The organism is Salinirubellus salinus (genome assembly GCF_025231485.1).
GTDB classification, from domain to species: domain Archaea; phylum Halobacteriota; class Halobacteria; order Halobacteriales; family Haloarculaceae; genus Salinirubellus; species Salinirubellus salinus.
The window spans coordinates 2,701,809-2,930,323 of record NZ_CP104003.1; the positions used below are offsets into that span (position 1 = coordinate 2,701,809).

209 protein-coding genes, 1 tRNA gene and 5 pseudogenes (2 of these 215 cut by a window edge) are annotated in these 228,515 nt (G+C 67.9%); 110 read left to right on the plus strand and 105 right to left on the minus strand.

What is annotated here, in order from left to right; genetic code table 11:
- The 3 genes from N0B31_RS14365 to N0B31_RS14375 all read left to right on the plus strand — a co-directional run.
- On the plus strand, positions 1-1,553 hold the 3' portion of the coding sequence (locus tag N0B31_RS14365; protein WP_260592315.1) for an adenosylcobalamin-dependent ribonucleoside-diphosphate reductase. 178 nt of this gene lie to the left of the window's left edge; only the last 1,553 of its 1,731 coding nucleotides appear in the window; its start codon lies beyond the left edge, outside the window; the stop codon is at positions 1,551-1,553.
- 131 nt (positions 1,554-1,684) lie between these two features.
- Positions 1,685-2,842, plus strand: coding sequence for a thiolase domain-containing protein (locus tag N0B31_RS14370; protein WP_260592316.1), 1,158 nt, complete (start codon positions 1,685-1,687; stop codon positions 2,840-2,842).
- A 2-nt stretch (positions 2,843-2,844) separates the two neighbouring features.
- Positions 2,845-3,219, plus strand: coding sequence for a Zn-ribbon domain-containing OB-fold protein (locus tag N0B31_RS14375; protein WP_260592317.1), 375 nt, complete (start codon positions 2,845-2,847; stop codon positions 3,217-3,219).
- A 17-nt stretch (positions 3,220-3,236) separates the two neighbouring features.
- On the opposite strand, the gene phaC is transcribed toward N0B31_RS14375, so the two are convergent.
- The 4 genes from phaC to N0B31_RS14400 all read right to left on the minus strand — a co-directional run bounded on the left by phaC (position 3,237) and on the right by N0B31_RS14400 (position 9,011).
- Positions 3,237-4,898, minus strand: coding sequence for a class III poly(R)-hydroxyalkanoic acid synthase subunit PhaC (gene phaC, locus N0B31_RS14385; RefSeq protein WP_303655777.1), 1,662 nt, complete (start codon positions 4,896-4,898; stop codon positions 3,237-3,239).
- A 176-nt stretch (positions 4,899-5,074) separates the two neighbouring features.
- Positions 5,075-6,169, minus strand: a complete 1,095-nt coding sequence (locus N0B31_RS14390; RefSeq protein WP_260592318.1) for a sodium:phosphate symporter — start codon at positions 6,167-6,169, stop codon at positions 5,075-5,077.
- Between the two features lie 102 nt (positions 6,170-6,271).
- Positions 6,272-6,691, minus strand: a complete 420-nt coding sequence (locus N0B31_RS14395) for a universal stress protein (RefSeq protein WP_260592319.1) — start codon at positions 6,689-6,691, stop codon at positions 6,272-6,274.
- Positions 6,692-6,809: 118 nt separating this feature from the next.
- Positions 6,810-9,011, minus strand: coding sequence for a PAS domain S-box protein (locus tag N0B31_RS14400; RefSeq protein WP_260592320.1), 2,202 nt, complete (start codon positions 9,009-9,011; stop codon positions 6,810-6,812).
- 309 nt (positions 9,012-9,320) lie between these two features.
- On the opposite strand from N0B31_RS14400, the gene N0B31_RS14405 reads away from it, so the two are divergent.
- Positions 9,321-10,139: a cyclase family protein gene (locus N0B31_RS14405; RefSeq protein ID WP_368389245.1), complete on the plus strand. Its 819-nt coding sequence runs from the start codon at positions 9,321-9,323 to the stop codon at positions 10,137-10,139.
- Positions 10,140-10,176: 37 nt separating this feature from the next.
- On the opposite strand, the gene N0B31_RS14410 is transcribed toward N0B31_RS14405, so the two are convergent.
- Positions 10,177-10,548, minus strand: coding sequence for a hypothetical protein (locus N0B31_RS14410; protein WP_260592322.1), 372 nt, complete (start codon positions 10,546-10,548; stop codon positions 10,177-10,179).
- Between the two features lie 247 nt (positions 10,549-10,795).
- On the opposite strand from N0B31_RS14410, the gene N0B31_RS14415 reads away from it, so the two are divergent.
- From N0B31_RS14415 to N0B31_RS14425, 3 genes are all read left to right on the plus strand, one after another.
- A complete protein-coding gene (locus tag N0B31_RS14415) occupies positions 10,796-11,095 on the plus strand; it encodes a DUF6199 family natural product biosynthesis protein (protein ID WP_260592323.1) in 300 nt (99 codons plus the stop codon).
- Positions 11,096-11,270: 175 nt separating this feature from the next.
- A complete protein-coding gene (locus tag N0B31_RS14420; RefSeq protein ID WP_260592324.1) occupies positions 11,271-12,236 on the plus strand; it encodes a fumarylacetoacetate hydrolase family protein in 966 nt (321 codons plus the stop codon).
- A gap of 280 nt (positions 12,237-12,516) precedes the next feature.
- A complete protein-coding gene (locus N0B31_RS14425) occupies positions 12,517-13,344 on the plus strand; it encodes a sulfite exporter TauE/SafE family protein (RefSeq protein WP_260643994.1) in 828 nt (275 codons plus the stop codon).
- A 192-nt stretch (positions 13,345-13,536) separates the two neighbouring features.
- Here the strand turns inward: N0B31_RS14425 and N0B31_RS14430 are convergent, their stop codons facing one another.
- The 11 genes from N0B31_RS14430 to N0B31_RS14480 form a co-directional block, all read right to left on the minus strand.
- Complete coding sequence (locus N0B31_RS14430) at positions 13,537-13,650, minus strand: hypothetical protein (protein WP_260592325.1); 114 nt, start codon at positions 13,648-13,650, stop codon at positions 13,537-13,539.
- 21 nt (positions 13,651-13,671) lie between these two features.
- Complete coding sequence (locus N0B31_RS14435; protein WP_260592326.1) at positions 13,672-14,346, minus strand: ABC transporter permease; 675 nt, start codon at positions 14,344-14,346, stop codon at positions 13,672-13,674.
- On the minus strand, positions 14,347-15,351 hold the full coding sequence (locus N0B31_RS14440) for an ABC transporter ATP-binding protein (RefSeq protein WP_260592327.1): 1,005 nt from the start codon (positions 15,349-15,351) through the stop codon (positions 14,347-14,349).
- Positions 15,348-16,112: an ABC transporter permease gene (locus N0B31_RS14445; RefSeq protein WP_368389188.1), complete on the minus strand. Its 765-nt coding sequence runs from the start codon at positions 16,110-16,112 to the stop codon at positions 15,348-15,350. Before N0B31_RS14445 ends, N0B31_RS14440 begins: the two co-directional genes overlap by 4 nt.
- A 7-nt stretch (positions 16,113-16,119) precedes the next feature.
- On the minus strand, positions 16,120-17,070 hold the full coding sequence (locus N0B31_RS14450) for a glycine betaine ABC transporter substrate-binding protein (protein WP_260592329.1): 951 nt from the start codon (positions 17,068-17,070) through the stop codon (positions 16,120-16,122).
- Positions 17,071-17,156: 86 nt separating this feature from the next.
- On the minus strand, positions 17,157-17,603 hold the full coding sequence (locus N0B31_RS14455; protein ID WP_260592330.1) for a universal stress protein: 447 nt from the start codon (positions 17,601-17,603) through the stop codon (positions 17,157-17,159).
- A 57-nt stretch (positions 17,604-17,660) separates the two neighbouring features.
- Positions 17,661-18,368 carry a helix-turn-helix domain-containing protein gene (locus N0B31_RS14460; RefSeq protein ID WP_260592331.1) on the minus strand — a complete coding sequence of 236 codons (708 nt, stop codon included), beginning with the start codon at positions 18,366-18,368 and terminating at the stop codon, positions 17,661-17,663.
- Positions 18,369-18,405: 37 nt separating this feature from the next.
- A complete protein-coding gene (locus N0B31_RS14465) occupies positions 18,406-19,719 on the minus strand; it encodes an MmgE/PrpD family protein (RefSeq protein ID WP_260592332.1) in 1,314 nt (437 codons plus the stop codon).
- 6 nt (positions 19,720-19,725) lie between these two features.
- The gene (locus N0B31_RS14470; protein ID WP_260592333.1) at positions 19,726-20,550 is read right to left on the minus strand and encodes an amidohydrolase family protein; all 825 of its coding nucleotides are present in this window, start codon (positions 20,548-20,550) and stop codon (positions 19,726-19,728) included.
- An 80-nt stretch (positions 20,551-20,630) separates the two neighbouring features.
- A complete protein-coding gene (locus N0B31_RS14475) occupies positions 20,631-21,536 on the minus strand; it encodes a DUF6282 family protein (protein WP_260592334.1) in 906 nt (301 codons plus the stop codon).
- Positions 21,533-24,394: an FAD-binding and (Fe-S)-binding domain-containing protein gene (locus tag N0B31_RS14480; RefSeq protein ID WP_260592335.1), complete on the minus strand. Its 2,862-nt coding sequence runs from the start codon at positions 24,392-24,394 to the stop codon at positions 21,533-21,535. The genes N0B31_RS14475 and N0B31_RS14480 overlap by 4 nt, the downstream gene beginning before the upstream one ends.
- A gap of 170 nt (positions 24,395-24,564) precedes the next feature.
- Here N0B31_RS14480 and N0B31_RS14485 point away from each other — a divergent pair, with 170 nt between their 5' ends.
- A complete protein-coding gene (locus N0B31_RS14485) occupies positions 24,565-25,353 on the plus strand; it encodes a carbon-nitrogen hydrolase family protein (RefSeq protein ID WP_260592336.1) in 789 nt (262 codons plus the stop codon).
- A gap of 59 nt (positions 25,354-25,412) precedes the next feature.
- Here the strand turns inward: N0B31_RS14485 and N0B31_RS14490 are convergent, their stop codons facing one another.
- From N0B31_RS14490 to N0B31_RS14505, 4 genes are all read right to left on the minus strand, one after another.
- Positions 25,413-25,634, minus strand: a complete 222-nt coding sequence (locus N0B31_RS14490; protein ID WP_260592337.1) for a YgaP family membrane protein — start codon at positions 25,632-25,634, stop codon at positions 25,413-25,415.
- 60 nt (positions 25,635-25,694) lie between these two features.
- Entirely contained in the window at positions 25,695-26,375 is a 681-nt protein-coding gene (locus N0B31_RS14495; protein WP_260592338.1) for a TIGR00266 family protein, read from the minus strand.
- A gap of 72 nt (positions 26,376-26,447) precedes the next feature.
- Complete coding sequence (locus tag N0B31_RS14500) at positions 26,448-27,143, minus strand: PQQ-binding-like beta-propeller repeat protein (protein ID WP_260592339.1); 696 nt, start codon at positions 27,141-27,143, stop codon at positions 26,448-26,450.
- Positions 27,089-28,057 (minus strand): outer membrane protein assembly factor BamB family protein, encoded by a 969-nt coding sequence (locus N0B31_RS14505; protein ID WP_260592340.1) that lies wholly within the window; start codon positions 28,055-28,057, stop codon positions 27,089-27,091. Before N0B31_RS14505 ends, N0B31_RS14500 begins: the two co-directional genes overlap by 55 nt.
- A gap of 246 nt (positions 28,058-28,303) precedes the next feature.
- On the opposite strand from N0B31_RS14505, the gene N0B31_RS14510 reads away from it, so the two are divergent.
- Both N0B31_RS14510 and N0B31_RS14515 read left to right on the plus strand, forming a co-directional pair.
- Complete coding sequence (locus tag N0B31_RS14510; RefSeq protein ID WP_260592341.1) at positions 28,304-29,518, plus strand: CBS domain-containing protein; 1,215 nt, start codon at positions 28,304-28,306, stop codon at positions 29,516-29,518.
- Positions 29,519-29,614: 96 nt separating this feature from the next.
- Positions 29,615-29,851: a DUF7511 domain-containing protein gene (locus N0B31_RS14515; protein WP_260592342.1), complete on the plus strand. Its 237-nt coding sequence runs from the start codon at positions 29,615-29,617 to the stop codon at positions 29,849-29,851.
- Positions 29,852-29,923: 72 nt separating this feature from the next.
- Here N0B31_RS14515 and queC read toward each other — a convergent pair whose 3' ends face one another.
- Genes queC through N0B31_RS14530 form a run of 3 tightly spaced genes read right to left on the minus strand, consistent with a single transcriptional unit; the run spans position 29,924 to position 31,883 of the window.
- Positions 29,924-30,628: a 7-cyano-7-deazaguanine synthase QueC gene (queC, locus tag N0B31_RS14520; protein WP_260592343.1), complete on the minus strand. Its 705-nt coding sequence runs from the start codon at positions 30,626-30,628 to the stop codon at positions 29,924-29,926.
- Between the two features lie 3 nt (positions 30,629-30,631).
- Positions 30,632-31,417: a 7-carboxy-7-deazaguanine synthase QueE gene (locus N0B31_RS14525; RefSeq protein ID WP_260592344.1), complete on the minus strand. Its 786-nt coding sequence runs from the start codon at positions 31,415-31,417 to the stop codon at positions 30,632-30,634.
- Positions 31,418-31,421: 4 nt separating this feature from the next.
- Positions 31,422-31,883, minus strand: coding sequence for a 6-pyruvoyl trahydropterin synthase family protein (locus N0B31_RS14530; protein ID WP_260592345.1), 462 nt, complete (start codon positions 31,881-31,883; stop codon positions 31,422-31,424).
- Positions 31,884-32,137: 254 nt separating this feature from the next.
- On the opposite strand from N0B31_RS14530, the gene N0B31_RS14535 reads away from it, so the two are divergent.
- Positions 32,138-32,740, plus strand: coding sequence for a nitrous oxide reductase accessory protein NosL (locus N0B31_RS14535; protein ID WP_260592346.1), 603 nt, complete (start codon positions 32,138-32,140; stop codon positions 32,738-32,740).
- A gap of 44 nt (positions 32,741-32,784) precedes the next feature.
- Here the strand turns inward: N0B31_RS14535 and N0B31_RS14540 are convergent, their stop codons facing one another.
- From N0B31_RS14540 to N0B31_RS14555, 4 genes are all read right to left on the minus strand, one after another.
- Positions 32,785-33,642, minus strand: coding sequence for an ABC transporter permease (locus N0B31_RS14540; RefSeq protein WP_260592347.1), 858 nt, complete (start codon positions 33,640-33,642; stop codon positions 32,785-32,787).
- Entirely contained in the window at positions 33,639-34,529 is an 891-nt protein-coding gene (locus N0B31_RS14545; protein ID WP_260592348.1) for an ABC transporter ATP-binding protein, read from the minus strand. Before N0B31_RS14545 ends, N0B31_RS14540 begins: the two co-directional genes overlap by 4 nt.
- A gap of 57 nt (positions 34,530-34,586) precedes the next feature.
- Complete coding sequence (locus N0B31_RS14550) at positions 34,587-36,521, minus strand: NosD domain-containing protein (RefSeq protein WP_260592349.1); 1,935 nt, start codon at positions 36,519-36,521, stop codon at positions 34,587-34,589.
- A gap of 130 nt (positions 36,522-36,651) precedes the next feature.
- Positions 36,652-37,182 (minus strand): winged helix-turn-helix transcriptional regulator, encoded by a 531-nt coding sequence (locus tag N0B31_RS14555; protein ID WP_260592350.1) that lies wholly within the window; start codon positions 37,180-37,182, stop codon positions 36,652-36,654.
- A gap of 303 nt (positions 37,183-37,485) precedes the next feature.
- On the opposite strand from N0B31_RS14555, the gene N0B31_RS14560 reads away from it, so the two are divergent.
- From N0B31_RS14560 to gdhB, 3 genes are all read left to right on the plus strand, one after another.
- Positions 37,486-40,359 carry a bacterio-opsin activator domain-containing protein gene (locus tag N0B31_RS14560; RefSeq protein ID WP_260592351.1) on the plus strand — a complete coding sequence of 958 codons (2,874 nt, stop codon included), beginning with the start codon at positions 37,486-37,488 and terminating at the stop codon, positions 40,357-40,359.
- A 110-nt stretch (positions 40,360-40,469) separates the two neighbouring features.
- A complete protein-coding gene (locus N0B31_RS14565) occupies positions 40,470-40,613 on the plus strand; it encodes a rubrerythrin-like domain-containing protein (protein ID WP_260592352.1) in 144 nt (47 codons plus the stop codon).
- 2 nt (positions 40,614-40,615) lie between these two features.
- The gene (gdhB, locus tag N0B31_RS14570) at positions 40,616-41,929 is read left to right on the plus strand and encodes a glutamate dehydrogenase GdhB (protein WP_260592353.1); all 1,314 of its coding nucleotides are present in this window, start codon (positions 40,616-40,618) and stop codon (positions 41,927-41,929) included.
- Between the two features lie 21 nt (positions 41,930-41,950).
- Here the strand turns inward: gdhB and N0B31_RS14575 are convergent, their stop codons facing one another.
- Entirely contained in the window at positions 41,951-43,195 is a 1,245-nt protein-coding gene (locus tag N0B31_RS14575) for a hypothetical protein (RefSeq protein WP_260592354.1), read from the minus strand.
- A gap of 246 nt (positions 43,196-43,441) precedes the next feature.
- Here N0B31_RS14575 and N0B31_RS14580 point away from each other — a divergent pair, with 246 nt between their 5' ends.
- From N0B31_RS14580 to N0B31_RS14600, 5 genes are read left to right on the plus strand one after another with little or no spacing between them, the layout of a single operon-like run.
- Entirely contained in the window at positions 43,442-44,671 is a 1,230-nt protein-coding gene (locus N0B31_RS14580) for an ABC transporter substrate-binding protein (protein WP_260592355.1), read from the plus strand.
- Entirely contained in the window at positions 44,671-45,636 is a 966-nt protein-coding gene (locus N0B31_RS14585) for a branched-chain amino acid ABC transporter permease (RefSeq protein ID WP_260592356.1), read from the plus strand. The genes N0B31_RS14580 and N0B31_RS14585 overlap by 1 nt, the downstream gene beginning before the upstream one ends.
- Positions 45,636-46,505, plus strand: coding sequence for a branched-chain amino acid ABC transporter permease (locus tag N0B31_RS14590; protein WP_260592357.1), 870 nt, complete (start codon positions 45,636-45,638; stop codon positions 46,503-46,505). Before N0B31_RS14585 ends, N0B31_RS14590 begins: the two co-directional genes overlap by 1 nt.
- Positions 46,502-47,296: an ABC transporter ATP-binding protein gene (locus N0B31_RS14595; protein ID WP_260592358.1), complete on the plus strand. Its 795-nt coding sequence runs from the start codon at positions 46,502-46,504 to the stop codon at positions 47,294-47,296. Before N0B31_RS14590 ends, N0B31_RS14595 begins: the two co-directional genes overlap by 4 nt.
- Positions 47,293-47,997 (plus strand): ABC transporter ATP-binding protein, encoded by a 705-nt coding sequence (locus N0B31_RS14600; protein ID WP_260592359.1) that lies wholly within the window; start codon positions 47,293-47,295, stop codon positions 47,995-47,997. Before N0B31_RS14595 ends, N0B31_RS14600 begins: the two co-directional genes overlap by 4 nt.
- Positions 47,998-48,089: 92 nt before the next feature.
- Here N0B31_RS14600 and N0B31_RS14605 read toward each other — a convergent pair whose 3' ends face one another.
- Positions 48,090-49,481 (minus strand): FAD-binding oxidoreductase, encoded by a 1,392-nt coding sequence (locus tag N0B31_RS14605; protein WP_260592360.1) that lies wholly within the window; start codon positions 49,479-49,481, stop codon positions 48,090-48,092.
- A gap of 364 nt (positions 49,482-49,845) precedes the next feature.
- Here N0B31_RS14605 and N0B31_RS14610 point away from each other — a divergent pair, with 364 nt between their 5' ends.
- The 4 genes from N0B31_RS14610 to N0B31_RS14625 are packed head-to-tail and all read left to right on the plus strand — an operon-like array spanning position 49,846 to position 53,880.
- Positions 49,846-50,985: an ABC transporter substrate-binding protein gene (locus N0B31_RS14610; RefSeq protein ID WP_260592361.1), complete on the plus strand. Its 1,140-nt coding sequence runs from the start codon at positions 49,846-49,848 to the stop codon at positions 50,983-50,985.
- Positions 50,986-51,018: 33 nt separating this feature from the next.
- The gene (locus tag N0B31_RS14615; RefSeq protein WP_260592362.1) at positions 51,019-52,113 is read left to right on the plus strand and encodes an ABC transporter ATP-binding protein; all 1,095 of its coding nucleotides are present in this window, start codon (positions 51,019-51,021) and stop codon (positions 52,111-52,113) included.
- Complete coding sequence (locus N0B31_RS14620) at positions 52,110-53,021, plus strand: ABC transporter permease (RefSeq protein ID WP_260592363.1); 912 nt, start codon at positions 52,110-52,112, stop codon at positions 53,019-53,021. The genes N0B31_RS14615 and N0B31_RS14620 overlap by 4 nt, the downstream gene beginning before the upstream one ends.
- Position 53,022: 1 nt before the next feature.
- A complete protein-coding gene (locus tag N0B31_RS14625; protein WP_260592364.1) occupies positions 53,023-53,880 on the plus strand; it encodes an ABC transporter permease in 858 nt (285 codons plus the stop codon).
- Positions 53,881-53,910: 30 nt separating this feature from the next.
- Here N0B31_RS14625 and N0B31_RS14630 read toward each other — a convergent pair whose 3' ends face one another.
- The 4 genes from N0B31_RS14630 to N0B31_RS14645 form a co-directional block, all read right to left on the minus strand.
- Positions 53,911-55,017 carry an alanine racemase gene (locus N0B31_RS14630; RefSeq protein WP_260592365.1) on the minus strand — a complete coding sequence of 369 codons (1,107 nt, stop codon included), beginning with the start codon at positions 55,015-55,017 and terminating at the stop codon, positions 53,911-53,913.
- Entirely contained in the window at positions 55,007-56,284 is a 1,278-nt protein-coding gene (locus N0B31_RS14635) for a M20 family metallopeptidase (RefSeq protein WP_260592366.1), read from the minus strand. The genes N0B31_RS14630 and N0B31_RS14635 overlap by 11 nt, the downstream gene beginning before the upstream one ends.
- Before the next feature lie 110 nt (positions 56,285-56,394).
- Positions 56,395-57,723 carry a class-III pyridoxal-phosphate-dependent aminotransferase gene (locus N0B31_RS14640; protein ID WP_260592367.1) on the minus strand — a complete coding sequence of 443 codons (1,329 nt, stop codon included), beginning with the start codon at positions 57,721-57,723 and terminating at the stop codon, positions 56,395-56,397.
- Between the two features lie 72 nt (positions 57,724-57,795).
- The gene (locus N0B31_RS14645; RefSeq protein WP_260592368.1) at positions 57,796-58,509 is read right to left on the minus strand and encodes a helix-turn-helix domain-containing protein; all 714 of its coding nucleotides are present in this window, start codon (positions 58,507-58,509) and stop codon (positions 57,796-57,798) included.
- A gap of 217 nt (positions 58,510-58,726) precedes the next feature.
- On the opposite strand from N0B31_RS14645, the gene N0B31_RS14650 reads away from it, so the two are divergent.
- The gene (locus tag N0B31_RS14650) at positions 58,727-59,152 is read left to right on the plus strand and encodes a hypothetical protein (RefSeq protein WP_260592369.1); all 426 of its coding nucleotides are present in this window, start codon (positions 58,727-58,729) and stop codon (positions 59,150-59,152) included.
- A 209-nt stretch (positions 59,153-59,361) separates the two neighbouring features.
- Complete coding sequence (locus N0B31_RS14655) at positions 59,362-61,494, plus strand: alkaline phosphatase PhoX (RefSeq protein WP_260592370.1); 2,133 nt, start codon at positions 59,362-59,364, stop codon at positions 61,492-61,494.
- A gap of 147 nt (positions 61,495-61,641) precedes the next feature.
- Here N0B31_RS14655 and N0B31_RS14660 read toward each other — a convergent pair whose 3' ends face one another.
- Both N0B31_RS14660 and N0B31_RS14665 read right to left on the minus strand, forming a co-directional pair.
- Complete coding sequence (locus N0B31_RS14660; RefSeq protein WP_260592371.1) at positions 61,642-63,033, minus strand: ATP-binding protein; 1,392 nt, start codon at positions 63,031-63,033, stop codon at positions 61,642-61,644.
- A 115-nt stretch (positions 63,034-63,148) separates the two neighbouring features.
- Complete coding sequence (locus tag N0B31_RS14665) at positions 63,149-66,826, minus strand: UvrD-helicase domain-containing protein (RefSeq protein ID WP_260592372.1); 3,678 nt, start codon at positions 66,824-66,826, stop codon at positions 63,149-63,151.
- 319 nt (positions 66,827-67,145) lie between these two features.
- On the opposite strand from N0B31_RS14665, the gene N0B31_RS14670 reads away from it, so the two are divergent.
- Positions 67,146-69,116, plus strand: coding sequence for an archaea-specific SMC-related protein (locus tag N0B31_RS14670; RefSeq protein WP_260592373.1), 1,971 nt, complete (start codon positions 67,146-67,148; stop codon positions 69,114-69,116).
- An 82-nt stretch (positions 69,117-69,198) separates the two neighbouring features.
- Here the strand turns inward: N0B31_RS14670 and N0B31_RS14675 are convergent, their stop codons facing one another.
- The 5 genes from N0B31_RS14675 to N0B31_RS14695 all read right to left on the minus strand — a co-directional run bounded on the left by N0B31_RS14675 (position 69,199) and on the right by N0B31_RS14695 (position 78,370).
- The gene (locus N0B31_RS14675; protein ID WP_260592374.1) at positions 69,199-69,840 is read right to left on the minus strand and encodes a hypothetical protein; all 642 of its coding nucleotides are present in this window, start codon (positions 69,838-69,840) and stop codon (positions 69,199-69,201) included.
- A gap of 617 nt (positions 69,841-70,457) precedes the next feature.
- Positions 70,458-72,188, minus strand: coding sequence for an L-lactate permease (locus N0B31_RS14680; protein WP_260592375.1), 1,731 nt, complete (start codon positions 72,186-72,188; stop codon positions 70,458-70,460).
- 299 nt (positions 72,189-72,487) lie between these two features.
- Positions 72,488-75,520, minus strand: a complete 3,033-nt coding sequence (locus tag N0B31_RS14685; RefSeq protein ID WP_260592376.1) for an FAD-binding and (Fe-S)-binding domain-containing protein — start codon at positions 75,518-75,520, stop codon at positions 72,488-72,490.
- Positions 75,521-75,656: 136 nt separating this feature from the next.
- A complete protein-coding gene (locus tag N0B31_RS14690; RefSeq protein ID WP_260592377.1) occupies positions 75,657-77,873 on the minus strand; it encodes an LUD domain-containing protein in 2,217 nt (738 codons plus the stop codon).
- Positions 77,870-78,370: an LUD domain-containing protein gene (locus N0B31_RS14695; RefSeq protein WP_260643995.1), complete on the minus strand. Its 501-nt coding sequence runs from the start codon at positions 78,368-78,370 to the stop codon at positions 77,870-77,872. Before N0B31_RS14695 ends, N0B31_RS14690 begins: the two co-directional genes overlap by 4 nt.
- 225 nt (positions 78,371-78,595) lie before the next feature.
- On the opposite strand from N0B31_RS14695, the gene N0B31_RS14700 reads away from it, so the two are divergent.
- From N0B31_RS14700 to N0B31_RS14710, 3 genes are all read left to right on the plus strand, one after another.
- Positions 78,596-80,041: a hypothetical protein gene (locus tag N0B31_RS14700; RefSeq protein ID WP_260592378.1), complete on the plus strand. Its 1,446-nt coding sequence runs from the start codon at positions 78,596-78,598 to the stop codon at positions 80,039-80,041.
- 94 nt (positions 80,042-80,135) lie between these two features.
- Positions 80,136-81,065 carry a class I SAM-dependent methyltransferase gene (locus N0B31_RS14705; protein ID WP_260592379.1) on the plus strand — a complete coding sequence of 310 codons (930 nt, stop codon included), beginning with the start codon at positions 80,136-80,138 and terminating at the stop codon, positions 81,063-81,065.
- 75 nt (positions 81,066-81,140) lie between these two features.
- On the plus strand, positions 81,141-82,811 hold the full coding sequence (locus tag N0B31_RS14710) for an ATP-binding cassette domain-containing protein (RefSeq protein ID WP_260592380.1): 1,671 nt from the start codon (positions 81,141-81,143) through the stop codon (positions 82,809-82,811).
- 15 nt (positions 82,812-82,826) lie between these two features.
- On the opposite strand, the gene N0B31_RS14715 is transcribed toward N0B31_RS14710, so the two are convergent.
- From N0B31_RS14715 to N0B31_RS14730, 4 genes are all read right to left on the minus strand, one after another.
- Positions 82,827-84,050: a branched-chain amino acid ABC transporter permease gene (locus tag N0B31_RS14715; protein ID WP_260592381.1), complete on the minus strand. Its 1,224-nt coding sequence runs from the start codon at positions 84,048-84,050 to the stop codon at positions 82,827-82,829.
- Entirely contained in the window at positions 84,043-84,936 is an 894-nt protein-coding gene (locus tag N0B31_RS14720) for a branched-chain amino acid ABC transporter permease (protein ID WP_260592382.1), read from the minus strand. Before N0B31_RS14720 ends, N0B31_RS14715 begins: the two co-directional genes overlap by 8 nt.
- 69 nt (positions 84,937-85,005) lie before the next feature.
- Positions 85,006-86,373 carry an ABC transporter substrate-binding protein gene (locus N0B31_RS14725; protein ID WP_260592383.1) on the minus strand — a complete coding sequence of 456 codons (1,368 nt, stop codon included), beginning with the start codon at positions 86,371-86,373 and terminating at the stop codon, positions 85,006-85,008.
- 236 nt (positions 86,374-86,609) lie between these two features.
- Positions 86,610-88,076 carry a hypothetical protein gene (locus N0B31_RS14730; protein ID WP_260592384.1) on the minus strand — a complete coding sequence of 489 codons (1,467 nt, stop codon included), beginning with the start codon at positions 88,074-88,076 and terminating at the stop codon, positions 86,610-86,612.
- Positions 88,077-88,258: 182 nt separating this feature from the next.
- Here N0B31_RS14730 and N0B31_RS14735 point away from each other — a divergent pair, with 182 nt between their 5' ends.
- From N0B31_RS14735 to N0B31_RS14745, 3 genes are all read left to right on the plus strand, one after another.
- On the plus strand, positions 88,259-88,762 hold the full coding sequence (locus tag N0B31_RS14735) for a DoxX family protein (protein WP_368389246.1): 504 nt from the start codon (positions 88,259-88,261) through the stop codon (positions 88,760-88,762).
- Positions 88,763-88,908: 146 nt separating this feature from the next.
- Positions 88,909-89,403: a hypothetical protein gene (locus tag N0B31_RS14740; RefSeq protein WP_260592386.1), complete on the plus strand. Its 495-nt coding sequence runs from the start codon at positions 88,909-88,911 to the stop codon at positions 89,401-89,403.
- 679 nt (positions 89,404-90,082) lie between these two features.
- The gene (locus tag N0B31_RS14745; RefSeq protein WP_260592387.1) at positions 90,083-90,652 is read left to right on the plus strand and encodes a hypothetical protein; all 570 of its coding nucleotides are present in this window, start codon (positions 90,083-90,085) and stop codon (positions 90,650-90,652) included.
- A 39-nt stretch (positions 90,653-90,691) separates the two neighbouring features.
- On the opposite strand, the gene N0B31_RS14750 is transcribed toward N0B31_RS14745, so the two are convergent.
- The 3 genes from N0B31_RS14750 to N0B31_RS14760 all read right to left on the minus strand — a co-directional run bounded on the left by N0B31_RS14750 (position 90,692) and on the right by N0B31_RS14760 (position 93,151).
- Entirely contained in the window at positions 90,692-91,345 is a 654-nt protein-coding gene (locus N0B31_RS14750) for a flavin reductase family protein (RefSeq protein WP_260592388.1), read from the minus strand.
- Positions 91,346-91,531: 186 nt separating this feature from the next.
- The gene (locus N0B31_RS14755; RefSeq protein ID WP_260592389.1) at positions 91,532-91,873 is read right to left on the minus strand and encodes an SRPBCC family protein; all 342 of its coding nucleotides are present in this window, start codon (positions 91,871-91,873) and stop codon (positions 91,532-91,534) included.
- A 135-nt stretch (positions 91,874-92,008) separates the two neighbouring features.
- Positions 92,009-93,151: a hypothetical protein gene (locus N0B31_RS14760; protein WP_260592390.1), complete on the minus strand. Its 1,143-nt coding sequence runs from the start codon at positions 93,149-93,151 to the stop codon at positions 92,009-92,011.
- Between the two features lie 192 nt (positions 93,152-93,343).
- Between N0B31_RS14760 and N0B31_RS14765 the strand changes: the two genes are divergently transcribed.
- The 8 genes from N0B31_RS14765 to N0B31_RS14800 all read left to right on the plus strand — a co-directional run bounded on the left by N0B31_RS14765 (position 93,344) and on the right by N0B31_RS14800 (position 100,403).
- On the plus strand, positions 93,344-93,976 hold the full coding sequence (locus N0B31_RS14765) for a hypothetical protein (RefSeq protein WP_260592391.1): 633 nt from the start codon (positions 93,344-93,346) through the stop codon (positions 93,974-93,976).
- A 116-nt stretch (positions 93,977-94,092) separates the two neighbouring features.
- On the plus strand, positions 94,093-94,833 hold the full coding sequence (fabG, locus tag N0B31_RS14770; protein WP_260592392.1) for a 3-oxoacyl-[acyl-carrier-protein] reductase: 741 nt from the start codon (positions 94,093-94,095) through the stop codon (positions 94,831-94,833).
- A gap of 1 nt (position 94,834) precedes the next feature.
- Positions 94,835-96,007 carry a thiolase domain-containing protein gene (locus N0B31_RS14775; RefSeq protein ID WP_260592393.1) on the plus strand — a complete coding sequence of 391 codons (1,173 nt, stop codon included), beginning with the start codon at positions 94,835-94,837 and terminating at the stop codon, positions 96,005-96,007.
- Positions 96,008-96,062: 55 nt separating this feature from the next.
- A complete protein-coding gene (locus N0B31_RS14780; protein ID WP_260592394.1) occupies positions 96,063-96,446 on the plus strand; it encodes a Zn-ribbon domain-containing OB-fold protein in 384 nt (127 codons plus the stop codon).
- A 112-nt stretch (positions 96,447-96,558) separates the two neighbouring features.
- On the plus strand, positions 96,559-96,843 hold the full coding sequence (locus N0B31_RS14785) for a DUF5789 family protein (protein WP_260592395.1): 285 nt from the start codon (positions 96,559-96,561) through the stop codon (positions 96,841-96,843).
- On the plus strand, positions 96,843-97,421 hold the full coding sequence (locus tag N0B31_RS14790; RefSeq protein ID WP_260592396.1) for an adenylate kinase: 579 nt from the start codon (positions 96,843-96,845) through the stop codon (positions 97,419-97,421). Before N0B31_RS14785 ends, N0B31_RS14790 begins: the two co-directional genes overlap by 1 nt.
- 145 nt (positions 97,422-97,566) lie before the next feature.
- The gene (locus tag N0B31_RS14795; RefSeq protein WP_260592397.1) at positions 97,567-99,465 is read left to right on the plus strand and encodes a 2-oxoacid:acceptor oxidoreductase subunit alpha; all 1,899 of its coding nucleotides are present in this window, start codon (positions 97,567-97,569) and stop codon (positions 99,463-99,465) included.
- Between the two features lie 2 nt (positions 99,466-99,467).
- Entirely contained in the window at positions 99,468-100,403 is a 936-nt protein-coding gene (locus N0B31_RS14800) for a thiamine pyrophosphate-dependent enzyme (protein ID WP_260592398.1), read from the plus strand.
- A gap of 127 nt (positions 100,404-100,530) precedes the next feature.
- On the opposite strand, the gene rdfA is transcribed toward N0B31_RS14800, so the two are convergent.
- The 4 genes from rdfA to N0B31_RS14820 form a co-directional block, all read right to left on the minus strand.
- The gene (gene rdfA, locus N0B31_RS14805) at positions 100,531-101,172 is read right to left on the minus strand and encodes a rod-determining factor RdfA (protein ID WP_260592399.1); all 642 of its coding nucleotides are present in this window, start codon (positions 101,170-101,172) and stop codon (positions 100,531-100,533) included.
- A 48-nt stretch (positions 101,173-101,220) separates the two neighbouring features.
- Entirely contained in the window at positions 101,221-101,673 is a 453-nt protein-coding gene (locus tag N0B31_RS14810; protein WP_260592400.1) for a pyridoxamine 5'-phosphate oxidase family protein, read from the minus strand.
- Between the two features lie 261 nt (positions 101,674-101,934).
- On the minus strand, positions 101,935-102,471 hold the full coding sequence (locus N0B31_RS14815; RefSeq protein WP_260592401.1) for a helix-turn-helix domain-containing protein: 537 nt from the start codon (positions 102,469-102,471) through the stop codon (positions 101,935-101,937).
- 81 nt (positions 102,472-102,552) lie between these two features.
- Positions 102,553-105,843: a PD-(D/E)XK nuclease family protein gene (locus tag N0B31_RS14820; RefSeq protein ID WP_260592402.1), complete on the minus strand. Its 3,291-nt coding sequence runs from the start codon at positions 105,841-105,843 to the stop codon at positions 102,553-102,555.
- An 82-nt stretch (positions 105,844-105,925) separates the two neighbouring features.
- Here N0B31_RS14820 and N0B31_RS14825 point away from each other — a divergent pair, with 82 nt between their 5' ends.
- Both N0B31_RS14825 and N0B31_RS14830 read left to right on the plus strand, forming a co-directional pair.
- Positions 105,926-106,651, plus strand: a complete 726-nt coding sequence (locus N0B31_RS14825) for an HNH endonuclease (protein ID WP_260592403.1) — start codon at positions 105,926-105,928, stop codon at positions 106,649-106,651.
- A 171-nt stretch (positions 106,652-106,822) separates the two neighbouring features.
- The gene (locus N0B31_RS14830) at positions 106,823-107,437 is read left to right on the plus strand and encodes a phosphoribosyltransferase (protein WP_260592404.1); all 615 of its coding nucleotides are present in this window, start codon (positions 106,823-106,825) and stop codon (positions 107,435-107,437) included.
- 411 nt (positions 107,438-107,848) lie between these two features.
- On the opposite strand, the gene N0B31_RS14835 is transcribed toward N0B31_RS14830, so the two are convergent.
- Both N0B31_RS14835 and N0B31_RS14840 read right to left on the minus strand, forming a co-directional pair.
- Positions 107,849-109,402: a GMC family oxidoreductase gene (locus tag N0B31_RS14835; RefSeq protein ID WP_260592405.1), complete on the minus strand. Its 1,554-nt coding sequence runs from the start codon at positions 109,400-109,402 to the stop codon at positions 107,849-107,851.
- Between the two features lie 316 nt (positions 109,403-109,718).
- Positions 109,719-110,639: a transcription initiation factor IIB family protein gene (locus tag N0B31_RS14840; RefSeq protein ID WP_260592406.1), complete on the minus strand. Its 921-nt coding sequence runs from the start codon at positions 110,637-110,639 to the stop codon at positions 109,719-109,721.
- 814 nt (positions 110,640-111,453) lie between these two features.
- Between N0B31_RS14840 and N0B31_RS14845 the strand changes: the two genes are divergently transcribed.
- Positions 111,454-115,443, plus strand: a complete 3,990-nt coding sequence (locus N0B31_RS14845) for a type IV secretory system conjugative DNA transfer family protein (protein ID WP_260592407.1) — start codon at positions 111,454-111,456, stop codon at positions 115,441-115,443.
- 109 nt (positions 115,444-115,552) lie between these two features.
- Here the strand turns inward: N0B31_RS14845 and N0B31_RS14850 are convergent, their stop codons facing one another.
- Complete coding sequence (locus N0B31_RS14850; RefSeq protein ID WP_260592408.1) at positions 115,553-115,975, minus strand: HIT family protein; 423 nt, start codon at positions 115,973-115,975, stop codon at positions 115,553-115,555.
- Positions 115,976-116,253: 278 nt separating this feature from the next.
- On the opposite strand from N0B31_RS14850, the gene N0B31_RS14855 reads away from it, so the two are divergent.
- The 7 genes from N0B31_RS14855 (at position 116,254) to N0B31_RS14885 (ending at position 123,657) form a co-directional block, all read left to right on the plus strand.
- Complete coding sequence (locus N0B31_RS14855) at positions 116,254-116,490, plus strand: hypothetical protein (RefSeq protein WP_260592409.1); 237 nt, start codon at positions 116,254-116,256, stop codon at positions 116,488-116,490.
- A gap of 76 nt (positions 116,491-116,566) precedes the next feature.
- The gene (locus N0B31_RS14860) at positions 116,567-118,702 is read left to right on the plus strand and encodes a CocE/NonD family hydrolase (RefSeq protein ID WP_260592410.1); all 2,136 of its coding nucleotides are present in this window, start codon (positions 116,567-116,569) and stop codon (positions 118,700-118,702) included.
- 316 nt (positions 118,703-119,018) lie between these two features.
- Entirely contained in the window at positions 119,019-119,753 is a 735-nt protein-coding gene (locus N0B31_RS14865; RefSeq protein ID WP_260592411.1) for a hypothetical protein, read from the plus strand.
- A gap of 143 nt (positions 119,754-119,896) precedes the next feature.
- Positions 119,897-120,913 carry an NAD(P)-dependent alcohol dehydrogenase gene (locus N0B31_RS14870; protein ID WP_260592412.1) on the plus strand — a complete coding sequence of 339 codons (1,017 nt, stop codon included), beginning with the start codon at positions 119,897-119,899 and terminating at the stop codon, positions 120,911-120,913.
- A 448-nt stretch (positions 120,914-121,361) separates the two neighbouring features.
- Positions 121,362-121,916, plus strand: coding sequence for a winged helix-turn-helix domain-containing protein (locus N0B31_RS14875; RefSeq protein WP_260592413.1), 555 nt, complete (start codon positions 121,362-121,364; stop codon positions 121,914-121,916).
- Positions 121,917-121,920: 4 nt separating this feature from the next.
- Positions 121,921-122,385 carry a toxin-antitoxin system TumE family protein gene (locus N0B31_RS14880; protein ID WP_260592414.1) on the plus strand — a complete coding sequence of 155 codons (465 nt, stop codon included), beginning with the start codon at positions 121,921-121,923 and terminating at the stop codon, positions 122,383-122,385.
- Positions 122,386-122,892: 507 nt separating this feature from the next.
- The gene (locus tag N0B31_RS14885; RefSeq protein WP_260592415.1) at positions 122,893-123,657 is read left to right on the plus strand and encodes a hypothetical protein; all 765 of its coding nucleotides are present in this window, start codon (positions 122,893-122,895) and stop codon (positions 123,655-123,657) included.
- Between the two features lie 426 nt (positions 123,658-124,083).
- Here the strand turns inward: N0B31_RS14885 and N0B31_RS14890 are convergent, their stop codons facing one another.
- The 4 genes and pseudogenes from N0B31_RS14890 to N0B31_RS14910 all read right to left on the minus strand — a co-directional run bounded on the left by N0B31_RS14890 (position 124,084) and on the right by N0B31_RS14910 (position 128,585).
- Positions 124,084-124,821 (minus strand): SDR family oxidoreductase, encoded by a 738-nt coding sequence (locus tag N0B31_RS14890; RefSeq protein WP_260592416.1) that lies wholly within the window; start codon positions 124,819-124,821, stop codon positions 124,084-124,086.
- Between the two features lie 179 nt (positions 124,822-125,000).
- A pseudogene (locus tag N0B31_RS22700) lies at positions 125,001-125,840 on the minus strand (oxidoreductase).
- 38 nt (positions 125,841-125,878) lie between these two features.
- Positions 125,879-126,556, minus strand: a complete 678-nt coding sequence (locus N0B31_RS14905) for a helix-turn-helix domain-containing protein (protein ID WP_260592417.1) — start codon at positions 126,554-126,556, stop codon at positions 125,879-125,881.
- 379 nt (positions 126,557-126,935) lie between these two features.
- Positions 126,936-128,585, minus strand: coding sequence for an amidohydrolase family protein (locus N0B31_RS14910; protein ID WP_260592418.1), 1,650 nt, complete (start codon positions 128,583-128,585; stop codon positions 126,936-126,938).
- A gap of 571 nt (positions 128,586-129,156) precedes the next feature.
- On the opposite strand from N0B31_RS14910, the gene N0B31_RS14915 reads away from it, so the two are divergent.
- The 3 genes from N0B31_RS14915 (at position 129,157) to N0B31_RS14925 (ending at position 133,426) form a co-directional block, all read left to right on the plus strand.
- Positions 129,157-129,648, plus strand: coding sequence for a hypothetical protein (locus N0B31_RS14915; RefSeq protein ID WP_260592419.1), 492 nt, complete (start codon positions 129,157-129,159; stop codon positions 129,646-129,648).
- A 301-nt stretch (positions 129,649-129,949) separates the two neighbouring features.
- Complete coding sequence (locus N0B31_RS14920) at positions 129,950-132,268, plus strand: arylsulfatase (protein ID WP_260592420.1); 2,319 nt, start codon at positions 129,950-129,952, stop codon at positions 132,266-132,268.
- A gap of 219 nt (positions 132,269-132,487) precedes the next feature.
- Positions 132,488-133,426 carry a bile acid:sodium symporter family protein gene (locus N0B31_RS14925; RefSeq protein ID WP_260592421.1) on the plus strand — a complete coding sequence of 313 codons (939 nt, stop codon included), beginning with the start codon at positions 132,488-132,490 and terminating at the stop codon, positions 133,424-133,426.
- A gap of 188 nt (positions 133,427-133,614) precedes the next feature.
- Here N0B31_RS14925 and N0B31_RS14930 read toward each other — a convergent pair whose 3' ends face one another.
- Positions 133,615-134,178 carry a DUF2238 domain-containing protein gene (locus N0B31_RS14930; RefSeq protein WP_260592422.1) on the minus strand — a complete coding sequence of 188 codons (564 nt, stop codon included), beginning with the start codon at positions 134,176-134,178 and terminating at the stop codon, positions 133,615-133,617.
- Positions 134,179-135,512: 1,334 nt separating this feature from the next.
- On the opposite strand from N0B31_RS14930, the gene N0B31_RS14935 reads away from it, so the two are divergent.
- From N0B31_RS14935 to N0B31_RS14945, 3 genes are all read left to right on the plus strand, one after another.
- A complete protein-coding gene (locus N0B31_RS14935) occupies positions 135,513-135,791 on the plus strand; it encodes a hypothetical protein (RefSeq protein ID WP_260592423.1) in 279 nt (92 codons plus the stop codon).
- Between the two features lie 18 nt (positions 135,792-135,809).
- Positions 135,810-136,454 carry a hypothetical protein gene (locus N0B31_RS14940; RefSeq protein ID WP_260592424.1) on the plus strand — a complete coding sequence of 215 codons (645 nt, stop codon included), beginning with the start codon at positions 135,810-135,812 and terminating at the stop codon, positions 136,452-136,454.
- A gap of 64 nt (positions 136,455-136,518) precedes the next feature.
- The gene (locus N0B31_RS14945) at positions 136,519-137,157 is read left to right on the plus strand and encodes a hypothetical protein (protein ID WP_260592425.1); all 639 of its coding nucleotides are present in this window, start codon (positions 136,519-136,521) and stop codon (positions 137,155-137,157) included.
- Positions 137,158-137,459: 302 nt separating this feature from the next.
- Here the strand turns inward: N0B31_RS14945 and N0B31_RS14950 are convergent, their stop codons facing one another.
- Both N0B31_RS14950 and N0B31_RS14955 read right to left on the minus strand, forming a co-directional pair.
- Entirely contained in the window at positions 137,460-137,831 is a 372-nt protein-coding gene (locus N0B31_RS14950) for a DUF7475 family protein (protein WP_260592426.1), read from the minus strand.
- Between the two features lie 26 nt (positions 137,832-137,857).
- Positions 137,858-138,961, minus strand: coding sequence for a glycosyltransferase family protein (locus tag N0B31_RS14955; RefSeq protein WP_260592427.1), 1,104 nt, complete (start codon positions 138,959-138,961; stop codon positions 137,858-137,860).
- Positions 138,962-139,080: 119 nt separating this feature from the next.
- Between N0B31_RS14955 and N0B31_RS14960 the strand changes: the two genes are divergently transcribed.
- From N0B31_RS14960 to N0B31_RS14990, 7 genes are read left to right on the plus strand one after another with little or no spacing between them, the layout of a single operon-like run.
- Entirely contained in the window at positions 139,081-141,069 is a 1,989-nt protein-coding gene (locus N0B31_RS14960; RefSeq protein ID WP_260592428.1) for an aldo/keto reductase, read from the plus strand.
- Entirely contained in the window at positions 141,066-141,896 is an 831-nt protein-coding gene (locus N0B31_RS14965; RefSeq protein WP_260592429.1) for a CDP-alcohol phosphatidyltransferase family protein, read from the plus strand. The genes N0B31_RS14960 and N0B31_RS14965 overlap by 4 nt, the downstream gene beginning before the upstream one ends.
- Positions 141,897-141,901: 5 nt before the next feature.
- A complete protein-coding gene (locus N0B31_RS14970; RefSeq protein ID WP_380627957.1) occupies positions 141,902-142,687 on the plus strand; it encodes a GTP cyclohydrolase IIa in 786 nt (261 codons plus the stop codon).
- A 1-nt stretch (position 142,688) separates the two neighbouring features.
- Positions 142,689-143,705, plus strand: coding sequence for a zinc-dependent alcohol dehydrogenase (locus N0B31_RS14975; protein WP_260592431.1), 1,017 nt, complete (start codon positions 142,689-142,691; stop codon positions 143,703-143,705).
- Positions 143,702-144,124 carry a 6-pyruvoyl trahydropterin synthase family protein gene (locus N0B31_RS14980; protein WP_260592432.1) on the plus strand — a complete coding sequence of 141 codons (423 nt, stop codon included), beginning with the start codon at positions 143,702-143,704 and terminating at the stop codon, positions 144,122-144,124. Before N0B31_RS14975 ends, N0B31_RS14980 begins: the two co-directional genes overlap by 4 nt.
- A complete protein-coding gene (locus tag N0B31_RS14985) occupies positions 144,121-145,023 on the plus strand; it encodes a class I SAM-dependent methyltransferase (protein WP_260592433.1) in 903 nt (300 codons plus the stop codon). Before N0B31_RS14980 ends, N0B31_RS14985 begins: the two co-directional genes overlap by 4 nt.
- Positions 145,023-145,574: a metal-dependent hydrolase gene (locus N0B31_RS14990; RefSeq protein ID WP_260592434.1), complete on the plus strand. Its 552-nt coding sequence runs from the start codon at positions 145,023-145,025 to the stop codon at positions 145,572-145,574. Before N0B31_RS14985 ends, N0B31_RS14990 begins: the two co-directional genes overlap by 1 nt.
- Positions 145,575-145,690: 116 nt before the next feature.
- Here N0B31_RS14990 and N0B31_RS14995 read toward each other — a convergent pair whose 3' ends face one another.
- Positions 145,691-146,089, minus strand: a complete 399-nt coding sequence (locus N0B31_RS14995; protein ID WP_260592435.1) for a cupin domain-containing protein — start codon at positions 146,087-146,089, stop codon at positions 145,691-145,693.
- A 118-nt stretch (positions 146,090-146,207) separates the two neighbouring features.
- Positions 146,208-147,017: a helix-turn-helix transcriptional regulator gene (locus N0B31_RS15000; RefSeq protein WP_260592436.1), complete on the minus strand. Its 810-nt coding sequence runs from the start codon at positions 147,015-147,017 to the stop codon at positions 146,208-146,210.
- Positions 147,018-147,352: 335 nt separating this feature from the next.
- Between N0B31_RS15000 and N0B31_RS15005 the strand changes: the two genes are divergently transcribed.
- Positions 147,353-147,748: an ester cyclase gene (locus N0B31_RS15005; protein WP_260592437.1), complete on the plus strand. Its 396-nt coding sequence runs from the start codon at positions 147,353-147,355 to the stop codon at positions 147,746-147,748.
- A gap of 44 nt (positions 147,749-147,792) precedes the next feature.
- On the opposite strand, the gene N0B31_RS15010 is transcribed toward N0B31_RS15005, so the two are convergent.
- Positions 147,793-149,088 (minus strand): DUF6498-containing protein, encoded by a 1,296-nt coding sequence (locus N0B31_RS15010; RefSeq protein ID WP_260592438.1) that lies wholly within the window; start codon positions 149,086-149,088, stop codon positions 147,793-147,795.
- Between the two features lie 154 nt (positions 149,089-149,242).
- Between N0B31_RS15010 and N0B31_RS15015 the strand changes: the two genes are divergently transcribed.
- Positions 149,243-149,425, plus strand: a complete 183-nt coding sequence (locus tag N0B31_RS15015) for a hypothetical protein (RefSeq protein WP_260592439.1) — start codon at positions 149,243-149,245, stop codon at positions 149,423-149,425.
- A gap of 181 nt (positions 149,426-149,606) precedes the next feature.
- Here the strand turns inward: N0B31_RS15015 and N0B31_RS15020 are convergent.
- The 4 genes from N0B31_RS15020 to tnpA all read right to left on the minus strand — a co-directional run bounded on the left by N0B31_RS15020 (position 149,607) and on the right by tnpA (position 152,466).
- Positions 149,607-149,679 (minus strand) — tRNA-Gln (locus N0B31_RS15020).
- Positions 149,680-149,784: 105 nt separating this feature from the next.
- Positions 149,785-150,813, minus strand: a complete 1,029-nt coding sequence (locus N0B31_RS15025) for a homing endonuclease associated repeat-containing protein (protein WP_260592440.1) — start codon at positions 150,811-150,813, stop codon at positions 149,785-149,787.
- Between the two features lie 31 nt (positions 150,814-150,844).
- Positions 150,845-152,080 (minus strand): RNA-guided endonuclease InsQ/TnpB family protein, encoded by a 1,236-nt coding sequence (locus N0B31_RS15030; RefSeq protein WP_260592441.1) that lies wholly within the window; start codon positions 152,078-152,080, stop codon positions 150,845-150,847.
- Positions 152,077-152,466: an IS200/IS605 family transposase gene (gene tnpA / locus N0B31_RS15035; RefSeq protein WP_260592442.1), complete on the minus strand. Its 390-nt coding sequence runs from the start codon at positions 152,464-152,466 to the stop codon at positions 152,077-152,079. Before tnpA ends, N0B31_RS15030 begins: the two co-directional genes overlap by 4 nt.
- Positions 152,467-152,709: 243 nt before the next feature.
- Between tnpA and N0B31_RS15040 the strand changes: the two genes are divergently transcribed.
- Entirely contained in the window at positions 152,710-153,144 is a 435-nt protein-coding gene (locus N0B31_RS15040) for an SDR family NAD(P)-dependent oxidoreductase (RefSeq protein ID WP_260592443.1), read from the plus strand.
- 96 nt (positions 153,145-153,240) lie between these two features.
- On the opposite strand, the pseudogene N0B31_RS22620 reads toward N0B31_RS15040, so the two are convergent.
- The 3 genes and pseudogenes from N0B31_RS22620 to N0B31_RS15045 all read right to left on the minus strand — a co-directional run bounded on the left by N0B31_RS22620 (position 153,241) and on the right by N0B31_RS15045 (position 154,479).
- A pseudogene (locus N0B31_RS22620) lies at positions 153,241-153,464 on the minus strand (type II toxin-antitoxin system HicA family toxin).
- Positions 153,465-153,503: 39 nt separating this feature from the next.
- Positions 153,504-153,682 (minus strand): annotated as a pseudogene (locus tag N0B31_RS22625) (type II toxin-antitoxin system HicB family antitoxin); the annotation flags it as partial.
- 218 nt (positions 153,683-153,900) lie between these two features.
- Positions 153,901-154,479 carry a cupin domain-containing protein gene (locus tag N0B31_RS15045; RefSeq protein WP_260592444.1) on the minus strand — a complete coding sequence of 193 codons (579 nt, stop codon included), beginning with the start codon at positions 154,477-154,479 and terminating at the stop codon, positions 153,901-153,903.
- A gap of 402 nt (positions 154,480-154,881) precedes the next feature.
- On the opposite strand from N0B31_RS15045, the gene N0B31_RS15050 reads away from it, so the two are divergent.
- The gene (locus N0B31_RS15050; protein WP_260592445.1) at positions 154,882-155,550 is read left to right on the plus strand and encodes a twin-arginine translocation signal domain-containing protein; all 669 of its coding nucleotides are present in this window, start codon (positions 154,882-154,884) and stop codon (positions 155,548-155,550) included.
- Here the strand turns inward: N0B31_RS15050 and N0B31_RS15055 are convergent.
- Positions 155,533-156,828, minus strand: coding sequence for an RNA-guided endonuclease InsQ/TnpB family protein (locus N0B31_RS15055; RefSeq protein ID WP_260592446.1), 1,296 nt, complete (start codon positions 156,826-156,828; stop codon positions 155,533-155,535). The genes N0B31_RS15050 and N0B31_RS15055 overlap by 18 nt on opposite strands.
- A gap of 749 nt (positions 156,829-157,577) precedes the next feature.
- Here N0B31_RS15055 and N0B31_RS15060 point away from each other — a divergent pair.
- The gene (locus N0B31_RS15060; protein ID WP_260592447.1) at positions 157,578-159,422 is read left to right on the plus strand and encodes a hypothetical protein; all 1,845 of its coding nucleotides are present in this window, start codon (positions 157,578-157,580) and stop codon (positions 159,420-159,422) included.
- A gap of 327 nt (positions 159,423-159,749) precedes the next feature.
- Positions 159,750-161,378: a sensor histidine kinase gene (locus N0B31_RS15065; RefSeq protein ID WP_260592448.1), complete on the plus strand. Its 1,629-nt coding sequence runs from the start codon at positions 159,750-159,752 to the stop codon at positions 161,376-161,378.
- 487 nt (positions 161,379-161,865) lie between these two features.
- Here N0B31_RS15065 and N0B31_RS15070 read toward each other — a convergent pair whose 3' ends face one another.
- From N0B31_RS15070 to phnD, 5 genes are read right to left on the minus strand one after another with little or no spacing between them, the layout of a single operon-like run.
- Positions 161,866-162,537, minus strand: a complete 672-nt coding sequence (locus N0B31_RS15070; protein ID WP_260592449.1) for an HAD family hydrolase — start codon at positions 162,535-162,537, stop codon at positions 161,866-161,868.
- Complete coding sequence (gene phnE / locus N0B31_RS15075; protein WP_260592450.1) at positions 162,534-163,328, minus strand: phosphonate ABC transporter, permease protein PhnE; 795 nt, start codon at positions 163,326-163,328, stop codon at positions 162,534-162,536. The genes N0B31_RS15070 and phnE (N0B31_RS15075) overlap by 4 nt, the downstream gene beginning before the upstream one ends.
- The gene (phnE, locus tag N0B31_RS15080) at positions 163,328-164,128 is read right to left on the minus strand and encodes a phosphonate ABC transporter, permease protein PhnE (RefSeq protein ID WP_260592451.1); all 801 of its coding nucleotides are present in this window, start codon (positions 164,126-164,128) and stop codon (positions 163,328-163,330) included. The genes phnE (N0B31_RS15075) and phnE (N0B31_RS15080) overlap by 1 nt, the downstream gene beginning before the upstream one ends.
- Before the next feature lies 1 nt (position 164,129).
- Positions 164,130-164,969 carry a phosphonate ABC transporter ATP-binding protein gene (phnC, locus tag N0B31_RS15085; RefSeq protein WP_260592452.1) on the minus strand — a complete coding sequence of 280 codons (840 nt, stop codon included), beginning with the start codon at positions 164,967-164,969 and terminating at the stop codon, positions 164,130-164,132.
- Positions 164,970-165,992 carry a phosphate/phosphite/phosphonate ABC transporter substrate-binding protein gene (gene phnD / locus N0B31_RS15090; RefSeq protein WP_260592453.1) on the minus strand — a complete coding sequence of 341 codons (1,023 nt, stop codon included), beginning with the start codon at positions 165,990-165,992 and terminating at the stop codon, positions 164,970-164,972. It lies immediately after the preceding gene.
- A gap of 372 nt (positions 165,993-166,364) precedes the next feature.
- On the opposite strand from phnD, the gene N0B31_RS15095 reads away from it, so the two are divergent.
- Complete coding sequence (locus tag N0B31_RS15095; RefSeq protein WP_260592454.1) at positions 166,365-167,168, plus strand: DUF8054 domain-containing protein; 804 nt, start codon at positions 166,365-166,367, stop codon at positions 167,166-167,168.
- A gap of 329 nt (positions 167,169-167,497) precedes the next feature.
- Here the strand turns inward: N0B31_RS15095 and N0B31_RS15100 are convergent, their stop codons facing one another.
- A complete protein-coding gene (locus N0B31_RS15100) occupies positions 167,498-169,351 on the minus strand; it encodes a hypothetical protein (protein WP_260592455.1) in 1,854 nt (617 codons plus the stop codon).
- Between the two features lie 261 nt (positions 169,352-169,612).
- On the opposite strand from N0B31_RS15100, the gene N0B31_RS15105 reads away from it, so the two are divergent.
- The 7 genes from N0B31_RS15105 to N0B31_RS15135 all read left to right on the plus strand — a co-directional run bounded on the left by N0B31_RS15105 (position 169,613) and on the right by N0B31_RS15135 (position 173,736).
- The gene (locus N0B31_RS15105; RefSeq protein WP_260592456.1) at positions 169,613-169,897 is read left to right on the plus strand and encodes a ribbon-helix-helix domain-containing protein; all 285 of its coding nucleotides are present in this window, start codon (positions 169,613-169,615) and stop codon (positions 169,895-169,897) included.
- Positions 169,898-170,015: 118 nt separating this feature from the next.
- The gene (locus N0B31_RS15110) at positions 170,016-170,693 is read left to right on the plus strand and encodes a helix-turn-helix domain-containing protein (protein ID WP_260592457.1); all 678 of its coding nucleotides are present in this window, start codon (positions 170,016-170,018) and stop codon (positions 170,691-170,693) included.
- Positions 170,694-170,731: 38 nt separating this feature from the next.
- Positions 170,732-171,571, plus strand: a complete 840-nt coding sequence (locus N0B31_RS15115; RefSeq protein WP_260592458.1) for an oxidoreductase — start codon at positions 170,732-170,734, stop codon at positions 171,569-171,571.
- Between the two features lie 182 nt (positions 171,572-171,753).
- A complete protein-coding gene (locus N0B31_RS15120) occupies positions 171,754-172,029 on the plus strand; it encodes a hypothetical protein (RefSeq protein WP_260592459.1) in 276 nt (91 codons plus the stop codon).
- On the plus strand, positions 172,026-172,454 hold the full coding sequence (locus N0B31_RS15125) for a type II toxin-antitoxin system VapC family toxin (protein WP_260592460.1): 429 nt from the start codon (positions 172,026-172,028) through the stop codon (positions 172,452-172,454). The genes N0B31_RS15120 and N0B31_RS15125 overlap by 4 nt, the downstream gene beginning before the upstream one ends.
- Before the next feature lie 185 nt (positions 172,455-172,639).
- On the plus strand, positions 172,640-172,996 hold the full coding sequence (locus N0B31_RS15130; protein ID WP_260592461.1) for a nuclear transport factor 2 family protein: 357 nt from the start codon (positions 172,640-172,642) through the stop codon (positions 172,994-172,996).
- 221 nt (positions 172,997-173,217) lie between these two features.
- Positions 173,218-173,736: a hypothetical protein gene (locus N0B31_RS15135; RefSeq protein WP_260592462.1), complete on the plus strand. Its 519-nt coding sequence runs from the start codon at positions 173,218-173,220 to the stop codon at positions 173,734-173,736.
- A gap of 423 nt (positions 173,737-174,159) precedes the next feature.
- Here the strand turns inward: N0B31_RS15135 and N0B31_RS15140 are convergent, their stop codons facing one another.
- Entirely contained in the window at positions 174,160-174,948 is a 789-nt protein-coding gene (locus N0B31_RS15140; protein ID WP_260592463.1) for a cytochrome b family protein, read from the minus strand.
- A gap of 252 nt (positions 174,949-175,200) precedes the next feature.
- On the opposite strand from N0B31_RS15140, the gene N0B31_RS15145 reads away from it, so the two are divergent.
- Complete coding sequence (locus N0B31_RS15145; protein WP_260592464.1) at positions 175,201-175,857, plus strand: helix-turn-helix domain-containing protein; 657 nt, start codon at positions 175,201-175,203, stop codon at positions 175,855-175,857.
- Between the two features lie 442 nt (positions 175,858-176,299).
- On the opposite strand, the gene N0B31_RS15150 is transcribed toward N0B31_RS15145, so the two are convergent.
- Complete coding sequence (locus N0B31_RS15150) at positions 176,300-176,494, minus strand: hypothetical protein (RefSeq protein WP_260592465.1); 195 nt, start codon at positions 176,492-176,494, stop codon at positions 176,300-176,302.
- Positions 176,495-176,977: 483 nt separating this feature from the next.
- Here N0B31_RS15150 and N0B31_RS15155 point away from each other — a divergent pair, with 483 nt between their 5' ends.
- Positions 176,978-177,637, plus strand: coding sequence for a CPBP family intramembrane glutamic endopeptidase (locus tag N0B31_RS15155; protein ID WP_260592466.1), 660 nt, complete (start codon positions 176,978-176,980; stop codon positions 177,635-177,637).
- 128 nt (positions 177,638-177,765) lie between these two features.
- Here the strand turns inward: N0B31_RS15155 and N0B31_RS15160 are convergent, their stop codons facing one another.
- Positions 177,766-178,254, minus strand: coding sequence for a hypothetical protein (locus tag N0B31_RS15160; protein WP_260592467.1), 489 nt, complete (start codon positions 178,252-178,254; stop codon positions 177,766-177,768).
- 171 nt (positions 178,255-178,425) lie between these two features.
- Here N0B31_RS15160 and N0B31_RS15165 point away from each other — a divergent pair, with 171 nt between their 5' ends.
- The 7 genes from N0B31_RS15165 (at position 178,426) to N0B31_RS15195 (ending at position 182,718) form a co-directional block, all read left to right on the plus strand.
- Complete coding sequence (locus N0B31_RS15165) at positions 178,426-178,692, plus strand: hypothetical protein (protein ID WP_260592468.1); 267 nt, start codon at positions 178,426-178,428, stop codon at positions 178,690-178,692.
- A gap of 5 nt (positions 178,693-178,697) precedes the next feature.
- Entirely contained in the window at positions 178,698-178,961 is a 264-nt protein-coding gene (locus tag N0B31_RS15170) for a hypothetical protein (RefSeq protein ID WP_260592469.1), read from the plus strand.
- Positions 178,962-179,094: 133 nt separating this feature from the next.
- Positions 179,095-179,817, plus strand: a complete 723-nt coding sequence (locus N0B31_RS15175) for a sensor domain-containing protein (protein ID WP_260592470.1) — start codon at positions 179,095-179,097, stop codon at positions 179,815-179,817.
- Positions 179,814-180,014 carry a hypothetical protein gene (locus tag N0B31_RS15180; protein ID WP_260592471.1) on the plus strand — a complete coding sequence of 67 codons (201 nt, stop codon included), beginning with the start codon at positions 179,814-179,816 and terminating at the stop codon, positions 180,012-180,014. Before N0B31_RS15175 ends, N0B31_RS15180 begins: the two co-directional genes overlap by 4 nt.
- A 6-nt stretch (positions 180,015-180,020) precedes the next feature.
- A complete protein-coding gene (locus N0B31_RS15185) occupies positions 180,021-181,022 on the plus strand; it encodes an ABC transporter ATP-binding protein (RefSeq protein WP_260592472.1) in 1,002 nt (333 codons plus the stop codon).
- On the plus strand, positions 181,019-181,840 hold the full coding sequence (locus N0B31_RS15190; RefSeq protein ID WP_260592473.1) for an ABC transporter permease: 822 nt from the start codon (positions 181,019-181,021) through the stop codon (positions 181,838-181,840). Before N0B31_RS15185 ends, N0B31_RS15190 begins: the two co-directional genes overlap by 4 nt.
- A 419-nt stretch (positions 181,841-182,259) precedes the next feature.
- A complete protein-coding gene (locus tag N0B31_RS15195) occupies positions 182,260-182,718 on the plus strand; it encodes a hypothetical protein (protein WP_260592474.1) in 459 nt (152 codons plus the stop codon).
- A gap of 696 nt (positions 182,719-183,414) precedes the next feature.
- Here N0B31_RS15195 and N0B31_RS15200 read toward each other — a convergent pair.
- From N0B31_RS15200 to N0B31_RS15210, 3 genes are all read right to left on the minus strand, one after another.
- A complete protein-coding gene (locus N0B31_RS15200) occupies positions 183,415-184,317 on the minus strand; it encodes an ABC transporter substrate-binding protein (RefSeq protein ID WP_260592475.1) in 903 nt (300 codons plus the stop codon).
- Between the two features lie 138 nt (positions 184,318-184,455).
- Positions 184,456-186,135, minus strand: a complete 1,680-nt coding sequence (locus N0B31_RS15205; RefSeq protein WP_260592476.1) for an acetate--CoA ligase — start codon at positions 186,133-186,135, stop codon at positions 184,456-184,458.
- A gap of 51 nt (positions 186,136-186,186) precedes the next feature.
- Complete coding sequence (locus N0B31_RS15210) at positions 186,187-187,254, minus strand: phosphotransferase family protein (protein ID WP_260592477.1); 1,068 nt, start codon at positions 187,252-187,254, stop codon at positions 186,187-186,189.
- 39 nt (positions 187,255-187,293) lie between these two features.
- Here N0B31_RS15210 and N0B31_RS15215 point away from each other — a divergent pair, with 39 nt between their 5' ends.
- Positions 187,294-187,656, plus strand: coding sequence for a hypothetical protein (locus tag N0B31_RS15215; RefSeq protein WP_260592478.1), 363 nt, complete (start codon positions 187,294-187,296; stop codon positions 187,654-187,656).
- A 5-nt stretch (positions 187,657-187,661) separates the two neighbouring features.
- On the plus strand, positions 187,662-188,438 hold the full coding sequence (locus tag N0B31_RS15220; RefSeq protein WP_260592479.1) for an SRPBCC family protein: 777 nt from the start codon (positions 187,662-187,664) through the stop codon (positions 188,436-188,438).
- A 92-nt stretch (positions 188,439-188,530) separates the two neighbouring features.
- Here the strand turns inward: N0B31_RS15220 and N0B31_RS15225 are convergent, their stop codons facing one another.
- Entirely contained in the window at positions 188,531-189,043 is a 513-nt protein-coding gene (locus tag N0B31_RS15225) for a GNAT family N-acetyltransferase (protein ID WP_260592480.1), read from the minus strand.
- A gap of 168 nt (positions 189,044-189,211) precedes the next feature.
- Complete coding sequence (locus tag N0B31_RS15230) at positions 189,212-189,661, minus strand: ester cyclase (protein WP_260592481.1); 450 nt, start codon at positions 189,659-189,661, stop codon at positions 189,212-189,214.
- Positions 189,662-189,851: 190 nt separating this feature from the next.
- Here N0B31_RS15230 and N0B31_RS15235 point away from each other — a divergent pair, with 190 nt between their 5' ends.
- Positions 189,852-190,154, plus strand: coding sequence for a hypothetical protein (locus tag N0B31_RS15235; protein WP_260592482.1), 303 nt, complete (start codon positions 189,852-189,854; stop codon positions 190,152-190,154).
- A 115-nt stretch (positions 190,155-190,269) separates the two neighbouring features.
- Here the strand turns inward: N0B31_RS15235 and N0B31_RS15240 are convergent.
- From N0B31_RS15240 to N0B31_RS15255, 4 genes and pseudogenes are all read right to left on the minus strand, one after another.
- Positions 190,270-191,217: pseudogene (locus N0B31_RS15240) on the minus strand (formate/nitrite transporter family protein); the annotation flags it as partial.
- A 283-nt stretch (positions 191,218-191,500) separates the two neighbouring features.
- Positions 191,501-192,001 (minus strand): SHOCT domain-containing protein, encoded by a 501-nt coding sequence (locus N0B31_RS15245; protein ID WP_260592484.1) that lies wholly within the window; start codon positions 191,999-192,001, stop codon positions 191,501-191,503.
- A gap of 72 nt (positions 192,002-192,073) precedes the next feature.
- A complete protein-coding gene (locus N0B31_RS15250) occupies positions 192,074-192,478 on the minus strand; it encodes a hypothetical protein (RefSeq protein ID WP_260592485.1) in 405 nt (134 codons plus the stop codon).
- A 449-nt stretch (positions 192,479-192,927) separates the two neighbouring features.
- Complete coding sequence (locus tag N0B31_RS15255) at positions 192,928-193,746, minus strand: alpha/beta hydrolase (protein ID WP_260592486.1); 819 nt, start codon at positions 193,744-193,746, stop codon at positions 192,928-192,930.
- Between the two features lie 237 nt (positions 193,747-193,983).
- On the opposite strand from N0B31_RS15255, the gene N0B31_RS15260 reads away from it, so the two are divergent.
- Both N0B31_RS15260 and N0B31_RS15265 read left to right on the plus strand, forming a co-directional pair.
- Positions 193,984-195,003 (plus strand): alpha/beta fold hydrolase, encoded by a 1,020-nt coding sequence (locus N0B31_RS15260; RefSeq protein WP_260592487.1) that lies wholly within the window; start codon positions 193,984-193,986, stop codon positions 195,001-195,003.
- Between the two features lie 66 nt (positions 195,004-195,069).
- Complete coding sequence (locus tag N0B31_RS15265; protein ID WP_260592488.1) at positions 195,070-196,215, plus strand: mandelate racemase/muconate lactonizing enzyme family protein; 1,146 nt, start codon at positions 195,070-195,072, stop codon at positions 196,213-196,215.
- A 174-nt stretch (positions 196,216-196,389) separates the two neighbouring features.
- Here N0B31_RS15265 and N0B31_RS15270 read toward each other — a convergent pair whose 3' ends face one another.
- Complete coding sequence (locus N0B31_RS15270) at positions 196,390-197,379, minus strand: hypothetical protein (protein ID WP_260592489.1); 990 nt, start codon at positions 197,377-197,379, stop codon at positions 196,390-196,392.
- Between the two features lie 3 nt (positions 197,380-197,382).
- Positions 197,383-197,622 carry a hypothetical protein gene (locus N0B31_RS15275; RefSeq protein ID WP_260592490.1) on the minus strand — a complete coding sequence of 80 codons (240 nt, stop codon included), beginning with the start codon at positions 197,620-197,622 and terminating at the stop codon, positions 197,383-197,385.
- A 167-nt stretch (positions 197,623-197,789) separates the two neighbouring features.
- On the opposite strand from N0B31_RS15275, the gene N0B31_RS15280 reads away from it, so the two are divergent.
- The 3 genes from N0B31_RS15280 (at position 197,790) to N0B31_RS15290 (ending at position 199,345) form a co-directional block, all read left to right on the plus strand.
- Complete coding sequence (locus N0B31_RS15280; RefSeq protein WP_260592491.1) at positions 197,790-198,167, plus strand: Rid family detoxifying hydrolase; 378 nt, start codon at positions 197,790-197,792, stop codon at positions 198,165-198,167.
- A 66-nt stretch (positions 198,168-198,233) separates the two neighbouring features.
- The gene (locus N0B31_RS15285) at positions 198,234-199,028 is read left to right on the plus strand and encodes a creatininase family protein (protein WP_260592492.1); all 795 of its coding nucleotides are present in this window, start codon (positions 198,234-198,236) and stop codon (positions 199,026-199,028) included.
- A 182-nt stretch (positions 199,029-199,210) separates the two neighbouring features.
- The gene (locus N0B31_RS15290) at positions 199,211-199,345 is read left to right on the plus strand and encodes a hypothetical protein (protein ID WP_260592493.1); all 135 of its coding nucleotides are present in this window, start codon (positions 199,211-199,213) and stop codon (positions 199,343-199,345) included.
- 413 nt (positions 199,346-199,758) lie between these two features.
- Here N0B31_RS15290 and N0B31_RS15295 read toward each other — a convergent pair whose 3' ends face one another.
- The gene (locus N0B31_RS15295) at positions 199,759-200,700 is read right to left on the minus strand and encodes a DUF4397 domain-containing protein (RefSeq protein WP_260643996.1); all 942 of its coding nucleotides are present in this window, start codon (positions 200,698-200,700) and stop codon (positions 199,759-199,761) included.
- Positions 200,701-201,071: 371 nt separating this feature from the next.
- Here N0B31_RS15295 and N0B31_RS15300 point away from each other — a divergent pair, with 371 nt between their 5' ends.
- Together N0B31_RS15300 and N0B31_RS15305 are read left to right on the plus strand one after the other, a co-directional pair.
- Complete coding sequence (locus tag N0B31_RS15300; protein WP_260592494.1) at positions 201,072-201,611, plus strand: hypothetical protein; 540 nt, start codon at positions 201,072-201,074, stop codon at positions 201,609-201,611.
- Between the two features lie 72 nt (positions 201,612-201,683).
- Complete coding sequence (locus N0B31_RS15305; protein WP_260592495.1) at positions 201,684-202,568, plus strand: EamA family transporter; 885 nt, start codon at positions 201,684-201,686, stop codon at positions 202,566-202,568.
- Positions 202,569-202,585: 17 nt separating this feature from the next.
- Here N0B31_RS15305 and N0B31_RS15310 read toward each other — a convergent pair whose 3' ends face one another.
- Positions 202,586-203,824 carry an acyl-CoA dehydrogenase family protein gene (locus N0B31_RS15310; RefSeq protein WP_260592496.1) on the minus strand — a complete coding sequence of 413 codons (1,239 nt, stop codon included), beginning with the start codon at positions 203,822-203,824 and terminating at the stop codon, positions 202,586-202,588.
- Between the two features lie 72 nt (positions 203,825-203,896).
- Complete coding sequence (locus N0B31_RS15315) at positions 203,897-204,658, minus strand: SDR family NAD(P)-dependent oxidoreductase (RefSeq protein WP_260592497.1); 762 nt, start codon at positions 204,656-204,658, stop codon at positions 203,897-203,899.
- 182 nt (positions 204,659-204,840) lie between these two features.
- On the opposite strand from N0B31_RS15315, the gene N0B31_RS15320 reads away from it, so the two are divergent.
- Together N0B31_RS15320 and N0B31_RS15325 are read left to right on the plus strand one after the other, a co-directional pair.
- Positions 204,841-205,596, plus strand: coding sequence for a glucose 1-dehydrogenase (locus N0B31_RS15320; protein WP_260592498.1), 756 nt, complete (start codon positions 204,841-204,843; stop codon positions 205,594-205,596).
- 73 nt (positions 205,597-205,669) lie between these two features.
- Positions 205,670-205,876 (plus strand): hypothetical protein, encoded by a 207-nt coding sequence (locus N0B31_RS15325; RefSeq protein ID WP_260592499.1) that lies wholly within the window; start codon positions 205,670-205,672, stop codon positions 205,874-205,876.
- A gap of 42 nt (positions 205,877-205,918) precedes the next feature.
- Here the strand turns inward: N0B31_RS15325 and N0B31_RS15330 are convergent, their stop codons facing one another.
- The 4 genes from N0B31_RS15330 to N0B31_RS15345 all read right to left on the minus strand — a co-directional run bounded on the left by N0B31_RS15330 (position 205,919) and on the right by N0B31_RS15345 (position 212,407).
- Positions 205,919-207,325: an FAD-dependent oxidoreductase gene (locus N0B31_RS15330; protein WP_260592500.1), complete on the minus strand. Its 1,407-nt coding sequence runs from the start codon at positions 207,323-207,325 to the stop codon at positions 205,919-205,921.
- Positions 207,326-207,905: 580 nt separating this feature from the next.
- Positions 207,906-209,837 carry a serine hydrolase domain-containing protein gene (locus tag N0B31_RS15335; RefSeq protein ID WP_260592501.1) on the minus strand — a complete coding sequence of 644 codons (1,932 nt, stop codon included), beginning with the start codon at positions 209,835-209,837 and terminating at the stop codon, positions 207,906-207,908.
- A gap of 134 nt (positions 209,838-209,971) precedes the next feature.
- The gene (locus N0B31_RS15340) at positions 209,972-211,825 is read right to left on the minus strand and encodes a cbb3-type cytochrome c oxidase subunit I (RefSeq protein ID WP_260592502.1); all 1,854 of its coding nucleotides are present in this window, start codon (positions 211,823-211,825) and stop codon (positions 209,972-209,974) included.
- Positions 211,826-211,939: 114 nt separating this feature from the next.
- The gene (locus tag N0B31_RS15345; protein ID WP_260592503.1) at positions 211,940-212,407 is read right to left on the minus strand and encodes a ferritin-like domain-containing protein; all 468 of its coding nucleotides are present in this window, start codon (positions 212,405-212,407) and stop codon (positions 211,940-211,942) included.
- Between the two features lie 132 nt (positions 212,408-212,539).
- Between N0B31_RS15345 and N0B31_RS15350 the strand changes: the two genes are divergently transcribed.
- From N0B31_RS15350 to N0B31_RS15365, 4 genes are all read left to right on the plus strand, one after another.
- Positions 212,540-212,719, plus strand: a complete 180-nt coding sequence (locus N0B31_RS15350; RefSeq protein ID WP_260592504.1) for a DUF8073 family membrane protein — start codon at positions 212,540-212,542, stop codon at positions 212,717-212,719.
- Between the two features lie 114 nt (positions 212,720-212,833).
- Positions 212,834-214,270: a cytochrome ubiquinol oxidase subunit I gene (locus N0B31_RS15355; protein ID WP_260592505.1), complete on the plus strand. Its 1,437-nt coding sequence runs from the start codon at positions 212,834-212,836 to the stop codon at positions 214,268-214,270.
- Positions 214,263-215,264, plus strand: coding sequence for a cytochrome d ubiquinol oxidase subunit II (locus N0B31_RS15360; protein WP_260592506.1), 1,002 nt, complete (start codon positions 214,263-214,265; stop codon positions 215,262-215,264). The genes N0B31_RS15355 and N0B31_RS15360 overlap by 8 nt, the downstream gene beginning before the upstream one ends.
- Entirely contained in the window at positions 215,264-215,509 is a 246-nt protein-coding gene (locus N0B31_RS15365) for a hypothetical protein (protein ID WP_260592507.1), read from the plus strand. Before N0B31_RS15360 ends, N0B31_RS15365 begins: the two co-directional genes overlap by 1 nt.
- A gap of 43 nt (positions 215,510-215,552) precedes the next feature.
- On the opposite strand, the gene N0B31_RS15370 is transcribed toward N0B31_RS15365, so the two are convergent.
- Entirely contained in the window at positions 215,553-216,272 is a 720-nt protein-coding gene (locus N0B31_RS15370; RefSeq protein WP_260592508.1) for a helix-turn-helix domain-containing protein, read from the minus strand.
- A gap of 141 nt (positions 216,273-216,413) precedes the next feature.
- Between N0B31_RS15370 and trxA the strand changes: the two genes are divergently transcribed.
- The 4 genes from trxA to N0B31_RS15390 all read left to right on the plus strand — a co-directional run bounded on the left by trxA (position 216,414) and on the right by N0B31_RS15390 (position 217,820).
- Positions 216,414-216,848: a thioredoxin gene (gene trxA, locus N0B31_RS15375; RefSeq protein ID WP_260592509.1), complete on the plus strand. Its 435-nt coding sequence runs from the start codon at positions 216,414-216,416 to the stop codon at positions 216,846-216,848.
- 80 nt (positions 216,849-216,928) lie between these two features.
- Complete coding sequence (locus N0B31_RS15380; RefSeq protein ID WP_260592510.1) at positions 216,929-217,348, plus strand: helix-turn-helix domain-containing protein; 420 nt, start codon at positions 216,929-216,931, stop codon at positions 217,346-217,348.
- Between the two features lie 95 nt (positions 217,349-217,443).
- A complete protein-coding gene (locus tag N0B31_RS15385; RefSeq protein WP_260592511.1) occupies positions 217,444-217,608 on the plus strand; it encodes a hypothetical protein in 165 nt (54 codons plus the stop codon).
- A gap of 77 nt (positions 217,609-217,685) precedes the next feature.
- Complete coding sequence (locus tag N0B31_RS15390) at positions 217,686-217,820, plus strand: C2H2-type zinc finger protein (RefSeq protein WP_260592512.1); 135 nt, start codon at positions 217,686-217,688, stop codon at positions 217,818-217,820.
- Positions 217,821-217,822: 2 nt separating this feature from the next.
- Here N0B31_RS15390 and N0B31_RS15395 read toward each other — a convergent pair whose 3' ends face one another.
- The 4 genes from N0B31_RS15395 to N0B31_RS15410 all read right to left on the minus strand — a co-directional run bounded on the left by N0B31_RS15395 (position 217,823) and on the right by N0B31_RS15410 (position 223,262).
- On the minus strand, positions 217,823-218,572 hold the full coding sequence (locus tag N0B31_RS15395; protein WP_260592513.1) for a CPBP family intramembrane glutamic endopeptidase: 750 nt from the start codon (positions 218,570-218,572) through the stop codon (positions 217,823-217,825).
- Between the two features lie 72 nt (positions 218,573-218,644).
- Positions 218,645-219,079 carry an SRPBCC family protein gene (locus N0B31_RS15400; RefSeq protein WP_260592514.1) on the minus strand — a complete coding sequence of 145 codons (435 nt, stop codon included), beginning with the start codon at positions 219,077-219,079 and terminating at the stop codon, positions 218,645-218,647.
- A 968-nt stretch (positions 219,080-220,047) separates the two neighbouring features.
- A complete protein-coding gene (locus N0B31_RS15405) occupies positions 220,048-221,874 on the minus strand; it encodes a putative glycosyltransferase family protein (RefSeq protein WP_260592515.1) in 1,827 nt (608 codons plus the stop codon).
- Positions 221,871-223,262, minus strand: a complete 1,392-nt coding sequence (locus N0B31_RS15410; protein WP_380627997.1) for an arylsulfotransferase family protein — start codon at positions 223,260-223,262, stop codon at positions 221,871-221,873. Before N0B31_RS15410 ends, N0B31_RS15405 begins: the two co-directional genes overlap by 4 nt.
- 151 nt (positions 223,263-223,413) lie before the next feature.
- Here N0B31_RS15410 and N0B31_RS15415 point away from each other — a divergent pair, with 151 nt between their 5' ends.
- Complete coding sequence (locus N0B31_RS15415; RefSeq protein WP_260592517.1) at positions 223,414-225,264, plus strand: ABC transporter substrate-binding protein; 1,851 nt, start codon at positions 223,414-223,416, stop codon at positions 225,262-225,264.
- Positions 225,261-226,121, plus strand: coding sequence for a phosphatase PAP2 family protein (locus N0B31_RS15420; RefSeq protein ID WP_260592518.1), 861 nt, complete (start codon positions 225,261-225,263; stop codon positions 226,119-226,121). The genes N0B31_RS15415 and N0B31_RS15420 overlap by 4 nt, the downstream gene beginning before the upstream one ends.
- 89 nt (positions 226,122-226,210) lie before the next feature.
- Here the strand turns inward: N0B31_RS15420 and N0B31_RS15425 are convergent.
- Positions 226,211-227,209, minus strand: a pseudogene (locus N0B31_RS15425) (CapA family protein).
- A gap of 151 nt (positions 227,210-227,360) precedes the next feature.
- On the opposite strand from N0B31_RS15425, the gene N0B31_RS15430 reads away from it, so the two are divergent.
- Both N0B31_RS15430 and N0B31_RS15435 read left to right on the plus strand, forming a co-directional pair.
- The gene (locus tag N0B31_RS15430) at positions 227,361-227,945 is read left to right on the plus strand and encodes an IMP cyclohydrolase (protein WP_260592519.1); all 585 of its coding nucleotides are present in this window, start codon (positions 227,361-227,363) and stop codon (positions 227,943-227,945) included.
- Between the two features lie 133 nt (positions 227,946-228,078).
- Positions 228,079-228,515, plus strand: partial view of a metallophosphoesterase family protein gene (locus tag N0B31_RS15435; protein WP_260592520.1) — the 5' portion only. It continues 253 nt past the right edge of the window; only the first 437 of its 690 coding nucleotides appear in the window; it begins with the start codon at positions 228,079-228,081; its stop codon lies off the right edge, out of view.

Below are 228,515 nucleotides of genomic sequence, written 5' to 3' on the forward strand. Positions count from 1 at the left end.
AGGTGATGGCAGAGCGGCTGTTCCTGCCGAACTCGCCCACGCTGATGAACGCCGGGACCGACCTCCAGCAGCTCGCCGCGTGCTTCGTCCTCCCGGTCGAGGACTCCATCGAGTCCATCTTCGAGGCGCTCTCGCAGACCGCCTGCATCCACCAGAGTGGCGGCGGCACGGGCTTCTCGTTCTCGAAGCTCCGGCCCGAGGGCGACGTCGTCGGGAAGACCGGCGGCGTGGCCTCCGGCCCGGTGAGCTTCATGCAGATATTCGACAGCGCGACCGAGCAGATCAAGCAGGGTGGCCGCCGCCGCGGGGCGAACATGGGCGTCCTCCACGTCAGCCACCCCGACGTCGAGACGTTCGTCTCGGCCAAGGGCGAGGCCGACGTGCTCCGGAACTTCAACCTCTCGGTGGCGACCGACGCGGCGTTCTGGGACGCCATCGACGCCGGTGAGCCGTACGACCTCGTCAACCCCCGGACCGACGAAATCGTCCGGCAGGTCGACCCCGAGGCCCTCCTCGAACTCGTCGCCGAGATGGCGTGGGAGACGGGCGACCCCGGCGTCCTCTTCCTCGACACCATCGAGGCGGCGAACCCGACCCCGCAGCTCGGCCACATCGAGGCGACGAACCCCTGCGGGGAGGTGCCGCTACTCCCCTACGAGGCCTGCGTCCTCGGCTCGGTGAACCTCGCGGCGCACGTCGACGGCGAGACGGTCGACTGGGACCGACTCCGCGAGACGGTCCACCTCGGGGTCCGGGTGCTCGACGACGCCATCGAGCGCTCGACGTTCCCGGTCCCCGAGATCGCCGAGCGCGTGGCCGAGACCCGGAAGGTCGGCGTGGGCGTGATGGGGTTCCACGACCTGCTCGTCGACCTGCGGGTCCCGTACGGCTCGCCCGCCGCCGTCGAGGTGGCCGAGGCGGTGATGCGGTTCGTCCACGACGAGGCGTGGGCGGCCTCGCGGCAGTTGGCCGAGGAGCGCGGGCCGTTCCCGGCGTGGGAGAGCTCGGTCCACGAGACGCCGGTGCGCAACGCCACGACGACCACCGTCGCACCGACGGGGACCATCTCGTTGCTGGCGGGCTGTTCGGCCGGCATCGAGCCCATCTACAACGTCGCCTACACCAAGCACGTGCTGGGCGGGCTGGAGATACGGAACGACCGCTTCGTCGACATGGTCGAAGCTCGGGGGCTCGACGCCGAGGTGCTGCTCGAGGACCTCCACGACCGGACGACGATACAGGACGTCGAGTCGATACCCGACGACGTGAAGCGGCTGTTCCAGACGGCCCACGACCTCCCGCCGCGCCAGCACCTCGCGGTGCAGGCCGCCTTCCAGCGCCACACGGACAACGCGGTCAGCAAGACGGTCAACCTCCCCGCGTCGGCCTCCGTCGCGGACGTCGAGTCGGTGTTCCGGACCGCCCGCGAACTCGACCTCAAGGGCGTCACCGTCTTCCGGAGCGGCGCGAGCACGGGTCAGGTGCTCGGTGAGGCCCCCCGCCGCGAGGAGTGCGTGAGCGAGTGTGACTACGTCGCCCCGGGTCGGGAGTGACCTGCCGAGGGCTCGCCGGGAGCCACCGACGTCCGTCGCGTGGCGGCCACACACTGTCCCGTTCGAGACGGTTCCCGACCGGCGGGAACGGACGGTGGCCCTAATCGACCCACCGTGCTACGCGTCGACACATGTCGACACACATCGCCGGTGTCGGGAGTACCCGGTACGACGCGTTCCCGGAGTCGTCGTCGCGGGAACTGTTCGCCGAGGCGGCCGCCGAGGCGTTCCAGGACAGCGGCGTCGCGCCGGCCGACCTCGACGCCGTCTACGTCGGGAACTTCGTGGCCGACCTCGTCGAGGACCAGGGTCACGTGGGACCGCTACTCGCCGACCACGTGGGGGCCCGTGAGGCGGCCTCGATAAGCGTCGAGAGCGCCTGCGCCTCGGGCGGCGCCACGTTCCGACAGGCGGTCCAGGCCGTCGAATCGGGGGCGGCCGACGCCGTCCTCGCGGGCGGAGTCGAACAGCTGTCGGTCGCGGACGCCGAACACGTCACCGACGCGCTCGCCAACGCGGCCGACGACGTCTACGAGAACGAGCAGGGGCTGACGTTCCCGGGCATCTACGCGCTGCTGGCCCGGCAGTACATGCACACCTACGGCGCGACGCGCGAGGACCTCGCCGCCGTCTCGGTCAAGAACCACGAGAACGCCGTCGAGAACCCGCTCGCCCAGTTCAGGAAGGCCGTCCCGATGGACGAGGTGCTGGCCTCGCGGCCCATCGCGACGCCGCTCCGGCTCTACGACGCCTGTCCCATCTCCGACGGCGCCAGCGTCGCCATCGTCGTCGGCGAGGCGTTCGCCGCCGACCACGACCTCGACACGTCGGTCACCGTGCTCGGGACGGGGCAGTCGAGCGACGCGCTCGCGCTGCAGGACCGCGCGGCCCTCGACCGGCTCCCGGCGGCCGAACGCGCGGCCGAACGGGCGTACGCCGACGCCGGTGTCGAACCAGACGGCGTCGACGTCGCGGAGGTCCACGACTGCTTCACCATCGCCGAGGTGCTGGCACTCGAGGCGCTGGGGTTCTACGAGCGGGGCGAGGGCACCCGTGGCGCCGTCGAGGGGGAGACGGCGGTCGACGGGTCCCTCCCGGTGAACACGTCCGGCGGGCTCATCGGGAAGGGCCACCCCGTCGGGGCGACCGGCGTCGGCCAGCTCGTCGAGTTGACGAAGCAGCTCGAGGGGCGACACCCGAACCAGGTCGACGGGGCCGAGACGGCCCTCGCGCACAACGTGGGGGGCAGCGGGGCGAGCACGACCGTGACAGTACTCGGGGGTGTCTGACCGTGCCCGCGTGGTTCGACGCCTTCGCGGAGGCGGTCGCGGCCGACGAACAGTGGTACCTCACCTGCGGGGCCTGCGGCGAGGGGACGCTCCCGCCGCGGACCGTCTGTCCGGATTGTGGCGCCACCGACCTGTCCCGCGAACCGCTCGACGACCGGGGGACGGTCGTCTCGTTCACCGAGATATCGGTCACCGTCCCGAAGTTCCACGGCGAGACCCCGTACACGGTCGCGCTGGTGGCGTTCGACGCGGGCGTCACCCTCACGGGACAGCTCCGGGACGCGACCGCCGAGGACGTCGCCATCGGGGACCGGGTCGCCCTCGGCGTGGAGCGACGCGAGGGGGAGACGCCGGTCCTCACGTTCCGGCCGGCGTAGCGGGGGGGCCGCTCCCGTCAGTCGTCCGTCTCCGCGGCCGCCTCCAGCCCGACCAGCGCTCGCGCCCGGTCGACGAAGGTGCGGGCCAGTCGCTCGCCGACGCCGGCTGCCGCCGCGACGGTCGGGGCGTCCGCCACGGCGAGGTCCGCGACGGACTCGATACCCGCGTCCCGGAGTCGCGCCGCGTAGGTCGGTCCGACGCCCTCCAGTTCCTCGAGGTCGTACACCGAGGCGACCGCGACCGACTCGACCGACTCCTCGACCTCCGTCCGGGTGGCCTCGCCCACGCTCCGGACGACCGTCGTCTGGACGCCCTCGTCCGTCGCGACCGTGACGGCGATGCCGTCCGCGTCGCCGGACAGTTCGATGTCGACGCCGAGCGCCGCCTCGAGGAACCGCTCGACGGCCACCGGGTCCCGCCGGACGACCGCTCTGGATATCTCGCCGTCGGCGTCTCCCACGCCGACCGCCATCTCGTCGACGTCGCCGACGCCCACGTCGGTCTCGACGTCGACGCCGAGCGCCGCCTCTACCCCCTCGCCGAGCACGTCGGCGAGCGTCGGGTGGTCGGACTGCTCGAGGAACCACTCGGCGACCTCCGGCCAGACGTCGCGGTGCGCCCCGTTCGACATCGCGAGGCCGACGTGGCCGCTCGGGTACTCGATGGTCGTCACGTCGTCGGTGCCGACGACCTCGTTGAACGGGGTGCTGGCGTCGGGCGGTACGAGGCTGTCGTAGGTGCCGACGATCTGGAGGAGCGGCACGTCGATCCGCTCGACGTCGACGGGCTCGCCCCCGACGGTCAGTTCGTTCCGGTAGAGCTCGTTGCGCTGGTAGATGCGCTCGACGAACTCGGCGTACGCCTCGCCAGCGAGGTCGACCGGGTCCGAGAGCCAGCGCTCCATCCGCGCGAAGTTCCGCACGAAGTCCTCGTTCTCCAGCCGCTCGGCGAGCCGGACGTACTTCGTGACGGTGTTCGCGACGGGGTCCATGAGCTGGAACCCGGCCGCGAGGAACTCGCCGGGGACGTTCCCGTGCACCTCGCGCAGCCGACGGGGGTCGAAGTACGCCTCGTCGCCCCACAGTTCGAGGACGCCGCCGGTGTCCTCGAGGTACAGCGGGGCGGCCAGCAACGCGAGCGCGTTCACCTTCTCGGGGTGGAGGGCGGTGTAGATGGCCGACATCGTGCCGCCCATGCAGTAGCCGAGGAGGTTGATGGCCGCCTGCCCGGAGCGCTCGCGGACCACGTCGACGCAGTTGTCGAGGTAGCGCCCGACGTAGTCCTCCAGCCCGAGGTGTCGGTCGAGCCGCGAGGGGTCGCCCCAGTCGACGAGGTAGACGTCGTGGCCGGCCTCGAGCAGCCGGCGGACGATGGACCGGTCGGGCTGGAGGTCGAGGATGTACGGCCGGTTGATGAGGGCGTAGACGACGAGGACGGGGACGGCGTGCTGGTGGTCGGTGAGCGACTCGTAGCGACGTAGTTCGAGCTTGTTCTCGGTGTAGACGACCTCGCTCGGGGTCTGTCCGACCTCGACGGTGGTGGCGTCGGCGAGTCGGCCGGGGAGGAGCGTCGCCTCGCGTGCCGCCTCCGTGGCCGTCTCGAGGGCCGCCCGCTGGAACGTGCGCACCAGCGCGAGGGGAGACGCGGCGGGCGGGGACGGGGACTCCTCAGCGGGCATCGGTATCGTGTCGGGGGTGGCTCGGCGGTGGACCGTACATCGGCGCTCTCGACGTCGGAGAGGGCACGCGGGGGCAAAAGCCGGTGGGGGATTCCCGAGATGCGGGAACACGGGACGCAGGGATATGGGGCACGGCGACCCACGGGGCCGGCGTTCTCGCGACCGACCGCTCGGTGCTACCCGACGACGAGCGAGCCGCCCACCAGCAGGAGGGGGACGAACACGAGCGCGAGGCCGAAGGCGACGAACGCCCGGCGGTCGGTGAGGAGCCGGTCGTCGACGCCGAGGACGACCCGACTGTAGGCGTCGTGTGCGAGGAGCGCCGCGCCCGTCAGGAGCGAGGCGACACCGAGGAGGACGAGCACGACGGCGACGCCGGCGGGTGAGTCGAGCAGCACCGCCACGGCGAGCGTGTCGAACAGCGTCCCGAGGTTCGCACCGAGGACGTACGGGACGAGTTCCTCGCGCTCGACGTAGCCGCGGTTGTACAGCGGGACGACGACGCCGAGCGAGAACGCGACGCTCGTGGTCACGACGGTGACCAGCAGGCCGGCGAGGAAGGAGAGCCGCGTGCTCCGGAAGTGCCGGAAGAGCCGCGCTCGCAGCGTCGCCGTCTCGACGCTCGCGAGGAGGCGGTCGAACAGCCGCAGGCTCCCGAACAGCACGCCGACGGCGAGGACGACGGCGAGCCCGGGGCCGAGCCACGCCGTGAGGAGGTTGGCGGCCGGCTCGAAGAGCGACAGCGGCCGGAGTGTGGCCGTCGAGCCACCGGTGGTGGCCTGCGCGGGCGTACCGACGAGCGGGAGTGCGAGGTACCCCACCAGCGTCGCCGGGAGGTAGACCGAGTGGGTCAACAGGAAGGTGAGCAGCCCCACCTCGACGGCCTCCGGGAGCGAGTAGCGTTCCTTCTGGAGGAAGTCGAGGACGCCGACGAGCACGACGACGCTGGCGGCGCCGAGACGCGACCCCGCGACCAGCAGGAACAGTTCGGGCGCGGTGACGATCTCGGCGGCGAACAGCGAGACCGCGAGCGCCGCGACGACCGACCCGTTGGCGAGGACGGACGCGCCGAGCCAGCCGAGGCCGAGGGCCGCGGCGTCGCCCACGACGAGTCGGGCGAGCACGCGCTCGACGAGGGGCGCGGCCGCGGCGGTGGCCGTCCCCAGCAACTGGACGGCGAACAGGAACGAGACGACGACGCCGAGGACGCCCAGTACGAGCGACCACGGGCCGCCGACTCGCGCGGTGAGTGTCTGGATTCGGGGGACCATCGTGTGTACCTGTCGCCGGTGCCCGTCGCCTCGGTTCGGCGGGCGGCTCGACCGGCCGTATGACGGGCCCCGGACGCCCGTCGAAAGAGGCTTGCGGGGCAGTCAGGTCGCCGCGTCGACGACCACGACCTCCCGGTCGGCGAGTTTCGAGACTCGCCGGCCGACGCCGGAGAAGTGCTCCGCGTGGTCGCCGTGCTCGCCGACGACGATGACGTCGGCGTCGACCTCGGCGGCGTACTCGAGGATGACCTCCTCGGGGACCCCGTGTCTGGTGTCGCCGTCGACCGCGACGGCCTCGCCGGCCGCCAGCGCCGTCACCTCCTCGACGGTCAGGACGGCGTGGTCCTCGGCGTAGATGGTCGCGAGTTCGGCCGCGCCGAGCGCGGGGTCGTCGAAGCGCCGCTGGTCGACGACACACAGGACGTACAGCGGGACGTCACGCGCCGCCGCGAGGTCGATGGCCTCGGCCGCCGCCCGTCGTGCGTACTCGCTCCCGTCGGTCGCGAGCAGGATAGCGCCCATGGTCGCGGGACCACGTGGACGGCGTTAACTGTTCGTCGTGGTTCCCACGGGGGCGGAACGGTCACGGGTCCCGAGCAGTTCGCGTGGCGAGAGCGTGCGGGCGACCGGCGACGGCCGCCTAGCGTTCGAGGTCGACCCCGCCGATCTCGATGCACGCACCGCCCTCGCCGTCGCGGAGCCCGACCGTCCAGCCGTGTGCGGTCGCGATCCGCTCGACGATGCTCAGCCCGAACCCGGTCCCGTCGTGGGCCGTGGAGAAGCCGGCCTCGAACACCTGGTCGCGGTCGGCCCCGGGGATCCCTGGCCCGTCGTCGGCGACGTAGAACCCGTCACCGTCGGACAGGTCGCCGACGGTGACGGTGACTTCCGGGCCGCCGTCTTCGACAGTGTCGCCGGGGCGGGAAGCGCCTCGGCTGGTCGTCGAGCCGTGCTCCACCGCGTTGCGAAAGAGGTTCTCCAGCAACTGCTTGAGCCGACTCCGGTCGGCGTGTATCCGCCGGTCGGTCACCACCTGGAGCGTCGCGTCGGCGGTGTGGACGGTCTGCCAGCAGCCCTCGGCGAGGACGGCGAGGTCCACCACCTCCGTCTGGCTCACCTGCTTCCCCTCCCGGGCGAGCATCAGGAGGTCGTCGACGAGGGTCTCCATCCGGGCGTGTGCGTTCTCGATGCCGTCGAGGTGGTCGCTGTCGCACTCCTCGCGGACGAGGTCGGTACGGCCTTTCGCCACGCCGAGCGGGTTCCGGAGGTCGTGACTGACGACGCTCGCGAACTGCTCGAGTTGCCGCTCGCGCTGCTTGCGGTCCGAGATGTCACGGCTGATGACGATGAACCGGGGCTCGCCGTCGACGGTGTGGCGCCGGATGTGGATCTCGACGGGGAACGTACTCCCGTCCTCGCGTCGATACCGGCCCTCCATCTTCGTCTGTGCCGTCTCGTCCATCTCCGCCCAGACACCCGTCGCCTCCTCGGGGTCGATGGTCTCGTCCAGTTCCCACACGTGCATCCCCGTGAGTTCGGCCTTCGAGTAGCCGGTCAGCTCGCAGAGCCGCGGGTTGGCCTCGACGATGCGTCCGTCCGCGTCGTGGATGTCGACCATGTCGGGCGACTCGTCGAACAGCGACTGGAGTCGAGCGGTGGTCCGACGGAGGGCCTGTTCGCGCTCACGACGTTCGTTGATGTCACGACTGTTGACGACGATGCCACCGATGTCAGGGTTGTCGCGGTAGTCGGTGCCGCGGATCTCGATCCATCGCCACTCGTCGTCGGCCGTCCGGAGTCGGGCCTCGTGACTGACCCGGTCTTCCTCGCCGGTCAGGATCCGCTCGAACGCCGCCCAGGTCGACTCCCTGTCCTCGGGGTGCACGATTTCGAACCCGTTCTCGCCGACGAGTTCGTCCTCACCGTAGCCGAGGATACGGGTCACCGACGGGCTCTGGTACTGTATCCGGCCCGCCTCGTCCAGCACCGTGATGATGTCGGTCGACCCCTCGAGGTAGGCCCGGTACTGCTCGAGTTCCGCCTCGCGCGCGGTCCGCTCGGTGACGTCCTGGAACAGCGAGACGATGGAGACGACGTCGCCGTCGTCGTCGGTGACGATACGGTTGTGCCACTCGCAGACGATCCGCTCGCCGTCCTTCCGGACGTTCTCGTCGACGCTCCGGTGGCCACCGACCTGCTGGGCGAGGTCCGTCGTGACCGAATCCACGTCGTCGTAACTCTCCTCGCTCACGAGCAGGTCCCAGCTCTCGCCGAGCAGTTCGTCTTCGGCGTAGCCGAGGATCTCCTGCCCCACCTCGTTCACCCGGACGATCTCGAAGTCCTCGTCGTACTCGAGCACGCCGAGTGGCGACTGCTCGACGAACAGCGAGAGGCGGCGCTGGCTGGCCTCGAACGCGGCCGTCGCGCGGTACTGCTCGACCGCGTTCTCGACGCGGTTGGCGAGGACGGCGTACTGGCCCGTCCCGGTCTCCTTCTGGAGGTACTCCGTGACACCGGTCGAGATGGCCTCGCTGGCCACCTCCTCGCTCCCCTTCCCGGTGAACAGGACGAACGGGAGGTCGGGGGCGTCCTCACGGACCGCGGCGAGGAAGTCGAGCCCGTTCCGCCGGGGCATGTCGTAGTCGGAGACGATGCAGTCGTAGCGGGTCTCGTCGAGTCGGGCGAGCCCCTCCTCGACGCTGGTGGCCGTGGTCACGTCGAACCGACCGTTCTCGCGTTCGAGGTGGTAGGCGACGAGTTCGCCGAACCCCGGTTCGTCGTCCACGTGGAGGACCGCGATGGGCTCCGGTCCGTGGGCAGCGTCGACGGGACCGCGTCTCATCGGCCGGCCGCCATCGAGTGATCCCCATCCGGCGTGAGGCAGGGTGGTGTACAGGTCATGCGTGGGTCGCGAGACGCCGACCCTGTCCACGGACGGGACACACCGAGCCGACTCGGCCGGCGTGTCGCTGGACGTTCCCCTCCGGGCGGCGCCTCGGTTCGAGTCCGAAATCGTATGCTGTTCGTGATATAGATTCGGTAAGACTCGACGACAGAGGGGTCGACGGCCACCGCGGGCGTCGACGGCGGGGAGTCCCGCCCCCGACGAATCATTAAGTCGCCCGGACACCCGCTGTGAGAGACAGTGACACTGGACCTCACCGACACCGAACTGGTCGACCTCAGCATCGGCATCGAACCGGACGCGCCGAGCGAACCGTTCCCCGGCAGCGTCGAGTACCACTCGCACGAGGACGGGGCCGAACTGCTGGCCGAGAACCTCCACGGGCTCGGCATCGAGGACGTCGACGCCGCGGACTTCCCCGACGGTATCGGGCTGGCGTGGGAGGAGGTCCACGCCATCACCCACACGGGGACGCACCTCGACGCGCCGTGGCACTACGGCCCCGAGTCCGGCGGCGAACCGGCGAAGACCATCGACGAGGTCCCGCTGGAGTGGTGTCGCGGGAACGCCGTCGTCCTCGACTTCACGTGGAAGGAACCGGGGAGCGAGATCACGCCCGACGAGCTAGACGCGCAACTCGAGGCACTCGACCACGAACTCGCGCCCGGCGAGATCGTCCTGCTGGAGACCGGTGCCGACGACCTGTGGGGCACGCCGGAGTACCTCACCGAGTTCCCCGGCATGAGCGGCGCGGCGACGAAGCACCTCGTCGAGCAGGGCGTGAAGGTGATCGGGACCGACGCGTACGGGTTCGACAAGCCGTTCGGCGAGATGGGTCGGCGCTACGTCGAGACCGGCGACGAGGGGGAGCTGTGGCCGGCGCACTTCGCCGGCCGCGACGTGGAGTACTGCCAGATCGAGAAGCTCGCGAACCTCGACGCCCTGCCCCGGCGGACGGACGTGCCGCTGGTGACGTTCCCGGTGGTCGTCGAGGGCGCGAGCGCCGGGTGGGTGCGGCCGGTCGCGATGTTCGACGAGACCCTCGGGGGCGAAGGAGACGCGTGAGGCGCGTACCTCCGCCGACTCCGGCGGAGAGACCGCTTCAGGCCTCTCGACGCTGTCGCAGCGCCAGGACGACGAGGAGCACGACCAGGACGACCTGGACCACCTTGTCCAGATAGCCGACGGCCGTGTACTCGCCCGCCTTCGCGACGTACCAGAGGGGTATCTGTACGGCCGTGAACGGCACGGCGGCGACCGTGAGTGTGTGACGGCGGACCCCACGGAGGTACAGCACGATACCGCCAACGAACCCGACGCCCGCGAGGAAGACGGGCGGTGCCCCCTCGACGACCCCCGCGTAGAGGTGCGTCAGAGCCGAGATACCCAACAGCACGATGACCACCCGCTCTAGCGTCGAGAGTTCCGGGCCGCCCAGGAGTCCCGTCGACGATCGCTCGGTCGCTGTATCCACGGACGTAGTGTGTGGTCCCACCGACAAGTAACTTGCCTTTATTGCGCAATACACTCACTCGGGGAGCGCCGGACCGAGCGCGCGCTGTACGAGCACCGACGTACGGCACTTGCCGCTATCACAGCCTCGTTTGCGCTTTTCGTCGCCGGTGTGGCTCCTACGTCCTCGCGTCACACACGACTTCGTTCGCAGCGAGTATTGCTATTCTTTCGAAATTCTAATACACCGGGCGGTCGAACTGTGTGTCGTGTTCGGACGATCTGACTGCAACAAGATGGGTGCACTCTGGGCGATCGTACAGGGACTGTTCGCCGCCGTAGCGCCGCGACGGAGCGTCGCGCTCGGACGACGGATGCTGAGCATGAGCTTCGAGAACACCGAGCAGCTCGAGCCACGCGCCTCGTACCTCAGGCAGGTTCGGGCCATGGGAATCGGGCTCGCTGCCGCTGGCATCGCCGGATTCGTCATGGAGACCGTCGCCGAGGACGACGCGGCCCCGGACGGCGGGGCCGCGGGCGAAGTCGCCGAGTCGACGGACTCGGCCTGAACGACTCGTCGTCGCTTCTTCGACGCCGCACCGCTGGGTGACGGCGCTCGTCGTCGTGGGCACCCCCCGTCAGGAGACCGTGGCGGGAGACGGGTCCCACCACGCGACCCCGGTCGGGCCCACGGTGCGAGGCGCCCCAGTGTTTATGCCGAGTGCTGGCACACCGGACGGGTACATGAAGCTCGCCAGTTTCGCGGTCGAGACACCCACCGGCCGACAGCGACGGGTCGGTGTGAAGGTCGACGACGGACTCGTGGACGTGACGAGCGCGTACGCGGCCCGTCTCGCGGCCGAGGGCGTCGCGGCGGCCGACGAACTCGCCCGAGCGACCGCCCCACCCGAGATGGTCGCGTTCCTCGAACGAGGTGACCGCGCACTCGAGGCCGCCCGCGAGGCCCGCGAGTACGCACTGTCGACCGACGAGCACCACCACGCCGACGGTGGGCGACTCGTCTTCGCCCTCGACGAGGTCGACCTCCTCAGCCCGGTCCCCCGCCCCACGTCGCTCCGGGACTGCATGGTGTTCGAGGAGCACGTGCAGAACAGCCTCGGCGAGGAGATCCCGGACGTCTGGTACGAGCGGCCCATCTACTACAAGGGGAACCCCGGCTCCGTGGTCGGCCCCGGCGACGAGGTGGCGTGGCCGGCCTACAGCGAGACGGTCGACTACGAACTGGAGGTCGCCGCCGTCGTCGGCAAGGAGGGCCGGGACATCCCGGTCGAGGCGGCCGACGAGTACATCGTGGGCTACACGGTCTTCGACGACTTCAGCGCCCGCGACACCCAGATGGCCGAGATGCAGGGCCGTCTCGGGCCGGCGAAGGGGAAGGACTTCGCGAACGCGCTCGGGCCGTACCTGACGACGGCCGACGCCATCGACATCGGCGAGGCGGGGATGACCGCGACGGTCGACGGCGAGGTCTGGTCGGAGGGGACGCCCGGCCACATGGAGCACAGTTTCGCCGACATCGTCGCGTACATCTCGCAGTCGGAGACGCTCTATCCGGGCGACGTCATCGGGAGTGGGACCGTCGGCGAGGGCTGTGGCCTGGAACTCGGGCAGTTCCCCGAGTTCGGCGACACCGTCGCGCTGACCGTCGAGGGCATCGGGACGCTGGAGAACCGCATCGCGCCGCGGTGAGTCGCGGGCAGCGCGGAGGTGACGGCGTCGCCGCCAGGCGCGGTCTTCGACGGCGTTCGAGAGTCACACCAGAACGCTTTGGCCGCCTTCGCTGTCAGGTCGTTCGAACACAGATGCAGGGGACACGGAGCCGTCGGTGGGGAGTCGCCGTGCGCTCGAGGCTCGTCGCCAGTCTCGTGGCATCGAGTACGCCCGCGATGGCCCACACCGGGACGACCACCGCGAGCGTGACCGCCGAGTCGAGCCCGCCGAGCGCCGCACGACGGGGGGAGGTGGGGCGCTGACCACGAGCCTCCCACCGGTCCTCCACACGGGGCTCTCGACGAGCGGGCAGGTCGAGCTCTCTGTGTTCCTGCTCGTCGGCCTGCTCGGCGGCGCGCACTGCCTCGGGATGTGTGGCCCGCTCGTGACGGTGTACGCCGACCGTCTCCGTGACGGTGGGAGCCAGCGCAGCGACGGGCGTCGGGGCGGCGTCACCTTCCGCGAACTCCGCCAGCACCTCCTGTTCAACCTGGGTCGGACGGGGAGCTACGCCGCGCTTGGCGGCCTGTTCGGGCTGGCCGGCGCGCTGTTCTACGACGCGGCCGAGACCGTCCTCGTCGTGGGGGGCTGGGTCCGCGCGACGCTCGGCCTGACGATGGGGTTGCTCGTCGTCGGGACCGGGCTCCGCTATCTCGGGGGCGACTACGGCGGCCACGCAGCTGGGGGGCGCCTCCCGCTGGTCGGTCGGCTGGCGTCACTGTTCGGGCGCCTCCAGGCGCGGATAGACGGGTGGGTCCACGGTCCGGGTATCGTCGCACTCGGGCTGGTTCACGGGCTGTTGCCGTGTCCGCTGCTCTACCCGGCGTACCTCTACGCGTTCGTCCGTGGCTCGCCGACGACCGGCGTCCTCACGCTGGGCGTCCTCGGCCTGGGGACCGTCCCCGCCCTGTTCGCCTACGGGACGGTGCTCGGGACGGTAGGCGCGACCGGCCGCGAGCGCCTCCACCGGGCGCTCGGCGTGGCGTTCCTCGTCCTCGGGCTGATGCCGATCGCCCACGCGCTCGCGCTGTTCGGGCTCCAGGTTCCGCACCTCGAACCGCCGATCTACCAGCCGCTCGGCGGGTGACCGACGGGGACGGGTGAACGCCGGAGTGCCGTCGTCCTCGCTCGGCCCCGATCTCCACCCGAAGCAGTGCCGTTTCTGGTATCCACGGGTACGTTTCACACGATAGGCAGCGGGCCTCGACTCGAAGGCGAGCGCGAACGTGTCGCGTGACCACCCGTCGTCGGGACGCCGCCCGTCTTCCTCGTGGTGGGGCTACCGCCAGTCGTTCAGGACGACTGCCGCGGGACCGGGACAGGTGCCGACCCCGAGGGCGGAGTAGAGCCCGCAGGTGCCGGTCGGCCCGGTCACGAGCGCGATGACGGCCACGAGGCCACGGGGTGGGGCGACTCAGGCGCCGGCCGCCGACGCGTTCTGGAGCCCCTCGCCACCGAGCCGACGCTCGACGAGCGCGAACAGCGAGTCCATCCCGATGGCGAGCAGCGCGCCGGGGATGGCGCCCGCGAGCACCTGCGGCATGTTGAACAGTTTGATGCCGACGACCACCCAGAGGCCGAGCCCGCCGCCGCCGATGAAGAAGGCGAGGTAGGCCGTCCCGACGGTGATGACCGAGGCGGTCCGGATGCCCGCGAAGATGACGGGGAGCGCGAGCGGGAGCTGTATCTGCTTGAGTATCTCCCAGTCGGTCATCCCCATGCCACGGGCGGCCTCGACGGTGGACGCGTCGACGTCCTCGATGCCCGCGATGGTGTTGGTGAGGATGGGGAGGATGGCGTAGGTGAACAGGCCGACCAGCGCCGTCGTGAACCCGATACCGAGGACGGGGAACACGAGGAAGATGATGGCGATGGTGGGCACCGACTGTGCGACGTTGCCAGTCCCGAGGATGTAGCCCTTCAGTCTAGGTCGCCGGGTCGCGAGGATACCGGCGGGGACGGCCACGAGGATGGCACAGACCACCGCGACGACCACGAGCTGGAGGTGCGTGGTGAGCAGTTCGACGAACTCCGTCTGGTTCTCGAGGAGGTAGCGCCACGCCGCCGGGAGCTGTTCGACGAGCCCCATCTACGGTCCCCCGTCTCGACTGCCGCGGATGGCGGCCTCGGTCACGACACCGACCACCTCGTCGTCGCGGGTGACCGGGAGCGCGTCGACACCGCCCTGGATGAGCCGTGAGAGCGCGACCTGCGTGCTGTCGGTCGGCTCCACCGGGACGACGTCGCCAGCCTCGCCGACGACGTGCTCCGCGTGCCCGTTGCCCTCGACGGTGGCGACCACCTCGCCGTGCTCCTCGGTGGGCTCCTCCATGACCTCGCGGACCGGCGTCACCTGGAGCTGTTTCAGCGTCCGGTCGGCGCCGATGAAGTCCTCCACGAACTCGTTCTTGGGGTTCGCCAGTATCTCGTCGGGCGTGTCGTACTGGACGACCTCGCCGACGTCGAAGATGGCGATGCGGTCGCCCATCTTCAGCGCCTCGTCGATGGAGTGCGTGACGAACAGGATGGTGGTGTTGATCTCCGCCTGGATGTCGAGGAACTCCTGCTGGAGGTTCTCTCGGGTGATGGGGTCGAGCGCCCCGAACGGCTCGTCCATCAGCATCACGTCCGGGTCGGCTGCGAGCGCCCGGGCGACGCCGACGCGCTGGCGCTGACCACCCGACAGTTCGGTGGGATACTGGTCGCGGTACTGCTCTGGCGGGAGGTCCATCAGCTCGAGGAGTTCGTCGACGCGCTCCTCGATGCGCCCCTCGTCCCAGCCCTTGAGGTCAGGGACCGTCGCGATGTTCTCGCCGACGGTCATGTGGTCGAACAGGCCGATCTCCTGGATGACGTAGCCGACCTGCCGGCGGAGGTCTATCTCGTCGAGCTCGGAGATGTCGGTCCCGCCGAAGTAGACCGTCCCCTCGGTCGGGTCCTCGAGGCGGTTGACGAGCTTCATCGTCGTCGTCTTGCCACACCCCGAAGGGCCGACGAGGACGGTCGTCGTGCCCTCCTCGACGGTGAAACTGATCTCCTCGATGGCCACGGTACCGTCCGGATACTCCTTGGTTACGTTCTCGAACTCTATCATGCCGTCTCACCCGCACTCGTGCCTGTGTCCGGGGCCGTGTCGGTGCCGGTGACGGCACCCCGGACCAGCCGCGGTAGCTCGACGTCCTCGCCGTTGCGCAGCCTGAGGACGCGCTCGATCAGCCCGAAGCCGTAGTCGACGGACAGCGTCAGCAGCGACAGCACCACCGTCCCGACCACGAGCTCCTCGATGTCCGGCTCGGAGACGCCGTTGAAGATGAGGTCACCGAGGCCGCCGGCCCCGATGAACGCGCCGATGGCCGCGATGCCGATGAGCACGACCACGGCGTTACGGACCCCAGCCATGATGACCGGGAGCGCCATCGGGAGTTTCACCCGACGGAGCCGTTCGAACCGGGTCATACCGAGTCCCGTGCCGGCCTCAACGGCCGCCTGGTCGACGCGGTCCAGCCCCACGTACGTGTTGCGGATGACCGGCAGCTGCGAGTAGAGCACCAGCGCGACGACGACCGGCGGCTGGCCGATACCGAACGCGGGGATGAGCAGGCCGAACAGCGCGATGCTCGGCACGGTCATCATCACGCCAGCGAGCCAGAGTACGACCGTCGCCGCCCGGTCGTTGTACGTGATGAGCGTCCCGACCACGACCCCGAGCGGCACCGCGATGGCGATGGCCTGGGCGATGATGGCGACGTGCTGGAGCGTGAGTCGGACGAGACTGTCGGCGTTCGAGGTGAGGTACTCGACGTAGCTACCGACGAACAGGGGGCCGCTCACGACAGACGAGGCGAGAGGGGACATCGGGAGCTCAGATCAGGCCTTCGTTCGACAGGAACTCACGAGCGGTCTTCTGTGGGTCGCCACCGTCGATTGACACCTGCTTGTTCAGGCTCCGGATCTTCTCGGTCGAGAGCGTCGGGCCGATGGCGTTCAGCGGCTCCTCGATGCTGGGTGCGGACTCCAGCGCGTCCTGGTTCACGAGCGGCGCCGGGTTGTAGACCGGGAAGAACTGCTCGTCGTCTTCGAGCACGGTGAGGTCGAACCTGACGATCTTCGGGTTCGTGTTGAAGCCGACCCCGACCTGCGCGTCCCCCTGGCCGACCGTCTGGTAGGTTAGCCCCGAGTCGACGTTCGTCACCTGGATGTCCGACAGGGCGCCGTCGAAGCCGTAGTGCTTCGCGACGCCGGGCCACCCGTCGGCCCGGTTCTCGAACTCGGCGTTCAGCACGACGGTGAAGTCGGTGTTGCCTCCGTTCACGTACTCGGCGAACCCGGAGAGCGTCTCGACGCCGGTCTGTTCCACCCAGTCTGGGTTCGCCGTCAGCACGTACGTGTTGTTGAACGGTGCCCGCTGCAGGAAGTCGAGGCTGTGCTCGCTCTGGACCTCCTCGTCGACCTTCTGGTAGATCTGCTGCGGGTCCGTGATGACCTCGTCGTGTTTCGGCGGGAGCGTCGCCCACGCGGTCCCCGTGTACTCCCAGTAGAGGTCGATCTCGTCGCTCTTGACCGCCCGGAAGTTCGTGGTCGTCCCGCCCAGTCCGACCTCGTTCACGACCTCGACGTCGGCGTTGGCGTCGAGCGCCTCGTAGGCCATGTGGCCGAGCAGTTCCTGCTCGGTGAACTGCTTGGAGCCGACCTTGACCGCGGTCCCCCCGCCCCCGAGGAAGCTCGAACAGCCGGCCAGCGAGGTGAGGCCGACTGCACCACCCGCAACGGCCCCCCGTTTCAGTACCTGTCGTCGCGTGTGCTTCACTGTCATAGTCTACCGGGAGTGTCGGAGCAATCGGGGTAACGGTTCGCGCGAACTATTGTGAGCTTTTATGATACTCGTCGTGAGACGGTGACTCAAAGTGCGTTCGACGGCACGACGACCACTGGCACGCGCGCCTCGATGACGACCTCCTGGAGCGTGCTGCCGAAGAGTGCCTTCCCGGCCGGGCTCCGCTTGCGGCTGTACATGTAGAGCCGGTCGGCGTCGACGGACTCCACGGCGTCGACGATGGCCTCGGCCGGTTCGCCCTCGTGTTCGATGCCACGGACCTCGGTGTCGATGTCGGCGTCGTCGAGTCGCCGGAGGGCCGCGCCGACGCCGGACTTGCGGCTGGCCAGTTCGTCCACGTCCGCACGCCCCTCGATGTCGAGGTTCTCGCTGGTCGAGGTCACCTCGTCCGCGTCGAAGACGTGGCTGACGACCACCGTGAGGTCCTCGTCGGCCTCGGTGTCGACGACGACGTCGGCGACGCTCTCGGCCCACTTCGAGTGGTTACTCGCCGGGAGGAGTACCCTGCTCATACTGGCGGTATCACCGGGAACGGCTTCACTCGCCCGCCGAACATATCGCGGCGTTTATCAGGCACCATTCTCGGTGGCGAGGTTGATGTAAGGGAGGAGGAACTCGAAGAGCTGTCGCTCGGCCTTCCGGAGGTGGGTCGAGGCGGTGGTCTTCGTGATCCCCATCTCCTCGGCAAGTTCCTCGAGGGTGGTCTCACGCGGGATCTCGAAGTAGCCCGCCTCGAGCGCGAGGTTGAGCAGTTCGCGGCGCCGAGGGGGGAACGAAGCGAGGAGTGCCTGCCAGCCGGCCCGCGACGGGACGACCTCGCGGCGGAACTCCTCGCTGATGCGGTCGACGCCGACGCTCCCGAACTGCTCGAGCAGTTCGATTGCGTTCGACAGCTCCTCGCGGTCGTGCAACAGGAGGTCGAAACACTCCCGCCCGTTCTCGAGTTTCGTCGGGCCGATGGGGAGGAACCCCTCGTACAGCAGTGTCTGCAGGGGCGTGAACTCCGTCAACTGTCCCTCGATGAACAGCGTCATCGAACTCCGGTTGCGCTCGTCGGCGTCGAACTCCTCGACGACCTCCACCGCGTCGATCATGCGGTGGTCTCCGATGATGTCGAGCACGGTCGCCGTGTCGTCCGCGTCGCACTCGACGGCCATGATGCCGACGTACCGACGGTCGCGGAAGGTGGAGGCGATGAACTCGCCGAACACGTCGTGGGCCGCCAGCTGGGCCGTCCAGTCGCCCTCGTACCGGACGCACACCTTGGCGGTCAGCATAGGTCTCCTGGAGAGACCTTCTCGGGTGGGATAAGTATCACGCCTCTATCGACCACGGCGCGAGGAGCGCCTCGACCGGGCGGTCCGGCGTCCGGAGCGTCTCCCGGACCGACTCGAGGGCCCGCGCATCGAGTGTCGGCGTCAGGAGTCCGCGGGCCTTCTCGACCCGTTCGCGTTCGGACAGCGGCTGTTCGCGGGCGCCCGGTGACCGCGTCACGGCCGACCGGTAGGTGTCGGTCGGCGTCTCGACGGTGACGCGGGCGAGACACTCAGTGGGGAACCGCTCGTCGAGCGACGGCTCGGCGACGAGAGCCACGCGGTCCGCCAGCGCCAGCACGTCTGGCGCCTCGCGTGCCGTCTCGTCGAGGTCGGCCGGCGTGAACCGCCCGCGAGCGAGCGCCACCGCGACCGGGTACGGATAGGAGTACTCGGCGGCCTCCGCGGAGTCCGGGTGCCGGGTGCCGAGGTGGGTCGCCTCCTCGAACGTCTCGACGAGGACGCGCTCGACGGCGTCGGGGTCGAGGTCAGCCCGGTCGCGCAGTGCGAGCACCGCGGCGACGCCGGGCTGTGCCCACCGACAGCAGGGGTAGGGTTTCAGGTACCCCTCGGTGACGTGGTAGCGCGACCCCAGCGAGTCGGCGTGGTCGACGTCCGACGCGTCGAAGACGGTGCCGGAGCCCGTGAACCCACGTTCGGCCAGCAGCGCGGCCGAGACGCCGGCGTACGACCCCCAACCGATGCCGTCTTTCGTCATCCCCGGTCGCTCGACGCCGCGCATGATGGGCGTCCGCGGCGCGTGGTACTCGGCGGTCCCGAGCGCCTGCGCGAGCGTCGCGTGGTCGAGCCCCCGGAGCCGACCGACGGCTGCGGCCGCACCGAGCGCTCCCCACGAGCCGGTGCCGGTGTAGACGCCGTCGGTGGCGTGGATGGCGAGCCCGGCCCGCACGCCGAGTTCGTAGCCGACGAGGACGCCGTCGAGGAACTCGCCGACCGTCGCGTCGGCGGCCTCGGCGGCCGCGAGGGCGGCGGGGACGACGACGGCCGCGGGGTGGCCCTTCACCTCTCGGTTGCCGTCGTCGACGTCGAGGGCGTTGGCGGCGGTGGCGTTCACCAGCGTCGCGGCCTCCAGCGAGAGACGGCTCCCCGTGCCGTCGAGGAGGGTCGCCTCGGCGACGTCGGCGAACCGGTCGGTCGCGTACGTCCGGACGACGTCGGCGGTCGGGAGCCGGTACCCGGCAGTCGTCGCCGCCAGCGTGTCGAGGACGCGCGCCCGGAGGTGTGCACCGACCTCGGTGGGCGCGTCCGACCGACTCGCGGTGCGGGCGAACGCGACGGCGTCGTCTGTCGTCACGCGTGCTCAGTCGTCGTCCGCGGCGGCGGCCTCCTGGGCTCCCCAGTTCTGCTTGTCGACGTCGAGGCCGTAGAGTTCGACGGCGTTCTCGCCGAGGATCTTCGCCTTCTGCTCCTCGGTCGCTCCGATACAGTCGATCTTCGTGAGCGCGACTGGGATGTTCGTCGAGTGCTCGGCGGCCATAAGCAGGCGGTCGGCACCGACGGCCTCCATCGCCCGACGGACGTACATGTTCAGCGCCAGCGTCGTGTCGAGGTAGATGTTGTCGTAGCGCTCGGCCATGAAGATGGCCTCCTGCGTGAGCGTGTACGCCCCACCCATGTGCGCGAAGATGATGGGCAGGTCGGGGTAATCCTCGGCGACCGGCATGAACATCCCGGGGACCGAGAACGGCATCCCGTGCGGGCCGGTGTGGACCATCACGGGGACGTCGTTCTCGGCACAGGCGTCGTAGACGTCGTAGGCGATGTCCGAGGTCGGGTCGACACCCCACGCCAGCGTGTGTAGTTTGACGAACTTGAAGTCGAGCTCCTGGACACACCGGGTGATCTCCTCGTGGACGAACTCTGTCCCGAGGTGCGGGTTGACCGCCGCGGTGCCGAAGATGCGGCCCTCGTAGGCCTGCGAGGCCTCGTAGATGTGGTCGTGGACCTCGGTGACCGAGCGGTCGTTCTCGCCACCCAGCGGCTGGAGGATGGTCGCGTCGACCTCGTTCTCGTCCATCGCGTCGATTATCTGGGCGATACTCTCGGACCACTCGAACGTGCGGTCCTGGTCGGCGTTCGGGTTGCCGATGTGGTGGTGACCGTTGACGACGGGGTACTCTGCCATTGCAGGACGGCCTACCGCGAAATACCGCATCAGGGTTCGCGGCTACATGTCCGAGCCTTCAAGTGCGGGTCGGCGTTCGGCTACAGCCCCAGCAGGTCGACCGGCGTCTCGGCGACGAGCTTTCGGACCGTCTCGCGCTCTAACCCGGCGTCGACGAGCGCGCTGGCGAACGACGCGAGCCCCTCGACCGGTGGGTTCGACGCCTGACCGAAGTCCGTCGCGAGGAGACACCGGTCGGCGCCGATGCGCTCGACGGCGCGGGCCACGCGCTCGACGGTGTGGCCCTCGGTGCTCTGGACGGCGTAGCCACAGAACTCCATCACCGCACCCCGGTCGGCGAGCGCGGCCTGCTGCTCGACAGAGAGGTCGAGCACGCGGAAGAACGGGTGGTTGACGAGACACCGGGCGCCCGCGTCGGCGCAGGCGTCGACGACCGTCTCGATGGCCGCGGGCGCGACGTGCCCGGTCCCGAGGACGGCGTCGTGCTCGGCGACGAGGTCGAGTACCCGGCGGGTCGCCGCCGTCAGTTCGCCGTCCTCGGTGACGTGGAGGTCCTCCTCGGCGTCGGGGACACGCTGGCCGACGAACCGCTCGACGCCCGCGGCACGGGCCTGACTCGCGTGGTTGTGGCTCCACGCGGTCGGGAGCCAGACGACCGTCGCGCCGAGATCGAGCGCCACCTCGGCGGCGTCCGGGTTGACGCCACCGACGCTCCCGTTGAGCGCCACGCCACCGTGGAGGACGCGCTCGCCGACCGCCTCGTTCGCCAGCTCCACCCGGCCCGCGGTGGGGACGACGTGGCTCTTGACGACCGCACCGCGCAGCCCGGCCTCCCGGACGCGGTGGGCGAGCGCGACGTCGTGCTGGAACCGCTCGACGAGGTCGGGGGCGGTGTGGACGTGGACGTCGAGCGCCCCCTCGACGAGACCGTAGTCGGGGTCGGCCTCGTCGATGGCGGTCCCGGTCCCGCTCCCAGTATCGCTCACACGACCACCTCAGCGAGCAGCTCCATCGGGTGGTGGGTCTCGACGTCACGGTCGGCGAGTTGCTGGCTGCAGGAGGCACCGCTCGCGGCCACGAGGTCGGCCTCGGTCGCGTCGAGCTGCTGCTCCAGTTCCGCCCCGAGCGTCGTCGAGAGGTCGTAGTGCTCGGTCTCGTAGCCGAACGCGCCCGCCATCCCGCAGCAGGTCGCGTCGACGGGCCGGACCTCGTAGCCGGCCCGCCGGAGCAGCGCGACCGGGTCGGCGTCCCATCCCTTCGTCGAGGCGTGGCAGTGGCCGTGGAAGGCGACGGTCACGTCGCCGGCCTCGGGGAGCTCGACCTCGCCGGCCTCGACGCGGTCACGGAGGAACGACGCCACCGTTCGACTGACCTCGGGGAGCCCGCCCGTCTCCTCGAGCAGGTCGTCGTACTCCACGAGCGCGCTGACGCAGGACGGCTCGACGCCGACGACGGGGACGCCACGGTCGGCGTACTCGCCCAGGATCTCGACGTTGGTCTCGGCGAAGCCACGGGCCCGCTCGACCAGTCCCTGCGAGAGCGCGGCGCGCCCGCAGCACTCGACCTCGGGCACCTCGACAGCGTAGCCCAGCGCCTCCAGCAGACGGACCGTCGCCCGGCCCACCTCGGGGTGGTTGTACGCGGTGTAGCAGTCAGGGAACAGGGCGACGGTGCCGCGCTCGCCGGCCGCCGGCGCCGGGTCGTGGCCTGCGACCCACTCGAGGAACGACTCGCTCGCGAACGACGGAAGCGTCCGCCGGCGGTCGATACCGAGCGTCTTCTCCGCGATGACGCGCCCGGGACCGAACGCGGCGAGTCGGTTCGCGACCGGCGCGAGCGCGCTCCCCACGCGGTTGAGGAGGCGGACGTTGCCGAACAGCCGGGCACGGAGCGGTACCCCGTCGGCCTGGTGTTTCTGGTGTTTCGCCTCCGTCTTCAGCTTCGCCATGTCCACCCCGGTCGGGCACTCCGTCTCACAGGCCTTGCACGCGAGACAGCGGTCGAGGACGGCCTCCTGGAACTCGTCGCTCGTCAGCGCGTCCGCGCCGAGGTCGCCGTCGATGGCCGCCCGGAGCATGTTCGCCCGCCCCCGCGTGCTCGTCACCTCCTCGCCGGTCGCCCGGTAGGAGGGACACATCACGCCGCCCTCGGTGGTCCGGCACTTCGAGCAGCCGTTGCACTGCTCGACGAGCGAGTCGAACCCGCCCTCGTCGCCGAAGTCGAGCGCCGTGTCGACCGTCTCGGGGTCGTACCCCGCGTACCGGAGGTGCTCGTCGACGGCCACGAGTTCGCCGTCGGAGGACGGGACCACCTTCGCGGGGTTGAACACGTCCTCGGGGTCGAATGCCCGCTTCAGGTCGACGAACGCGCCGTAGAGCTCCTCACCGTACATCTCGGGGAGGTACGCCGAGCGGAGGCGTCCGTCGCCGTGCTCGCCGGAGACACAGCCGCCGACGTCCAGCACGATGTCGTGGACGGCCTCGGAGACCGACCGGAGGCGCTCGCGGTCACGCTCGGTCTGCAGGTCGAGGAACGGCTTGACGTGGAGGACGCCCTGCCCGGCGTGACCGAACACGCTCGCTTCGAGGTCGTGCTCGCGAAGGACGTCGCCGACGCACTCGAGGTACGCGGCGAGTCGCTCGGGCGGGATGGCGGCGTCCTCGACGAACGAGAGCGCTTGCTCGTCGCCCATGCGCCGGTTCAGGAGCGGGTTCGACGCCTTGCGGATCTTCCAGAGCCGGTCCTGCGTCGCGTCGTCGGTAGCTCGCTCGACGGCGACGGTGGCCTCGGTCCGGGCCGCCTCGACCGCCCGGTCGAGGTCGGTCTCCTGGTCGGCGTGGGTGGTCTCGACCTCGACCAGCAACGCGGCGCCCGCCATCTCGGGGACGAGGTCGAACCCCCAGGCGTCGCGGGCGTAGCCGAGGACGGCGTCGTCGATGAGTTCGACCACACTCGGGTCGGCGGCCAACGACCCGGCGACGGCGTCGGCCGCGGCGACGACGTCGTCGTAGAACAGGAGCGCCGCGGCGCGTGTCTCCGGGCGCTCTGTGAGTTCGAGCGTCACCTCGGTGACGACGCCGAGCGTGCCCTCGCTCCCGACGACGAGACGCGAGAGGTCGAGCCACGAGCCGTCCGGGGCGGCGCTGCTCTCGAGGTCGTAGCCGCTCGAGTTCCGCTCCACATCCGGGTACCGGGTCTCGATGGCCTCGGCGTGCTCGACCGCGAGGTCGGCCACCGTCCGGTGGACCTCGCCGACCCGGTCGTCGCGGTCGAGGACAGCGTCGAGGTCGTCGGCCTCGCGTCGGCCGAACTCGGCGACGCTCCCGTCCGCCAGCACGCACTCGACCCGCCGGACGTTGTCGCGGGTCGTCCCGTGGCGGACCGAGTGTGGGCCGGCGGCGTCGTTCGCCACCATCCCCCCGATGGTGCAGGTGCTGGACGTCGACGGGTCCGGCGGGAAGTAGAGGCCGTTGGCCTCGAGTTCGGCGTTCAGGTCGTCGAGGACCACGCCGGGCTGGACGGTGACCGTCTTTGCGTCCGGGTCAAGCTCGACAACCTCGTCGAGGTGGCGCTCGCAGTCCAGCACGATGCCCTCGCCGACGGCGTTGCCGGTGAGCGATGACCCCGCTCCGCGTGCCGTGATGGCGGTGTCGTGCTCGCGGGCGAACTCGACGACTGCCCGGACGTCCGCTCGACTCCGCGGGAAGGTGACGCCGCTCGGCTCCACCTCGTAGATGCTCGCGTCGGTCGCGTAGAGCCGCCGTGCCGACTCGCCGAAGTCGACCTCACCTTCGAGTCGTGCCGCGAGCCCGGGTGCGCCCCCGCTCGCGTCGTCGGTACTCATGACGCGAAGGCACTCGCCGGGCGGGGTTACGGCTTCAGGTGAACATGTGCCGGGGTTCATTAGCCCGCGCCCGACTTGTAAACGCTGGACATGTGTCGCCGAACGGCCTTGGCCGGCGCCCGCCACGTCCGGGTCGAGATGGCCGACCGAGACGCCACAGGGGGGGAACCGTGACCGACACGCCGGCGACGCGCGTCGCGACCTGCCAGTTCGAGCCGGTCGTGGACGACGTCGACGCCAACTACGAGCGAATCGACGCCCTGACCGAGCGGGCGGACGCCGACCTCGCGGTGTTCCCCGAGCTGTGCGTGACGGGCTACGACCTCGAGACCGCCCGAGACCGGGCGACTGGGGTCCCCGGCGACCTGACAGACCCGCTCGTCGACACGGCGGCGCGGACCGACACGGAGCTCGTCGTCGGCCTCCCTGAGCGCGACGGCGAGGCGCTCTACAACGCGTTCGTGCTCGTCGACGGAGACGGCGTGCAGGCGACCTACCGGAAGTGCTACCCATGGGGTGCGGAGTCGGACGTGTTCGAGACCGGCGACGGACCGGTCGTCGCGGAGACGAGCGCTGGCCGCCTCGGGTTCCTCCTCTGTTACGACCTCAACTTCCCCGAGGCCGCGCTCGAGTACAGCCACCGCGAGTGCGACGTGCTGGCGGTGGGAGCCGCGTGGCGCACCTCGTTCCGGGCGGACTGGCGACTGCTCGCTCGGGCACGGGCGCTCGACGGGCCGTGCTACGTCGTCGGCTCGAACCACGTAGGCGACCAGCGTGGCCGCGACCACGGCGGCGGGAGTCTCGTGGCCGGGCCACGAGGGGAGATGCTGGCCGAGGCCGGCGAGTCACCGGGCGTCGAGGTCGCGACGGTCGACGGGGAAGCACTCGGGACCGCACGCGACCTGAACCCGGTCCGGGAGACGCGGGCGGAACTGAGCGGTGGCTCACACGGTGAGTGAGTAAGGGAGTGTCGTCGACGGTCGGTCGGGTGCCCGTGTCCGCGTCCGGTCCGCGGACGCTACCGCTCGGCCGGGCAGGTGCTGACCCCGAGGACGGAGTAGAGCCCGCAGGTCCCGCTCAGTCCGGTCACGAGCGCGACGACGGCCACGATGCCGAGGACGGGTGACGCGATGGCCGGGAGGCCGACCTGCCCGCCGAGAGTGGCGAGCGAGAGGAGGCCGGCGAGGGCGCCGACGACGATGCGGACGTTCTGGTCGAGCGAACCGACGTTTCGTTCCATACACGTACTGTGTTGTGCCAGAGACACAAGACAGTTGCCCCACCGGCGGGGAGCGCCGCCTCAGTTCCCGCCGTTCGTCGAGGGGAGCTGCGGGATGAGCCACGAGAGGAACGCGTCGGGACTCCGGGTCTGGGTCCAGACCGTCCCCTCGCCGGTGAAGGTACAGACCAGCCCCTCGCCGCTGAACAGCGTGGACTTGATGCCGCCGACGCGCTCGACGTCGAACGAGACGCTCTCCTCGAACGCGACGATGTGGCCCGTGTCCACGACGAACGGCTCGCCCGGTTCGACCGTGTGCTCGTCGATGGCGCCGTAGCTCGAGACGAAGGCGTCACCGGTCCCCGAGAGCGCCAGCAGGAACAGCCCCTCGCCGCCGAAGAAGGTGCGCCCGCCGCCGAACTCCGTGTCCACCTCGACGCCCGGTTCGGCGGCCACGAACGACGTGGACTGGACGTACAGCGTCTCGTCCTCGAGGCGGTGGTGCTCCATGTCGCCCGACAGCGCCGGGGCCAGCTGGAGCGTCCCCGCCGAGTTCGCGGTGAACGTGTTGACGAAGAACGACTCGCCACCCAGCACGGAGCGCGAGAGCGACTTCAACAGCCCGCCCTCGGCCTGTGTCTCGACGTCGATGTCGCCGGCGTAACTCACCATCGCACCCGCCTCGGCCCGGACGGAGTCGCCCGGGGCGAGCGACAGGGAGAGCTGTGCGTAGGACGGCCTGTGGGATATCTCGTGTTCCACAGGACGTGTCGCCCGAGCAAACACATAGGCGTACCGGCGAAGGGCCCGCTACCGGGGCAGTACGGCTTCGTTTCACCCCGACAGCTGCAGCACGTCGGCGGGCGACACCAGCCGCTCGTCGAGGTAGACGTTCACCTCGTAGCTGGAGTCGGCCTTCGAGAGGTCGAGACGGTCGACGGAGCCGGTGAGGAGGAACCGGTCGCCGTGGAAGTTCGCCCCTCCGGGGTTCTCGGCGGGACCCGTCCCGCCGCTCGCGGTGAGTGTCCCGTCAGCGTTCCGCTCCGGCGTGTCGTCCGACCCTTCGGCCCGGAAGTCACCACCCACCGTGTCCGGGTCGAGCGTCCCGTCGACCGTGAGGACGTAGTCCGTCGGCCCGTTGGCCGCGATCATCAGGGTGTGGACGGTGCCGCCGCCACCACCGCTGGTGCTACACTGGGTGGTGCCGGTGTAGGCGGAGAGGTAGCCCTGTCCGACGCTGTTGTCGTCGAGGACGACGGGCGCAGCAGTGCCGACGTCGACGTGGATACCGAACTGGGTCCGGAGCGACCCGGAGGCCGCGTCGACGACGTAGACGGCGTTATCGTACGTCGTCTCGTCGGGGTCACCGACGACGAGCACGGCGTCGCCGACGACGAGCGGCGGGAGCGGACCGCTGTAGACGTTGGCGGTCCGGAACTCCCACAGCCGCGAGCCGTTGGCGGAGTCGAACGCGTTCAACACGCCGTCGCGGGTCTCCCTGTCCCCCGGTCCGACGGTGAACGTGAACACCGTTCCATCGGCGACGGCGGGCGCGTGCCCACCGGCCCCGCGGTCGACGCGCTCCAGACGCCACTCCCGTCGGCGGCATCCAGCGCACGGACACCACCGGACCGCCCGACGTAGACCGTCCCGTCGACGACGCTCGGTGCCGATATCGCCCCGACGCCCGAGGCCCACCGTTGGCTGCCTCCCCCGGTATCGAGCGCGTAGAGCCGGCCGCGGTCGGTCGTGTAGTAGACCGTGCCGCCGTCGACCGCCGGGGGCCCGATGAATGCGTCCGAGTCGCTGGGAACGTGGTTCCATCGGCCGGAACCGTCGGCCGTGGCGAGCACGTAGAGCGCCCCCTGACTGCCCACGTAGAGCGAGTCGCCGTCGAGCGTCGGGTACGCCGGGCCCCGGCCCGTGCCCGCTCGCCATCGCTCGCTCCCGTCGCTCGCGTTCAGCGTGTACACGAGGCCGTGGACGCTCGGCCGGCTGTCCGGCCACGGCTCACTGACGCCGCAGTAGACGGTCCCACCGCCGACGGCGGGATACGACACCGCGTTGAAATCGCTGTCGGCGTATCCGGTCTGCAAGCGCCAGCGTATCGTCCCTGTGGTCGGGGCGACACAGATGAGCGACGAGCGATGGTACCCACAGGCATAGAGGTTCCCGTCCGCGGCTGCCAACGTGGTCTGCGTCCCCTGTAGTTCTTCAGGCGCGATCTCCCACGCCTGCTGCAGGTTCGCCGTCGGTGGACACTCGTCGGGACTGTACCCCGTGTTCGCGGCGTCGCCCTGGTACTGCGGCTTGCCGCCGCCCTGTACGGCACCGCGGACACGCGAGCTCCCGACCCCCGCACCCCACGCGACTCCCCCGAGAGCGAGCGCGCCCAGCAGTCGTCTGCGTCGCAGTTCGACCGCGCCCCCGGTGTGCCACGACATGACACGACACGTTGACCGAGCGACAGGTAAACTATTCTCGCGAGTTCGTGATGGCGTGGTTGTCAGCTACTCACGTCACGGGAGTGACCGTGGCGCCACGAACCCCGCGGGGCCTATGACGTTCGGTCCGTACCAGAACGCGGGAACGACCGTTCGAGCCTTGTCGTTCGGTGTTCCAGTTCCACCTGTAGCGCCGTCCCGGACGGACCGACCGACACCGCGGAACGATGCGACACACATAGACTCATGGACATCGCCGACATCGTCTCAGAGGAGTACGTAACGTTCGACCCGGAGACGCCCGTCTCGAAGCTCGTCGGGACCTTCGACGACCCGAGCGTGCGGGCGGTCGTCGTCCACGACGACGCGTTCCGGGGTATCGTCACCAGGAGACAGCTCGTCACCTCGCACCACCAGCCCGACGAGAAGGTCGGGTCGCTCGTCTGGCACGTCCCCCGACTCGGGCCCGACGAGGACGTCCGCAAGGTCGCCCAGCTGATGCTCGACAGCGACAGCCAGCTCCTCCCCGTCTTCGAGGGGGACGAGCTGGTGGGCGTCGTCACCGCCGACGGCATCCTCGAGGCGGTCCGCCCGTTCCTCGACGCGGCGACCGTCCGGGAGGCCGCCACGACCGACCTCGTCACGCTCGACCCGGACTCCACGTTCGGCGAGGCGCTCCACACGTTCCGCGAGGGGCGCCTCACCCACCTCCCGGTGGTCGAGGCCGACGCCGCCGTGGGTGTCCTCAGCCTCTACGACGTCGTCGGCCTGACGGTCCGGGCGGCGAGTCAGAGCAAGGGCGGCGAGCCCGGCGGCCAGGACTCGTTCGGTGGGGCGGTCTCCTCGAGCGCCGGACGGACCCACGGCGGGTTCGGCGCCCGCGAGGGCGAACTCAAGCGCGTCCTCGACCTCCCGGTCCGTGATCTGATGACCTCGCCGGTCCACACCATCGAGCCGGCGGCGACGCTCGATACGGCGGTCGACGCGATGTTCGACATCGACGCCTCCTCGCTCGTCGTCACGGACGACGGCCAGCCGTACGGGGTGCTCACCAAGAGCGACGTGCTCGACGCGCTCACGTGGGAAGCGGGCGGCAACCGCGCCGTCCAGGTCTACGGGACCGACCTGCTCGACGACGTCGGGTACGACGACGTCGTGGCGATGGTCGAGAAGTTCGACGACCGCGACGGCGGGATGAACGTCCTCGACGCGAAGATCCACCTCCACCGGCACGACGAGAAGCTCCGCGGGACGCCGCTGCTCATGGCTCGCGTCCGCCTGCACACCGACCGTGGGCTCTACATCGCCTCCGGCGAGGGCTACGGCGCCAAGCACGCGCTCGACGAGGCACGAGACGTGCTGGAACGGCAGATCCGCGACCGGAAGACGTACGGCGAGAGCAAGAAGCCCCCGAGCGAGGAGTTCTGGGAGAAGCGGTTCGGCTGGATGCTCGAGGAGTGAGCCGGGGACCCGTACGGTGAGCTCGTCCCCGACGAACGCGTGACCGGGGGCGGGTTCCCAGCGGCTTGGACGGAGGATCGGGAGCTATGTGAACGTGTGTCTAACGAGTACGAGGAGCAGGTGAGCGCGATGGGAGCCACCCCGCCAGTACCCAACGACCGGGAGCCGCCACGGCCGGCAGACGAGGAGCCGTTCGTGGCCGTCGTCACGAGACGGCCCGACGGCGAGGAGACGTGTTCTATCTCGCCGCCGCCGACCAGCGAGCGGCGGCTGGAGACGGAGTGGGTCGCCGCCAGCGGGGACTCGTTCGTCTCGCTCGCGGAGATGCGCTGACGGGGGCGTGAGCGCGGAGCGAGACGCCGGTCGCGTCGTTGGCCGTCCGTGTCCCGTTCGCCGTCCGTCTCCCTACCCGTCGGCGCCACTCGACCGGTAGTCCGGCCGCTCGGCGTAGTCGATGGGGTCCTCGACGTCCGCATTCTGGAACGCCTGCAGTCGGAACGCACAGGAGTCACACGTCCCGCACGCGGGGGCCTCCGCCCGGTAACACGACCACGTGAGTTCGTACGGGACCCCGAGGTCCAGCCCCCGCTCGGCGATGTCGGTCTTCGACCACTCGACGAACGGGGCCTCGAGCGTGATGTCCGTCTCCGGTTTCGTCCCCACGTCCACGACTTGCTGGAAGGCGTCGAAGAACGCCGGTCGGCAGTCGGGGTAGCCCGCGAAGTCCTCGGAGTGCGCCCCGATGAAGATGGCCGAAGCCTCCTGCGCTTCAGCGTAGGACGTGGCCATCGACAGGAGGTTCGCGTTCCGGAACGGGACGTACGACGTGGGTATCTCGTCGCTCTCCACGTCGGCGTCCGCGACCTCGATGTCCTCGTCGGTGAGCGACGACGCGCCGATCTGTGCGAGGTGGCCCGTCTCGACGTGGAGGAACTCCGACGCGTCGACCTCCTCGGCGAGCGCCTCGGCACACTCGCGTTCCTTGGCCTCGGTTCGCTGGCCGTACGAGGTGTGCAGGAAGAGGGGTTCGTACCCGCGGTCCATCGCCTCGTAGACGGCCGTCGCGCTGTCCATCCCGCCACTGACTAGAATTACTGCCTTCTCGCTCATGGGTCAGGTCCCCGGGGCGTCGTTCCAGAGGTCGACGTGCAACCGGGGGGTGTACCGGTAGCCGTGTTCGAGTGCCAGTTCCGCCGTCAGGTCACACGTCTCGGCGAGCGCCTCGCGGGTCGCCCCCTCGGGCATCAGGAGGACGTCCGAGTCACGGATCGTGGCGCTCGTGACGCCCCGGAGCTCCGCGAGGAGCGCCTCGACCTCGGCGAGGTCCTCGCGCCCGGTGACGACGAACTTCAGCTGGAACGCGTAGGACTCCACGAGCGCCGCGAGCGTATCGTACTGGAGCCGGTCGGCCTCGTGTCTCTCGGCCCAGCTACCCACAGCCGCGTCCCCACCGGCCGGCGGGCGTGCCTCGGTCGGCGTCGAGGAGGCGAGTTTCGGCGAGATGGAGGCGAGGTCGACGTGCGTGTCCCGGTAGATGGTCCCGTTCGTCTCGACGGTGGTGTGGTAGCCACGCCCGGAGAGTGCCGCGAGGAGTTCCACGACCGGGTCGTGCAGCATCGGTTCGCCGCCCGTGACGACCACGTGCTCGCCACCGTGCTCGTCCACCCGTTCGACCAGCGAGTCGACCGACTCCCAGCCGTGCGTGGGCTCCCACGAGGTGTGATACGAGTCGCAGAACCAGCACCGGAGATTACAGCCCGAGGTACGGACGAACGTACTCGGGACGCCCGCGAGCTTCCCCTCGCCCTGCAGGGAGTGGAACACCTCGTTGACGGGGAGGGCGTCCACTGGGGCGTCGGTGTCGGTGTCGCTCGGCTCGACCTCGGCGTTGACGGGCATCGGCTCAGTACCCGGCGCAGAGTTCGCCCGTCTCGGCCACCTCGACCGAGACGTCGGTCACGTTCTCGCCGAATGTGTCGAGCATCCGCTCTTCGAGGACGACGGCCATCACCTCCGCCGTCGGCGGGTGCTCGAGGACGACGAGGGCGTCGGCGTCGCCGGACTGCTCGAACGCCTCCACGAGCGGGTCACCCGCCTCGACGAGGAAGCGGTGGTCCCACTCGTCGATGACACCGGTCACGTCGCCCTTGTCGACGACCCACCCCTCCTCGGTCAGGTGGCCGGTCACGGTCACGGAGACCTCGTAGTTGTGTCCGTGCGGACGCGAGCACTTCCCATCGTGGTGGAGGATACGATGCCCGGAGCTGATTCGGATGGGTCGGTCCCGGCCGACGTGGAGGGTGCGCTCGCCGGCCGCCGCGAGCGTCTCGGAGGCGTCGTGCTCGCCCAATATTCTCTTACTCATACTCAGAGAATACTGTGAGAACACATAGGCCCCTCGGTTCCACGCAGCGGGGCGTCCGCGGCGGTGGAAGTGGTTCGGCCGTCTAGTGCGTCTTGAGTGCCGAGGTGGCGCTGCTCGCGCCGACGACGGCGAGCACCGCCACCGGTGCCGGACGAACAACCGTCGTCGGCCGCTAGACCGCGTCTATCGGGTCGCTGTGGAGCGTTCGTCAACTGCACCAGAGTAGTCATTCGAGTAGTGGTCGAACGTAAACCATGGACCCAGTCGATGAGTTCGAACGGCGGTCGGTCGACCGACGGACAGTCCTCGCAGGTACCGCAGCGGTCGGGCTGACAGCCCTCGCAGGGTGTCTGGGCGGCGAGGACGGGTCGGGGGAGTCGGCCACGGACCCGGTCGCGGTCGACGCCGACCGCGAGTGTGACAACTGCTCGATGCTCATCGGGGACTACCCCGGCCCGACCGGCCAGTCGTTCTACGAGGACGCCGGGGCCCTCCTCGACGGAGAGGACCGGCCGGCCCAGTTCTGCAGTTCGCGCTGTACCTACGCGTTCACCTTCGAGCACGAGTCCGAACAGGAGCCGACGGCCAGCTACCTGACCGACTACTCGGTGGTCGACTACGAGGTGGAGACGGCGGGCGACGAACCGACCATCGAGAAGTTCCGCAGCGCCGAGTCGTTCGCCCCGGTCGAGGACCTCACGCTCGTCGTCGGCAGCGAGGTCCGGGGCGCGATGGGGAAGTCGATGATCGGCTTCTCCGACGCCGACGACGCGGCGTCGTTCCAGGACGAGTGGGGCGGCGACCGCTACGAACACGAGGAGGTCAATCGCGAGCTGGTCCAGTCGCTGATGGGGTAGACGGGACCGGAGGACACGTTCTCGGCGCCCGAAGACGCACCCGCTCAGCGGCGGGTCGCCCACACGGTGACACCGAGCGAGGCGAGCGTCCAGCCGGCGAGCGCGAGCAGACTCGCCAGCGGGGAGGCGGTTCGCGGTCCGGCGCCTCCGGCGGTGGTGACGACCGTCTCGAAGACGAGCCCTCGAAACGCGCTGAGCGGGCTGAACGCGACGGCGTAGACGAGTGACGTGTCGGGGAGGACCCAGGTGGTGACCCCGAACCTGACCGCGAGGTCGAGCCCGACGAGGAGGGTGACGAGGGGCACGATGGCCAGGGCGACGGCGCTCCGGGTGGCACTCGCCAGGGCCGAGACGGCGAGGGCGACCGCGAGGACGGTCACGGCGAACGCGAGCGCGAGCACGGCGAACCGGGCGAACAGGACCGGGGAGTCGGTCCCGGCGTGGGTCGCGTAGAGGCCGAGCGGTGCCTCGCGCAGGAGGGCGACCGAGGCGCCCACGAGCACGAGCGGGACGCCGACGGCGCCCAGGAGGCCGAGGGCGCGCCCGACGTAGACCCCGAGCACCTGTTCGCGTGGGGAGACCGGGTAGCTCGCGAGCACGTCGAGTTCACCCCGCTCCGCGTCGGCGACGATCGCCCGGTAGCCGAAGGCGACGGCGACGACGGGGACGAGTAGCTCCAGCGGCGTGAGCAGGCTGACGACCGTCGGGACGTAGCCGCCGCTCGCGCTGCCGAGCACCGAGATCGTCAGCGACACCGCCGCCAGCACGGCCGCGAGTACCGTGTACGCCCTCGTCCGAGCGATTGTCCGGAGTTCGCGCCTGACGAGTCGGTCGACCCGTCCGAGCGGACCGGGGGCGACCGGCCGGTCGACCGGATCGCGCGTGTGGTCCGGGTCGGTCACGCGGACTCACCTTGGACCCGGACGCGGTCGAGGGCACCGACGACCGACGCCTCGTAGGCCGCCTGCAGCGTGTCGACGTCGAGCCGCGCTGTGATGGACGCCGGCCGTCCCCGTTCGGCGACGACGCCGTCGTCGAGCAGCAGCACCTCGTCGGCCGTCCGCTCGACGAGGGCCAGGTCGTGGGAGGTCAGCACCACGGCCGTGCCGGTGTCGGCGACCGCCCTGGCGACCTCGAAGACGCGAGGGCTCATCCCCGGGTCGAGGCCCGAGGCGGGCTCGTCGAGGACGACGACCGGCGGGGAGCCGATGGTGGCCTGCGCGATGCCGACCAGTCGCGTCATCCCGCCGGAGAGGGCGTCGACGCGGCGGTCGGCCGCATCCCCCAGTCCGACCCGGTCGAGGTGTTCCATGGCGTCTGCACGGTCCTCGCCCACCAGCGAGGCGTAGAACGCGAGCGTCTCGAGGACCGTGAAGCCGGGCCTGAACGAGGGGCGCTGGGGGAGGTACCCGATGGGTCGCGGGACGTCCGGGCCGCGGTACTCGACCGTGCCCGCGGTCGGCTCGTGTATCCCGGCGAGCGCCCGGAGCAACGTCGTCTTTCCCGTCCCGTTCGGCCCGATGAGGGCGGTCACGTCCCCGGCGGTGGCGGTGACCGAGACGTCCTCCAAGATCTGCAGGTCGCCGTAGGCGAACGCGAGCGACCTGGCTTCGAGCCGGACGTCGGGGTCGCCGGCTCCGAGTTCGTTCGTGGTGGCCGCGTCGGCCGGCCGCCCGCCCGGGGGGTCGGCACCGCGCTGGCCGGTCACCACCCCGCCGTCCGGCCGCCGAAGGGCGATGTCGGTGTCGTCGGTGCTTCGATTCCTCCGCGTAGGGTCGTCGTCTGTCATGGCTGTCTGCTCACGTGCTGTCGTGTCACTCCGGTCGTCCGCGTGGGTCGTCGGTCGTCATTCGTCGGTCACCGGCCGCCCGTCGCAGGCATAGGCCTCGTCGGCCCAGCCGGCGCGGTTGAGCAGGTCGGGGTTGTTCGGCTCGCAGGTCGGAGCGAGGTCCCTGATGCTCGCGCGCTGCATCCCCGAGACGGACTGCTGGAGCCCCGCGAGCGCCTCAAGAGCGGGTGCACGGGCGAGCGTCGCGGCCCCGTCGACCCGGTGGAGGCGGCCGTCGACGGGGTCCGTCGGCGAGTAGGCGCGACTCGGATGGGCGCCGTCGACGAGGCTGGTGCCACCCTGCCAGTAGTTGCCTCGGCCGTCGTGCGTCCAGATCCGGAGGGGACCCGGGCCGGCGGCCGCGTGGCGGTCGTTGGCGACGAAGTCGTTCCCGAAGACGCGGTTCGTCGGGAGGATCGCCGCGTCTTTCGCGCCGAGTTCGTTGCCGGCGAAGACGTTCGCCTCGTAGATGGAGGCGCCGGCTTCCATGCGCAGGCCGACGTCGTTGTCCTCGAAGACGTTCCGTGCGACGTAGGACTCCGTGCCGCCGACGTAGGCGCCCGTGTCCGCCCCGGAGATGTGGTTGCCGACGAAGGCGTTCCGTTCCGGGCCGGTCATCACGTAGATGCCGGTGTCCTCGACGTCCTCGATGCGGTTGTCCGCGAGCAACGCGCCGTCGGTGTGCATCAGGTGGACGCCGAGGACGTCGTCGCTGATGGCGTTCTCCCTGACCACCGCGCCCGCGGCGCGGTAGAGGTAGACCGAGTCCCGGCCGGCGGTGAGCGTCGACGACTCGACGACGCCCGGCGAGCGGAACAGCATCACCCCGGCGTACCCGGCGGTCCCACGGGCCTCGACCGTGACGTCGGCGTTCCTGACGACCGCGCCTGGACTCTCGCGCAGGATGATGCCGTTGGCCGGCGTCTCGATGTCGACGTCGACGATGGAGACCCGGTCGGCCAGGTGCGCCGTGATGCCGGCGTCGGCGCCCGCGTAGCTCACCGTGAGCCAGTCGTACTCCGTGTTGGTCGCCTTACCCGGCAGCTCCTGTGCGCCCCGGTCGAGCGTGCCGACGCCGCGGATCGACACGTTTCGAATCCCCACGTCGGGGGCGGTGACGGTCACGACCGACCCGTTCCCGTCGCCATTGAGCACCACGTCACCCTCGCCGGCCAGCGTGACGGACCGATCGATCACCAAGGTCTCGTCGTAGGTCCCGTCTGGGACGAGGACGGTGGTGTTCGCCGGTGCCGTGTCGACGCCGGCCTGTATCGTGTCGACGTCCTCGCCGACGACGACGGAGACCGAGCGGTCGGCGTGGCTGCTCGCGTTCGCGACGACGCGGTCGGCCCACGCCTGCTGTCGGTCGACGCGGTCGCGGACGGTCGTGGCGTCGTCGCGGTCGAACGACGTGTCGAGAATCGCCTCCCAGGAGCGGACCGAGCCGCCGTACTCGGCGGCGAAGGCCGCGGCGTCCGCGCGGTCGGCGAACGACGGCACCGCCGGTGCCGTCGGCGTCCGTGCCTCGCTGCCGACGACGTACCACGCGTCCGGCGCGCGGACCCACGCCGGCTGGCGGTCGACCGTCGGGTTCCCCTCGTCGTTCAGTTCGACGCCCGTGTCCCCGTAGTCCGTGACGTAGATGGCGAGCGGGTAGCCGAACCGCTGCTCGTGGCCGGCCTGGCTCGCCGCCTCGACGTACGCGTCGACGCCGTAGTAGCCGACGACGTACTCGTACTGGGAGTAGAAGACCTGCACCTTCGGCAGCTCGACCGCCGGCCGGTCGTCGAGCCCGTACGTCTCGTCGAGCGTCAGGCCGACGGTGACCGTGTCCTCGAACGCGACGGGGTCGGGAGACCCGGCCCCCGTCTCCATCCCGAAGACCGCACCGACGGCGAGCACCGCCGTCAGCGCGACCCCCACGAGCACCAGACCTCGAACTCGCTCGTCCACAGGGCGGCTAAGGGGACGCCGGACAAAGCCGGTCTGGTACACCTCACGAACGGCCGAGCGACGTGCGTACCGGAGACGGCCGAGCGACGTGCGTACCGGAGACGGCCGAGCGACGCCCGTTCCTCGGCGGTCAGTGCGCTCCGCTCGCCGGCTCACCGAGCAGGCCGTCGACGAGTCGCGTGAACCGGTCGACCAGCCGGTCGGCGACCGACGGTTCGACCAGCCGGAGCATCCGCGCCGTCTCCTCCGGCTCGGTGACGACGAGCGTCACGCGATTGCGGGTATCGCGCTCCTTCTCGACGAGGTCCTGTTCGACGAGGTGGTCGAGGTGCCACTCGAGGGTGCTGCGAGCGATGCCCACGCCGTCGGTGACCGTGTTGGGTGCACTCGGGCCGTTGGTCATGAGGTACACGAGGACGTCCCGCGCGGTCTCCCGACGGAGCACGGCCAGCGCGCCGCGTTCCCAGGTCCCGTACTCCGGCGTGTAGTAGTGCGTCCGGCCGTACAGCGACTCCTCGACGACGTCGTCGGCGTGCTCGAGCTTCCGGAGGTGGTACTGGACCTGTCCCGGCGCCAGGTCGAGCTCTCGCGTGAGTTCGTTGAAGTGGATGCCGGGGTCCCGACGGACTCGGTGTGCGATCCGGCTGCGTGTCTCGCTCATGGTGTGGTGGGCGGTGGAACGGAGGGGCCGGCGTTCTGGCTCTGACGGAGCTTGGTGCTCCGTCGTTAATACCTCACGGTCGCCCGGCCGGTTTCGTCGACCGAACCAGAGCGACCGACCCGGCGGCCCGACCGACCGGCCGTCGGTTCGTGGCCCCGACCGAACAATTTTTGCCGGCGAGGGGTTCGATACTGAACCACTCATGGACGGGGCACCCGGCGTGAACGCGGCCGGACGACGACGGCCGATCGCCCAGCACCGGCGTCGACAGCGTGGGCGAGCGGGACCGACGGGAGCCCCGTGATGTCCGGGGCGCGCTCCCCGCTCGACGGGGCCGCGGTGCTGCTCGTCGGCACGACCGAGTGGGTGTCGCGGTTCGCCGAGACGCTCGAACCACGCGGGACCGAGGCCCGGACGGTCGAGACGGCGGCGGCAGCGCTCGACGCGGTCCGTCGCGAGCGCCCGGCGTGCGTCGTCAGCGAGTACGCGCTCGAGGGGTCGACCGGCCTCGAACTCGCGAGGTCGCTCGGCGCGGAGTGGCCGGCCCTGCCGGTGCTCCTGTGTACCGCCGAGGGGAGCGAGCGGGTCGCGAGCGACGCGTTCGAGGCCGGGGTCGACGACTACGTCGCCGCGGAGGCGTCGCCCGCGGAGACGGTCGCGAGACTGCTCGAGCGGACCGAGCGTGCGCTCCGGGCCGCCGAGGAGCGGGCGACGGAGCGCGAGCGGGCCCGGCAGTTCGACGCGGTGTTCGAGGACGCGCGGGCCGCGACGTGGGTCCTCGACGACGAGGGGGCGCTCCGCAGGGCCAACGAGACCGCAAGCGGGATGCTGGCGGGGCCGGTCGACGCCCACCTCGGGGAGCCGTTCTGGGAGTCGCCGTGGTGGGCCCCTTCGGACGATATCGCAGCCGACGTCCACCGGGTCGTCGAGACCGCACTCGACGGCGGCGTGGACGACGCGGTCGTCTCGCGGGCCACCGCGGACGGCCGGCGGCGCGTCCTCGACCTCTCGGTGCGCCCCGTCGAGGACCATCGCGGACAGCTCACCTCGGTCGTCGTCGAGGGGGTCGACATCACCGACCGGGTGGAGCTGGAGCGCGACCTCCGGCGCTCCGAGGAGCTCCACCGGGTCACGCTCAACAACATGACCGACACCGTCCTCATCACCGACGAGTCGGGCGCGTACACCTACGTCTGTCCGAACGTCCACTTCATCTTCGGCTACCGGGCCGAGGAGATCCGCGAGCTGGGGACCATCGACGACCTGCTCGGGGCGGACCTGTTCGACCGCGAGGAGCTGGCCGAGCGGGGCGTCCTGAAGAACATCGAGTGCACCGCGACGGACAAGGCGGGGCGGGAACACACCCTGCTGGTCAACGTCCGCGAGGTCTCCATCCAGGATGGGACGCTGCTCTACAGCTGCCGGGACATCACGAAGCGGAAGCAGCGCGAGGAGGCGCTCGCCACGCTCCAGGAGACCGCGCGTGACTTCCTCTACGCGGAGACCCACCGGGAGATCGCCCAGCACGTCGTCGAGGACACCCCGGGCGTCCTCGACACGGACGCGAGCGCGGTCTACCTGTTCGACGCCGACACCAACGACCTCCGGCCGGCGGCCGCCTCGGCCCGGATGCGGGAGCTGAACGGCCCGCTCCCGGACGTCCACGCCGACGGCGCGACGCTGACGAGCCACAGTTTCGTCGAGGACGAACCGCTGTTCTTCGACGACGTCCACGAGGCCGACCGGCTGGCGAACCCGGCGACTGACCTCCGGAGTGCGTGTTACATCCCGCTTGGCGACCACGGCGTCTTCGTGGCCGGCTCGGAGCGGGTCGGCGCGTTCGACGCGGTCACGCGGGAGCTGGCCGACCTGCTCGCGGCGACGGCCGAGGCGGCGCTCGACCGCGTCTCGCGCGAGTCGCGCCTGCGCGAGCAGGACCGCACGCTCCAGCGGCGCAACCGCGAACTCAGCGAGCTGAACCGCGTCAACGAGACCATCCGCGAGATCGACCGGGCCGTCGTCCGCGCCGAGACCCGTGCGGAGGTCGACCACGCCGTCTGCGAGCGCCTCACGGCCGAGGGCCGGTTCGCGTTCGCCTGGATCGGGACCGTCGACCCGACCGCCGGCCGGGTCGACCCGCGGGCGTGGGCGGGCGACGACCAGGGCTACCTCGACACGCAGTCGTTCGCCCTCGAGGAGACCGGCGGCGAGCCGGCCGGCCGGAGCGCCGCGACCGGTGCGGTCACGATGGTGTCGAACGTCGCCGACGGGCTCCGCGAGGAGCCGTGGCGCAAGGAGGCCCTCGCCCGCGACTACCTCTCGGTCATCGCCATCCCGCTCGTCTACAACGACCTCACCCACGGCGTGCTGACGGTGTACGCCGGGTCACGCGACGCGTTCGACGACCGGGCACGGGCCGTCCTGGCGGAACTCGGCGAGACCGTCGCCGCCGCGATCAGCGCCATCGAGCGGAAGCACGCGCTGCTCTCGACCTCGATGACCCGCGTCGAGTTCGAGACCGAGGCCCGGACGTTCGTCCTGTCGCGGCTCGCCCACGAGGCCGACGCCACGCTCTCGTACGACGGCGGCATCCAGCAGCGCGAGGGGGGACTCCACGTCTTCGTCAGCGTCGAGGACGGCGGCATCGACGCCGTCGAGCGGGCCGCGGCCGACCTCGTAGGCGTCGGGGACGTCCGGCGGATGAGCACCAGCGGCGAGGGGGGCGTCCTCCGGCTCGGCCTCGCACAGCCGTTCCCCGCGCTCGAGCTGGCCGACCACGGGGCCGTCTTCCGTGGGGCGACGGCCACCCCGACCACGACGACGCTCGTCGTCGACGTCCCGGAGAGCGTCGACGTGCGCAACGTCACCCAGCTCGTCCGGGCGGCGGTCGGCGAGGTCACGCTCCGGTCGAAACGGCAGCTCGACCGGGCGGCCGAGCAGGACCCCGCCACGACGCTCCTCGACCGGCTGACCGAGCGGCAACTGGAGGTCGTCCAGACGGCGTACTACAGCGGGTTCTTCGAGTCGCCACGCGAGAACACGGGCGAGGACGTGGCCGAGATGCTCGACATCTCGCCCGCGGCGTTCTACCAGCACGTCCGGACGGTCCAGCGCAAACTGTTCGCGACGCTGTTCGAGGAGCACACCCTCCCGCTGAGCGCGAGCGGGGTTGAATAACGAACCACTCCCGTCGTCGAGAGTTGAGTGCTCAACTGCAGGATATTCCCTTATACAATTATTACACCTTCCACCGTCGCCGGCCGGTCGCCGGCGGCACCGAACGCATCATGATAGACGTGACAGCCGACCCGGACGGCGAGACACCCTACGAGTGTTTCCAGTGTGGACAGATCATCGTCGCGGAGACACCGCCCGGTCGGTGTCCCGACTGCGGCGGCGAGATACGCAACCGACGGACCCCCATCGAGTGACGATGGCCTCCAGCACCGGTTCCCACCACGACGAGACGACGACGCGCGACGACACCGAGGAGTCGGACGCGGCGTCCGAATCGGCCCTCCAGACCGCCCGCCGACAGCTCCGGCGGGCCGCCGACCACCTCGACATCGACCCGAACGTCGTCGAGCGGCTGAACCACCCCAAGCGCGTCCACGAGGTCACCGTCCCCATCGAGCGCGACGACGGCAGCGTCGAGGTGTTCACGGGCTACCGCGCCCAGCACGACAGCGTCCGCGGGCCGTACAAGGGCGGCCTGCGCTACCACCCCGAGGTGACCCGCGACGAGTGTGTCGGCCTCGGGATGTGGATGACCTGGAAGTGTGCGGTGATGGACCTCCCGTTCGGCGGGGCCAAAGGCGGCGTCGCCGTCGACCCGAAGGACCTGAGCGAGGCCGAGACAGAGCGGCTCACGCGCCGCTTCGCCGAGGAGATCCGCGACGTCATCGGCCCGACCGTCGACATCCCCGCGCCCGACATGGGCACGGACCCGCAGACGATGGCGTGGCTGATGGACGCCTACTCGATGCAGGAGGGCGAGACGGTCCCCGGCGTCGTCACCGGGAAACCGCCGGTCATCGGCGGGAGCGAGGGCCGCGACGCCGCACCGGGCCGGAGCGTCGCCATCGTCGCCCGCGAGGTCGTCGCGTACTACGGTCGTGCCCTCGCCGAGACCACCGTCGCCGTCCAGGGGTACGGCTCCGTCGGCGCCAACGCCGCCCGACTCCTCGACGAGTGGGGTGCCACCGTCGTCGCCGTCAGCGACGTGAACGGCGGCGTCTACGACCCGGACGGGCTCGACACGCACGCCATCCCGACCCACGACGAGGAGCCTGAGGGCGTCCTCGGCCACGACGCGCCCGGTACCGTCTCGAACGCCGACCTCCTCGAACTCGACGTTGACGTGCTGATCCCCGCGGCCGTCGGGAACGTGCTGACCGAGGCGAACGCCGACCGGGTCGCGGCCGACATCGTCGTCGAGGGGGCGAACGGCCCGACGACCACCGCGGCCGACCGCGTCCTCGCCGAGCGTGACGTGGCGGTCATCCCCGACATCCTCGCGAACGCCGGCGGTGTCACCGTCTCGTACTTCGAGTGGCTGCAGGACATCAACCGCCGTGCGTGGTCGCTCGAGCGGGTCCACGAGGAGCTCGAACAGGAGATGCTCACCGCGTGGGACGTGGTCCGCGAGGAGGTCGAGGCGCGGGACGTCACCTGGCGGGAGGCGACCTACATCGTCGCGCTATCGAGGGTCGCCGAGGCCCACGAGGCGCGTGGGCTCTGGCCCTGAGAGCGGCGGCCCCAACTACACTCAGACCGGGTGTCGGAGCGCCCAGACGTCCGTCTCGGGGTCGAGCCGGTGTGGCTCGGCCCCGCGTTCGGTCAGCACGCCGGCGTGGTACAGCATCGCCTTCAGCTGGAACACGGTCGGCGCGTGGTACACCGACCCGTCGCGGAGCGCCGCGGCGTCGAGTCCCCCGTCGGCGTCGAGGACCCGTGTCCGGGCGTCGTCGGTCCCCCGGAGAAACAGCTCGACGGTGAACGTCGGGTGCTGGACGTGGAGCCACTCGACGAGGTCGACGAGCGACGGGGCCGTGATGCCGTCCTCGTGCATCGTCTGGAGCTCCGTGACGAGGAGTTCGGTCGCGGGGTACGCCCAGACGACCCGCCGGGTGAGCAGGCCCCACGCCGGTGCGACCTCGGTGAACCGCGTTCGCGAGCGCTTCCAGTCGCCGAACGCGTCGAGGGCCGCGTCGACCGAGCCGTAACGGTCGAGCGCGAACCGGACGACCTCCTCGCCGAGCGACGTGAGTTCGACGCCGCTCGGCGTCTCGGAGACGAGGTCGAGGAACGCGGCTCCACGGCGAGCGTCAGCCGTCGCCGCGACGACGCGGTCGGCGAGGACCCGCTCGGTCTCGCCGTCGTGGGCCAGCGCGAGCGCGTAGCCGAGGTAGTTCTTCGGGTGGTTCAGCCCGAACGACCGGTCCGCGACGCCCTGTGCGGTCGCCTGGAAGCGGATGGCCGTCGCCTCGTCGCTCGTCCGGTTGCCGACGACACGCGGGACCTCCAGCGCCTCGACGTGGCCGTCCGTCTCCACCGTGAGGACACCCACGTTCAGTTCGCGGGCGAGCGTCCGGTCGGTCTCCGAGACCGCCGGCGCGGGCGCCGCGAGGTACGCCGCGTTCGCCTCGACGAGCCGGTCGTACGCCTGCACGATGCCGCGCTCGGTGTCGACACCCCCGGTCTCGGTGTAGCCCTTCGCCTCGATGGCGACGAGCGGTGGGTCGTCGCCGAAGCGCTCGACCGCCAGCCACTCCGACTCCAGCGCCCGGACGCCCACGAGGTCGGGGTAGCCACCGCCCAGTCGGACGTGGTTGAACGGCGCGAGCGTCTCGCGAACCTCGGCCGCGACACGCCGACCGGGGAGCCACTCCTCGGTCGCGAACTGCGTATCACAGACCGCGTACGTGTCCGACTCGTCGGCGTCCGGGAAGAGCCGGCGCTTGGCGTGGGCGAGCACCTGCGGTTCGGCGAGGTCGACGGCCGCGCCTGCCATGGAGCTCGGTCACGGGCGGGCGGGAAGTACGTGGTGGTGTGCGAGAGCCGGGACGGGTCAGAGCCGGTCGAGCGGAGGGGAGCCAGCATCGAGGGACGTCTCCACGCCAGCGAGCAGTCGACAGGCCGTCCGTAGTTGGGCGGATGGTCGGTGTGAACCGGTTAAAATAGGTTGCGTTTGGTGAAAATCATGGTATCGAGACTGTCATCGCCGTTGTTTTAAATAACCAGTAAAGAGAGGCGTGTAATGCCACGACACTCCGGGAGTGTTGACAGACGTACCTTCCTGAAGACGACTGCAGTCACCGGCCTCGGTGCCGCACTGGCCGGCTGTTCGGGTGCCGGTGGCTCGGACACGGTGACCGTCGGGATGCTCCAGCCGTTCACGGGAGAGGTCGCCTGGGTCGGCGAATCCTCGGAGCACGCCGTCGAGATCGCCATCGACGAGATCAACGCCGCGGGCGGTATCAACGGCAAGGAGGTCGAACTGGTGACCGAGGACTCGGAGGCGAACCAGCAGACCGCAGTCTCCGCAGAGCGCAAGCTCATCAACTCCGATGGCTCGGTCGCCATCCTCGGCCCGACGTCGTTCACCCTGCCGGCGGTCATGAACATCGCGCAGGAGGAGGGCGTTCCACAGGTCTCCCCGACGGCCGGGACGAGCGAGCTCGACGAGAAGGGTGGCGAGTACGTCTTCCGTACCTCCACGTCGGACTCGCTCGGCGGCAAGGGGATGGCCTACATCGCCGACCAGACGGGTCACGAGGAGATCGCCGTCATGTACGTCGACAATCAGGGTGGGCGTTCGTTCGGCAAGACGGTCGTCGAGGGGTTCGAAGCGCTCGGGGGGACCGTCACGGCCGAGATCGCGGTCTCGCCGGGGAAGAGTTCCTACCGGTCGGAGCTGAACAAGGCGTTCGCCGACGACCCGAGCTTCGTCTCGCTCACGAGCGGGACGCAGACCGGGAAGACGATCATCGACCAGTGGCACGAACAGGACCTGGGCGGCGTCTGGGGCCTCTCGAACGACATGCAGACTGGCGAGTTCGCCTCGAAGATGGGCGCGAAACTGGAGGGGTCGTACGCCATCGGCCCGCTGGCCGGTGGCGACCGCTACCAGACGTTCGCGGACAAGTACCGGGACAAGACCGACGAGGACCCGATGCCGTTCACGGCCGAGGCGTACGACGCGATGAACATCGTCGCCCTTGCGGCGGCGGCAGCCGGCGAGAACTCGCCGGGAGCGATCGCGGAGAACCTCATCGACGTCTCGGCCCCGGACGGGTCGACCGTGTCGAACTACGAGGACGGTCTCGGTGCGCTCGAGGACGGGAACTCGGTCGACTACGAAGGCGCCAGCGGGCCCGTCAACTTCGACACGAAGGGGAACGTCCGCTCGCCGTTCGGCCAGTACACGTCCGACGGCGGGTCCTGGACACTCGACGCCGAGATCGCCGCTGAAGACCTGACGTTCTGATGCTGGAACAGCTGTCGTTCGTCGTCAGCGTGGCCACGGTGGCGGGTATCTACGCCATCCTCACCATCGGGCTGAACGTCCACTGGGGGGAGACCGGCCTGCTCAACTTCGGGCACGTCGCGTTCTTCGCGGTCGGCGCGTACGCCTCGGCGCTCCTGACCATCGCCCCGCCGGGGGAGAGTGCGACGTACATCTTCGGGTTCGACCTCCCGGTCGGTGTCGGCCTCCTCGGTGCAGCGATAACGGCGGGGCTCGTCGCCATCCTGCTGGGGGTTCCGACCCTCCAGTTGCGCGAGGACTACCTCGCGATGGTCAGCATCGGCCTCGCCGAGATCATCCGCTACGTGATGATCAACGAGAACTGGCTCACGGGCGGTGTCGGTGGCCTCTACGGCATCGACCGCCCGCTCTCCGGGGTGGTCCCCGGCGAGTTCTACGGGCTGTTCTACCTCGGCGTCGTCGCCGTCGTCGTCGCCGGGTGCTACCTCTACGCACGCCGGCTCAAGCGGACCCCGTTCGGCCGCGTCCTCCGGAGCATCCGCGAGGACGAGGAGGTGGCCAAGGCGCTCGGGAAGGACACGTACCGGTACCGGATGCAGGCGTTCGTCGTCGGGGCCGTCATGGCCGGGCTCGCCGGCGGACTGTGGGCCCACTACGCGACGGCGTTGACGCCGACGGCCTTCGCCGCCTCCGTGACGTTCCTGACCTGGGTCGCCCTCATCGTCGGCGGGAGCGGGAACCCGACCGGCGCCATCGTCGGAGCCGTCCTCATCATCGGCTTCCGGGAGGCGACACGCTTCCTGCCCGACCTCTACGGGCTGGGGCAGATCATCCCCTCGCTTCGACTCATCATGGTCGGCCTCCTCGTGATGGCGGTCATCCGGTTCCGACCGGAGGGACTGGTCCCAGAACGGAACGTGACGTACGCGGAGTACCTCAAGCGAGTCGGCGGGGGTGACGAGTGATGGTCGCGTTCGACCCGCAGTACCTCGTCAACGGGGTCATCGTCGGGAGCACCATCGCCCTCGCGGCCGTGGGACTGACGATGATCTTCGGCATCCTCAACTTCATCAACTTCGCTCACGGGGAGTACCTCACCGTCGGTGCCTACACCGCGTTCGTCGCGAACGTCGCACTCGACCTCCCCATCGCGGTCTCGCTACTGATCGCGATTCCGGTCACTGCAGGGTTCGCCGTCGTCGTCGACCGCGCGGTCTACTACCCCCTGCGCGAACGTGGGTTGGGCGGTGTGGGTCTCCTGATCACCAGCGTCGGGCTGAGTATCGCCCTCCGGAACACCATCGAGATCATCTGGGGGTCGGAGCTCAGAGACTACGCGGTCCCCAGTGGGCAGGCGATGACCATCGCGGGCGTCCGCATCACGGTACTGCAGGTCGTCATCATCGCCGTCGCGCTGGTGTTGATGCTGGTGGTCCACCTCCTGCTCACGCGGACCGTACTCGGGATCTCGATGCGGGCGACCTCGTCGAACAAGTCGCTCGCACTCTCCTCGGGCATCCAGACCGAGGGTATCATCCGGTGGACCTGGATAATCGGGATCTCGTTGACCGTGGTCGCGGGCGTGCTCATCGGGCTGAACACCGCGATCCGTCCGTCGATGGGGTTCCGCTTGCTGCTCGTGATGTTCGCGGCCGTCATCCTCGGTGGGATCGGTGACCCCTACGGCGCGATGCTCGGCGGCCTCTCCATCGGCATCGCACAGGAGGTCAGCGTCGCCTTCATCTCGGCGTCCTACAAGCCCGCTGTCGCGTTCGCCATCATGGTGCTGATGCTCCTGTGGCGACCGGAGGGGCTTCGGGGTGATACCGCGTGAGTGCGAGCCGTTCGCTGCTCGAGGTGACGGATCTGGCGAAGCACTTCGGCGGCATCAAGGCCGTCGACGGGCTCGACTTCACCGTCGAGGAGAACTCGATCACGGGGCTCATCGGCCCGAACGGCGCCGGGAAGACGACGTGCTTCCGGACGATCGCGGGGTTCCACGACCCCGACGGCGGCACCGTCCGCTTCGACGGACGCGACGTGACCGGCGCCGACCCGACCGCTGTCGTCGACGCCGGCATCACCCGGACGTTCCAGGAGGCCCGGACCTTCCCGTCGATGACGGTGTTCGAGAACCTGCTCGTCGGTGCCGTCGGCAACCGGGGCGAACAGTTGCTCTCGGCCTCGCTCGGTCCGTCGCAGTATCGCGAGGACGAACGCCGTGCCATCGAACACGCCGAGGAGCTGCTGGCGTACACGGGTCTCGAGTCGGTCCGCGATCAGCGCGCCAGCGAACTGGGCGTCGGTGAGCGAAAACTGGTCGAGATCACGCGGGCGCTGATGACCGACCCCGAGCTCATCCTGCTGGACGAGCCGATGGCCGGACTCCCGCGTGACGTGACCGAGGACGTCATCGAGTACATCGAACGCTTGCGTCGAGATCGCGATCAGACGTTCCTCATCGTCGAACACGACATGGACGTCATCATGAGCATCTGCGACCGCATCACGGTCATGGAGTCGGGGACGGACATCGCCAGCGGCACGCCGGCGGAGATCAAGACGAACGACCGCGTTGTCGAGGCGTACCTCGGAGCCGACACCGACAGCGGAGGTGCGGCATGAGCGAGCCGCTCCTCGACGTCAGCGACGTCTCGGCCGGCTACGACGACATGCACGTCATCGAGGGCGCGGACCTCCGGGTCGACCCCGGCGAGTTCATCGCCATCGTCGGTCCCAACGGGGCGGGGAAGTCGACCCTGCTCCGGACCCTCGTCGGGGGGACGACGCTCTATCAGGGTACGGTCACGTACCGCGGTGACGACATCACCTGGACGCCTCGTCACGACATCATCGAGGACGGGATCGGCTACATCCCGCAGGACGAGGCCGTCTTCCCCGACCTCACCGTCTGGGAGAATCTACGGATGGGCGGCTACACCAGTCCCGACGGCTTCGAAGCGCGCCTCGCGGAGGTGTACGACCTGTTCCCCCGGCTCGAGGAGCGGGAGACGCAGCGTGCGGACAGTCTCTCTGGGGGGGAGAGTCGGATGCTCGCAGTCGCCCGGGCGTTGATGCCGGACCCCGAGCTGTTGCTGGTGGACGAACCCTCTGCAGGGCTGGCCCCGCAGATCGTCGAGCGGATGTTCGACAAGCTCGAGGAGATCCACGAGGACGGGACGTCGGTGCTACTCGTCGAGCAGAACGTCGACGCGGCGCTCGGCGCCGCCGACCGCATCTACACGCTCGAAGGGGGCGAGATAGACGACCGGGGGACCACCGACCAGTTCAGCGACTCGGACGCTGCCGAGCGGCTCGGCTGGTAGGCGACAGCCACCCGCTCACTCGTCTCCGGTACGCACGATTCTCCTCGCCGTGACACGCCGCCGAGTGTCGACTGCGCGAGCCGGCCGAGCTATCAGTCCTCCGGGTCGGGGAGCACCTTCCCGGGGTTCAGGATGCCGTTCGGGTCGAACGACCGCTTGATGCCACGCATCACCCCGAGTGCGGCAGTGCCGTGCTCGGGTTCGAGGTACTCCTGCTTCCCGAGGCCGACACCGTGTTCGCCCGTCGCCGTCCCCCCCAGCTCGATGGCCCGGTGGACGATCTGCTTCGAGACCGTCGCTGCGGCGTCGAGCCGTTCCGGGTCGCTATCGTCGACGAGGATGTTGTAGTGCAGGTTCCCGTCGCCCGCGTGTCCGAAACAGGAGACGAGCAGGTCGTGCTCCTCGGCTTGCTCCTCGACGTACGCGAGGATGTCCGGGTACTTGCTGATCGGGACGGTGACGTCGCCGGGAGTCATCAGCGAGAGGTCGTCGCGATACGGTTCGAGTGCGTCGGCGAGTTCGCGGCGGGCGGCCCAGAGGGCGGCCATCTCCGCGTCGCTCTCGGTGACGGTGAACGCCTCGACGTCGTGGCCCTCGAACACGGTCCGGCAGAACTCGACCTCCTGTTCGATCCCGTGATTGGCGTGGAACTCGAGGAACACCATCGGCGAATCGGAGAGGTCGGTGTCGAGGTGTTCGTTCGCGATGTCGACGCTGAGCTCGTCGATGAGTTCGATCTTGGCGACGTCGACGCCCGAGCGGACGGCGTCGGCGATCGCGGCCCCCGCGTCGGCGACGGTGGGGAACGTCGCTCGGCCACCCCAGACCTGTTCGGGTCGCCCGGCCAGCTGGAGCGTGACGCGCGTGACGACGGCGAGCGTGCCCTCGCTGCCGATGAGCAACTCCTTGAGGTTGTAGCCGGCGGAGGTCTTGATGGCCTTGCTCCCCGCGGTGATGACCTCGCCGGAGGGCAGGACGGCCTCGAGTTCCAGCACCCAGTCGCCGACCTCGCCGTACTTGACGGTCTTCATCCCGCTGGCGTCGTTCGCGATCATCCCGCCGATGGTGGAGATGGCCCCCGAGGACGGGAGTGCCGGGAGGAAGAGGCCGTGCTTCTCGACCGCTTCGTTCACCTCGTCGCCGAGGATGCCCGGCCCGACGTCGACCTGCCGGTCGTCCGGGCGGATGTCGTGGACGTCGTCCATCCGCGAGAGGTCCATGCTGATGCCCTCCTCGACGGGGACGGCGTTCCCCTCGAGACTCGTCCCGGCGGCGTACGGCGTGACCGGAACGCCGTGTTCGTTCGCGGCCGAGAGCACCGAGGCGACCTCCTCGGTGCGCTCTGGCCACACGACCGCATCGGGGAGCACGGCGTCGGCCTCGTCGGTCCCCCAGTCGATCGAGTGCTCGGTCCGGTCGGCTCGCGTACGAGAGATGCGAGCGGACGGCAGCAACCCGTCGAGGAACTCGGTGTCGTGGCTCATGCACGAACAGGGTGAGTGTGGCGATTTAGTGCCACCGGAATCGACACTCCACTCGGCGGCAGTTCACCGGCCGGCGGCGGCGTCGGCGAACGTCGGAGACGAAGCGCGCCCGGACCACCGGAGCGCCAGTCCCGGCGGTCGCTGGCGGCGGGGTCGGTCGACCGGACGGCGTATCCACGCCGTGGCCTCGCGTCGCGATTCACCGGGGGAGAACGCGGAGCTGTGCCCCGCACGGCGCCGTCGATTCGGCTCGAACGGCGTTGAGACGTTCCGAGACGCTCGTTCTCGCGCGTTCCTGGCGTTCGGGGCCGACCCCTCTCATGTTAGGTCCTATCGTTATTCCCGTCTCTTCTGACCCGTACGTATGCGACAAGATAGCACGAGTGACGGAACGAGCGGTCGCACGGGACGACCGAGTCGTCGGCGCTTCCTCCAGTTGACCGGGGCGGCCGGCGCTGCGGGGCTCGCGGGGTGTGTCAACAGCCTCGGCGGCGGGGGGAACGACCTCGCCGACACGCTGGTCATCCAGATGGAGGGGGGGAGTATGCTCGAGGCGCTCAAGTCCGAGGCGTTCGGGCCGTTCGAGGAGGAGTTCGGTGCCTCGGTGGAGGTGAGCCTCCGGAGCAGTCAGCAGAACGGGTACGCGAAGATCAAGGCCGGGCAGGCCGAGGCCGACATGACGAGCGTCCCGCCGTTCACGCTCTACAACGGGACCAAGGAGGGGCTGTGGTCGCCCATCAGTACGGACGAGATTCCGAACTACGAGTCGAACGTCCTCGACCCGCTGAAGAACCCGGTGTTCGACCCCGGTCAGGAGGTCCACGGCATCCCCCACGCGTACGGGACGGTCGGCATGGCGTACAACAAGAACGAGCTGGACTCGCCGAGTTCGTGGAGCGTCACGTGGGACGGCTCGTACGAGGGGCACGTCGCGATGGAGGGGTTCGGCTTCATCCGCGTGTTCACGACCGCCCTCGAGATGGGGATGGACCCCAACGAGATCGGTGCGAACGGCTCCTACGAGGAGAACATCGGGAAGATATGGGACCGGGTCGCCGAGCAGCAGGACCTGGTCGTCACGAACTGGACGAGCGGCGACGAGCAGGCCCGGCTGTTCGCCTCGGAGGACGCCTGGGTCGGCGAGGCGTGGGGGAACGTCATCTACGGCGCGGTCCAGGAGGGGAACGACCACCTCGGGTACACCATCCCCGAGGAGGGGGCGTACGGCTACACGCAGAACCACGCCATCCTGAACGACATCAGCGAGACGCGGCGCAAGACCGCCCTGGAGTTCATCAACTTCCTGCTGCGTGACGACATCCTCCAGCCGGTCACCGAGAAGCTCGGCCTGCCGCCGGCGACCTCGGTCACCTCGGACGAGATCGAGAACCTCTACGACTACGACCCCCGCGGCGGGAAGGGACTCAAGTTCCCCGACGTCGCGTACATCAACGAACACAACGACGAGTGGTCACAGCGCTGGGAAGAGATCCGAGGGAACTGAGCCGGGCGCGTCGACCACCACGTTCCACACATCATGGCATTTCTAGAACTCGATAACCTCAGGAAGGAGTTCGGTGACCTCGTCGCGGTCGACGGCGTCTCGTTGACGGTCGAGGAGGGGCAGTTCGTCACCATCGTCGGGCCGAGCGGCTGCGGGAAGTCGACCATCCTCCGGAGCATCACCGGGCTCGAGACGCCCACGAGCGGCGAGATACGACTCGAGGGGAGGGACATCACGGAGCTCCCGCCGTACCGGCGCAACATCGGGCTGGTGTTCCAGGACTACGCCCTGTTCCCACACAAGACCGTCTTCGAGAACGTCGCCTTCGGGCTGAAGATGCGCGGGGCGCCCGAGGCAGAGCAACGCGAGCGGGTCACCGAGATGCTCGAGATGGTGAACCTCGAGGGGTACGAGGAGAAGTACCCCGGCGAGTGCAGCGGTGGCGAGCAACAGCGCATCGCCGTCGCCCGGGCCATCGCGTTCGACCCGGACCTCGTGCTGATGGACGAGCCGCTGTCCAACCTCGACAAGAACCTCCGAACGAGCATCCGGAGCGAACTCCGCCGCATCCAGGCCGAGACGGGCGTGACGACCCTGTACGTCACGCACAACCAGAACGAGGCGCTCTCGCTGGGCGACAAGCTCGCGGTGATGAACGACGGCCGGCTCGAGCAGTACGACACGCCCGAGGACACCTACCGCGAGCCCCGGACCCGGTTCGTCGCGGACTTCCTCGGCCGCTCGACGGAGCTCCAGGGCACCTACACCCGCCCGGAGGGTGTGGCCAACCCCGTCGCCGACCTCGGCGAGGGGCTCGAACTCGAGGTGACCGCGCGTGACGGCCTGTCGAACGGCGACCCGGTCTCGCTGTTCCTCCGCGACGAGAAGGTGAAGCTCGTCAACGGGCACGCGCCGGAGCGGAACGTCCTCGAGGGCGAGATCGAGTCCGTCGACTACCGTGGTCGCGACATCAACTACTTCATCCGTGTCCCGGAGCTCGACCGGACGATCCAGGTGAGCCACGTCGCCGACGACAGCGCCGAGCGGTTCCACGACCTCGGTGACACGGTCCGGTTCCACATCGAGCCGGAGAACGTCACGTGCCTCCCGGCGGAGGGGACGCCGTGAGTGCGGAGCGCTCGCGGCTGCCCGCGCTGAAAGACCGGGTGATGGAGAACGACTGGGTCCGCTTCGCCATCTCGCCCGGACTCGGCCTCGGCTGGGTCGTCCTGTTGTTGTTCCTGCCGATGACGGTCATCCTCGCCATCTCGTTCTCCGTCCCCGGCGACTTCGGCAACGTCATCTACGAGTTCACGCTCGAGAACTACCGGCGCTTCTGGGAGTCGGCCGTCTACAAGAACATCATCCTCGAGTCGCTGTTCTACGGGGTCGTCGTGACGGCGCTGGCCCTGCCGTTCGGCTACACCGCCGGCTACTTCCTGGGCCGCTCGAAGACCGACTGGAAGTGGATCCTCCTCGGCCTGGTCGTGCTCCAGTACTGGGTGCCGTTCATCATCCGCACCTACGCGTGGATCATCATCCTCTCGAACAACGGCGTCCTCAACCAGTTGCTGATGGGGGTCGGGTTGCTCGACGCGCCGCTCGACATCATGTACACGACGTACAGCATGGTGCTCGGGCTGACGGTGAGCCTGCTGCCGTTCATGATACTCCCGGTGTACGTCTCGGTGAGCACCATCGACGAGGACCAGATCCACGCCGCGAAGACGCTGGGCGCCACCGACTTCCGCGCGTTCCGCGAGATAACGCTCCCGCAGTCGCTCCCGGGTATCGTCTCGGGCGTCCTGTTCGTGTTCATCATCGGTGCGGGTGCGTTCCTCGCGCCGACGCTGCTCGGCGGGCCGGACACGCGGATGATCGCCCCGGTCATCGAGACGGTGTTCATCCTCGACTTCAACTGGCCGTTCGCGGCGGCGCTGTCGGTCATCTACTTCGGCGTCATCGGCCTGTTGCTCTACCTGTTCACCCGGCGGGTCGACCTCGAAGAGGCACTCGACACAGGGGGGGCGGTCTGAGATGGCGACCGACCACGCCACCACCGGCGAGACGGACGTCGACGCCGAGCGGGGCTACTTCGGTATCACGCTCCCCTCGCACGTCAAGTGGAACCTCGTCCGCGCGACGACCGTCGTGGTCTACGTGCTGATGATCCTGCCGTTGCTCGTCATCGTCCTCAACTCGTTCAACCCGTCGCGGCTCGGGAACTTCCCGCCGCAGTCGCTCAGCCTGCGCTGGTACGAGGCGCTGCTCGCCGACGGGCTCATGTTGCGAGCGCTGGTCAACAGCCTCCAGGTCGGCATCGCGGCGGCGCTCTGTGCCGGCCTCGTCGGCACGCTCACGGCGATGGGGTTCGTCCGCAAGCGGTTCCGGCTGAAGAACGGGCTGGTCATCGTGCTGCTCTCGCCGCTGCTGGTTCCGCCCATCATCGTCGGGGTGGCGGCGACCATCTTCTTCGGCCAGCTCGGCGTCGGGCGCTCGCTCTGGTGGCTCATCGTGATGCACACCCTGCTCGGGCTCCCGTACGCGTTCCTCATCATCCGGAGTCAGCTCTACCTCTTCGACGAGACGCTCGAGGAGGCCGCCCGGACGCTCGGGGCCGACCGGCTCACCACGTTCCGGGAGGTCACCTTCCCCATCATCGCGCCGTCCATCGTCACGGCGATGGTGATCGTCTTCGTCATCTCGTTCGGCGAGTTCACCGCGACCCAGTTCTGGGTCGAGCGGACGACGACGACGGTCCCGGTCGTCATCTTCTCGATGCTGCGGACGAGCATCAGCCCGAAGATCGACGCCCTCGCGACGGTCATGCTGGTCGTGACCATCGCGGTCCCGGCCCTGTTGCTCGGGGCGCGGCGCTGGCTGTTCGAGCACTGAACGGGACGGGGCAGGGGGCGGACCGGCCGCTCACTCCGTCTCCCCGACGACGCGAGTGACGTACGCGGAGGTCGACGCCTGGAGCAGTGCCCGGTAGCCGAGGCGGAAGGCGAGCCGGTCGCCGACGGCGACGTCGCCGGCGTCCGTGACGTCACAGACGGTGTGGTCGCTGCTCGCGCCGACCACCCGTACGCCGTCGCGGACCGGGTCGAGTTGCTCCGGCACCGTGTCCTGTCTCCCGAGCGTGAGCACGGCCCGTCGGCGCGGCCCCTCCGCCCTCGACTCGGGGTCAGGCCGCGTGCCGTCGACGGGCTGGCCCTGCGGCCCGGCCGGGGTGGCTGGCTTGCGCTTGCACTCGACGACCTCCGCGTGGAGGGTGAACGCGTCACGCCGAAGGGACGGGAGGTGGCGGTCGCGAGCGGCGTCGGTCCCGAGGAGGATGGCCTCCCCGACCCGGAGTTCGTTCACCCGCGCGGGGAGGTCGCCGGCCTCGGCGAGCGGGAGGGTGACGCTGCTCCCACCCGAGACCACGTCGAGGCGACGGCCGACGGCGGCCTCGCACGCCTCGACGGTCTCGACGAACGACGCCATCGACTCGGCCGTCGGGAGCACCCCGGACAGGCAGCCGACGTTGGTCCCGACCCCGGCGACGCGGACCCCGTCGAGGTCGGCTGCCGCCGCCACCAGTGCCGGCGCGTCGGCCGGGAGCACGCCCTCGCGCCGGTCGCCGGTGTCGACCATCACCACGACGTCGTGCGTCAGGCCGCGTCGGCGGGCGGCGGCCGACAGCGCCTCCACGACCGCCCGTTCGGTGACCAGCGAGCGGTCGGCCGCGCGCAGGACACGCCCGACGTCGCCCACCGTCGGGGAGACGAGCAGCGTCCGCTCGACGTGGGGACCGACCGCGTCGCGCAGCCGCTCGAGGTTCCGGACGCGCGAGTCGGCGAGACCGTCGAGTCCACCCGCGAGCATCGCCCGGGCGACGACCGGGTCGCCACAGACGGCCTTCGTGACGCCGACCACGCGGCCGTCGAAGCGGTCGCGGACCGCCGTGGCGTTCTCGCGGATGGCGCTCGGGTCGAGCCGGACCACCGGCGCCGGCACCGACGACGCGTGGCCGCGCCGTTCAGTCGGCATCCTCGCCGCCGTCGTGGCGAGCGTCGGCCCGCTGTGCGGTCCCGACGAGTTCGACCGCGCCAGCCGCGAGGATGCGCGCCACCTCGACGGTCTCGGCGACGTCGACCCACTCGCCCGCGCTGTGGACGTTCGCCCCGTCGGGGCCGAGGATGACCGTCGGGAGCCCCTCGCGGTGGCCGAGGTAGTTGAAGTCCCCGACGCTCGGGAAGTAGCCCACCCCGGGCCGGTCGCCGGTGACGGTCTCGGTCGCGGCCGCCAGCCCCTCGACCAGCGGTTCGTCCTCGTCGACGGTGTACGGGCCGTAGCGTGCGTCCGGGTGTGGCGTCTCGCGGAGGCCGACATCGACATCGACGTCGCCCAGGTCGAGCGAGTCGACGACCGCTTCCGCCTCCGAGAGGACGGTCCCGCTCGTCTCGCCGGGGACGACGTGGCGGTCGACGAGGAGTCGGCACGACTCCGGGACCGACAGCGTCTGGCTGCCGCCCTCGATACGGAGCGGACAGACCGACCCGGAGCCGAGCAGCGGGTGAGACCCCACCTCCATCTCCTCGAGGGCGGCGGCGATGCGACTGGCCGCGACGACGGCGTTCGCCCCCCGCTCGGGCATCGACCCGTGGGCGGCGGTCCCGCGGACCTCGATGTCGTAGAGGAACCGACCGCGGGCGCCGAGATACAGCCGCGGGTTCGTGGCGTCCGACTCGCTGTCGAACGCCGGGCCGGGCTCGGTGACGACGGCCATGTCACAGTCCGCGAGGCGGCCGTCGCGGATGAGCTGGTCCGTCCCGAGCCCGTAGGGACCCTCCTCGTCGACGACGGCCGTGAGCACCACGTCGCCAGCGAGGTCGACGTCGGCCTCGGCCAGTGCGGCGAACGCCGACATCGCGGCTGCCAGCCCCGCCTTCATGTCGGCGGCCCCCTGGCCGTAGAGGCGGCCGTCCTCGATGCGGCCGGACAGCGGGTCCTCCTCCCAGTCCGCGACGAGTTCGACCGTGTCGACGTGGCCGTTCAACAGCAGGGTCGGGGCCGCTGGGTCGGACCCCTCGAGTCGGGCGATGACGTTCCGGCCCTCGTAGCCGGTGACGTCGGGCTCGCTCACGCGGTGGTACGAGGGGTCGAGGCCACGCTCGGCGAGCCAGTCGTGGACGAACTCGACGATCTCCGCCTCGTGGAAGTACGGACTCTCGATGCGGACGAGCGACCGCAGCAGGTCGACGGTCCGGTCGGTGTCGACCGTGTCGGCGGCCGCACGCGACGTCCCCGCACTCATCGTGACACCCGGTCACTGCCGTCTCCGTCTCGTGGTCGGTGTCCGCCGGTCATAGCTGGGGAAAGCGAGGCTCTCGTTCTAACCACGGTCCCTAACATGAGGGGTGGGACTCACGCCGCTGCGGCCGCCTCCGTGAACAGGGCCAGTCCGAGCGCCGTCTCGCGGTCGGTCACGTCGAGCGGCGGGAGGAGGCGGACGGTCCGTCGGCCACACCCGAGGACGAGCAGCCCCCGTTCGAAGCAGTTCGCGACGACCCGCTCCTGTCGTTCCGGGCTGTCGAACTCGACGCCGAGCATCAGCCCACGGCCACGGACGTCCGTCACGGCCTCGAGGTTGGCGTCGACGAGGCCCTCGCGCAACTGCCGGCCACGCTCGCGGGCGTTCGCCAGCAACCCCTCGTCCTCGACGACGTCCATCGTGACGGCCCCCTCGAGCGCGGCCGAGAGGTCGCCAGCCCCCCAGGTCGAGGAGATGCGGCCGGTGTCGCTCGGGAACACGTCCGACCGGGAGACGGTCGCGCCGACCCGGAGCCCCTTGGCCGCGGTGACGATGTCCGGTTCGAGGTCGAGGTGGTCGACGCCCCAGCGCTCGCCCGTCCGCCCGAGGCCGGCCTGAATCTCGTCGCTGATGACGCGGATGTCGTGGCGCTCGCGGATGGCCGCGACGTCGGCGACGAACCGCTCGTTCGGCACGCGGTAGCCGCCCTCGCCCTGTATCGGCTCGAGGACGAGGAACGCGACCTCGTCGGGGGCCGTGCGACCGTGGTCCGGGTGGAGCTCGTCCGCCAGCACGTTCCCGCCGGGCCCGTCGGTCCGCCACCCGCAGGTACACGCCCCGCGACAGGTGCAGTACGGGACCGAGACGACACCCGGAACCTCCGGGTAGCCCGCCCGGTGGATGGCCTTCGAGCGGTTCATCGACAGGGCGCCGAGCGTCCGGCCGTGGAACGCGCCGTCGAAGGTGACCGCCCGGTGGCCGCCCTGCTGGTAGCAGATCTTGATGGCGTTCTCGACGGCCTCGGCCCCGGAGTTCGAGAGGAAGACGGTGTCCATCCCGTAGTGGTCGGTCCACTCGACGAGTCGTTCCATCAGCTGTGACGGGCCCGGCAGGTCCGGGTCGGCGGGGTCGCCACCGAGACTCGCGTAGAAGTCCTGGCCGGCGATCTTCCCCGGCGTGACCACGCCGAGTGACGCGAGCGCCTCGACCAGTCGAGGGTGGTTGTAGCCGAGCGGCGAGGCGGCCACGTGACTCGTGAAATCGAGCAGGACGTTCCCGTCGACGTCGGTACAGAACGGGCCGGTCGCCTCGGCGGTCACGTCCCAGACGAACTCGTAGACGTAGGTGCTGGGGGCGGCGAACCGGTGGTGGTAGTCGGTCCACTCGCGGGCGGCCTCGCCCGGGAGGGTCCGGGCGTCCGGCACGGCGGTGTCGCGGTCCATGCGGATTACTGGCACGGGTCGCCCCTCAGCCCCCCGCCTAGTATGTCAGGGGCGTGTCGGGCCGGGACCGCCCTACGGGAGGACGTCGAACAGTTTCGACTCGGCCTTGCGGAGATGTTCGAGCGCCGTCGCCTTCGAGACGCCGAGTTCGTCCGCCAGGTCCGTCGCGCTGACCTCCCGTGGCCAGTTGTAGTAGCCCCGGCGACGGGCGAGGTTGAACACGTCGCGCTGTCGCTCGGAGAGCAGGCCCTGACTCAGGACGCCGTCGCTCTCTCGGGGGTCCGCGACGATGCGCTGGACCTCGATCTCCGCGTCCATGCTCTCGCGGACGGCATCGAGTCGGTTCCGGATGCCGTCGCGGTCCGCCTCAACGACGACCGTCCAGTACTCGCGGCCGTCGTGGATCCAGACCGCCTTGTCCGGGATGAACCCCTTCGAGACGAGCGCGTCGTTGATGCTGTGGTCGTCGCCGTACTCGACGATGAGGCTCCGCGAGGCGTTCCCCGTCCCCGGCACCTGCGTGTCGACGCCACCGCGCGAGGCCAGCGGCGACACCGACTTCGTCAGCGGTGACGTGTCGATGGCCTCGACGAGCGTCTCCAGTTCAGACGCCGACTCCGCGTAGACGGTGAACCGCCCTTTCAGCGTCTCGCCGACCGAGTAGACCCCGTGTCCGAGGATTCCACCCGAGTTGGCCTCGGTGACCTTGAGCGTCCAGCACTCCGGGTGCCAGATGCGCAGCGTCAGGTGCGACCCGACCCCGTCGGCAGTCTCGGACAGTTCCATGACACACGGTATCGTGTGTACCGACAAGACTGTACCGACGACCGACTGTACCGGTCGGTTCGGCGCGCGAAGTACGGTGGGGGACGGTTCTGGAGCCATCGAGACCGACGCGGAGGCCCCCCTATCGGTATATATCCGAATTACACAACGACTACTCCCCGCTCACAGGAGTGGACGTACACGTCGCCACGGACCGCCCGTGGCGAGCGAGGAGCCCATGTCCAAGACAGACGAGACTTCCCCGGAGGACGCACAGGAATCGATATACGAAGCGTACGTGCTGGACGTACGGATCGTCGAGACGGCGAACGAGCGTGGCGAGCCGCGGTACCGGTTCGAGGCGGGCACCCACCGTGGGCGGGAGTTCGAGGACCCGGAGCTGGCCACGCTGTACGCCGACGTCTACTTCTGCACCAACGGCTTCGAAGAGGCGGGCACCGGTGACCGCGGTGTCCCGCCGGAGATCGTCGGGGCCGGCCGGGCCGTCCTGGCGTCGTACTTCCTCACCCAGCCGAGCATCGACCAGCACTGGGCTGCCTCCTTCTTCGGGGTGAAACCCCACCGCATCCGGGAGTACACGAACTGGGTTCGCCAGAACGCCGAGCAGATCCGCGAGGGCGCCGCGGACCGCGGGCTGGCGTAGTCGGCGGCGTTCCGGCGACCCGGACGCTCGTGGTGATGCGTACTCGCGAGTCTGCCCGACCCGAGTATCCGAGCGGACTATAGTGAGGTAGCGAGGAGGTCGGCGGTCCATAGCGGTATCGACGGGGCAGTCTTGATATGCGCTCGAAAGTGTAAGTATTGAAATGTATTATAAACCGCTTTGAGTGGCGGAGTGTCCCGTCCACTCGCATGGTCGACCTCGATCGACGGAACCTGATGTCTTCGGCAGTCGCCGCCGCGCTGGGCGCCAGCGTGGTCGGAACTGGAGTCGCGAGCGCGAGTGACAGCGAGATACCGGAATCGGACACCCCGGGCGCACCGAGCGTGAAGGGCGAACTCAAGCGGTTCGCGAACACGGCGTTCGGTGCGGAGGTGACGGGGCCGTACGTCTTCGGCGACGGGACGCTCCTCTTCAGCAACCAGCACCCCGAGGAGAACAACCAGGGCGCGTTCAAGTACCCCGGGGTCGGCTACTTCAGCGGGTTCCAGTTCGAGCTCGACGGGGACAACGACGACTTCGAGGAGCTGAGCATTCCGAACGACAAGGACAAGCAGACCCGGATCCGCAGCAGTGCCGGCGAGTACACGTACCTCGGCGTGGGCCGGGAACCGATCAACGGACACGAGGAACGACTCGGCGTGACCCAGACGCCCGACGGCACGGACATCACGCTCGACAACTTCGAGGGGACGCAGTACGGGGCGGCCGCGACCAACCCCGACTGCAACCAGGTCGTGGAGGCCGGCGATGACTCCGCGTACGACGGCTTCCTCTACACCAACTGGGAGAACAGCCCCGGGAACGTCTCGCGGCTGCCGCTCACCCGTACCGAGGACGGCGAGTGGGAGGCCGACCCGGATAACGCCATCAACCTCGCGAACACAGAGTCGCTCCGGAGCCTCGGTGGCACGCGTATCAACTGCTACGGGGACAAGACGCCGTGGGGCACGATGGTCTCCTCCGAGGAGAACTACGCCCACCCGCGGGTCAACTACACGAACACCGTCGGCGACATCGTCGAGGACGGTGGCGAGGGGCGCACCGGTGCCGCCCAGTTCTGGAACCGTCCGAACCCGACCGTCGTCGGCTCCGGCGACTGGTTCGGCGAGTACAACGACGGTGTCTACACGCAGGGAGCCTTCGCCCTCGCCGGCGTCGAGTTCCTCGCGTACTACCTCGGTGCCGAACAGGTCGACCAGGACGCGGGCGGGAACACGCTGGAACCCATCAGCGACGTCTACCCCAACCCCTACCGGTACGGCTACCAGCTCGAGTTCCGCGAGCAGGGCGACGACGAGCCGCCGACGGCCATCAAGCACTACGTGATGGGTCGTGCCTCGTGGGAGGCGCCCGACTTCCAGAACGACCACAAGACGGTCTACGGCTGCTCTGACGGGGACTCGAAGGGCATCTACAAGTTCGTCGCAGACGAGGACATGACGACCGTCGACCCGATGGCCATCTCCGGGACGCTGTACGCCCCGAAGATCACCAACGACGCCGCGAACGTCGAGGAGTTCGGGAGCCGTGCCTCACCGGCTCAGGTCGACCTCGCGGTCGAGTGGATCCCGCTGGGCAGTGCCTCCAACGCGGAGTGCGAGGCGTGGATCGCCGAGTACGACGACGTCACTCAGGCTGACTACCTCGAAGCCCACGCGGAGAGCCAGGGCTGGAAGAGCATCGCGAACGACGGCAACCCCGGCAAAGGCAGCGACAAGGGCAAGGCGAAGGGCAAGCAGAACGCCCAGGAGAAACTCCAGGCGGCCCTCGAGGAAGCCGACCGCGAGGTCGTCGAGAACGGCAACCAGAACTACATCACCAACGAGGAGATCGTCGAGTGGGCCGACCAGTGGGAGGCCAAGGGGCCCGACGGCGTCGACGAGGAGCTCCGCAAGGTGCCCTTCCTCGAGACCCGCGCGGCCGCGAAGGAGATCGGCGCCTCCATCGAGTTCAACAAGGCCGAGGGGGTCGACAGCAGGGAGGACGCCAGTCCCGGTGACTACGTCTACTTCGGTATCTCCGAGTTCAACGACGACCTCGCCGACGAGACGGGCGACATCCAGATGGACCGCGTCGACGGCGGCGTCGTCTACCGCGCCGAACTCGAGAACGATTACGACGTCTCGACGCTCGAACCCGTCATCGTCGGGCCGGACTTCTCCGACGGGCCGGCCGACGCGAACGACGCGCTCCGGAACATCGACAACGTCTACGTGATGGACGACGGGCGGGTGCTCTGCTGCGAGGACGGTTTCGACGAGTCGAACCGCTCGTACCCGAACGACTGTCTGTACGTCTACGACCCGAACCCGGAGAACTGAGCTCGGGCCGGCACGCCGCCAGGGGCGTCGGCGACCGGGGCGCGCCCGGCCGGAGACCCACACCTCGTCTTTCTCTTCGTGTCGTCGGAGCGCCGGCTGTCGCGTCCCCCTCTGGAGCATCAGGGGAGGAGACGTCCTGTTCTCCAGTCAGTCTGAGAGCGCCCCGACGACGTCCTCGGCGGTGAACAGCCGGAGGTCGCCTCGCTCGGCGGCGGCCTCCTCGACCGATGGCGAGAATCCGCTCCGCGAGAAGAGGGCGTACCGTTCCTGCCGGTCGCCACCCTCGTTCGGCGTCCACCGGAGTTCCTCGGCGTGTCGCTGGAGGGAACTGAACGCATCGTAGCCCAGTGGCGAGCGCTGGAACTTGCACTCGCCGAGTACGAGCGTCTCGCCAGTCGACAGACCGACCACGTCTATCTCGTGCTCACCGTACCACCACTGGCCCACGTCTGCGATGGTCTCGTCCGGGTAGAGGGTCCGGAGTGCCGACCCACAGAGGTCTTCGAACGGTCTGCTGACGAAGTCCGGAAGAGTCGGCTCGACGAGTTCCTCGTAGCCTGCCCGCCCGAGTTCGTCGTACCGGTCGCCCGTCCCGTAGACGTAGTTGAACCAGAACCGGAAGAAGTGGTCACGGAGCCGGTATCGACCGCGCTTCGACCGCGCTGCCTGCTCCGTGACGGGGACGTGACGGTCCAAGAGTCTGAGTCGCTCGAGCCGACCGAGATACTTCGAGAGCTGGTTGTAGTCGATGCCGGTCGCCCCCGCGATCTCGTTCCGGGTCGTCTTGCCACTCGAGATGGCTTCGAGGATCGAGAAGTACCGCGTCGGCTCGGTCAGTTCCATCCGCAGGACGTAGTCCGGTTCGTCGTGGAGCGAGCCGTGTCGAGCGAGGACCGAACGCTGGACGTTTCCGGCGAGCGAGGCCGACGAGTCGAGTTCCTCCAGATAGTAGGGGACGCCGCCGAAGATTCCCCACGCGAGCACTGCCTCGACCGCGTCGGCGTCGTCGGGGAGGAACGCTCGTGCCGCACCGAAGGAGAGCTGTCGAAGGTCCAGCTTCAACGAGGAGCGCCCGTACAACGGGCTGTTCCCGAGCAATGCAGCCTCCTCAATCATGCTGATCGACGACCCGACCAGCACGACCGTCGCCGTCGAGTCCTCGAGTTCGTGGTCGAACATCGCCTGGAGGACCGAGGGGAGACTGTCGTCCTGCTCGACGAGATACGGGAACTCGTCGAGAACGACTAGCGCGTCCTCGTCTGCGAGGTAGCCGAGGACGGCCTCCCATTCGGGGCGGATTCGCTCGACACCAGGATACGACTCGGCCGCAGTCTCGACGAACTGCTCGAGCTGGAGCGCGGTCGTCTTCTGTCTCGCTTGATAGAGGACGACGTCGTCTCGGTCTCGGACCGACTCTCGAACGAGCGCCGTCTTGCCGAGCCGCCGTCGGCCGTAGACGATCGCCAGCTCGGCCGTCTCCGAGTCGTAGAGCGATTCCAGCCGCGACAGTTCCTCGACACGGTTCACGAACTCTGCCATGCTCGACACTGAGCCGCCGCAAGTATGATACTTTCGAGAATCAAACTTCAGAGTATCAAACTTCGAAGTTTGTTTCTAGAGACGCGAGGCGTCGTGCGCCAGAGGCGGGATCGGGTCAGGCCATGTCCGCTAGTTCTCGCTCGATCTTCGCTTCGAAGTCCTCGGCCAACGCGGCCACCCCCTCGGGCGACCACCTGACCGTCTCGGCCACGCCGGGCGTCGTGAAGTAGAGCGTCGCCGTCACCGCCCGGTCGGGGTCCTGCTGGGCGAGCGCGACTGCGTAGGCCTCCATCTGCGTGCGATAGTCGTCGGCCTTCTCCGCGGCGCCGTCTGCGTCCACGTCGTTCGTCTTGTAGTCGACGACGTGGTGGGCGTCGTCGGTCACCGCGAGGTGGTCGATGTACCCACCGACCTCGCCGCGCTCGAACTCCGCGGTGACGTAGAGTTCGTCGTAGGTCACCTCGGGGTCCCACTCGGCGTGGCGAGCGTCGACGTGCGCGATGGCTCGCTCGGCGTGGTCGTGGACGCGCTCGCGGTCGACGGCCGAGAGCTCGTGGTCGACCTCCTCCTCGACGAGCGTCTGGTCGAGCACGTCGTCCCAGCGCTCGCGTGGCGGTCGGAGTTCACAGATGCGGTGGACGGCCTCGCCGAACACGGTCGGGGCGAGTCTCGGCTCGCCCGACTCCGAGCTGCCCGCTCCGTCCCCGCCCTCGTCGTCGCCCTCGTAGTGGACTGTGTTCGTCCGCTCGTCGCGGACCAGTTCGCCGTCGCCGTCGAACAGCGAGGTGAGGTCGGTCGGCGAGAGCCGGTAGCGGAGCGAGGGCTGTGGCGGCGTCGGCGACAGGTCGAACTCGGCGTCGTCGGCCTCGCCGACTTCGCGCCAGTCGGCCCGTGGCTGCGGGAGGACGACGTCGAACGCGACGCCCGTCCCGTCGACGCGAGCGGTCGCGCGGTCCTCGGTGTCGAGCGTCGACAGCGTCGCCTCGTCGAGCAGGAGCGGCTGGAGCCAGTCGCGCCAGCTGGTCGGCTCGTCCGGGTCGGCGTCCTTCAGGTCGGCCAGCGACTCGCCGTCGAGGTCGTGCGTCCCGCTCAGGAGGAGTCGGTCGCGAGCCCGCGTGCAGGCCACGTAGAGGACGCGCTTCTCCTCGGCCCGCTCCTCGGCGAGTCGGCGCTCCTTCAGTGCGGCACGGGCCACGGTCGTCTCGTCCTCGAACGGGTCGTCCGCCTTCGGGGCCTTCAGCCCGGCCACGTACGTCGACGTGCCGTCGCCGACGTCCTCGAACTCCACACGGTCGGCGACCGCCGGCTTCAGGTTGAACTCCTTGGCCATCCCCGGAACGACGACGACCGGGAACTCCGACCCCTTCGCGTCGTGGACCGTGAGTATCCGGACACCGTCGCCGCCACCCTGCACGGTGGCCTCGCCCTCGCGGTCCGAGCGGTCGAGGCGGGAGTCGAGGCGACGGACGAGCGTCGGGAGGCTGGTGACGCCCTCGTCGCTGAACGCCCGCAACTCCTCGCGGAACTTCTCGACGTTCGCGACGGCCTGCTGGGGGCGTTCGTCGGCCGCGACGCTCGTCAGGTAGCCCGTCTCGTCGAGGACGCGGGTCAGGAACGCGGCCCACGAGCCGTCGAGGGCGGGCGGCGCCTCCGCGAGGCCGGCCGCCTCGCGCCACGCGACGAGCAGCGAGTGGGCGTCCGCGAGTTCGTCGTGCGCGGCCTCGGCGAGTGCGTCCCAGAGCGGGTCGCCCTCGGCCTTCAGCCGGGCGAGCGTGTCGTCGGTGAACCCGAACAGGGGCGACCGGAGCGCCCCGTAGAGCGCCCGCTCGTCGCCCGGGTCGGCGAGCGCCCGCAGCAGATTGACGAGTGCCGTCACCTCCGGCGTCTCGTAGAAACCCAGCCCGGAGGCGACGGTGTAGGGGACGCCGGCGTGCTCCAGCGCCCGTTCGTACTTCTTGAGGTGGGTCCGGCTCCGCAGGAGGACGGCCACGTCGTCCGGTTCGACCGGCTTCGGCTCCGGGTCGTCGATGTCGCTCTCGGGGTCGTAGATGGGCTGCTCGCCGGCGAACAGCCGGGTGAGCCGGGCGGCGAGTGCTTGCCCTTCGAGTTCGGCGTCGTGCTCGGCGGCGGCCGTCGCGAACGCTCCCTCGAAGCGCTCGGCGCGATACGCCTCGTCGGTCGGGACGAGGAGGTACTCGACGCTCGCCAGCGAGTCGGGGTCGTCGCGGTAGGCGTCGAGTCGCTGTGGGGTCGCCTCGTACCTCGGCGTCCCGTCCTCGTCCGGTGGGAACACCGCGTCGAACACGTCGTTACAGAACTCGAGAACCGGTTCGAGGGTGCGGAAGTTGGTCGAGAGCTGGTCGTCCCGTTCGCCCGCCTCGGGATTGGCGGCCGCGAGTTCGTCGGCAGTCGAGCCGAACGCCGAGACGTCCGCGTTCCGGAAGCGGTAGATGCTCTGTTTCGCGTCGCCGACGACGAACACGTTCCGCGCGTCGTAGTCGGTCGGGTCCTCGGCCGTGAGGTGCTTGACGATCTCCCACTGGCGCGGGTCGGTGTCCTGGAACTCGTCGACCATCACGTAGGCGAACCCCTCGCGCAACTCGGCCCGCAGGTCCTCGTCGGCCCCTTCGAGGAACGCCAGGGCGAACTCGATCTGGTCGGTGAAGTCGACGACGTTCCGCCGGCGCTTGCGTTCCTCGTACGCCTCGTGAGCGAGCAGCGTGAGTTCGGCGAGCGCCTGCACGAACGGGAAGCCACGGCGGTCGGCCTCGACATTCCCGTCGAACCCGTGGTCTTCGGGCGAGAGCACGTCGACGAGCGTCGCCATCGCGTCGTCGAACCGCTCGCGCTCGGCGTCGGCCCCCGACCACCGGCCCGCGGTCGCGGTGTAGCTCGCGTAGCGCTCGCCCTTCCCGGTCGTCAGTGCCTTGCAACAAGCGAGGAACGCCTCGCGGGTCTCGACCGTCGCCTCGGGCGGGAACGCGAGTCTGTCCAGTGTCTCGATGCCGGCGGCCGCCCGCTTCCAGCCCTGTCCGCCCGTGTCGACATCGGGAGGCGGCGAGCCGAGCAAGTCACGGAGCGTCTCGACGGCCGCGACGACCTCCGGGTCGGAGAGCCGCTCGGCTGCCACGTCCGGCGGTATCGGATGCAGTTCCTCGTTCACGAACGCGAGGTACTCCTCGACCGAGGCGTCGGCCCACTCTTCGGCCCAGTCGATGCCGCCCGGGCGCTCGGTCAGCAGGTCCGCGAGGATTCCCTCCAGCGCCGAGCGGTCGTAGCGCCGCGCCAGCGTCTCCACGGCGGGGTGGTCGTCGTGCGTCTCCAGCAGCGTCCGCACCGTCTCCTCCAGTAGCGCGCCCGTCTCGCGCTCGTCCAGCGTCTCGAACCCGGGGTCGATGGCGTCGACCGAGAGCGCGTGCTCGCGGAGCAATCGGGCACAGAACCCGTGGACGGTGTGGACGTACCCCTCCTCCAGCCCGTCGGCCACCTGACGCCACGCAGCGTACGTCTCGGAATCCGCGTCGGCGACGCGGTCGGTGATGGCCTCGCGGACGCTCTGCTTGAGTTCGTTGGCGGCCCGCTCGGTGAACGTCGTCGTCACGACCTCCTCGGGCAGCAGGGGTGTCTCCTCGTCCTCGGGCACGCCCTCGATACCGCGGGCGAGCATGCGGACGTACCGGGCGGTGAGCGTCGTCGTCTTGCCCGTCCCGGCACCGGCCGTGAGGGTGACGTTCCGGTCGAGCGCGTCCGCAGCAGCCTGCTGCTGGTCGGTGAGGTCGTCGAAGTCAGTCATCCGGACGACCTCGCAGGCCGAGACACGGACGGGTAGGTGGCATAGTTACACACAGTCATCATCAGCATTGTCTGGTTTACGGTCCGCCTGCGGGGTAGTCGGGCGTCGAGCGACTGCCACTGCTCGTCACACGCCCAGTTCAGCACACTCGTGGGCGTGAGTCGGTCCGCCTGATCGGCCCTCGTAGTCGAGACGACCACGGCCACGGACCGCTCCATCCGTGAAAATCGGGGTAGCCTAAATCAGCCATTTCGTGGCGTGAGACGGGTGAATTCGTGGACCCGGTACGCTTTTGTACGCCGGACCGCAACCCGAGGTAGTGACGCAAGACCTACGTGCGACAGCCTCTGCCACACTTACCGTCGAGAACGTAGGAGGTATCGACGAGACGACCGTGGAGCTCTCGCCCGGCGTCACGGCGCTCGTCGGGCCGAACGCGACCAACCGGACGTCGCTCCTGCAGGCCGTGGCGGGGGCGCTCGGGAGCGACCGGGTCACGCTGAAGGGCGACGCCGACGAGGGGCAGGTCACGCTGTTGCTCGACGGGGAGACGTACACCCGTCGGCTGACCCGCCAGGGCGACACGGTGAGGACGGGCGGCGACCCGTACCTCGACGACCCGGCACTGCTCGACCTCTACGCCGTCTTGCTCGAGGACAACGAGGTCCGTCGGGCCGTCCGACGAGGGGAGAACCTCCGGGAACTGATCATGCGGCCCGTGGACACGGAGGCGATACAGGCCGAGATCTCCACCCTGGTCGACCGCCGGCAGGAGGTGCACGCGGAGCTGGATCGGCTCGACGCTCTCGCGGAGGAGCTTCGGGAGTTCGAAACGGACCGGCGACGGCTCGAGACCGAACTGGAGGACCTGGAAGCGAAGCTCGCGGAGAAGCGAGAGGCGCGAGCGGAACTGGAGGCCGACGACCCGGACGGGTCGGAGAGCAACGTCGAGGCGCAGCTGGACGCACGGCTCGAGTCGCTTCGTGACGCGGAGACGGACCTGGAGCGTGTCGAGCGCGAACTGGAGGTCGAGCGCAAGAGTCTCGCGTCGCTGCGCGAAGAGCGATCTGCCCTGACCGAGCGCCACGAGTCACTCGAGGACCCGGACGGCGAACGCCTCGCCGTGCTCGAAGAGCGCATCGGGAACCTGCGCGAGCGCAAGGCCACGCTCGAATCGACGGTGAGCGAACTTCGGCAGGTCGTCCAGTTCAACCAGGAGCGACTCGCGGAGACCGACGACGGAGTCCTCGACGGCCTCGAAGTGGCCGGTGGCGAGGAAGGGGAGGTGACCGAGCAGCTGGTCGCCGGGACCGGCAGCACCACCTGTTGGACCTGCGGGAGCGTCGTCGAGCGAGGCCGTATCGACACGATGGTCGGCCGCCTCCGGGACCTCTTGCAGGAACGGAACGCCGAGCGGCGCGAGCTCACCGACCGTATCTCCGACCTCGTCTCGGAGCGCGACGAGCTGCGGGACCGGCTGGAAGAGCGGGACCAGCTCGAGACGCAGCTGACGGAGCTAGAGACGGAGCTCGAGCGCAGGGAAGAGAACGTAGCCGAACTGACAGACCGGCAAGAGGAGCTCCGGGAGCGGGTCGAGGAGCTCGAACGGCGGGTCGAGGAGCTCCAGGCAGCACAGCAGGACGAACTGCTCACGCTTCAACAGGAGGTGAGCGAACTGGCGTACGACCGGGACCGGACCGCCGACCGGCTCGCGGACGTGGAGTCGAGCATCGAGGACATCGAGTCCGCTCTGGAGACCCGCGAGGAGCTCGAGGCCGAGCGCGAGTCGATTTCCGCGGATTTGACCGAGCTTCGGACCCGTATCGAGCGCATCGAGACGCAGGCGGCCGAGAGGTTCAACACCCACATGGAGGCCGTCCTCGACGAACTCGGGTACGACAACGTCGAGCGAATCTGGATTGAATCGGTCGAGCGGCAGGTCAGCACCACGCCGCGGCAGGTCAGCGAGCAGGCGTTCGAGCTCCACGTCGTCCGGCGCTCGTCGTCCGGGACGACGTACGAAGACCGCGTCGAACACCTCAGCGAGAGCGAGCGGGAACTCGTCGGGCTCGTGGTCGCGCTGGCTGGCTACCTGGTCCACGACGTCCAGGATTCGGTCCCGTTCATGTTACTGGACTCGCTGGAGATGATAGACGGCGACAGGCTCGTGCGGCTCGTCGACTACCTCCGGACGCACGTCCCCTTCCTCGTCGTCGTCCTCCTACCGGACCACGCGAGGGCGTTCGACGACGACAGCGCACCCGAACACCGACGGCTCACCGACATCTGAGGCGGACGGGTAGAGAGTCGTGGGGGGTGTCCGGTCGAGTCACGCCACGGCCAGCCCGTGGGCCGCGGGTCGGGCGGCTTGCTCAGGGTGAGAGGTGCGTCCGGAACCAGTCACTCGCGAGCGCCACGACGTCCGTGCTGGCGGTGCCGTCAGCCCCCACGACCGACCTGAGGACCACGTGTCGGTGTGCGGACTCGTCGAGGTCGTCGTACGCCTCGGTGTGTGAGCGCATCAGGTGCGCTTGGTCGGTGTCGACGAGGAGCAACGTCGGGATGGTCGTCGCCGCCAGCGCGTCGGCCCCGAGGTCGACCCGGCCGTCGACACCGACCACGGCTCTCGACTCGCTGTCGTGGTGACTGACCGCTCGCAGCGCCGTCGCCACACCGGGACCGACCCCGAGGAATCCTCGCGGCATGTCGGCAGTCCGGTGCTGTCGGTCGAGCCAGTCGGTGACGCCCGCGAGCCGGCTAGCGTGCAGGTCGATGGCGAATCGGCAGTCACGGTCGCCGTCCTCCTCCGGAGTGAGCAACTCGACGAGCAGTGTCCCGAACCCGCGGTCCCGGAGCGCCGCCGCGACCTCGGTCTCCCGCGAGGCGTACCGGATCCCCCACTGCCCGTTGACCAGTACGATCAACGCGGTCGCCTCCGGCGGTATCGTTAGCCGTCCGTCGAGGGTCGCGTCCTCCACCCGCAGTTTGACGGCCCGCGCGGATCGGTGGTTCATATCCGAATATTCCACGTCTGCTCATTTGAACTCGTACAGTGATTCCCAAACATCGAAAAAGAACGCCATTATCCGTGACATACGTCTACCCGAACCTGACGTACGCCGGACTCTCGGAAGAGAGCTGGGCGTGCACCTGCCGAGCCGGAAGATTCCTGAACGTACATCGCAAAGCGGGGGCGCCGGGAGCACTCGGAGTCGTGGACGCGAAGTGACCGGCCAAACGGTAGCGACAGCCCGCGGTGACAGCCTTCGCCGATACATTGTTCTTCATATACTTTTGCATTATAATCATATTTCTGTTATACCAGTACTCGCCGAGCGAGTCGACTCGAGGGGGATAGGCCGGAGACGAGCGGGACCGGGTCGAAGCAACCGAGAGTGGACTAAAGCGCCTTTATCCCCATTTTTTGGGCTCTAAAGAGGACCGTCAGGGTGGACAACGGCACGACAGACGACCGAGCGCCTCGTATTCGACTCCGTTCAGTCGAGTAGTAGTATCACTTTCAAATACGTAAAATATGTCTGTTAACTTCTGCCCTATCAGCCTGCAGGAGACAGACGGAGGCGGGTCACTGCGAATCGGGATGGGAACCGATGGGGCGGCACCCGGAGCCTCAGAAGGCCCCGGGGACGAACAAGTACGCGAACACCAGCGTCAGGATACCACTCGCGACGGCGTAATAGACGAGAGGGATGAGCTCGAGGCGGATCACCCGCCCCTCCTGACCCACGAGTCCGACGACGGCGAGAGCGGCGACCACGTTGTGGATGGCGACCAGATTACCGATGGCCCCACCGACCGCCTGTGCACCGACGACGACCTGCGTCGGCACACTGAGGTTCTGCGCCGCGTTGAACTGGAACGTCCCGAACAGGATGTCACTCACCGTGTTCGAGCCCGCGATGAACGCCCCGAACGCGCCCACGAGGGCGGCGAAGAACGGGTAGATGGCACCGGCGACGTTCGCCGTCAGGTCCGAGAGGATGACGAGCATGCTGTCTAGCTCGCCGGCCTGCCCGGAGTTGATCATTATCTGGACGGTCGCGACCGCGAACCACAGCGCGATGACGGCGGGGAGAATCTTCTCCCCGGTCTCGCGCCAGGCGGCCCGCACGCCGCTCGAGTCCATCCCGTGCAGCGTGTACGTGACGGCGCTGACGAACACGAAGATGGCACCGGGGAGGTACAGCGTCCGGAACGAGCCACCGAGACCGGTCCCGAGGATGTCGTTCCACGCGATGACGAGGTTCTGCTGCAGGAAGTCCTGAAGCGGCGACCAGACCCGGGTCACGACGAGGAGGCCCGCGGTGAGGACGTACGGCGCCCACGCCATCCCGAGCGACATCCCCTGGTTCGAGCCGGCCTGGACGGTGCCGCCGTCGGCGGCGACCGCCGGCTCTTCGTCACTGACGCTCTCGCCGGGTTCGATGTCGCCAACCCAGTGGGACGGCCAGGCCTCTCGCGGGGCGAAATCCCACTCCTCGTCGGGCAGGAAGTAGCCGGCTCGGAGCGTCGCGGCCGTGACGAACAGCCCGATCATCGCCCCCAGCAGCGCCGGGAACGTCGGGCCCAGGAAGTACGCCGTCAGCCAGTAGGGGACGGCGAACGCCGCCCACGCGAACAGGGTCAGCGGCAGCACCTCCAGTGCCGGCCTGATGGACCGCTGCTCGCCGAAGAAACGCGTCATCATCGCGACGCCGATGAACGGCAGGACGATGCCGACGATGGCGTGGATGCTCGCCGCCCAGACGGCGATATCCGCGACGTACTGTGTCACGGTGAGCCCCTGTCCCTCGATGGCTGCCTGGATCTGCTCGTTCTGACTGAACACCTCCTCCAACCCGATGATGAGTGGCGTCCCGACGGCCCCGAACGTGATGGCCATGATGTTCCCCGTCAGCGCGACCACGACGGCGGCCAGCGGTGGGAACCCGAGACCGACCAGCAGCGGTCCGACGATGGCTGCGGGGGTGCCGAACCCCGCAGCCCCCTCGATGAACGACCCCATCAGGAACACCAGCAGGACGACCTGGACACGCCGGTCGTCGCTGATGGAGGAGAACCCCGCGTTGATGACGTCGAACGCGCCCGATTGCTTCAGCGTGAACAACAACAGTATCGCGCCGAAGACGATCCAGAGTATCTCCGTCGCCGTGAACACGCCGGCGATGGAGGCAGCGGCGATGAGTTCGGGTGACATCCCCCAGCCGATGACCCCCACTGCCACGGCGATCAGCCAGGCGATGGGCATCGTGACCGTCGCCGGCTGGTACAACACGACCATGATGACCGTGATGGCGACCAGCGGTAACAGCGCCATCAGGACGAGGGACGCATCAGCCATCGGTCACACCCCCGGCCCAGACGGCGTCAGATACCGTGGCACTCGTTCCGGTCTCGCCGCGATCGCTCGGGCGAGGGGCGATTCGACTAGCCGCCCGCAGAGGGTTGTCACTGGTTCCCATGCGGCTCGACGTGGTGACCGATTCAAGTTATAATTAACGGTGATAAACACCCCCGTGGCGACGTGGCTCTCGGGGGACCGACACGCGCCGTCACGGCCGGGCGAGCCCCACGAGTGCGACACGAGCGACGAGGAGTCGGGCAGTCCGGCGAACGAACGTCGAGGAGCTGGGCAGTCGGTCAGTCGGTCAGTGCCGCCGCGAGCTTCTCGACCGGATGGGGGGGCTCGCCGTCCGCGCCGTGGTCGGCGAGCTGCGAGCGACAGGAGGCACCGGGGGCGACAACCGTCTCCGCAGGCGACTCGTCGACCTGCTCGAACAGTTCCCCCGCGATGGCCTTGCTCATCGAGTAGTGTTCGGCCTGGTAGCCGAACGACCCGGCCATCCCGCAACAGCCCGAGTCGAGGGCGTCGACCTCGTAGCCAGCCCGCCGGAGCACGCCGACGACGTGGTGGTCCTTCTGGGTGGCCTTCTGCTGGCAGTGGCCGTGGTAGGTCAGCGACTCCGCGGGATCGTCGAACTCGACGCTCTCGTCGAGGCGGAACCGGTCGAGGTACTCGAAGACGCCATAGGTGTTCGCCGCGACCCGCTCGACGTCCTCGCCCGAGAGCAGGTCGCGATAGTCGAGCTGGTACATCACGGCGTCCGACGGCTCGACGGTCACCACGTCCCAGCCATCCTCGACGCGGGGAGCGAGCGCGTCGACGTTCTCGCGGGCCGTGGCCCGGGCGTGGTCGAGCATGCTCTTCGAGAACGCCGGCCGGCCACTGTCGCCGACGTCGGTCGGGACCCGCACGTGGACGCCCGCGGCTTCGAGTGCCCGCACGGCGGCCATCCCGACCGCCGGGTGACTGTAGTTGGTGTACGGGTCCGCGAGCAGGAGCGCCCGCCGCTCGGCCTCAGCAGCCGGCACCGAGGTCCCACCGTGTGCCCGCCACCGGTCGCGGAACGTCCGGCGGTGGAACGCGGGGAACGACCGCTCTCGAGCGATTCCGACGGTCCGTTCCATCAGCCAGCCCACGCCGGGCGCGTCCATCACCCAGTTCGAGACGGGCGCGAAGGTGCTCCCGAGCGAGAGGACGTCCTCGACGTTGGCGAACAGTCGGTCACGGAGGGTGACCCCCTCGCGCTGGTGGTACTCGTGGACCACCTCGGCCTTGAGCTTCGCCATGTCGACGCCGCTCGGGCAGTCCCGCTTGCACCCCTTGCACCCGATACAGAGGTCGAGCACCTCGTGGACGAACTCCTCGTCGAACGGGTCGGCAGGCAGGTCACCCCCCATCGCCTCGCGGAGCATGTTCGCCCGTCCCCGGGTCGAGGTGATCTCCTCCTCCGCGGCCCGGTAGGTCGGACACATCACCCCGCCGGTCGTCTCCTGGTGGCCGGTACAGCCCGCACAGCCGTGACAGAGTTCGACCATCCCCTGGAACTCGTTCTCGTTCGACCAGTCGAGCACCGGCTCGAAGTCGGCGGCGAAGCTGTACTCGGGCCCGTAGCGGAGGTCGTCGGTCAGGTCGGGCGTCCCACAGACGGAGCCGGGGTTGAGCAGCCAGTCGGGGTCGAACGTCGACTTCAGGTCGCGGAACGCCTCCCAGAGCCGCTCACCGTACAGTTTCCGGTTCCACCGGGTCCGGGCCTTGCCGTCGCCGTGCTCGCCGGAGACCGACCCACCGTACTCGATGACGAGGTCCGACACCGCGTCGGCGAGGGCCGCCATCGTCTCGATCCCGTCATCGTCCTTGAGGTTCAGCAACGGCCGGATGTGCAGGACGCCCGGCCCGGCGTGCGCGTAGTAGGCCGCGAACGTGTCGTACTCGGCGAACAGCTCCTGCAGGTCGGCGACGTACTCGGGGAGGTGCTCCGGCGGCACCGCGGTGTCCTCGATGAACGGCCAGTGTTTCTCGTCGCTCGTCCGGGAGAGCAGGATGGGGAGGCCGGCCTTGCGCATCTTCCAGAACTTCGCCTGGCGGTCGTCGTCGTAGGCCTCCAGCGCGTCGACGGCGTGGGTCGAGGGGGTGGTGCCCACGTCGGCCGCCTCGGCGCTCGAGTGCCCCTCGGGGAGGCGGTCGGCGAGCAGGGCCTCGACCTTCTCACGGGCCGCGGCCGGCGAGTCGGCGTAGAACTCGACGAGCAAGGTCGAGTCCGTCCCCTCGGGGAGTGTGTCCACCAGATCGGCGAACTCCGGGGTGTCGCGAGCCAGGTCGAGGAGCACGTCGTCCATCACCTCGACGGCCGAGGGGTCGTGTTCGAGGATAGGCGCGACGTCGCGCATCGCCGGCAACACCCCGTCGTAGGTCAGCATCGCGATGGCCGTCGCCTCGGGTTTCGGGACCAGCGACACCGCCGCCTCGGTGACGATGGCGAGGGTCCCCTCGCTCCCGGCCAGCAACCGCCCGAGATTGACCGCATCGTGTTCCCTGGCGTTCTCGAGCAGGTGGTCGAGGTTGTAGCCCGAGACGTTCCGTTTCAGGTCCGGGTAGCGGGCGTCGATCTCCTCGGCCTCCTCGTCGAGGATGCGGGCGACCGCCGCGTGGATGCGCGCCTCGAGGTCGCCGTCGGGGTCGGCTCGTTCGTGGAGTTCGTCCAGCTCCACCCAGCCGAACTCCGTCACCGTGCCGTCGGCCAGCACCACCTCGCACGACTCGACGTACGCGTCGGTCTTGCCGTACTGGAGCGAGTGGGCACCGGTCGTGTTGTTACCGATGGCCCCGCCGAGCACGCTCTTGTCGCCCCACGCCGGGTCGGGGGCGAACTTCAGGCCGTGGGGCTCGAGACGGTCGTTGAGTCGGGCGAGGGTGATACCCGCCTGCGCACGAGCGGTCCGACCGTCCGGGTCGACGTCGAGGAACGCGTCCATGTGCCGCTTGAAGTCGAGGACGACCGCCTCGTTGACGGCCTGCCCCGCCAGACTCGTCCCGCCGCCTCGTGGCAAGACCGGTATCCCCTCCTCGGCACAGTACCGCATCACCGCCGCGACGTCGTCGGTCGAGACCGGGGCGACCACGCCGATGGGGAGTTGTTCGTAGGCGCTGGCGTCGGTGGCGTACAGGGTCCGGGTGTAGCTGTCGAACCGCACGTCGCCCTCCACCCGGCGTTCGAGGGCCGCGAGGAGGTCCGGCCGTTCGACAGCCGCGCCCTGGTAGTCGTAGTCGGTACGCGGGTCCGTCGCCGGGTCGGCCGGAGACCCACCCGACTGTTGGTGGCTGTCACTCATTTGCACTCCGAGTGGCGTGGTAGTGACGGCTCCGGGGTCTTAAATTATTGGTAGTGAGTGACAGGCACGCCGGTCGCCCTCACGGGTCACCGACCGACCGACCGACCGACCGTCGGCCGGCCCGCGGACACCCCGTTCAGTCCCCGCCGTCGGGGGCGAGGAGTTCCACGGGGTGTCGCGGCGGGTCCCCGAGCAGGTCCTCCAGCTGGTCGGTGCAGGAGGTGCCGCTGGCCACGACGTGGTCGGCCTCGAGCGACCGGAACTGCTCGCCGAGGTTCTCCCCCACGTCCATCGAGAGGTCGTAGTACTGTTCTTTGTAGCCGAACGAGCCGGCCATCCCGCAGCACTCGACGTCGCTCGTGGTCACCTCGTAGCCCCGCTGTTCGAGGACGGCGACGGTGTACTCCGCCAGCCCCATCGTCCGTTGCTGGCAGTGACTGTGGTAGGCGACCGACGCCGGTCCGCCGGCCGACGCGAGCGCGTCGGCGTCGGCCCCGTTCGCCACCAGCCCGTAGACGTACTCGACGGCCTCGTAGCTGTGCTCGGCGAGGGGTTCGTACGCCTCGGCGGGCAGCAGGTGCGCGTAGTCCTCGCGGAACATCGCGAGGTCACTCGGCTCCAGGACCACCACGTCGTAGCCGTCCTCGACGTACGGCCCGAGCGCGTCGGCGACCCGCTCGGCCTTCGACCGGGCGGTGGCGATCATCCCCTGTGAGAGGGGGGCGCGGCCAGCGCCCGGGGCCCGCGGGACGACCACCTCGACGCCGAGGGCCTCCAGTGTCCGGACGGCGGCCTTCCCCCGCTCGACCAGCATGTGGTTGGTGTAGACGTCGGGGTAGAAGACGGCCTTGCGCTCCGGGTCCGCGGGCACCCGGGAGTCCCGGTCATCGAACCAGTCGACGAGCGTCTCGCGCTGGAAGGCGGGAAACTCCCGCCGGCGGTCGACCCCGACCGTGCGTTCGAGCAGTCCCTTGACCGGGCCAGCGTTCGCCACCCAGTTCGAGAGGGGCGCGAACGTGCTCCCGAGCTTCGCCAGCGTCTCGAAGTTGCCGAACAGCCGCTTCTGGAGCTCCGGCCCGCCGCCGGACTCGGCGTCCGGGGTCAGGCCGTCGACGAGGAAGTCGAACTGGCCGGCGTCCCCCGAGCGGTTGATGCGGTCGCGGACCACCGTGTTGATCCACGGGATGTCGATCTTCACGGGGCAGGCCTCGACACAGCGCGAGCAGCCCGTACAGAGGTCGTTGAACTCGGCGGCGGTGTCCAGCCCCTCGACGCCGGCCTCCCAGCCGGTGGCGATACCACCGGAGTACGTCTCCCCACCGAACGCGTGGCCCCCGACGGACTGGAAGTTCGCACACGTGTTCGAGCAGGCGCTACACCGGATGCAGTAGAGGGTCTCGCGCAAGGTGTCGTCCTCGCGCATCGCCAGCCGGCCGTTGTCGACGAGGACGAGGTGGAACTCCCGGTCGGGGCTCCCCTCGGTGATGGGCGTCTCGGGGTCGTCGAAGTCGACGGTCGGGGACTCGACCGGCGGCGTCAGCAGCGAGACGTAGCTCGTGATGTCCTGACCCGTCCCGGAGCGACCGATGAGTTCGACGAACGGCTGGAGGTCCTCGACGGACGGGACGACCTTCTCGACGCCCGCGACCGCGATGTGGGTGTCCGGGACGGTCACCGTCTTCCGGGCGTTGCCCTCGCTGGTGACCAGCGCCATCGTCCCCGTGTCGGCCGTGAGGAAGTTCGCGCCGGTCATCCCGACGTCGGCGCCCTTGATGCGTTCGAGCAACTGCTCGCGGGCGAACATGGTGAGTTCCTCGGCCGTCTCCAGCGGCTCGTCGGGGTCGAAGCGCTCGTTGAACAGGGCCGCGATGCCCTCGCGGGACTTGTGGATGGCCGGGGCGACGATGTGGCTGGGGGACTCGTCGGCCACCTGGAGCACCCACTCACCGAGGTCTGTCTCCACGACGTCGACGCCGCGGGCCTGGAGGTAGTCGTTGACCTCGATCTCCTCGCTGGTCATCGACTTGCTCTTGACGAGTCGCTCCGCGTCGCGGGCCTCGCAGACCTCGGCGACGTACCGGTTGGCGTCGGCCGCGTCCTCGGCGACGTAGACCGTCCCACCGTTGGCCTCGACCGTCTCGGTCAGTTCCTCGAGGAGTTCGGGGAGCCGCTCGATGGCGTCCTCCTTTATCTCGCGGGCCTCCTGGCGGAGTCGCTGGTAGTCGTCGAGTTTGGCGACCGACTCGTACCGGCCGGTGTTGAACCCGCGGGTGTTCGTGGCGACGGCGTCGCCCTCCGTCTCGAGGAGTTCCCGGATGCGGGCGGCCTTCGCCTCGTGGCCTTTCGAACTCATCGCACCACCACCACGTCGACCGCCTTCGGGCCGTGTGCGCCCTTCACGAGTTCGCCCATGTCGGCCGTCGCCGACGGGCCGGTCGCCAGGATGGCCGACCCGTACGTGGCACGGAACGTCTCGCCCAGCCGGTCGAACGCCGCCGCCATGTCGGGGAGGACGTCCGCCTCGCGCAGGACCGCGACGTGCCGGTCGGGAAACAGGCTCACCGGCTCGGTCCCGTCCGGGGTCGCCCGGAGCGCGATGCTCCCGTAGTCGGCGACGGCGAACGCCGCGGCGGTGACGCCCGTGACCGCCTCGTCCAGCTCGGCCGGCGTCGGGTCGGTCCGGACGTCCTCCGGGAGCGTCACGTCCGCCCACGGCAGTGCGGCACCGACCGCCGGCCGCTCGACCAGCGTCTCGATGGTGCTTGACGCGTCGGCGGCGGCGACCCGCGTGACCTCGACACCGAAGTCCGCGGCGCGCGAGGCGAACCGGTCGTAGGGCTCGGCCGTCATCTCGGCCACACCGGGTCACCCCACGGACAACTATGTGTTGGCATGACATGGAACAGTTCGAGTGGACGTACTTCTAAGTTGCGTCGGCCGACAGCCCGGGCGTCGACGGGCGGCGCCCGAGGACCACGCCGAGGCCGCTCTACCCTCGCCGACGGCAGGGGGCCTCGGAGCGGGGCGACGGGGCCTGCAATAGCTATATCTGGGAAAACACGAAAGGGGGTAGACATGAGCGACGATCAGGAGGGGTTCACAGGTGTGCGACGGACGCTGGAACGTCACCTCCGGGGCTCGACCGACAGTCAGGAGACGCTGGTCCTCAGCGACGACGACGGCTACGTCGGGGATACGATCACGTTCAAGGGTCGGAACCTGGAGCCGGACCAGCGGTACGAGGTGGTCTGGCACTCCGTCCAGGGGAGGTGGGGGGTGTTGCAGGCCAACGAGGTGGTCGGCCAGCAGTACCAGCCCCGGCGCGAGACCATCCTGACGGTCACGGCCAGCGCGTCTGGGGCCTTCAACGAGACGTGGACGGTGCCCGAGGACTACGGTGGGACCCACCGGGTCGAACTCCAGAAGGGGGGGACGACCGTCGCTCGGAACACGTTCGACATCACGCCCTGGTTCGAACTCAAACAGACGGAGGCCCCGCTGGGCGAGGCGTTCACCATCGTCGGGTACGGGCTGGGGCCGGAGGCGACGACCAACAACTACCAGGTGGTCTGGGACACCGGCAACGTCGGGTTCATGACCGGGGTGATGAACCGGGGGACGGCGACGGCACAGATCCGAGCCGTGGGGCCGCCGGGGCCCCACACCATCCAGGTGTGGCGTAACTACCGTGGCATCCCCTACCTCCAGAACAACACCCAGTCGCCGTTCGGGCCGGTCGCGGGGGGCCGGCAGTCGCAGTGGACCGTGGAGGTCACAGAACGGGACGATCCGCCGGAGACCGCCTGGGTGGAGGGCATGTTCGACGAGAGTCCGATCAGCCTCCACTACCCGGAGCTCGACGAGGACACCGACGCGACGCTCGAGATCGCACCCACCTGCGGCCAACCGGGGACGGCCGCCATCCTCACCGGCACCGACTTCCCGCCGAACACGGAGGTCGACCTCGTCTGGTACCAGCACTACGGCCAGGGAATCAGAGGCCCCGACGTCACGACGAAGCCACGTGAGGGCGTGTTGCCCACGGTGACGAGCGACGCGGACGGTCGCTTCCAGGTCGAGTTCGAGGTCCCGCTCGCGGAGGGCTCGACGCGACCCATCGCAGCGGCCGTCGACGGCCGGACCGTGGCCGTGACGGGGTTCATGGTCCAGCCGTCCATCGAGCGGTTCGAGCCGACGAGCGGGCCGGTGGGGACGGAGATCGAGATCGAACTCTCGGGCATCGGCTGGACCGCCTACGAGAACGCCCCCTACTTCGTCTACGACAACAAACCGCTCGGGTACGCCTGTGGGATGACCGACGAACACAAGACGACCACCGTCGAGGTGGCGTTCCAGGCGTCCGGGCAGCCGGGGTACCACTTCATCGACGTCTACCCGTCAATCTTCGAGATGCAGGAGGACGAACCCGAGGTCGAGATCAAACCCCACCTGTCGTACCTCGACAACCACCCCGTCCGGCCGCTCCCGGGCATGCACATGGTGTTCGAGGTCACGGAGTGACGGTCCCGGACACTCTCCCAGTCCGGCGACGGGGAATCCACGTCGGAGGTGACAGACGAGTGGATTTTTGTACGGGCACGTGGGACCAACCCCCATGGACGAGGACGCGATATACAACAGACACTTCGAGGTGTTCCTGCTGTGGGCCTGCCGCGAGACCGGCGTCGTCGACGAACTGCTCGCCGGGACGGAGGGAACGGCCGCGCTCGCCGCCGGCGCGGGCATAACGGAACGGGCGGCGGACATCGTCCTCGGGTGTCTCGTCGAACTGGGGTACGCCGAGCGGGCCGACGGCGGCTACCGGGCGACGGAGTCCCTCCGGGTGCTCGACCCCGAGGCGGACGTCCTCGACCGGGGGATGCTCCCCCACCGGCTCGACTCGCTGGAGAACTACATGCAGCTCCCGGAGGTGATGCGGACCGGCGAGCCGCCCGAGCACACCGACGCGGGGTTCCGGAACTTCGTCGGGGCCATGGCGACCGTCGAGGACGTGGCCGTCCGCGAGATCGTCACGACCGTCGAGCACGCCCACCCGCGACCGGACACCGTCCTCGACGTCGGTGGCGGGCCCGGCCGGTTCGGGGCGGAGTTCGCCCGACGCGGGGCGGACGTCGCGCTGTTCGACCGGCCGGGCGTGCTCGACCTCCTCGAGTCACACCACGCCGACCTCGGCCTCGACGTGGTGGCGGGTGACGCCCTCGAGTCGCTCCCCGCGGGCTTCGACCTCGTGTTCAGCGCCCGGATGACCACCTCGTTCACCCCCGCGGACCTGCGGGCGTACTTCGAGAACGCGTTCGACGCCCTCAAGCCCGGCGGGACGTTCGTCTGTACCGAGCGGGTCAGGGGCATGTCCGAGATGGACAACCGGTTCGCGTTCCACATGCTGACGCTGACCGACACGGGGAACACGCACACCGCCGACGAGTACCGGTCGGCCCTAGAGGACGTCGGCTTCGTCGACGTCGAGATCGATGACGTCCCCCGGACCGAGTTCCAGACGGTCGTGGGTCGGAAGGAGCGCTGAGTCGGGCGACGTGTCGTGACACCGACCGACCCGACCCCGCGAAGAGTTTTGCCCGGTGGGGCGCAACGGGAGGCCGTGCCCGGGGGACGACTCGAGACGGAGGGACTCACGAAGACGTTCGGCGACGTCGTGGCGGCCGACGACGTCACGGTCACCTTCGAGCCGGGGGAGTGTCACGGCATCATCGGGCCGAACGGCTCCGGGAAGACCACGCTGTTCGACCTCGTCATGGGGTTCCAGCGGCCCGACAGCGGTGTCGTGCGGTTCGACGGCGAGGACATCACCGGGATGCGACCAGATCAGGTCGCCCGTCGCGGGCTCGTCCGGACCTTCCAGATAACCGCCCCCTTCGAGCGACTCACCGTCCGCGAGAACCTGCTGAGCGTCTACACCGGCGGGCTGGGGTCGGGGCTCCGCGTCCCCACCGAGACCCACGAGCGGGCCGCCGAACTACTCGACCTGCTCGACCTCGACCGCGTCGCCGACCACGACGCGAGCGACATCTCGGGCGGCCAGCAGAAGCTCCTCGAACTCGGCCGGGCGACGATGCTGGAGCCGGAGTGTGTCCTCCTCGACGAGCCGACTGCGGGCGTCAACCCCGCCATCCAGGACCGGGTGCTCTCGGCGCTCCGCGAGATGAACGACGGCGGGACCACGGTCGTCGTCATCGAGCACGACATGAGTGTCGTCGGGGACATCGCCGACCGGATCACGGTCCTCGACGGCGGCCGCGTCCTGACACAGGGCGCGTTCTCGACGGTCACGAGCGACGAGCGCGTCAGGGACGCCTACATCGGGACCCGGACGGACCGGGCGACAGGGACCGACGGGGAGATGCCGGCGACCGAGACCGAGACTGGAACCGAGACCCAGACCGGGACCGGGACCGAAGTCGAGGCCGGTACCCCGACGCCCGGCGTCGTCGCGGAGTCGAGGGCGCGCCGGCCGGCGCCGGCCGAGAGCGACGCAGAGAGCCGGGTCGCACGAGCACTCGCGTCGAGGGCGGACGGCGACGAGGACGACGAACGGGGACCGGTCGACCGTCTGGTCGCCCGGAACGTCACGGCCGGCTACGGGAAGCAGGTCGTGCTCGACGGCGTCTCGGTCAAGAGCCACGATGGGATCACGTGCGTGTTCGGGCCGAACGGCTCGGGAAAGTCGACACTCCTCAAGCTGCTCGGGGGCGTCGTACCGGTCCGGTCGGGAGCCATCGAGTACGGCGGCCGGCCGCTCACCGGGCTCGAACCGCACGAGATCGTCCGGGCCGGAATCACGACGGTCCCGCAAGACCGGCGGACGTTCGCCGGGCTCACCGTCCGCGAGAACCTCCAGCTGGGGGCCACCACCGTCGACGACGAGGCCGTGGTCGACGCGCGGATAGAGGTGGTCCTGGACCTGTTTCCCGCGCTGGCCGCGTCGCTCTCCGAGCCGGCGCGGTCGCTCTCCGGTGGCCAGCAGGTGATGCTCGGCCTCGGGTGGGCGATGATGACGGGGGCCGACGTGTACCTCCTCGACGAGCCGCTCAGCGGGCTGGCACCGTCCGCCGTCGACGACCTCTTCGACGTCCTCCGGACCCTCGTCGACCGGGGCATCCAGATCGTACTGGTCGAACAGCACGTCCGGGAGGCCATGACCGTCGCGGACCACGTCTACGTCCTCTCGCAGGGACGGATACAGTTCGACGGGCCGCCCGAGGCACTCGAGAGCGAGGACCGCCTCGTCGAGCTCTACCTCGGGCTCGAGTGACGGACGACCGGGCGGTCAGCGGTCGGGCTCCGAGCGGTCGCCTGCCGCCGGGTCGCCGCGCCCACCGTCACTCTCGGCCCGTCGCTCGTCGGTGCCGTGGGGGGACGGCCCCTCCGTGGCCGCCGGCGGTGCCTCCCGCTGCCCCTCGGTCTCGCCCTGGGCGGTGGCCAACGCCTCGGCGACTCGCGACGGCCAGGTGACGACCCCACCGGGCGTCCGGAGGACGACGAGGAGGAGGACGACCCCGTAGACGACCTCCTGAAGTTCCGGGACGCCGACGGCCTCGCGTGCCACCTCGCTCGTCACGGTCAGGAGGAGCGAACCCACGATGGGGCCGAAGATGGTGCCGAGGCCACCGACGACGGCCGGCAGCAGGATGTCGAGGTTCACCAGCAGCCCGAAGACGACCCGGGGGCGGATGGAGACGAAGTACATGCTCCAGAGCGTCCCGGCCCACGCGGTGAAGAACGCGCTCACGACGAGCGCGAAGAGCTTGTACCGAATGGTCGGGATCCCGACGGCGCTGGCCGCGGCCTCGTCGTCGCGGATGGCGAACAGGTACAGCCCGATACGTGACCGCTTGATGACGAGTGCCACGAGCGAGACGACCAGCAGGAGCCCGAGGGCGACGTAGTAGTACGGGAGCGTCTCCCGGAACTGGAACGCGAGGAGGCCGTACTCGGCGCCGTAGGCGTCCGGGAACGGCTTGACGAAGCCGCTGGCGCCACCGAGCTGGTCGACGTTGATGAACAGGTACAGCAGGAGTTCCGCGAACGCGAGCGTGACGAGCGCGAAGTAGCTCCCGCCGACGCCGTAGCGGAAGCTGAGCCCGCCGATACAGAGGGCGTAAGCACCCGCGAGGAGACTTCCGGCGAGCATCCCGAGCCAGGGATTGACGGCGAACTCGCGGCTCAGGACGAGCGGGACGTAGGCACCGAGGCCGAAGAACGCCGCGTGGCCGAACGAGAACTGCCCGGAGAACCCGGAGACGATGTTCCAGCTCTGTGCGGCCGTCGCCCAGAGCAGCGCGACGACGAGGATGTTCAGACTCAGGAGGGCCCCGAGCCGCGTCCCGAAGACGGGGACGTCGAGCGACAGGGGGAGGACCGCGAGGCCGACGAGCAGGCCCACACCCAGCACCGGGGTGGCGTACCAGCGCCCACGCCAGTCTCCGAGCGTCTCGGCGAGGCTCCCGGCGCGCCGCTGGAGCCGGGCGAGCGACTGCGACCGGTCAGGCACGGGTCGGCCCCCCGAACAGCCCCGTGGGCTTGACCAGCAACACCGCGATGAACACGAGCAGGATGAGGACGTTGTAGTACGACCCGGGGAGGTAGAACGCGCCGAACACGCGGATCATGCCGACGAGCAGGCCACCGAGGACGGCCCCGCGGATAGAGCCGAGGCCGCCGAGGACGACCACCACGAACGCGACGGTCAGATACGCGTTCCCGAGGTACGGGTCGAACGGCTGGACGAACGTGATGAGCGCGCCGGCCAGCCCGGCGAGGGCGGCCCCCAGGCCGAACGTGAGGTAGTCGATCCGCCGGACGTCGATGCCGACGTAGGCGGCGTTCAGCCGGTTGTCGGCGGTCCCGCGGATGGCTCGACCGATGTGTGTCCGGTGCAGGAACGTCCAGACCACCGCCGAGGTGGCCGCGGCGACGAGCAGCGCGTACAGCTCCCCCTCGGGGACGTACACGTCGGCGAACCCCCAGCTGCCGAAGCCGGTCGACAGCTGGCGGGGGGTCGCGGTGAACGTCATCTCGACGAGGGCGACGATGATGATGAGGAAGGCGACGGTGACGAGGAACTTGTTCCCCTGGGCCTCCTCCCCGAGGGGTGCGAGCGTCGTCCGCTGTATCAGGACCCCGATGCCGAACAGGACCACGGCGGCCAGCGGGATGCCGAGGAACGGCGAGAGCTCCAGCCGCGCCGCGACGAACCAGACGGCGTACATCCCGACGACGGTGAAGGCACCGTGCGCAACGTTGACGACCTCCATGACGCCGAAGATGATGGTGAGCCCGAGCGAGACGAACGCGTAGATGCTCCCCAGGAGGACCCCGAGGACGAGGAGCTGGGCGAACACCGCCGGCCCGACGAGCAACGGCTGGGAGGCTAGCACCGACCCCTCCGTCGGCCGGGGGACCAGCGGCCGTGTCCACGGCTGAGGGGGTGCCAGGTCATGGGCCCCTCAGTTCTGGCCGATGAGTTCGGGCTGGACCTCGACCGTCGCGTACTCCTCGGGGTAGACCACCTGCGCCTCCATGTCCTGGATCTGGTTCATCACCGAGAGGGGGTTGGCGTTCTCGCCGCGCTCGGTGAACGAGATCGGTGGCATCGCCATGATGTGCTCGTCGACGGTGATGTCGTCGAGCGTCCGGCGCAGCACCTCCGGGTCGGCGCTCCCCGCCTGTTCGAACGCCTCGATGACGACCTCCGCGGTCGTGTAGGCCATGCCGATGTTGCCTTTCATCGCGGGGGTGTCGAAGGTCTGCATGTACCGCTCGTTGATGCGCTGGGCCTTCTCCTGTGTCAGGTCGATCTGGTACCCCGAGGAGAGCGCCCCGTCGATGACGTCTCCCATCTTCTGGAAGTTCTCGGTGTACATGCCACCGCTGGCACACGCCGCGAACACGTCCGGCCAGTAGTTCTGGTCCTGCATCGCCTTGACCAGTTCCAGCATCTGGTTCGTGAACACCGTCGGGAAGATGGCGTCCGGGTCGGCTTGCCTGAACCGCGTGACCTGACTGTCGGCCGTCCCACCGAACCCGATGCTCGCGGTCTCGACGACCTCCATGTTCGTCCCCTCGATGGCGCGCTCGAGCCCGTCACGGATGGCCTGTCCGTAGGTGGTGTCCACGTAGAACAGCCCGACGGTCTCGATGTCGAGCCCCGCCCGGTCGGCGACGGCAGTCAGCCCCTCGACGTGGTCGGCCGACTGGCTCCAGGAGTTGGGTTGCGCCCGGTAGACGTACTCGAGGTCGCGTTCCTGGAGCAGCGACGCGGCGACCGAGATGTCGATGACGAACGGCACGCCCTCGGACTCGGCGACCCGGGTCGCGGCGTTGGTCACGGGCGAGGAGTACGTCCCGGTGAGGATGTCCGCACCCCGGTCGATGAGTTCGCCCGTGACCTCCCCACCAACGGCGGGGTCGTTCTTGTGGTCGCCCTGGAGCACCTTCACCTCGGCACCGTCCATCGACTGGATACCGCCCTCCTCGTTCTTGACCGTCGCGGCCATCCGGACGGCATTGTGGAGACGGTTCCCGACGTAGGAGGTGCTCCCCGTGAGGGGGTGGACCGAGCCGATGACCACCTCGTCGGGGTAGTCGGTCGACGTGCTCGTGACGGTCGGCGTCCGCGTGGCAGTCCCGGTCCCGTCCCCAGCGGGGGTCTCCGTCCCCTCGCCGCCGGCACACCCGGCGAACGTCACCAGCGATGCCGTCGCCCCGGCCGCGAGGAACGCGCGTCGCGAGCGGCGGCCGTCGGGTCGGGTCGACGCGTCGGAGTCGGACACGGCCTGGGCGCCCTCCGTCTGTTTCGAATCACCGTCGGACATGCCAGCCATTCGAGCAGACAGACGTTTAAAAGTACTGGAAAGTTATCTACAAATGTGGTTTTCGATAAGGTTGGTAACGTGATTTCTGCGCTCGAGTTTCGTACAGTAACGTGAATTTTTCACCCCAATCGAGGACCCGAATCCCGATAGACGCCAGGAAGAGTGGTCGAGACACGAGCGCAGGGTGCGCTGCCCGCCCGCCCCGACCACGAGGGTGAAGTGGACAGACGGTCAGCTCACTCCGTCACTTCGAAGGCGAAGTGGAAAGCAGGGAGCGGGCGGACTGGGTGGTTGTCGAGGTACGACAGGTGGGGTTTGAGCTGGAAGTCGGGGTGGTCGTCCTCGACCCAGAACAGGGACGGGTACGCATCGATGAAGTGCCAGCCGGGTTCGCCCGTCGCGTGCAGGACCGGATTCACGGTGCCGGTCTCGTCGTCGCCACCCGTCCCGCACAGGTACCCGAGTGGCTTGTTGTCGTAGACGAAGTAGGGGGCGTTCTCGTAGGCGGTCCAGCCGATGCCCGAGAGTTCGATCTCGATCTCCGTCCCCACCGGCCCACTCGTCGGCTCGAACCGCTCGATGGACGGTTGCATCATGAACCCGGTGGCGGCGACCTGTCGCCCGCCGACGGCGGCCGTGATGGGACGCGTCGACCCGATGTCGGTCGGGATGGTCACCTCGGTCTGGAAGCGACCGTCCGCGTCGCTCGTCACCGTCGGCAAGACGTCGGGTTTCGCCACCGGGCCGATCTTCGGGTCGGGCGTCGAGGAGGTCCCACGTGGCTCGTGGCCCTCGTGGCGGTACCAGACGAGGTCGACCTCCGTGTTCGGCTCGAACTGCCGTCCGGTGATGATCGCCGTCGTCCCGGCCTGCCCACACTGTGGGCTGATCTCCAGTTCGGCGTCCGTCTCGTCGGCGAGCCCCCGGTAGTGGAGGTCGATGGGTGACTCGTCGAACAGGTCGTCCATCCAGGCAGTCCGGGGGGCCGACTCGGGCTCGCTCACCTCGACCCGCCACGCGGTCTGGCGGCCGCCCGCGACCGACCCGAACGGTGACTGCGTGTTGTTGAGCAGGTACGGGACCCCGCGGTAGTTGCGCCACACCTGGAGGACGTGCTCGCCCGGAGGCCCGACCGCACGGACCTCCGCGGTCGCCGTCCCCCGGTTCTGCACGCCGGTGAGGAATCCGACGTAGCCGTTGTCCCAGGCCACCTGATAGTTGTTCTGCATGACGTCCGGGCCGAGGCCGTACCCCCGGAGGGTGAACGTCTCGCCCATCGGGGCCTCGGTCCGGTCGAGTTCGAACCACGGGACGAGTTCGAGTTCGGCCGTGGCGACCGGCTCCTCGGCGTCGGCCTGCACCTCGATGCGGTGGGTCCCCCCGTACTCGTCGGGGATGGTCCACTCCGCGTCGAACGCCCCCGAGTCGTCGGCCTCGACGGTGAGGATGGTCTCGGACCGCGGTCGGAACTGTGGCCCGACGATCTCGTTGGCCTGGAGTACCCCCCAGCTCCCCTGGACCGAGTGCCAAACCACGTCGAACGCCTCCCCCGGCGGAAAGTTCCGTCCCTTGAACGTGACCGTGTCCCCGACGTACGCTTTCTCGTCGCTCAGTACGAGCGTCCCCGAACGCTCGGTGCCCTCACCCTGCCGACGCGAGGTGCGGCCGCGCCTCGCGGTGGACTCGTCCGGTCGCTCTGTCATATCCGAAGTACGCGACAGCACTCGTAAATAGCTTTGTGTGCCACGGGGCGACCCCACGGCCGCCCACGATGGAGCCCGGTCGCGGGGAGGTGGCCCAGTCGGCCCCCACGTTTATTATTGGGAGGACGTAGTAGGGGTGGGTGAGTAACACTAGCATGTCGAACAGACGGCTCGAGACGGACATGTTCGGTCGACACGTACAGTTCGAGTACTCCGAGACGTGGGTCGGATACGCCCTGTTCGGCCTCCGTGTCATCATGGGGTGGTCGTTCTTCTACTCCGGGGCCACCAAGGCGTGGGACCCGAACTGGAGTGTCCGCGGGTTCCTCCTGTACGGCATTCCGGAGGGGAACCCGTTCGTGGACATCTGGACGGTGATGGCCACCGAGTGGGCCTGGCTGCTCACGCCGCTGAACTCGCTCGGCCTGACGCTCGTCGGCCTGGGGCTCATCTTCGGCGCGTTCGTCCGGTTCGCCGCGTTCTGGGGTGCGGTGATGATGCTGTTCTACTGGCTGGCCGCGTTCCCGCTCCCGAACTCCATCCTCATCAACTACCACGTGATGTACGTCCTGCTGTTGTTCGTGCTGGGCGCGTTCGGGGCGGGCCGCATCCTCGGCCTCGACGCCTGGATCGAGTCACAGCCCATCGTCGAGAACAACCCCCGGTTGAAGCTGTTCCTGGGGTGAGCCGGGGGTCACGACGGCCATCGACGGCGGGCCGGCCCCCGACACCGCGGCCGTGGGACCCCCGTCGTTTCGGACTCGGGCCCGGAAGGTGGGCCCGCTGGTGTCGAAGTCACCATTATGTGGATTCGCACAGACGGCTAGTACCGATGAAACGCCGGTCACTACTCCGACGGACCAGTATCGGCCTCGCGGCGGTCGGTTCGACGGCGCTCGCTGGCTGCACCGCGGGCGACGACGAGGACGGCGAGCAGACGCCGCTCCCGAACCTCCAGCTGTCCGACCCGACGCTCGAGAGTTCGGTCGACGGGCTCTCCCTCGTCGACTCCCGCGACGACCTCCGGCGTGGACAGCAACACGAGGACGTCCACTTCGCCGTCGTCGCCACCGTCGAGAACGCCGGTGCGGAGGAGACGGACCTGGGTGACTATCAGTACACCGTCACCCTCTACGACGGGGCCGGCACCGACATCACGCCGGGGGATACGTGGACCGCTAACGCCGCCACGGTCGCCCCGGGCGAGACGGGGACGATACTGCTGCAGGTGTCGTTCATCGAGTCCAACGTCACCCCTCGGGACGTCGGCCGGTACGAGGTCGCGCTCGCGTGTGGCGGGGACAACAGCGGGAGCTACCTGACTTAAGCAGAGAGTCCCGCCGTTCAGGGCGGGCGTGAATCCGACTACTTCCGCCACAGACCACGCGGTTATGCCGACCGGGGGCGTCTCTTCGGTAACTCAACGCGGAAAACTGGAGGTGGTTTGGCGTTCCTCCCGTCGGCGTGGTCGATAACACACTTTCGACCGGGCGAGAGCCCACCGACGCACCTGCCGAAAGGCGGGCATGAAAAACGCGAGCCTGCCGCGCTTGAGCCTGCCCACCGTGGCTCAACGGGCAGGCAGGTCGATGGCACGACCCGTGCCCGGACGCGGAGAAATCGGTGTCCGGGGGTATCCCCCAACCCCTTCTCGGGTGACGGGGATACACGGTACAAGGAGATACCGCGTCCGTCGGGACGCCGAATCCGCCACATCCCTCACGGGACTCACGTACCGCGCACAAACCGAGACGCCCCGGCTCCGCCGGGTGGATTTGCCCCCGTTGGACGCACCGGAGTCCCACGCACCGTTTTGCGAGGTGCGATGGCCGGAGCGACCCCGAGCGCGGATGGGGAAACCTCGCGCTTCAGGGCGAGGAGGATGTCATTGCTGAGGCGTCGGTCCCGTGGTCGGTCCTACCAGTTCCGACGCGAGTGTGGGTCGGCCCCCTCGCCGGGGGGGTCGACCTGAACGTTTTTGACTCGTAGGTGCAAGGAGATACGCGATGCAGGGCCCAGCAGAGAAGCGACTCGATCCGACCGTCTCGCCGCTGTTCGTCGACGCGGTCCACGACAGGCTCCGGGCGTACGACGGCCGGCGGGTCGGCGACCGGCGTCCCTGTCCCGGGTGTGGGTCGCGTGCCCTGCGCAAGAACGGCTACCAGCGGGCCCGCAAGACCTTCGCCCGACTCGTCACCGAGGATGGCTTCGAGGAAGTCGGGCTCGAGGTCCAGTTGTACGAGTGCAAGGGCTGTGGGCAGTCGTTCCAGGGGGACCTCTCGTCGTGGTTCTATCCGCGCTGTGAGTACGCCCGCCCCATCGTGGAGCTGTGTCGCTTCCACGCCGCAGACCACACGTACAGCGAGTGCGAGCGACTCCTCGAGCGGCGCTACGGCCTCCAGGTCGACCGCGACACGGTCGAGCGCTACGACGGACGGTTCACGGAGCCCCCCGACAGCCGGGCGGTCGCGGTCGGGGAACGGCGGGTCTCGCTCGCCTTCCTCGCGTTCCTGTTCGGCGAGGACCTCGACGACGACCCGCCGTTCGTCATCAGGAGTCCCACCGCCCTCTGGTGAGCCTCGTGGGGAACGGGAGGCCCTCGTCACGCCCCGCGGTCAGTCACGGTACCGCTCGCGGAGGTCCTCGGGGAGCGACTCGACCACCTCGTCACCCGGGAACCGGGCGAGGTTCTCGGGGTCGAGGTCGAGGTAGTAGCGGTACTTCCGCTCGCCGCCCCAGTCGCTCCCCATGTACGCCAAGATGTCCTCGTCGAGCGAGAGGATGCGCCCGTCCATCCCGCCGGCGCGGACGTAGGCCGCCTCGACCGACCCGAAGTAGTAGGTGCAGTCCTCGAACTCGAAGGAGTCGACGACCGAGAGTTCGATGTTCCCGACGGCGTCCGCCAGCAGGGGCACGTCGATCTCCCGACCAGGGACCGTCTCGAGACCGAGGTGCGCTATCTTGTCGAGTTCGCGCCCGCTGACCATCCCACACAGGGTCAGCGCGTCGATCATCTCGGTCGAGGGGGCGGCCATCACGAACTCGGGGTTCTGCTCGATGAGCTCGTACGTGTGGGTCTTGTGACTGACCGCCAAGAGGTACCGGGGCGGGTTCCACCCCGCGAGCATCCACCACGAGGCGGTCATGACGTTCGGCCCGGCCTCCTCGCTGTCGGTCACGACGAGCGCGACGACCTTCGGTTTGAACAGTCCCATCGAGTCCATCGCCGAGACCGCTTCGAACGACTCGGGCGCGTCACTAGTGGCCATACCTCGTGCTACCGTCTCGGTCGTCTAATCAGTTCCTCCGGAGAGAGGGGTGTGATCGGCGTCCGGGCTACGGCCCGTCGTGGTCGGTCACGACCGCACGGACGTTCTCGAAGTAGGCATCCACGTCACGACCGACGACCGGCCGCAGCAATCGCGTCCCGATGGAGCCGGCACCGCCCGTCAGCTCTATACCTCCGCCGAGTACGACAGGGCGACGCGACCGTCGTCGGCCTCCTGGAGCTCCATAGCCGCCAGCACCTCGAGGTCGCTCCCCGTCTTCGAGTCGAACGCGCTCCCCCTGGTGACGACGTAGTCCGGCGGGTGGACCTCCACGAGTTGGGCCTCGCCCCGCAGCGAGACGGCCACCCTGCCGACGCTCCGGGTGATCTCACAGGTGTACTCCCGGTCCGACACCCGTTCGACCGACTCGGCACCCGGGATGCAGGTCGCCAGCGTCTCCGGGTCCGTGATGGCGGCCCAGAGCTGGTGTCTGTCGGTGTCGAGCCGGACCGTATCGGCGAACGACATGATTCCGTCCTCTCTATCTTCGGACGGGACGGCGGCCGGTGCACTGTCCGCGGCTTCGGCCGGCGGTGGGTCGTCGTCTCGGTGGCGCATGGATGCCGAACAGTTCGGGAGGGGCCTCGTCGGTCCGCCCCGGTCTCAGGCGCTCTCCGGTACCTCGATGATCGAGAACTGTGCGGAGGCGACGCCGACGTCGAAGCGGCCCTGCTCCTGGTCCGATATCTGGACCTCGTACGCGTAGGTTCCCGGGTCGAGGTTCTCGGTCTCGAGCGTGCCGAACCACCGCGGGAGGTCGTTCTCGTCGTCGAGCGCGTCCGTCCAGCTCAGCGCCACGTCGTCGAACGCACCGTCCGGTGAGACGACCGTCACCGAGTCGATGCCGGCGTTCGCGGGGGTCGTCTCGTCCTCGACCGCCTCGCCGGTGTTGGGGTTGACGAGGCCGTCCTGACCGACCATGAGGCCGGAGGTGCTGTCGTAGAGGCCGATGACGAACGTGACGTCCATCTCGGGGGTGTACTCCCGTTCGGGGGCGCACGCACCGACGAACCCGTTCGAGTATTCGGGGGCCGGGTGGCCGACCCAGTGGGTCGCCGCGTCGACGACGTAGTTCGTCGGGTCGTCGTACTCGACGATCTCGATGGAGTCAGTCAGCACGCCGACGTTCTGGAAGGTGGCGTCGCCGTCGCTCCTAGTCACCTCGACCGTGTAGGGGAGTCCGCCGGGGTCCATGTCCTCGGGGATCATCCAGCTCCCGACCCAGTTGTTGCCCTCGCCGCGGGTGGCGTGGCCGTGCTCGTCGGTCCAGCTCAGTTCTACCGTGTCCATGCCGTCGCCGACGTTGACCTGGGCGCCGTCGAGGTCGTCGGGGGTCAGCTTCTCACCGGTCTCCGGGTCGTAGATGCCGACGAAGAAGACCGCCTGCATGCCGGGGACGAACGTGTTCGTGGTGGCGCATGCCGACATGAACGAGATCGCGGCGGGGACCCCTTCACCGCCGGCCCACGTCTCGGTCGTGACGACGAAGTTCTCGGGCTGCGGTTCGGGTGTCTCCGTGTTCTGGTCGGCCGGCGCCGTCGTCGGGGCCTCGGTCGCTGTCGCGGTCGGGGTTTCCGTCCCGTCGTTACTCCCACAGCCCGCGAGGCCGACGGTCGCCCACGTGGCGGCACCGCTCACCAGCAGACGGCGCCTGGTGGTCCCCGAACTGGTCTGTGACTCCTCCTCCCGCCCCTCGTCGTGGGAGGCGGCGTCGGACGCGCCGGAAGGCCGGTGGCGTTGGCTCATGATCTGTTACCACGTCACCTGACATCTGTATTAAAAGTTTGCGATTATTTCGTGCTATCGTGTGTCTGCAGAAAATTGGCCGTCGGCAGCAGACGGACGTCAGGAGACCACTCGGACCGACATTCGACCTCGAGTCCACGCTCCGAGCGACGAGCGGTTTTATGTGGGATGGTTCTCAATGTGGCGGGTAGTATGAGCCAGAACGGGCAAGACGACGAGGATTCAGCGTCGTCCAGCATGACACGACGACGACTCGTCACGACCGGGGCGGCCACGTGGGCGACGGTGAACCTCGCGGGGTGTGACCGCATCGACGACCCCGGAACCCAGGCTCCGAGCCCGGCGCCCACCACCGAACCCGGCAGCGATGGCTCGGGGACCACCACGGTCACGGCCCAGACGACCACGACCGACGCGCCCGGCAACCAGACCGACGGGACCGACGGAACCGACGCCCAGACCGCCACCCAGACCGCCACGCCGACCGAGGGGCCCACGACGACGACTGCGTGCGCGGATATCGACCGGTTCGCCGCGGGGATGGAGATCGGCCTCCACGTCGGGGTCTACGACTCGGACACCGGGACGTTCCTCGGCGACTCCCGGCTCGATACGGTCACCGTCGAGTTCCCCGGGGCCGAGTTCGAGCCCATGGAACTGCGGTGGAGCGGGCCCCACGAGCGGTACAGCGAGGACGGCTGGGGCGGCAAGATCGTGACCAGCCCGGACGCAGAGCCGGGGACCTACCGCTACGAGATCACCGTCGAGGGTGCGTCTACGACCGACGGACCGGAGACGGTCACTGGCGAGTTCACGGTGCTCTGACTGCCCGCCGGCGCCGGGCGCGTGACAGGAGTGGGGGCCGGGCGGCTCGCCACGGTGGGGTCGCGCTGAGCGAAAGACTGATTCTCTTACACGAGTCTAGCGACAGAGTGAGTCCCATGTTAGCGAATCGCACATGCCTCGTGACCGGGGCATCGAGAGGCATCGGGAGAGCCATCGCGGAGGAGCTCGGTGAGCACGGCGCCGACGTCGTCGTCAACTACCGTTCGTCGGAGGGCGAGGCGCACGAGGTCGCCGAGCGCATCGAGGCGGCCGGCGGGTCCGCAGTTCCCGTCCAGGCCGACGTCGCGGACTTGACGGAGGTCGAGGCGATGCACGAGCAGGTCAGAGAGACGTTCGGGCCCGTCGACGTCCTCGTGAACAACGCGGGGATCACGATCGACAAGAAGTTCGAGAACATGACCCGGGATGACTGGGACCGGGTGCTGCAGGTGAACCTCGGGGGTGTATTCAACTGTACCAAGACGTGTTTCGAGGACATCGGGCAGGCCGAGGAGGGGCGACTCATCAACATCTCCTCGGTGGTCGGCCAGCAGGGGAACTACGGGCAGGCCAACTACGCCGCCACCAAGTCCGGGCTGTTCGGGTTCACCCGGACCGTCGCGCTCGAACTCGCCCGCGAGGGGTCGACGGCCAACTGCGTCGCGCCAGGGTTCGTCAAGACGGACATGCTCGACCCGGTCCCCGACCGCGTCAAGGAGGGCATCCTCGAGCGGATTCCACTGGACCGCTTCGCGGAGGTCGAAGATATCGCCGGCATCGTCCGGTTCGTCGCCAGCGAGGACTCCTCGTACATGACGGGCCAGATCCTCGGCGTCAACGGCGGGATGGAGTGGTGAGATGACGGGACCCCGAGTCGCCGGGGTCGGGATGACCCCGTTCGGCAAACACGAGTCCCGGACCGCCAGAGACCTGTTCGCCGCGGCCGCCCAGGAGGCCATCGCCGACGCGGGCGTCGAGCACGCGGCCGTCGAGGAGGTCCGCTTCGGGAACTTCATGGGCGAGTTCGCGGAGGGACAGGGGCACATGGGGCCGCTCGCGGCCGAGGCGGCCGGTGTCCACGCCCCGAGCACGCGCATCGAGAGTGCCTGTGCGTCCAGCGGTGCGGCGGTCCGCCAGGGCGTCATGCTGGTCCAGAGCGGACAGGCCGACGTGGTCCTCGTCGGCGGGGCCGAGCGGATGACCAACCTCTCGACGGCCGACGCGACCGAGGCGCTCGCCGCGGCCGCCGATGCCGTCTGGGAGGTCCGACCCGGGATGACGTTCCCGGGGGCGTACGCGCTGATGACACAGGCGTACTTCGCGCAGTACGGCGGGACCAGCGAGGACCTGGCGCACATCGCGGTGAAGAACCACGCCAACGCCGTGGAGAACGACCTCGCGCAGTTCCAGCGGGCCATCGACGTCGAGGACGCGCTGGAGGCACCGACCGTCTGCTCGCCGTTCGGTCTCTACGACTGCTCGCCCATCAGCGACGGTGCGAGCGCGGCCGTGCTGGTCAGCGAGGAGTACGCCGCCGAGCACGACCTCGACGCCCCCGTGGCCATCACCGGGAGCGGCCAGGGGACGGACAGTCTCGCGCTGCAGGCCCGGGTGTCGCTCACACAGACGACGGCCACCGAGCGGGCGGCCGCGGCCGCCTACGAGGAGGCGGGAATCGGACCGCGCGACGTGGACGTCGCCGAGGTCCACGACTGTTTCACGCACGCCGAGGTGCTCGCGCTGGAGGGGCTGGGATTCTACGACCCTGGGACGGCCATCGAGGCCGCGCGCGAGGGTGAGACCACCGCTGACGGCGACCTCCCGGTGAACCTCTCGGGAGGGCTGAAGGCCAAGGGCCACCCGGTCGGGGCGACCGGTAGTGCACAGATATCGGAGCTGACGAAGCTCCTCGAGGGACGACACGTCAACAGCGACGCCGTCTCAGACAGCCCGGGGACGGTCGGGCTGACCCACAACGCAGGTGGCACCGTGGCGAGTGCCGTCGTCCACGTTCTGGAGGTGGTCGCATGAGCGGACACGGTGAGCGAACGCGAGGATGCCAGCGCGGCGCGCTGGAGGTGGTCGAATGACCCGCGAGTACCGCGACGCTGGCTACGACGACTTCCTCGACGCACTGGCTGCGGGCGAGGCCTACTACCTCGAGGGGCCAGACGGTGACGGGTTCCTCCCGCCGCGGGAGGTCCACCCCCGGACCGGGGAGGAACTCGCGGAACGGCCGTTGTCGGACGCCGGCGAGGTGCTCACGTACACGCGCGTCGAGGTGCCGACGCCACAGCTGGCCGACGACGCCCCCTACGTGCTGGCGGTCGCACAGTTCGGGCCGGTCCGGCTGACCGGCCAGGTCCACTCGGTCGACCCCGACGACGTCGAGGTGGGGATGCGCGTCACCGCCGACGTCGGCGAGACGGTGACGTCCGGCGAGCGAATGGTGGTGTTCCGGCCGCGCTGAGGGGTCGCCACAGGGAACAGTATTAATATTCATGACAGGGACAGTACCCGTGGACGCCGCCGAACGGCGCGGCTCGCGCGGCGAACCGAACACCCAGACACACAGCGAACCAATGCGACTCTCAGACACCCGCGATAGATTCATCGGCGAGTTCAGTTTCCCGGTGCGACGGACGGAAGTGATAGAGCAACTCGGCGACGTCGCGCTGGACGCGCCGGGCGGGGAGCCAGAGACCATCGGCGAGGTGCTCGACCGGTCCGAGACGACCGTGTTCGGGTCACCCGACGAACTGTTCGACGTGCTGGTCTCGTTCCTCGGTGAGCAGTACGTCGGGCGGAAGTACTACGACGACCGCGGCGCCAACACCGGCATCGACAGCGAGGAGGTGTCGTTCTGATGGCCCGGACCGTCGTCGTCACGGGCATCCCCGGTGTCGGGGCCTCCAGGGTCTGTGAACGCACCCGGAGACGGCTCGGGGACGAGTACACCCTCGTCAACGTCGGCGACGTGATGGTGGAGTCGGCGCTGGAACACGGCCTGGCGGACACGCGTGACGGCCTCGCGGACCTGCCGCCGCGCGACCAGCGGTTGCTCCAGCGGCGGGCCGGCGAACATGTCGCCCGCAAGTCGGCAGAGGGGCCGCTCATCGTCAACACCCACTTGGTCGTCCACACGGACGCCGGGTTCCTGCCGGGGCTGCCGGGGGACGTTCGGATGGAGATGGACCCGTCGGTCCTCGTCGTCGTCGACGCCGAACCGGAGACGATACTGCGTCGCCGAGCGGGGACCGAACGGACCTACCCGAACGACGGCCGGTCGGTCGTCGAGTTCCACCAGCAGCTCCAGAGTGCGGCCGCGCTCACCTACTCGGCGACCGACGGCATCCCCATCCGGCACGTCGACAACGACGACGACCTCGAGGTGGCCGTCGACGACCTCGTCGCCATCGCCGAGGAAGCCACGGCGGAGCGCTGACCCAGACCGCAGACGGGTTGATGGCCCGAATCGCCCTGCAGACCGGGGCGTACCGCGGCTTTCTCGAAGTATCATATCGGTTATAAAACCTTTTTGTAGCACTCTACCCACATCGGTATCGAGTCCCACAGGGGACCTGATAGCCATGACAGCCCAGGAACTCGTATGGCGTATCGCTGGCGGGTCCGGCGACGGTATCGACTCGACCAGCCAGAACTTCGCGAAGGCACTGTTACGGTCGGGGCTGGACGTGTTCACCCACCGCCACTACCCGTCGCGGATCCGCGGTGGTCACACCTACGTCGAGGTGCGAGCCAGACCCGAACCAGTCCGGTCCCGGGGCGACGGCTACAACTTCCTGCTCGTGCTGGGCGACTCGTTCGCCCGCAACAAACGGGAGGGCACCATCTACGGTGACGAGCGGGTCAAACCCCTGACCGAGAATCTGGACGAACTCCGAGAGGGTGGCGTCGTCGTCTACGACACGGGGATGCTCGACGAGGAGCTCGTGGCGGCCACCGACCTCGAGGAACGAGCCGAGGCGAACGACTGGCACGTCTACCCGGTCGACCTCCAGGCGATCGCCCGCGAACACGGCCGGGACGTGATGCGCAACACCGCCGGCGTGGGGGTCACGGCGGCCCTCATCGAGAAGGACCTGGACCACTTCGAGCGACTCCTGGAAGAGCGGATGAGCGGGGACGTCCTCGAGGCGAACCGGGCGGTGCTCCGGGACGCCTACGAACAGGCCGAGGCGTTCGAGTTCGGACACGACCTCCGGGTCCCGTCGGGGGACCACGAGGAGGAACAGGCGTTGCTGTCCGGGAGCCACGCCATCGCCTACGGGGCACTCGACGAGGGCTGTCGGTTCATCTCCGGCTACCCGATGACCCCGTGGACGGAGGTGTTCACCCTGCTGTCGAAACACCTGCCCGAGCGAGGGGGAATCGCCGAGCAGGTCGAGGACGAGATCGCCGCCGTGGCTGCCGCCATCGGCGCCTCCCACGCCGGCGCGAAGGCGATGTCCGGCTCCTCCGGCGGCGGATTCGCCCTGATGTCCGAGGCGCTGGGGCTGGCCGAGATCACGGAGACGCCGCTGGTACTCGTCGAGTCGATGCGAGCGGGGCCGTCGACGGGCATGCCGACCAAACCCGAGCAGTCCGACCTCGACCTCGTCCTCTACACGAGTCAGGGCGACTCGAACCGCGTGGTGTTCGCACCATCGAACACGCGGGAGGCCTACGAGCAGACCCGCGACGCGTTCGAACTGGCCTACGAGTACCACCTTCCAGCGCTGGTGATCTACGACCAGAAGCTCTCGGGGGAACTCCGGAACGTCCCGGTGTCGTTCTTCGACCAGGAGCCGTCGCCCGGCCTACCGAACACGCTCACCGAGGACGCGCTCGACGCGGAGCCGACCGACGGCCGGTTCCATCGTTACCGGCACGAGGACGAGGAGGCATCGACTGGCGTGAGCCGTCGGTCCATCCCCGGCCAACGCGGCGGCCACTACCTCGCCTCGGGGAACGAACACCACCCGACGGGGCACCTGAGCGAGGACCCCGAGAACCGGGTCGCGCAGGTGGACCGCCGGGCGGCCAAGCTCGACGCGATACGCGAGCGCGTGGACGGCGGCCCGGCGAGCCACCAGACGTACTTCGGGCCGGAGACGGCCGAGTACGGTATCGTGACGTGGGGGAGCCAGCAGGGCACCGTCCGGGAGGCCGTCGCGCGGCTGAACGAGGAGGGCCACTCGGTCCGCGGGGTCGGCGTCAGCGACCTCGCGCCCTTCCCGGTGACGGAGATGACCGAGTTCCTCGAGAGTGTAGAGAGTGCGCTCGTCGTCGAGATGAGCGAGAGCGCGCAGTTCCGTGGGCTCGTCCAGCGGGAACTGGGTGCCTACGGCGACCGACTGGACAGCCTGCTGAAGTACAACGGGGACCCCTTCGAGCCCCGCGAGATAGCCGAGGCGTTCCGGGCGAGCGTCGAGGACCACGAGTTCGACAGTTCGACGACCACCTTCGTCCCCGCAACGAGTGACTGACAATGAGTGTATTCACCGCCATCGACGAGGATAGAGAGCTAGACGAGGAGGACTTCACCCCCGGTATCGAACCGCAGGCGACGTGGTGTCCGGGCTGTGGCGACTTCGGCGTCCTGAAGGCGCTGAAAGGCGCCATGGTCGAACTCGGCCGTGACCCAGACGAGACGCTGCTGGTGACGGGCATCGGCTGTTCGGGCAAGCTCTCGTCGTACTTCGAGAGCTACGGCTTTCACTCCATCCACGGCCGCTCACTCCCGGTCGCCCGGGCGGCGAAGTTAGCGAACCCCGGTCTCGAGGTCGTCGCTGCCGGCGGCGACGGCGACGGCTACGGCATCGGTGGCAACCACTTCGTCCACACCGCCCGGGAGAACCACGACATGACCTACGTCGTGTTCAACAACGAGATCTTCGGGCTGACGAAGGGCCAGACCTCGCCCACCTCGCCCAAGGGCCACAAGTCCAAGACCCAGCCCCACGGGAGCGCGAAGGACCCCATCCGGCCACTCTCGCTGTCGCTCACGGGCGGCGCCTCGTACATCGCCCGCACGGCGGCCGTCAATCCGAACCAGGCACAGGAGATACTGGTCGAAGCCATCGAACACGACGGGTTCTCACACGTCGACTTCCTCACCCAGTGTCCGACGTGGAACAAGGACGCCAAGCAGTACGTCCCGTACGTCGACATCCAGAAGAACGAGGAGTACGAGTTCGACATCACCGACCGGCGTGAAGCGGGCGAAGCGATGTACGAGGCCGAGAGCGCACTCTACGACGGGACCGTTCTGACGGGGCGGTTCTACCACGACGAGACGCGACCGTCCTACCACGAGGAGAAACAGTCGGTCGGCGAACTCCCCGAACAACCGCTCGCGGAGCAGTACTTCGACCCGGACCGCGAGTGGGAGCGGTCGCTCGAACTGGTGGAGAACCACACCTGAGCGCCGCGACGTGCGGTGCCGCCCCGGCGTCGGTCGGGCCGCCGTGGCCCGGCGGCCTCCCGGGGCGGCGTGACCAGACGGGGCGCCGTGTTACACGCATATACCTGTAACAGACTGGGTGCGCCGCTCAGGACAGGCCACCCTCGCCGTCGGACTTGCAGTCACAGGCCCGTTCCGTGAGGAGTTCGTCGAGTGTGTAGAACCGGCCACACGACTCGCAGGTGACGGTCACCTCGACGTAGACGTCGACTGGGCCGACGTCGAGTGCCCCGGCGTTCCGGAGCTGGTCGATACCGCGCCCCGTCACCCGGGCGGTCCGTGTCTGGAGCGACTGGAGGCGGTCCCGCCAGGCGTCCACCCGGGCGTCCGCGTCCGGGTGTGACGCCTCCTGACTCGCGTCGAGACAGTCCACCAGGTGCCGGTACACCGTCTGGTGAGAGACGAACGAAGCTTCGACCTCGTCGATCGGAACGCCCGCCTGGCGGAGGCGTTCACGCGCCTGCGTCCGACTCCCGGCGTCGACGTCCTCGGCCGTGAGGAGTCGGTAGAGGTTGGCGACCTCCCCGTCGAGGAACGTCCGGCCGGCGTCCTCGACGGCTGCCCGGAGCACGCGGCGGTTGAACTCCCCCGCGAGGTCACGGACGCTGACCTCGCCGGCCTCCCACCGCCGTCGCAGGTCGTCGTGGATGGTCTGGAACCCGTAGGCGGCCGCGATTCGGCCGAGTTTACACTCGCACGGGGCCGCCGCGTCGGTGTCGACGTCTTCCATCGTTGCCGACCAAACGGTCACGGTGGGTATAAACGCCCGGCGCGCCGCTCAGCCGCCGTCCATGACCCGGCCGGACTTGGTCTCGATGTCGAGTTTCCAGACCCGCGGGTCCTCGTGGACGTCCACCTCCGTCAGCAGGTCCGGCCGGTAGGCGTTGTCGGCCAGCGCGGTGCGGGCCCGCTCCCAGTCGGTCGGGGTGATGCGGTCGAGCGGCCCGGTGGCGATGACGCTGCGCCACTCGGTGTCCGACGCCACGTCGTAGACGAGGAAACTCGCCTCCTCGGTCCGCTCGGCGTACGTCACCTTCTTGCCCTCCTCCGAGTGCCCGACGAGGAGGAAGTACAGCGTGTCGCGCTCGTCGTACCCGAACGAGATTGGGATGCCGTACGAGGACCCCTCGGTCGCCATCGAGAGCGTCCCGACCCCCTGTTTCTTCAGCAAGTCGACGACCGCCGACTCGGGCATCATGTGTCCCTGGAGCACACTCGATTCGTGTGACATGCCAACTAGTGTGAATTTCGTGGGTAAAAGATTCGCTCACTCGATGACGAGTCTCCGGACGAGGAGAACGAGCTGCGGATCGACGGCACGAGGACAGGCAGGACGGGGTCACTCGCTCGTCGGGTTCGCGACATTATCTATCAGAAGTAGTTACGTCAAGATTGAATCGGCAATCGGTCGAGAGCGTCGTCGGTCGGAGGCCCCGGAGCCCACACGACACGGGGGCCGACCACTGAGGAGTAGAGAGCTGTTCGGTCCGAACTACGGGAGCGTCCATCCCCCCACGCGCTGTCTTCCCTCGTCGTCGCTCGTCTCGGTTTCCCCACGCTCAGCTCCGCTGTTGGCGTCTCGTGGGGGACAGTAGGTGAGACCGGCTTCCCGCAACAGGCGACGACAACTCGGCCGGGAGTACGCCACGTCGAAGGTGTCTCGGAGGAACGCCTGGAGGAGCGCCGGCGTCCACGCCGGCGCGTCGAGACCCACCTCGGTCGGTGGGTCGTGGAGGTGGCGCTCCAGTCGCTCTCGTTCTTCCTCGCCGAGACGGCGTGGTCTGCCGGGACGGTCGGCGTCGGTCGCTGCCTGCGCGACGGTGGTGCCGTCGAGCGACGCTGGCGTGAACCGCTGGAGCCAGCTGTAGATGGTCTTCTGGGAGACCCCGTGTCGGTCGGCGAGCGTCGCTTGCGTGACGCCGTCCTTGTAGGCGATCGCGGCGAGAATCCGCTGGGCCGGTCGCTTCCCGTCGACCACGTCGAGCGCATCGTGTAACTGCTCGACCGTCACGTGCTCCAGTCGGGCCATGCCTCTACTCCGTTATTCCAGTAGTTAGTTCTGACGGCTATCGTCGGTCGGGCCCTCGACCGAGGCAGCAATCGGGGGCGGTCACTCGACCTCTAAGGTCTCCGCGAGGTCGCCGTCACGCGTCGCGAGCGGGACGTACGCGCCGTGGCCCGCGTCGTCGATCCAGTCGACCACGTCTCGTCGCCGGTGGTGGCGCACGTCACAGACGTCCGCGTAGCCACAGTACCGACAGCCCGCGGTCCCCGAGTCGACGAGCGTGGGCTGGAAGCGACCCTCCGTGATACCGTCGGCGAGACGACCGAGGCGTCGGGGGGTCTCCTCCTCGACGAACCGGCGGAACGCCTCGTGCGTCTGGAACAGCGGGTAGCGCCACGTGGTCTGTGGCTTCTCGCTGTCGCTCGTCCGGGCGTAGTCGGTCAGTTCGTCCGAGCCGACCAGCCCCTTCCGGTGGTTCACGCCCGTCGGCGGCTTCACCTGGTAGTAGGCCCCACCGACCGTCTCCACGTCGTCGAGGACGCCCTCGGCGAGCAGCGCGTAGAGCGGTAACTGGAACGCCGTCCCGCCGAGCGTGTCGGTCTCGCTGGGCGTGCCACCGGTCTTGTAGTCCCGGACGACGAGTTCGGTGGGCTGGGTCCCGGGAACGGCGTCGATGCGGTCGACCATCCCGTGGATGGGGACCTCGCCGACGGCTGTCTGGATCCGGACGGGGTCGCGCTGGAGTGGCTCGCGGTCGTCGTAGGGCGAGTCGCCCACGCGGGCCTCGAACCACGCGGGCCGTGGGGTCGCCTTCGAGACCTCGTCGAACTCGTGGTCGAGGAAGCGGACGAGGAGGCCACGCTCGGGCGACCCGAAGCCGTCCTCGCCGTGGTAGGGGTTCTCCGCGGGGTCGTCGAGCCCGGCGAACACGCCGACGAGCCACTCGCGCTGGAACGCGGTCGGGTCGGCGTCGAACCGCTCGTCGAGGGTCTCGAGCGCCACGTCGAGCAGGTGTCCCTCGCGGGCCCGGTCCCCGACGAGCGCGACCGGGTCGCCGGGGACGCCCTGCAGGCCGACGTAGTAGCGTTCGAGCACGTCGTGGACGAACCCACCTCTGGCGCGGGCGTCGGGTTCGAGGCCGACCTCGTCCGGGTCCTCGATACCGAGGACGCGCCTGACGTAGTACTCGAACCCGCACGTCGCGTACGTCTCCAGTCGGCTCGCGCTGTACGGCTCGCGCTCGTCGGTGCCGTGGAGCGCGGCGACCGTCTCGGCCGAGAGCTGGCCGTCGTACGCGGTGAGGGCGGGGCTCGCTCGGGCCGCGGCACAGGCGACACCCTGCTGGGTGCGGCGCCGTCGTAGCTCGTCGAACGCACCCATCTCGGCCGCACGGTCCACGTCCGGTGTGTACTCCTCGACAGTCTCGTGGGCGAATCGGCGGGCGAGCGAGCGCTGGACGTCCTCGCGCGAGCCCGGTCTGGTGTCGGTGTGGTCGACAGGCTCGAACGCGAGGTCGGTCACCCGCCGGAGTTCGGTGACGACGTCGGCCTCAACGTACGGGTCGCCCGAGAGGTCGCGTTCGGGGACCGAGAGCGTGAGTGAGGCGTCACTCGCCAGCAGGAGCCCGACGTGGTAGCGCGCTCGCTGCTGCGTGTCGGCCTGCTCGAAGTCCGGGTGGGCCTCGTTGATTGGGCGGGTGAACGCGAGTCGCTCGGCGTTCTTCGGGAAGTGCCCGGCCGTCAGCCCGAGCAGATACGTGTGGTCGAACTCGTGGGCTGCGGCCTCGTCCAGCCCGCAGACGACGACGTGGTCCTCGCGAGTGTCGTCGGCTTCGAGCGTGAGGCCGGCGAGCGCCCGGTCCAGCCGGTCGACCGCGTCGCCACGGTCGAGGTCGGCGTGGCCGTCCGTGGCCGCGAGCGTCTCTAAGGTTCGGTCGAGCCGCTTCCTCGCGTCGCGCTCGGTCTTCGCTCGCGGAGTTCGCGGGAGATCGTCGATGCGGTCGGGGACGCCGAGCCGTTCGAGCAGTGCGTCGATCCGCTCCGAGAGGTCGGCTAGTGAGGTCTCGCGGAGTCGCTGGGCGTCGGTGACGAACGAGCGAACAGCCGCCGCGAGCGGCCCGTCGAGGTGGTGGTGGGCGGTCGTGAGTCTGGGCGAGCGGAGCCGAGCGCCGACGCGGCCCAGTTCCGCGACGGCACCCTCCGGGAGGTCCGGGTCGACGAGCGGGTTCGAGTAGAGCGCCGTCACCGTCTCCAGCGTCGGGTCCTCGCGGGAGAGCGACGAGAGCGACGCCAGCACCTCGCCGAGTGCCGTCTCGCCGAACGACCGCTCCACCGCGAGCGTGGCTGGAACGTCGTACTGTTCGAGCGTCTCCACGAGGCGCTCGCGGTACGCACCCGGGGCGGTGAGGACGACACCCAGCCGTTCCGGTGGGGTGCCGTCGGCGATACGCTCGCGCAGATCACGAGCGACGTGGCGGAGTTCACCCGGGACCGTTTCCGGTCGAACGAGGTCGATGCCGTCGACCGGGCCGTCCGTCTCGGCGACGCCTGTCGGCCGGTAGAGCGAGCGGGCCGCGGCGAGTCGGCCGGAGGGCTCGGTGTCGACGGACTCGTACTCGAAGCCCATCTCGCGGTACGCCGAGAGCGCGCGTTCGGCACCACGGTCGATACCGACTGCGTCCTCGTCGGGTGTCATCTGCGGGACGAGCGCCACGGTCGGCCACGTGTCCGCGAGGCGCTCGACCAGTCGCTTTTCGAGCGGCGAGAACAGCGAGAAGCCACCGAGGACGACCGCGTCGACGCTGGGGAGGAGTGAGTCGAGTGGGGTGTCGGTCTCGACGACCCGGTGGTAGCGCTCGGCGCGAAACGTCTCGGCCGCGTGGTCGGCGAGTACCGTCTCGCGGGCGTCGGCGAACGTCTCGGCGACGGCCGTGGCCGTCTCGGCCTGCAGGTCGAGCCCCTCGGCTTCCAGTCGAGCGCGGACCGCCTCGGGCGAGAGCAGGTCGGCGAACTCGAACAGCGAGAGGAGGTCCTCGACCTGTGCGCAGAGCCCACTGGCGGCGAGATCGGCGGAGTGGAGGGGGTTGGAGGGGTCGTCGAGTTCCTCGACGGCGAGTTCGACGAGTCGGTCCCGGAGCGGCTGGTCGACGTGCGTGGCCCGGCCGACGTAGCGCTCGCGTTCGTGGCAGTCGCCGACGACGGAGTCGAAGCTCTCGACGCTGAGTGCGGCAGACGGGCCGTACGCTCGCCAGCGGTCGCGAGTCCGGCGCTCGGCGTGGGCCGAGCGGGCGAGATAGAGGAGGCTACTGGGCGTGTCGCCGACCGTCGAGGAGAGGGTGTCGAACGCCGCCCGTTCGAGGAGCGCGTGACTCGGGCCGGCGAGCGTGCGGCGTGTCATCGGATACACGTAGCTGAGAGGCAGGGATCATCAACGTTCGTCCGAGGGGGAACGTTTTGATATCCCGTACCAACACGCTGGTATGAGCGAGTGGCGAGGCGTGGTCCGCCAGGGGCTCGCGGCGTATCGGGCACGGACCGGGCGAGACGTGATTCGGCTCTCGGAGGTGTACGACGCGGTCCTCCCGGCTAGCCGAGAGGCGTTCCCGGACAACCACAACCAGCGGGCGAAGATCCGGCAGATACTCCAGCAACTCCGGGACCGCGGCGAGGTGGACTTCCTCGACGACGGCAAATACACGCTGGATGGACTGGACGAGGCGAAGTTGAGCGGGGAATCGAAGGCGGCCGTCGAGGAAGCGAGCCAGCGGAGCGAGACAGCCGATCGAGTGCGCCAGCAGTCGGGGGGAGGTGCTTCGAGCGAACCCGCGAGGACACAGCGCATCGTCGACGAGCTCGTCCGAGACCCGTCGCTCGTCGCCGACCTCAAGGCGCTCTACGACTGCACCTGCCAGCTCTGTGGTGCTCGGCGAAAACAGGGACCGGATACGCGTTACGCCGAGTGTCACCACGTCAAGCCACTCGGCGACCCGCACCGCGGTCCCGACACGAGACCCAACCTGCTCGTCCTCTGTCCGGACCACCACGTCGACTTCGACTACGGGATGGTCCGGGTCGACCCACGGTCGCTCGCGGTCGACCACGCCTACGATTCGAGCGTCCACGCCGAGCTGGAGACGCGACACGAGGTGGGCGAACGGTTCCTGACGTACCACAACGACACAATCGCGTGCGAGCAGTTCGGGTGATCTACCGACGACGAGCGGAGTCGAAGAGCGCTGTCGCCCCGTCCGCAAGTCAATTTCCGTCCTGAGAACGTACTGAGAGCCACTCTGAACCGTGAGCTGTCCCGGGTAACGTCCGGGACGGCCGCTCCCCTCACCGTATTTACGTCCGGGGCACGGATTCCGGGGCACGAGATGCCACTACCGATCGACGTCCGGGACCGGGAGCTCCGTGCCCCCGAACGATTCGACATCGGGGCGGAGTACCGGGCGGACCTCGAAGGGATCCTGCTCTCGCGGGCCGAGCTCGAAGACGGCGTGTCCCGGCTCGCGGCGGCGGTCACGGACGAGTACCGGGGGAACCCCGACTTCTACCCGGTCTGTGTGCTCAAGGGAGCGATGCGGTTCTTCGTGGACCTGCTGCGTGAAATCGACCTGGGGGTGCCGTACAGCGAGGGGATGGTCTACTCCTCGCGATATCAGTCCGGTCCGACCACACAGACGCCGGCGATGGAGTTCTTTCAGGAAGAGCACCTATCCGGAAAGGACGTCCTCCTCGTCGAGGACGTCCTCGACGAGGGGTACACCCTGTCGGCGCTCCGGGAGCGTATCGAGGCGTTCGACCCGGCGTCAGTCGAGATCGCGACGCTGTTCGACGTCGCGTCGAACCGGCAGGTGGACGTTGACCCCACGTTCGACGGGTTCGTCCTCCCCGACGGGTTCTTCGTCGGCTACGGCCTCGACTACGAGGAGCGGTACCGCGATCTCCCGCATCTCGCGGTTCTCGACCCGGCCGTCGTCGACGGCTGAACGCCGGACCAGCGCATCGTCTTGCTCTGGCTGGAGCTACCTCGATGCGTTCGTACGAAACGAGGACGACGACGGTCGGTAGCGCAGACCTCCGTCTCCAGGCGGATGTCGAGCGATCACTGCTGGTCGGACCGAATACGGTGAACGTCTGGTTGGTGCGACCCGAACACGCCGAGACGCACTCGCCGACATCGTGGTCTAGCGTGGGCATGCTGGCAGCGACGGCTGTCCGTCTTCCCACCGGAGTGCTGCCACCGCACTGGACAGTTGCCGACGGCGCGCATCGAGCACGGCAAGTGGGTGTGAATCGAGGAGCGTCACTCCGTGCCGATCGACTGGCGTCTCCTCGTCGTCGAGCTAGATATGGGAGGGAGTAGTTGATCGAGAGAGCCGACACAGCCCGACTGCGACTCAGTCGTCCGCCGGGACCGGGTCCTCGGCCGTGACGAGGTCGGCGGCCTTCTCCGCGATGGCGATGGTCGGGGCGTTCGTGTTCCCGCCGACGAGGGTGGGCATCACGCTCGCGTCGACGACACGCAGGCCCTCCACGCCGTGAACCCGGAGTTCGTCGTCGACGACGGCCATGTCGTCGTCGCCCATCTTGCACGTTCCGACCGGGTGATACACCGTGTGGCAGGTTTCACGGATGTGCTCGCGCAGCTCCGCGTCGGTCTGAACGTCCTCGCCCGGCCAGATCTCCTCGCCGCGGTACTCGTCGAGCGCGCTTGCGTTGGCAATCTCTCGGGCCTCTTTCAGCCCCGCGAGGAGCACCTCCATGTCACGCTCGTCGGTGAGATAGCGCGGGTCGATGACCGGGTCGTCGAACGGGTCGTCGGAGGCGAGCGTGATACGTCCGCGGCTCTCCGGGCGGAGTTGCGTGGCCCCGATGGAGAAGCCCATCCCCTCCTCGGGGTTGGCGAACCCGTGTTCCATGAAGTAGACGGGCGCGAAGTGGTACTGGAGGTCGGGCGCCGGTTCGTCCTCGCTCGTGCGGGTGAACGCTCCACTCTCGCCGATGTTCGTCGAGGGGGCGGGGTCCTCCGGCCCGGCGGTCCGATCGTAGACCGCGAACGCGAACAGGTGGTCCTGCAGGTTGCGCCCGACGCCGGGCAGGTCGACCACCGGGTCGATACCGTGGTCGGCGAGGTGGTCGGCCGGCCCGATACCCGAGAGCATGAGCAGTTGTGGAGAGTTCACCGCGCCGCCACAGACGACGACCTCGCCGTCTGCATCGGCGGTGTGGCGCTCGCCGTCCTGTTCGAACTCGACGCCGACCGCCCGGTCGCCCTCGACCCGTATCTCGGTCACCTGCGCGCCCGTCTCGACGGAGAGGTTCTCGCGGTCCAGCGCGGGCTTGATGTAGGCGGCGGCGGTCGAGAACCGCTGGCCGTCCTTCTGCGTGACGTGGTAGTGGCCCGTCCCGGCCTGCTGGGCGCCGTTGAAGTCGTCGTTGCGCTCGATACCAGTCTCGGCGGCCGCATCCACCAGCGCCCCGGACGTCGGGTGGGGGTCGGCGGCCTCGGCCACGTTCAGCGGGCCGCCCTCGCCGTGGAACTCGTCGGCGCCGGGCTCGAAGTGCTCCGCCCGCTTGAAGTACGACAGCATCTCGTCGTACCCCCAGCCTTCGTTGCCCAACTCCGCCCACGTATCGTAGTCGTAGGGGTGCCCCCGGATGTAGATCATCGCATTGATCGAACTCGACCCGCCGAGGGTCTTCCCGCGGGGCCAGTAGAGTTCGCGGTCGTGCAGTTCGGTCTGGGGCTCGGTCGAGTAGTCCCAGTCCACCTCGCTCTTGAACAGGTGCGGGAACAGGGCCGGGACGTGTATCTCCTCCTTCTCGTCCGGTTTCCCCGCCTCCAGTAGCAGGACCTCTCTCTCTCCGTCCTCCGAGAGTCGGTGTGCCATTGCGCAACCCGCCGAGCCGGCGCCCACGACCACGTAGTCGTATGAGGTGTGCTCACTCATACCGAGCGCTCAGGACTGCCGTGACTTATAGATGTACCACGAAATGACGGTTCCAGTCGTATACACAAACCAAATCCGTGGGGCCGTCTCGGGGAGCGTTCACCTTGGTCCGGCCCGGGGTGGCGGGGGCGGCGGGCAGCGCCATCCCCCACACGGGGGTACATCTCGACACGCCGTATCACATCCCAGAAGACCGGCCACGAAGGACCCGACCGCCCGTCTCGAGGTTGTGGCTGCGCGCGGAGCGGAGCGAGCACGGAGCGGTGGGTGGGGAGGCGGGGCGGGTTCGGGACCCACCAAAAGAGGGCCGTCGGCCCTAGTCGGCCTGCACCATCTGGGCCGCCGTCGGTCGCTCTCGCTCGGCGATGGCCACCAGCTCCCGAGCGTACGTTGCGATGCGTCCCTTCGAGGTCGGCAGCGTCACCTCGACCGCCGCGACCACCTCGTCCTGGATGAGCCACTTCCCCTCAGTCAACCGGTCAGCCGCGTAGACAGCCGCCCCGGCGACCGTCATTCGCGACGTCCCCGGCCCAACTGGGACCGCATCGGCCACGTCCAACAGCCCGTCCGCCACCCGGACCAGTTCGAGCGCCTGCCTAAGGGTCAACTCGACGCCCACCTGCTCCAGCCCCTCGACGACCAGGTCGACCGCCCGCTCTCTGACCACCGGGGCTTCCAAGCCCGCCTCTGATCGAATCTTCCGGGCTGCCGCGCACACCCGCTCTTCGTCCGTCTTCGTGTACTCGGCCACTTCGGCGGGCGTCCGCTCGAAGCTCGTCTCTCGGCAGGCCAGCAGCACCGCTCCGCCCGCCAGCGACTCCCACGCCATCCGCCCGCCCGGCAGCCACGCATCGCTCGCTGCCTTCAGATATCGTGCTGCATCGCCCAGCACATGGTCCGGCAGGCCCAGATTCGCGCCGAGGAGTCGGATGTCGTGGAACCCCTCGTTCAGCCGCTGGTCACGCTTATCAGCCATCGTGAAGCGCTTGTGTCTCGCCTTCAGCCGCCCCATCCGACTCCGCTGGGTCGGTGAAAGTGAGTTGCCCTTCCCATCTGACCCGAGGAAGAACGTCGTCACCAGGCCCTTGTCCACCCGGAGGTGGTCGACCGGCTCGACCGCCCACTCACCGATTCGTCCGGATGTCGTGGGCGCGTGTGCCTGCAACGTTGGCTTCAGGTCCACGTCCTCCACCCTGACCACCAGTCCACACCGCTCACACACCCACTCCACGGCCATCGACCGCACCCGACCTTCGCACTCGGGGCACCGCGACTGCCCCTCACTACGCTCGTCGACCCGTCCCTCGCCGTTACCGTCTCGACCCGAAACAGGGGGCCGTTCCGTGTTCGCCGTCCATTCGCCGATACCCTCTTTACCGATCGTGTTGCTACTACTCATTGGTCTTACCAGACCGAAGGCGTCCTCGCGACGCCGACCAACCCCGCCACAACGGGGTTTCATCGACACCGAATCGACCAGCCTGCGCGCCGCTTCGCGCCTTCACTGAGCGCCCCTGGGCGCGAAGTGGCGCGTTACGAGTCGCCGCCGCAAACAGCCGTGCGCGTCAGCCCAGCCCGCGAAGAGTGGCCAGCTTTATGCCGGTTCTCGCGTCGGCGAGCGGCGGTTGGCGAGCCGACCGAAAGCGCGCATAATGCTGGCGTGCCGGGGAGGCACGAACGCAGAGCGGGCGCCCGGGCTGGCGAGCAGGGCGCACGTTGAACACGCACCAGACAACCGGAAGACGACGCTTCACGACACGGGCAACCGGGGGGGACTGAAAGGGGCCGGGCGGTCGTGGAGCGAGACCCCGTAAGCACCGAGCTTGCGAGGCGCGCAGCGTGGGTCGCAGCCCGCGAGCGTCCGGGGGCTTTCGAGGCAGTCGTGACTCGGTTCGACGCCCGCTGTATTCCACCATTCGTCACACTGATACGGCCGATGCATACACGCTGGAGTAGCCGAAGGAATGGTCGATGTACGGACCCCACACCTGCTTCACCGAGCGCTACCCCCGACAACGACACGCCTCTCTCCCAATCGCCGGGAGGCGGTCATGAATCGCGAGACGGAAGCAGCGAGCGACAGCGACGCCACCCCAGGCGACACCAGGCCATACATTCACGTCCGGCCGACCGGGACACCACTCGACCCGCAGACGATCGCCGCGCAGTTCGAGCGCCTGCACGGCCTCGTCGAGGTGACGAACTCGGGTGCCTCGGGTATCAGAGACGCACTGTTCGAGACGACCACGCTCCGTGGCGCGCTGGCGCTGGACGAGGAAACTCCGGTCCGCCTCGAAGTCCTCCTCGTCGCACCTGGTGGCCCCGAGCCAGCGCTCGAGTACTACCTCGGGTGCGAGCCGGTGAGTCAACTCGAGCGGATCGAGCGGAGCTACGAGCTGTTGTTTCCCGGCGGATACGAACTCACGCGACGTGAACTCTCACTCACGGATCGACTGTCATCGCGTTCCACCCGAAGCGAGGGGGCCGACACGGCCACGGTCGAGGACACGGAAGCCGACGCCCCGACGCCGGTTCGAGCAATCCAGTGGACGGGTCGCGGCGAGCGTCGCCAGGACTGGCAGACACGGCTCACGCCTTACGCCGCGTTCGAGGACGCCGAGGAGGGGCGCTCGACGGCGCCACCACTGGCAGAGGTCGCGTCTCTGCTGGCCAACGCACCCTACCCGGCGGTGTATCAGGCGCTTGCCGAGCCATTCGAAGACTACACGTGGGCGGTCGAGCTCCGAGAGGACGACCTGAAAGAGGGCGTCGAGACCTGGGGTGGAAAGCTCGCCGCCCTCATCTGGGGGACGCCCTCTGAGCGCAAGGCGAATCGTGAGGCCAAGCGCAGAGTCGAGCAGCGCCACCGAAGACACAGCGAGTACGAGCCGAGTTCGTACTGGGGGGACTACGACACGGGCTCGACGACGTCGAGCGACTCGGCGTCCGAGCGCAACTACTCACGGTTCACCGAGTCGCGGCTGGCCGACCTCGAGACGAAGGACGCGACCCACGCGTTCGCCGTCACGGCCAGAGCGGTCGTCTGCGAACCACCAATCGACTCCACGGACCACCACACAGCACCGGAGCCACCCACACAGGCCACGGACGGCGGCCCGACGCTCGCCGAGGACGTGACGCGACCGCCAACTCACCCAGCAGAGAACGCCCGCACGGCGGAGACTGCGGCGTCTGAGAGCGGCTCGACCGAGACGGTCACCGACACCCGGTCGCTCGACGGGCTCATGGCCGCGCTGTGCGACGTGCTCGAGCACGCCGGCGGCGAGCACTACCACCTCGAAGGGCGCGAGACCAGCCCCGAGAAGACGTGGGCTGCGCTCCTCGGTCGAGACCACGCAGCCCCGGACCACGACCGCTTCACCACCTGGTTCCCGTGGACGCAGAACCGCTCGGCCTGTATCGTCACCGACCCGAGCACGCTCGGGCTGTTCACGCTCTGTAGCGGCGCGACGCTCCCCGAGCCCGCTCGTCGGGCACTCGCGCCCACGCCCGCCGAGCAACGGGCGCTCGAGCCGCTCTCGGCCGAGCAGGTCAAGCGCTACCGGACCACGGGCTTCACGCTCGGCCGCCTCTTGGATCACAACGACGAACCGGGCGACCTGCTCGCGCTGCCACCAGCGCTCCAGTCGCGTCACACGGCTCTCTTCGCGCCGACCGGTGCCGGCAAATCGACCTTATTCGAGCGAGCCATCGTCGACAACCGCGCCGCCACCGATGGCGCCGATATCGCGATCCTCCCGAAGGGCGACGGGATGGCCGACGAACTCCTCAAGGCACACTTCGCTCGCTACGGAACTCTCGACGATGTCTACTACTTCGACTGCGCTGACGTGCTCCCTGCGATGGGCTTTTTCGACATCCGGGCCGACCTGGAGGTGGGTATCTCCCGTGAGACGGCGGTCGACGACCGCATCACCCACTACGTGGAGATCGTCAAGGGGCTGATGGGCGCCGACGCCTACGGAAGCGCGAAACGGAGTACAGACGTCCTCACGTACCTGTTGCGCGCCCTGTTCGACCCCGTGAACGGGTCGGACGCGTTCTCACACGCCGAACTCGTGGACGCGGTGGCGCGAATGACGGCCCGACAAGCCCCGCCGCCGGTCATCGACGACGACCTCGCCGCCCTCCTCGAGGGTGTCGTCGCCAACCGCGGTGATTCGTTCGATGCCATCATGCAGGGTGTCTCGACCCGTATCGAGAAGGTGCCGGCCGACCGCCGACTCGCCCGCCTGTTCGGCTACGTCGCCACGACCGACTCCGAGGACGCCTCTCCGAGACACGTCACCGTCGACGAGCCGGAACCCGACAGCACGGAGCCGCGTTTCGACCTCGACGCGCTGTTGAACGAGCGCGCGACCATCATCATCGACACGGGCAGCCTCCGTGGCGACGCCCGCCGCGCCATCACGCTGGTCGTCCTCTCGCAGTTGTGGGCCGCCCTCCGCCGACGGGCCGCCAGCGATGGTGACGACGACCGCCCGTTCGTCAACTGCTACATCGAAGAGGCCGCGACGGTCGCGGATACGGGGCTCCTTGGTGAGCTTCTCTCGCAGTCACGAAGTTTCGGCCTCGGAATCACGCTCGCGATGCAGTTCCCTCGCCAGCTGCAGACGGCCTCGCAGCGAGCCTACGACGAGGTGTTGAACGACGTCGGCACCATCCTCGCCGGGCCGGTGCAGTACGACCCACGCCTCGCCGAGCGACTCGCGACCGACGAGATCGACGCAACCGCGATGGCTGCCCGACTCCGAAGGCTCCGCGCCGGCCAGTGGCTCGCCACCCTCCCGGCCCCGTTCGGCAGCAGCCCACCACAGCCGTGTCTGCTCGCCTCGCCTGCCCCACCACGAGGCCACCCCGCCAGCGACGAGCCACTCGACCGAACCGAGCAGGTGCTGTACGAGGCTGCTGCTGCCCGATGCCTCCACCGCACCGTTCAGGAGGCCGGCCTCCCACTCAGCACGACACAGCGCTACACACCAGACGGCACGCCCGCAGAACCCAGCCCCGAAGACGACGACGCCCGCCGCCCGCGGGTCGATACGCCCCTGCCCTACACCACACGGTTCCCGAGGGGGCTTCGCTACGATGCCGAGCGCCACGCCATCGTCTGTGCCCGTTGTGAGTCGACCTACGACCCCGACGCCGAAGGGATGCGCCGTGCGCTCGCCTGTCACCCGCGGGGGCGAACGGACCCCGACGACGTCCCTATCACCGAGCTGACGCTCAAGCTCAGCCCGACCGAGCGCCACCACACCGGCTACACGGACGCCCAGCTCATGTTCCTCCAGGCCGTCTACAACGCCCAGCAAGGGCGCTACCGGGCGCCAGAGTTCGACCTCGTCTTCGACACCATGCTCCGACTCCAGGAGTACGTCGGCATCGACACCGAGGCCGTCGACGAACTGCTCGACGCCGGCGTACTTCGCCACGACGGCGACCACCCACAGCGCCTCTACACCGTGGCAACCGAAGGCCGACACCTCCTCAACGAGGGCCACCGGCAGGGCATCGCCTTCGGCCACGCCACGGGCGACCTCGGCGAGTCCAGCCAGCACACCCTCGGCGTCGAAGCCGGCCGCCGATACCTCGAGACGAACTATCTCGACGACCCCGACTCACCAGTAATCGAGATCGTCCCCTACTTCGAGCCGAATCACGATGCCATCAACCCGTCCGGAAACGCTGAACGCCTCGACGTCGTCGGCCTCGATAGGGAGGGCGAGGTCGTCATCGTCATCGAGGTCGAACGCATCAACAACGACCTCGCCGAGGCTGCCCCCGCCGACTTCGACAAGATCGCCGCTTGCGACCCCGAGGAAGCCATCTGGATAACGATGACCCAATCGGACGGCCACCGCCTGTTGCGTGCGCTCAACGACCCCGCAGACGGCGAGCCACGCGTCACTCAGACGTACGCAGAGACGACGGCCCTCCAGCGATTCAACCTCGACACCCCCGGGTGCACGGCTATCTACCCGGTGACGTGGATTCGCGACCGAATCGACCGAGACGGATGATAGCTCCCCAGCCTGGAGGCTGAGGGTTCAAATGGTAACTCGCAGGCTTTGTTGAAACCCTCAGTTGATGATAGGTAGTTTGGGCTGTGCTGTACAGGACGCGAGGCGGTCACGCACCCGACATCAATTCATCTCGAACCGTGGCGGCAACCTCCTGTTGGGTCGTCTCGTCGACCCGCTCGCCATTCCACCCTAGGTCGAGCGCATCGTCTCCGTATCGAGGAAGGATGTGAACGTGGGCATGGGGTACGTCTTGTTCCGCCGTGACGCCGTTCTCTTGGACGAGAGCGAAGCCGTCGAGTCCGTAGGCCGTTTCGAGCGCAGCTGCAACGTGGTGAACGGTTTCGAATACCCTCCCGGCCAGAGATTCCGGCATGTCGGTCGTGGTCTCGTAGTGGGTCTTGGGAATAACGAGCGTATGTCCCCGAGTCGCCGGTTCGATATCGAGGAAGGCGAGCGTATGCTCGTCCTCGTAGAGTCGATATGCAGGCGAATCCTCGGCGACGATAGAGCAAAACACGCAATCGGTCATGATCGGTCAGTTCACCACACGACGAATAATTCCACCGGCTGGCAGTACAATGCATCTCGTTCGTACAGCGTCCACCCTCTGTATCACTCACCGACGTTCTGCCAGACCCCGAGTAGGTCTCGCTGGCTCTGCTGTATAGCAGGCGCGGGTCGGACACGACGGATGGGCCGTGAGCGCCTGCTCGAGTCATCCGAAAGATACGAGAGATCGGGCGCCCGGCGTTGGCGTGGTAACCGGAGGGGTGAATCTTTATTCGCCATAGACCCGTGGTCTGGGGTATGGCTCCCAGTATCTGGGAGCTGTTCGTCTCCCTGTTCAGTCGGGGGGAACCGGAGGACGACGAGGCTGCGCCAGAGGACGATGAGAGACGATTCGTCCCGTCGCCACTCGACCTGTCTGTACGAGCCGGACACGGGGGAACGGACGGTGAACGCCTGCGGGAGCTCTCCAAGATCGACGAACGAGTCCGCGAGATCGAGGAACATCACCAGGATAGCCCAGACCGGGACGCCTGACGAACTCCGTGATGGATGCCCCCTGCCAGTAGGCCGGGGGTTAATGTTATTTGCTTGTAACGTGTTGTCGAAGCTCATGCCACCCGAGACATTCCGGAAGTTGGGCCATCAGGGAGTTACGCGCCGCGGTGTGCTCCGCTCGATCGGGGCCGGCGGAGTCGGAATGGCTGCAGGCGTTGGGGGCAGCCACGCGACGCCCGGACAGTCAAGTGAGCAACTCGATCCGCCAACAATTCGCGGCAGCGTCAGGCAGGTACACGTCATCCGAGCCGAACCAGATGCGACGGTACGGCTCATCGCGAAGGGTGGTGAGGAGGTCGCCACCGCGACCGCAGACCAGCTCGGGTCGGTGCTCTTCGAAGAGATCGACCCTGGACGGGGATATCAGGTGACGCAGACGGTCGGTGGAACCGAGAGCGACCGCTCGCGTGCCGTTCGCGTGCTCCCGGTCGACTACACGCCGCCAGACGGCTTCTACCAGAGACAGAAACTCGATTCTGGCTACAACTACATCGAAGTCCGCGACGGGGTCGAACTGGCGTGTCAGGTGAAACTCCCTGACGCCGACGAGTGGGGCGAGCCGCCATATCCGGCCGTCATCGACTACTCGGCGTACGAGCCGTCCGTCCAGTTCTACGACAGCCTCGACGACCGGTTCCTCGCACGCGGCTACGCCGTCGTCGGCGTCAACATGCGGGGTTCCGGTTGTTCCGACGGCGCGTTCGACTACTTCGAGCATCTGCAGGCGCTCGACGGCTACGACATGGTCGAGGCGATCGGCGCCCAGAAGTGGGCCAACGGCGTCGGCCTGGTGGGCAAGTCCTATCCCGGTATCTCACAGCTGTTCGTCGCCGCCACTCGACCACCGTCGCTCAAGGCTATCGTGCCCGGACACGTCGTCGGCGAGTTCTATCGGGATGTCGCGTACCCAGGCGGCATGTTCAACGCCACCTTTGCCGGCAGTTTCGCCACCGAACGTGACGCCACCACGGCCCCAGGTGGCGAGTACGCCGGTGTGGAGCAACGCATCGACAACGGCGACGATGTCTGCGATGCGAACCAGTTGCTGCGGCTCCAGAATCCCGGGCTCTTCGATCAACTCGCCAGCAACCGCTTCGACACGCAGTACTTCCAGAACCGGGCGCCGTGGACGTTCGTCGATCAAATCGACGTGCCGACACTGCTGGTCGAATCCTGGCAGGACGAGCAGGTTGGCTCGCGGGCAACACGGCTCCTCGAGCGATTCGACACGCCCCAGCCCGTACGCTTTATCGGCTCGAACGGCGATCACGGGGAGTACTACGGCGAGACGATCCTGGAGGACATCTATCGGTTCCTCGCGTACTACCTGAAGGAGGAAGTTCCCGAGGGAGAGAGCGGCTCCTACGAGGAGGCTCTGGCGGCGTACGAGAGCGAGGATCCCGTGGAGATTTACTGGGAGCTCGACCACGACCGCAACCCTCGGTTCAGCACATCGTACGGGACGTGGCCACCAGCACAGACAGAGACGTGGCGGCTCTACTTCCAGCCGGACGGTAGCCTCGCCTCATCGGAACCAGACGACACCGAGGCGTCGACGAGCTACGAGTACGACCCGATACTGAACCCGCTCGGCCAGCTCGTCCCACGCAACGACGACGACCAACTCCAGTGGGGACAGCAGCCTGACGGCACCTACGTTGCGTTCGTCTCCGACCAGCTCGACTCCGAGCACGTACTCCTCGGGTCGGCGAGCGTCGAGCTCTGGCTGCAGTCCGACGCCGACGATACCGACATCGAGGTAACCCTCTCGGAGGTTCGGCCAGACGGCACGGAGATGTACGTCCAGAACGGCTGGCTCCGAGCGAGTCACCGAGCGGAAGATGCCTCGCTGTCGAAGCCGCGACGCCCGTGGCACACGCATCAGGCGAGCGATCAGGTGCCGCTGCCGGATGGGTTCTCGAAGCTCAGGGTCGAACTCTTTCCGTTCGGACACGTGTTCCGGGCTGGTTCACGCGTCAAGGTGGCGATCGAGACACCGGGCGGGAACCGCCCGTTGTGGGGTTTCCAGCTGATTCCAGAGGAAGCGATCAACACTGTCGCCCATTCGTCGGTGCGACCGTCGAGCGTCGCCCTGCCGCTTCTCCCAACCGAGACGACTGAGACAGATCGCCCCGACTGCGGAGCGGTGAGCAACCAACCGTGTCGACCGGTGGGTAACACTGACGAGTAACCTGCCCCACCGGCAGCTCTGAGGCACTCCACCGAATTGGCGGGATTTGAAAGCGAACCCGGACCACCGTTTCGGCGGCCGAGCCTGCGACGGCTCGCAGGGGCTCGCCGACTCCATCGCCAACAACCGCGATGATGTCACCGACAAGCACGGCCACCGGCCGCTGTTAGTGATGCCGAACGGGAAGACGAAGGGACACCACAATAGTCGGGTACGGCGGGTCCCTCTGCACCATCCGGTTAATCTGGCTGGTGGAGAGGGTCGTACTCGATACGGCTATCTCCTCCGGCGGTAATGTCACTGCGGCAGATAACGTATGGCAGCAACGACCGGTCAAGCAGTAGAAGGCATCGAGCAGTCGCCCACGGTGGGCCGCTGGAACTATCTGACGGTGGGCGGCCTCGCCGCACTGATCGAGGCGGCCATCTACGTGGCCGGTATCGCGTACTTCCTCGTCGTCCTCGATTTCGCGAGCGTCACCGGGGCGCTCCAGCAGGTCGAACTGTTCGTCGCGAACGAGGCGAGTCTATCCGCGATGTACCTGCTCATCTACGTGGTCTTCGGCATCGTGCTGGTGGCGCTCGTTCTGGCGCTCCACGAGCGGCTCGCGGCCGGTGCACCGATGCTGATGCGAGCGACGACGGCCTTCGGACTCATCTGGGCCGGGCTCGTCATCGCCAGCGGGATGATCGCCACTCTCGCGACGGGCGTCGTCGTCGACCTCTACAGCACCGACCCGACGCAGGCGACGACGGTGTGGCTGGCGGTCAGTCCGGTCATCGACGGGCTGGGCGGCGGTAACGAGATCGTCGGGGGCGTCTGGACGCTGCTCGTGAGTGTGGTCGCCCTCCGGACACGAGCACTCCACCGACTCGTGAACTACTTCGGCCTCGTGGTCGGGGCTGCAGGCATCCTCTCGGCGATTCCAGCGCTCGGCGAGATCGGCGGTGGCATCTTCGGGCTCACCCAGATCGTCTGGTTCGTCGCGCTCGGCATCCTCCTGTTAGGCGCAGGACGCCGTGAGGTGTCGACATCCCTTCGAGAGGAGTGACTCAAACAACCGTGGTCTGAGTCGAACACGGACGGCTTGCTGAACATACGCTCCGTGTCCAGCAGGCACCTCCCGATTGCGCTTCGACTACTCGGCAGGTGTGCTCTCACTTTACGCTCTCTGGCGTCGTACGCACCCTCGCTATGACATCGAGTGTCGAAGAACAGTCAGTCAAGAGTCGCACGCAGATGCGAGCCGTCGTGGCCGAGCAGTACGGGCCTGCGGATGTCCTCCACGTCGAGGAGGTCGCAACGCCGATCCCCGACGACGACGAGGTGCTCGTTCGGATCCATGCCACGGTCGTCGGCCCGCCGGACTCCGCCGCTCGGGAAGGGCGTCCGTTCCTCATTCGGTTCTTCAACGGTCTCAGACGGCCGAAAGCGGTACCGGGTGACGTGTTCGCTGGCGAAATCGTGGCAGTTGGTCGGGACGTCGTGCAGTTCGCTCCCGGCGACGACGTGTTCGGAACCGCCGCTCCCGGGAGTGGCGCGCACGCCGAGTATCTGTGTCTCCCCGCGGACGGGGCCGTGGCCGTCATGCCGTCGGAACTCACCTACAGCGAGGCCGCGGCCGTCTGTGACGGTGGGCTGACGGCGGTGGCGTTCCTGGAAGATCACGCGCACCTGCAGGCGGACGAGTCCATCTTGGTCAACGGGGCGTCCGGGTCGGTCGGGACGGCTGCCGTGCAGATCGCGAGCGAGCTCGGTGCGACGGTCACCGGCGTGTGTAGCACCGCGAACGTCGAGTTGGTGCGATCGCTCGGCGCGCAGACCGTGATCGACTACACGACCACCGACTTCGCGGCGACCGACACGACGTACGACGTCATCTTCGACGCCGTCGGCAAGCGACCGTACTCGACGTGCAAGGACTCGCTCGCCCCCGGTGGGCGCTACCTCACGACCGTCCTCTCGGTTCGAATCCTGCTGCAGATGCTGTCGACTCGGCTGGTGGGTGACAAGCGAGCTGCCTTCGCTGCCACCGGGCTGGGGTCGGCGGAGACAAAGCGCGAACACCTCCATACACTCCGCGACCTGGTCGAATCGGGCACGTTCCGCCCGGTGATCGACCGAGCGTACGCACTGGACGACATCGCCGACGCACACCGGTACGTCGATACCGGGCACAAAGTGGGGAGCGTACTCGTCACGGTGGAGTAAACCACCCGCTGTAGCGCGCTCGTGGCGGGCTAAACGACGGTGGGAGCCCGAGAATGGTGTCCCATCTCTCTGTGTAGGAAGAACACGAGGTAGAGAACGACGGGACGCTACGTCCACCTATTGCATCGGGTAAACTGTCCCTGACTTCATCTCGGTAGAGCCCGCAGATACTGCCCGAGGAAGAGTGCGTTCACGGCACTACCGCAGAGCCCGAGAGACGCGTTTAACAACTACTCGGGCCGGCCTGTGACGCCTACTAACTGCCACCGATGCCGTGAGGATCCGCGTCTGGTGACTCGTCAGCGCGGAGTACCAGTCTTCACCACCCGCTGTGGACTGTACCCGGTGAAGACGGCAGGCCGGGTGGGCCGAAGCGATAGTGGATTACGACAGATGAAATGAGACTATTGCTCCCAAGGCTAATATGCTCGCGTCCACGAGACGACGTATGACCGACGTCCCCGCCGACGTGAACGAGCGCGTCACAGAGGAGTGGAAGACGGACACCACGCCCGGTGAGCGCGTTCGCACCGTAATGAAGCGGACGTACGACCCGCAGTCGGTCGCCAACATCGCCGAGCGCGCGTTGACCTCCGAGACGACCGCACGTAAGCACCTCCGCGTGCTCGCCGAGGATGGCTTCGTCGAGGAGGTCAGCACCCCCGAGGAGCGGGGAACGCGCTACCGCCGGGCCCCCCGCTCGGTTGTCCTTGAACGGGCCCAACAGATGCTCGACTCCATCGACATCGAGACGCTGTCGGCACGCGTCGCGGAACTGCGCGAGAGCGTCCGTGAGTTCGAGGAACGGACTGGCGCGGAGTCCCCGAGTGCGGCCGCCGTCGACGACGCGGAACTGAGTGCCGAAGCGGTGACGGAGTGGCAGACAGCGCGCCGGAATCTGAAGCTCGCGCGGGCCGCGCTCGCGCTCGCCGACGCGGAGGAGACCATCGGAGACGACGCCGGAGCGGGCGACAGCAGCGAGCCGGCCAGCCTCCTCGGTTGATTCGATGCAGGAGGCCGAACCACACTCACTGCGAGGGGCGATCGACGCAGGGGCGCTCCACGACTTCCGGACGGAGTTCGAACGTCTCGAACCGGTGGCGAGTGGCTCGCTGGACGACCCGGTGAGTCCCGATGAACTGCGGCTCCGGCTCGACGACGGCATCGGGACGGCGACGAGTGCCACTATCACCGTCCGGTGGTCGGTACAGAGCGACTACAACGTCCACTACAGCGACGATGCGGGTCGAAACCTCCGGTGGGACGTGCATCCGCACGACTATCCTGTCCCCGACGGTGACGGCCACTACCACCCGCCACCGGACGCGTCGAACGATGAGGATGATGTCGAGGAATCCTGTATCGGGGTCACGGAAATCGTCCTCGTCGCCCGGGCCGTCCACCAGCTGTGGCGGGTAGGCTACGACAGCGGGACTGTCGACCCCCTCAACGACGCGGACAATCCACCCTGAGAGAGGTTGCTATCTCCTGTCGATGGAGCACGACGCGGTCTACGAGTCCGTACCGACCTCTCGGTGCGAGTATCGAACACGGGATGGCGACTTCTCGACCGCTGACACTGATGAAGAGACGCGTTTGACAACTACTCGGCGCGGTCTGTGACGCCTACTAACTAACCGCCGGTTAGAGGCTGGGCGATCGTTCCCAGTATTCGACAGCTCCCACTCCCCTTGCTGCATAGAGGGCGCAAGTCTTCCACGATGGCTCAGTTCATTCAAGCTCGTTGTGATCGGTCAGTAGAGGGCGCACATGCAGCACTCCTCCCCCTAATATGCCCGTGACTGTGGGAACACCGGGTTCGAACTTTCTTGTGTGTCCTGCTATCGGGGCCCGGTTCGACACTTCCTACCCGAGCGTTAGTCGCTGCCCGTGAGCAAGGGTTAGTCTGAGCAGTAAGGTCCTGACAGGCCCGCACACTTCCAGTAGAAACAATAAGATGCATTTCAGACATGAATGGTATGGAGAGTAGCGGGGACGAGGGGGACGACGACCACAACGTCATTCAGGTTGGAGACAGAGAGGATGTCGAGTTGATGTATCGGTTCTATACGGACCTTCGGGACGAAATCAACCAGAGCATCGAAACCCAGAACAAGGTCGTCATCGGTGGCGGAGTCCTGATAGGGCTCGCTTACGGACTACAACTGAGCGGCGTCCTTGATGAGCTCGTCATGAAGAACCCGACGCTGAAGCTGATCATCGCCGCACTTCCGACGCTGATTATCCTCACAATCTCACTTTGGATCGTCGAGCAGAGCCGAATGATGCGCGCGGGGCACTATCTCGCATTCATTGAGAACAAAATCAATTCCGAACTGGACGGGGTCTACCTCACGTGGGAGAACTGGCTCCAGGACAGCGAGAAGCCGATCTACCACGACGCCCACTATGTGGGCCAGGTCGTCGGGTACGTTCTCTTCCTGTACGGGCTGGCAGTCCTCGGGTTGCTCATGTACGCATACGAACTGCTCGAACTAACGGTCGGTTCCGTAATGTCGCTCTCCATCCCTTGGTTTTCGATAGAGTTTCTGTACTTCATGCTGAACATTGTCCTTCTCCTCTATCTATCGAAGTATACGTATCTCATAATTTTTCATGACACGGATACCGATGCCGACTTCGACAGCTTCCGCAAGTGGGAGCAGGGATATGCCAAGGATAAGGCGTTTGGCGTCACTTACCAGCACAAAATGAAGACCGACGAAGATAGCCCAGACGCTTAGCCACTAGTGCCGGATTCTCACCAGCGGGGGGCTCAATATACTCTCCTCACTACCCGGGGTTTTCCGACTCCAATCGGCGAGGAGTAACATCGCTCTTTCTTCAGATCTTGCCCAGATAACCGACAATGTCCTCCGGTAGGGTGCCCTGGTTCTGTTGCTCCAACTGCGACGGTGTCACAGTATTACAATTTGCTACAATTCACCTGGTGGTATCTTCACCGGTCAATGCACACCTCAACGCAGCAGTTAATTCGTCCGACTGGGCGGAAATCAAGGATGGTCAACTGCTGCATAGATGCTCTGTATCTTGCACGGTAGTTCTACCAGCCTCCGAGTAGGTTCCGGCGACGTGCTGTATAGAGTGCGCGAGTCGGGCACTGCAGAAGTATGGTCCGAATGAGTTGGAAAGCCAGCTATCTCTCAGTTCTATGTCTGTCCGGTCGGCACGACCATCAACTCTGTCACGTTCACGTGTTCGGGTTGCAATGTCGCATACACTATCGCGCGAGCGATGTCCTCGGGTGCGAGCATAGGCATGTCCAGCTCGGCGAGGCGTTCCAGTACCTGTTCGTCGGTGATATGTGTCGGGAGCTCCGTGTCGACCGCTCCTGGTTCGATGACCGTCGTCCGAATGTTCTGCGTCGTGACCTCCTGTCGAACTGCTTCGGTGAACGCGTTGACGCCAAACTTCGTCGCGTTGTACCCGCTGACATTCGCACTGGCGCGGCGTCCTGCGACGGACGAGACGTTGACGATGTGCCCGCCGTCTTGGTCTTGCATGACTGGGAGTACGGCGTGGGTGAGGTTCATCAATCCGAGGAGGTTGACCTCGACCATCTGTCGAAGGTTCTCCCGCGAGGCACGCTCCAGCGGTTCGACGAGCATCACACCGGCGTTGTTGACGAGAATATCGAGTCGTCCGTACTCGTCCGTGACCGTCCCGACCAACGAGTCGATGTCGTCTTCATCAGTTACGTCGGTGGGAACGACCAGCGCGTCGCCACCGTCGGACTCGATTCGTTCTGCGAGTGTTTCGAGTTCCCCGGCACGACGAGCGGCGAGAACGACACTCGCACCCTCGTCGGCCAGTGCTTCCGCAGTTGCTTCGCCGATTCCGGAGGATGCGCCGGTTACGATTGCGACGTGGCCAGCTAGATTTGACATCACCCACCACTATGGGTCGACTACTCGTGTACGTTGCACTCATCAGTAAGTCCATTTAAATAGTGGCTCGGCTGGTTAGGTCGACAGCTCGTCACGAGGACTAACAAAGCGGTTCCGGGTCACGGTCAACTGATCTCGTTGCTCCGGGAGGTTCGAGACGACAAGGCGAGCCTGTGTCGTCAGACCATGCGGTCCACGACGCGGTCGTAGACGCGGTCACCGCCGAACCTTCGGGCGGCGATAAGCGGCTTTGCGTACTGACCGATGGCGTATCGGGCCTTTGGGTTGCGGGAGCGAACGGCCCTCCGAATGGCCTTCGCGACGACCTGTGGGTCGGACCCGTCACCGGCGGCTTCTCGGGTCGTTTCGGCTAATTCATTGGCTAGCTCGGCATAGGGGCCGCTTCCGCTCCGTTCAAGCAAGCCATCCACCATGATGTCGCTCCATTCGGTTTTGATACTCCCCGGTTCGATGACCACCACATCGATGCCGTGTGGAGCGACTTCGTAACGAAGACAGTCGCTCCAGCCTTCGAGTGCGTGTTTCGTTGCATGGTACCACGCCCCCATCGGTGTCTAAATTTTCCCGCCCATACTGCTGACGTTGATTATTTTGCCGGAGCCCTTCTCGCGCATCGTGGGGAGGACGAGTTGCGTGAGGCGAGCGAGACCGAACAGGTTGACCTCAAACTGGTAACGGGCGTCTTCCATCGGCGTCTCTTCGACGCTGCCGTAGAGACCGAACCCGGCATTGTTGACGAGAATGTCGATTCGCCCGAACTCTTCGGTGACCGTCCCGACCAGCGACGTGAGGGCTTCGTCCTCGGTCACGTCTGCCGGAACGACGAGCGCCGTGCCGCCGTCCGATTCGATAGTGTCTGCGAGCGCTTCGAGCTTCTCGGTGCGACGGGCAGTGAGAACGACTGTGATACCCTCCTTAGCCAGTGTCTTCGCCGTCGCTTCGCCGATTCCAGATGATGCGCCAGTGACGAGGGCGACGCGTCCAGTGGTGCTTGACATTACACAGTAGGACGTTAGTTCGAGACGAGAGTGCTGTACTAAGCTGTAAGTGTGTTTAAATACTGGTTCGGACCGAGCGTCTGGCTGATGAGCTGCTGCTCCGCTCGCCGAAGGAGATCAGACGCGGACGCGGCGGCGATACCGAGTTCGTCAGCGAGTTCCTGCGTTGACATACTGCGCGGAGAGTCGTAGTAGCCGCCATCGTACGCAACAGAGAGCGCCCGGTGCTGTTTATCCGTGAGCCCAAACCGATCACGTTTGCCGGGATTTTCAGGATCCGAAGCGATGTTGAGCAGCTCGAACGGGATGTCGTACACCTCACATCGGTCTCGGAGTGAACTGAACGCCTCATAGTTCGAAAACACCTTCAGCTCTCGCACCCCCTCGCCGGTGACTGCGGCTTTTAGCAGGACTCCTTCGAACTCTCGCGGGTCGTGGGAGTTGAGTAGTTCCGATGTACTGTCGATGGTCACCTGATAGAGCCACCCGTCCGCCGTCTCGCCGATCGATGTGACGCTGGTGACCTCTGGTTGGACATCTACTCGTCGCTCGAAGGCGTCCTTCGATTCGTCGTCGACGCTGACGTTGACGAGGTGACGACCGTCTCCGAGTAGAACGGTGTTCGTAATCGAGAGCTCATGACTCGGGAGCTCTCGCGCGAGGTCAACCAAGGGTAATGTGGGGTCTGCGAGGAGAATCTCTGCGACGATTGCCATAGTGAGTGGATGGGCCCCAGAGACATAATCTACAGCGGCTCAGAACGGATTCGATCGGAGATGGGGATGTGGCATCCCAAACGGCGAGCAATTGAGTTGTTTGGCCACTCACTATCGAGCGTATTCACCGAGATAGACCTCTTCAGATCGCTGAACTCATCCTCTCAGTCGGTCACAGCGTTAGTGGCAGCTCCCCGGCAGTTCGATTGGTCCGTGCTGAATGCACAGCGCGAGTCGGTCACGAGTGAGTAGTCGGAACGAGCTGATTGGCGTGGTCGATACGGGCACAGAATCGACTCGCTACCATCCGAGAGCGAACGAGGTGAGAGAACGGAGATGGTACCCTCTTCGACGGCGGTTTCGATCGTAGCCCTCGGGCTCAGTCTTCGTGAGTCGACGTGGGAGTTTCGACGTCCTCGTCTTCCGGAATCACCGTGCTCGCCCCGGTGTCGTCCGCCTGCACTATCGGGCCAGCACCGATGGTGTGTTCCTCGATCCACTCGCGGGTATCGACCGGCACGAACCGCCCCTCGTCTTCGATCTGATATCGGATCGGCTGACCTGGTTTGACCGGGAGTACCTCGGATTCGTCTACGACGACGGTTCCGTTTACGACCACGTATGGGATACCAGTCGACGGTAGACCGTTCTCCCCGTGTTTGTAAGTCGAATTGTCGGTCACTGCCTCGGGGTCGAACAGCGTCAGATCGGCGATTTTCCCCACTTGGACGCGGCCTCGCTCTCTCATGTCGTTGACGCCGGCGTCCCCGAGGTGCTTCGCAGGCCAGTAGCTCAACTGAGCGAGCGAGAACATCAGCGGGACGTCGTGCTCTCGACCGAGCCGTAGCGTCTTCGCCTTCGCCCCTGCCGTGCGCGGATGACCCGCGTACGACTCGTAGTCGGCGTCCCACGGCAGCAGCTCACCGTCGTCTCCGACGCCGGCCATTGCGTCGGTGGCCACGGTCATGTGCGGTATCTGTAACCAGTACGGTATCCACCGCTTTCGCGTGGGAAAGAACACGACGATGGTGTGGCCAGGGTCCTCCTCGACCAGGTTCTCGTACGCTTCTTTGTCCAGGAACGAGTCTGCCCCCGGATCGTAGATCGTCTCCTCGTAGACGTTCCCGTACGTCTCTTCCCACAGTTCGGGGCGGAGAAAGTCGGCGCTGACCACGGTCGATCCGGCGTCGTACGGATAGTGCTCTCCCCACACATTGTATCCCTTCTCACGAGCGAGCCGAAGCTTCTCCTCGTTCTCCCACCACCCGTAGTCGTTGTCGTGACACAGGATCAACGGAGCGTCGAGTAGCATCGCGTTGGTGAGCACCTCGTCGAGGCCGATCGGCGCCTCTGTCGGCGTCTGGCTACTCAGGTGGTATCGAGTGTGGACCGACGTGAGCCTGCCGTAACGTGCGGCCGTCCGCTGAGCCTCGAACTGCTCGTAACTCGTCATTCCACGGGCCATGTACGCCGCGCCGACGCCGACCCCGAGGGCACCCTGGCGGAGGTCCTCGTCCAGGAGCTCCATGATCTGGTTCATGTGTTCGACGTCGCTCCGGGTGACAGACCAGCCTTGGACGCCGTCTGCTGCGGATTCGTTGAGATAGCGCGGCCCGTTCGAGAAGTCGATCGGTTCGTCGATGTCGACCTCGGGATCGTGGACGGCTAACCGGGCGAAATTGAGGCTGGCGGTCGTGCCGTAGTTCACCTGCCAGCCGTCCGCGGCCTTCTCGTCGTACCAGTCACCGACGTGGAGCGCGCCGAGTTCGAGGTCCATGCCGGTCGTCGTCCCGTCGCGGAGCGCCAGTTTCGTGGCGAACGGATCGACCGCGTGGAAGTGCGTGTCGATGAAGCCAGGGGCGACGACGAGCCCGGTGGCGTCGATGACCTCGTCACCGGAGAGGTCGTCAGTGGTAATCGCCTCGATACGGCCATCGTTCACGCCGACGTTCCGGACTGCATCGAGCATCGTTTCCGGATCGATAACCCGTCCGCCGGAGAGGACGAGGTCGTACTGTTGCGCACTCATGATTGCTCAACCAAGGACGGGCATTCGGAAGCGTGGCGTCTCTGGTTGGCCACCGAAATGACGACCTCCGTCTTTGTTATGTCCTCACCCCCGTTGGCTGAGCGTCCCCTCGCTGCCAGTTGTCCCATCCCGGCACCCAAGTAACAAGCGCATACCCTGTCGGTCGTCGATTGTGATGGCAGGTCGGGAGAGATACGTTGCGACAATCTCCGTCGTGGACGCCGTGCTTCGACGTCGGCCCGTTCCGTACGTCGAACGGGTACTGTAGGTCGGAGCGCTCGCCACGGTCGTCCACTCCTCGAAGCGAATCACGACGCCATCAAGAGACCCGTCCGGGCGAACAGTATACAGATACCCCCCTGGGGTAGGTGGTGTATACACCCTCTGAGTCGGTCACGACCCTGCTGACAGACTTCAAGTAGTTCATCAAGTTACTTCTGGATACACAGCGCGTAGTGGGCATTCACGGCGCGGTGATTCGGTATACGAGAAGAGACACAGAGAGACGGAGGTACGTGTCATACCTGAATACGTCCCAACATTTTAACCATCGAATGCTCCTTCCCAGATCATGGAACACGGCCGACTCGTTCCGGTGGCGATGGCGATCCTCGGGTTCGCGGCTATCGGCATCGGCGTCTATCAGGGGTTAGTCCACGTCGCACCGGGATACGAGGGCACCATCATGTCCGGCTGGGACGGGAGCCTGAGCCACGAAGAGGTGCTGCTCGTGCAGCTTGGGGCGCTTGGTGTCGGCAGTGTGGTCGCCGGACTTCGGTGGAAACGCCTGTCGAGCCTCTCGTTCGTCATGGGCAGTATCGTTCTGTTCTATGCGGTTCGGGCGGTGTTCAATCTGTTCCAGTCGCCGAGGCCGCTCTACCGAGAGTTTTCCGTGCAGGGCGCCGGGTTCGAGGGTGACACCGTCATGTTGGTCCTCGGTGCAGAACCGTTCCTGCTCGCCGCCGGTGGGCTGTTACTCATCGGCGCGGGGCTCGCACCGTTCACGTCTCGACTCAGCAAGCGGGGCAGTGAGGGGGCGACCCCCAGACCGTCGCGGATATAACGACCCCGCTACTCGTCACCCCTGTCGAGGAGGTCGAAAGCACTCGCCTGCTGAATCCACCCTCTGTATCGGGCACGCCGTTGCTGACAGAAACCGAGTAGTTTGTGAGAGCGTTGCTGAATAGAGGGCGCAAGTCGGTCAATTCTGATGACAATCCATATTCGTCGTCTGTCCTGATTATCATGAATATTATTTAACTTATTTCTCCGCGTTTCGTACCACACCCACGAGTGTCGAACGGCACTCGGTTACCCCGGTGGTGGGGTCGTGTGAATTCGTTCACTTCGTGGGGGAGACAACGATGTCTGGACAAGAGTTTCACGGCCGTATCGGCCGAACGTACGACGAATCAGAGCCCTGGTGGCCCGAACAGACCCGTGCACCCGACGACGCACCGAACGTCCTCATGGTCGTCCTCGACGACGTCGGGTTCGGGCAACTGGGCTGCTACGGTGGCCTCGTCGACACCCCGAACATCGACCGACTCGCCGAGAACGGTCTGCGCTATAACAACTTCCACACGACGGCGCTCTGCTCGCCAACGCGCTCGTGTCTGCTGACGGGGCGGAACCACCATTCGAACAGTATGGCTGGTATCGCCGAGGCGTCGACGGGCTTCCCCGGCTACAACGGCCACATCCCTCACGAGAACGGGATGGTCTCGGAGGCGCTCGTCGAGGAGGGCTACAGCACGTACCACCTCGGGAAGTGGCACCTCACGCCCGCTGAATCCACCAGCGCCGCCGGCCCCTACGACCAGTGGCCGTTACAGCGAGGGTTCGAGCGGTTCTACGGCTTCCTCGGCGGCGACACCGACCAGTACACCCCGAGCCTCATCCACGACAACCACCAGGTCGAACCACCGGCGACGCCCGAGGAAGGCTATCACTTCACCGAGGACATCGCCCAGCGCGCCATCGAGTTCATCGGCGACGCCAAACAGGTCGACCCCGACAAGCCCTTCTTCACGTACTTCTGTCCGGGAGCGGCGCACGCACCCCATCAGGTCCCACAGGAGTGGATCGAGAAGTACGCCGGCGAGTTCGACATGGGCTGGGACGAGGCGAGAGAGATGATCCTCGAACAACAGAAGAAGGAGGGCGTGGTTCCGGAGGACACCGAACTCTCGCCGCAGAACGAGGACGTCCGGCGCTGGGATTCGCTCTCGGAGGACGAGCAGAAGCTCTACGCGCGGATGATGGAGGTGTTCGCCGGGTTCCTCGAACACACAGACGCCCAGATCGGGAAGGTGCTCGACTACCTCGAGGAACTCGGTGAACTCGAGAACACCCTCGTGATGCTCGTCTCGGACAACGGCGCCAGCGCCGAAGGCGGCCCGACCGGCTCCGTCGACGAGAACCGCTTCTTCAACAACGTCCCCGAAGACCTCGAAGAGAACCTCGAGGCGATGGACGACCTCGGCGGTCCCGAGTACTTCAACCACTACCCGTGGGGGTGGACGTGGGCCGGGAACACCCCCTTCCGGCGCTGGAAGCGAGAGACATACCGCGGCGGCGCGAGCGATCCGCTGATCGTCTCCTGGCCCGAGGGTATCGACGCGGAGGGTGAAGTGCGCGACCAGTTCGTCCACGCCATCGACGTCGCCCCGACCATCTACGAGGCCGTCGGCATCGACCCGCCCGAAGAGGTGAAAGGCTACTCCCAGTCGCCCATCGAGGGCCAGAGCTTCGCCTACACCTTCGACGAACCCGACGCCCCCGAACAGCACACCACCCAGTACTTCGAGATGATCGCGACGCGCGCCATCTATCACGACGGCTGGCGGGCGGTCCACCCGTGGCCGTTCGGACAGCGGATCACGGCCGAGGACCTTTCGGCGACCAGCCTCGAGGACTCGGGTTGGGAGCTGTACAATCTCGAGGAGGACTTCGCGGAGGCGAACGACGTCGCGAGCGAGCACCCCGAAAAGGTGCTCGAACTCGCCCAACTCTGGTGGACGGAGGCCGGCAAACACGACGTCCTCCCGCTCGACGGCCGCGGCGTCGAACGACTGGGGGAGCCCAGGCCGCAACCGGGGAAAGCGCGCGACACGTACGTGTACCACCCCGGCGGGCAACACGTCCCCGAGAACGCCGCCGTGCGCGTGCTGAACCGAGACCACAGCATCACCGCCGACCTGACCGTCCCGGTGGGCGGCGCCGAGGGCGTCCTGCTCGCGCACGGGAGCCGGTCGGGCGGCTACAGTCTGTTCGTCGAGGACAACCGACTGCACTACGTCCACAACTACGTCGGCGTCGAGGAGTACCAGGTGTCGGCGGACGAGCCACTCCCCGAAGGCGACGTCTCGGTCAGGATGGAGTTCGAGGCGACCGGCGAACCCGACGTCGCGAACGGCGAAGGCGTCCCCGCGACGGTCAGCCTCTACTACGGCGACCAGCAGGTCGGCCAGGGCGACCTCCCGAAGACGGTCCCGAACATGATCGGAATCGTCGCCGGGCTGAGCTGTGGCAAGGACAGCGTCAGTGCGGTCACCGACATCTACCGTGACCGGAGTCCGTTCGAATTCACGGGCGACATCGCGCGCGTCACCGTCGATGTCAGCGGCGAACCGTTCGTCCACGAGGAGGCCGAACTGGACCGCATCATGGCGCGTGAGTAAGCAGAAGGACCGCCACCGATGGCTGTCTCTCTCGAATCGCACACTGCATTGTCGGTGCGGGTCTTCGTCGTGACCCGCTCGTCGGTTCGCTGGTGATACTCGTCGTCCACGACTGAGCTGGACTGGACACGAAGTGAGCGAGGAGATAGCCACAGCGTCAGACCGACGAAACGGTCGTGAAACGGGGTCGGACTGGACGATTGGTTCGGGACGGAGCACATGATTGCAGAACAAGTACGCGTCGGGTTAGAACCCGTCATCAGCCTCCTGCTCACCGTTCAGGGTATCGCGGCGACTGTCGGTCTTGCCGCGTTGATGGCCCAGTTCGGCATCCAGCTGACAGTGGGGGACCTTCGACAGACGACACGAGAGTACAACCTCGTCAGCCGGTGGCTCGTCGCGAACCTCCTCTTTCTGCCACTCGTCGCTGCCCTGTTCGGTGTCGTGTTCCAGCTCCCCCGACCGCTCCTCCTCACGCTCGTGCTGGTCGCCGTCGCCCCGGGCGCACCGTTCATCCCGCCGCTCGTCGCGATGGCCGGTCACGACTCGCACGAAGCAGTCCGACTGACCGCAGCGCTGACTGTCGTCGCCGTCCTTACTGTGCCGCTTTTCGTCGCTGCGCTGCTGTTCGTCCTCGACATCGAGACCGACTTCTCCCCGTGGCGACTCCTCTCACCCCTGGGAATCGTGCTCGTGGCACCCATGATCGCAGGAATTGCCGTTCGAACGTGGCGTCCGGAACTCGCTGAGCGTCTCGCCCGGCCGATAACCCTGCTCGCCAACCTCTCGCTGTTGCTCGCACTCGGTATCATCGCTCTCCTCGGTCTCCCGCAGGTCGTCGGGATATTCGCGGTCCTCGTCGGGACTGGGGCGATACTTCTTCTGTCGCTGTTCGTCCTCGTGTCTATTGGCATTGGATGGGTTCTGGGGGGACCGACTGCCCAGAGTCGCCGTATCCTCGCGCTCGGAACAGCCGGACGAAACGTCAACATCGCCCTGTTCGTCGCAACCGGTGCGTTCCCAGAGTCAGGCGTGAACGGTGGTATCATCGCCTTCACAGTGCTCATGTTTGTCCTCTCGATACTCGTCGCTCGCTACTGGCGACGGAAGCCGCTTGATGGCGAGTCGAGCACAGCAGTGTCTGGGCTGAACAGCTGAACTCACGAAGCCACGTGCTGAACTCACCCTCTGTATCGGGCACGGAGGGGCTGCCGGGCCTCCAGTAGTTGTCGAGGCCGTTGCTGCGTACAGGGCGTATGGTCACCACGTTCCAACTGCAGTTCACCGAGGGTGCCGAGTGTTCGACACGGCACGGAGGACCCGGTCAGCGCCACGAGAGACCACGATCAGTCGTTCTCGGGTCGAACGAGATTCCCGAGGAGGGCATCGCCGAAGACGAGCACGAGAACTGCGCCGACGAGGTTGAAGACGAGGTCGAGCAGCGTGTCGACCGTTCCGTAAGAGACGAGTATCGGTTCGAGCCCGACTCGGCGCGAGGCGACGTGGACGATGTACTCCATGACTTCCCAGAGGATACCCATGGTGACGACGCCGGTAACGACTCGCGGCTTCGGGTCGACGCCCAACCGCCGCGAGAGGACGTGAATCAGCCCACCGAGAACCGTCGACGAGTGGATATGTGTCAGATGGTCCCACCACCAGATATCGTCGTACGGGCCGAGCATCCCGGCGGCGTGTGTCAGCATCGCCGTCTCGACGTAGATCCGCTGCCACGGCCGGAGCTCGACGGTGCGACACCGTTCCAAGATGGCTGGCAGATGCGCGCCCCCGAAGGCGACGAGTGCGTTCACAACCGCCCCAGGGCTCCGGGTGCGGAGCCCTTCGGCGAAGAAGACGGCGATACCCGTGCGGATCGCACGCTCGATCACCCCCGTGACGGCCGACGACATCGTCCCGGATTCAGAACTGCGCATGGCTCATTGTCCCGCGTGGTGTCGCGTGGCCGCCAACGAAGTGGATTGACTGTCTCTCATCTCCGATGGGCTCGTACAGTGGCAGAAGTTTGGTTGCAAACCTGAAATTCCCACCGCTCGGGATCCCTCCACCGTCAAGCGGAGGAGGATGTCGAACCGTACGATAGGATAGCTACCCCACGCAGGTATCAGAAGCTGCCCAGATACCTGCCTCGATTGTGGTGCGCTGCGCCTGCTGGTCACCGAGGTCATCCTGCGTCGACACGGCAACCGAGGCCATAGCAGGGTCCCCCAGCACGGCAGAGAACGTCTGCTGGTCCCGGGGAGGGGCAAGCTCAAGGTCGTCATCCGCCCGCCGGTCGGGTTCGTACAGCGAGGTGGGTCATCAGTGGCTCGCAGAACAGGTCACTAGCGAGTTCGACGGCTTCGTCGAACGCACCCACCCCAGCGAGGGCAACCGCCAACGAATCCACGTCGCCCCGAACCGCCCCCGATCGTGCAAACACCGTTTCAATCCGGTACATATGGTGGCTAAAACGGAGTTTGAAACCGGCTCGGGCGAGGGACGACGAACACCGAGGCGACAGCGACGGATTGGCCGAAACACCAGCGTAGCGCTCGCTCGCCAGCGAATCCGGGGGTCGTTGCGTGTTCGACGAGCGCGATGCCAGTAGCGTAGCCGACCGTTCGACGGCGAAAACCGCACGACGAGACCGGTGTTTGTCGCACCACGACCTGCGTGCAGCCCCGGACAGCCCACCGTACTCGAACTGGACATCGTACCGAAGCAGGCCGGAGAGGCTGCCACACGCCAGTTCGTCGGCGCACCAGCCGGTCCAGATGCCCCGGTGCAAACGACCTCGCCACGGACAACCTACCGGACATTCGTCGCAGAGTTCGCTCGCCCGTGAGGCCGTAGAGCGCTCGAGACGGTCGCGAATCGACGTTCAGACGGAGTTTGCAACGTGTCGGCACACAGTTATTCTCGTGAGAAGGTGGGGCGAAGAACCGCGCGACGGAGAGACCCTACGTACGTAGCGACCCGATTCAGGACCCCTGCTCGTGAGGCTCCGGGCAGGATGCGAGCGCGACACCGACACGGGAGTGGGACCGAGACAGCGGCCGGGACCGCACGGCCGGAGCGACGGGGGACCAGAGGATGAGCGACGAGCCGAACAGGACTGGAGGACCCGCTAGCCGCGTGAACGGCGGGTTCACGAGTAGACCAGACGTTCGAACGACACGTTCTCGCTCACCGGGAATCTACGCTGTGATTAGGCCTATCGGTCGCTAGCTTTGCGGTGATCGAGATGGACCGCACCAGACTGGCCGGCCTCGCGCTCGGGGGCGGCGTCGTCCTCACGCTCGTGACGGGCCTCCTGCCCCTGCGGACGCTGCTGGGAGCCACCCACTACGGGTTCCCGATGGCCTGGTTGATACGCCGGGTCCTCGCGCCCGAGTACTTCCCCTGGCGCGTCGACTGGCTCGGACTCGTCGTCGACCTCGTCGTCTGGACGGCGTTCGTGTTCGTACTCCTCGTCGTCTACGACCGCTTCAGCCACCGCAGGCCGGGCGGACAGGCGACCTGACGAGACCAGAGCGTAGCGATGTCCAGCACCGACGACGAACGGACCACGGGCGGACGGCATCCACGGCCGCAGCTACCGCTGTCGGTGCTGGGGACGGTCTTCCTCGTCGTCGCGCTGACCGCGTTCGCCCTGTCGATAGAGAGTGGCCGCCCCACGCCGTACGCCGGCGGCATCGCCCTCGTCACGGCACTCCTCGGCGTCGCTGGCATCGCCGTCCTCGACGCGGTGGTCGGGCGCACGGGCGTCCGTATCGTCGCCCACGTGCTCCCGGGGCTGGTCGTTCTGTCGCTCGCGTTCTTACTGACGGCACTCCAGTTCGCGGACCGATTCCTGACGCCACCGCTGTACGTCGTCCTGCTCGGACACTGGGTTGTCGGCTTCTCGCTGGTCCTCGGTGGGGTCGACGTGGCTCGCGGCGCCACACGTCGGGTCCGCCGTGTCGCGGCCGTCGGGCTCGGAGCCACCGTCGTCTGGACGCTCGTCGCGGCCGGCTACGTCGTCGCCGAACTCGTCACGCGCGGCTGGAACGGTGGATCGGGTATCACGGCTGGGGCCGTCTCGGCCTGGGTCCTCGTCCTCGTGCTGGCCGGCGGCCCGAGTCTCGTCTTCCTCTGGGACCGCCGCGAGACGCGTCCGGAGCGACAGCACGGGGTGGACGGGTGACGGGCAGGACGACGGAGCACGACGACCGGACGCCACGGTCACCGGCGTGGGGCGTGTGCTGGCGATGACGTTCGACGCAGACGCACTCAGCCAGCGCCTCCGGGTGCCCCTCCCGTGGGCGGCCACGATCCTCGCGGTGGTCACGCTCGGGGTCTTCGCCGGCACCTGGCTCTCGGGGAGTCCCGTCTGGCTCGTGGCAGGGGCGACGCTCCTCGCGGCGCTCCTCGCCGGGGGCATCCTGAGTACCACTGGCCCGGTCTTCGGGACTCGCACGCGCTGGCTGGTCGCGCACGTCGTCCTCGGGCTGTTCGTCGCGGTCGTCGCACTCCTCGTCACGCTGCTCGGGGCCGCCGAAGGTGCGCTGGACGTCTCACTCCAGACCGCCGTCGTCCTCGGGAGTCTCTGGGGGCTCGCGCTCGCCCTGCTCGTCGCCGGCCTCGCGGGCTTCCTCGGCGCTCGGCGACTCCTGGGCCGGGTCGCCACGCTCGGCCTCGCGCTCACCGTCGTCTGGGGGCTGGTCGTCGCCATCGCGCTGGGCGGCGTCGTCGTCCAGCTCCTCGTCGCGGGCGTCGACATCGGGCTCGTACAGGACCTTCAGGACGACCTGCTCCCGTTCCTCGTCGTCTCCGTCGGCCTCGTCGTCCTCCCGGCGCTCGTCTTCCGCCGGGACCGTCGAGAAGCGCGGGCTCGAGAGCTGGCCTGAGTCGGTGGTGACACCGACTGCAGCGAGATTCTCAGTCGAACGGACTTGTTTTCCCGACCCACCGAGGCGGCTCTGAGAGTGCTGCGAGGCACTCTTCACGGACGTGAGTCCCAGCCGTGTTGAAGCCTCAAACGATGGCAGGATTCAACGGTCGTACTGCATAGAGGGCGTATCTCGCTCACTAGCGTACACGTGTGGCAAGTTCACCGCAGAACGAGTGTGACTCCGCTTCTCTGACTCTTCAGAGGGGATTCGTGAGGAGACGCGGAACTCGTATCGATGGGGCCGAACGGCGCGTCGGGTCAGTCACCTCTGAGGAGCAGGACGAGGACGACGACGAACACCACCTGGACGACCTTGTCGACGAGACCGAGGGGACTGAACGAGGGCGCGTTCACGACGTACCAGGCGACGATCTGCCCGAGTGTGAACGGGATACCCAGGAGGTAGAACAGCCGTCGCCGGTAGTCGACGAGTACTGCGCCTGCCCCGACGAGAAAGGCGACACCGGCCAGAATGAAGCTGATGCCGAACCCGTTGAGCCCGAACGAGGCCCCCAGCCCGAGGTGGAGGACACCCGTCACGACGGCGAGGACGACCCCCGCCCAGTGGAGCGACGTCATCGAGTCGGTGGCGAGTGAGAAGCCCCCACTTGCCGTGTTCTGTGTTGCCATACGCACTCGATGGACGCCAACCGCTTTTACTTCAGGATGGCGGCGACGTGTTCGCGCATCGCCGCAGCGAAGCGCTCGCTCCCGAACCGGTCACGGGGCAGAAACGGGCGCAGGTCGGTCTCGACGGCACTCGCAACTCGGTCGACCGCACCGTCGAGGTCGTCGAACAGGAGTCGTCGGTCGCCGTCCAGTACGTCTACTTGTCCCCCGTCGGCGGGAGCGAACGGGAGCATTCCGGCGGCGACGTACTCCGCGACGGCCATCCCGAAGTGCTCTCGTGGCTTCGCGTTGAGTCCGTAGCGGTAGCGGCCGAGGAGGTCGGTGATTCGTTCGCGGGAGACGTCCGTCTCGACGCCGAGGTACGGGCGCTCGGCGGCCGCTCGTCGGACCCGGCCGACGTACTCACGGTAGGCCGGCGGTGCAGCCCCGACGATACGGCCGGTGAGGTCGTAGCCCCGCTCGCGAAGCCTGTCGAGAACCTCGACTGCCTCCAGAGTCCGCTTGTCGGGTGCGATGCGCCCAAGGACGAGGACCCCGTGCTCGCGCTCGGTCCAGGGCCGCCCGTCGATACGGTCGACCGGGGGGTGACACACCGTGGGTCTGATCCCGTAGAGGCGCTCTACGACGTCGGCGGTCCACGCGGAGTTCGCGACCAGTCTGGTCCGGCGATCGGCCGGGGCCTCCGGTCCCGCTAGCCGGGTCCAGACTCGGTTCAGGGCGCTCGTCTCGGCGGCTTCGGTCCGGGTGAGACGGAACTGCGGGAAGTGGACGTACTGGACCGACGGCCCGGGGATCGAGAGCTCGTTCGCAGTGCTGACGACGGCGTCGAACGAGTCGAGCCGACGCCGACAGAGGAGTCTGAGCAGCGTTGTCCGTGCCGCCAGTTGTGGCCCCACGAACGGGCCGAGCGCCTCAAATCCGGCCGCGAGGGCCGTCGCGCCCGGCGGCTGGACCACGTCGGCCTCGAGCGAGATGTCGAAACGGTCGGCCAGCGTCACCGGGTCCGTCTTCGAGGCCGTGAACAGCGTCACGTCGTGGTCCTCGGCCAGCGCCGCACACGCGTGGAGACAGACGGCGTCCGCGCCGCCCTGGAAGTCCAGTGTATTGTGAAACACCGCGACGCGAGCCATACCGTCCCGACGCCCGCCGTGGATTTGAATCCCGGCATCACCGACCGTCTCGGGGCCGAGTCCCGGCATCACCGACCGGAAGACCGGACTACTTGTCTTGAATGGCCGTATATGCAGGGGTGGACTGCGCGTTGGTCGGGGCGGGAAGCGTCGCCGAACGGTACGTCACTGGAGTCGGTGAGTCCTCGCTCCGGGTCGTCGCGGTCTGTGATCTCGACCGCGACCGGGCGGAGACGCTCGCCACGCGTGTCGGTGACGCAACTGTCTACACCGACCTGGAGACGATGCTGGGCACCGAGTCGGTCCCGCTGGTCGTGAACCTCACCAGCCACGGGGCACACGCCGGTGTCACCCGGGCGTGTCTCCGGGCCGACCGCCACGTATTCTCCGAGAAGCCGCTCGCGCTCGAGGCCGAGACGGCGGCCGAACTCGTCCGGACGGCCGCCGACCGTGGGCTCGCGCTCGGCTGTGCGCCGGAGAACCACCTGGCCGATGCACAACGACACGCCCACACACTCGCTACGGACGGCCGACTCGGGACCGTCCGGTTCGCGAGCGCCACGGCCAACGTCGGTCGTGTCGACGAGTGGCACGACCGGCCGGAGTCGTTCCTCGCCGTCGGCCCCCTGTTCGACGGGGCGGTCTACCCGCTCTCGCTGCTCGTCGCCTGGTTCGGCCGCGTCGACCGGGTCCGACGGGCCGACGCCCTCGAAGTGTGGTCGGGCGACCGGCCCGAGGCGGCCGCGGCTCCACCACACGTGGAGGCGACACTGGAGTTCGTCGACGGCCCCGTCGTCGCGCTCCGTGCGAGCTTCTACGTCGACCACCGGAGCCGCGAGTTCTACGGGCTCGAACTCCACGGCGACGACGGCACGCTCTACCTCGAGGATACCGGGGCGCTGGCGGCCGACCGGGATGCTGTCACCGTCCGCGGTGGTGAGCGTGAACCGACCGTCGCGCCCCATCCGCAATCGCGGCGCGCGCGGCCACACGCGGCCGGGCCAGCCAGACTCGCCCGGTCGGTCGAGCGGGGCCGACCGAGCAGAGCGGGGGCCCGGCGTGCCGCCCACGTGGTCGCGGTCTGCGAGGCGATAGGGGCCGCCGCCACGGGTGACGGTGGCCCGGTCCCTGTCGAGGACGGCCTCGGTGGCGATCTCGGTCGTCGGGCATCCAACGGTCCGCCGCCGGTCCGTCCCCCAGCCACCGCGGCGAGTCACGAGGGCGGGTCCACGATACGGCTCCCCCCGATCGGATTCGGCTGCTCGCGCTACCGTGGCGACGGCGAGTACGTCGAGCCAGCGCTCGGGGCGGCACTCGACACGGGCTACCGGCTGTTCGACACCGCCGAACTGTACGGGAACGAGTGGCGACTCGGCGACCTCCTCGCCGGGGCTGGCGCCCCCGACCGCGAGTCGACATTCCTGCTCGGCAAGCCCTGGCGGACGAACCACGGCCCCGGGCACCTGCGCCAGGCCTGCGAGGGGTCGCTCGACGAACTCGGTGTCGACGCGTTCGATTGCTACGCGCTCCACTGGCCCGACGCGTGGGCCCACCGCGGCGAACTCCGCGAACTCTCCACGCTCCCCGTCACCGAGCAGGAACAGCTGACGTTTCCGACCGACGAGACGGGCGACCCGGTCCGGGCCGACCACTCGCTCCGCGAGACGTGGTCGCGACTGGAAGCGCTGTACGACGACGACCTCACGCGGACGCTCGGCGTGTGTAACGTGACGTGCCCGCAGTTGGCTCGACTGGTCGAGGAGGCGCGGGTCCCGCCAGCACTGGTCCAGGTCGAGCGCCACCCGTACCGCCCCCGCACCGACCTCGTCGAGTGGTGCCACGCACGAGGAATCCGCGTGGTGGCCCACTCGCCGCTCTCGGCCCCGGGGTTGCTGACCGACCCCGTCGTCGAATCGGTCGCCGACACTGCCGGCGTGACGCCCGCGCAAGCCGTGCTGGCGTGGAACGTCGCCCGCGGCGTGGTCCCTATCCCGTCGACGACGAGCGTCGACCACGCCGTCTCGAACCTGGCGGCCGCTCGCTGCCGACTCGACGACCGGGCGGTGAATCGGCTGGACGACCTCGAGACGCCGGGGGTCGAGCGATGACCGCGATGGAGGTCCCGGCCACGCTCGAGGGACGGTGGTGGCTGACAGGGGCCGTCGCACTCCTCTCGGCCACGCTCGTCGCCGTGGCGGCTGCGGACGCGCTATCGCCCGCTGCCGCCCTGCTGTGGCTCCTCGTCGCCTCGGTCCCGCTTGGCTACACGCTCTGGTTCCTCTGGCGGTCGCTGGCGCTCAACCATCCCCCCGAGTCGACGACCCCGACGGCTACGGTCCCCGACGGCGGCACGACGGTGTACCCGACACTCGGGCTGGCGAACGGCATCACTCTCGGCCGCGGGTGGCTCTACGCCGGCGTGGCCGGCTTCGTCCTCGTGACACCCCCCGTCGACAGCGTCTGGCGGTGGCTGCCCGCGCTCTGGTACGGCGGCGGCGCCGCGCTGGACTGGGTCGACGGGCTCGTCGCCCGCCGGTCCGACCGACAGACGGTACTCGGCGAGCGCCTCGACCTGGCGTTCGACACGATGGGGTTCCTGGTCGCGCCAGTCGTAGCAGTCGCGTGGGGGGCGCTCCCGGTCTGGTACCTCTCGGTGTCGGCGGCGCGCTACTGCTACCGGTTCGGCTGCTGGCTCCACGAACGGCGCGGCGGGACGGTCGGTGACCTCCCCGAGAGCCGCCTCAGACGGCCGCTCGCTGGCCTCCAGATGGCGGTCGTCGCCCTGGCGCTCCTCCCGGTCGTCCCGCCGCGTCTCGCGTGGCCCGCAGCGACGCTCGCGATGGCCCCCTCGCTGGCCGTCTTCGCCCGTGACTACCTCGTGGTCACCGGGCGGCTCGGCATGCCGAACGCTCAAGACTCGACGAACCAATCATGACACACGTGAATACCCCCCGCGACGGCGGCGTCAGACTCGCCGTCGTCCAGCTCGACGACTACGGCCCGTGGACGACCACGCCCGAGCCGCGACGAGAGACCGACCTCCAGGCCCTCCAGGCCCGGCTGTTCGCGACGGTCGCCGACTTCTTCGGCGACCGCGACGGCTACGCCTTCGCCGGCCGCTACGACAACATGCTCGGCGTAGCGAACCACATCGACCCCGAGGCGTTCACCCGGCTTCAAGAACGCGTCGCGAACCAGTACCCCGTGACGGTCAGCGTCGGCGTCGGCACGGCACCGACACCCGTGGCGGCGCTCGAAGCCGCTGGAGACGTGCTCCAGGCGGCGGGGAGCGCACAGGAGACGGACCGGCGCGAGGTCCTCGACCACCGTGTGGTCGACGGAGCCACCCCCGGGACGCTCACGGTCGCACACTTCGACGTGGTGGACGTGACCGGCGAACTGACAGACCGCGTCTCCCCCGACGTGGCCGAGCGGACCGTCCGCCGGACGATGCTGGCGCTCTCCGAACGGCTCGCCGAGGAGCACGCCGCAGTGACGCAGTTCGTCGGCGGGGACAACGCTATCGCCGTCTGCCCCGACGTCGGTCGACCGGCCCTCGAGTCCGTCCTCGAACACGTCCGGTCGGAGACGGGCGTCGAACTCCAGGTCGGCGTGGGACACGGTCCGAGTGCGCACGCCGCGGGGTTCGAGGCGAAACACGCGCTCGAGGCGTGTCGGGCGACCGGCAGCCGCATCGAAGGGCCCTGGGGGGTGGCCGACGACTGAGATGGCCCCGACAGAGACCCGTTCGCTCTACTTCGACGCGCCGGAGTCCGTCGAGATACGCACCGAACCCCTGGACGAACTCGGTGCAGACGAACTGTGCGTCGACACCATCGCCTCCGGCATCAGCCCGGGGTCCGAGCTACTCGTCTACCGGGGCGAGTTCCCGGACGGGATGGCCGTCGACAGCACCATCGACGCGCTCGACGGCGCCTTCGAGTATCCGCTCCGGTACGGCTACGCCGCCGTCGGCGAGGTGACACGCGTCGGGCGCGAGGTCGAGGAGGAGTGGCTCGGTCGGCAGGTGTTCGCGTTCGTCCCGCACGCCAGCCGGTTCCACACGACCCCCGACGCGGTGGTACCGGTGGACGACGCCGTCGACGCCACGGAGGCGACGCTGCTCCCGTCGGTCGAGACCGCGACCAACCTCGTCCTCGACGGCCGACCGCGCGTGGGTGAACGGGTCGTCGTCTTCGGGGCCGGACCGGTCGGCCTCTGTACGACGCACGTCCTCTCGCAGTTTCCGCTCGACCGACTCGTCGTCGTCGAGCCCATCGCGTCACGGCGCGAACTCGCCCGCGGGGTGGGAGCCGACCACGTCGTCGACCCCGAGACGGTCGCGTCGGTGCTCGACGACTGCGACGGGGACGGGGCCGACCTCGTCTACGAGCTCTCGGGCCAGCCGGCGACGCTCGACGCCGCCGTCGACGTCGCCGGCTACGACAGCCGTGTCCTCGTCGGGTCGTGGTACGGGACGAAGCGGGCCCCCATCGACCTCGGCGGGTCGTTCCACCGCGAGCGCATCAGCATCGAGTCGAGTCAGGTCAGCACCATCGACCCGTCGCTCCGTGGCCGGTGGGACCGGTCACGCCGGTTCGACACCGCGTTCGACCACCTCCGACGGCTCGACACCGACCTCGTCCTGACGGAGGCGGTCCCGTTCTCCCGGGCGGCCGAGGCGTACCGTCGACTCGATCGCCGTGCGGTCGAGGCCCCACACGTCGTCCTCACCTACCCATGACCGACACCTACCGCGCACGACAGCCCGACGAACCGTACCGGCTGATGGTCCGCCGGACGTTCATCGCACAGCACTTCCTCACGGTGCCCGACCCGGGGCCGGAGGGAGAGGTCCACAGCCACGAGTTCACCGCGGAGGTCGAGTTCGCGGCCCCCGAGCTCGGGGAGTACGGCTACGTGGTCGACATCGACGCGGTCGAGGCGGCACTCGACGAACTGGAGGGCCGCTACCGCGACAGCCTCCTGAACGACCTCCCGGAGTTCGGGGACGAGAACCCGAGCGTCGAGCGGTTCGCCCGCCTGTTCGGTGACCGACTGGCGGCCGCACTCGACGACCCCACGCCGACACGACTCCTCGTCAGGATGTGGGAGGACGACCTCGCGTGGGCGAGCCACGAGCGCGTGCTCACAACGGAATGAGCGACGCTCCCGACGGCCACGACCACGCTCGACCGCGCTACCTGACGGCCAAGCGGTCCGTCGACGAGCGGGCACGCGACCGGCGGGTGCTGTCGCGACTGGTCGAGACGCTCCCGGACCGGCCAAGGGTCGGCGAGGCCGGCTGTGGCACCGGGCTGTCGGTCCCGACGCTCCACGACTGGGGTATCCGGCCTGGCACCTACCACGGAGCCGATACCGACCCTCGCATCGTCGCGTTCGCCCGCTGGCTCGTGCCACGGGTGCTCCGACGACGGGAGCTGGACGTCACGGCGACGCCGACGGGCTGCCGGGTCGGGCGTTCGAGCGAGACCGACCTGGCCGTCGCCTTCGACGCCGACGACGCGCTGACGGCACTCCCGAGCGCCGCACCGGACGAGGGGTTCGACCTCGTCCTCGCACAGTCGTTCCTCGACCTCGTGCCGGTCGAACCAGCCCTCGAGGCGTTCGGCCGGGCCGTCGGCGGGGACGGCCTCGTCTACGCGCCACTGACGTTCGACGGCGAGACCATCTTCCTCCCCGAGCACCCTGCCGACGAGCGCGTCTCGGAGGCGTTCCACGCGGCCATCGACGCCACGCCCGGGCGCGACAGTCGAGCGGGTCGACACCTCCTCGACCGACTCCGCGAGCGTGGCGCACGGGTCGAGGCGGTCGCCGCGTCCGATTGGATCGTCGGGCCGTCGCCCGGCGGGGAGTATCCCGCCGACGAGCGGTACTTCCTCGCGTGCATCCTCGAGTTCGTCGCCGACGCTCTCGGGGGCGTCGAGGGGAGCGAGGAGTGGCTGGCGACCCGCCGACGCCAACTGCACGCGGGGGAACTGACGTACGTCGCCCACGGCTACGACCTCCTCTGGCGACCCGCCGAGGTGACCGACCGGTGATGGTCGTCACCCACGTCGCCGTGGCGCTGGCGTTCGCCGTTCCAGTCGCGCTGGCCGCCCCACAGTTCGCGACGCCAGCGGCGGTCGGTGCCATCGTGGGCGGGGTGTTCCCGGACCTCGACCTGCTCGTGGGTGAGCACCGGCGGACGCTCCACTTCCCGGTGTTCGGCCCCGTGCTCGCGGTTCCCGGCGTCGTACTCGCGTTCCTCGTTCCGACCCCGCTCACGGTGGCGCTCGCACTCGCACTCGTCGGGGGCGGTCTCCACAGCGCGAGCGACGTGCTGGGGGCGGGTGAGGAACTCAGACCGTGGGAGCGGACCAACACGAACGCGGTCTACGACCACGTCTCCGGCCGCTGGTGGCAGGCGCGCTACGTGTTCCCCTACGACGGCTCACCGCAGGACCTCGGGCTGGCGGTGGTCGCGGGCGTCCCGGTCTTGCTGGTGTACGACGGGCCGGTTCGGTGGGGGCTCGGTGCGGCCCTCGGTGTCGCGGTCGTGTACGCCGTGTTGCGACGTCGGCTGGTGCCGTACTTCGAACGGATCCTGTAGTGTGGCTTCACCGGACCGTCTCGGGCGCGAACCACAGCGTCCGCTCGCAGACATCGGCGGCAGTGCCCAGAGGGAGCGCCAGCGGAGGAGACCCACACGCCGCCCCACTGTTGTGCTCAGTCCGCCTCCGCTTCGCTCACCTTCTGTTGGAGGTGGTCGAGGACGTGCCCGTGCTCGTCCTGCGGGCTGAAGAGGACGAACTCGACGCCCTCGTCTTCCGTGAGTATCGTGTGGCCGGGCGGCCAGTAGACGGCCTCCCCCGCCTCGTTGACCTCTGTGGTCCCGTCCGTGTACCGGACGTGGACCGAGCCGTCCACGATGTATCCCCAGTGGGGACACTGACAGAGGTCGTCTTCGAGCCCCTCGAGCAGTCCCGTGACGTCGACGCCCGGCGACATGGTCCCCCGGACGGCGTCGAACGACTGTCCGTCCATCGCTCCGAACTCGGTCACGCGCTGTATCGTCGCATCCGGCGTCTCGACCTTCGCTGGCAGGTCGGCTGTCGGTCGGTGCATGACTCTCCGTCCACGGCGCCGAACATGATGTTTCGGAGGGAACATCGTTCACGGTGTGTTCGTCGGTCGGGGGCCGAACGTCGGCCGGACTCGGCGGCCCGCCACCCGTCTCCAACGGTCACGGCACGAGTTCTTCGAGGTCGTCGGGGTCCTCGGGCGTCACCGGTGTCGCGCGTTCGCGGCAGCGCTCGAACAGGTCGACCGCCCACTCGTAGACGGTCTCGTCGTCGGTCACGAGGCCACCCTTAGCCACCCCCTGCTCGTCGGTCAGGTTGATGCCCACGGTCTCGTCGACGATACCGACCGACATCGGGACCTCCTCTGAGACGGAGATGTGGACCGTCTCCTCCTCGAGCATCTCGCTGAACTGTCGCGCGGCGGTCGGGTGGTCGAGGGTGACCTCCAGGACGCTGGGGGTGAGTACCATCTCGAGACGCGTGTCCCCGTGGACCGTCATCTCCCAGTGGTTCTCGACGAGGACGGGCGCGACCGTGGTCGCGACGCCGCGGAGGTGGTCGCCGGAGCGGTGGAACTCGAGCACTCGTCTGACGAACGCCGTCGCGTCACTCCCGTCGAGGACGACGACCTCGGCGTCGCGGAGGCACCGGACGTCGAACGGCACCGGGTCGACCGGCAGCCACTGCAGGGGCTCACGGAGGCGTCGTTCGGTCTCGACCTGGTCGAGCAGGTGGTCGAACTCGTCGTAGATCCACTCTCCCAGCGGCGTCGCGTCGTACTCCTGTCCTACCCCCTCGACCCAGTGGCGCTCGCCGAGTTCCCGGAGGATGCGTGCGATAGTCACCCGTGAAGCGTCGACCAGTTCCCCGATCTCGTGTCGACTGCGCGGTGCCTCCACGAGCGTCTCGAACACCGCCACTCGGTTCTCGGAGTTCGCGAGGAACGCGATGTCGTCGAGTGCCGTGTCCATCCTCGACAGAGGCACACAGTAGGTCAAGAAACTACTGTCGGCGTGGGTACGCGTGAAGAGACTATCTCTCGAAGGTGCACACCGCCTGCGGCGACGTCACGCCGGCCCGTCGCCGGGGGCCGACGGACGGCTGCGAGCACGAAGCCACTGCCGTGTTCACCCCAGGTACGACGAAGACACCGTGACGGCCGTGCCCCCAGTAGGCAGAGCACACATCGAGCACGCTCCGACCACCACGGCCAAGGCGAGACCCGGCGAAGGGAGTTCCTGAAGGGTCCCCCGTCCGGCACTCGACCTGCTACAGTCTTATGACGGATGGGTCCGAAGCCGACGTCGTGTCCGAGACCGACGTCGAATCCGAGCACGTACAGATCCTCCGCGAATCCATCGAGAAGCACAACGACCCCGACCGTCGCGACGAGTACCTCGAAGACTACAGCGAGGACCTCGCGCTCCACGGGGCGGACGCCGACGGCCTCGAGGAGCTGGAGGCGTTCTACCAGACGGTCTGGCAGGCCATCCCCGACCTCGAGGTGACCATCGAGCGGGCCATCGCCGACGGCGACGAGGTGGCGGTGCGCTACTCGTGGAGCGGGACCCACGCCGCCACCGGCGAGGAGGTCTCGCTCGACAGCGGCCTCACCTGGTACCGGTTCGAGGACGGCGAGATCGCAGAGCGCTGGGTCGCCTCCGGCACCGGCGGCGCCATCCGCGACATCGTCGAGCCCTGAGTCGGCGCCGACGGCCCGCGCGACCCGTGAGGGGACCACCGCGACTACCCACTCGTTGCGTCGGTCGCCGCATCCAGTCGCCACGAGACACCGAGCGCGTCGACCAGTCTGCGGTGGTCTCGAACGTGGACGAGCGACAGCGACTCGTTCGCGTTCGCGTCGTCGCCATCGAGCTCTTCCGGGTCGGGGACCGTCAGTCGGAACGTCGGCGTGTCGTCGTCGTCCATCCCGCCCAGTCGAACCGTCTGCGTGTCGAAGACCCGGTCGACGGCGTCCGCGGTGACCTCGAGGTCGGTCACGGCGGTCCGTTCGAGCCGAGCCTGTGGTTCCTCGAGCAGCCGGTCGTAGACGACGAGCGTGCCGTCGTACCCCCGGTACTCGACGGTCCCGTACCGGAGGTACCGCGAGGCCGCCCGGACACCGGCGAACAGGGCGACGACGCCGACGAAGACGAGGCCGACGGTCGTCGCGCCGAACGCGAGGAAGAACGCGGCCGCGAGGTAGACGACGAGGACGGGACTGGTGAGCGTGTACGTGACACCACGGTAGAGCGCATCGAGCAGTGCTGCGCCTCGCGGTGGCCGGTCGCACACCACGGGGGCGCCCGGCGGCACCTCGACAGGGACCGGTTCCGGTTCGGTCTCGGCACTCCCGTAGAGCCGGTAGAACAGCCCCCGAGCGTCGGGATCGCGTGCCACCTGGAGCCGTCGGAGGTCGTAGAGGAACTTCCCGACGACGAGGACCGCGAGGACGACCTCGCCGCTCACCGCGGCCCCCTGGAGTGGGCCGGCGACGAACAGCAGCGCACCGACGGCGAACAGCCGTCTGAACGGCACGAGGACGACCGATCGCGGCGAGTGCTCTCGGTACCCACCGCGGGCGAAGTACTCGCGAGCCGTCTCGACGCCTTCGGCGAGGAACACGCCGGCACCACCGAGCAGCAGCTGCTCGACGACCGGGGTCGTGATCGTCGGGTCGGTGAACGCGAAGACGAGGAACGCCGTGCCGACCTCGAGGGGGGCGAGGAAACCCGCCGTCAGGAGCAACGTCGGGACGTTCCGGAGGTAGACGGGCGGGAGCGGCCCGGGGAGCGAGACCGACCCGCGTTTCGTCTGGAGTGGGCCGAGGAGCCGGTCGTCCCCGTCGATCATGTTCCGGGGGCGCTTGGCGGCGAAGGGGATCTTCACGACGGCCCAGCAGACGACCGCCGCGATCTCGAGGACGAACACCCCGAGGACGACCGCGATCGGCCAGCCCAGCAGGAGGACACCGACCGGGACGACCAGCCCCGGGAGGAGGGTGGTGAACGGCAGCGAGCGGAGGGGGGCGGGACGCGACACACTGGGCGTTCACGGTGCGGGGACAAACAGCCCTGCGGTCGCCGCCGGTCACGATTCGAACACGGCGAGGCCGAGCGCCACAACCACGACTTGCCCGAGCCGTGCTGGCCGACTACGACGCCATGGCCGAACTCGAACCGAGACGGCACGCTGGGTGTTCGACAGCCGCGCCACCGCTCACACGGTCGTCGACGCGCGCTACGACCCGCTCGTCGGCGAGCAGCGTATCGAGAAGACCGACAGCGAGAACACGCCGCCGAGTTCGTTCCGATTCGATACCCCCGGCTGGACGGAGACGTTCACCGTCGAGGGGTTGCTGAACCGAATGCAGGAGTGAGCGCGGCGCTCTCGACAGTTTCGACCCCGCAGCCGAGTCGAGAGCTACAGCGACCCAAACATGACAGCTCGGACAGGTTGTTTGGCCCATAGAATAGTACCGAATCTGTCACTATTGCCAGCCCCCGAAAAACTCGAGGTACACAACAGTATTTAGAAGCTTTGGGAGTATAAGATTCGAGTAGTTCCACCAGGATTCGAACCTGGGTCGTTGCCCCCAGAAGGCAACAGGATTGGCCGCTACCCCATGGAACTGATCCGACATGTTTGCCAGCCCGCCTGCCTGCTGACAATCCTACGTAGCCTGCACAACTTTATGAACGTTGCGGAGTCAGTTACCCGGTTGGCGCGTGTCCGCCGCTACGCCGGGCGATGTTCCTGTCGGTGGCAGTTGGCACAGAGGACGACGCAGCGATCGACCTCGGCACGGACCTGCTCGACGGGTTTGGAGTCGCTGATGAGCCTGCCGACGCCATCGCGCTTCGTCTCGGGGGCTGGGTGGTGGAACTGGAGACAGCAACCCTCTGTCTCGCCACACTCGCGACAGCCGCGTCGTTGCTTGTAGTGGGGCGTCCAGGCACGGAGATAGGTCTCTTTGGTGAGGTCGGTCTCGTCCGGCCGGATAATGCCGATGGCTGCGTCCGTCCGAACAGTTGGGCCTGCGCTGTCGAGACAGGCGGGCTTTGCGTGGTGGGCCGGCCAGTGGCAGTTGGCACACCGGACCTCGCAGTGTTGGAGTTCGGCGTGGATGTCGGCGGCGGAGTAGCCGTAGGTGGCGAGGTCGGTGACGGCACGTTCCGTGGGGCCGACGTGGTGGAAGTCGAGGCAGGCGGGGTCTGCCTCGCCGCAGGCGGTACACCCAAGGGAGGCCTTGTAGATGTCGAGCCAGTCACGGAGGCGGCGTCGGCGGTCGAGACTCCGCTGGGCGTTCTCCTCGTGGTGGCGGTAGTGCCAGCGCTGGTCGACCGACATGGCGACCCACTCGGCGTCCGAGACGTCGAGGTGGGCGGGCTTGGGACCGACACGGGAGCCACGGTCGGCGGTCGTCTGTAGTTCGGCCAGCTCTTTGGCGGCGTTCCAGCCGTCGCAGATGCGGATGATGGTGGCCGACGCAGGTGTCAGCCCGAGGTCCTCGTACTGGGCTTTGCTGGGGGACTCACCGAGGTGGTCGGCGGCTCGTCTGAGGGCGGCCGCGCACTCGGCGGGAGTGTAGCTGTAGCGCGCGGTCCGGGCCTGTGTGGTGGTCGTAGTCGATGCGTCGCTCTGGACGAACCCCGGCGAACCCCGCAGAAGGTGATAGAGATGGGCTGCTGGATACAGAGGGTGTATCGGTCGTCTCTCGTCCCTATTGACCTCCTCCCGCGCCTGAAGACGCGGGAATCCCACCACGGGATTTCAGGCCGAGCGTGGCCCTACGGTTTCAAGACGCATACGTTCCAAGCGTCTCTTGCTTGGTAGCATCGGCTTGGCTGTCTTGTGGGGCGGTCAAACGCCCCCCATCCTCAGCCGAGTCATCGTCGTTCTCGTGTTCTCTGAAACGACTCTCTCCGCTGAGGTAGCGGTCTGCGATGTTCACCGCCCCGTTCACGTCCGCTTGGTACTCACCCATCCAACACGCATCGTTCGTACACTTGAACGTCGCCTGTCGTGGGCGGTATCCTACCTCACCGCACGCATGACACTCTTTCGAGGTGTTGCGCGGGTTCACCGTTTCGACAGGGATGCCCTTCTCGACGGCTTTGTAGCGTATCTGCGCGTGAAGTTTGGCGAATCCCCATCCGTGGAGACGGCGGTTCATGTACTCGCCGTAGTCCATCGACTCCCGTATATACGTCAGGTCTTCCAGAACAAGAACGGGATTCTCGACGGACTCGGCGTACTCCACGACTTCGCGGGTGACGCGGTGGAACACGTCGTCTATCTGGTTCCACAGGTCGTCCCCAAAGGACTCCGCGATGCACTCACTTCCGCGTGTCTGGAGTCGCCGTGTAGCGGTGAAGTATGTCTTACGGAGCCGACGGACGGTTTTGCCCTCGTCGGCCCACAGTTCGGGAGCGGTCGGAGAACCGTGCCTGTCGCGGTGACACACCGTGACGAGTGACGCTTCTCCAATATCGACTCCGATGGGCGTCCGTTCTTCGGCGGACACCTCGGAACCATCCTCTACGTCGCGGGTCGTGGTGACGTGGAGATACCACGTCCCATCTCGCTCGAATAGCCGACTCTCCCCCATCGTGGCGTCTCCCGCGTTCAACGCTTCCAACCAGTCCCGCTGTTCGGGATTCGGTTGTGCTGGCATCCAGAGGTGGTAGTCCTCGTGGTGCGGGATTTTGACGTACCACTCGATTGCGTTCTCGGGCTTGTGGTCGAGCCGTAGCCCTTCGTTCGTGAAGCGAACAGGGTGGTCGTCGTGAAGTTCGCCCGCGTTGTATGTCGTCGTGAGTTGCGGGACGTACTGTTTGAGCGCATTCTTCGCGTACCCGCTCAGGTCGTAGTTGATCACTACGTCGTTCGCTTGGGTCTGCGTGGTGCATCGGGCGTTGAACGCATCGTGAAGGGCCTGTTGGTACGCCTCTCGCGTCTCTCGGAGTTTCCTCCGCTTGTGCGCGTTCGGCTCTACCAGTTTGAGTTCCAGCGTCTTCGTGAGTTCAGTCACGAATCGTCCTCCTCGTGCCTCTGAATGTAGTTCATGACCGTTTCGCTGGATACGTGTCCCGCCGTTCCTGCGTAGTACCCGCGCGCCCATCCGATTTTCTCTCCGTCGTCGTCGGCGTAGCGGTGGTTGTACTTCCGCGAGGAAATACCCTTGAACCAGTTGGCGAGGAGAGATGGGGCGTGCTTCGGCGGGCTACTAACAAACAGGTGGATGTGATCGGGCTGAACGGTCAGGTCGAGTATTTCAAGACCCTTGTCGTCGGCTATTTCGTGGAGGATGGTTCGCACACGGTCTGCGACCTCGTTGACGAGTACCGACTGTCGGTACTTCGGCAACCACACGAGATGGTAGTTGAGATTGTAGGTCGCGTGACGTGTGGTCTTCATCCGTGTTGCACACTATGGGGTAACGTATCTTAATAATGGCGGTGAGTCGGTGGGAAATCCAGCCGTAGCGTCGTTGTCAGAGATGTACGCTATTGTCCGCTTGACCCCCGCCTAAAGACGGGGGTATGCGCTCGTAACTCTATCAACGTCAACACAGCGAGCTTCGACCTGCCGTAGCCGCTCTCGTCGTACGCGAAACCCGACTTCGACAACCTGGACTTCGAGACCAGCAGTTACAACGGGATGAAGGCGTACTTGCGTTCGAAAACGGCAAACCTCATGTGGACCTATGAACTCGCCCGGCGTCTCGAGGGAACGGGTATCACCGTCAACGCGGTCAACCCCGGCGACGCAGACACCCAACTCCAGCAGGAGTCACTGTCCGCAGCACCGCTCCCGATGCGAGTAATAGGTATCGTCATGACACCGCTGATGAGGCTTCTCATGGACGTGTCCCCCGAGAGCGCGGCGTACTCGTCGGTCCACGCAGCCACGTCGAACGAACTCACTGGGATGACTGGTCTCTACCTCGATACGAAGGGAAAACCCGACTCGTCGTCGTCGATCTCACGAGACGAAGGCCTGGCAGCCGACCTCTGGGAGATTGCCGCGAACCGGGTTGGCGTCGACTTGTATGGTGAACCGAGCGAAACTATGACCGGGGACGTGGTCACATAATATCCATTCGTTCACTGACCCGAACTGACCGCTCGCGAGAACAGTAGGCACGCTGTACCCGACTCAGGAATCGACGATATCGATTCGATTTATCTCCTAGTCGAAGGTTGGGATTTTTTCGACCCACTCACAGATGGCATCAAACTCGTGCACTCCGGCGCTTTCGGCGATACCTCGGAGTGTTCCGATACGGAGTTCGCTATGCAGCGGCACAGTCACCGGCGGTCTCCTTGATTCGTCGGATGTTCGTAGTGCAGTTTGGCGTGGTCGCCGGTCGTTCGTCGCCACTCGAACCTACCGACGTTGGCCAGTATCTTCAGTACCTCAATTCGAGAGAACGTTCGCCGCCCCGTCGATTCGTTGAGTACATCCGGCGGTTCTTGGTCGCCAGTGGTGTTGTTGGCGGGGTCGATACCCAGTGCACGAAGTTCCTCGTCTGTCGGTCCGTGTCGACGCCTTTCGCGATCCAACAGCCGTCCTCTTGGCAGAGACGAACCTCGCCATCGTCGGCGTCGCCATTCCGAACCGAACTGGCCATTTCACTCGTAGTTCCGGATGAACTGATACGCAGTCGGCATACCCCTCTCGCAGCGAAGACGAACACGAAACCTCTCCAGGCAGACGCTCATCTCGGGTGATTGGTGACCGGCTCGCGCACTCGATACAGCGCGGTCGCCGGAACCTACTCGAACTCTGCCAGTAGCGACGTGAGCGATACAGAGGGCAGATTCCTCGAACTCGGGTGGTTGCTGTCGTTTAGGGGGGCATCGTGGGTCTGTTGCCGTCCTGGTCGTCGAACTCGTTGTGAGGGTAGGGGTGGGGAGATTTCAGACCTGCGGCCCGGCCAATCGCAGCGAGAACGGGAAACAGGACACGCTGGAGAGATCGTGGCGGTTGCGCTGGAACGACTACGTCCGGATACGTCTGGGCTAACAGGACCGTCTGAAGAAGACCGGTCACGCCGGATAGTTCACCGACCGCATGGACGGCAGCAAACCGCGCGGTCAGAGCCTCCCGCCAGTGGCCGGGCGGTGTCACTTCGCGTCTGAAGTGGGCCGTCTCCGACTCGGTGTACGACACGTGAGGTGTCCCCGGTGGAATGACTACTTCCTCTCCGGCTCTGACAGTATGCTTCTCCCCGTCTCTTTCGACGATCAGCCGTCCCGCACGAACCTCGAACCGTTCCTCGGTGTCGGGGTGATAGTGTATCGGTGGTGGATCGAGTTTCGCCGGCCGCGTTTCGTCCCAGACCAGCCGCTCATCGTTGGACGCGGACTCGTCAAACTCGATTCGCTCACCGGTCACCGGGTTCTCGATCTCCGGGGGAAGATACATAACACGTACTCTGACTGGGGCGTGTTAGCTATTGGCATTGCAGGCGCCGAGGACTACGCACCCTCTATTCAACACGGCCTCAGAAACCCACTCATTTCCTGTCAAAAGAAGGGGCACAACATACAGAGACCCTACTCAGCACCGAGGGTATCGTCACAAGACAGGCGGTACAAGTAGTCAGACCGCATGAAGAGGCTCAGAACTCAGAATAACAGTACGAGCAGCAAAGCGATGGAAATTCCTAATCACCCAGATATGTGGTCTGTGAGACAACACATACACTTATGTGTCATTCCAATTAGAAGAGTTCACAGCCACGTTCTGGATGAAAGGAGAACCCGTCCACGAGACAGCTCGTGTCTGGGATACGGCCCACTGCCGAGCACGATACCCAGAGAACACATGATGATGGATAAAACCGCACGGCTCGACGGCATCTCGCGCAGAAAACTACTGAAAGCTAGTGCGGTCGGCGTCGGCTCGCTGGGGCTGGCAGGGTGCACGAGTGCCAACACTCCACAGGACGTTCCAACTCTGGCAGGTTCTGTCCCAGAATTGGACCTCGACACGTTGCAGGCTGAAACGCCTGCAGGGACCATCACGGCTGAGCAGATTTGGGCGGAGAACACGTACGTCGGCGCAGTTGACGAAGAACTGTACATCGGGATTTCGTTTCCAGAGGACCCCAAGACGGCACAGGAGGCCACAGTCTACCTGTGCGATGGTGAAATGGCCGAGTACCTGACTGGTGAGGTCAGGGCCGGGACGAATATGCTCGAGGGGGAATTGCTGGACATCGAGTTGTCGTTCGATGATGGTGTTGTGAGCGGGGTGGTGATCCAAGACGGCGAGGAGCCCCGGCCGTTCGTCGCGAACGAAGCCACCGGCGATGCAGGTCTATACTCGGCAGAGTTCACCTTCGAAAGCGATGAATATCGACCGTACTGGATCGTCCTCGCCGACGGCAGCCAACGAGGGCAGGCTTGCTGGCGGTGCTGTGGCCGGATCTGCACTATCTGTTGTTGTGCTCCCGGCTCGTGCTTAGTCCAGAAGTCAGTGACCCACGACTGAACTCGTGGGCTTGTCAGTGGACTCCCCTTCTGCCGTCGCTTTGACGGAGGCGTGGAAATCGCCATTCAGGTTCAACATCCCTGACGTCAGCGCACACTGACAGGGTGCGCCTCCACCCGAAGACGTCTGCCCCGAGTGGAGTCGCTTGAGCAGTTTCCGAGCAATGTTCTTGCTCGCATTATAATCCGCGTTCAGTTCATACTCGCACTTCTGACACACGAACTGGTGTTTCGACCGCCGATTGCTCTCGTGGGTAAACCCACACGACGAACACCGCTGCGACGTGTACGCAGGACTCACCTGCTCGACCTCGATGCCGTACATCTCGGCTTTGTATTCGACGTACTGGTAGAGACGTCGAAATGTCCATGCGTGGAATCGCTTCGCACCAGCCATCCGCTTGCGAATATCAGTCAAGTTCTCGAACGCAACGTGGGTGCAGTCGTGGGCGTGGGCTTCTTCGAGAATCTTGTTCGAGGCGCGGTGCAGTTCGTCTTGCATCCAGCGGTGCTCACGGTCGTTCATCGACTGAATCGATAAGTGTGCCGACCGCGTTCCTGCCTGTTGCATCGACCCGCGAGTCTTCTCATACTCTCGGCGTCGATGATTCATCTCGTCGGCGTTCCCAACGAACGCGCCCGTGGAAGTCACGGCGAGCGAGCCGTCCACGTTCAGGTCAACACCAAGGACTGTTCTGTGCTTGGCGTCTTCAGAAGGAGTCGTGGACTGCTCTTGCTCACTCGTTCGGCGCATCCGTGCGTGGAGGTAGAACGACTCTGTGGAGCGGTCGTACTGCAACGTGGACATCCGGAACTCGTAGTCTTCGTTCAGTAGGTACTCACCAATCGGTGTCTCCTCGGCTTCGGCGGGAAGCACGTAGTCACACTCGACGCGACCGTTCACTGTCGAGAGCGAGACGTGGTCGCGGTGGAACGTCGCACTTCGCTTGTCGTAGACGACGCTCCACGCATCGAAGTGTGGCTGACTTGTCTTCTCACCTTTCTTGAGTCGGGCGACACCGCTTTTTGTGGCCTCGATAGCACGCCGAATCCCTTTCTGGACGAGGTTCGCAGTCAACGCCGTCTCGTTGCGGAGTTGGTCGTAGAGGGCGTTCTCGGCTGTCTGTTTCGAGGTCACGCAGTGGTCGTTCGGGTATCGCCACGCCCACTCTGCGGTGGTGTTCGCACAGTGGAGGAACTGGGTTTTGGTCTGATGGAGGTCGTCGCACCGCTCGTCAGGTACATCGAGTTTGACCTTGACGGTGCGAATCACGTCCATCGTTAGTTCACATATCGAAGTGCTTCTTTAATATAATTCGGGTTAGCGTGGGGGAGTCGGACTACTATCGCTCGTGGGTTGTTTCGAGCCTTGTCGGATTCCTCCCACGGCTCAAGCCGTGGGCTTCCTCCTTGCATCTATGTGAAGGTGCCTGCGTATCTTCCATGAGCGTGTATTCCTCTTCGAATCAGGATACCCGATTCATCGGCATGCAAGTGGTCCAGACTCCACGAACCACATGATGTACGCGGATTGAATGCCCTCTACGGCGAGCGAACGGTCCACAATAGTAGCTCGGCGTGATTGGTGACCACTCGCGCCCTCTATGCAGCACGGGGCGACCCAACCATTCAGGGCCTGACAGTCTCGACGTGACCGACACAGAGGCTGCAGATAGTGGTGCGGAGACGTTTTTGTGTCCTCTTCGAACTATTCCGGGAGCCGAGGTCGGTGTTCAGCGTGAAAGATTGCATCTCGCTATTCGTGAGGAACTCGTCGGGAACTCCGGTTGAACTCCACCGTTACGACTCCCCTCAGCGCACCGTCTCGATAATTATTAACGGATGCTGGTGCGCATCCCGGCGTTTGCCGTCCGCACACGCCGAGATATATGAAATAATAATGTTCGGTAATGTTAAGTCAGGCAATTTACACACACAATACATGAGCGCTGGTGGCGGGCACGGGATGAGACTGAGTGCGTGGACGAACACCGTCGCTGGGCGTGTAGATAGCACGGTGGGACAGTCATGAGTGACCAACTGCCATCTCGGCGGCGGGTCCTCCAGCTGGTCGGTGCTGGCGCTGTCGGAGGGTTCGCTGGGTGTAGTCAGACGAGTTCGACCGAGACGCCCAGCGCTACCCCGCGGGGAGCGACAGACACGCCGACCGACACACCGACGAGCGCGCCGACGGACACCCCGACGGAGACGCCCACCGAGACGTCGTCACCGACGCCCGAGGAGTGCACTGAGGTCGGCGGCACCGTCGAGGCGGGGACCACGTTCGACGGCTGTTACCTCGTCACCGACACGCTCGACGTCGCCTCGGGGACGCTAACAATCACGGCCGGTTCGGAACTGGTGTTCACCCGTGGGACCGGGATGGAGGTGCGCTCGAAGGGTGTCCTCGTGGCGCAGGGAACCGAGAGTGACCCCGTCACGATGCGCGGTGAGACCGAGGACAAGGGGTACTGGGACGGCGTCGCGATCCACTCACGGAAGCCCGCGAACACGATGCAGTACGTCGAACTCTCGTCGGCCGGAGGGAGTCGCTGGGACCCGTGCTGCCCGCGGGCGACCAGTAAGGCTGGCCTCAACGTCTGGGACGACGGCATCGTGACCGTCCAGCACTGCACGTTCGCCGGCAACGCACGCTACGGGCTCGCGGCGACGTCGAGTGCAGACCTCCGGGACTTCTCCGCGAACACGTTCGCCGACAACGGTCGGGCACCGATGGCGACGACGACCGACAACCTCGACGCGCTCGACACCGAGACGGAGTACGGCGATGGACCGGTCGACGTCCGGGCCAGGAACGTGTCGGACTCCGGAACCTGGCGGCACATCGGCACCGCGTACCGGATGTATGGCCGCCCGGAGATCGTCGACGACGCCGTCGTCACGGTCGAGGCCGGATCCGTGTTCACCTTCGCCGAAGACGCTGGCATCCGGGTGGCTTCGGGGACACTCTCCGTTGAGGGGAGTGAGGATGCGCCGGTAGTGATGCGTGGGACGACGCCAGTCTCCGGTTTCTGGCGTGGTCTCTCGATCCAGTCGAAGAAACCGGACAATCGGCTGCAGTTCCTCGACATCGCCCACGGTGGCTCCGGGAACTGGGACCCGTGCTGTCCCAACAACTCCGCCCCGGCGAACGTCAACGTCTTCGACGACGCCATCGCCTCGATCGTGAACGTGACTTTCTCCGACAGTTCGAACTACGGCATGCTCCTCTCTTCGGGCAGTGAACTCGTGGAGTTCGCGCGCAACACGTTCCGGAACAACGAGGAGGCGAGCGTCTGGCTCACGGCGAACAACCTCGGCGTACTCGACGCGGCGACCTCCTACGACGGCGACGACGACGCACCGGTCGTCGTCCGGGGCAACGACGTGACCGAGGACGCGACCTGGAAGTCTCTCGACACGAACCACGTGGTCGAGAAGAACTCGACCATCACCGTCACCGGCGACGCCAGCGTCACGGTCGATGTCGGCGCGGACTTCCACTTCCGAGAGGACGCGGGCCTGCTCGTCGAGGATGGGGCCAGCCTCTCGGCGATCGGTGACCCGGCGGACCTCATCGTCTTCGAGGGAACCACCGAAGCAGCCGGGTGGTGGAAGGGTATCGCCTTCACCTCGCCCAGCACCGGGAACGAGATAGCGCACACGACGATCGAAGACGGCGGCAGCGGCAAGTGGGACCCCTGCTGTCCCAACCAGAGCCGCAACGCGTGCATCAACGTCTTCGACGGCGGCTACCTGAACCTCCACGACTCGTTCGTTGTCAACTCCGAGAACTACGCCACGTGGGTCGACGGGAGCTCCACGCTCGACAGAAGCGACAACACGCTGATGGACCCGGCCGGCTCGGCCTGAGCGCCGGACGGAACGAAGCGACCGTAGGCCAGCGTTCGTCTGGCCGCTCGCTTCCGTCGACGTCGCTCTCACTACACGAGCCAGGTCCGAGAGCGCGTTCGACCTCCCGAAACGGTCGACGTGGTGGGGCACCAGATCGTAATGGAATAGAATCGCGCCCTCTATCCAGCACGGTCGCCAGAACTTGGTCGGATCCTGGCAGCAACACCCTGCTGGATACAGAGGGTGTATTCAGCAGCCCGGACATCTTATTGGAAATTCAGAAAATAGTGTTATCAGACCCCGTATCCACGGAACTAACGAGTGGTACCTCCAGTTGGCGGCTTCGTGGCACTCTTCGGCTTGGCAGCATTCGCTTGCTTTGGCTCTCTGTGGCGTGTTCACCGCCTCGAAAATCCCGAAATCCGCCGAGGGCTCGCTGGGCTCCTCGTCACAAGCGGCCTCTGGGCTGCCATCGAAACCGTCCGTCTGATGATCGCTGCGCCAGAACTCAAGATCGGGCTTTATACTGTCGGTCTCGCCATCGGGCTCGCCACTGTCGGGGCATGGTTGTACTTCTGTTCGGCCTACGCCGGCCACGACTATCACCGACAGTCGCTGCTCCGAACGGGAGCGCTCAGTCTCTATCTCACCGTCGTCGTCGTCAAGCTCACCAACCCGCTCCACCAGCAGTATTTCTCCGCGAGCGTCCTCGAGATGCCGTACCCTCATCTCGTCGTCGAACTCCTGCCTCCTCACTGGATCGTCACCGGTATCGCGTATGCGCTCTCTGCCGTCGGGCTCTACATGTTGTACGATACCTTGCACACGTCCAGATACGCGACCGCCTCACTCGGGGTGGTCGTGTCACTGACGGCGTTGCCGGTCGGCCTGACTCTGGCGGGCCACATCTGGTCGACAGTCCTCCTCGAACTCAGCTACGAACCTGTCGGAGTCGCAGCATTCGCCGTCGGCGTGGTCTACTTCGTCGAGGAGAAATTCGTCGCAGTGCCCACGTTTGGTCGCCAGCAGGTTATCGACAATCTGTCCGACCCGGTGGTGCTGCTGGATCGGGAAGGAGAGGTTCAGGACTACAACCCTGCCGCTATACGGGCGTTTCCAGCGCTCGACGGTGAAGTTGGTCGGAGGCTCGAGATGGTTGCACCGGACCTCCTCGCGGCCAGCGACGAGAGAGGCGTTCTGACACTCACTCGCGACAGCCGCGACCGGTACTACGTGCGCAACGAGAGTCCAATCACCGTCGGGTCAGCTGCACTCGGGCGAGCACTCGTGTTCGTGAACGTGACAGACGTTGAGCAGCAACGTCAGGAGCTGGAGCGACAGAACGAGCAACTCGACGGGTTTGCAGATGCTATCAATCACGAGCTTCGGAACACGCTCGCCATCGTTCAAGGGAGTAACGAACTGGCGGCAACACGCCTCCCGCAGGATGCTGATCCAGTCGTGGCGGAGATGCTGGAGACGGTCGACCGGACGGCAGATCGGATGGCACGGGTCGTCGGGGACTTGTCGTTGCTCGCCCGTCACGGTCAGAGTTTGGATGCCGTGAGCGACTGTCCGTTTCAGGAGACGGTCGAGCGAGCGTGGCGAGATGTAGCCGTTGAGGGGCTCACACTGACGACCGACGGGGACGGTATCATCGAGGCGGATTATGATCGTCTCGTGGCGTTGCTAACGGAGGCGTTCCAATTCGCGGCGACGACGGACTCGACGACGGTGGCTATCAAATTACGCAATGACCAGGTCGTCGTAACGACCGACGGTGAGTCGATTCCAGCCAGAAAGAGCGCGGAGGCGTTCGAGTACAACGCCGCGGTACCCAGTGCCCAAGCAGGCATGGCACTGCCGAATATCATGATGTTGGCCCGCGTGCACGGATGGAGTGCCAACATCGATGCCGCGTACGAGGAGGGGGTGCGTCTCGTGGTCCGAGGCCTGTCGACTGAACGGGTATGATTGTCACTTAGTCTGTTGCTGGATGCTACGATATTGTGGGTTGTTTCGGCTACCTCGTTCGATTTGACCAGCTCTCGACTGATTTGGTATCGTGGCCGACTCACGCTCTCTATGCAGCACGACTGCCACAATGTACCCTCCACTGAGGAGCTCGACAGTGCCGGGTATCCCTGTTCACTTCGACGTATCCGCCGGTGTCTATGATCGCTGAAGCATGTCGACGCTGGCGGTGAATCTTGGTCAGGTCAGCGCCGTGGCCGAGTCAAGGCCGCCAGCGGTGACGCCCCGTGGGGATCCCGTCCGGTCGACCGGCTTGTCCGTCGACGCCACCGGCGTTAGCGTCGGGGTCGCTGTGAGCCCTCCGGCCTCCGATGGCCCCGTGAGCGCCACCGGAACACCGGGGGTTGCGACCAGAAATAGGAGGCCGAGGAGGAAGGCGACGACTGCCCCCGCGACGACGAGACGCCCGACAGGTCGGGCCATCGGCTCAGCCTCCAAGCAACGTCTCGAGGTCGGCCAGCGAGTCGAGCTCGGCAGCCGGATCGACAGCCGGGTCGATGTCGGCGTTGTGCTCGCGTCGTAGCAGCACCCCGTCGAGCCCGGCCCGCTCTGCGGCGAGCAGGTCGGTCTCGCGGTCGCCGACGTACAAGCCGTGGTCGGCACCGAGCGCCGCCACGGCCGCCTTCAGGTAGTGGGGATCGGGCTTGCGCCTGTGGAACCCCTCGACGCCGGGGTCCCGGCCGCGGACGAACGCGAACGGTGGCAGGTCGTGGTGGTCGACGACCGTCCGGACCACGCCGTCGTAGTTGTTGCTGACCAAGCCGAGTTGGTGGCGCTCTGCGAGCCCAGAGAGCGTCGCCACGTCGGCATAGCGCGTCCTCACGCCGGCTTCGACACGCTCGGCGAACCAGCGCTCGCTGTGACGCTCGCGGGTGTCGTAGAACGCCACCGGATCGACGCCGACGGCCTCACAGGCCTCGACGAACGCGCGATCGTACTCGTAGCCGGCGAGTCCCGCCCGCTCGGCGTCGGTGACCGTGAGGTCGTACTCCTCGAGCGTTCGCGTCAGTCCCGCCTCGTACCCGGTGGTGTCGTTGGCGTGCCCTTCCAGCAACACGCCGTCCATATCGAACAGGACGACGCGGTCCTCGCTCGTCACCGTACCAGCGCCCTCGTGTACGCCGAGAGGCTCTCGGTCGCGACGACCACGCCGAGGATGACGAGTAGCACCGTCGCGACCGACTGCCACGCGAAGGCGTTGACCGCCCGAAACAGCTGGACGCCGATCCCGCCCGCGCCGACGAACCCGAGGACGGTCGAGTCGCGGATGTTGATATCCCACCGGTAGATCGAGAGCCCGACCAGCGCGGGTTTCACCTGCGGGAGGATGCCGTAGAGCAACACCTGGACCGAGGACGCCCCGGCCGCACGAACCGCTTCCACCTGGCCGAAGTCGATCTCCTCGATCTCCTCGCCCAGCAGCTTTCCGAGGAAGCCGATCGAGCGGAAGGCGATGGCGACCGCCCCCGCCAGCGGTCCCGACCCGAACAGCACGACGAAGAACAGCGCCCAGATGATGGTGTTGACCGACCGGCTCACGGTCACGACGAGCTTTCCGAGCCAGAACGTTGCGGCGTTCGGCGTCGTGTTCTCGGCAGCGAGCAGCGCCACCGGAATCGAGAGCACCAGCGCGCCGATGGTCCCCAGCGCGGCGATCTGGATCGTCTCGATCAGCGGCCCGACGATTCGAGTGGTGTACGCCACGTCCGGCGGGTACATCCGGACGAGGAGGTCGCCGACCTCTCGGGGGATCGTCTCCGGTCTGACGATACCGATATCCATGAACTGCCAGGACCCGACCACGGCGACGGCGGCGACCACCGTGAGGACGAAGCGGCCGAGTCGCCGCCGGCGGTCGAACCGTTCCCAGCGGCGCTCGTCGGTCGCCATCAGTTGTACCTCCGTCGGACGACTGCGCTCACGCCTTCAGCTACCAGCACGACCGCGATGATCGACAGCAGGATGGCCGTGACGTACTGGTAGTCGTACCGGTTGAACGCGGTCAGAAGGACCGACCCGATCCCACCCGCACCGACGATACCGATGATGGTCGACGTGCGGATGTTGATGTCCCACCGGTACACCGAGAGCCCGGCGAACCGCGGGATGATCTGCGGGACGACCCCGTACAACAGCGTCTGCACCGGCGACGCTCCGGAGGCACGCACCGCGTCGACCGACCCCATATCGATGTCTTCCAAGTCCTCGGCCAGCAGCTTCGAGAAGAAGCCGACCGTCTTGAACGTAATCGTGAGGATGCCCGCGAGCGGCCCGAACCCGATGGCCTTGACCGCGATGATGGCGACGATGATGGCGTTGAACGCCCGGGAGACCGATATGAATCCTCGGTTGATCGCGTACAGCGGCTTCGGGGACAGGTTCTCCGCGGCCATGAACGCGATCGGGACGCTGAGGACGATGCCGGTGAGCGTCGAGACCATCGCCATCGCGACGCTCTCGAGCATCTTCTCGAGAATCCGCTCGGTCTGTCGCGGGGTCGCCGACGGGGGGAGAAAATCGCCCACCAGGGAGACGGCGCTCCCGAGCCCCTGTGCGATCCGTCCTGGGTCGGCGCCGACCCCGAACCCAGACCACACGAAGAAGCCGAGAATCCCCGCGTAGACCGCCCACTTGAGCTCTCGACGCCGAAAGACGGTCGGGCGCTCCCAGGTGCGTTCGCCGGCCGCCACGTCAGCTCTCCCCCTTCAGCGATCGATCGGCCTCCGCGAGGACCCTCTCGTCTTCGTCCGTCTCGGCGGACGTGTCCGCCTTCCTGCCAGTGTTGTCGGGGATCTCCGCGCCACGGTACACCTGATCCAACCCTCGCTCGTCGAGTGCGGCCGGCGGCCCTTCGAAGACGAGCTCACCGTCGTGGAGGCCGACGATACGATCGGCGTGCTCGATCGCGAGGTCGACCTCGTGGATGTTGATCAGCACCGGCACCTCGCGCTCGGCGGCGATGTCGGTCAACAGCCGCATCACCGTGTTCGACGTCTCGGGGTCGAGACTCGACGTCGGCTCGTCGACCAGCAGAATCTTGGGCTGTTGGATCACGGCCCGCGCGATGCCGACCCGCTGGCGCTGGCCGCCGGAGAGTTCGTCGACGCGTTTGTTCTCCATGTCGCCGAGGCCGACCCGCTCGAGGATCTCGTAGGCCCGCTCGATGTCCTCCGCCGGGAACGACCGGCGGAACGCCTTCCAGGCCGATACGTACCCCAGCCGGCCCGTGAGGACGTTCTCCATCACGGTCAGCCGCTCGACCAGGTTGTACTCCTGAAATATCATCCCGATGTCCCGGCGGGCCGACCGAAGCGCGTCGTCACCGAGGGACGTCAACTCCGTGTCGTCGAGGTGGACCTCGCCGCCGGTGGGCTCGGTCAACCGGTTGATACACCGGATGAACGTGCTCTTGCCGGCCCCGCTGGGACCGATCATGGCGACGGTCTCGCTCCCCTCGACGGACGTCGTGACGCCTTTCAGCGCCTCGTCGCCCGTCGGGTAGGTCTTCTGCAGGTCGGTTACCCGGAGCATCTACGATCCCAGCGCGCTCTCGGTGTACTCGACGCCGTTGTAGCCCTGGATGATCATGATGTCCTTGAATACCGTCCGGTAGTCGATCGGAACGAACTGGTCGTAGCCGGTTCGCTCCTGGAAGGCCGTCCCGGCGAAGTCAGACTCGAGGTACGCACGCTCGATTCCCGCCTGGATTTCGGGTTTGAGATTGTACCGGTAGGCAACCGGTCCGTTCGGGAACGGTGCCGACGCCCAGACGACTTTGAAGTCGTCGAAGCTCAGATCGCTCTGTGCCTCGACGGTGTCGACCATACAGGTCGAACAGATGGGGCCGGCGTCGTAGTCGCCAGCCGCGATGCCGCGGGTCGTGTTGCCGTGGCCGCCCGAGAAGTTGACCTCGTAGTCCTCCTCGGCAGTCACATCGAAGTACTGGTCGAACAGAGCCGACGGAGCCTGGTGGCCGGAGTTCGACGCGGGCTCGGAGTGGCCGACTGTCACCTCGTCACGGGCGAAGTCCTCGACGCTCTGGATGTCGTCGGCGTCGGCGCGCGTGGTCGCGAACAGCCGGTACCCGAAGAGCTTGTCGGGCGTGAGGCCGGCCGCGAACGGGACCGCCCCAGCCAAGTTGACGGCGAAGGCCGTCGTCCCGGTCGAGAAGTTCGCGATGTGGGCCCGTTCCGAGCGCATCGCCTCGACCGACGCCGCGTAGCTGTTGACCTTGCTGAACTCGACGGGCTTGCCAGTCTCCTCCTCGATGCGGTCGAAGACGGCCTGGAAGTCCTCCTCGAACCGACCCTGGACGTCCTCGCTCGGGCTCTCGGTGAACACGAGGGTGTCGGGGTCGAGCAGTTCGTCCTCGTTGTCGGGCGTCTCCCGGACCGGCTCACCGTGGGGAACCTCGTCGACCTCGCGGTTGCGCATGTTCTCGAGGTCGACCGTCGACCCGCGCTGGTAGTCCGCGTCGACCAGCGCCGACGACAGGTAGTTGTTCTCCTCCCAGGCCGGACTCGCCGGTTCGAAACTGCCCGAGTCCGCGAGCATCGGGTCACCGCTGGAACCGCCAGAGCCGCCCGAGCCGCCGGAACTGCCCGCCCCCGAGTCCCCGGAACTCAAGTTCCCCATACACCCGGCGAGTCCGGCCGCCAGTGCGGCCGCGGAACCCTTCAGAAACACACGCCGTCTGTTATCGCGTCCGTCGTCAGACATCACCTGAGTGGTAGGATTTCCACTTTAATATTCTGTCGAATATTATATATATTCGGCACAATATGTGTGTTTTACCGGATTTTTTCTCCGGTCCGTTGGTCACCCTCCTGTTGCCGGATTGTAGATATATAGGCATAGGCGCGGGTCGGGTGAGCCCTCTTCCCTATCGCAGCAAGCGGTTTCATCAAGGGCTTCCCTGCGTTGGGTATGGCCCGTCGCTCGCCCCTGGCTCGGCTCCGACAGCCGAACTACACCGGGGAGAACCGGTGTCTGCCCTGTACCGTCGTAAACCTCGTCCTCGTCGCCGTCGTGGCCGCCGCGGCCGGCCTGTTCGCACCCCTCGCCGGGCTCACCGTGGCGACGCTCGGGGCCGGGGCGGTCTGGCTGCGGGGGTACGTCGTCCCTGGGACCCCGGAGCTGACGAAACGATACCTCTCCTCGCGGGTGCTCGCGTGGTTCGGCAAGGCCCCGACGACCCCCACCGAGCCGCCCGAGGGCGACCCGGTCGAGAAGCTGGTCGCCCTCGGCGTGCTCGAGGACGACGAGACAGCCCTCGCCCCTGCGTTCGAGCGTCGGTGGCACGACACGTCCGCCGGAATCGCCGCGGACCCCGACCAGCTCCGGGCGACCGCCGGCGCAGTGCTCTCGGTCGACGCCGACGCGGTCGCCGTCGACCGCTCATCGGGGGGCGGCGTGACGCTCACCGTCAACGACGGGTGGACCGGCAGTTGGCCCTCCCGCGGGGCGCTAGCAGCCGACCTGGCGACCGAACGGCTCCTCGCCGACCGTGGGTTCGCCGAACTGGACCGGCTCGATAGAACCGACCTCGCCGCCCGGGTTCGGGGGCTGACTGAGCGCTGTCCAGTCTGTGACTCGCCTACCGACGTCACCGACGACACCGTGGAGTCCTGCTGTGGGTCGGCCGAGGTCGTCGCCGTCGCGTGTACGGGCTGTGGTACCCGGATGGCCGAGTTTGACCCCTCGCCGGCGGTGTTCGCCCCCGGGTCGTGAACAGAGCGGCGCGAAGCGGAGAGTACCGAGCGGTGGGGCGTCTCACATTCCCACCGGGTTTGCGAGGGATCGAGACTGTTGTCGGAAGCCCCATCGAGTCCGTCTGCGAGACTAGTCGTCGCGCCCTGGGACACCGCGCTGCCGTACGGTTCCCGCCGTGTGGCCAGACCAGTAAGTGCCCAAGATGCGCCATCCATGCAGCACGCTCGCAGGAACCTGCTCAGATTCTGGCAGTAACAGCGTGCGAGATAGAGAGGGTGTGTGCAGCACGGAGATGCTGTTCCCGTAATCTGACTGACACCGCGAGTGCAACGAAACCGTACAGACAATCAGTTCACGCTCTTCGACAACTCAGCCCCTGCTTTGAACTTCACATCGGCTGACGCACGCCCGGCGTTCACCAGATGCAGGGTCGGTACGTCCACCACGACGTGCGACAGCAGGACGCTGCCCACGTCCTCGCTTGTACGGCCGGGGCGCTTCCGAAGTAGTGCGTCAACCCCCTCGCGCCCACCCTCCGAGAGCATGTACCCGATGAACGTATGGAACGGAGCGGAGTATATCCGCGTCCCTTGACTGGCACGGGCATTCAATTGCTGTCTCGCCATCACATCCGCGAACCCGTCACCATCCGAATCCAGATCGTCGAGGTCAACGCCGACGATTTGTGCCGCGCTCTCCATCGTCAAGACGGTCACTGAACCCGTGTAGAGCGCCCCATCGTCGATCACCCAGCCGCCGCTATGGACGAGTTGGCCATCGCTCACTCCCCTGCTCACGTACAGCAACGCTGGGAACGGGTGTGGACATCCCTGCGGTTGCACCATCACCTGCGAGACCAGCAGTCGCCCCTGCGATCCGATTACCACCGGCACTCCGCCCCCACGTTCCCACTCGTCAAGCCTGTCTAATTCAGACGCCTCTCCCTCAGGCGGGACACCCAGTATCGGCGCTCCACCCTCTGCCTGCGGTGGGTTGTTCACGACCACGACCGTTCCGTCACTCCCACGGGCCGAGCGAAGCCCACCGACCGTCGCCGTCGGCCCCGATACCGCAGCCGACAGGTGCGGTGCCCCACACACGTCACCCGGGCGGGTGGCTTCGTCCGTATCGTCGCAGTCACCCGTCTCGTCTCCCGCCGCGGTCTCCGCGTTCCCCCACGCATAGACGTTGCCGTCGCCGGCAGTTCGACCCGTCATGTAGTCGATGAACCGCTGTGGGGTCGCCTCGTCTCTGAGACGCCCGTTCCCACCCGGCACCTCCGCGTCGGGGATGCACACGGTGAACCGCTCACCTGAGGTCGTTTCGCCATCCAGATAGCGGAACAACGCTGCCTGCTCTTCGGCACTGAACAACCCCGATGGGTCAAACCCGACTGGTGGAAGCAGGTAGTCTCCGACGATGATGTCGTCCCCGCCCGCACCGCTGAGACCGAACGCTCCCCATTGGCCGTCCTGAGCGTACTCCTGTGCCCGGCGAACGTCTGCCTCCCTGTCCGCGACGTTCGCCAGTGCCGCGACACAGGACTCCTCGGAGCAGCGTTCCAACTCGGCCCGCATCTCTGCCAGCACCGATTCCATCTCGTCTAACGCAGCGGTAATCTCCTTCTCAGTCTCCGGGTTTCGACCCGTTCGCGCACTTCGCTTCGAAATCGCCGTGATAGCCGTCGTCGTCGCCGCTTCGAGCTGTGCATCGAGCTGCGAGACACGCCGGAACGTCTCGTCGTCCTCGTCGATATCGTCGTCGAACAAGTCACTCGGCCGCGCAATACTCCGATTACTCCGGGGCGTGTTGTAGTCCTCACCGCGAACGTCGTCGTCGACGCCATCGGCATCTGAATCTCCATCGGGAGCCCGGATTGTCGACTTGTTACTCCGGGAGTTGTTGTAGTTCGCAGCGACGAGCGCGGTCGAGGTGACCCATCCCTCCAGTTCGACCTCGCTGGACAGTATTCCCGAGCCAGCCTCCAGTGTCGGGGTCAGCCGGCTCGTGTGTGGTTCGTCCGTCGTAGCCGAAACCCCGACTTCAGTCTCGTCGTCGTTCCAGTTATCGCCTGCTCCTGCGAACACCGCAGCGGGTGTCGCCGTCGTGTTCGTGACCGACGAGGCGACCCGATTCAAACACCCACTCAGCGCGCCGATTGCGACGGCACCGCTCGCTGTGAGTAGCGCCCGCCGACTCATGGTAGCACGTCGCACGCTGTCTGCGTGACTATCCCGTCTCCGTGGACTCATAATCGAACAGTAGAGGTAACACGTTAATATAAACCTGTTTATATTTACGGTATTCATATGAATTAGTGGTTGGCTGATTCGCGCTATGTATTCAGCAGCCGGTGGAGAGCGTGGCTGAATGCTGTCGGGAGCGTCGTGCGAGATAGAGAGGGTGTACACAGATAGCAACCCGCTGAGATTGCTCCAGTAAGACGAGCGTAATACCAGCGTATGGCTGAAGCAACTACGGGGGCAAACGGTGATGGCGAGATTGTCACGGTGAATTTCAGAGTCACACAGTCGTTTCTCGACGAGATAGACAGCACACGGCAGGGACGTGGGTTCAACAGCCGAAGCGAATTCATCCGCTACACCCTCCGAAACGCGACCGAATTCCCGGCTTTCGACCGCGATGAACTCATCGCTCTCCTCCAAGCAGAGGAGGATATCCGTGAAGGACGGACGGTGAGTGCCGACGAAGCCCGCGAGCAGTTCGGAACGGACAGGGATGAGTGAGGGGGACTGGACGTGGGAACTAACCCGTCATTGCGAGATGGGATCACCATCTGGGTCGACCACGGGTATGAATCTCGGACCATTGTCGATTAGGTCGTTCGGCACCATCTACCCGGTTATGGCAATCGTCGCAGAAATTCTACTCGCCGACCCCTCGTTGCCCCTGGTCGGCCTCGCGCAAGCGCTTCCGAGTCGTGAGATTTCGGTCGCCAACGCGGTTCGACTCGAAGACGGTCAGCATCTCGTTACTATCAGTGTCGATGATGAGTCGAAAGACGTCTTCGAGCGAGAACTGGACGCACAATCCGAGATCGTTCACGTCGAGACGATCGGAAAGACGACAGACGGGTGGTTCTACCAGGTGACTATCGACGGGGGATCTGAACTGTTCGATTCTCACGACCCGGCGGAAGTCGAGGGGACGCTGATCGAGGCCGCAATGACCGGCGAGGGACTGCGGGAACTGAAGGTGTTCTCGGACTACGAAGCGTTCAGTACGCTTCGAGACAGATGTAAGGTACACGGGATTCCGTTCGAACTGTTAAACATCGCGTCGGACCCCGAAAATCCTGGCGAGCGCGACCAGTTCGGACTCACGGACAAGCAGTACCGAGCACTTTCTATCGCACTTGATGGAGGGTATTATGACTCCCCGCGGGACATGTCGACCAAGGACCTCGCTGCAGAACTGGGCATCAGTGCCCCAGCCGCGTCAGACCTCCTCCGCCGTGCAGAACGGCAACTCATCAGTCAGACGCTCGGTCCGGAACAGTACTTAAACACACTTACTGATTAGTATCACTTTCTCCTCTCTGCTGGGCGTCTGTTACGGTGATGACGAACACTACGAACCGCGTTGCCATCATCACAGGCGCATCGTCTGGAATCGGCAAAGTGACGGCCGAAACCCTCGCCAAAGACGGACTCACAATCGTTCTCAGTGCCCGTCGCGCCGAGAAACTCGACGCACTCGCAGAGCGTATCGAATCGAATGGCGGCGATGCTCTCGTCGTTCCAGCGGATGTGACCGACGACGACGACCTCGTCTCGCTCGTCAAGACGGTCGAAGACGAGTTCGGGCGGATCGACGTACTCGTCAACGCTGCTGGGTTCGGTCTCTACGGCAGCGTCGAAGAGACGCTGATCGACGAGGCTCGCTACCAGTTCGACGTCAACGTGTTTGGCCTCGCCCGCCTCACCCAGCTCGTCATCCCCGTCATGCGCGAACAGCACAGTGGCACAATCATCAACATCAGTAGCATGGGCGGAAAGGTCTGGACGCCGATGGGTGCGTGGTATCACGCCACGAAACACGCGCTGGAGGGGTGGAGCGACTGTCTGCGCTACGAACTCGCACCCCATGGTATCGACGTTGTCGTCGTCGAACCCGGTGCTGTCAACACGGAATGGGGAGACATCATGGTGGACGGGTTACTCGAGCGCAGCGGGGACGGCCCCTACGCGGAGATGGCCCAGGACGTCGCTGACACGTCCCGTGAGAACAGTTCGGACGGGTCAGATCCCGAAGTCATCGCCACTGCAATCAGCAACGCCGTCCGTTCCGACGCTCCCAAGAACCGATATGTTGCAGGGAAATACGCCAGACCCATGATCGCCCTCCGGCGATTTGGCGGTGACCGCGTCTACGACCGTGTCGTCGACTACATGGTTTGAGAGAAAGGGGACACCGTGAGCGCTGTGACCGGTACGTACCCTGTATGCAGCAGCACCTAGACGACCTACCGAGGATCTGGCAGTAGTGGCGTGAGCGATAGCGAGTGTGTAGACAGCAGATATCCGGTCCACCAGTAAGTCCGGTAGCAAACTTTACCCAGTAGTATGTTCTACTCGACGGTATGACCACGTCGGTGAAGATGGACGACGATACGAAGTCCCGTCTTGAACGGTTACAGGCCGAGATTCGGCTACAGGCCGGGAGACGAGTGACGCAACAGGAGATTCTCGCACGACTCGTTGAGCATGCCATCGAGTCCAAGGCAGACCTCATCGACTCGTTCCGGGAGAAACGTGTCCCCCTTGCAGAATCCGAACGCGAGAGGTTCCACGATGGGATGGTCTCGTCCGGAGTCACGACGACCGAGGAAGACATCGACGACGTACTGTACGGATGAGTGTCTTCGTCGATACAGGCGTGTTCTTCGCGCACCACGATACGGATGCCGACCGGCACGACCAGGCCGTCAACGCCCTCGATAGACTGTTCGATGGGGAGTTCGGACAACCGTACACGAATGACTACGTTTTCGACGAGACTGTGACGCTCACGCGTGCTCGAACGGGCTCGTTCGATGCTGCGGACACTGTCGCCAGTCGCATCCTCGGCGAAGACCCGTTTCCTCGTGTCTTCGAGATGGTCCACGTCGAACCAGACGATGTTCGGGCGTCGCTGGAGACGTTTCGTCGCTACGAGGACCACGACCTCAGTTTCACTGACGCGTCGATCGTTACCTTGTGTGAGTCACGTGGTATTGACGCCGTGTTGAGTTTCGACACAGATTTTGACGGACTCGTTGACCGTATCGAACCAGGACGCTAAAGGGGTGATTCACACGGAGTGACCGGCGCAGCCCATACGGAAGCTATCAGAGATGGCGTACAACACTCAGAGTGTGTATGCAGCAGCGGACATCTTGTCGACACCGTCACGGCCTCCATGCGTGCCAGCACGCCCGATAGCAAGCTGGCGGTACAACTATGCCGAGCGCTGTTCTGCGCTCGGTTATGGGCACCAAGGAGTCGTTACTCGAACTGGAGCGCCAGTTGTGGAACGCCGACGAGGAGTTCTATCGGGACACGCTCTCGGAGGATGCCGTGATGGTGTTCCCAGAGCCCACCGGCATACTGGAACGGTCCGCCGTGCTGGAGGCACTGGGTGGAGCGGACAGGTGGCGATGTATCGAGTTCGACGACGAGCGGCTGGTCGAAGTCGACGATACCGTCGTTCAACTGGTCTATCGAGCGGTTGCAGAACGCAGTGGGGACGGGTCCGAATACACGGCGTTCATCACCACGACATATGTCCAGGCAGACGGGTCGTGGCGACTCAGCTCTCATCAACAGACGCCCATCGACGAGTGAGCCGCAGCCCGCCGTTGCTGCCCCAGACGCATCCTCTGTGCAGCACGGCTCTGGACAACTACCCGATAGCCGTCAGTAGTGATGTGCGAGATACAGAGGATGTGTTTAGCACTGCGAATCCGTGTATTCAGGCACGGAGTTCCGGACTACCTGTTAGGGAATTCCTGTGATTAATACAGCATCTTCCAAAAGCATATACACCGAGACACGATGCTGAACATATGCCCTCCCGCCGCAGCTACCTCGCTGGACTCGCCACTGCTGGAGTCGTGGGTCTTGTTGGCTGTGCCGACGAATCCGACCGGACGACTGGGACCGTATTCAGGAAAAGTGTTCGCGCTGCCGTTCCCTCCGGACAGGAGGATTCTAACTGGACGGGTATCGCGTCCATGAGCGGTGGTGTCCACGACCAGACAGCACTGATCGAGTACGACCCAATGTACGTGACCGTCGACATCGATGCCGTCGAGATGACGCTCACGGACGAACAGCAGGATCTGTTGGACCGCAACTTCAGAGATTTCGAGCTTTCGTTCACTGTTGTTCCTGACGGTGCCGATGGGGGACCGGTTCGACAGGCACGTCGACCCGATTTCAACGAAGTACATGTCGGTGGTGAGGCGACGGTGAGCGCGTTCACTGGCGACGATGGAGCGTACTATCACCGACTTCATGAAACTGGTCCACGGTCAGCAGAGCTTTCGATTTCTCAGCTCCGGACTGATGAGGCCGCACAATAGACCGCGGTCTGCATGTTTCACCTCGTTCGGTCGCTACACGACGAGCGACCATCGACCGACTCGCGCCCTCTATGCAGCACGACCACAGAGACCCCCCCAAGTCCTGTCAGGTGTGGCGTGCAACACTCAGAGGGTGTATGCAGCAGTTTGCCGCCCTTCGTTTCGTCTCCGAGTAAGCGAACTGGTCAGTAGAGACAGAGAGCGTATCTTCCGATCGAGTCTGTCTACTGGTGCTGTACGAGAGGGATACGGCTCGGTGAAGCAATCGACAGTTGGGCGATGTACCGAAGCAATAATGCCGAACACATCCAGGCGGTAGTGCTACTCCCGAGCGACCGCGCCGAGGCCGACGGCCCCGAGCTGGACTGCCCGACGCGGAGGCGGCCGTCGAAACGGCGGATCGAGTGGAGCCGGAGCGGGCGCTCATTTCGGCGGGCGCAGCCGGTAGTAGCGGCGGTTCAGTTCGAACATGTAGCCCTCGCGCATCGACTTGAACACCGCGTAGCTGATGAACCCGGCCACGAACGGCAGCAGGAACGTCAGGTCGAACAGCAGCTGTGGGGTGATGGGCACGAGATTCTTCGCGGAGTACGCGGCGATGGTGAACGCGAAGGTGACGCCGAAGACGCCGACGGCCGCCCAGAACGGCTGCTCGACGGGTCGCCGTGCGCTCCCCTTGTTGAGGAACGGGACGATGGCGATGGCCCCGACGACGGCGAGGTTGGCGATGACGCCGTACGTCCGGTCCGCCAGCAACTTCGAGCCGCCCAGCAGGGTGAGCTCGGGGTTGAGCGGGCCGAGCTTCAGTAGCCCGAACGACCAGTAGAGGTACCAGTCGGGGAGGATGATCGCGGGCGTCTGGTTCGGGTTGGCCGGTGCGCCGATGTGAGGTGGGAGCGCCGCCGCGAGGAAGACGAGGATGCCGACGAAGAAGCTCGTCAACGCGAGGTTGCGGACCATCTCGTGGGGCCACGCCGGGAACGCGAGCACGTCGCGTTCCACGTAGTCGGACTCCATCCGCAGGTCCTGGTCCTCGCGTCGCGCCCGCTCGAAGTACTCGTAGGTCAGCCGGGGGAGCCCCTGTGCGCGCTCCTTGCGCTCGCGCCACGTGGGCGTCTCGCCGTCCGGCGCGACGATACCCGCGCCGTCGGCCCGCGGTTCGCCGTCGTCGGTCTGTCCGTCGGTGTCGTCCGTCTCGGTGTCGTCGGTCATTCGTTGGAGGGGAGGGATGGTCTCGGTCGATGCAGGTCCGGTACGGTGGGCGTTCGGTCGGGGCGACAGCGAGCCACGACGGTATCATCCCGGGGCCACCAGTTGGGCGGGGACACGCGCTCCGGGTGCGGTGGACGGGACTTCCGTCGGCGATCAGTCCGCTGTCACGACCCGACGTACGGGGGGCGGGGAGAACGCCCTGATGGAGGTCATCCACACCTCTTTAAGTCGGCCACGTGGCTAGGTGGGACGATGCGGTACCTGACGCTCCGCATGGTCCCCCGAGATGGCGACGGATTCCACCCCCTCGGACGGCGGTTGGCCGAGGAACCGTCCCTGCAGCGCGAGGCGGTCCACCACTTCGAACACCTCGACGACGGGACCGTCCTGTTGCTCGCGGAGGGGAGCGGCGACCGCGACCGCTACGAGGAGATCATGTCCTCCGAGCCCACCGTCCGCGACTACATGGTCTCGGGCGAGGACCGCTGGATGGCGGTCAGTCAGTTCGAGTCGAACGGGACCCTCCGGGAGATCCTCGAGTGGCAGCGGCGCGAGGACATCGTCGTCGAGACGCCGTTGCGGTTCCAGCAGGACGGGAGCCAGCAGATGACGGTCATCGGCGACGACGCGTCGTTCCGGGCGCTGTACGAGGAGGCGACATCGCTGGATTCGTTCGACATCGAGGTCGTCGAGACCGGCGAGTACACCCCGGATGCCGACCAACTGGCACGGACGCTCACCACCCGTCAACAGGAGATCCTGTCCGCGGCGGTCGAACTCGGCTACTACCGGGAGCCACGCGAGGCGACACACGAGGACGTCGCCACGGCACTCGACCTGTCGTCGTCCGCCGTCGGCACGCACCTGCGCCGAATCGAGGAACGCGTGTTCGGCGCGTTGGCCGGGTGAGGCTCGCCCCGGTCGACTGCCGAGACCTCGGGGCACTCGTTGCCCTCCTCGCGATCGTCGGCTACACTGTGTTCGACTGGCGGTTCGGAGAGACTGGCGGAACCATCCCCTTTGTGCTCGGGGGCAGCCGTAGCTATTCTCGCGGTTGGGTGGACGCTCTATCAGCGGCTCTCGTCGAGTTGAACACCGCTCCCTCTCCGCGCATCTCTCCTGCAAAGTACAGCCCCTGTATCACGCACGCCGCTACCGAGAGTCCTTCAGCAGTGCTCTCGGTGGTTGGTGGATACTCTGCCCGAACTGAGCGCCGGTCGCTAGTGCCAGTCCCCGCTGGTGAGACTCCGATCACAACTCGTACAGTAGTACGGGGCCGATGGACCGGCCATCGGCGTTGAGATCACTGCTCGCTGTGCGCAGTACGGGCACCACTGGTCGAACTGACCCATCATCCCCACCAGACCGAGGTGGGCGGGTCGCTGTCCCCCGTGTTCGTCTCCGAGTACTGCCGTCGAACAGCCCGGTGGTCGATGACGAGGGAGAGCATCCGGTCGATGCTCGCCACTGGTTTTCCATTTGCCGTCTGTTGGAGGGCACTGCGGAACGATGCGGCGGCCGTGTCGTGAGGGTATGTGTTCTCCATCGAGACACCGCTGGAGGTGCGCCAGCGATGGGAAACCACAAAGCAGTGGCAGATTCACTACTGAGAGGTTCGTTTGCGCGGGCGTACAACCCAGAGTTCCAAGCCCACTTACACTTATCGTCCGTTCCGAGTCGCTATCGCCCGTAGTTTATGTTCACCCAGCATCATTATTGTCAGCGCCGCGTAGACGTCCGAACGTGCCCGCGAACGAGCGTTCGATGGTTCGACGGGTCCTGTACGGGCGTCGCGACGAGCGCCTCCGAGCGACGTGGCCGGTGCTGGTATCGTTCGCCGTGTTCCTCGGCACGCTCGTCGGCGCCTCCACGTTGCTCCGGGGGGTGCCGTTTCCCGAGGTGTTCGTCAACGCCGGCACCACGTTGGCCGTGTTCCTCGCCGTGGCCGTCCTGCTGTTCGTGGGGACACGGGCCGTCGAGCGGCGGTCAGTGGCTGGCTACGGGCTCGCACTCGACCGCCGCTGGTGGCGTGCTCGTCGGGTTCCTGTTCCAAGGACTCGTCACGGCGCTCCTGTTCGCGTTCGGGTCGGCGCGGCTGGTGGACACGCTCTCGCCGGGCATCGGCGACGGACCGGTGACCGTGGCGGTGGCCCTCGGGGCGACGGTGTCCGCGTTGCTCGCCGTGGCGCTCTGGGAGGGGTTGCTGTTCCGGGGAGCCCTCGTGCAGAACACACTGGAGGACCTGGCCGCCCGCGGGGTCGAGCGACGTACCGCCGTCGGCGTCGCGCTCGTCGGCAGCGCACTCGTGTTCGGTCTCCCGCACGCGACCGCTACTGGCGAGGGGGCGTCGGTCGGCTTCGCCGTCTTCCAGGCGGTAGTCGCGGGCCTGTACTTCGGTCTCGCGTACCTGCTGACGGACAGCCTCGCGTTCCCCATCGGGCTCCACCTCTCGACGAACCTCCGGGTCGCGTCCGTGTTCGGCCAGCCGGACAGCGCCTTCCCGGCGCTCCTGCGTCTTGAGCGCGACCTCCAGACCACCCCGGAGGGCGTCGTGATCGTGCTCGGCCCGGGGCTCGTGCTCGTCGGACTCGTGGTCGGCTGGGTGCGACTCACCCGCGACGAACTCGCGGTCGCCGACTCGCTCTCACGGCCACCGGGCCGGACCCCGGACGAGACGGCCGCCGACTGACCTGCTCGCACCGCCGTACCCTAGACGGTACGAGCAGGAGTCGCGCAGACGCCGCCAGTTCCAGTCGAAGCCGTGCCGTCTCCCGTCCGTCCGGGTACGTGTGGGACGGGCGAGACGCGTGTACCTGACTACTCCTCCACGCTATCGACCGCCAGCAGGTCGTCGATGGTGACGACGTCCCGGTCGGTATCGACGGTGGCGGCCACGCGATTCCCCGGTGTCACCTGTTCGAGCTGGCCGAGCGTGACTCGGTAGCCGTAGCTGTTCCCCTTCGGAACCTCGTTGTGGGGGTCGTCGTTGTACAGAGTCAGGACGACCACTCCGTACGGGTCGTCGTAGCCGTCTTGAATGCGTTCGACGGTCTCGGAATCGAGTTCCATCGCCCCGTCCCCGGAGAGATCGACGACGGCCGTGTCGTAGGCGACCGTACGAACCTCCAGATCGGTCGGTGCAGAATCGACCACGGAGGAGTCGGTGGGGGTGGTCTCGGCCACCTTCCGGTTCGTGCCGTCTCGGACGCCGCGGACGAGTGTCGACTCTACCCCACCGACGATCTGGTAGGGTGCGTCACGTGGCACGAGTGCCGAACAGCCAGCGACCGCCGTGGTACCGAGCACGGCCAAGACGCCACGCCGGGTGGCTGATGGGCGGGGATCGCTCGTCGTGGAGAGCGGAGCGGTCATCGTCGATCACACCGTCGGAGAGGAGAACACAAAGTGACGCTGGAGGCCCAAAGGCTGATTTGTGCTTTCAACATCATTTTGTGGCCCTCGAGCGTCGCTGCTCGTATGAGTGATACGGAGTCCGCTGTTGCTGTACCGAACGTCGCAGACGACCCCGTCGTCGCCGGTGCGCTGCTCGGGCTGGCCCTCGGGGTGCTCGAGCGGTTCCTCGTCCACTTCGAACTGACGACGCTCGCCGTCGGGTTCGTGGTCGTCGGTGCCGTCCTCGCGGGGTTCGGCGACCGCTCGTCGGCCGATGTCGGGCGGGCGTTGACCGCCGTCGGTGCGGCGAGCTTCGTCGCCTTCCAGGCGCTCAGCCTGGTTTTCGGGTGAACTCCGTGGCGGTCCCAGATGGCGAGACGGTGACGCTCCTCCGGTCGATCCGCCGCTGGCTCCTCGTCCTCGTCTCACTCTTCGGCGTCCTGCTCGTGGCGCTCGCGGCGGTGGGCTACGAGGTCAGCGGTGCAACCGACGGGGCGCTCTACGCTGTGATTGGACTGGCTGGGGGACTCGTCGCGCTCGTCGCCGGTCTCCGGGCGCTGACGACCTTGGCCGCCGGTGTGTCGCCCGAGGCCGCGGACGAGTCGACGCCCGCCGAGTGAACCGTTCTCGGACACCACCGCGACTCGTGTCACCCTCACCGGCTACCGGTGCCGTGTGAGAGGGGCTCGCACAAACCGACGTTTCAGCGTAACGACCACTTATGCTGGCAGACCATCACGATTCCGACGACTCATGTCGACGAACAGGACACAGTCGACGGCCCGATCGACCGCTGCCCTCCGGCGCGTCGTCGGCGCTCCGTTCCGAGGACAGACGTACCGCAACCTGCTGTACCTCGCACTGGCGTTCCCGCTCGGTCTCGGCTACTTCGTCGGGCTGGTGACCGGCGCCGCACTCGGTGTCGGCCTCCTGATCACGCTGGTCGGCCTCCCCGTTCTGCTTGTGACGCTGAGCGCGACGACGTTCGCGGCCAGCCTCGAGGCGTGGCTCGCGACCAGGCTGGGTGGCGTCGAGGCGTCGGTGCCGGCCATCCTCCGTGAGAGCACGCTCGAGGGAGGACTCGTCCTGCCGGGTGACGGATTCCTCGATGCCGTCCGCCACCTCCTGACCGCCTCCTCGACGTGGACGAGCGTGGTGCTCGTCCTGTCGAAGTTCGCGTTCGGCATCGTCTCGTTCGTCGCGCTGGTGACCAGCGTGGCGGTCACGGCGACGATGGTGGCGGCCCCGCTGGTCTACGACAGCGCGACGGTGAACCTCGGGCTGACGGGTGAGGCGGGCATCGACGCCTACAGCGTCGGACCGTGGGTGGTCGACACGCTCCCCGAGGCGCTTGTCGTCGCGGCCGGTGGCCTCGTCCTCGTCGTGCTGGCGCTGAACCTCCTGAACCTGCTGGCACAGATGCAGGCGCGATACACCGCCGCCCTGCTGCGTGTCGACGCCGAGGTGACCGAGTGACCGTGTCCTCGCTCGGTCTCCGAGTGCAGCTGTTCGGCGTCGTGCTCGTGCTCGTCGGGGCCTCCCGCGACCTCCAGATGGCGGTGTGGGGCTACTCACAGGGGAGTCCGAGCCTCGGGAGCCTGCTCGTCGTCGCTGGCCTCCTCGCGGCCGGGGGCGGACTCGTCGGGCCAGCGCTCACCGCAGGGGGTGCGTGAGCGGCCGTGACGCGAACCGACTCGTCGCCCGACGACCGCTCGGGCGACAGGACGGGAGCGGCGGCTCGTCTCGAGGTGGACTCTCTCACCAAACGATACGGCGAGGTGACCGCCGTCGATGGACTGAGCCTCCGGGTCGAGGCCGGCGAGGTGTTCGGCTTCCTCGGTCCGAACGGGGCCGGCAAGTCGACGACCATCGACGTCCTGCTCGACTTCGTCCGACCGACCAGCGGGTCCGTGCGCGTCTGCGGCCACGACCCACAGACCGCTCCTCGTGCGGTGCGCCGTCGGGTCGGTGTGCTCCCGGAGGCGACCGGTTACTACGAGCGGGCCAGCGCCCGTGAGCACCTCCGGTTCGCTGCCGACATGAAAGGCGCCGACCACACCCCAGAGCAGACGCTCGAACGGGTCGGACTCACCGACGCGGCCGACCGACCGGTCGGTGGGTTCTCGAAGGGGATGCGCCAGCGCATCGGGCTCGCGATGGCGCTGGTCGGCCAGCCGGACCTGCTCGTGCTCGACGAACCACTCGCGGGACTCGACCCTGCGGGTGCTCGCCGCGTCCGGACGCTGGTTCGCGAGGAGCGCGACCGGGGTGCGGCTGTGCTGCTCTCCAGTCACATCACCGAGCAGGTCGAGACGCTCTGTGACCGCGTCGGTATTCTCTCTGGTGGCGACCTCGCAGTGGTCGACACCGTCGTCGGCCTCCGCGAGCGACTGGACGCCGACCGCTCGGTCGTCCTGACGCTCGCCGAGCGCCCAGCCAGCCTCGCGATCGAGTCGCTCGACGGCGTCTCCGGCGTAAGCGAGCGCGAGGCCGGTGTCCGGGTGACCTGCCGCGACCCGACCGCCGCCGGGCCTGTCGTCGCACAGCTGGACGCGGCGGGTGCGACCCTTCTGGACATGAACAGCCGTGGGGGGTCGCTGGAGCATCTCTTCCTGACGCTGACCGACGACGAACGAGAGGCCACGGGGAGACCGGCGACGGCCCGGGAGGCCGGCCGATGAGCCGAGAGAGTCGGTCTCTCGGGGTCGCCCGGCGTGACCTCGCCGAGGCCCGACGGAGTCGACTGTTCTGGGGCGCGTTCGGCCTGATATTCCTGCTGGTCGTGCCGTCGTTCTGGTCGATGGTCGGGAGCCTCCACACCGTCGAGAACGCGGCCCCGGCAGCCGTCCGCGCGGTCGGACGCATCCCCGGCTACCTCTCGACGTACCTGTTCGTTCTCGTGGCGGCACTGGCGTACGCCGCGGTGGCGAGCGAGCGCGAGTCCGGCAGCGTCCGCCTGCTGCTGAGCCTCTCGGCCACGAGGTGGGACGTGCTGGTCGGGAAGCTCCTCGCCCGCGGCGTCCTGTTGACAGTGGTGGTCGGCGCTCTGCTGGCGCTCCTCGGTAGCCTCGTCGCGTTCGGCCGTGGAACGCTGCCCGTCGTCGGATTCGCCGTGGTCGCCGGCTGGGTCGTCGTCTACGCGCTCTGCTGGACGGCGTTCGCAGCCGGGCTGTCGGCCGCGTTCGACTCGCAGTACCGCGCGCTGGCCGCCGTCGCCGGCACCTACGTCGTGTTGGCCTGGAACGCCCCGGTCTGGAAGGCGGTGCTGGAGCCTGGACTGCGGGCGGTACTTCCGGCGGCTCTCCACGGATACGTGCCCGCGCTCAACCCCACACTGTCACTCGGCGTCGTCGGCCAGTGGCTGCTGGCCGCTACGACGCCGGCGACGAGCGAGGCCGGAGTCGGGCCCGTGATCGTCTCTCTCGGGGGTATCGTGTTCGTGGCCGTGGTCGGCCCGGTCGTCGGGTACCGACTGTTCCGGGGTGCCGACCTCGGCTAACGCCGCGCTGCTGCGGCCCAGCCGAGCGGCGCGGCGAACGTTCCTCCAGCCGGGAGACGGCGACGGTGGGGGATAGTCTCTCGCCGGAGAGCCCTCCAGTCCGTGGGCGCGCTACTCGTGAGGGCCGGCACGGGATGTCTTGGCCAGTTCGGCCCGGCGTCGGAGCGGGTTCGCCGACGACGGCAGATCGGCGGGGAGCCTCACCTCGCCGACGGCGCACTGTACGCGACGGGTCGGCAGGGGGAGTTACGGGGAGTGCTCTGGCAGTACTGTTGCCGCATTCGACTACTAGCAGATGCTCGGTGGCTCGTCGAGGCTCTGTTGCATAGAGGGCGCGTATTCATCCGCCTGCACCTTCCGCATAGCGACACCGTAACTCCCGGAATAACGCATATATGGCCTGGTTCGAAGGTATCCGTATGTCCCCGACTCGTCGACAGTTCCTCCTTGCGAGCACTGGTTGGCTCACCGCGTGTGCCGGCTGTTCGGCACTCTCCGACCCGCAGCAGTCGCTTGTAATCGCGGTCAACAACTACAGCGATGTCCCTCGTCAGGGATTCGTGTACATCGAACGCGACGGCACGGAACTGGTCCGCCAGTACGTGGAGGTCGGTCCCGCCGGAGGGGACGGATGGACGACAGTTGAAACACGGGTCAACCTCGGTGAGATCCCCAACGGAGCCCGTCTCGGCGTGACAGCGTCGTTCGACGATGGGTTAGAGACCGACGGCTCGATCACGTTGGATTGTGCCAGTCAGTCCCTCGGCGATATCGTGTACGTTCAGCTCGATGCGGAGCTCGATCTGTATCTAAACGAGGCGTGTTACGACGAGTTTCCCTCGGACGAAGCCCGACAGGGGGGTATCAATCGATCGTAACCAGAGGTGTACGCGCGCTGCCTCTCATCGCTCAGTCCACCTCCCGGAGAGAAGGTGCGGGGGTGACGACTTGCTGGATACATCCTCCGTGTGCAGCACTCAGTTCCAATCGAGATCTGAGAGTTTCAACAGAGCCCGGTTGCCCGAAGACGGCCCAAAGGGGCATCTCCCGAAGGACAGGGAGGTACACGGCGAGGGTCGTCACGAGAACGGCGAGTGCCGATAGGTCGGCCGCGAGCCTCCGCACGGGGGAAAGAGCAGCTACAGCCGCTGGTGGTCCATCCCCGTTCGAAGCAACCGTTGCTGAGAAAGGTCAGTGTCAGGCCGCCGAACATGCGACCGCCATCAGCGGCTGGAACCTGACACGTTCGTACCGATACGCTCGCGAACAGAACTATATTCCCCAGTGACACATAGGCCGTGTGCCAACTACCGACCGCGAAGCGGGCCACCGCCTCGACCGACGGCTGGGCGACAGAGGACCTTTCGAACGTACTGTTCCCGTAACCAGTTTTTTCCCATGGCTGCCTCGGCACGACTGCTCGGGAAGACACGAGACTGTTGTGCTGCGTACACCCGCTGTCTCGGTCACACCGCCCCCGACAGGAATCGGGCAGACGGCGAGTGCGTTGCTGTATAGAGGGTTCGAGTCTCGTGGAGCGGGGCTCCGACGCAGTAGCAGTCGCGCTCCCCGGCTCAGGATTCCTCGGTCGGCCAGTCGCCCGGGACGTACTGCTCGAAGTTCGGTCGGGGAGACACCCCGGCGGGGTGGAAGGCTCGCTCGCCGCTCACCCGGAACGCCTCGATAGCCGACTGTCCCGGGCCGGTGAGGTATCCGACGAACGCCATGGCGAGCGCGTAGGCGCTGTCGTAGCGGGCAGGGTTCACGGGGATGACCGCGTACTCGTTGCGGAGCAAGGACGGTGGGTCGTCGAGTCCCCCGGCGACGTGGACGGCCAGCGGCCCGTCACGACTCACGGCGAGGAACGTCCCTCGGTCGGAGAGTGTGTACGCGCCGGTCTGTTCGGCGGTGGTCAGGGTATCGCCCATCCCCTGGCCGGTCTCGCGGTACCACGCCCCCGACGGCGTGACACCTGCTGCCTCCCACACCTGTCGTTCGCGGATGTGCGTTCCCGAGTTGTCACCCCGCGACAGGAAGGGGACTTCCTCGTCGACAATCGCCCGAAAGGCTTCGACGGGCGAGCGACCGGCCACCCCTGCCGGGTCGTCGCCGGGGCCGACCAGCACGAAGTCGTTGACCATGAGCCGGCGGCGGTTGACACCGTGGCCGGCCCGGAGGAATTCGTCCTCGAGCGACCGGGCGTGGACGAGAACGACGTCGCAATCGCCGTCCCGCGCGGTGCGTAACGAGGCGCCCGTGCCTCGGACGAGCGACTTCACGGTCGTCTCGAACGTGGCTTCGAAGCCTGGAACCAGTTCGTCGAGCAGGCCGCTGTCGTAGGCCGTGGTCGCGGTGGCGAGCGTGAGGCTCGCCCGTGATGGCTCGCGCTCCGTCGTGGCACCTAGCTGTTCGGTACAGCCGGCGGCTGACAGCGAGCTGCCGCCCCCGAGCAGCTGGACGTATCTCCGGCGACGCACGCGGTAGTAATTTTTAGTGGCTACGTTATTGTCTCTTCGAAACCATATTTGGTTACCCTCTCCTCGGCAGGCTCTCGTTTCGACTCCTCGAGACGTCGAGCCGAGTCGTTCGGCAGGGGCACGTCGAGTGCGGCTCGCTCAGTCGACCAGTCCCTCCCGTTCGCGGAGGTTCCGGCGGCGCACCTTGCCGGTCGTGGTCCGCGGGAGTTCGTCGACGAACTCGACCTCGCGAGGGTACTCGTACTTCGCGAGGCGGTCCTTGACGTGTGACATCAACGTCTCGCGGAGGTCGTCGCTCGGCCCGTGGCCGTCCGCGAGCAGGACGTACGCCTTGGGCACCTCGCCGCGCTCGTCGTGGGGGACGCCGATGACGGCGGCGTCGGCGACGGCCTCGTGGCTGGCGAGGGACTCCTCGATCTCCTCGGGGCCGATGCGGTAGCCAGAGGAGATGATGACGTCGTCCTTCCGGGACTCGAAGGCGAAGTAGCCGTCCGCGTCGACCGTCCCGAGGTCCTCCGTCAGGAGCCAGCCGTTCCGGACCTTCGCGTCGGTCTTCGCCGGTTTGTTCCAGTACTCCTCGAAGCAGACCGGGTCGCCCTCGTACCGGACGGCGATCTCGCCGACCTCGCCCGGTTCGACGGTCGGCTCGGCCGTCTCCGGGTCGACGATGGCGACCTCGTGGCCGGGCACGGCCAGCCCCATGGTCCCGGGGCGCTGCTCGGCGAGTCTGGCGTTCTCGAGGACGGTCACGTTGGCCTCCGTCTGGCCGTAGCCCTCGTGGACCAGCGCGCCGTCGAACGTCGCTTCGGCCCACTGTGCGACCGACTCACCCAGCGACTCGCCGCCACTGCCGATGACCCGCAACGAGTCCACGTCGTACCCCTCGCTCGGCACCTGCATCATGAACCGCAACGCGGTGGGCGGGGCGAACAGCATCGTGACGTCGTAGCGGTCGAGTAGCTCGAAGGCCGTCGCAGGGTCGAACTCGCCGCCGTGATACGCGAGGACGGGCCGGCCGTAGAACAGCGCTGGCCAGACGATGTTGAACAGCGACGCGATCCACGCCCACTCCGCGGGCGTCCAGAACCGGGTCCCCTCGCCGAACTCGAAGTCGCCCACGATCTGGATGCCCGGCAGGTGGCCGAGCAACACCCGGTGGGCGTGCAGGACGCCCTTCGGGTCACCCGTCGTCCCGGAGGTGTAGATGAGCAACGCGTCGTCCTCGGCACTGGTCTCGACGGCCTCCCGACCCGCGTCCCGGTCGGCGACGGCGTCCTCGTACACGCGCCCGTCGCCCACGGGCTCCCCGTCGACGACGAGCACCGACGCCAGCCCGATGTCGTAGTCCTGTCGCGCCTCGTGGAGCGCCGCGGCGTTGCTGCCGTCGACGATGCAGGCGGTCGCGTCCGCGTCGGACAGCCGGTAGCCGAGCGCGTCCGGGCCGAACAGGGTCGACAGCGGCAACGAGACGGCCCCGAGCTTCCAGACGGCCACGTGGGCGATGGCCGTCTCGGGCTTCTGTGGCAGGTTCACCCCGACGCGGTCGCCGCGCCCGACGCCGTTGTCCGCGAGGTAGTTCGCCAGTCGACTCGCGGCGGCCTCGAACTCCGCGAACGTGTACGTGTCCGTCGCGCCGGCTGCGTCCTCGACGAACAGCGCCGTCTCGTCCGGTTTCTCCGCCGCCCACCGGTCGCAGACGTAGGCGGCGATGTTGAACTGGTCCGGGACCTCCCACTCGAACCACTCGCGCAACTCCTCGAAGCTCTCCCAGTCGTGTTCGTGGAACTGGTAGCGGTCCAGCCGCTCGGTCGTGGCCATGGTAGCCGTGACCGAGGCCAGATACATACTGCTTTGCCCGGAGGGCCTCGCTCAGAGCGGTTCCTCGCCGTCGACGATCCGTTTCGCCCGACGGGCCAGTTCCGGGACACCCTCTTCCAGTGCCGGATAGAGCGGGTCGTCGGCGTCGCCCTCCCGGTAGCGGTAGTACATCGCCTCGGCCGTGGTGGCGATCTTGTAGGCGGCGAGCCCCCGATAGAACCGCTCGTCGGTGAACGCCCGCCCGGTGCGGTCCTCGTACCGGGCGACCAGTTCCGTCCGGGTCGGGTAGTCCTCGTGTTCCATGAACCGGGGGAGGAAGCGCCCGGGGAGTCCCGGATCGGGGTCGTGCGGCTCGCGCCAGAAGACCAGCATCCAGCCGAGGTCCGCGAGCGGGTCGCCCAGGGTACTCAACTCCCAGTCCAGCACCCCTGCGACCGTCGGCGGCGTCCCCGACTCGAACATGAGGTTGTCGAGTTTGTAGTCACCGTGGACGAGCGTGTGGTCGGACTCCTCGGGGAGGTTCTCGGCCAGCCAGTCGCCGACCTCGCGGAGGTGTGGCACCTCGCGGTCCTGTTCTGTCGTCGGGAGGAGCCACTCCAGTTGCTCGGTGAAGTTCTCGACCTGCCGTTCGAGGTACCCGTCCGGATAGCCGAACGTTCCCGCTTCCAGCCCGATGGCCTCGTAGTCGACCGCGTGGACGTCCGCGAGCGTCTCGACGAGCCGCTCGCCGACCGCTCGCCGGTGGGCGGCCGTGGCGAACCGGTCGGGCTCCTCGGCACGGAGGACGTCCCCATCGAGGCGCTCCATCAACACGAACGGGCTGCCGATCACGTCGGTATCGTCGCAGGTCGCCGCGATCTCGGGCACCGGCACCTCCCCGGAGACAGCGTCCACGACCCGCGCCTCGCGGAGGACGTCGTGAGCACCCTCCGCGTGGTCGCCGGCGGGCGGGCGCCGCAGGACGAGGGCCCGGTCGTCCCACTCGACGAGCAGCGTCTCGTTGGAGAACCCTTCCCCGTGGCGCTCGACCCCGAGGGCCGCGTCCGGTGCGCCGCCGAGTGCCTCCCGACAGAACGTCGCCAGTGCAGCCTCGTCGACCAGTTCGCCCACGTCGGTCACGCCACATCGCCTCGGTCCGCTCGGAGTTCCTGCTGCGGCATGGTGCCTCGGCCTATCGACCCCGGCCAGTATAGGGATTCGGGCGGACCGTGGCCGTTCACGGACGGGGCGGCCGACTGGAGCCGGCGTCACGGACGGACGCGCGACGCTCGACGGCTCTCCTCGTTCGTGAGGCTCGTCGCACTCACGCTGATTGTCGTCGTCGGTATCCTCGCGTGGCGGTATCCCGACGACTTCGGTTCTGCTCCCCGCGCCGAGGCTGTCGCGCTGGCCGTCGCGTGGGTAGCGAGTGCCACGTTCGTGCTCTACTCGAGCCACTCGATCACGTACCCGGACGTTCTCACGTCCGAGACGCTGGCGAGCCGCCTAAGTAGTACTTCGACCCTCCTACGGATGGTGTAGCGACCATGTCAGCAACGGCACCCCCCGAGGAACCAAGACTCGCCGACCCAGTACCGCGTCGAGGGACGCGGCTCCGACGCCGCCTCCGCCCCGTGGCCGGTCTCGCGCTGCTGGGTGCGGGCTACTGGTTCGTGCTCAGACCGCGGCTGCTGGACTGGGGCACGACGCCAGACGAGGCCGCCCGGACGCTTCCCGGCGACGACCTGCTCGCGGACCCCGACGGCGAGTCGACGATGGCGATCAGCATCGAGGCCCCACCAGAGGACGTCTGGCCGTGGCTCCGCCAGCTCGGGCAGGAGCAGGGTGGGTTCTACAGCTACGAGTGGGCCGAGAACCTGGTCGGTCTCGACATCCACAACGCCGACGAGATCGTCCCCGAGTACCAGGACCTCGCCGTGGGCGATACGGTCCGTCTCGCCCGCGCGGACCGCTTCCCCGACACCAGACTGGAGGTCGCGGCGTTCACGCCGGCGCGGTCACTCGTCCTCCGGACGCCGGACGACCCGCCGTGGTGGGTCTGGGCGTTCGTGCTCGACCCCGTCGACGAGACGACGACGCGACTCGTGGTCCGGTCACGGATCCGGCTCCCCCAGAACCCCGCGGTTCGGCTCGCCAGCGGGGGGGTGCTCGACCCCGTCACGTTCGTGATGACCCGTGGGATGCTCCGCGGCATCAGATCTCGCGTGGAGGCGACGGGCAGCACCGCCGAGGAGGTCGACGTAGACGTCGCCGAGCGTGGTGGGGTGGGCTCGCGGACCGAATCGGGCGTCCCCGGCGGATGACCCCCGACTCGGCCGTGTTCTTCGGGCGCTCGGTGAGCGGGCATCCTTCGTTCACCCGTTCCGCCGGCTGAACCCGGGGGTCGGCAGCGTCGCTACTCCGTCGCCTCTCGGAACGCTGGTCGGAAGGTGACGACACCGTCCACGCCGTCCAGCGCGCCGTCGTGCAACGGTCGCACCACGAACGCCTCGTCGGCGCCGAACTCGTTCCCGAGCCCGTAGTCGCTCGCCCGTTCGAAGCCGAAGCGAGCGTAGTATCCGGGGTCGCCCAGCAGGACCACCGCGTCGGCGCCGGCCGCCCGGCAGATCGCCAGCCCTCGCCGGATCAGCGACGAGCCGACGCCCGCGTTCTGGTGTTCCGGGAGGACACCGACCGGGCCGAGCCCGACCAGTTCGACGTGCTCCCCGTGGCCGTCGACGGTCGTCGGCGAGAACAGGACGTGGCCCACGACCCGGCCGTCGACGACGGCCACGAGGGAGACCACGGCCTCGTCGGCGTCGTGTACTCGCTGGACGATGCGTGATTCGTCGGTCCGGCCGTCGAAGGCGCGTCGATGCACCTCGAAGACGGCCGCCGCATCACTCGCGGTGAACGGGCGTATCTCCATGCGTCTCTGACGAGTGAGAGACACTCCGTCGTTGAAGGCGTCGTCGGTCGGACGTGGGCCCGTGTCAGTCAGGTCACGCTCACTCCAGCCCGGCCGTCGAGTTCGGCGTGGTGGCCACTGTCCTCGGCAGGCAGTTTCGATCCGAAACGAGGGGGAGACGGACCGGATTCAGTCGTCGGCTCGCACGGCCGCGCTGAGTTCCTCGGGGCTCACGCCGAGTTGTCGCAGGAATCCGAGGAGGTCCGGTTGGACCCACCACTCGGCGACCTTCCCGCCCTCCAGACGGAGGAAGGCCATCGTCTGTATCTCGAACTCGTTACCCGTCGGCTCGATCCCCATGAACTCGCTGTCGTGGGTACCGCGCTCCGTCATTCGGACGGCGACGGTGTCACCCTCCGCGATCAGGTCGTGAATCGTCTCCGTATCGTCGGGGAACGCCTCGCGGTCCATCGCGAACATCTCCCTGATCTCGTCCCGGCCACTGAAATCTCGCAGCAGACCGTGCACCACCGCGTCCTCGGCGAATATCTCGTCGACTGCGTCGAGATCGCCCTGCTCCTCGATGTCGTCGCGGATCCGACGGACGATACGCTTGTTCTCCTCGGGTGTTGATGTCATCCTTGCTTCACTAGCGAGGGAGATCGCGATGGGGATTACCCTCTTCGGGAATTCCTACGTCCAGAGAACCGAAGGCCGCAACCAACCGCCCACGGTGCGCTCGACGTGTCGCTCTCGCTCAACGTCTCGTGCGGCGGTGTGTCTCGCGCACGGACCATCGCTTATATTCCGCATCGACGTACCGACGTGCATGGCTCCGTCTGACCCGCGGGCGCGTCTCGTCTGGTTCGCTATCGCAACGCTGGTTATCCTCGGCCCGGCGTTGATCCTCGTCGCCACGCTGCAACTCCTCGTCGTCTTCGGGGATCTCGGTGAGGTGACCCTCGTCGAGTTCCTCGAACTGTACCTCCTCGACCTGGTCCTGTTCGTCGGCCTGTCGTACGGTATCTACCGCCTGGTCGTGTGGGTGGTGGAACACCGGCTTCCAGCAGCGGGGGAGACGGGAGACGGCCGCGACGCGACGGACGCGGACGAGGCCGGGAATCGCAGATAGGAGTCGCACCGACCGTCCACGCTCGACGGGACGGGTGGTGGTGTGACGGGGCTAGATGGTGTCCCCACGTCCCAGTCCCCGGCTCCGCACGTCACTCGTACGGCCGTCCCTCGCTATCTTCCTCGGTGACGGGAACGTACGACCGACCGACGAGGCTACCGAGGAACCACTCCCGAACCGAGAGCTGCCGCTCTGGGCCCTTGAACCGCGCCGACTTGAGCCGGTCCTTGGTCGTCTGGAAGTAGTTCACGGCCGTCACGAGAGCGACGCCACCCACGGTGTTCCCGAGCAGCACGGGGAGGACGAACTCTACCAGCCCGGTCGCGAGTGCGAGTTCACCCAGGACGACGAGGTAGACGACCTCGGTGAACGACACGACGACGTGGTAGAGGTTGGCGAACGGGATGGCGAAGAACGCCAGATAGACGACGAGCAGGCGGGACGTCGTCTCACGGGAGGCGTAGTCCACCCAGACGACCCCGGCGACGATGAGCCCGGCGAACATCGCCTTGAAGAATAACGTCGTCCACGGCGTACGGACGCCGGCCAGGGCGATGTCCACGGCCACCCTGGCCGTCGACGACGAGAAGACCCCGGTCGTCGCGACCGCGACGGCGCCGAGGGCGCCGCCCGCGAAGTTCCCCACGAGGACCGTCAGCCACTTTCCGAGCAGTTTCGGGAGGCTGACGAGCCGTTCGAGCACCAGCGCGACCGGGGGTAACGTGTTCTCGGTGTAGAGCTGGTACCCGCCGAGGATGATGTAGATGAATCCGAGGGGGTACAGTACCTGACTCAGTATCGGGTCGCCCCCGGTCGCGGCGGTTCCGGACGCGTACATCAGGAACGTGATCGTGACCGCGAACCCGGCCGCGAGGCCGCTGAAGAAGAGTTCACGTCGAGTGGCGGTGATCTCTTCGTCGGCGGCCGCGACGATCCGCTGGAAGACCTCGTCGGTGCTGAATCGGTCACGAACCACCGTCCCGGCCGCGGGTGCACCGCTCCGGGACCGATCGACCGCCTCGCGAACCATGTCGGGCGTGCTCTCACCAGAGTCGTCGGCCATGTGCCGTGATGAGCGCATGGACAGGTGGTAATTGCGGTAGCAGAGCGGCCCGGCGGCTGGCGGCGTAGCGGTCGACCTCGGGGGCGACTTCAGCGAGATCTCGAACGACGGCGTCACCCTGACGAACCCCGAGCGGACGGACGAGTCGCGCACCGGCCAGCTATGGAGACCGGGGCGAACCAGCTGACGGGGAGGGTCGAATCCGGCGACGGCGCGCTCTACCTACTCGACGACGAGCGAGGTCGTCGTGACGAGTCGACAGCCGTCGCACGGGCACGCGGCATCATCGACTCCGCTCGACGACCCGCCCGGGGTCGTCGCTCGTCAGGACGTCCTCGAGCGCCCGTTCCAGTTCGAGTTCCGTGAGCTCACCCGCGGCGTACTGCGTCTTCAGCTCGTCTATCGCCTCCCGCTCGCTCATCGACGCGCCCTCGTGGGTCGTCTCGTCGGAGCGGTCCCTCGCCGCGTCGATCATCCGTTGCACCTCGGCGGGGACGTCGGTCCGGAAGTAGACGAAGCCGGCGACGGCGAGCGTCGTCACGAGGAGCCCCACGACCGCGAGCGACGCGAGGACGGCGACGGGGCCGACCGCGAACAGCAGGACCACCAGCGTCGCGAGCACCAGCAGGACCGTGAGGACGGCAGCGACGGCGGCCCCGAGCGCGAACGCGATGAGGAGCGGCTCCTCGAGGAAATCCTCCAGCAGCTCGTCCGGTTCCGCGATCTCCTCCACGATGTCTTCGATGTCGACGACCGCTTCGACGAGATCCTCGAGGTCGACCACGGTGGCCGTAGTCGCCCCGAGGCGATTGTGGTTTCGGTCGTCGGCCGGCCACGAGTCCCGGGTGCCGTCGGCTCAGGACGACGTTCGCTCCGAAGAGCGGGTCGCCAGCATGGAGAGCGGCGTGACACCCTTCCTGGCGAGTTCCTCGCGGACGCAGCGCGGGACCCGCTCGAGCGCCTCGTCGGTGCTCGGGTCCAGACTGACGCCGTCGACCTTGAGTGCGGCCACCTCACCACCGCCGTGGGCGTCCGCGGTGACCTCGAACTCGAACGGGCGTGCGCGCTCGTCGGTCGCACGGACCCAGACCGTCGTCCGACCGTCCAGGCGTTCCCACGCGGCGCTCTCCTCGACGGTGAGCCGACCAGCGGGCGCGACGCACGACTCACGACACGACGGACACGTGGCCGGATGGGGCTCGGAGCCGACGTAGCCGTACTCGGCTCCACACCGGTAACAGCGGAGCGAAAGGACCGGCACGGTCACCTCGAGCCGGGCGGCGGCGTCCCGGTGGCCGCCCCCGTGAACACGCGCTCGAAGTGGCGCGAGACGTACCCCCCGCGGTGCGCACACTCAGCCACGAGCACACCTCCGGACGGGGCTGTGGACGCCGGGAGCGAACCGGCGCGCGAACGGAGCGGACGCACTGGTGCTGTCGATGGCCGTCGAAGGGCTGGTTCGTCGTGATTGCATCGGTCGTGGTTCCACCTGAACAATAATAATTTTGTCTAACGCTAACGCCAGTTCGTAACTGGTAGTGGTTGATTTTGGGTGACGGCAAATCGCTTGATCGTCGTACCAACCCACGGTTCACGTGGGTCGGGGCGACGTGCGCGGCGTCCGGCGAACGCGGCCACCCCTGCTCGGTGTCCGCGAGGCCAGCGAGCCGGTGTGCCCACCCGACAGCAGTCGCTCGGGTTCGATAGGACTCACCCCGGCGAGTCGCTCTCGCAGTGCTCCAGTTCCGCACAGAGCCACCCGGCCACCTCGTCCGCCAGCCGCCGGTGGGCTTCCGGCGTCGAGATTGTCGCCGGCTGCCCGCCACGCTGGCCGGTGTACCAGCCGGCCTGCGAGTGGTTCATCCCCTCGACGAACACGACCCGTCGTGGCGTCGGGAGGTTCCCTCGCGTGGCCTCGAACTGCTCGCGGTCGAGGACGGCGTCGCGCGTCCCGACGACGGCGAGCCCGGGCATCCCCCGGACGGGCCGGTCGCAGTACGCCCCGACGATGAGGAGGCCGTCGACGCGGTCCGCGTTGTCGGCGGCGTAGCGACACGCCATCGCCCCGCCGAGTGAGTGGCCGCCCACGACCCACCGCGAGATCTGGGGCTCGCCGGCGACGACGGCGTCCGCACGCGACGGGTCGAAGACGGCGAGGTTGAGCGGCATCCCCGGCACGAACACGGTGGCGTTCGCCCGCGTCGCGATGGCCGCCGCCGACGGCAGGTACGCGTCGGGGGCGACCCGGCCGCCGGGGTAGAACACGATGCCGAGCGTCTCGGCCCCGGGATCGGCGTCGTGGACGACGTAGCCGCCGTAGGCCGTCTCGACGGTGACGTTCGGGTCCGCCCGGACCGCCTCCTCGACGCCCGGCGGCGCCTGGAGTCCGAGGACGCCGAAGTAGACGGAGAACGCGACGCCCGCGAGAACGAGGATGGCGACGAGGGTGCCGGCGACCAGCGCCAGTGCCCGACGGCGTGAGAGCTCCTCGAGCCACGTTCTGACGGCCGCGAGACGCCCGTCTCCCATCGTCACCGTGGTCGAGCCTCGAGATTGTCAAGACTCCGGTGGGTCTCGGTGCACCGCCGGCGTCGGCGAGTGGGCGGGTGCGGTCGTCCACGGGCCGAGCAGTCCCGCCGCGTCACGGCCCCGGCCACTCACGACGGGTCCCCCTTGGTACAGTCCTGGCGGACCGCTGTATGAGCCCCCGACAGTTCGGAATCCATGACACGGGACTATCAGCGTGCGGCGCCGTTCTAGTCGGTCATGAGGCCAGACTGGACTCGGTGGACCGTCGGCGGAGCCAGCCTCCTCCTCGGTGCGGGAGGTGCCGCGCTCTGGGGGTGGAAGCGGCGCCGACTGGCCGAGCTGGCCGCCGGCAGCGAACTCGTCGCGACCGACCGCGGACAGGTCGAGGTCGCCCGCCGTGGCTCGGGCGAGGCGGTCCTGATCCTCCACGGTAACCCCGGCGGCTACGACCAGAGCATCCTCCTCGGCGAGGCGCTGTTCGGCAACGAGATGGACATCATCGCCCCGTCGCGTCCGGGCTATCTGCGGACGCCGCTCGACGACACGCTGACGTTCGAGGACCAAGCCGCCCTGCTGGTGGCGTTGCTCGACGAACTCGACGTGCAGGAGGCGCTGGTCGTCGGACTCTCCGGCGGCGGGCCGCACGCGCTCCAGCTCGCGGCCGACTACCCGGAGCGGGTCTCGGGGCTGGTCCTCGGTGGCGCGGTCACCGTCGAGTACGACGAGCGCCTGTTCGACACCGGCAACCCGGTCCTCGACCCGCTGCTCACGTCGACGCCGGTGCTCGACGTCCGCTCGGGCGTGTTCGCCGCGCTCCGAGGGGTCGCTCCGGACCGCTTCGTCGCGTCACTCCACGCCCAACTGTCCACGCTGGAGGGTGACGACCTCGACCGGTACGTCGAGTTCGTCCTGACGAGTCCGGACCACCGCGAGCGGGTGCTCGAGTTCGCACCGACCGTCCTGCCGGTGAGTGCACGCATCGACGGGACGCTCCACGACGAGCGCCTGTTCCGCGACCTGCCGCACGTGGACTACGGGACCATCGAGTGTCCGACGCTCGTGGTCCACGGCGAGTTCGACGCGGCCGTCCCTATCGACCACGCGGAGTACGTGGCCGAGGCACTCCCGGAGGCCGAACTCGTCCGGGTCGAGGCCGACCACCTCGCCTGGGTCGGGCCCGACGCCGACCGGGCCGGACGGGCCGTTCAGCGGTTCACCGAGTCGGTCGTCGCGCCCGACGGTCGGCCGAATCCGTAGGAGCCGGCCCACGACACCGCTCGCCGGGGGCGACAGAGTGAATATCCGAGCCAGGGCAGGTCTGCCATGCAGATAACGAGCCTCGAGGCCACCCCGGTGCAGGTCGAGATCAGGTCCCGTGAGGAGCCGTACGGCGTCGCCCCGTACGTCGCCGGCTACCACACCTTCGAGCACGTCCTGCGGCTGGTCGTCCGCATCGAGACCGACGACGACGTCGTCGGGTGGGGCGAGACGATGGTCGACCCCGAGCCGAACGTGGCACGGGCGGTGATGGAGCACGTCGTCGGTCCCGAGGCGCTCGGCCGGGAGGTCTGGGAGGTGGAGTCCTTCCTCGATTCCTTCGAGTACCCGTACATGCACGTCCGGCCGTACGTCGCCGGCGTCGAGATGGCGATGTGGGACGCGCTGGGCAAGACGAAGGACGTCCCGCTCCACCAGCTGTTCGGCGGCAAGCGGATGGACGAGGTGCCCATCGCGTACTGTCTCGGCATCACCGACCCCGAGGAGGCGGCCGAGCAGGCGCGCTGGGCCCGCGAGGAGGGGTTCGGGGTCATCAAGACGAAGAGTGGATTGGACGTGGACGCGGACGTCGAGCGGCTGACCGCGATGCACGAGGCCGTCGACGGCGACCTGAAGTTCCGACTCGACGGGAACCAGACGATGAGCTACGGCGAGGCGACGGAGACCGCCGCTCGGCTCGAGGCCAACGGCGTCTACCTCCAGTACTTCGAGCAGCCGTTACGGACCGACAGCGTCGGTGGGTACACACGCCTCCGCCAGCGGCTCCGGACCCCCATCGCCGTCAACGAGGACACCTACCACCGGCGGAACCTGTTCGAGCTCGTCCGCGAGGACGCCATCGACGCCGCCGTCGTCGACATGGTTCCCGTCGGCGGATTGCTGGCGACCAAGAAACTGATGGGGCTCTGTGACGAGGCGAACCTCTCGGTCGCCCACCACTCCAGTTTCGACCTCGGCATCAAGAACGCCGCCGTCCTGCACTTCGTCGCCAGCGAGCCGGCGATGGACCTCCCGCCGGACCGGGTCAACTACGCGCTGGCGGACGACGTGGTCGAGGAGCGCTTCGAGGTCACCGACGGCTGTATGAGCGTCCCCGACGGACCGGGGCTGGGGGTCGAGGTGGACGAGAAGAAGGTTGAGGCGCTGCGGGTCACGGAGGGGAAGGGTATCAGCTACGAGGTCACGCTCTGAGGCGGTAGGGGGGCTCAGCGTTCGCGTACCCGGCTCCCGTGGACGGCGACGTCGACACCGCAGGTAGCAGTTCGCGACGACAGTTCCCGGCCGACCCGCTCGGCGCGTGGTCGTCGGGCGCCGCGGCCGCCCGAGACGCGTGGCAGGTCGATCGCGGACTGGCCGCTGGCACGCTTACGAGGGTGACCGCCGGTGTGGAGGCGACCCCGGCCGGGGGCGCGTCTCCGAGGTCCGCTCCGGAAGCGGGGGGGTCGAGACCTGGATGGTCGTGCCAGCGCGTACCGTCTCCAGAGGGACGAACACGTCCGTGTCGACCGTCCGTGACGCGCCCGGGCGGACCGTCCCGACCCGACAGGTGCGACTGGAGATGGCCGCGCCACTGGCGTCGTAGAACTGGACGACGACGTCGACGTCGACCGCCTCCCCTTCGTTGCCGACGGTGAGTTCGACGCGGCCGAGCTGGTTCCGCACCGCCTCCACCTCGACCTCCTCGCCCGCGGCGTCGTAGAACACGATGCGGCCCAGGCTGACGTGTTCGGCGTCGGCGTCGATGTACCGGAAGAGCCGCTCGCCGATCTGTTCGTAGAGCTCGTGGCCCTCGGTTCCCTCCTGGAAGAGCGCGCCGATGGGGTTGAGGTCGGCCCGCAGGTCGCTCGCGATGGTCCGTCGGTTGCCGGTGTTGACCTTCAGCCGCCGGTAGTCCTCGATGAACGGGTCGAACTGCTTCGGGAGGTCGCCGTCGTACATGTCGGCGTAGGCTCGGAGTTCGTCGTCGAAGTTGACTATCGGGGGGAGCGGCGTCGACGGCCTGTTCGCGGGCACCCACGGCTGGGCGGACATCGCCGACTTGCCGGTCGAGTCGCTGGTCGACGCTTCGTCCACGTCGCCGGCTGTCGCCTCGAAGTACCCGAGGGAATCGAGCACCAACGCGAAGATGGCGCTGAGTACGGTGACGAAGAGTACACCGGCGGTCAGCAGATAGGAGATGGGGTCCGGAATCGTGAGCTGGAACAGCGCGATGAACACGCACGTCACTAGCCCGATGACGAGCAGGAGCGACCCGAGGTTGGCACCCGGGCCGGTGACGAACTCGATGCTCTTGAGGAATCCAGAGTCTGATTCCGGCTCCGCACGCTCGGTTGGTCTTGTATCAGTCGTGTTCATGGCTTAGTCGGCCGGCGTGGCATTGGCCTCGTTCCTGGTCGCCTCGATCGCCCGCTGGAGCACCTGGACGAGGTGGGACACCCACAGCCCGGCGGTGAACCCGAACAGGGTGCCGACGACGGTGATCCGGATGGGGTCCTGGAGCGGGGAGAGAGCGGTGACGATACACAGCGAGCCGAACACGACCATCAGGCCGTACTGGACGCGTGTGTCTCGGTTGGCGCGCCGTATCTCTGCGAGCATTAGACCCTATATAGGTCTCTCACCGGATTAAGCTCGCCGGCTGCGCCAGCTCAGCACGGTGCTCGAACCGCCCGAGCCGCGGTCGGTCGGCACGTCGATATCGATCACGCCCACTGGCTCCAGGCCACGCAACGATATTCCCGGTGGAGACCGTGGGTCGGCCACACATGGAGCAGATATCCACCGACGAGGCACCGGGTGCTATCGGCCCGTACTCGCAGGCGATCCGACACGGCGACACCGTCTACACCGCCGGGCAGGGACCGCTCGACCCGGAGACCGGCGAGGTGGTCGACGGCGACATCGGGGCACAGACCGCACGGACGATGGAGAACCTCGCGGCGGTGCTGGAGGCCGCCGGCACCTCGCTCGACAACGTCGTGAAGGCGACGGTATACCTCGGCGACATGGCCGACTACGCCGCGGTCAACGACGTCTACGAGGAGTACGTGAGCGCGCCGTTCCCGGCCCGGACCGCGGTCGAGGTCGGCGAGTTCCCGGTCGACCTCGGGGTCGAGATCGAGGTGGTCGCGGCCGTCGAGTAGCGGGAGCGAGGCCACGTCGGGTGCCCCCAGCGGTGGCTATTTCCCACCGTTCGGCCTACCGGGGCTATGCGACTCACCGACACCGCGTGGGCGACCCGCCCCTACGGCGCGGTCCTCGACCTCGCGTCGCGAGACGGCTCGCTGCTGGTCGTCCCCGTCGGCAGCCTCGAACAGCACGGCTATCACCTCCCGACGGCGACGGACACGCTGCTCGCCGACGCGGTGGCACACGGTGCCGCGGAAGCGACCGACGCCCCGGTGCTGATCACCCCGCCGGTCTGGACCGGGCTCTCGCCACACCACCTGCCGTTCGGCGGGACGGTGAGCCTCGAACGCGAGACGCTGGCGACGCTGCTCGAGGGCATCGCCGACACGGCGCTCGAGAACGGCTTCGACGCACTCCTGTTCCTGAACGGGCACGGCGGGAACGCCGCGCTCGTCGACGCCGTCGCGGTCTCGGTCGGGGCCGACCACCCCGACGTGGAGGTGTCGGCGTTGACCTACTTCACCCTCGCCGCCGACATCGCCGACGAGGTCCGGGACTCCGACGTGGGCGGGACGGGCCACGGCGGGGAGTTCGAGACCTCGCTCGTCCTCCACCTCTACCCAGACCTCGTCGACGTGGACCGCGCGGAGGGGACGATGATGGACGAGCCGTACGACCGCGTCCGGCAGGACCTGTTCGTCGGCGGGTCGATGGCGGTCTACCGGCCGTTCACCGCCTACACCGAGTCGGGGGCCATCGGCGACCCGACACTCGCCACCGCCGAGAAAGGCGAGCGACTCTTCACCCACCTCTGCGCGGAGCTGGCGGGGCTCTACGAGGCCATCCACGGGCACACCTGCGAGCGGGACGACTGAGCGCGAGCGTCGAGTGGGCCCGGCTCACGCAACTGGGACCCACGAACGCCCACGGTGGAGCCACCGCTGACCCTCACTCGTCCACTACCGACCCGATTCTACAACACATCCAGATACCTTATACAGTTTCTACACCCTGATTCAGAAACTTTATCAGCTATCCTCGAAACGTTCGTACTGTAATGTCTGCGAGTTCACCACCGTTCGTCCGGTGCGCCAGCTACAGTTCCTGTCCCGCCTGCGGCGAGGGGTCGCTCGCGTGGGACACCTCGGTGGACGGGTCGCGGTGCACGGCCTGCCGGGAGGTGGTGAACTGAGTCCGGTCCACCGAACGTCGGCGATCAGGTCGGGACGCAGGGAACGGTCCCGCGTCCACACTGCGCCACATCGAAGTTACCATGGCCGACCCGTCGTGCCGGCCGCGGGGCACGACGGCTCCATAGCGACGGCGGCCACATCGGCCGCCCACCCGCGGTATCGGTTTCTGTCGAGCGTCACCTCCATCATCAGCGGCCGGTCCGGAGTGTCGCCGGGTGGAGCTCGGCCCGATCACGGAACGGTACGCTCACCCGCGGGCTCGGCGTCGCCGCTCGCGGGGAAGCGAGTGCCCACGACGGCCGACACCGAGTCGGGGTCACCGGGGTGTTTCGGCGCGTAGCGCCGCTCGTGCGACTCACGGACGGCTTCGGAATCCGTGAGTCGAGACGACCCGTGGGCCCGGAGACTCGGGTTAGGCTTCCTCGGTAGTCTCCGTCTCTGTCTCGGTCTCCGTCTCTGTCTCGGTCTCCGTCTCTGTCTCGGTCTCCTCAGTCTCCGTCTCCGTCTCCGTCTCCGTCTCAGTCTCCGTCTCAGTCTCAGTCTCCGTCTCAGTCTCCGTCTCCGTCGGCATCGGTGTCTCCGTCGGCGTCGGCGTCTCATCCGACGGGATGGTGATCGTCGTCTCGGCGTCCTCGGTCAGCAGCACCTCGAACGGCGTGTCGGCCGGGGCCGAGGCGGGGTCAAGGTAGCCGACGGCCATCGCGGAGTAGACAGTCTCACCTTCGAGCGGGACGTCGACGGAGGTGACTACCGTGCCGTTGTTCGCCGCTGTCGCCGCGCGGATGTCCACGGTGTAGTTGCCGGCGGGAACGGTCACGTACGACGAGGCGTTCTGGAACGTGACGTTGTCGGCGAGCACGACCGTCTCGTTACCCTCCCCGACGGTCACGTCGACCGCGGGCGCGTCGGGCGAGAGGTGGACGACCCGGACGGCCGACTCGTTCTCCCCGACCGCGAGCGCGTCGTCACTGAACGCGACCGGCGCGAACGTGGTGTTGGCAGTCTCACTGATCTCACCGCTGGCGGCCACGGTGGTCGCCGACCGCGGCTCGAACGTCACCTGGTCGTCGAACACGACCGTCTCGGGGTCGTCCGCGGCGGTGATGGTGACGTTGTACGTCCCCGCAGCCAGCTCCAGATAGTCGGTCACGTCACCGAACGAGGCGTTCGCGACCACCGTCTCGTTCTCGACGAGGACGTCCACGGCGGGGGCGTCCGGCGACGCGTGAGCCACACGGACGTACGTGGTCTCCTGTGATGTCAGCGCTTCTGATTCCTCCTGTACGAACAGCGAGCCGGTCGCCCCGCCGACGACCGCGACCGACCCGACGACGACGGCCAGAGCGATGGCCATCGCCACTATCGATTTATTCGACATTGCGGCCGATAAGTGGACAGAATCGGCCTTCGTTATGGTTCTAGTAGTCTATTTCTCCACGAACGGACAGTCTCGCCGGAGTCACGGTCACGGTCGCGGTGAGGTGCCGTGCTCACTCCGTGGGGGCGGCGGGCCGGTCGCTCGGAAGGTACTGCATAACTCCCGAATCACCGACCGTCTCGGCCGCTCCGTTCGGGCCCGAGATTACGGAAACCATGTCGTTCGTCCAGCCCTGACTGTCCCCACGCACGGTCCGTGTCGTCTTCGGGAGTCACCGACAACGACCCTCTACCCGACCGCTCGAACTCGACCACAAGACACCTACGTCCACCTCCGAACGCCGAGCCATGGGGCTCCGTCTCCTCACCTACGGGTCGGCAGGCGTGGTCGGGCTGCTCCTCGTCGTCGTCCTCGCCGGCGTGTTCCTCCTCGGCGGCCCGACCGACGGGCTGCCCGGCGGGACAGCGGCCGACGAGGCGAGCGTCGCGACCGACGACCTCGACCTCCGGCTGAACGACGAGTTCTCGCCGCCGTCGACGAACGGGACCGTCCAGACGTGCATCGCGAGCGGGACGCCCGGCGACAGCGTGAGCCTACTCGGCGACGCGCTCGTGACGCTCCCGCAGGAACGCGGCCTCGAACTCGGCGCCGCCGACGCGCGGGTCGTGTTCACGTTGCGGGCGCTCGACGCGACACGGACCGAGCGGGTCGACCCGGAGGGGACGACGGACGTCTCGCTGTTCTGGATACTGGAGGACGACGAGACGCTCTCGGTCGGCGAGGAGACGACACTGGGCATCCGCGTCGAGATGGCCGACGGCGAGTTGCTGCTGGAGACGAGCCGGACGCTCACGGTCCGTGAGGGGACGCGGCGATACGACTGCTGAGGGGGTGGCCGCCGGGCGACCCGGTCGACGGGAAACGACACCCTCACCACCCGGCTGTCCCTACGCCCGCTCGTGATTCAGGCCGGGGTACCGACGGCGCTGGCCGCCGCGCTCGTCTTCGGGGCCTACCTCTACGTCTACAAGCGCTCGTTCGACGCGCTCCCGGCGACGGTCTACACGGCGGTCAACGAGACGGCGGGCTTCGGCTGGTACCTCCTCATCGCGGCGCTGACGTGGCCGGCGGGCGCCGCCGTGGTCCCGGCGGAGACGACGCTCGCCGACGTGGCGCTGCTCTGTGGCGTGGGGCTGGTCATCGCGGCCGCCAACCTCGTCTCCGTCCGCGCGTTCAAGCTCGGCGACGTCTCCTACATCGCGCCGCTGAACAAGCTCGTCCCCGTGTTCGTCCTCCCCATCGAACTGCTCGTCCTGACGACCGACCTCGGCAGCCTGCAGGTCCTCGGGGTGGGACTCGCCGGCGTGGCCATCTACGTCGCGAACTACGAGACCGACTCGGCGCTCGCGCCCCTACGGCGGGTGGTCGTCTACCGGCCGGCACAGCTCGCGCTGCTGGGTGCGGTGCTGTTCGCGATGGCCGACGTGGGGACGCGCGCGGTGCTGTCGACCACCCCGTTCACGACGCAGGCGGTCGCGCTGTTCAGTTTCGTCGCCGTCGCGGCCGTCGCGCTCCCGTTCGCGATACCGCGGGTGGAGTGGTCGCGGCTCCGCCCGGCGCTCCCCGGCGCGGTCGCGCTGAGCGCCGTGTTCGCGGTCGGCGTCCACCTCGCCACGGTCTCGTTCGCCGCGGCGCCGGCGAGCGTCGTCTCGCCGCTCGTCAACACGCAGGCCATCGTCGCGGTGCTGCTCGGGAGCGTCCTGCTGGACGAGGGGTTGCTCGGGCGTCGGCTCACGGCGGCGGTCGTCGCGGTGGCGGGCATCGCGCTGGTCGCGAGCGGGTGAGCCGCGTGTCGCTCCGCTCAGGTCATGTCGAGGTCGGAGTCGAACTCGACGACGTTCTCCATGTCCGCGTCGTAGACGTCCTCGAAGGCGTCGCGGGCGATGGTCCGGCGGTGGACCTCGTCGGCCCCGTCGACGATGCGGAACGGCCGGACGGCCTCGTAGAAGTGCGCGACCGGGAGGTCCTTGCTGATGCCGCTGCCGCCGAGACACTGGACCGCGAGGTCCATGATCTCGTTCGTGACGTTCGCGGTGTACATCTTCGCCATCGCCACCTCGATGCGGGCGTCGCTCTCGTCGAGTTCGCGGGCCGCGTGGCGCACCATCGTCCGCGCGGCGTGGAGTTCGGTCTCCGCGTCGGCGATACGGTGGCGGAGCGCCTGCTTCTCCGAGAGCGACTCGTCGAACCCGTGGCGCGTCTGGAGGTACGCCTTCGAGATCTCGAGGGCGCGCTCGGCCATCCCGGAGTAGCGCATGCAGTGGGTGAGCCGGCCGCCGCCGAGGCGGAGCTGGGCGAGGCGGAAGCCGCCGTTCAGCTCACCGAGCAGCGCCTCCTCGGGGACGCGCACGTCGCGGTACTTGATCTCGGCGTGGCCGCGCTCGATGTCGACGATGCCGTGCCCGCCGAGGTGCGGGATGTTCCGGACGATCTCCACGCCGTCCGCGTCGGTCGGTACGAGGAAGATGGAGGTCCCCGCGTACGGGTGGGCGTCCATATCGGTGCGGGCCATCACCAGCAGGAGGTCGGCGGCGTAGCCGTCCGAGGTCCACCACTTGTGCCCGTTGATGACCCACTCGTCGCCCTCCTTGCGGGCCGTGGTCTTCAGCATCTTCGGGTCCGAGCCGCCGCCGTCCATCGGCTCGGTCATCGAGAAACCGGTCTGTATCTCTCCCTGGACGAGCGGCCGGAGGTACTCCTCTTTCTGCTGTTCGGTGCCCGCTATCTCGAGGGTGTGCATGTTCCCCTCCTGCGGCGCGTTCGCGCGGATTGAGAGCGCGCCGAACAGCGAGCGGCCGACCTGCTCGAACGACGGGAGCATGTCGCGGAAGTTCAGCCCCTGGCCGCCGTACTCCTCGGGTACTTGCGGGGCGAACAGGTCGCGCTCCTTCGCCATCTCCCAGAGGTCGTGTATCTCGTCCTCGGAGACGAGTTCACGCGTCCGCAGCGCCTCTCGCTCCCGCGGGAGCACTTCCTCTTCCATGAACGCCTCGACGCGGGAGGCCACTTCGACCGCCTTCTCGGAGTCGTGGTAATCCATAGCGAGTCACAGGGGGAAGGGGGATGTAAATCCCCGGGAGGCGCCGGGGGTGAACTCGGGGGGCGTGCAGCCCTATCCGCAGGTGAACCCCCCGTCGACGACGAGTTCGTGACCGGTGACGAACGAGGCGTCGTCGCTGGCGAGGAAGCAGATGGCCGCGGCGATCTCCTCGGGGTCGCCGAGCCGTTTCAGCGCGTAACGCCGCTCGAGCGCCTCGCGGGCGGCCTCGGGGTCGTCCCGCTCTTCGAGTCCGCCCTGGACCATCGGCGTGTCGGTGAACCCCGGACAGACCGCGTTGGCCCGCACGCCGTGGCGGCCCAGCTCCCACGCGATGGAGCGCGTCATCTTCGCGACCCCACCCTTCGTCATCGCGTAGGCCGCCGACCACGGCTGACCGACGACGCCCGCCAGCGACGCGACGTTGACGATGGCGCCCGACCCCTGCGCCTTCAGGTGTGGGATGGCCGCCCGACAGCCGTTCCAGACGCCGTTCGCGTTGACGTCGACGATACGGTCACGCTCTTCGAGGGAGACCTCCTCGAGCGGGTCGTTGGACTGGGCGATGCCGGCGTTGTTGACCATCACGTCGAGGCCGTGGGTGTCGGCCGCAGCGTCCACCGCGTCGCGGACGGCGTCGGCGTCGGTCACGTCCAGTTCGACGGCGTCGGCGTCGCCTGCGAGGTCCTCGATGGCCGCCACCGTCTCCTCGCCGCCCTCGCGGTCCACGTCGGCGACGACGACGGTCGCGCCCTCGCGCGCGCAGCGCAGGGCCGTCTCGCGGCCGATACCGGAGCCGCCACCAGTGACGAACACGGTCTGGTTCTCGAATCGCATGGGACACGCTCGGCGGCCTGTGGGATAACTGGTCGCCCGTCGACACCCAGTCCGACACACGACAGGCGGAGAGTCGCTCGTCTCGCGCCCCCCGGCACTGCACGTATCGGCGCACGCTTATATCTCCTCGAACCGTGTTATTCTGTGCCACATCGAGCACACGGGTGTGGCGGTGTCACATCATGGACGGAATACAGGACGGCGTGGCCGTCGTGACCGGAGCCGGGTCGGGCATCGGTCGCGAGACGGCACGCCGGTTCGCACGGGAGGGAGCGAGCGTCGTCGTCGCGGACGTCGACGAGGACGGTGGCCACGACACCGTCGAGATGATCGGGGACGACGGCGGCGAGGCGACGTTCGTCCGGACGGACGTCTCCGACCAGGGCGAGGTCGACCGGATGGTACAGACGGCACTCGACGAGTACGGTGGGCTCGACTTCGCGCACAACAACGCCGGCATCGAGGGAGACAACGCGCCGCTCGCGGACGATACCGAGGAGAACTGGGATGCAGTCATCGACGTCAACCTGAAGGGCGTCTGGCGGTGTATGCAGGCGGAGATCCCCGCGATGCTCGAGCGGGGTGGCGGCCGCATCGTCAACACCGCGTCCATCTCCGGACAGACCGGGAGCGGTGGCGCACCGTACGTGGCGAGCAAGCACGGCGTCATCGGATTGACGCGGAAGGCCGCGGTCGACTACTCCGGCGAGAACATCCGCGTCAACGCCGTCTGTCCGGGTATCATCCAGACGCCGATGATAGACCGCGCGCAGGAGGACAGTGCCGAGTTGCTGGAGCAGATGACCGCCGCGACCCCGGCCGGGCGGCTGGGCCAGCCCGAGGAGATCGCGAGCGCAGTCGTCTGGCTCTGTTCGGACGGCGCCTCGTACGTGATGGGCCACCCGTTCACCATCGACGGTGCGTTGACGGTCCAGTAGAGCGACAGAGCCGTCACCGGGGCCGGGGGGTGGGGCCGAGGGACTTTTCTTCGGCGACCCTCGACCTCCATCCGTGTCCCGCACCGACACCTGCCCCGACTGTGGCGGCGCGCTCGAACGGATGACCCTCCAGGGGACCGACGCGTTCGGCGACCTCACTATCGTCGACGAGGGCGACGACGACGGGTTCCTCGGCAGCGTGCGTGCCGACGAGATACTCGAACCCGTGCCGTACGTGTGTGTCGAGTGCCGGCGCGTGCTCTGGTACGCCGAGAGGTGAGACGGAGCCGGTCCGGCCACGGTCGGCGCCGCCCGGTTCAGTTCACTCCAGTTTTCCGGCCAGCACCTTCGCCGCGGTGAGCACCGGGTCCCAGACGGGACTGAACGGCGGGGCGTACGAGAGATCGAGCATCGACACGCGCTCGACGCTCAGTTCCGTGTGGAGCGCGGTGGCGACGGTGTCGATGCGCTTGGCGACGCCCTCGCGGCCCACCATGGAGGCGCCGAGCAGGCGGCCCGTCCCGCGGTCGCCCAGCATCGTCACCTGGATGCTCGAGCCGCCGGGGTAGTAGTGCGCACGCGACTCGGCCTCGATGGTGATCGAGACGGGGTCGAAGCCCGCCTCGCGTGCTTCCGCCTCGTCGACGAGGCCCGCGCGGGCGACCTCGAGGTCGAACGCCTTGACGACGGCCGTCCCGACGATCTCGCCGACGGGCGTCGGCTCGCCCCCGAGCGTCGCACCGATGGCCCGCCCGGCCCGGTTCGCGGTCAGCGCCAGCGGGACGTGGTCCGGCTCGCCCGTGACCGCGTTGGTCGCCTCGGCCACGTCGCCCGCGGCGTAGACGTGGTCCACGTTCGTCCGGCCGTACTGGTCCGTGGCGATGGCGCCGGTCGGCCCGGTCTCGATACCGGCCGCCTCGGCGAGTTCGACGTTCGGCCGCACGCCGACGCCCACCAGCACGAGGTCGACCGGCACCTCCTCGTCACCGACGGCGACGGCCTCGACCCGCTCGTCGCCGACGAACCCGTCGACGGCCGTGTCGAGGTGGAGGTCGACCCCCTGCTCGACGAGGTGCTCCTCGACCGTCGCGGCCGCCTCGGCCCCGAACGGCTGGAGCGTGTGCGGCAACATCTCGAACACGTGGACGTCGAGGTCGTGTTCCCGGAACGCCTCGGCCATCTCGATGCCGATGTAGCCACCGCCGACGATGGCGACGGACTCGGGGGCGCCGTCGGCACTCGCGTCGCCGCGCGGGCCGTCACCCTCCTGCCGGGAGCCCGGTGCGTCGAGCCCGAGCGCACGCCGGACCGAGGCCGCCATCTCCATGTCGTGGAGCGTGAACACGCCGTCGAGGCCCATCCCCTCGAACGGGGGCTCGACCGCGCGGGCGCCCGTCGCCACCAGCAGGTCGCCGTAGGACTGCTCGAACTCGCCGTCCGGGCCGGCGACGGTCACGGTCCTCGCCTCGGTGTCGATGCTCGTCACCTCGTGGTTCGTCCGCAGGTCGATGCCGCGCTCCTCGACGAACGACTCGGCCGGCACCGAGACGAGATCCTCGAGACTCTCGATGTCGCCCTTGACGTAGTACGGCAGCCCACACGCCCCGTACGAGACCCACTCGCCCTTCTCGAAGACGATGACCTCGCGGTCGGGGTCGTCGCGCTTCGTCTTGCTCGCCGCGCTCATCCCCGCCGCGTCGCCACCGATCACTACCAGGGGTTCGGTCATATCCGGCCGTTCGAGCGCGAGCCTGATAAAGAATTGCGTGAGTGGCACACGATTAGAATCGGCGAGTCCGTCGGCGTCGCCGGACCGGCCGGCGTTCGTCGTCCTCCGAACGGAGGATTACGTTCCCCACGCGCCTACCGTCTGGCGACGGGACGCCGGCTCGGCCGAGTCCCTGTCAGCCAAGCGGGTTGCGCGAGTCGTCTCGAGCGGCCGATCACTACCCACCTCTCCTGCCTCGGACCGAGTCGGACCGACCCGAGCCGCAGGTATCGCCCGATACCGGGTCGTCGCCGCGCGCCGCGGACGCCGTGTCACCCGTGTGGCGGTCGGCGGGAGATGGGGACGACGGCTCGTCGCGACGCCGGCGAACGGTGACCCACTGACCCACGCGAGCGTTCGCCGTCGTCCGAACCACGATATTGTGTCTCGGACGCAATACAACCGAGTGCGGACGCGAGCGGGGGCGTGCGGCGACTCGCGTCCGATGCTCGACCCGTCGGGGGGCGGCGAGTGCTCGCCCAGCCTCCGTGCACTCGGAGAGCTGGAATCCACGCCCGGTCACCCGGTCGCGCCCGCCCGTTCAGAGCCCGACGAACCGCCAGTAGACGAACTCCCAGACGACGAGCAGGGCGACGAGCGCGAGGAGCGTGTAGTGGAGCCGGTTGCCGACGCTCCACGCGCGGGTCCGCCAGCTGTAGACGGTGACCCCGACGAGCCCGAGCGTGAGCAGAGCCACGACGTACGGGACCAGCAGCGTGACCTGGACGAGTCCCGACGCGCCGGCGAACACCGCGTACGGGTCGCTCGCGACGCTCGCGAGGCCCCCGAGGAAGACCAGCAGGAGGACGCCGACGAGCGCGACGAGGCCACGGGCCGCCCACGTGCGACGCGACCACGGCGGCTCGCCGGTCCGCCAGCGATAACCCGCGAGGACGAGCCAGAGGAGGGCGGCCGAGAGGAACAGGGCGACGCTCCCGACGACCACGAGGAGGGTCACGTTCGAGGTCTCGTACCACGCGAGCCGTTCGTACGCCGCGGCCGGGTTGCTCCCGAAGAACGCGCGCAGCTGGCCCGCGTCCTCGCGGAAGACGAGCGTGTCGTCGCCGCCGGCCTCGCGGTAGACCATCGGTTCGACCTCGACCCAGTGAGTCGGGCCGATGCCGAACTGCTCGCCACCCGGGAGCGCCGTGACGAGGTCGCCCTGCGGCGTCGCCTGCACCTGCACGACCTGCTGGAGCGCGGCGAACTTCCACCACGTCGTGTACGGGACGCGGGTCGAGCGGTACTCGCCGGTCAGGCTGGCGGCGCGCTCGGCGGCGCCCTCGGGCGTGGCGAGCGTGGCGTCCTCGCCGGGGAAGTACCGGTCGAGGAACGCCTCGACGAACTCCGTCCCGGCGATGCCACCACCGGGGGCGTTGTAGGAGACGAACAGCCCGACGTCGTGTTCGGGGAGGAGGACGAGCTGGGTGTGGAACAGTTCGGTCGCCCCGCCGTGGCCGATCACGCGCTCGCCGTTCTGGTCCTGCTCGACGAAGCCGTAGGCCATCCCGTTCAGCCTCGGGTCGTGCGCGAACTGCTGGCTGTGCATCGTCTGCGCGGTCGTCGTGTTCAGGATGCGTGCGCCGTCGTACGTGCCAGCGCCGAGGTGGGCGAGCATGAACCGGCTCATGTCGGTCGCCGTCGCGCTCATCGACCCCGCGGGCGGGATGCCGACGTACTCGAACCGGCCGGCCTCGAACGCGCCGTTCCGGTAGCGGTAGCCGGTCGCGAGGTCCGCCTCGAGACTGGAGGGGACCGGCTGGCGGAACGTCGAACGCTCCATCCCGAGCGGGTCGAACACGTTCGCCTCGACGTACTCGTCGAAGGGGGTACCGGCCTGCTCGGCGACGACGTGCCCGGCGAGCGCCGCCCCCCAGTTCGAGTACGCGGCGTACGCACCCGGCGGGCGGACCCGTGCGGGCCGCGTCTCGGCGAGCGCCTCACCGAGCGGACGGAGGTCGGCCTCGTCGTAGAGGAACAGCCCCTCGTACCGGTCCTCGAAGCCGGCGGTGTGGGTGCCGAGATGCCGGAGCGTGACCGGGTCGTCGTCGGTGTCCGGAATCGTCACGGGCGAGTCCCCGAGGTAGTCGTTCACGTCGGCATCGAGGGCGAGGTCGCCCGACTCGGCCCCCTGCATCACGGTGGTGAAGGTGACGAGTTTCGAGACCGAACCGATCCGGAAGAGCGTGCGGTCGGCGCGAACCGGGGTCCGTGCCTCGACGTCGGCGTAGCCGTAGCCCTTCGCGAAGAACAGTTCACCGTCCTTCACGACGGCCACGGTCGCCCCCGGGATGTGGTGACTCTCCATGTGGCTGGCCATCACGCCGTCGACGAAGGATTCGAGCTCGTCGGGGTCGGAGAGGTCGTGTGTCTGGGTCTGCGGAGCGGCGAAGGCCGCTGGCGTGACCGCTTGTGCCACCACCACCGCGAGGAGGACGGTGAGGAGGAGCGGCGTCCATCGGGAGGGTGTCATGCGAGTAGTAGGAATCGAGTGACAGATATATCGGGACGCTGGGTCTCACGGTGCTGGACACTCACCGCCGAGGCAGACGGTGGGGTGTGCCGACGGGGCAGGAGGCGCCGTCGTCGGTCTGCGGCCAGCAGTCCTCAGTCGTCCGTCCGTTCTGCCGGCGGCTCGGCGGCCGCCGCTCGTGGGTCGCCGCTGTCGGTCGCCACCGCGTCCGCGTCGACCTCGCCACCGTCGGAGACGAGTTCCGACGAGGCTCGGCTCGCTTCGCTCGCCTCGCCACCGTCCGCGCGGGCGAGCTTCGCCTCGAACCACTGGAAATCGCGGCCGAACATGCCGTCGTCCTTCAGGTTCCACGGGTCGCCGTCCTCGACGGTCGGGCCGTCGTAGTACGACGAGAGCATGTTCCAGAGCCAGATGAGCTGGCCGAGCGTGAGTATCAGCGCGCCGACCGTGGCGATCTGGTGGAGGCTCGTCACCTCGGCCAGCGGCGCGACGGCGGCGTCGAAGTTGTACGTCGCGTACCGCCGGGGCATGCCGAGGTAGCCGAGCAACAGCATCGCGAAGAACGTGATATTCGTCCCGATGGTCGTCAGCCAGAAGTGCCACTTCGCCAGCGTCCGCTGGTACATCTTGCCGGTGACGAGCGGGTACCAGTAGTAGATGCCCGAGAACACCGCGAACACCGTCCCGCCCATCAGGAAGTAGTGGAAGTGCCCGACGACGTAGTAGGTGTCGTGGAGCACGAGGTCGATGGGGATGGCCGCGAGGAAGACGCCGGTCACCCCACCGATGACGAGGTTGGCGACGAAGCCGACGCTGAACAGCATCGGCGCGTTGAGCCGTATCTTCCCGTTCCAGAGCGTGGTGATCCAGTTGAACGTCTTCACCGCCGTCGGGATGGCGATGGCGAGCGTCACCGCCATGAACGAGGCGCGGATGCGTGGGTCCACCCCCGAGGAGAACATGTGGTGCGCCCAGACCCCGAACGAGAGCACCCCGATGGCCAGCGTGGAGTAGACGACGAACTTGAAGCCGAAGAGCTTGCGGCCCGCGAACTTGGGGAGGATCCACGACACCAGCCCCATCGCCGGGAGGATGAGGATGTAGACCTCCGGGTGCCCCCAGAACCAGAACAGGTGCTGGTAGAGGATGGGGCCGCCCCCCTCGACGGTGAAGAACGTCGTCCCGAAGTTCCGGTCGAAGATGAGCATCACCAGCACGCTCCCGAGCAGCGGGAACGCGAACAGGATCTGGGCGGACTGGACCAGCACGGTCCACGAGAAGATGTCGAGGTTGGCCCAGTTGACCTTCTCCGAGCGCTCGGTGAAGATGGTCGCGATGAAGTTGATGGCGCCCATCGTAGCCGAGACGCCGGTCAGGTGCAGGCCGAGCAGCATCAGGTCGACACCGGGGTTCGTCTGCTCGATGGAGAGCGGCGCGTACATCGTCCAGCTCGTCTGGGCCGGTCCGATGTCACCCTGCGTGAGCGGCGCGAGGAAGAACCCGGCCCACACCAGGAGGGCACCCGGCGGGAGCAACCAGAACGCGATGGCGTTGATACGCGGGAACGCCATGTCGTCCGCGCCGATGAGGAGCGGGATGAAGTAGTTCGAGAACGCCGCCAGCACGGGCGTCCCGAACAGGATGAGCATCGTCAGCCCGTGGCTCGTCAGCAGGCTGTTGTAGAACTGCGCCTGCATGAGGTCGAAGCCCGGGCCGAGCAGTTCGAGCCGCATCAGCATCGCGGCCCCACCGGCCCAGACGAACATCAGCACCGAGTAGACGCCGTAGAGGATGCCGATGTCCTTGTGGTCGACCGTCGTCACCCAGCGGCGCAGCCCGCCGGGCTTCTCCGTCCGTGTCACCGTCGTGCCGCCGCCGAGCGGGGTCGGCACCCCGGCACGGAGCGTCCCGGTCCGGGCCGCGAGCGCCGCCACCCCGACCAGCACCACGCCGGCGACGACGGTCAGCGCGAGGAGTTCACCTGCCATCGCCCGAAGAACGGGAACCGTGACGTTGAGGGTCCGTTCGGACACGTCCAACTCCGCTTTCGGTTCCGGCGAGCCGGCCGGGGCTCGGTTCGGTCGTCGCTGGACGCCTGCAGCTCAGTCGTCGCTGTACTCCTTCTCGAACCCGCGGAACTCCGTCCGGTGGGCCTCCTCGTCGCCGAGGATCTCGACCGCGAGGTCCTCGGTGACGGGGTCGTCGGCCGCTTCGGCCTGGTCGACGAGGCTCCGGTAGGTGGCGATGGCGTCCTCCTCGGCGTCGAGCACCCCGCGGATGACCGAGAGCACGTCCGTCGAGTCCTCGGGGGGCTGGAGCGACTCCTGCTGGGCGACGAACTCCGCCGACGCCGGCGGCCGCGCGCCGAGCTGTTTCAGCCGCTGGCCCAGCCGTTCGGCGTGCATCAGCTCCTCCTGGATGTCGGCCTGCAGGCTCTCTTTGATCTCCTGGGCGCGCACCCCGTCGAGGACGATGGCGTTCGTCTGGTAGTTCATCACCGTCTCCATCTCGTCGAGGTAGGCTCGCTTCAGCGTCTCCACGACCGCCTCGGCTGCGTCGCTGTCTGACATCGGCGGGTGTAGGACCGCCGACGACTTCAGTCGTGTGTCGCCGCAGTCCAACCCCGACCGGGTGACACCCGACGGCCGCGTTCGTCGCCGTCCAACCGGGGGGCTACGTCGCTCCGGCCCCACCGTCCGAGCATGGAGACACGACACGCGGTGCTGGCGCTGGTGCTGGTCGTGACGACCGTGATGGCGGTCCGGGGCGCGGTCGCGGTCGGGAACGGCGAGTTCGGGACCGTCGCGCGACAGGGAGCCGTGGGCGCCATCGTCCTCGCGTTCGGCGTGGCGCTCTACCGCCGGTGGGACACGCTCGGCTGAGCGGGCGACCGACAGCCGGGTTGGACTGGTACAAGCGTGGGCTTACCGCCGGAAGGTCCCGACCATCGAGCATGCATTGGCTGCGTACCAGGCGCGGTGACGGTGGTGGTCGGCGTGGTTGACCCGGTCATCGCCAGTCGACTCCAGTTCGCGGTGACGACCATCGTGCACATCATCTTCCCCGTGATGAGCATGGGGCTCGCGCCGTTCCTCGTCTACTTCACGTGGAAGGACATCCGGACCGACGAGCCGCGCTACGAGCAGCTGCGCCGGTTCTGGACGAAGATATTCGCCGTCTCGTTCGTCGTCGGGACGGTGACCGGCATCGTGCTCGAGTTCGAGTTCGGGACGAACTTCGCGGCGTTCTCGACGACCGCCGGCGAACTGTTCGGCGGCCCGCTGGCCATCGAGGGGATGATGGCGTTCATGCTCGAGGCGACGTTCCTCGGCGTGTTCGTCTTCGGGCGCGAGCGGGTCTCCGACGCGCTCTACTTCGTCTCCAGCGTCGCCGTCGGGCTGGGGACGTGGCTCTCGGCGGTCTGGATCCTCATCGCGAACTCGTGGATGCAGACGCCCCGGGGCTACGAGCTCGCCACAGAGAACGGCCAGCCCATCGTCCACCTCGTCGACCCGGTGGCGGCGTACTTCACCCCGCGGTTCACGTACATGTACGTCCACATGCAGAACTCGGCGGTGCTGTCGGTCTCGCTGTTCATGGCCGGCGTCGCCGCCTACTACGTCTTCCGCCACCACGTCTGGGGCTACTCCGTCGCGAACGTGGGGTTCTGGGAGGCGACCCTGAAGATCGCGCTCGTCGCGCTGCTCGTCACCGCGCCGCTGCAGGTCGTCCACGGCGACCAGTACGCCCAGCACGTCTACGAGACCCAGCCCCAGAAGTTCGCCGCGATGGAGGCCGTCTGGGACACCGAGCGGTACGTCCCCGAGTACATCGTGGCGTTCCCGACCAGCCCGGACCAGTTGACGGACCCACGCGCGAAGGAGCTGTTCGGGCTGGGTATCCCCGGCGGGGCCTCGTGGCTCGCCAGCGGGGGTGACCCGAACGCGGAGATACGCGGGTTGAACGAGTTCGATACCGAGCCCCCGCCGGTCGCCATCGTCTTCTGGTCGTTCCGCGCGATGGTGGGCCTCGGGTTCTGGTTCATCCTGCTCGCGTTCTGGGGCGGCTACCGCTGGTGGCGGGGGCAGTTGCTCGAGGACGACCTGCTGCACAAGGCGCTGATGGGCTCCTCGCTGCTCGGCATCGTCGCCGTCGAACTCGGCTGGATCGTCACCGAGGTCGGCCGCCAGCCGTGGGTCATCCAGGGGGTGATGAAGACCAGCGAGGGGGTCTCACCGGGCCTCACCGGGGCCGAGGCGACGGTCACGCTCGCCGGGTTCGTCCTCGTCTACACCACCCTGCTCGGGCTCTACACCTACGTCGTCGCCCGGATCATCCGGGCCGGCCCGCCCGGTGGCGAGGACCTCCGGACGGTGCCGGACGACCGGCCGGACCCGTCGACGCCGCCCGCCGAGGTGCCCGCCGATGACTGACCTCGGCACGCTGGCGACGGAGCCACTGTTCGGGCTGCCACTCCCGGCGCTGTGGTTCGCGCTCCTGTTCGCGATGCTGGGGACGTTCCTGTTCCTCGACGGCTTCGACTTCGGGGCGGGCGCGCTGTTCGGCGTCCGTGAGGACGAGACGGAGCGCGAGACCGTCCTCGCGGCCATCGGGCCGTTCTGGGACGGCAACGAGGTGTGGCTCGTCGTCTTCGGCGGGGCACTGTTCGCCGCGTTCCCGTCGGTGTACGCCGACCTGTTCAGCCGCCACTACCTGCTCATGTTCGGCATCCTCGGGGCGCTCATCCTGCGTGGGCTGGCGCCCGAGATGTACGAACAGCGCCACGACGCGGCGTGGCAGCGCTGGTGGGGCCGTGCGTTCGTCGCCGGCAGCGTCCTCGCGCCGTTCCTGCTCGGCGCGTTCGTCGGCAACTGGCTAGCGGGCACCGAGCGCTCGTTCACGCTCGTCGGTATCGTCGTCGGCCTCGCGGTCACCGCGCTCACCGTCGTCTCGGGGACGGCGTTCCTCCGCGTGAAGACGACCGGCGAGTTCCACGACGCGCTCGGCGCGTACGGCCTGCCGGCCGTCGTCGGCTACCTGCTCGCGGTGGTCGCCTCGCTCGGGGCGCTCTGGGTCACGGTGCCCGGCCTCCGGGCCGCGCTCGTCTCGGTGCCCGTCCTCGCGCTCGTCGGACTGTCGGTCCTGCTCGCGGCGGGCTACGTGCTGGCGCTCCGGCGCGACCACGACCTGCTCGCGCTGGTCGCGAGCGCCGCCCTCACCTACGGGCTGGTGGCGGTCGTCGCGCTCGCGCTCTACCCCGCGGTCGACCCGGTGACGGGCGCGACGGTGCAGAGCGCCATCGTCTCGACGCTCCCGCTCAACCTGATGTCGGTCGGGGCGGCGCTGCTGTTGCCCCTCATCGCGTCGTACTTCGTCGTCCTCTACTCGGCGTTCAGTGGCCCTGCCCAACCCACGGAGGGGTACTGATGGCGGGCGAGGAACCTGCGGGGACCGAGGCCGAGCGGATAACCGCGAACGGCCTCGACACGGCGCTGCTCTCGCGCATCCTCGTCACGTGGTTCGGGCTGGTGGCCGTCGGGTTCACCGGTGCGCTCGTCGGTGGGAACACGAGCGGCCCGCCGCAGTTCGTCGCCTACCTCGTGACGACGCTGCTCTCGGTGGCGGTGTTGCTCTACAACGTCGACCGGCTGGTCGCCGCCCGGACCGGGTGAGCGCGGCCGACGGCTCCCGACGCCAGGGCGAGTGCTCGGTCGCTCAGCCGGGTCCCTCGAAGTGGTCGCGGACGAGCTGTGCCTCGGCCCGTCGCAGGCGGTAGGAGAGCGTCGACCGTGGCACGCCGAGTTCCTCGGCGATGTCGTCGAGCGACGCGTCGCTGGGCGTCTCGTAGTAGCCGAGCTCCCACGCCGTCCGGAGCGCGACCCGCTGTTCGCCGGGGAGCGACGGCTCGTTCAGCAGTGCGGGGTTCCACCCATCGACCTCGCGGAGGTGGCCCGTCTCGAAGGCGAGCCCGTCGCGGAGCCGGCCGGTGAGGGTGTCGTAGAGCTGGCCCACGTTCCGGTCGGTGCGCAGCAGGACGCGCCACTCGTGGCGGCCCTCGTGCCGGCGCGTCTCGAACAGCGCCCCCTCGTCGAGGATGCGCCCGGCGATGGAGTGGACCGAGTCGCCACCGTGGATGTCGGAGACGTAGGAGTAGAGCAGCAGCCGGTCGCCGTCGCGTTCGACCGTCTCGTGGTAGCGCACAGCCTCGACGGGCGTCTCCGTGACTCCCTCGTCGTCGTAGTCCTCGTCGCGGCGGACGCGCTCGACCCGGTCGAGTGCCTCTGGCGGGCCCGTGAACCGCTCGAGACGCCAGAACCGGTCGCCGAGGACGCACCCGTCGAAGGAGACGGCGGTCAGTGCCGGGGTCTCGAGGAACACGTCCATCAGGGGGTCGACACCGCGGTCGTAGACCACGGTGAACGTGAACTCCCGCATCGCCCGACGGTACGCGGTCGGCGGTCTTGGCGGTAGCGAACGCGGCGATGCCGACGGTGACGGCCGGGCGCGTTTCGGACCCGAGTATTGCACATTACTTGCACAACATACTTGTACGACCGTCGCGTACCGATGGCTGTCATGAGCGAATCAGACGATCTGGATCGGCTCCGCGAACAGCGACGACAGGAACTCACCGACGGCGCGGACGGGGAAGGTGCGGACGGGGAGGCCGACGCCGGTGGGGCCGGTGTCGGGCCGTCCGAGCCCGTCCACGTCGACGGAGCGGCCGCTCTCGAGGAGACCGTGAACGAGTACGACGTCGTGCTCGTGGACTTCTACGCCGACTGGTGTGGGCCGTGTAAGATGCTGGAGCCCATCGTGAAGGAGCTGGCCGCGGAGACCGACGTCGCCGTCGCGAAGGTCGACGTCGACCGGAACCAGCAGCTCGCCGGCCAGTACCAGGTGCAGGGCGTCCCGACGATGATGTTCTTCGCCGACGGCCAGCCCGTCGAGCGCATCGTCGGCGTCCGCGGCAAGGAGGACCTGGCCGGGCTCATCTCCAAGCTCGGCTGACGCTAGAGATGGTCCCACCGACGGGTACAGTTGTTCACCTAACGCGCAAGACTTTTGCGGCGTCGGTCCCTGGTGCAGGTATGCCCAAGCCGATGCGCGAGTACCTCGAGGAGGACATCGAGTGCGAGGGGTTGCTGGAGTGTTTCCACGGACTGGGAGGCCTCGACCGCGAGGTGTTCGGGGTCCTCACGGCGGCGGACGAACCACTCACCGTCGACGAGGTGGCCGAGGCCGTCGACCGGGAGCGCTCGACCGCCTACCGCTCGGTCCAGCGACTCGTCGAGGCCGGGTTCTGCCGCAAGGAGCAGGTGAACGACGCCGGCGGCGGCTACCACCACGTGTTCGAGCCCGCGCCGGCCGACGAGGTCGCCCGCGACCTCCAGCGGTTGCTCAACGACTGGTACGCCACGATGGGCCAGCTCGTCGGCGAGTTCGAGACGAAGTACGGCGGGGAGCGAGAGTCCGTCTCCGAGGCCGACGGGCCGGCCCTCTCCCGCTGAGCGGCGCACCACCACTCCCGCATCGATACCCGGTCTCGTGAGTGTCCGGCTCGGGGCGAAAAACGGCTAAACGGTAGCGTGCCTCACGGCCGACCATGGGCGACACACGCGAGGGGCGCGACGAGCAGGGACTCGACGAGGAGCGACGGCAGCGCGAGCACGAGGTAGAGGAGGAACTGGCGGAGAGGGAGGCCGCCGAGAGGCGCCGCGAGGAACACGAGGAGGAGCTCGCGGAGGAGGAACTGGCCGAGGACGAGTGACCGCGGCGGCGGTTCCGGGCGGGACCGTCCGGAAACCTTCACCTAACGATTTCTCCGGCTGCGACGGAGCGTGAGCCATGGCTCGACGTGAGGAGGTCACGGAGGAACGGCCGTTCGAGTGCGAGCTGTGTGACGACCGGTTCGCGACGCGCGAGGAACTGCAGGACCACGTCTGGGAGTACCACGAGATGGACGGGGACGTGCCGCCGTAGAGTCAGACCAGTCGCGTCAGGAAGTACGCGCTCCCGAAGATGAGCGCGTTGTAGCCGCCGTGCGCCACCATCGGGGCGAGGACGGAGCCAGTCCGTTCGTAGAGCCACCCCATCGCCAGCCCGACGACGAGGATGACACCCAGCGAGACGGCGGCGCTGGCGGGACTCGCGACGATCAGCGCGAACACGTGGATGGCCGCGAACAGCACGCCCGCGCCGACGATGGCCGCGTTCGGTGAGAACCGCTCGCGCAGGTACGGCTGGACCGTCCCGCGAAAGAGGAGTTCCTCGGCGGGGCCGACGACGAGCAGCGACGCCGGGACCAGCACCGCGAGCATCGTCTCGAGGGGCAGGTCGACACCGGTGATGGAGGGCGGTGACGGCTCGACACCCACCACGACGGCGCCGACCACCACGGCGGTCCGGAACACGAAGACGCCCACGGTCACCAGCGCGACCAGCCCCCACGAGGGTGGCAGGCCGAGGCCGAACGACGACAGCCCTCGGCCGGTGAGGACGACGAACGCGACGGCGACGAGCGCGTAGCCAGCCTCTCCGAGGACGATAGAGAGCGTGAACCCGACGAGCGTGTCGATACCCACGAAGAACGCGGGGACGGAGAGCAGTATCGAGGCGACGATACCGGCGACCGTGAGGGCGAACGCGCCGGCCACGTACCAGGGAGCGGACCGTTCGCGCCTGGGGGACCCTTCCGAGCGGGTCGTGTCGTGGGTCGGGCGGTCACTCGACATCGCGTCCTGTTCCGCGGCCGACAGCAAATAGCCGTCGGCCGGGCCGGCTGGTGGCCGCGCCGGCGGGCGGACTCAGTCCGACGCGAACTGTGTCTGCAGATTCTCCAGCGTCGTCCGCAGCTCCCGCTCGTTGTACCGTTCGGCGAACCGCCGGACCACCGACTCCAGCACCTTCGACGGGAGGTCGTAGGCCGCACCGTAGGTGACCCGGGTCCGGCCGTCGTCGAGCGCCTCGAACGTCCACGTGATGGTCCCCGAGAGCGGCCCCTCGAGGTCGAAGACGACCCGTTCCTCGGGGTCGTAGGTGGAGGTCGACATCGACCCGTCGATGGGGACGCCCGCCATCCGGTAGGTGTACGACAGCGACTTGCCGGTCGCGTCCTGTTCGACGTCCCGGACGTCGGTGATGGAGGGCGATATCTCGGGCTGGTTGTGGGGGTCGTCCATGAACGCCCACACCGCGGCGAGCGGCGCGTCGACCACGGCGGACTCGCTGACTTCGATCACACCCCCACGGAGGGGCCGCGCGAGGATAATCCGTCCGGACGCGCTCCATCCGGGCGAATCGGAGGGCTCACCGTCGGCTTTCGCTCGCCGAGTCGGGTGGAGGAGTTATCTCGTCCGACCGGTGAAACCGTTACATCGTGCGGACAGTCATCGTCGCCGTCGGGGTCGCGCTCGTCGCAGCCGTACTCTTCGGGGGGACGCTCGCGGCCCACCCGGGCGGGCCGAGTGACACCACCCCGGCGGGTGACCGACTCCTGACCCCCGTCGGCGGGGAGAGCGAGAGCCGCCTGTGGCCCTACACCAGCCGCAGTCCGTCGGTCGAGGGGCGGACGCTCGCGCTGAACGTCCTCGTCCGCGGGTCGCCCGAACGCGTCAGGGCGGCGCTCACCGACGCCGACTCGCGCTGGCGACCCGCCCACGGCTCGGTCAGGTACACCTACGTCGTCGGCCCGGACGGGACCGGCGAGTGGCGCCCGTCGGACTATCAGGTCGAGGTCGGCACCTACCTCGGGTCGCGGACCCACGCCAGGGCCTACGGGCCACCCAGCGGCGACTGGACCGCGCTCCAGCTCCACACCGAGTACTGGGACTGGTTCCGGCTCCGCCACACCGTCACCGGCGTCCCGTCGGGCGCACGCTTCCTCGCCTCGGACCTCGTTGACGAGCCGTTCGTCCGGAACGTCTCCGAGGTGCGTCACGGGTTCGTCGGCGGCGGGAGCCCCGGGCGCTGGACGGTGGTGGAGTTCGTGCCGGCGGCGCTCCTCGGGGCGGGCGTCGGCCTCCCCGTCGCGCTGGTCGGTGGATGGGGGAGGACGAGGGTCCATCGAGAGCTCGGCCTCGCGCTCGCGCTCGCCGGCCTCGTCGTGGGCGTCCGGGTGGGTGGACTCGCGGCCGAGCTCGCGCTGGGCGGCCTGCCCCCGAAGCTCGCCGTCGCCGTGGGCTACCCCCTGCTCGTAGCCGGGCCGCCGTTACTGGTCCACCGTCTCGCCCCCGACCGCCCGACCGGTCGGGTGGCCGTCCTCGCGACCGGCGGCCTGCTCGCGGGGCTGGCCCTCGACGCGCTGGTCGTCGGCGTCCACCGGTATCCGGCGTCGCTCGTCGGCCACCGCCTCGCGCTGGCCGCCACGCTCGGCCTGCTGGCCGCCGGCGTCGCTCGCGGCGACCGCCGGGTCCGCGCGCTCGCCCTCGGCGGCTGGCTGGTCGCGCTCGTCGTCCCGCTCGCGGACCTCATCTAGCCACGGGCCGAGCGACCCCGGCGACCCGGGGCGGTCCCGCCCGACCGCGCGGTAGACGACGACCCCGTGGTTCGCGTAGGCCCGGTCCCAGGCCGGCGAGACGGCGAACGACCGCTCCAGCGTCCCGAACGCGACGTGCTGGTGGCCACGGACGGTGTAGCCCCCGCGCGGGACGTAGACGTACGTCGGCGACCGGTCGGCCGGGAACCACCGCTCGACGCAGTCGGCGGTCGCACACGCCGAGACCTGCCGGTAGGCCCGGAGCTGTCGCTCGTAGGCCGTCGGCCCCCGCCACTCGACCCCCCACGGCCCGACGAGTATCGTCCGGTCGGCCAGCAGTGGGAACCACTCGGCCGCGTCGCCGAGGACGACGAACGTCGCGTCGGGGGCCGTCTCAGCCTGCACCCACGCCATCGCCGCGACGCTCTCGTCGTCGAGGAACTCGGGGGTCGAGGGGTCGCCGTCGAGCGTCGCCTCGTGGGCGAAGTAGCCCGCGCCCGCGACGGTCCCGAGGAGGAGGCAGGCGGCCGCCAGCGCCGACCGGCGGTCCACGCCCGCGACCGTGCCCTCGAGCGTGTCGAACGCCAGTCGACCCGAGAGGTCGGCCGCGACGGCCGCGAGGACGACGCTCCCCACCGCGAAGACGAACCGGGCCTGCGCGAACAGCACGAGGGCGACCGCCGCCCACGCGAGGAGGAAGCGGTCGCCACGCCAGCGCAGGTAGAGTCCCCCGACAACCGGGAGCAGCGCCAGCGAGAGCCCCGCGTCGAGCGTGTCGGTCCCCCCACCGAGCCCACCGTGGGTCCCCGCGGCCCCCAGTAGCACGTCCGGCCCGTGCGTGGCGACCACCCAGCCCAGCCACGGGGCCGCGAGCGCCACCCCACCGACCGCGATGGCCGTGCCACGGGCGAACCCCGCTGTGCTCCGGTCGCGGACCAGCCAGAGCAGCAGGACGCTCGTGCCCGCGAACACCGTGTACGTCGGGTGTGAGAGGAGCGTCGCTCCGAACGCGAGCGCCCCGAGCGCCACGGCGCCGAGTGCCCCGCGGCGCGAGTCCGCCTCGAACGCGCGGTAACCGGCGTAGACGGCGAGGAGCGCGTAGCAGAACGCGAACGCCCGGACGACGCCGCCGGCCGAGACGTGCCACTGGAGCAACTGGGGGTTCAGCGCGGTGGCGGCGGCGGCGAGCGCACCGGCCGGCCGCGAGCCCGTGTAGTCACGCGCCAGCAGGTACGTCGGGACGAGCGCGGCGAGGACCCCCACGCCGGGGAGCAGGCGGGCGATCGTCACCGGGTCGACACCGAGGTCGAGCAGCCCCGCCAGCACGTAGAACTGCAGCGGCGGGTAGGCGAACGGCACGCCGGCGGCGGTGTAGCCCGAGACGTTCGGGGGTGGGACGTAGCCGTTCGCGACGAGCGCCTCGGCCAGTCGGAGGTAGAGGCCCGCGCCGTACGCCGGGTACGGGTTCGTGACGAGGTAGACGGCGACGGCGAGGACGCCGGCGGCGAGTCCGGCCCCCAGCCACGGCCCGTCGCGTCGGTCGAGGAGACCCGGCGTCATCGGCGCTCCAGCCGGAACGGCCACCGGGGGCGGAGCCGTCGGTCGGCCCGTCGGTACTCGAAGGTGACCCAGCCGAGCGTCCCGCCCACCAGGCCGAGGACGGCGAGCGCCTCGCTCGGCCCGACCCAGCGCGGGAACAGGTACGAGACGGCGTTGACGATGGGCCCGGGGAGCGTCGCCTCGACGCGGGCCCGGACCGACGCCGAGGGCGGCGGCGGGTGCCGGTCCGGGAGCCCGAGGGCGGCTGCACTCTCGCCACCGGTGCTCTCGTCGCCGGTGCCCAGTCGCTCGGCCTCGTAGGGGAACCCGACCGACGCGGTCCAGACGACCGTGCCGTTCCGGGCCACCTCGAGCACGCGGTCGCCGTTGGAGTCCGTCACGAGCGTGTGTCCGTTCGGGAGGCGGTCGGCGTCGCGCGGCCACTGGAGGCGGGCGTCGGCCCACGTCCACGACTGGACCCACCGGCCGTCCTCGCGCTGGTACTCCACGACCCGGCCGTTCTCGCTGTCGGCGACGAGCAGCGCCGGCCCACCCCGCTCGGCCGGGACGAAATCGGGGTTGTGCTGTTCGTACAGCGTGTCGTGCTCGTCGTCGGTCCCGAGCGTCCACTCGTCGAGGAGTCCCCGCTCGAAGTCGACGAAGACGACCTGGTCCTGGTTGCGCAGGCTCACCATCACCACCTCGCGCCCGTCGAGTTCGACGACCTCCACGTCGTTGAGGTGCGTCCAGTCCTCGGGGTAGGGTCCGCCACTCGAGACGTCGAAGTCGGACTGGGCGTCCCACGACCACTCCACGAGGCCCGTGGTCGTGTTCGCGACGAACACGCGGTCGGCGTAGATGTCGGCGACGAGCAGGCGCTCGGGTCCGAGGCGGTCGACATCGTGCCACCGGGTCGAGTGCTTGCCGGGCGTGATACGGCTGTAGACGGCGGTCCGCTCGCCGGTCGTGAGATTCACCCGCTCGACCCCGTTGCGGGTGCAGACCGTCCCGTCGCAGGCCGCCGGAGGGAGGTGGTCGGCGTAGACGAATTCGACGGTGGCGGCGGTCCCCTCGACGGGGTCCACGTCCCAGTAGCGGGTGTGGTCGTTCTCGTAGTAGTAGACGGTCCCGTCTGGCGCGAACGCGACGAGCTCGGCCATCGCACGGGGCGCGTCGTCCTCGTCGCTGACGAACGCGTTCGAGTCGGTGGCGACGACGGTGATGGCGGAGCGGGACCCGACGACCGGCCCACGCTCGCCGGTCCGGAACGCCTGCTCGACGGCCGGGTCGCCCGTGACCCGGTCGCCAGCGCGGTCGGCGGCGACGTAGCCGGCGCCGAGCGTCGCAGCTGAGAGGAGGACGAGGGCCGCGAACGCGGCCCGGATGGCGCGGACTCCGGCGTGCATCATCCGGACGTGTCCTTCGTCGGTCAAAACCTTCTGGGTAGTCTCATCGAAGAGAGACCATCAGCCCACAGAGAGCCTCACGAGGTCGTAAACGGGATTTCGGAGGTGACCAGACACAACACATATATCCGCCCGCGACCCACCCTCATGACCGATGTGCGACAGGTCTCGACCGGTCGGTCGACGGGCCGCACTCGCCGGTATCGCCGGCGGCGCCACCGTGCTCTCGGGAGGGTGTCTCCAGCGGCTCCGGAGCGTCGCCGGCTGGCGCTCACCCGAGCAGGTCCGCCTCCGCATCGAGACCCTCCCGGCCGACGCCGACCCGTACGCGCTCGAGCTCGCGCGGACCGTCGCGGAGTGGTTCCGCACCGCCGGGCTCGACGCGCAGGTCCTCCCGATGTCCGAGCAGGAACTCTCCCGGCAGACGCTGTTGCGCGGCGCGTTCGACCTGTTCGTCACCCGCCTCCCCGCGTGGGTCCGGGACCCCGACGGGCTCTACCCGCTGTTGCACTCGCAGTACGCCGACGCCCCCGGCTGGCAGAACCCGTTCGGTTACGCCGACCTCGAGGTGGACGACCTGCTCGAAGCCCAGCGCCGGGTCGCGGGCGGGCGTCGATACGACACCCTCGACCAGCTCCAGCGCCGTCTCGCCCGGAGCCAGCCGTTCACCGTCCTCGGGTTCGCCGACGACGTGCGGGCGGCCGACCGGCACCGTGCCGACTGGGGGGCGGCCGACCTCGACACGGCGCAGGGGTACCTCTCGCTCCCGATCGCGGACGTGGCACCGTCGGTCGGGGGAGCCGAGGGTGTCGGAAGGCGAGGCGACGGGAGGCGAGGCGACGACGGCGAACCCACCACCCTCCGACTGGCCTCCACCGACCACCGCGCGACGACGAACCTGAACCCGCTCTCCGTGGAGTTCCGGCGGAACGGCGTGCTCACGGGGCTGCTCTACGACTCGCTTGGCCGCGAGGCCGACGGTCGCCTCCAGCCGTGGCTGGCCGAGCGCTGGGAGTTCCCCCGGACCGACCCGGCGGTCGCCGAGGTCCACCTCCGAGAGGACGCCGAGTGGCACGACGGCGTCGCACTCACCGCCGAGGACGTGGCGTTCACCTACGACCTGCTCGCGGACACGTCGCTTGGGGGGACGGTCCCCGACGGCACCGAGACGACGACGCAGGCGAGTGCGCCGGTCCCCGCCCCACGGTTCCGCGGCCGAAGCGGGCTGGTGGAGACGGTCACCGCGCTCGACAGCGCCACCGTCGAGTTCCGGTTCGGCGGCGTCCACCCCACGGTCGCCGTCCGCGCGTTCACCGTCCCGGTGCTCCCGGCACACGTCTGGCGCGAGCGGACCGGCCCCGCCACCTTCGGCGGCATCGACGTCGGCCCGGTGACCGACGCACTCGTCACGAATAACATCCCGCCGGTGGGGAGCGGTCCGCTCCGGTTCGTCCGGAACACGCCCCGCGAGTCGCTCGTCCTCGAGCGGTTCGACGGCCACTTCTCGGTCGGAGCACTCGACCTCGGCGGCCCCGCGTTCGACCGCCTCGTGGTCCTGATCGCCGGCTCCGACGTGAGCTGTGTCGAGCGCGTCGCGAGCGGCGACGCCGACGTGACCGCGACCCCCGTCGGGGCGGAGACGGTCCCCCGTATCGGCCGGAGAGCCGGGCTGGAACTGCTCGTCGAGCGGTCGGCCACGCCGTACGTGCTCGGGTACAACGTCCGGCGTCCCCACCTCAACAACCCGCGATTCCGGAACACGCTGGCCGGCCTCGTCGACGGTACTCACCTCGTCGAGACGGTGTTCGACGGCTACGGCCACCCCGCGGTCGGCCCGCTCTGGGACACCCGGTGGTACCCGGCGGCACTGGAGTGGGACGACGGGAACCCGGTCACCCCGTTCCTCGGACGCAGGGGCGACCTCGACGAGGAACGGGTCCGCGAGGCGTTCCGCGAGGCCGGCTACCGTTACGACGACGGCCGACTCGTCGGGGGGCGGACGTGACGCTGCTCGCGCTCCTCGCACAGGTGGTCGGCGTCGTCCTCGCGCTCCACGTGGTCTCGCTCGCCGTCGTCGGCGTCGGCGAGCCACGCGCCGCGCTCGGGGCCGCCCGCCGGACCGCACGCCGGGTCGCCCCGGCCGGTGCGGTGCTCGCCGGGGTGCTCCTCGTCAACGGTGTCGTCCGCGACGCGGGCGTCGAACTCTCGTGGCTCGTCGGGGTGAACGTCACGGCGCGCATCCACGCCCTCGAGGGGGGACTGGTCGCCGACCTCCAGTCGTTCGCCGGCCCCCCGCTGACGGCGTACTTCGGGTTCGTCTACGTGTTCGGCTACGTCTTCTTGCTCACGTTCCCGCTCGTGCTCTACGCGCTCCGCGGGGCGCCCCGGCCGCTGTACGCGACGCTCGTCGCCTACGGCCTGAACTACGGCGTCGGCCTGGTCTGTTACGTCCTGTTCGTCGCCTACGGCCCGCGGAACTTCATGCCCGAACTCGTCGACTCGCTGCTCTACACGAGCTGGCCGGGCGTCCAGCGCCTGACCAGCGCCGTCAACGTCAACACGAACGTGTTCCCGTCGCTCCACGCCTCGCTGTCGGTGACGGCGGCGGTGCTGGCCTACCGCTTCCGGGCCGTCGCCCCCCGCTGGACGCCCATCGCCGCCTCGCTCGCGCTCTCGGTCGCCGTCGCCACGATGTACCTCGGCATCCACTGGCTGACCGACGTGCTCGGTGGGCTGGTGCTGGCCGGCGCCTGCGTCCACGTCGCGCTCGGCCTCTCGGCCGACGTCGGCGACGACCGGGGCGAGTGTCCCGAGCGCGCCGAGTGCGGCGAACGCGGGGAGCGCAGCGAGCGAACCGCCTGACCGGCGTGGGTCGGCGGTCGGCACCCGGCGGCGGGCAGTGGCGCTCGGCACCCCACGGCGGCGGTCGCCCCTCGTCGGGGGCCTCGCGGTCACCCCTCGTCGACGTCGAGCACCAGCGCGTCGCCGTCCCGCTCGAACGTCGTCCCGAACGGGGCCGACCGTTCGCGCAGCCGCTCGCGGGACCACGCGGCCACGTCGGGGGGCGCCCGGTGGACCGCACAGTCGCTGATCTCCGTCGGCTCCAGTCGGAGTCGGGTGGGCCGCCCCTCCTCGGTCACGGTCAGGTCGAACAGGAAGCTCCGGTCGTTGCGGAGGCGCCCGTCGACGGCGTAGTCGTCGACGAAGTCGCCGGTGTCGTAGAGCACCGGCCGTCCACGGTACACCTCGACGCCGTGGAAGACGTGGGCGCTGTGGCCGTGGACCACGTCGACCCCGGCGTCGACCAGCCAGCGCGCGAACCGCCGGAACCGGCCCGGCGGCGCCACGGTCATGTTCGGCCCCCAGTGCAGCGACGCGACGAGCAGGTCGGGGTCGTGTGCCCGCGCCCGGTGGAGACACTCGCGGACGGTCGCCCGCGTCGCCGGGTCTTCGACGTCGATGTCGACGTACGCGGTCCCCGGCCGGTCGGCCGTGGCGGCGTACTCGACGGTGTTGTCGGTGAGCGAGACGACCGCCACGGTCAGCGGCCCGACGGGGACGACGGCGGGGTCGAGCGCCGCCGACCGGTCCGGCCCGGCCCCGCTGTTGGCGATGCCGGCCGAATCGAGCGCCGCGAGCGTGTCGGCCAGCGCCTCGGTCTCGAAGTCGAGGACGTGGTTGTTCGCGAGCGCGCAGCAGTCGACGCCCGCCCGCTCCAGCGCCGGGACCGCCCAGTCCGGGTCGGCCCGGAAGTGGAACGCTCGCGCCGTGCGTCGCCACGGCTCGCCGCGGGTCGACAGACAGCACTCGAGGTTGACGAGCAGTCCGTCGAACCCCCGGAGCCGGTCGAGGCGGTCACCCTAGACGGCCGTCACGGGACGCCGCCGCTGGCGCTCGTCGACGACCCGGCCGAGCATCACGTCGCCGGTGAGTCCGACGTGGAACGGCATGGCGTGCCGTCGGCAGACGACGGACGGACAAAACGTCGCGGTCGGCGAGCGACCGGTTCGGTCTCGCCGACTCGAAGGGCAGGACAGGACAGGAGGGGGCGGCGCACCCGGAGTCGGTAGAGCCACGTACCCCGCTCCGCAACCCACCCCCATGTACGTCGGCCGCTTCGTCGTCGTCGGACCCGGTATCGCCGCCTACCGCGTCTCCTCGCGCTCGTTCCCCGACCGCCGCGTCGTTGATCGCGACGGCACCCTCACCGTCGGTCCCACCGCGGACGCTCCGGAGACGGACAACCCCTACGTCTCGTACAACTGCCTGCGCCCGGCCGAGCGGGCCGGCGAGGACCTCGTCGTCGTCGGCAACGGGTCGCACGTCGACCCCGTCACGGAGAAGTTGGAGCTGGGCTACCCGCCCCGCGACGCGCTGGCGCTCTCGCTGCTCGCGCTCGACTTCGAGAAGGACGACTACGACACCCCCCGCGTGGCGGGCGTCGTGAGCGAGGACGAGGCGTTCGTCGCCACCGTCCGCCGGGACGCCCTCGTCGTGGAGGCCGTCGAGGAGCCCACGCTCGTCGCCACCTACGAGACGGACTCCCCGGAGCCGTTCGACCTCGGGGCCGAGACGGCGAGCGAGGCGGCCCGCGAACTCTACGACCTCGACCTCGAACACCCGGTCTGTGCGGCCGCCGCCACGGTCGGCGAGGCGGGCGTCGAGACGGCGTTCCACAACGGCTAGACGCCCGTCGCTGGACCCGCCCAGACACCTAGCCTAACGTGAGTGTCATCTTCGTGGAGACGAACTGAAGGGGTTCGGGAGACGGTCACACACCGGGGCGGAGAGCTAAACGGGTGGCCCCCCTCTCCCCGCCATGCGCGTCGCCGTCGTCTCCGACCTCCACAGTAACCGTCCGGCGCTCGAGGCCGTCCTCGAGGACTGTCCCCCGGTCGACGGGTGGCTCTGCGCCGGGGACGTGGTCGGCTACGGCCCCCACCCCGGATTCTGCGTGGACGTGATGCGCGAGCGGGCGGTGCCGACGGTGCTCGGGAACCACGACCGGGCGGTGGTGACGGACACCGGCTTCTCGTTCAACTCCAGCGCCGGCGACGGCGTGGTCTACGCTCGGCGCGAACTGACCGACGACCAGCGAGCGTGGTTGGCGGGGTTGTCGACGACGCTCGCCGCGTTCGACGGCCGGGTCGCGGTGGTCCACGGCCACCCGGACGACCCGGACCGCTACGTCTACCCGGCGCTGTTCTCCGGCGAGGACATCGAGGCGGCCCGCCGGGAGGTGTCCGGTGCCGAGGG

Coding starts and splice junctions, on each gene's coding strand:
- N0B31_RS14370 (WP_260592316.1), top strand. CDS start 1,685: ATGTCGACACACATCGCCGGTGTCGGGAGTACCCGGTACGACGCGTTC.
- phaC (WP_303655777.1), bottom strand. CDS start 4,898: ATGCCCGCTGAGGAGTCCCCGTCCCCGCCCGCCGCGTCTCCCCTCGCG.
- N0B31_RS14390 (WP_260592318.1), bottom strand. CDS start 6,169: ATGGTCCCCCGAATCCAGACACTCACCGCGCGAGTCGGCGGCCCGTGG.
- N0B31_RS14395 (WP_260592319.1), bottom strand. CDS start 6,691: ATGGGCGCTATCCTGCTCGCGACCGACGGGAGCGAGTACGCACGACGG.
- N0B31_RS14400 (WP_260592320.1), bottom strand. CDS start 9,011: ATGAGACGCGGTCCCGTCGACGCTGCCCACGGACCGGAGCCCATCGCG.
- N0B31_RS14420 (WP_260592324.1), top strand. CDS start 11,271: ATGAAGCTCGCCAGTTTCGCGGTCGAGACACCCACCGGCCGACAGCGA.
- N0B31_RS14435 (WP_260592326.1), bottom strand. CDS start 14,346: ATGGGGCTCGTCGAACAGCTCCCGGCGGCGTGGCGCTACCTCCTCGAG.
- N0B31_RS14440 (WP_260592327.1), bottom strand. CDS start 15,351: ATGATAGAGTTCGAGAACGTAACCAAGGAGTATCCGGACGGTACCGTG.
- N0B31_RS14445 (WP_368389188.1), bottom strand. CDS start 16,112: ATGTCCCCTCTCGCCTCGTCTGTCGTGAGCGGCCCCCTGTTCGTCGGT.
- N0B31_RS14450 (WP_260592329.1), bottom strand. CDS start 17,070: ATGACAGTGAAGCACACGCGACGACAGGTACTGAAACGGGGGGCCGTT.
- N0B31_RS14455 (WP_260592330.1), bottom strand. CDS start 17,603: ATGAGCAGGGTACTCCTCCCGGCGAGTAACCACTCGAAGTGGGCCGAG.
- N0B31_RS14460 (WP_260592331.1), bottom strand. CDS start 18,368: ATGCTGACCGCCAAGGTGTGCGTCCGGTACGAGGGCGACTGGACGGCC.
- N0B31_RS14470 (WP_260592333.1), bottom strand. CDS start 20,550: ATGGCAGAGTACCCCGTCGTCAACGGTCACCACCACATCGGCAACCCG.
- N0B31_RS14480 (WP_260592335.1), bottom strand. CDS start 24,394: ATGAGTACCGACGACGCGAGCGGGGGCGCACCCGGGCTCGCGGCACGA.
- N0B31_RS14490 (WP_260592337.1), bottom strand. CDS start 25,634: ATGGAACGAAACGTCGGTTCGCTCGACCAGAACGTCCGCATCGTCGTC.
- N0B31_RS14505 (WP_260592340.1), bottom strand. CDS start 28,057: ATGTCGTGGCACACCGGGGGCGCGGTCGAACTGCGACGCAGACGACTG.
- N0B31_RS14510 (WP_260592341.1), top strand. CDS start 28,304: ATGGACATCGCCGACATCGTCTCAGAGGAGTACGTAACGTTCGACCCG.
- queC (WP_260592343.1), bottom strand. CDS start 30,628: ATGAGCGAGAAGGCAGTAATTCTAGTCAGTGGCGGGATGGACAGCGCG.
- N0B31_RS14525 (WP_260592344.1), bottom strand. CDS start 31,417: ATGCCCGTCAACGCCGAGGTCGAGCCGAGCGACACCGACACCGACGCC.
- N0B31_RS14530 (WP_260592345.1), bottom strand. CDS start 31,883: ATGAGTAAGAGAATATTGGGCGAGCACGACGCCTCCGAGACGCTCGCG.
- N0B31_RS14535 (WP_260592346.1), top strand. CDS start 32,138: ATGGACCCAGTCGATGAGTTCGAACGGCGGTCGGTCGACCGACGGACA.
- N0B31_RS14545 (WP_260592348.1), bottom strand. CDS start 34,529: ATGACAGACGACGACCCTACGCGGAGGAATCGAAGCACCGACGACACC.
- N0B31_RS14555 (WP_260592350.1), bottom strand. CDS start 37,182: ATGAGCGAGACACGCAGCCGGATCGCACACCGAGTCCGTCGGGACCCC.
- N0B31_RS14560 (WP_260592351.1), top strand. CDS start 37,486: ATGTCCGGGGCGCGCTCCCCGCTCGACGGGGCCGCGGTGCTGCTCGTC.
- N0B31_RS14565 (WP_260592352.1), top strand. CDS start 40,470: ATGATAGACGTGACAGCCGACCCGGACGGCGAGACACCCTACGAGTGT.
- gdhB (WP_260592353.1), top strand. CDS start 40,616: ATGGCCTCCAGCACCGGTTCCCACCACGACGAGACGACGACGCGCGAC.
- N0B31_RS14575 (WP_260592354.1), bottom strand. CDS start 43,195: ATGGCAGGCGCGGCCGTCGACCTCGCCGAACCGCAGGTGCTCGCCCAC.
- N0B31_RS14580 (WP_260592355.1), top strand. CDS start 43,442: ATGCCACGACACTCCGGGAGTGTTGACAGACGTACCTTCCTGAAGACG.
- N0B31_RS14585 (WP_260592356.1), top strand. CDS start 44,671: ATGCTGGAACAGCTGTCGTTCGTCGTCAGCGTGGCCACGGTGGCGGGT.
- N0B31_RS14590 (WP_260592357.1), top strand. CDS start 45,636: ATGGTCGCGTTCGACCCGCAGTACCTCGTCAACGGGGTCATCGTCGGG.
- N0B31_RS14600 (WP_260592359.1), top strand. CDS start 47,293: ATGAGCGAGCCGCTCCTCGACGTCAGCGACGTCTCGGCCGGCTACGAC.
- N0B31_RS14605 (WP_260592360.1), bottom strand. CDS start 49,481: ATGAGCCACGACACCGAGTTCCTCGACGGGTTGCTGCCGTCCGCTCGC.
- N0B31_RS14610 (WP_260592361.1), top strand. CDS start 49,846: ATGCGACAAGATAGCACGAGTGACGGAACGAGCGGTCGCACGGGACGA.
- N0B31_RS14615 (WP_260592362.1), top strand. CDS start 51,019: ATGGCATTTCTAGAACTCGATAACCTCAGGAAGGAGTTCGGTGACCTC.
- N0B31_RS14625 (WP_260592364.1), top strand. CDS start 53,023: ATGGCGACCGACCACGCCACCACCGGCGAGACGGACGTCGACGCCGAG.
- N0B31_RS14630 (WP_260592365.1), bottom strand. CDS start 55,017: ATGCCGACTGAACGGCGCGGCCACGCGTCGTCGGTGCCGGCGCCGGTG.
- N0B31_RS14635 (WP_260592366.1), bottom strand. CDS start 56,284: ATGAGTGCGGGGACGTCGCGTGCGGCCGCCGACACGGTCGACACCGAC.
- N0B31_RS14640 (WP_260592367.1), bottom strand. CDS start 57,723: ATGGACCGCGACACCGCCGTGCCGGACGCCCGGACCCTCCCGGGCGAG.
- N0B31_RS14645 (WP_260592368.1), bottom strand. CDS start 58,509: ATGGAACTGTCCGAGACTGCCGACGGGGTCGGGTCGCACCTGACGCTG.
- N0B31_RS14650 (WP_260592369.1), top strand. CDS start 58,727: ATGTCCAAGACAGACGAGACTTCCCCGGAGGACGCACAGGAATCGATA.
- N0B31_RS14655 (WP_260592370.1), top strand. CDS start 59,362: ATGGTCGACCTCGATCGACGGAACCTGATGTCTTCGGCAGTCGCCGCC.
- N0B31_RS14660 (WP_260592371.1), bottom strand. CDS start 63,033: ATGGCAGAGTTCGTGAACCGTGTCGAGGAACTGTCGCGGCTGGAATCG.
- N0B31_RS14665 (WP_260592372.1), bottom strand. CDS start 66,826: ATGACTGACTTCGACGACCTCACCGACCAGCAGCAGGCTGCTGCGGAC.
- N0B31_RS14675 (WP_260592374.1), bottom strand. CDS start 69,840: ATGAACCACCGATCCGCGCGGGCCGTCAAACTGCGGGTGGAGGACGCG.
- N0B31_RS14680 (WP_260592375.1), bottom strand. CDS start 72,188: ATGGCTGATGCGTCCCTCGTCCTGATGGCGCTGTTACCGCTGGTCGCC.
- N0B31_RS14685 (WP_260592376.1), bottom strand. CDS start 75,520: ATGAGTGACAGCCACCAACAGTCGGGTGGGTCTCCGGCCGACCCGGCG.
- N0B31_RS14690 (WP_260592377.1), bottom strand. CDS start 77,873: ATGAGTTCGAAAGGCCACGAGGCGAAGGCCGCCCGCATCCGGGAACTC.
- N0B31_RS14695 (WP_260643995.1), bottom strand. CDS start 78,370: ATGACGGCCGAGCCCTACGACCGGTTCGCCTCGCGCGCCGCGGACTTC.
- N0B31_RS14700 (WP_260592378.1), top strand. CDS start 78,596: ATGAGCGACGATCAGGAGGGGTTCACAGGTGTGCGACGGACGCTGGAA.
- N0B31_RS14705 (WP_260592379.1), top strand. CDS start 80,136: ATGGACGAGGACGCGATATACAACAGACACTTCGAGGTGTTCCTGCTG.
- N0B31_RS14725 (WP_260592383.1), bottom strand. CDS start 86,373: ATGTCCGACGGTGATTCGAAACAGACGGAGGGCGCCCAGGCCGTGTCC.
- N0B31_RS14730 (WP_260592384.1), bottom strand. CDS start 88,076: ATGACAGAGCGACCGGACGAGTCCACCGCGAGGCGCGGCCGCACCTCG.
- N0B31_RS14735 (WP_368389246.1), top strand. CDS start 88,259: ATGTTCGGTCGACACGTACAGTTCGAGTACTCCGAGACGTGGGTCGGA.
- N0B31_RS14740 (WP_260592386.1), top strand. CDS start 88,909: ATGAAACGCCGGTCACTACTCCGACGGACCAGTATCGGCCTCGCGGCG.
- N0B31_RS14745 (WP_260592387.1), top strand. CDS start 90,083: ATGCAGGGCCCAGCAGAGAAGCGACTCGATCCGACCGTCTCGCCGCTG.
- N0B31_RS14750 (WP_260592388.1), bottom strand. CDS start 91,345: ATGGCCACTAGTGACGCGCCCGAGTCGTTCGAAGCGGTCTCGGCGATG.
- N0B31_RS14755 (WP_260592389.1), bottom strand. CDS start 91,873: ATGTCGTTCGCCGATACGGTCCGGCTCGACACCGACAGACACCAGCTC.
- N0B31_RS14760 (WP_260592390.1), bottom strand. CDS start 93,151: ATGAGCCAACGCCACCGGCCTTCCGGCGCGTCCGACGCCGCCTCCCAC.
- N0B31_RS14765 (WP_260592391.1), top strand. CDS start 93,344: ATGAGCCAGAACGGGCAAGACGACGAGGATTCAGCGTCGTCCAGCATG.
- fabG (WP_260592392.1), top strand. CDS start 94,093: ATGTTAGCGAATCGCACATGCCTCGTGACCGGGGCATCGAGAGGCATC.
- N0B31_RS14775 (WP_260592393.1), top strand. CDS start 94,835: ATGACGGGACCCCGAGTCGCCGGGGTCGGGATGACCCCGTTCGGCAAA.
- N0B31_RS14780 (WP_260592394.1), top strand. CDS start 96,063: ATGACCCGCGAGTACCGCGACGCTGGCTACGACGACTTCCTCGACGCA.
- N0B31_RS14785 (WP_260592395.1), top strand. CDS start 96,559: ATGCGACTCTCAGACACCCGCGATAGATTCATCGGCGAGTTCAGTTTC.
- N0B31_RS14790 (WP_260592396.1), top strand. CDS start 96,843: ATGGCCCGGACCGTCGTCGTCACGGGCATCCCCGGTGTCGGGGCCTCC.
- N0B31_RS14795 (WP_260592397.1), top strand. CDS start 97,567: ATGACAGCCCAGGAACTCGTATGGCGTATCGCTGGCGGGTCCGGCGAC.
- N0B31_RS14800 (WP_260592398.1), top strand. CDS start 99,468: ATGAGTGTATTCACCGCCATCGACGAGGATAGAGAGCTAGACGAGGAG.
- rdfA (WP_260592399.1), bottom strand. CDS start 101,172: ATGGAAGACGTCGACACCGACGCGGCGGCCCCGTGCGAGTGTAAACTC.
- N0B31_RS14810 (WP_260592400.1), bottom strand. CDS start 101,673: ATGTCACACGAATCGAGTGTGCTCCAGGGACACATGATGCCCGAGTCG.
- N0B31_RS14815 (WP_260592401.1), bottom strand. CDS start 102,471: ATGGCCCGACTGGAGCACGTGACGGTCGAGCAGTTACACGATGCGCTC.
- N0B31_RS14820 (WP_260592402.1), bottom strand. CDS start 105,843: ATGACACGCCGCACGCTCGCCGGCCCGAGTCACGCGCTCCTCGAACGG.
- N0B31_RS14825 (WP_260592403.1), top strand. CDS start 105,926: ATGAGCGAGTGGCGAGGCGTGGTCCGCCAGGGGCTCGCGGCGTATCGG.
- N0B31_RS14830 (WP_260592404.1), top strand. CDS start 106,823: ATGCCACTACCGATCGACGTCCGGGACCGGGAGCTCCGTGCCCCCGAA.
- N0B31_RS14835 (WP_260592405.1), bottom strand. CDS start 109,402: ATGAGTGAGCACACCTCATACGACTACGTGGTCGTGGGCGCCGGCTCG.
- N0B31_RS14840 (WP_260592406.1), bottom strand. CDS start 110,639: ATGGCCGTGGAGTGGGTGTGTGAGCGGTGTGGACTGGTGGTCAGGGTG.
- N0B31_RS14845 (WP_260592407.1), top strand. CDS start 111,454: ATGAATCGCGAGACGGAAGCAGCGAGCGACAGCGACGCCACCCCAGGC.
- N0B31_RS14850 (WP_260592408.1), bottom strand. CDS start 115,975: ATGACCGATTGCGTGTTTTGCTCTATCGTCGCCGAGGATTCGCCTGCA.
- N0B31_RS14855 (WP_260592409.1), top strand. CDS start 116,254: ATGGCTCCCAGTATCTGGGAGCTGTTCGTCTCCCTGTTCAGTCGGGGG.
- N0B31_RS14860 (WP_260592410.1), top strand. CDS start 116,567: ATGCCACCCGAGACATTCCGGAAGTTGGGCCATCAGGGAGTTACGCGC.
- N0B31_RS14865 (WP_260592411.1), top strand. CDS start 119,019: ATGGCAGCAACGACCGGTCAAGCAGTAGAAGGCATCGAGCAGTCGCCC.
- N0B31_RS14870 (WP_260592412.1), top strand. CDS start 119,897: ATGACATCGAGTGTCGAAGAACAGTCAGTCAAGAGTCGCACGCAGATG.
- N0B31_RS14875 (WP_260592413.1), top strand. CDS start 121,362: ATGACCGACGTCCCCGCCGACGTGAACGAGCGCGTCACAGAGGAGTGG.
- N0B31_RS14880 (WP_260592414.1), top strand. CDS start 121,921: ATGCAGGAGGCCGAACCACACTCACTGCGAGGGGCGATCGACGCAGGG.
- N0B31_RS14885 (WP_260592415.1), top strand. CDS start 122,893: ATGGAGAGTAGCGGGGACGAGGGGGACGACGACCACAACGTCATTCAG.
- N0B31_RS14890 (WP_260592416.1), bottom strand. CDS start 124,821: ATGTCAAATCTAGCTGGCCACGTCGCAATCGTAACCGGCGCATCCTCC.
- N0B31_RS14905 (WP_260592417.1), bottom strand. CDS start 126,556: ATGGCAATCGTCGCAGAGATTCTCCTCGCAGACCCCACATTACCCTTG.
- N0B31_RS14910 (WP_260592418.1), bottom strand. CDS start 128,585: ATGAGTGCGCAACAGTACGACCTCGTCCTCTCCGGCGGACGGGTTATC.
- N0B31_RS14915 (WP_260592419.1), top strand. CDS start 129,157: ATGGAACACGGCCGACTCGTTCCGGTGGCGATGGCGATCCTCGGGTTC.
- N0B31_RS14920 (WP_260592420.1), top strand. CDS start 129,950: ATGTCTGGACAAGAGTTTCACGGCCGTATCGGCCGAACGTACGACGAA.
- N0B31_RS14925 (WP_260592421.1), top strand. CDS start 132,488: ATGATTGCAGAACAAGTACGCGTCGGGTTAGAACCCGTCATCAGCCTC.
- N0B31_RS14930 (WP_260592422.1), bottom strand. CDS start 134,178: ATGTCGTCGGCCGTCACGGGGGTGATCGAGCGTGCGATCCGCACGGGT.
- N0B31_RS14935 (WP_260592423.1), top strand. CDS start 135,513: ATGGACCGCACCAGACTGGCCGGCCTCGCGCTCGGGGGCGGCGTCGTC.
- N0B31_RS14940 (WP_260592424.1), top strand. CDS start 135,810: ATGTCCAGCACCGACGACGAACGGACCACGGGCGGACGGCATCCACGG.
- N0B31_RS14945 (WP_260592425.1), top strand. CDS start 136,519: ATGACGTTCGACGCAGACGCACTCAGCCAGCGCCTCCGGGTGCCCCTC.
- N0B31_RS14950 (WP_260592426.1), bottom strand. CDS start 137,831: ATGGCAACACAGAACACGGCAAGTGGGGGCTTCTCACTCGCCACCGAC.
- N0B31_RS14955 (WP_260592427.1), bottom strand. CDS start 138,961: ATGGCTCGCGTCGCGGTGTTTCACAATACACTGGACTTCCAGGGCGGC.
- N0B31_RS14965 (WP_260592429.1), top strand. CDS start 141,066: ATGACCGCGATGGAGGTCCCGGCCACGCTCGAGGGACGGTGGTGGCTG.
- N0B31_RS14975 (WP_260592431.1), top strand. CDS start 142,689: ATGGCCCCGACAGAGACCCGTTCGCTCTACTTCGACGCGCCGGAGTCC.
- N0B31_RS14980 (WP_260592432.1), top strand. CDS start 143,702: ATGACCGACACCTACCGCGCACGACAGCCCGACGAACCGTACCGGCTG.
- N0B31_RS14985 (WP_260592433.1), top strand. CDS start 144,121: ATGAGCGACGCTCCCGACGGCCACGACCACGCTCGACCGCGCTACCTG.
- N0B31_RS14990 (WP_260592434.1), top strand. CDS start 145,023: ATGGTCGTCACCCACGTCGCCGTGGCGCTGGCGTTCGCCGTTCCAGTC.
- N0B31_RS14995 (WP_260592435.1), bottom strand. CDS start 146,089: ATGCACCGACCGACAGCCGACCTGCCAGCGAAGGTCGAGACGCCGGAT.
- N0B31_RS15000 (WP_260592436.1), bottom strand. CDS start 147,017: ATGGACACGGCACTCGACGACATCGCGTTCCTCGCGAACTCCGAGAAC.
- tnpA (WP_260592442.1), bottom strand. CDS start 152,466: ATGAAGACCACACGTCACGCGACCTACAATCTCAACTACCATCTCGTG.
- N0B31_RS15040 (WP_260592443.1), top strand. CDS start 152,710: ATGAAGGCGTACTTGCGTTCGAAAACGGCAAACCTCATGTGGACCTAT.
- N0B31_RS15045 (WP_260592444.1), bottom strand. CDS start 154,479: ATGTATCTTCCCCCGGAGATCGAGAACCCGGTGACCGGTGAGCGAATC.
- N0B31_RS15050 (WP_260592445.1), top strand. CDS start 154,882: ATGATGATGGATAAAACCGCACGGCTCGACGGCATCTCGCGCAGAAAA.
- N0B31_RS15055 (WP_260592446.1), bottom strand. CDS start 156,828: ATGGACGTGATTCGCACCGTCAAGGTCAAACTCGATGTACCTGACGAG.
- N0B31_RS15060 (WP_260592447.1), top strand. CDS start 157,578: ATGAGTGACCAACTGCCATCTCGGCGGCGGGTCCTCCAGCTGGTCGGT.
- phnE (WP_260592450.1), bottom strand. CDS start 163,328: ATGGCGACCGACGAGCGCCGCTGGGAACGGTTCGACCGCCGGCGGCGA.
- phnC (WP_260592452.1), bottom strand. CDS start 164,969: ATGCTCCGGGTAACCGACCTGCAGAAGACCTACCCGACGGGCGACGAG.
- phnD (WP_260592453.1), bottom strand. CDS start 165,992: ATGCTCGCGGACTCGGGCAGTTTCGAACCGGCGAGTCCGGCCTGGGAG.
- N0B31_RS15095 (WP_260592454.1), top strand. CDS start 166,365: ATGGCCCGTCGCTCGCCCCTGGCTCGGCTCCGACAGCCGAACTACACC.
- N0B31_RS15100 (WP_260592455.1), bottom strand. CDS start 169,351: ATGAGTCGGCGGGCGCTACTCACAGCGAGCGGTGCCGTCGCAATCGGC.
- N0B31_RS15105 (WP_260592456.1), top strand. CDS start 169,613: ATGGCTGAAGCAACTACGGGGGCAAACGGTGATGGCGAGATTGTCACG.
- N0B31_RS15110 (WP_260592457.1), top strand. CDS start 170,016: ATGGCAATCGTCGCAGAAATTCTACTCGCCGACCCCTCGTTGCCCCTG.
- N0B31_RS15115 (WP_260592458.1), top strand. CDS start 170,732: ATGACGAACACTACGAACCGCGTTGCCATCATCACAGGCGCATCGTCT.
- N0B31_RS15120 (WP_260592459.1), top strand. CDS start 171,754: ATGACCACGTCGGTGAAGATGGACGACGATACGAAGTCCCGTCTTGAA.
- N0B31_RS15125 (WP_260592460.1), top strand. CDS start 172,026: ATGAGTGTCTTCGTCGATACAGGCGTGTTCTTCGCGCACCACGATACG.
- N0B31_RS15130 (WP_260592461.1), top strand. CDS start 172,640: ATGGGCACCAAGGAGTCGTTACTCGAACTGGAGCGCCAGTTGTGGAAC.
- N0B31_RS15135 (WP_260592462.1), top strand. CDS start 173,218: ATGCCCTCCCGCCGCAGCTACCTCGCTGGACTCGCCACTGCTGGAGTC.
- N0B31_RS15140 (WP_260592463.1), bottom strand. CDS start 174,948: ATGACCGACGACACCGAGACGGACGACACCGACGGACAGACCGACGAC.
- N0B31_RS15145 (WP_260592464.1), top strand. CDS start 175,201: ATGCGGTACCTGACGCTCCGCATGGTCCCCCGAGATGGCGACGGATTC.
- N0B31_RS15150 (WP_260592465.1), bottom strand. CDS start 176,494: ATGGAGAACACATACCCTCACGACACGGCCGCCGCATCGTTCCGCAGT.
- N0B31_RS15165 (WP_260592468.1), top strand. CDS start 178,426: ATGAGTGATACGGAGTCCGCTGTTGCTGTACCGAACGTCGCAGACGAC.
- N0B31_RS15175 (WP_260592470.1), top strand. CDS start 179,095: ATGTCGACGAACAGGACACAGTCGACGGCCCGATCGACCGCTGCCCTC.
- N0B31_RS15190 (WP_260592473.1), top strand. CDS start 181,019: ATGAGCCGAGAGAGTCGGTCTCTCGGGGTCGCCCGGCGTGACCTCGCC.
- N0B31_RS15195 (WP_260592474.1), top strand. CDS start 182,260: ATGTCCCCGACTCGTCGACAGTTCCTCCTTGCGAGCACTGGTTGGCTC.
- N0B31_RS15205 (WP_260592476.1), bottom strand. CDS start 186,135: ATGGCCACGACCGAGCGGCTGGACCGCTACCAGTTCCACGAACACGAC.
- N0B31_RS15215 (WP_260592478.1), top strand. CDS start 187,294: ATGGTGCCTCGGCCTATCGACCCCGGCCAGTATAGGGATTCGGGCGGA.
- N0B31_RS15220 (WP_260592479.1), top strand. CDS start 187,662: ATGTCAGCAACGGCACCCCCCGAGGAACCAAGACTCGCCGACCCAGTA.
- N0B31_RS15225 (WP_260592480.1), bottom strand. CDS start 189,043: ATGGAGATACGCCCGTTCACCGCGAGTGATGCGGCGGCCGTCTTCGAG.
- N0B31_RS15230 (WP_260592481.1), bottom strand. CDS start 189,661: ATGACATCAACACCCGAGGAGAACAAGCGTATCGTCCGTCGGATCCGC.
- N0B31_RS15235 (WP_260592482.1), top strand. CDS start 189,852: ATGGCTCCGTCTGACCCGCGGGCGCGTCTCGTCTGGTTCGCTATCGCA.
- N0B31_RS15255 (WP_260592486.1), bottom strand. CDS start 193,746: ATGGGAGACGGGCGTCTCGCGGCCGTCAGAACGTGGCTCGAGGAGCTC.
- N0B31_RS15260 (WP_260592487.1), top strand. CDS start 193,984: ATGAGGCCAGACTGGACTCGGTGGACCGTCGGCGGAGCCAGCCTCCTC.
- N0B31_RS15265 (WP_260592488.1), top strand. CDS start 195,070: ATGCAGATAACGAGCCTCGAGGCCACCCCGGTGCAGGTCGAGATCAGG.
- N0B31_RS15270 (WP_260592489.1), bottom strand. CDS start 197,379: ATGAACACGACTGATACAAGACCAACCGAGCGTGCGGAGCCGGAATCA.
- N0B31_RS15275 (WP_260592490.1), bottom strand. CDS start 197,622: ATGCTCGCAGAGATACGGCGCGCCAACCGAGACACACGCGTCCAGTAC.
- N0B31_RS15280 (WP_260592491.1), top strand. CDS start 197,790: ATGGAGCAGATATCCACCGACGAGGCACCGGGTGCTATCGGCCCGTAC.
- N0B31_RS15285 (WP_260592492.1), top strand. CDS start 198,234: ATGCGACTCACCGACACCGCGTGGGCGACCCGCCCCTACGGCGCGGTC.
- N0B31_RS15290 (WP_260592493.1), top strand. CDS start 199,211: ATGTCTGCGAGTTCACCACCGTTCGTCCGGTGCGCCAGCTACAGTTCC.
- N0B31_RS15295 (WP_260643996.1), bottom strand. CDS start 200,700: ATGGCCATCGCTCTGGCCGTCGTCGTCGGGTCGGTCGCGGTCGTCGGC.
- N0B31_RS15300 (WP_260592494.1), top strand. CDS start 201,072: ATGGGGCTCCGTCTCCTCACCTACGGGTCGGCAGGCGTGGTCGGGCTG.
- N0B31_RS15310 (WP_260592496.1), bottom strand. CDS start 203,824: ATGGATTACCACGACTCCGAGAAGGCGGTCGAAGTGGCCTCCCGCGTC.
- N0B31_RS15315 (WP_260592497.1), bottom strand. CDS start 204,658: ATGCGATTCGAGAACCAGACCGTGTTCGTCACTGGTGGCGGCTCCGGT.
- N0B31_RS15320 (WP_260592498.1), top strand. CDS start 204,841: ATGGACGGAATACAGGACGGCGTGGCCGTCGTGACCGGAGCCGGGTCG.
- N0B31_RS15330 (WP_260592500.1), bottom strand. CDS start 207,325: ATGACCGAACCCCTGGTAGTGATCGGTGGCGACGCGGCGGGGATGAGC.
- N0B31_RS15335 (WP_260592501.1), bottom strand. CDS start 209,837: ATGACACCCTCCCGATGGACGCCGCTCCTCCTCACCGTCCTCCTCGCG.
- N0B31_RS15340 (WP_260592502.1), bottom strand. CDS start 211,825: ATGGCAGGTGAACTCCTCGCGCTGACCGTCGTCGCCGGCGTGGTGCTG.
- N0B31_RS15345 (WP_260592503.1), bottom strand. CDS start 212,407: ATGTCAGACAGCGACGCAGCCGAGGCGGTCGTGGAGACGCTGAAGCGA.
- N0B31_RS15350 (WP_260592504.1), top strand. CDS start 212,540: ATGGAGACACGACACGCGGTGCTGGCGCTGGTGCTGGTCGTGACGACC.
- N0B31_RS15360 (WP_260592506.1), top strand. CDS start 214,263: ATGACTGACCTCGGCACGCTGGCGACGGAGCCACTGTTCGGGCTGCCA.
- N0B31_RS15365 (WP_260592507.1), top strand. CDS start 215,264: ATGGCGGGCGAGGAACCTGCGGGGACCGAGGCCGAGCGGATAACCGCG.
- N0B31_RS15370 (WP_260592508.1), bottom strand. CDS start 216,272: ATGCGGGAGTTCACGTTCACCGTGGTCTACGACCGCGGTGTCGACCCC.
- trxA (WP_260592509.1), top strand. CDS start 216,414: ATGAGCGAATCAGACGATCTGGATCGGCTCCGCGAACAGCGACGACAG.
- N0B31_RS15380 (WP_260592510.1), top strand. CDS start 216,929: ATGCCCAAGCCGATGCGCGAGTACCTCGAGGAGGACATCGAGTGCGAG.
- N0B31_RS15385 (WP_260592511.1), top strand. CDS start 217,444: ATGGGCGACACACGCGAGGGGCGCGACGAGCAGGGACTCGACGAGGAG.
- N0B31_RS15390 (WP_260592512.1), top strand. CDS start 217,686: ATGGCTCGACGTGAGGAGGTCACGGAGGAACGGCCGTTCGAGTGCGAG.
- N0B31_RS15395 (WP_260592513.1), bottom strand. CDS start 218,572: ATGTCGAGTGACCGCCCGACCCACGACACGACCCGCTCGGAAGGGTCC.
- N0B31_RS15405 (WP_260592515.1), bottom strand. CDS start 221,874: ATGACGCCGGGTCTCCTCGACCGACGCGACGGGCCGTGGCTGGGGGCC.
- N0B31_RS15410 (WP_380627997.1), bottom strand. CDS start 223,262: ATGATGCACGCCGGAGTCCGCGCCATCCGGGCCGCGTTCGCGGCCCTC.
- N0B31_RS15415 (WP_260592517.1), top strand. CDS start 223,414: ATGTGCGACAGGTCTCGACCGGTCGGTCGACGGGCCGCACTCGCCGGT.
- N0B31_RS15430 (WP_260592519.1), top strand. CDS start 227,361: ATGTACGTCGGCCGCTTCGTCGTCGTCGGACCCGGTATCGCCGCCTAC.